The 193,432-nt window shown below is 72.2% G+C and carries 174 protein-coding genes, 4 tRNA genes, 6 pseudogenes and 1 riboswitch; of the genes and pseudogenes, 101 read left to right on the top strand and 83 right to left on the bottom strand.

Annotated elements, in window-relative coordinates; translation table 11 throughout:
• Window positions 1–323: 323 nt before the first annotated feature.
• The 6 genes and pseudogenes from leuS (at window position 324) to ACFCZ1_RS12840 (ending at window position 9,704) form a co-directional block, all read left to right on the top strand.
• Window positions 324–3,194, top strand: coding sequence for a leucine--tRNA ligase (leuS, locus tag ACFCZ1_RS12865; protein ID WP_376678422.1), 2,871 nt, complete (start codon window positions 324–326; stop codon window positions 3,192–3,194).
• 145 nt (window positions 3,195–3,339) lie between these two features.
• Window positions 3,340–4,113, top strand: a complete 774-nt coding sequence (locus ACFCZ1_RS12860; protein ID WP_376678421.1) for a hypothetical protein — start codon at window positions 3,340–3,342, stop codon at window positions 4,111–4,113.
• 97 nt (window positions 4,114–4,210) lie between these two features.
• A complete protein-coding gene (locus tag ACFCZ1_RS12855) occupies window positions 4,211–5,056 on the top strand; it encodes a DegV family protein (protein WP_376678420.1) in 846 nt (281 codons plus the stop codon).
• Window positions 5,057–5,570: 514 nt separating this feature from the next.
• Window positions 5,571–6,323 carry a helix-hairpin-helix domain-containing protein gene (locus ACFCZ1_RS12850; RefSeq protein ID WP_376678419.1) on the top strand — a complete coding sequence of 251 codons (753 nt, stop codon included), beginning with the start codon at window positions 5,571–5,573 and terminating at the stop codon, window positions 6,321–6,323.
• Window positions 6,320–8,671, top strand: a pseudogene (locus ACFCZ1_RS12845) (ComEC/Rec2 family competence protein); the annotation flags it as partial. The gene ACFCZ1_RS12850 and the pseudogene ACFCZ1_RS12845, both read left to right, overlap by 4 nt.
• A 151-nt stretch (window positions 8,672–8,822) precedes the next feature.
• Entirely contained in the window at window positions 8,823–9,704 is an 882-nt protein-coding gene (locus ACFCZ1_RS12840; protein ID WP_376678418.1) for a YceI family protein, read from the top strand.
• Between the two features lie 20 nt (window positions 9,705–9,724).
• Here ACFCZ1_RS12840 and ACFCZ1_RS12835 read toward each other — a convergent pair whose 3' ends face one another.
• On the bottom strand, window positions 9,725–9,967 hold the full coding sequence (locus ACFCZ1_RS12835; protein WP_376678417.1) for a hypothetical protein: 243 nt from the start codon (window positions 9,965–9,967) through the stop codon (window positions 9,725–9,727).
• Between the two features lie 61 nt (window positions 9,968–10,028).
• On the opposite strand from ACFCZ1_RS12835, the gene holA reads away from it, so the two are divergent.
• Window positions 10,029–11,021 (top strand): DNA polymerase III subunit delta, encoded by a 993-nt coding sequence (gene holA / locus ACFCZ1_RS12830; protein WP_376678416.1) that lies wholly within the window; start codon window positions 10,029–10,031, stop codon window positions 11,019–11,021.
• 325 nt (window positions 11,022–11,346) lie between these two features.
• Here holA and rpsT read toward each other — a convergent pair whose 3' ends face one another.
• Complete coding sequence (gene rpsT / locus ACFCZ1_RS12825) at window positions 11,347–11,613, bottom strand: 30S ribosomal protein S20 (protein WP_356868905.1); 267 nt, start codon at window positions 11,611–11,613, stop codon at window positions 11,347–11,349.
• A gap of 256 nt (window positions 11,614–11,869) precedes the next feature.
• On the opposite strand from rpsT, the gene lepA reads away from it, so the two are divergent.
• The 3 genes from lepA to hemW all read left to right on the top strand — a co-directional run bounded on the left by lepA (window position 11,870) and on the right by hemW (window position 17,107).
• Window positions 11,870–13,735: a translation elongation factor 4 gene (gene lepA / locus ACFCZ1_RS12820; RefSeq protein ID WP_376678415.1), complete on the top strand. Its 1,866-nt coding sequence runs from the start codon at window positions 11,870–11,872 to the stop codon at window positions 13,733–13,735.
• A 201-nt stretch (window positions 13,736–13,936) separates the two neighbouring features.
• Entirely contained in the window at window positions 13,937–15,829 is a 1,893-nt protein-coding gene (locus ACFCZ1_RS12815) for an AMP-dependent synthetase/ligase (RefSeq protein WP_376678414.1), read from the top strand.
• 45 nt (window positions 15,830–15,874) lie between these two features.
• Window positions 15,875–17,107, top strand: a complete 1,233-nt coding sequence (hemW, locus tag ACFCZ1_RS12810) for a radical SAM family heme chaperone HemW (protein WP_376678413.1) — start codon at window positions 15,875–15,877, stop codon at window positions 17,105–17,107.
• A gap of 30 nt (window positions 17,108–17,137) precedes the next feature.
• Here the strand turns inward: hemW and ACFCZ1_RS12805 are convergent, their stop codons facing one another.
• The 3 genes from ACFCZ1_RS12805 to ACFCZ1_RS12795 form a co-directional block, all read right to left on the bottom strand.
• Window positions 17,138–17,779 carry an ADP-ribosyltransferase gene (locus ACFCZ1_RS12805; protein ID WP_376678412.1) on the bottom strand — a complete coding sequence of 214 codons (642 nt, stop codon included), beginning with the start codon at window positions 17,777–17,779 and terminating at the stop codon, window positions 17,138–17,140.
• Between the two features lie 82 nt (window positions 17,780–17,861).
• Window positions 17,862–18,662: a DUF3097 domain-containing protein gene (locus ACFCZ1_RS12800; RefSeq protein WP_376678411.1), complete on the bottom strand. Its 801-nt coding sequence runs from the start codon at window positions 18,660–18,662 to the stop codon at window positions 17,862–17,864.
• A gap of 28 nt (window positions 18,663–18,690) precedes the next feature.
• A complete protein-coding gene (locus ACFCZ1_RS12795; protein ID WP_376678410.1) occupies window positions 18,691–19,416 on the bottom strand; it encodes an MBL fold metallo-hydrolase in 726 nt (241 codons plus the stop codon).
• Between the two features lie 146 nt (window positions 19,417–19,562).
• Between ACFCZ1_RS12795 and hrcA the strand changes: the two genes are divergently transcribed.
• From hrcA to ACFCZ1_RS12735, 12 genes are all read left to right on the top strand, one after another.
• Window positions 19,563–20,579: a heat-inducible transcriptional repressor HrcA gene (hrcA, locus tag ACFCZ1_RS12790; RefSeq protein ID WP_376678409.1), complete on the top strand. Its 1,017-nt coding sequence runs from the start codon at window positions 19,563–19,565 to the stop codon at window positions 20,577–20,579.
• On the top strand, window positions 20,580–21,719 hold the full coding sequence (dnaJ, locus tag ACFCZ1_RS12785) for a molecular chaperone DnaJ (protein WP_376678408.1): 1,140 nt from the start codon (window positions 20,580–20,582) through the stop codon (window positions 21,717–21,719).
• 156 nt (window positions 21,720–21,875) lie between these two features.
• Window positions 21,876–22,967 carry a nitronate monooxygenase gene (locus tag ACFCZ1_RS12780; RefSeq protein ID WP_376678407.1) on the top strand — a complete coding sequence of 364 codons (1,092 nt, stop codon included), beginning with the start codon at window positions 21,876–21,878 and terminating at the stop codon, window positions 22,965–22,967.
• Entirely contained in the window at window positions 22,964–23,707 is a 744-nt protein-coding gene (locus ACFCZ1_RS12775) for a 16S rRNA (uracil(1498)-N(3))-methyltransferase (protein ID WP_376678406.1), read from the top strand. Before ACFCZ1_RS12780 ends, ACFCZ1_RS12775 begins: the two co-directional genes overlap by 4 nt.
• Before the next feature lie 132 nt (window positions 23,708–23,839).
• Window positions 23,840–24,199 (top strand): histidine triad nucleotide-binding protein, encoded by a 360-nt coding sequence (locus tag ACFCZ1_RS12770; protein ID WP_376678405.1) that lies wholly within the window; start codon window positions 23,840–23,842, stop codon window positions 24,197–24,199.
• Window positions 24,200–24,202: 3 nt separating this feature from the next.
• On the top strand, window positions 24,203–25,114 hold the full coding sequence (locus ACFCZ1_RS12765) for a ribonuclease Z (protein ID WP_376678404.1): 912 nt from the start codon (window positions 24,203–24,205) through the stop codon (window positions 25,112–25,114).
• A 1,168-nt stretch (window positions 25,115–26,282) separates the two neighbouring features.
• Window positions 26,283–27,380, top strand: a complete 1,098-nt coding sequence (locus ACFCZ1_RS12760; protein ID WP_376678403.1) for a carbohydrate kinase family protein — start codon at window positions 26,283–26,285, stop codon at window positions 27,378–27,380.
• A gap of 125 nt (window positions 27,381–27,505) precedes the next feature.
• A complete protein-coding gene (locus ACFCZ1_RS12755) occupies window positions 27,506–28,549 on the top strand; it encodes a PhoH family protein (protein WP_376678402.1) in 1,044 nt (347 codons plus the stop codon).
• A 13-nt stretch (window positions 28,550–28,562) separates the two neighbouring features.
• The gene (gene ybeY / locus ACFCZ1_RS12750; protein WP_376678401.1) at window positions 28,563–29,060 is read left to right on the top strand and encodes an rRNA maturation RNase YbeY; all 498 of its coding nucleotides are present in this window, start codon (window positions 28,563–28,565) and stop codon (window positions 29,058–29,060) included.
• The gene (locus tag ACFCZ1_RS12745) at window positions 29,057–30,361 is read left to right on the top strand and encodes a hemolysin family protein (protein WP_376678400.1); all 1,305 of its coding nucleotides are present in this window, start codon (window positions 29,057–29,059) and stop codon (window positions 30,359–30,361) included. The genes ybeY and ACFCZ1_RS12745 overlap by 4 nt, the downstream gene beginning before the upstream one ends.
• On the top strand, window positions 30,358–30,720 hold the full coding sequence (locus ACFCZ1_RS12740; RefSeq protein WP_376678399.1) for an MmcQ/YjbR family DNA-binding protein: 363 nt from the start codon (window positions 30,358–30,360) through the stop codon (window positions 30,718–30,720). Before ACFCZ1_RS12745 ends, ACFCZ1_RS12740 begins: the two co-directional genes overlap by 4 nt.
• A 61-nt stretch (window positions 30,721–30,781) precedes the next feature.
• The gene (locus ACFCZ1_RS12735) at window positions 30,782–31,135 is read left to right on the top strand and encodes a cytidine deaminase (protein ID WP_376678398.1); all 354 of its coding nucleotides are present in this window, start codon (window positions 30,782–30,784) and stop codon (window positions 31,133–31,135) included.
• Window positions 31,136–31,145: 10 nt separating this feature from the next.
• Here ACFCZ1_RS12735 and ACFCZ1_RS12730 read toward each other — a convergent pair whose 3' ends face one another.
• Window positions 31,146–32,510, bottom strand: a complete 1,365-nt coding sequence (locus ACFCZ1_RS12730) for an MFS transporter (protein WP_376678397.1) — start codon at window positions 32,508–32,510, stop codon at window positions 31,146–31,148.
• Window positions 32,511–32,581: 71 nt separating this feature from the next.
• Between ACFCZ1_RS12730 and ACFCZ1_RS12725 the strand changes: the two genes are divergently transcribed.
• From ACFCZ1_RS12725 to era, 4 genes and pseudogenes are all read left to right on the top strand, one after another.
• On the top strand, window positions 32,582–33,628 hold the full coding sequence (locus tag ACFCZ1_RS12725; protein WP_376678396.1) for a GlxA family transcriptional regulator: 1,047 nt from the start codon (window positions 32,582–32,584) through the stop codon (window positions 33,626–33,628).
• A 120-nt stretch (window positions 33,629–33,748) separates the two neighbouring features.
• The gene (locus ACFCZ1_RS12720; RefSeq protein ID WP_376678395.1) at window positions 33,749–35,077 is read left to right on the top strand and encodes a beta-xylosidase; all 1,329 of its coding nucleotides are present in this window, start codon (window positions 33,749–33,751) and stop codon (window positions 35,075–35,077) included.
• Window positions 35,074–35,511, top strand: a pseudogene (locus ACFCZ1_RS12715) (WxL protein peptidoglycan domain-containing protein); the annotation flags it as partial. The gene ACFCZ1_RS12720 and the pseudogene ACFCZ1_RS12715, both read left to right, overlap by 4 nt.
• A 501-nt stretch (window positions 35,512–36,012) precedes the next feature.
• Window positions 36,013–36,963, top strand: coding sequence for a GTPase Era (gene era, locus ACFCZ1_RS12710; RefSeq protein ID WP_376678468.1), 951 nt, complete (start codon window positions 36,013–36,015; stop codon window positions 36,961–36,963).
• A 115-nt stretch (window positions 36,964–37,078) separates the two neighbouring features.
• Here the strand turns inward: era and ACFCZ1_RS12705 are convergent, their stop codons facing one another.
• The 4 genes from ACFCZ1_RS12705 to ACFCZ1_RS12690 all read right to left on the bottom strand — a co-directional run bounded on the left by ACFCZ1_RS12705 (window position 37,079) and on the right by ACFCZ1_RS12690 (window position 40,029).
• Window positions 37,079–37,723, bottom strand: a complete 645-nt coding sequence (locus tag ACFCZ1_RS12705; protein ID WP_376678394.1) for a class I SAM-dependent methyltransferase — start codon at window positions 37,721–37,723, stop codon at window positions 37,079–37,081.
• Between the two features lie 103 nt (window positions 37,724–37,826).
• Window positions 37,827–38,645: a GNAT family N-acetyltransferase gene (locus tag ACFCZ1_RS12700; protein ID WP_376678393.1), complete on the bottom strand. Its 819-nt coding sequence runs from the start codon at window positions 38,643–38,645 to the stop codon at window positions 37,827–37,829.
• A 27-nt stretch (window positions 38,646–38,672) separates the two neighbouring features.
• Complete coding sequence (locus ACFCZ1_RS12695) at window positions 38,673–38,942, bottom strand: protealysin inhibitor emfourin (protein ID WP_376678392.1); 270 nt, start codon at window positions 38,940–38,942, stop codon at window positions 38,673–38,675.
• A 10-nt stretch (window positions 38,943–38,952) separates the two neighbouring features.
• A complete protein-coding gene (locus ACFCZ1_RS12690) occupies window positions 38,953–40,029 on the bottom strand; it encodes a M4 family metallopeptidase (protein ID WP_376678391.1) in 1,077 nt (358 codons plus the stop codon).
• A 365-nt stretch (window positions 40,030–40,394) separates the two neighbouring features.
• Here ACFCZ1_RS12690 and leuA point away from each other — a divergent pair, with 365 nt between their 5' ends.
• Window positions 40,395–42,167, top strand: a complete 1,773-nt coding sequence (gene leuA, locus ACFCZ1_RS12685) for a 2-isopropylmalate synthase (protein ID WP_376678390.1) — start codon at window positions 40,395–40,397, stop codon at window positions 42,165–42,167.
• Window positions 42,168–42,231: 64 nt separating this feature from the next.
• On the opposite strand, the gene ACFCZ1_RS12680 is transcribed toward leuA, so the two are convergent.
• Window positions 42,232–42,990 carry an SDR family NAD(P)-dependent oxidoreductase gene (locus ACFCZ1_RS12680; RefSeq protein ID WP_376678389.1) on the bottom strand — a complete coding sequence of 253 codons (759 nt, stop codon included), beginning with the start codon at window positions 42,988–42,990 and terminating at the stop codon, window positions 42,232–42,234.
• A 186-nt stretch (window positions 42,991–43,176) separates the two neighbouring features.
• Here ACFCZ1_RS12680 and ACFCZ1_RS12675 point away from each other — a divergent pair, with 186 nt between their 5' ends.
• The 5 genes from ACFCZ1_RS12675 to ACFCZ1_RS12655 all read left to right on the top strand — a co-directional run bounded on the left by ACFCZ1_RS12675 (window position 43,177) and on the right by ACFCZ1_RS12655 (window position 48,346).
• The gene (locus ACFCZ1_RS12675) at window positions 43,177–43,872 is read left to right on the top strand and encodes a TerB family tellurite resistance protein (protein WP_376678388.1); all 696 of its coding nucleotides are present in this window, start codon (window positions 43,177–43,179) and stop codon (window positions 43,870–43,872) included.
• Window positions 43,873–44,493: 621 nt separating this feature from the next.
• Complete coding sequence (locus tag ACFCZ1_RS12670) at window positions 44,494–46,047, top strand: nucleobase:cation symporter-2 family protein (protein WP_376678387.1); 1,554 nt, start codon at window positions 44,494–44,496, stop codon at window positions 46,045–46,047.
• Window positions 46,048–46,201: 154 nt separating this feature from the next.
• A complete protein-coding gene (gene recO, locus ACFCZ1_RS12665; RefSeq protein ID WP_030757462.1) occupies window positions 46,202–46,948 on the top strand; it encodes a DNA repair protein RecO in 747 nt (248 codons plus the stop codon).
• Between the two features lie 11 nt (window positions 46,949–46,959).
• A complete protein-coding gene (locus ACFCZ1_RS12660; protein WP_376678386.1) occupies window positions 46,960–47,781 on the top strand; it encodes an isoprenyl transferase in 822 nt (273 codons plus the stop codon).
• A 34-nt stretch (window positions 47,782–47,815) separates the two neighbouring features.
• A complete protein-coding gene (locus tag ACFCZ1_RS12655) occupies window positions 47,816–48,346 on the top strand; it encodes a hypothetical protein (RefSeq protein WP_376678385.1) in 531 nt (176 codons plus the stop codon).
• Window positions 48,347–48,409: 63 nt separating this feature from the next.
• Here the strand turns inward: ACFCZ1_RS12655 and ACFCZ1_RS12650 are convergent, their stop codons facing one another.
• The 4 genes from ACFCZ1_RS12650 to ACFCZ1_RS12635 are packed head-to-tail and all read right to left on the bottom strand — an operon-like array spanning window position 48,410 to window position 51,534.
• Window positions 48,410–48,838, bottom strand: a complete 429-nt coding sequence (locus ACFCZ1_RS12650; protein WP_376678384.1) for a Fur family transcriptional regulator — start codon at window positions 48,836–48,838, stop codon at window positions 48,410–48,412.
• A gap of 51 nt (window positions 48,839–48,889) precedes the next feature.
• Window positions 48,890–49,753, bottom strand: a complete 864-nt coding sequence (locus ACFCZ1_RS12645; protein ID WP_376678383.1) for a metal ABC transporter permease — start codon at window positions 49,751–49,753, stop codon at window positions 48,890–48,892.
• A complete protein-coding gene (locus tag ACFCZ1_RS12640; protein WP_376678382.1) occupies window positions 49,753–50,574 on the bottom strand; it encodes a metal ABC transporter ATP-binding protein in 822 nt (273 codons plus the stop codon). The genes ACFCZ1_RS12645 and ACFCZ1_RS12640 overlap by 1 nt, the downstream gene beginning before the upstream one ends.
• Window positions 50,575–51,534 (bottom strand): metal ABC transporter substrate-binding protein, encoded by a 960-nt coding sequence (locus ACFCZ1_RS12635; RefSeq protein ID WP_376678381.1) that lies wholly within the window; start codon window positions 51,532–51,534, stop codon window positions 50,575–50,577.
• Window positions 51,535–51,689: 155 nt separating this feature from the next.
• Between ACFCZ1_RS12635 and ACFCZ1_RS12630 the strand changes: the two genes are divergently transcribed.
• A complete protein-coding gene (locus ACFCZ1_RS12630; RefSeq protein WP_328925644.1) occupies window positions 51,690–53,072 on the top strand; it encodes a glycine--tRNA ligase in 1,383 nt (460 codons plus the stop codon).
• 76 nt (window positions 53,073–53,148) lie between these two features.
• On the opposite strand, the gene ACFCZ1_RS12625 is transcribed toward ACFCZ1_RS12630, so the two are convergent.
• The 4 genes from ACFCZ1_RS12625 to ACFCZ1_RS12610 all read right to left on the bottom strand — a co-directional run bounded on the left by ACFCZ1_RS12625 (window position 53,149) and on the right by ACFCZ1_RS12610 (window position 56,080).
• Window positions 53,149–53,850, bottom strand: a complete 702-nt coding sequence (locus ACFCZ1_RS12625; protein WP_376678380.1) for a VC0807 family protein — start codon at window positions 53,848–53,850, stop codon at window positions 53,149–53,151.
• Window positions 53,851–53,994: 144 nt separating this feature from the next.
• Window positions 53,995–54,588, bottom strand: coding sequence for a TetR family transcriptional regulator (locus tag ACFCZ1_RS12620; RefSeq protein WP_376678379.1), 594 nt, complete (start codon window positions 54,586–54,588; stop codon window positions 53,995–53,997).
• Window positions 54,589–54,608: 20 nt separating this feature from the next.
• The gene (locus ACFCZ1_RS12615; RefSeq protein WP_376678378.1) at window positions 54,609–55,661 is read right to left on the bottom strand and encodes an aldo/keto reductase; all 1,053 of its coding nucleotides are present in this window, start codon (window positions 55,659–55,661) and stop codon (window positions 54,609–54,611) included.
• 62 nt (window positions 55,662–55,723) lie between these two features.
• Entirely contained in the window at window positions 55,724–56,080 is a 357-nt protein-coding gene (locus ACFCZ1_RS12610; RefSeq protein WP_376678377.1) for a DoxX family protein, read from the bottom strand.
• Window positions 56,081–56,159: 79 nt separating this feature from the next.
• Here ACFCZ1_RS12610 and ACFCZ1_RS12605 point away from each other — a divergent pair, with 79 nt between their 5' ends.
• The gene (locus tag ACFCZ1_RS12605; RefSeq protein ID WP_376678376.1) at window positions 56,160–56,615 is read left to right on the top strand and encodes a MarR family winged helix-turn-helix transcriptional regulator; all 456 of its coding nucleotides are present in this window, start codon (window positions 56,160–56,162) and stop codon (window positions 56,613–56,615) included.
• A 743-nt stretch (window positions 56,616–57,358) separates the two neighbouring features.
• On the opposite strand, the gene ACFCZ1_RS12600 is transcribed toward ACFCZ1_RS12605, so the two are convergent.
• The gene (locus ACFCZ1_RS12600) at window positions 57,359–58,813 is read right to left on the bottom strand and encodes an MFS transporter (protein WP_376678375.1); all 1,455 of its coding nucleotides are present in this window, start codon (window positions 58,811–58,813) and stop codon (window positions 57,359–57,361) included.
• Window positions 58,814–58,865: 52 nt separating this feature from the next.
• Here ACFCZ1_RS12600 and dusB point away from each other — a divergent pair, with 52 nt between their 5' ends.
• From dusB to ACFCZ1_RS12585, 3 genes are all read left to right on the top strand, one after another.
• Window positions 58,866–60,008, top strand: a complete 1,143-nt coding sequence (gene dusB / locus ACFCZ1_RS12595; protein WP_376678374.1) for a tRNA dihydrouridine synthase DusB — start codon at window positions 58,866–58,868, stop codon at window positions 60,006–60,008.
• A gap of 364 nt (window positions 60,009–60,372) precedes the next feature.
• Window positions 60,373–63,081, top strand: a complete 2,709-nt coding sequence (ppdK, locus tag ACFCZ1_RS12590) for a pyruvate, phosphate dikinase (protein ID WP_376678373.1) — start codon at window positions 60,373–60,375, stop codon at window positions 63,079–63,081.
• Between the two features lie 385 nt (window positions 63,082–63,466).
• A complete protein-coding gene (locus ACFCZ1_RS12585; RefSeq protein ID WP_376678372.1) occupies window positions 63,467–64,519 on the top strand; it encodes a helix-turn-helix domain-containing protein in 1,053 nt (350 codons plus the stop codon).
• A gap of 60 nt (window positions 64,520–64,579) precedes the next feature.
• On the opposite strand, the gene ACFCZ1_RS12580 is transcribed toward ACFCZ1_RS12585, so the two are convergent.
• Window positions 64,580–65,740 carry an alkaline phosphatase PhoX gene (locus ACFCZ1_RS12580; RefSeq protein ID WP_376678371.1) on the bottom strand — a complete coding sequence of 387 codons (1,161 nt, stop codon included), beginning with the start codon at window positions 65,738–65,740 and terminating at the stop codon, window positions 64,580–64,582.
• Window positions 65,741–65,901: 161 nt separating this feature from the next.
• Here ACFCZ1_RS12580 and ACFCZ1_RS12575 point away from each other — a divergent pair, with 161 nt between their 5' ends.
• Together ACFCZ1_RS12575 and ACFCZ1_RS12570 are read left to right on the top strand one after the other, a co-directional pair.
• Window positions 65,902–66,369 carry a group III truncated hemoglobin gene (locus ACFCZ1_RS12575; protein ID WP_376678370.1) on the top strand — a complete coding sequence of 156 codons (468 nt, stop codon included), beginning with the start codon at window positions 65,902–65,904 and terminating at the stop codon, window positions 66,367–66,369.
• A gap of 125 nt (window positions 66,370–66,494) precedes the next feature.
• Window positions 66,495–66,902, top strand: coding sequence for a VOC family protein (locus tag ACFCZ1_RS12570; RefSeq protein ID WP_376678369.1), 408 nt, complete (start codon window positions 66,495–66,497; stop codon window positions 66,900–66,902).
• Between the two features lie 16 nt (window positions 66,903–66,918).
• Here the strand turns inward: ACFCZ1_RS12570 and nirD are convergent, their stop codons facing one another.
• From nirD to ACFCZ1_RS12555, 3 genes are read right to left on the bottom strand one after another with little or no spacing between them, the layout of a single operon-like run.
• Complete coding sequence (nirD, locus tag ACFCZ1_RS12565; RefSeq protein WP_376678368.1) at window positions 66,919–67,251, bottom strand: nitrite reductase small subunit NirD; 333 nt, start codon at window positions 67,249–67,251, stop codon at window positions 66,919–66,921.
• A complete protein-coding gene (gene nirB / locus ACFCZ1_RS12560; protein ID WP_376678367.1) occupies window positions 67,248–69,770 on the bottom strand; it encodes a nitrite reductase large subunit NirB in 2,523 nt (840 codons plus the stop codon). The genes nirD and nirB overlap by 4 nt, the downstream gene beginning before the upstream one ends.
• Window position 69,771: 1 nt before the next feature.
• Complete coding sequence (locus tag ACFCZ1_RS12555; protein ID WP_376678366.1) at window positions 69,772–70,989, bottom strand: NAD(P)/FAD-dependent oxidoreductase; 1,218 nt, start codon at window positions 70,987–70,989, stop codon at window positions 69,772–69,774.
• 157 nt (window positions 70,990–71,146) lie between these two features.
• Here ACFCZ1_RS12555 and ACFCZ1_RS12550 point away from each other — a divergent pair, with 157 nt between their 5' ends.
• From ACFCZ1_RS12550 to ACFCZ1_RS12540, 3 genes are read left to right on the top strand one after another with little or no spacing between them, the layout of a single operon-like run.
• Complete coding sequence (locus ACFCZ1_RS12550; protein ID WP_376678365.1) at window positions 71,147–72,442, top strand: ferric reductase-like transmembrane domain-containing protein; 1,296 nt, start codon at window positions 71,147–71,149, stop codon at window positions 72,440–72,442.
• Window positions 72,443–72,466: 24 nt separating this feature from the next.
• A complete protein-coding gene (locus tag ACFCZ1_RS12545; protein WP_376678364.1) occupies window positions 72,467–72,709 on the top strand; it encodes a hypothetical protein in 243 nt (80 codons plus the stop codon).
• A gap of 36 nt (window positions 72,710–72,745) precedes the next feature.
• A complete protein-coding gene (locus tag ACFCZ1_RS12540; RefSeq protein ID WP_376678363.1) occupies window positions 72,746–73,522 on the top strand; it encodes a sulfite exporter TauE/SafE family protein in 777 nt (258 codons plus the stop codon).
• Here ACFCZ1_RS12540 and ACFCZ1_RS12535 read toward each other — a convergent pair.
• Together ACFCZ1_RS12535 and ACFCZ1_RS12530 are read right to left on the bottom strand one after the other, a co-directional pair.
• A complete protein-coding gene (locus tag ACFCZ1_RS12535) occupies window positions 73,519–74,154 on the bottom strand; it encodes a class F sortase (protein WP_376678362.1) in 636 nt (211 codons plus the stop codon). The genes ACFCZ1_RS12540 and ACFCZ1_RS12535 overlap by 4 nt on opposite strands.
• Window positions 74,155–74,285: 131 nt before the next feature.
• Entirely contained in the window at window positions 74,286–74,828 is a 543-nt protein-coding gene (locus ACFCZ1_RS12530; RefSeq protein WP_376678361.1) for a hypothetical protein, read from the bottom strand.
• Window positions 74,829–75,605: 777 nt separating this feature from the next.
• Here ACFCZ1_RS12530 and ACFCZ1_RS12525 point away from each other — a divergent pair.
• Window positions 75,606–76,067 carry a gamma-glutamylcyclotransferase family protein gene (locus ACFCZ1_RS12525; protein WP_376678360.1) on the top strand — a complete coding sequence of 154 codons (462 nt, stop codon included), beginning with the start codon at window positions 75,606–75,608 and terminating at the stop codon, window positions 76,065–76,067.
• Window positions 76,068–76,130: 63 nt separating this feature from the next.
• Here the strand turns inward: ACFCZ1_RS12525 and dnaG are convergent, their stop codons facing one another.
• The 4 genes from dnaG to ACFCZ1_RS12505 all read right to left on the bottom strand — a co-directional run bounded on the left by dnaG (window position 76,131) and on the right by ACFCZ1_RS12505 (window position 81,528).
• On the bottom strand, window positions 76,131–78,044 hold the full coding sequence (dnaG, locus tag ACFCZ1_RS12520; RefSeq protein ID WP_376678359.1) for a DNA primase: 1,914 nt from the start codon (window positions 78,042–78,044) through the stop codon (window positions 76,131–76,133).
• Between the two features lie 34 nt (window positions 78,045–78,078).
• Complete coding sequence (locus ACFCZ1_RS12515; protein WP_376678358.1) at window positions 78,079–79,353, bottom strand: NAD(P)/FAD-dependent oxidoreductase; 1,275 nt, start codon at window positions 79,351–79,353, stop codon at window positions 78,079–78,081.
• 93 nt (window positions 79,354–79,446) lie between these two features.
• Complete coding sequence (locus ACFCZ1_RS12510; protein WP_376678357.1) at window positions 79,447–80,772, bottom strand: deoxyguanosinetriphosphate triphosphohydrolase; 1,326 nt, start codon at window positions 80,770–80,772, stop codon at window positions 79,447–79,449.
• Window positions 80,773–80,808: 36 nt separating this feature from the next.
• Window positions 80,809–81,528 carry a sirohydrochlorin chelatase gene (locus tag ACFCZ1_RS12505; RefSeq protein ID WP_376678356.1) on the bottom strand — a complete coding sequence of 240 codons (720 nt, stop codon included), beginning with the start codon at window positions 81,526–81,528 and terminating at the stop codon, window positions 80,809–80,811.
• A 314-nt stretch (window positions 81,529–81,842) separates the two neighbouring features.
• On the opposite strand from ACFCZ1_RS12505, the gene ACFCZ1_RS12500 reads away from it, so the two are divergent.
• The 4 genes from ACFCZ1_RS12500 (at window position 81,843) to ACFCZ1_RS12485 (ending at window position 87,415) form a co-directional block, all read left to right on the top strand.
• The gene (locus ACFCZ1_RS12500; RefSeq protein ID WP_376678355.1) at window positions 81,843–82,583 is read left to right on the top strand and encodes a vancomycin high temperature exclusion protein; all 741 of its coding nucleotides are present in this window, start codon (window positions 81,843–81,845) and stop codon (window positions 82,581–82,583) included.
• A 68-nt stretch (window positions 82,584–82,651) separates the two neighbouring features.
• Window positions 82,652–83,422, top strand: coding sequence for a glucose 1-dehydrogenase (locus ACFCZ1_RS12495; RefSeq protein WP_376678354.1), 771 nt, complete (start codon window positions 82,652–82,654; stop codon window positions 83,420–83,422).
• A 256-nt stretch (window positions 83,423–83,678) separates the two neighbouring features.
• Complete coding sequence (locus ACFCZ1_RS12490) at window positions 83,679–85,766, top strand: molybdopterin oxidoreductase family protein (RefSeq protein ID WP_376678353.1); 2,088 nt, start codon at window positions 83,679–83,681, stop codon at window positions 85,764–85,766.
• 620 nt (window positions 85,767–86,386) lie between these two features.
• On the top strand, window positions 86,387–87,415 hold the full coding sequence (locus ACFCZ1_RS12485) for an RNA polymerase sigma factor (RefSeq protein ID WP_376678467.1): 1,029 nt from the start codon (window positions 86,387–86,389) through the stop codon (window positions 87,413–87,415).
• A 119-nt stretch (window positions 87,416–87,534) separates the two neighbouring features.
• Here ACFCZ1_RS12485 and ACFCZ1_RS12480 read toward each other — a convergent pair whose 3' ends face one another.
• The 4 genes from ACFCZ1_RS12480 to ACFCZ1_RS12465 all read right to left on the bottom strand — a co-directional run bounded on the left by ACFCZ1_RS12480 (window position 87,535) and on the right by ACFCZ1_RS12465 (window position 93,324).
• Complete coding sequence (locus ACFCZ1_RS12480) at window positions 87,535–89,457, bottom strand: ABC transporter ATP-binding protein (protein WP_376678352.1); 1,923 nt, start codon at window positions 89,455–89,457, stop codon at window positions 87,535–87,537.
• Window positions 89,454–91,187 (bottom strand): ABC transporter ATP-binding protein, encoded by a 1,734-nt coding sequence (locus tag ACFCZ1_RS12475; protein WP_376678351.1) that lies wholly within the window; start codon window positions 91,185–91,187, stop codon window positions 89,454–89,456. Before ACFCZ1_RS12475 ends, ACFCZ1_RS12480 begins: the two co-directional genes overlap by 4 nt.
• A gap of 339 nt (window positions 91,188–91,526) precedes the next feature.
• Complete coding sequence (locus ACFCZ1_RS12470) at window positions 91,527–92,975, bottom strand: FGGY family carbohydrate kinase (protein WP_376678350.1); 1,449 nt, start codon at window positions 92,973–92,975, stop codon at window positions 91,527–91,529.
• Window positions 92,976–93,024: 49 nt separating this feature from the next.
• Window positions 93,025–93,324 carry a YtxH domain-containing protein gene (locus tag ACFCZ1_RS12465; protein ID WP_376678349.1) on the bottom strand — a complete coding sequence of 100 codons (300 nt, stop codon included), beginning with the start codon at window positions 93,322–93,324 and terminating at the stop codon, window positions 93,025–93,027.
• 145 nt (window positions 93,325–93,469) lie between these two features.
• Here ACFCZ1_RS12465 and ACFCZ1_RS12460 point away from each other — a divergent pair.
• The 3 genes from ACFCZ1_RS12460 to ACFCZ1_RS12450 all read left to right on the top strand — a co-directional run bounded on the left by ACFCZ1_RS12460 (window position 93,470) and on the right by ACFCZ1_RS12450 (window position 93,884).
• Window positions 93,470–93,542 (top strand) — tRNA-Asn (locus ACFCZ1_RS12460).
• A 5-nt stretch (window positions 93,543–93,547) separates the two neighbouring features.
• Window positions 93,548–93,620 (top strand) — tRNA-Asn (locus tag ACFCZ1_RS12455).
• 190 nt (window positions 93,621–93,810) lie between these two features.
• Window positions 93,811–93,884 (top strand) — tRNA-Ile (locus tag ACFCZ1_RS12450).
• 490 nt (window positions 93,885–94,374) lie between these two features.
• On the opposite strand, the pseudogene ACFCZ1_RS12445 reads toward ACFCZ1_RS12450, so the two are convergent.
• The 4 genes and pseudogenes from ACFCZ1_RS12445 to ACFCZ1_RS12430 form a co-directional block, all read right to left on the bottom strand.
• A pseudogene (locus ACFCZ1_RS12445) lies at window positions 94,375–95,193 on the bottom strand (IS481 family transposase); the annotation flags it as partial.
• Entirely contained in the window at window positions 95,193–95,483 is a 291-nt protein-coding gene (locus ACFCZ1_RS12440) for a hypothetical protein (RefSeq protein WP_376678348.1), read from the bottom strand. The gene ACFCZ1_RS12440 and the pseudogene ACFCZ1_RS12445, both read right to left, overlap by 1 nt.
• A 54-nt stretch (window positions 95,484–95,537) precedes the next feature.
• A complete protein-coding gene (locus ACFCZ1_RS12435; RefSeq protein WP_376678347.1) occupies window positions 95,538–95,684 on the bottom strand; it encodes a hypothetical protein in 147 nt (48 codons plus the stop codon).
• Between the two features lie 44 nt (window positions 95,685–95,728).
• Window positions 95,729–96,685, bottom strand: a complete 957-nt coding sequence (locus ACFCZ1_RS12430) for a hypothetical protein (RefSeq protein ID WP_376678346.1) — start codon at window positions 96,683–96,685, stop codon at window positions 95,729–95,731.
• A gap of 120 nt (window positions 96,686–96,805) precedes the next feature.
• Here ACFCZ1_RS12430 and ACFCZ1_RS12425 point away from each other — a divergent pair.
• From ACFCZ1_RS12425 to ACFCZ1_RS12405, 5 genes and pseudogenes are all read left to right on the top strand, one after another.
• Window positions 96,806–97,002: pseudogene (locus ACFCZ1_RS12425) on the top strand (IS5/IS1182 family transposase); the annotation flags it as partial.
• A 355-nt stretch (window positions 97,003–97,357) separates the two neighbouring features.
• Window positions 97,358–97,567: a hypothetical protein gene (locus ACFCZ1_RS12420; protein ID WP_376678345.1), complete on the top strand. Its 210-nt coding sequence runs from the start codon at window positions 97,358–97,360 to the stop codon at window positions 97,565–97,567.
• A complete protein-coding gene (locus tag ACFCZ1_RS12415; RefSeq protein ID WP_376678344.1) occupies window positions 97,564–98,610 on the top strand; it encodes a radical SAM protein in 1,047 nt (348 codons plus the stop codon). Before ACFCZ1_RS12420 ends, ACFCZ1_RS12415 begins: the two co-directional genes overlap by 4 nt.
• A 267-nt stretch (window positions 98,611–98,877) precedes the next feature.
• Entirely contained in the window at window positions 98,878–99,024 is a 147-nt protein-coding gene (locus tag ACFCZ1_RS12410; protein WP_376678343.1) for a hypothetical protein, read from the top strand.
• A 287-nt stretch (window positions 99,025–99,311) separates the two neighbouring features.
• Window positions 99,312–99,557, top strand: coding sequence for a hypothetical protein (locus ACFCZ1_RS12405; RefSeq protein ID WP_376678342.1), 246 nt, complete (start codon window positions 99,312–99,314; stop codon window positions 99,555–99,557).
• A 697-nt stretch (window positions 99,558–100,254) separates the two neighbouring features.
• Here the strand turns inward: ACFCZ1_RS12405 and ACFCZ1_RS12400 are convergent.
• On the bottom strand, window positions 100,255–100,752 hold the full coding sequence (locus ACFCZ1_RS12400) for a GNAT family N-acetyltransferase (protein WP_376678341.1): 498 nt from the start codon (window positions 100,750–100,752) through the stop codon (window positions 100,255–100,257).
• Window positions 100,749–101,117 (bottom strand): ArsR/SmtB family transcription factor, encoded by a 369-nt coding sequence (locus ACFCZ1_RS12395; protein WP_376678340.1) that lies wholly within the window; start codon window positions 101,115–101,117, stop codon window positions 100,749–100,751. Before ACFCZ1_RS12395 ends, ACFCZ1_RS12400 begins: the two co-directional genes overlap by 4 nt.
• 326 nt (window positions 101,118–101,443) lie before the next feature.
• Between ACFCZ1_RS12395 and ACFCZ1_RS12390 the strand changes: the two genes are divergently transcribed.
• Together ACFCZ1_RS12390 and ACFCZ1_RS12385 are read left to right on the top strand one after the other, a co-directional pair.
• On the top strand, window positions 101,444–102,799 hold the full coding sequence (locus tag ACFCZ1_RS12390; protein WP_376678339.1) for an NAD(P)-binding domain-containing protein: 1,356 nt from the start codon (window positions 101,444–101,446) through the stop codon (window positions 102,797–102,799).
• A 5-nt stretch (window positions 102,800–102,804) separates the two neighbouring features.
• Window positions 102,805–104,013 carry an MFS transporter gene (locus ACFCZ1_RS12385; protein ID WP_376678338.1) on the top strand — a complete coding sequence of 403 codons (1,209 nt, stop codon included), beginning with the start codon at window positions 102,805–102,807 and terminating at the stop codon, window positions 104,011–104,013.
• 57 nt (window positions 104,014–104,070) lie between these two features.
• Here ACFCZ1_RS12385 and ACFCZ1_RS12380 read toward each other — a convergent pair whose 3' ends face one another.
• Window positions 104,071–105,075: a hypothetical protein gene (locus ACFCZ1_RS12380; protein WP_376678337.1), complete on the bottom strand. Its 1,005-nt coding sequence runs from the start codon at window positions 105,073–105,075 to the stop codon at window positions 104,071–104,073.
• Between the two features lie 280 nt (window positions 105,076–105,355).
• On the opposite strand from ACFCZ1_RS12380, the gene ACFCZ1_RS12375 reads away from it, so the two are divergent.
• From ACFCZ1_RS12375 to ACFCZ1_RS12365, 3 genes and pseudogenes are all read left to right on the top strand, one after another.
• Window positions 105,356–107,431 (top strand): M4 family metallopeptidase, encoded by a 2,076-nt coding sequence (locus ACFCZ1_RS12375; protein WP_376678336.1) that lies wholly within the window; start codon window positions 105,356–105,358, stop codon window positions 107,429–107,431.
• Window positions 107,432–107,678: 247 nt separating this feature from the next.
• Window positions 107,679–107,819: pseudogene (locus tag ACFCZ1_RS12370) on the top strand (hypothetical protein); the annotation flags it as partial.
• Between the two features lie 59 nt (window positions 107,820–107,878).
• Window positions 107,879–108,313: pseudogene (locus ACFCZ1_RS12365) on the top strand (peptidase M28); the annotation flags it as partial.
• Between the two features lie 122 nt (window positions 108,314–108,435).
• On the opposite strand, the gene ACFCZ1_RS12360 reads toward ACFCZ1_RS12365, so the two are convergent.
• A complete protein-coding gene (locus ACFCZ1_RS12360) occupies window positions 108,436–109,593 on the bottom strand; it encodes a glutamate--cysteine ligase (RefSeq protein WP_376678335.1) in 1,158 nt (385 codons plus the stop codon).
• A gap of 215 nt (window positions 109,594–109,808) precedes the next feature.
• Here ACFCZ1_RS12360 and ACFCZ1_RS12355 point away from each other — a divergent pair, with 215 nt between their 5' ends.
• Window positions 109,809–111,071, top strand: coding sequence for an MFS transporter (locus tag ACFCZ1_RS12355; protein ID WP_376678334.1), 1,263 nt, complete (start codon window positions 109,809–109,811; stop codon window positions 111,069–111,071).
• 232 nt (window positions 111,072–111,303) lie between these two features.
• Window positions 111,304–111,558: a helix-turn-helix domain-containing protein gene (locus ACFCZ1_RS12350; protein ID WP_376678333.1), complete on the top strand. Its 255-nt coding sequence runs from the start codon at window positions 111,304–111,306 to the stop codon at window positions 111,556–111,558.
• 188 nt (window positions 111,559–111,746) lie between these two features.
• On the opposite strand, the gene ACFCZ1_RS12345 is transcribed toward ACFCZ1_RS12350, so the two are convergent.
• The gene (locus ACFCZ1_RS12345) at window positions 111,747–113,102 is read right to left on the bottom strand and encodes a carboxyl transferase domain-containing protein (RefSeq protein ID WP_376678332.1); all 1,356 of its coding nucleotides are present in this window, start codon (window positions 113,100–113,102) and stop codon (window positions 111,747–111,749) included.
• A gap of 20 nt (window positions 113,103–113,122) precedes the next feature.
• The gene (locus ACFCZ1_RS12340; protein ID WP_376678331.1) at window positions 113,123–113,752 is read right to left on the bottom strand and encodes a LysE family transporter; all 630 of its coding nucleotides are present in this window, start codon (window positions 113,750–113,752) and stop codon (window positions 113,123–113,125) included.
• Window positions 113,753–113,821: 69 nt separating this feature from the next.
• Between ACFCZ1_RS12340 and ACFCZ1_RS12335 the strand changes: the two genes are divergently transcribed.
• Window positions 113,822–114,262: an Lrp/AsnC family transcriptional regulator gene (locus ACFCZ1_RS12335; RefSeq protein ID WP_376678330.1), complete on the top strand. Its 441-nt coding sequence runs from the start codon at window positions 113,822–113,824 to the stop codon at window positions 114,260–114,262.
• Between the two features lie 54 nt (window positions 114,263–114,316).
• Here the strand turns inward: ACFCZ1_RS12335 and ACFCZ1_RS12330 are convergent, their stop codons facing one another.
• The gene (locus ACFCZ1_RS12330) at window positions 114,317–115,906 is read right to left on the bottom strand and encodes a GAF domain-containing sensor histidine kinase (protein ID WP_376678329.1); all 1,590 of its coding nucleotides are present in this window, start codon (window positions 115,904–115,906) and stop codon (window positions 114,317–114,319) included.
• Window positions 115,903–116,940, bottom strand: a complete 1,038-nt coding sequence (locus ACFCZ1_RS12325) for a rod shape-determining protein (RefSeq protein WP_328925530.1) — start codon at window positions 116,938–116,940, stop codon at window positions 115,903–115,905. The genes ACFCZ1_RS12330 and ACFCZ1_RS12325 overlap by 4 nt, the downstream gene beginning before the upstream one ends.
• A 210-nt stretch (window positions 116,941–117,150) precedes the next feature.
• Between ACFCZ1_RS12325 and ACFCZ1_RS12320 the strand changes: the two genes are divergently transcribed.
• On the top strand, window positions 117,151–117,879 hold the full coding sequence (locus ACFCZ1_RS12320; protein WP_376678328.1) for an esterase/lipase family protein: 729 nt from the start codon (window positions 117,151–117,153) through the stop codon (window positions 117,877–117,879).
• A 25-nt stretch (window positions 117,880–117,904) separates the two neighbouring features.
• Here ACFCZ1_RS12320 and ACFCZ1_RS12315 read toward each other — a convergent pair whose 3' ends face one another.
• Window positions 117,905–118,501, bottom strand: coding sequence for a hypothetical protein (locus ACFCZ1_RS12315; RefSeq protein WP_376678327.1), 597 nt, complete (start codon window positions 118,499–118,501; stop codon window positions 117,905–117,907).
• Window positions 118,502–118,660: 159 nt separating this feature from the next.
• Here ACFCZ1_RS12315 and ACFCZ1_RS12310 point away from each other — a divergent pair, with 159 nt between their 5' ends.
• Window positions 118,661–119,308 carry a hypothetical protein gene (locus ACFCZ1_RS12310; protein WP_376678326.1) on the top strand — a complete coding sequence of 216 codons (648 nt, stop codon included), beginning with the start codon at window positions 118,661–118,663 and terminating at the stop codon, window positions 119,306–119,308.
• 3 nt (window positions 119,309–119,311) lie between these two features.
• On the opposite strand, the gene ACFCZ1_RS12305 is transcribed toward ACFCZ1_RS12310, so the two are convergent.
• A complete protein-coding gene (locus ACFCZ1_RS12305; RefSeq protein WP_376678325.1) occupies window positions 119,312–119,737 on the bottom strand; it encodes a MarR family winged helix-turn-helix transcriptional regulator in 426 nt (141 codons plus the stop codon).
• 95 nt (window positions 119,738–119,832) lie between these two features.
• Here ACFCZ1_RS12305 and ACFCZ1_RS12300 point away from each other — a divergent pair, with 95 nt between their 5' ends.
• The 3 genes from ACFCZ1_RS12300 to ACFCZ1_RS12290 all read left to right on the top strand — a co-directional run bounded on the left by ACFCZ1_RS12300 (window position 119,833) and on the right by ACFCZ1_RS12290 (window position 122,253).
• On the top strand, window positions 119,833–120,855 hold the full coding sequence (locus ACFCZ1_RS12300; protein WP_376678324.1) for an NADP-dependent oxidoreductase: 1,023 nt from the start codon (window positions 119,833–119,835) through the stop codon (window positions 120,853–120,855).
• Window positions 120,856–120,919: 64 nt separating this feature from the next.
• Window positions 120,920–121,342, top strand: coding sequence for an organic hydroperoxide resistance protein (locus ACFCZ1_RS12295; RefSeq protein ID WP_376678323.1), 423 nt, complete (start codon window positions 120,920–120,922; stop codon window positions 121,340–121,342).
• 65 nt (window positions 121,343–121,407) lie between these two features.
• Window positions 121,408–122,253, top strand: coding sequence for an EI24 domain-containing protein (locus ACFCZ1_RS12290; protein WP_376678322.1), 846 nt, complete (start codon window positions 121,408–121,410; stop codon window positions 122,251–122,253).
• 40 nt (window positions 122,254–122,293) lie between these two features.
• Here the strand turns inward: ACFCZ1_RS12290 and ACFCZ1_RS12285 are convergent, their stop codons facing one another.
• On the bottom strand, window positions 122,294–123,190 hold the full coding sequence (locus ACFCZ1_RS12285; RefSeq protein WP_376678321.1) for an NAD(P)-dependent oxidoreductase: 897 nt from the start codon (window positions 123,188–123,190) through the stop codon (window positions 122,294–122,296).
• Between the two features lie 96 nt (window positions 123,191–123,286).
• Here ACFCZ1_RS12285 and ACFCZ1_RS12280 point away from each other — a divergent pair, with 96 nt between their 5' ends.
• The 3 genes from ACFCZ1_RS12280 (at window position 123,287) to ACFCZ1_RS12270 (ending at window position 127,097) form a co-directional block, all read left to right on the top strand.
• On the top strand, window positions 123,287–123,622 hold the full coding sequence (locus ACFCZ1_RS12280) for a winged helix-turn-helix transcriptional regulator (protein ID WP_376678320.1): 336 nt from the start codon (window positions 123,287–123,289) through the stop codon (window positions 123,620–123,622).
• A gap of 213 nt (window positions 123,623–123,835) precedes the next feature.
• Entirely contained in the window at window positions 123,836–125,494 is a 1,659-nt protein-coding gene (locus tag ACFCZ1_RS12275; RefSeq protein WP_376678319.1) for a hypothetical protein, read from the top strand.
• Window positions 125,495–125,507: 13 nt separating this feature from the next.
• Window positions 125,508–127,097 carry a DUF2142 domain-containing protein gene (locus ACFCZ1_RS12270; protein WP_376678318.1) on the top strand — a complete coding sequence of 530 codons (1,590 nt, stop codon included), beginning with the start codon at window positions 125,508–125,510 and terminating at the stop codon, window positions 127,095–127,097.
• 12 nt (window positions 127,098–127,109) lie between these two features.
• On the opposite strand, the gene ACFCZ1_RS12265 is transcribed toward ACFCZ1_RS12270, so the two are convergent.
• Window positions 127,110–127,838, bottom strand: coding sequence for a carbon-nitrogen hydrolase family protein (locus ACFCZ1_RS12265; protein WP_376678317.1), 729 nt, complete (start codon window positions 127,836–127,838; stop codon window positions 127,110–127,112).
• Window positions 127,839–127,848: 10 nt separating this feature from the next.
• On the bottom strand, window positions 127,849–128,427 hold the full coding sequence (locus ACFCZ1_RS12260) for a TetR/AcrR family transcriptional regulator (RefSeq protein ID WP_376678316.1): 579 nt from the start codon (window positions 128,425–128,427) through the stop codon (window positions 127,849–127,851).
• Between the two features lie 150 nt (window positions 128,428–128,577).
• On the opposite strand from ACFCZ1_RS12260, the gene ACFCZ1_RS12255 reads away from it, so the two are divergent.
• On the top strand, window positions 128,578–131,067 hold the full coding sequence (locus tag ACFCZ1_RS12255; RefSeq protein WP_376678315.1) for a beta-glucosidase: 2,490 nt from the start codon (window positions 128,578–128,580) through the stop codon (window positions 131,065–131,067).
• Between the two features lie 94 nt (window positions 131,068–131,161).
• Here ACFCZ1_RS12255 and ACFCZ1_RS12250 read toward each other — a convergent pair whose 3' ends face one another.
• Window positions 131,162–132,058 carry an SGNH/GDSL hydrolase family protein gene (locus ACFCZ1_RS12250; protein WP_376678314.1) on the bottom strand — a complete coding sequence of 299 codons (897 nt, stop codon included), beginning with the start codon at window positions 132,056–132,058 and terminating at the stop codon, window positions 131,162–131,164.
• Window positions 132,059–132,307: 249 nt separating this feature from the next.
• Between ACFCZ1_RS12250 and ACFCZ1_RS12245 the strand changes: the two genes are divergently transcribed.
• A complete protein-coding gene (locus ACFCZ1_RS12245; protein ID WP_328925513.1) occupies window positions 132,308–132,802 on the top strand; it encodes a DUF3145 domain-containing protein in 495 nt (164 codons plus the stop codon).
• Between the two features lie 65 nt (window positions 132,803–132,867).
• On the opposite strand, the gene ACFCZ1_RS12240 is transcribed toward ACFCZ1_RS12245, so the two are convergent.
• The 5 genes from ACFCZ1_RS12240 to ACFCZ1_RS12220 form a co-directional block, all read right to left on the bottom strand.
• Window positions 132,868–134,133, bottom strand: a complete 1,266-nt coding sequence (locus ACFCZ1_RS12240; protein WP_376678313.1) for a beta-ketoacyl-[acyl-carrier-protein] synthase family protein — start codon at window positions 134,131–134,133, stop codon at window positions 132,868–132,870.
• A 79-nt stretch (window positions 134,134–134,212) separates the two neighbouring features.
• On the bottom strand, window positions 134,213–134,461 hold the full coding sequence (locus ACFCZ1_RS12235) for an acyl carrier protein (protein ID WP_360899160.1): 249 nt from the start codon (window positions 134,459–134,461) through the stop codon (window positions 134,213–134,215).
• A gap of 57 nt (window positions 134,462–134,518) precedes the next feature.
• Entirely contained in the window at window positions 134,519–135,523 is a 1,005-nt protein-coding gene (locus ACFCZ1_RS12230) for a ketoacyl-ACP synthase III (protein WP_376678312.1), read from the bottom strand.
• A 19-nt stretch (window positions 135,524–135,542) separates the two neighbouring features.
• Window positions 135,543–136,475: an ACP S-malonyltransferase gene (locus ACFCZ1_RS12225; RefSeq protein WP_376678311.1), complete on the bottom strand. Its 933-nt coding sequence runs from the start codon at window positions 136,473–136,475 to the stop codon at window positions 135,543–135,545.
• Between the two features lie 89 nt (window positions 136,476–136,564).
• A complete protein-coding gene (locus ACFCZ1_RS12220; RefSeq protein ID WP_376678310.1) occupies window positions 136,565–137,782 on the bottom strand; it encodes a PucR family transcriptional regulator in 1,218 nt (405 codons plus the stop codon).
• 92 nt (window positions 137,783–137,874) lie between these two features.
• On the opposite strand from ACFCZ1_RS12220, the gene ACFCZ1_RS12215 reads away from it, so the two are divergent.
• The gene (locus ACFCZ1_RS12215; protein WP_376678309.1) at window positions 137,875–138,531 is read left to right on the top strand and encodes a pirin family protein; all 657 of its coding nucleotides are present in this window, start codon (window positions 137,875–137,877) and stop codon (window positions 138,529–138,531) included.
• Between the two features lie 89 nt (window positions 138,532–138,620).
• On the opposite strand, the gene ACFCZ1_RS12210 is transcribed toward ACFCZ1_RS12215, so the two are convergent.
• A complete protein-coding gene (locus ACFCZ1_RS12210; protein ID WP_376678466.1) occupies window positions 138,621–139,439 on the bottom strand; it encodes a serine hydrolase domain-containing protein in 819 nt (272 codons plus the stop codon).
• A gap of 79 nt (window positions 139,440–139,518) precedes the next feature.
• Between ACFCZ1_RS12210 and ACFCZ1_RS12205 the strand changes: the two genes are divergently transcribed.
• Entirely contained in the window at window positions 139,519–139,917 is a 399-nt protein-coding gene (locus ACFCZ1_RS12205) for a MerR family transcriptional regulator (protein WP_376678308.1), read from the top strand.
• A complete protein-coding gene (locus ACFCZ1_RS12200; RefSeq protein ID WP_376678307.1) occupies window positions 139,914–140,939 on the top strand; it encodes an aldo/keto reductase in 1,026 nt (341 codons plus the stop codon). Before ACFCZ1_RS12205 ends, ACFCZ1_RS12200 begins: the two co-directional genes overlap by 4 nt.
• 14 nt (window positions 140,940–140,953) lie before the next feature.
• Here ACFCZ1_RS12200 and ACFCZ1_RS12195 read toward each other — a convergent pair whose 3' ends face one another.
• The 3 genes from ACFCZ1_RS12195 to ACFCZ1_RS12185 all read right to left on the bottom strand — a co-directional run bounded on the left by ACFCZ1_RS12195 (window position 140,954) and on the right by ACFCZ1_RS12185 (window position 143,910).
• Window positions 140,954–141,799 carry a DUF4429 domain-containing protein gene (locus ACFCZ1_RS12195; protein ID WP_376678306.1) on the bottom strand — a complete coding sequence of 282 codons (846 nt, stop codon included), beginning with the start codon at window positions 141,797–141,799 and terminating at the stop codon, window positions 140,954–140,956.
• A gap of 75 nt (window positions 141,800–141,874) precedes the next feature.
• Entirely contained in the window at window positions 141,875–143,104 is a 1,230-nt protein-coding gene (locus ACFCZ1_RS12190; protein WP_376678465.1) for an alpha/beta hydrolase, read from the bottom strand.
• 125 nt (window positions 143,105–143,229) lie between these two features.
• Window positions 143,230–143,910: a TetR/AcrR family transcriptional regulator gene (locus ACFCZ1_RS12185; protein ID WP_376678305.1), complete on the bottom strand. Its 681-nt coding sequence runs from the start codon at window positions 143,908–143,910 to the stop codon at window positions 143,230–143,232.
• Window positions 143,911–144,046: 136 nt separating this feature from the next.
• On the opposite strand from ACFCZ1_RS12185, the gene ACFCZ1_RS12180 reads away from it, so the two are divergent.
• The gene (locus ACFCZ1_RS12180; protein ID WP_376678304.1) at window positions 144,047–145,654 is read left to right on the top strand and encodes an MFS transporter; all 1,608 of its coding nucleotides are present in this window, start codon (window positions 144,047–144,049) and stop codon (window positions 145,652–145,654) included.
• Between the two features lie 198 nt (window positions 145,655–145,852).
• On the top strand, window positions 145,853–146,233 hold the full coding sequence (locus ACFCZ1_RS12175; RefSeq protein ID WP_376678303.1) for a peptidase inhibitor family I36 protein: 381 nt from the start codon (window positions 145,853–145,855) through the stop codon (window positions 146,231–146,233).
• Here the strand turns inward: ACFCZ1_RS12175 and ACFCZ1_RS12170 are convergent.
• Together ACFCZ1_RS12170 and aceE are read right to left on the bottom strand one after the other, a co-directional pair.
• Window positions 146,214–147,011 (bottom strand): potassium channel family protein, encoded by a 798-nt coding sequence (locus ACFCZ1_RS12170; RefSeq protein WP_376678302.1) that lies wholly within the window; start codon window positions 147,009–147,011, stop codon window positions 146,214–146,216. The genes ACFCZ1_RS12175 and ACFCZ1_RS12170 overlap by 20 nt on opposite strands.
• Window positions 147,012–147,081: 70 nt before the next feature.
• Window positions 147,082–149,814, bottom strand: a complete 2,733-nt coding sequence (aceE, locus tag ACFCZ1_RS12165; protein ID WP_376678301.1) for a pyruvate dehydrogenase (acetyl-transferring), homodimeric type — start codon at window positions 149,812–149,814, stop codon at window positions 147,082–147,084.
• Window positions 149,815–150,254: 440 nt separating this feature from the next.
• Between aceE and ACFCZ1_RS12160 the strand changes: the two genes are divergently transcribed.
• The 6 genes from ACFCZ1_RS12160 to ACFCZ1_RS12135 all read left to right on the top strand — a co-directional run bounded on the left by ACFCZ1_RS12160 (window position 150,255) and on the right by ACFCZ1_RS12135 (window position 154,814).
• The gene (locus ACFCZ1_RS12160) at window positions 150,255–150,683 is read left to right on the top strand and encodes a DUF3052 domain-containing protein (RefSeq protein ID WP_376678300.1); all 429 of its coding nucleotides are present in this window, start codon (window positions 150,255–150,257) and stop codon (window positions 150,681–150,683) included.
• 144 nt (window positions 150,684–150,827) lie between these two features.
• A complete protein-coding gene (locus ACFCZ1_RS12155) occupies window positions 150,828–151,286 on the top strand; it encodes a peroxiredoxin (RefSeq protein WP_376678299.1) in 459 nt (152 codons plus the stop codon).
• Between the two features lie 192 nt (window positions 151,287–151,478).
• Entirely contained in the window at window positions 151,479–152,054 is a 576-nt protein-coding gene (locus ACFCZ1_RS12150) for a TerD family protein (protein WP_008739115.1), read from the top strand.
• A gap of 180 nt (window positions 152,055–152,234) precedes the next feature.
• Window positions 152,235–152,810, top strand: a complete 576-nt coding sequence (locus tag ACFCZ1_RS12145) for a TerD family protein (RefSeq protein WP_376678298.1) — start codon at window positions 152,235–152,237, stop codon at window positions 152,808–152,810.
• A 25-nt stretch (window positions 152,811–152,835) separates the two neighbouring features.
• Window positions 152,836–153,951 carry a DUF475 domain-containing protein gene (locus ACFCZ1_RS12140; RefSeq protein WP_376678297.1) on the top strand — a complete coding sequence of 372 codons (1,116 nt, stop codon included), beginning with the start codon at window positions 152,836–152,838 and terminating at the stop codon, window positions 153,949–153,951.
• 122 nt (window positions 153,952–154,073) lie between these two features.
• Window positions 154,074–154,814, top strand: a complete 741-nt coding sequence (locus tag ACFCZ1_RS12135) for a Tellurium resistance (protein WP_376678296.1) — start codon at window positions 154,074–154,076, stop codon at window positions 154,812–154,814.
• A 57-nt stretch (window positions 154,815–154,871) separates the two neighbouring features.
• On the opposite strand, the gene ACFCZ1_RS12130 is transcribed toward ACFCZ1_RS12135, so the two are convergent.
• A complete protein-coding gene (locus ACFCZ1_RS12130) occupies window positions 154,872–155,654 on the bottom strand; it encodes a TerD family protein (protein WP_376678295.1) in 783 nt (260 codons plus the stop codon).
• Between the two features lie 194 nt (window positions 155,655–155,848).
• Here ACFCZ1_RS12130 and ACFCZ1_RS12125 point away from each other — a divergent pair, with 194 nt between their 5' ends.
• From ACFCZ1_RS12125 to ACFCZ1_RS12110, 4 genes are read left to right on the top strand one after another with little or no spacing between them, the layout of a single operon-like run.
• Window positions 155,849–157,015: an HpcH/HpaI aldolase/citrate lyase family protein gene (locus ACFCZ1_RS12125; RefSeq protein WP_376678294.1), complete on the top strand. Its 1,167-nt coding sequence runs from the start codon at window positions 155,849–155,851 to the stop codon at window positions 157,013–157,015.
• A gap of 8 nt (window positions 157,016–157,023) precedes the next feature.
• Window positions 157,024–159,663: a phosphoribosyltransferase gene (locus ACFCZ1_RS12120; RefSeq protein ID WP_376678293.1), complete on the top strand. Its 2,640-nt coding sequence runs from the start codon at window positions 157,024–157,026 to the stop codon at window positions 159,661–159,663.
• Entirely contained in the window at window positions 159,660–160,481 is an 822-nt protein-coding gene (locus ACFCZ1_RS12115; RefSeq protein ID WP_376678292.1) for an HAD family hydrolase, read from the top strand. The genes ACFCZ1_RS12120 and ACFCZ1_RS12115 overlap by 4 nt, the downstream gene beginning before the upstream one ends.
• Entirely contained in the window at window positions 160,478–161,146 is a 669-nt protein-coding gene (locus ACFCZ1_RS12110; RefSeq protein ID WP_376678291.1) for an O-methyltransferase, read from the top strand. The genes ACFCZ1_RS12115 and ACFCZ1_RS12110 overlap by 4 nt, the downstream gene beginning before the upstream one ends.
• A 155-nt stretch (window positions 161,147–161,301) precedes the next feature.
• Here ACFCZ1_RS12110 and ACFCZ1_RS12105 read toward each other — a convergent pair whose 3' ends face one another.
• The 3 genes from ACFCZ1_RS12105 to ACFCZ1_RS12095 form a co-directional block, all read right to left on the bottom strand.
• On the bottom strand, window positions 161,302–161,517 hold the full coding sequence (locus tag ACFCZ1_RS12105) for a zinc ribbon domain-containing protein (protein ID WP_376678290.1): 216 nt from the start codon (window positions 161,515–161,517) through the stop codon (window positions 161,302–161,304).
• A gap of 28 nt (window positions 161,518–161,545) precedes the next feature.
• Entirely contained in the window at window positions 161,546–162,274 is a 729-nt protein-coding gene (locus ACFCZ1_RS12100; RefSeq protein ID WP_376678289.1) for a DUF4383 domain-containing protein, read from the bottom strand.
• A 102-nt stretch (window positions 162,275–162,376) separates the two neighbouring features.
• Complete coding sequence (locus ACFCZ1_RS12095; RefSeq protein WP_376678288.1) at window positions 162,377–163,621, bottom strand: hypothetical protein; 1,245 nt, start codon at window positions 163,619–163,621, stop codon at window positions 162,377–162,379.
• Window positions 163,622–163,726: 105 nt separating this feature from the next.
• Between ACFCZ1_RS12095 and ACFCZ1_RS12090 the strand changes: the two genes are divergently transcribed.
• The 6 genes from ACFCZ1_RS12090 (at window position 163,727) to ACFCZ1_RS12065 (ending at window position 166,421) form a co-directional block, all read left to right on the top strand.
• A tRNA-Val gene (locus ACFCZ1_RS12090) sits at window positions 163,727–163,801 on the top strand.
• A gap of 280 nt (window positions 163,802–164,081) precedes the next feature.
• Complete coding sequence (locus ACFCZ1_RS12085) at window positions 164,082–164,555, top strand: hypothetical protein (protein ID WP_376678287.1); 474 nt, start codon at window positions 164,082–164,084, stop codon at window positions 164,553–164,555.
• Between the two features lie 103 nt (window positions 164,556–164,658).
• Complete coding sequence (locus tag ACFCZ1_RS12080; protein WP_376678286.1) at window positions 164,659–164,847, top strand: hypothetical protein; 189 nt, start codon at window positions 164,659–164,661, stop codon at window positions 164,845–164,847.
• A 273-nt stretch (window positions 164,848–165,120) separates the two neighbouring features.
• Entirely contained in the window at window positions 165,121–165,489 is a 369-nt protein-coding gene (locus tag ACFCZ1_RS12075) for a hypothetical protein (RefSeq protein WP_376678285.1), read from the top strand.
• 38 nt (window positions 165,490–165,527) lie between these two features.
• On the top strand, window positions 165,528–166,181 hold the full coding sequence (locus ACFCZ1_RS12070; RefSeq protein WP_376678284.1) for a hypothetical protein: 654 nt from the start codon (window positions 165,528–165,530) through the stop codon (window positions 166,179–166,181).
• A gap of 15 nt (window positions 166,182–166,196) precedes the next feature.
• Window positions 166,197–166,421, top strand: coding sequence for a DUF2277 domain-containing protein (locus tag ACFCZ1_RS12065; RefSeq protein WP_376678283.1), 225 nt, complete (start codon window positions 166,197–166,199; stop codon window positions 166,419–166,421).
• Window positions 166,422–166,455: 34 nt separating this feature from the next.
• Here the strand turns inward: ACFCZ1_RS12065 and ACFCZ1_RS12060 are convergent, their stop codons facing one another.
• The 4 genes from ACFCZ1_RS12060 to ACFCZ1_RS12045 all read right to left on the bottom strand — a co-directional run bounded on the left by ACFCZ1_RS12060 (window position 166,456) and on the right by ACFCZ1_RS12045 (window position 170,374).
• Window positions 166,456–166,986: a hypothetical protein gene (locus ACFCZ1_RS12060; RefSeq protein WP_376678282.1), complete on the bottom strand. Its 531-nt coding sequence runs from the start codon at window positions 166,984–166,986 to the stop codon at window positions 166,456–166,458.
• Between the two features lie 175 nt (window positions 166,987–167,161).
• A complete protein-coding gene (locus tag ACFCZ1_RS12055; RefSeq protein ID WP_376678281.1) occupies window positions 167,162–167,794 on the bottom strand; it encodes a DedA family protein in 633 nt (210 codons plus the stop codon).
• A 131-nt stretch (window positions 167,795–167,925) separates the two neighbouring features.
• Window positions 167,926–169,587: an alkaline phosphatase D family protein gene (locus ACFCZ1_RS12050; RefSeq protein ID WP_376678280.1), complete on the bottom strand. Its 1,662-nt coding sequence runs from the start codon at window positions 169,585–169,587 to the stop codon at window positions 167,926–167,928.
• A 142-nt stretch (window positions 169,588–169,729) separates the two neighbouring features.
• Window positions 169,730–170,374 (bottom strand): HNH endonuclease family protein, encoded by a 645-nt coding sequence (locus ACFCZ1_RS12045; protein WP_376678464.1) that lies wholly within the window; start codon window positions 170,372–170,374, stop codon window positions 169,730–169,732.
• Window positions 170,375–171,011: 637 nt separating this feature from the next.
• Between ACFCZ1_RS12045 and ACFCZ1_RS12040 the strand changes: the two genes are divergently transcribed.
• The gene (locus ACFCZ1_RS12040; protein WP_376678279.1) at window positions 171,012–171,593 is read left to right on the top strand and encodes a TMEM165/GDT1 family protein; all 582 of its coding nucleotides are present in this window, start codon (window positions 171,012–171,014) and stop codon (window positions 171,591–171,593) included.
• A gap of 459 nt (window positions 171,594–172,052) precedes the next feature.
• On the opposite strand, the gene ACFCZ1_RS12035 is transcribed toward ACFCZ1_RS12040, so the two are convergent.
• Both ACFCZ1_RS12035 and ACFCZ1_RS12030 read right to left on the bottom strand, forming a co-directional pair.
• Window positions 172,053–172,736 carry an HAD-IA family hydrolase gene (locus ACFCZ1_RS12035; RefSeq protein ID WP_376678278.1) on the bottom strand — a complete coding sequence of 228 codons (684 nt, stop codon included), beginning with the start codon at window positions 172,734–172,736 and terminating at the stop codon, window positions 172,053–172,055.
• A 140-nt stretch (window positions 172,737–172,876) separates the two neighbouring features.
• Window positions 172,877–173,644 carry a peptidoglycan-binding protein gene (locus ACFCZ1_RS12030; protein ID WP_376678277.1) on the bottom strand — a complete coding sequence of 256 codons (768 nt, stop codon included), beginning with the start codon at window positions 173,642–173,644 and terminating at the stop codon, window positions 172,877–172,879.
• 275 nt (window positions 173,645–173,919) lie between these two features.
• Here ACFCZ1_RS12030 and ACFCZ1_RS12025 point away from each other — a divergent pair, with 275 nt between their 5' ends.
• Window positions 173,920–175,992, top strand: coding sequence for an MDR family MFS transporter (locus ACFCZ1_RS12025; protein ID WP_376678276.1), 2,073 nt, complete (start codon window positions 173,920–173,922; stop codon window positions 175,990–175,992).
• A gap of 62 nt (window positions 175,993–176,054) precedes the next feature.
• On the opposite strand, the gene ACFCZ1_RS12020 is transcribed toward ACFCZ1_RS12025, so the two are convergent.
• Window positions 176,055–176,597 (bottom strand): GNAT family N-acetyltransferase, encoded by a 543-nt coding sequence (locus tag ACFCZ1_RS12020; protein WP_376678275.1) that lies wholly within the window; start codon window positions 176,595–176,597, stop codon window positions 176,055–176,057.
• Window positions 176,598–176,706: 109 nt separating this feature from the next.
• On the opposite strand from ACFCZ1_RS12020, the gene ACFCZ1_RS12015 reads away from it, so the two are divergent.
• Complete coding sequence (locus ACFCZ1_RS12015; RefSeq protein ID WP_376678274.1) at window positions 176,707–177,102, top strand: nuclear transport factor 2 family protein; 396 nt, start codon at window positions 176,707–176,709, stop codon at window positions 177,100–177,102.
• 153 nt (window positions 177,103–177,255) lie between these two features.
• Here the strand turns inward: ACFCZ1_RS12015 and ACFCZ1_RS12010 are convergent, their stop codons facing one another.
• Window positions 177,256–177,591: an antibiotic biosynthesis monooxygenase family protein gene (locus ACFCZ1_RS12010; protein ID WP_376678273.1), complete on the bottom strand. Its 336-nt coding sequence runs from the start codon at window positions 177,589–177,591 to the stop codon at window positions 177,256–177,258.
• Window positions 177,592–177,710: 119 nt separating this feature from the next.
• On the opposite strand from ACFCZ1_RS12010, the gene ACFCZ1_RS12005 reads away from it, so the two are divergent.
• Window positions 177,711–179,774 (top strand): bifunctional glycosyltransferase 87/phosphatase PAP2 family protein, encoded by a 2,064-nt coding sequence (locus ACFCZ1_RS12005; protein ID WP_376678272.1) that lies wholly within the window; start codon window positions 177,711–177,713, stop codon window positions 179,772–179,774.
• A 447-nt stretch (window positions 179,775–180,221) separates the two neighbouring features.
• On the opposite strand, the gene ACFCZ1_RS12000 is transcribed toward ACFCZ1_RS12005, so the two are convergent.
• Window positions 180,222–181,463, bottom strand: coding sequence for a cytochrome P450 (locus tag ACFCZ1_RS12000; RefSeq protein ID WP_376678271.1), 1,242 nt, complete (start codon window positions 181,461–181,463; stop codon window positions 180,222–180,224).
• Between the two features lie 241 nt (window positions 181,464–181,704).
• Here ACFCZ1_RS12000 and ACFCZ1_RS11995 point away from each other — a divergent pair, with 241 nt between their 5' ends.
• Window positions 181,705–182,874, top strand: coding sequence for a steroid 3-ketoacyl-CoA thiolase (locus ACFCZ1_RS11995; RefSeq protein ID WP_376678270.1), 1,170 nt, complete (start codon window positions 181,705–181,707; stop codon window positions 182,872–182,874).
• A gap of 177 nt (window positions 182,875–183,051) precedes the next feature.
• On the opposite strand, the gene ACFCZ1_RS11990 is transcribed toward ACFCZ1_RS11995, so the two are convergent.
• From ACFCZ1_RS11990 to ACFCZ1_RS11960, 7 genes are all read right to left on the bottom strand, one after another.
• Window positions 183,052–183,507, bottom strand: a complete 456-nt coding sequence (locus ACFCZ1_RS11990) for a transglycosylase SLT domain-containing protein (RefSeq protein WP_376678269.1) — start codon at window positions 183,505–183,507, stop codon at window positions 183,052–183,054.
• Between the two features lie 320 nt (window positions 183,508–183,827).
• Window positions 183,828–184,703, bottom strand: a complete 876-nt coding sequence (locus tag ACFCZ1_RS11985; RefSeq protein WP_376678268.1) for an ECF transporter S component — start codon at window positions 184,701–184,703, stop codon at window positions 183,828–183,830.
• Complete coding sequence (locus tag ACFCZ1_RS11980) at window positions 184,700–186,475, bottom strand: ABC transporter ATP-binding protein (protein WP_376678267.1); 1,776 nt, start codon at window positions 186,473–186,475, stop codon at window positions 184,700–184,702. The genes ACFCZ1_RS11985 and ACFCZ1_RS11980 overlap by 4 nt, the downstream gene beginning before the upstream one ends.
• The gene (locus ACFCZ1_RS11975; protein WP_376678463.1) at window positions 186,472–187,782 is read right to left on the bottom strand and encodes an energy-coupling factor transporter transmembrane component T; all 1,311 of its coding nucleotides are present in this window, start codon (window positions 187,780–187,782) and stop codon (window positions 186,472–186,474) included. Before ACFCZ1_RS11975 ends, ACFCZ1_RS11980 begins: the two co-directional genes overlap by 4 nt.
• 293 nt (window positions 187,783–188,075) lie before the next feature.
• Window positions 188,076–188,753: an SCO2322 family protein gene (locus ACFCZ1_RS11970; RefSeq protein ID WP_376678266.1), complete on the bottom strand. Its 678-nt coding sequence runs from the start codon at window positions 188,751–188,753 to the stop codon at window positions 188,076–188,078.
• Window positions 188,753–190,018: a prenyltransferase/squalene oxidase repeat-containing protein gene (locus ACFCZ1_RS11965; RefSeq protein WP_376678265.1), complete on the bottom strand. Its 1,266-nt coding sequence runs from the start codon at window positions 190,016–190,018 to the stop codon at window positions 188,753–188,755. The genes ACFCZ1_RS11970 and ACFCZ1_RS11965 overlap by 1 nt, the downstream gene beginning before the upstream one ends.
• A 128-nt stretch (window positions 190,019–190,146) precedes the next feature.
• A riboswitch (cobalamin riboswitch) is annotated at window positions 190,147–190,227 on the bottom strand.
• Window positions 190,228–190,307: 80 nt separating this feature from the next.
• The gene (locus tag ACFCZ1_RS11960) at window positions 190,308–191,369 is read right to left on the bottom strand and encodes an MBL fold metallo-hydrolase (protein ID WP_376678264.1); all 1,062 of its coding nucleotides are present in this window, start codon (window positions 191,367–191,369) and stop codon (window positions 190,308–190,310) included.
• 221 nt (window positions 191,370–191,590) lie between these two features.
• On the opposite strand from ACFCZ1_RS11960, the gene ACFCZ1_RS11955 reads away from it, so the two are divergent.
• The gene (locus ACFCZ1_RS11955; protein WP_376678263.1) at window positions 191,591–193,069 is read left to right on the top strand and encodes an aldehyde dehydrogenase; all 1,479 of its coding nucleotides are present in this window, start codon (window positions 191,591–191,593) and stop codon (window positions 193,067–193,069) included.
• Window positions 193,069–193,302 carry a ferredoxin gene (locus tag ACFCZ1_RS11950; RefSeq protein ID WP_376678262.1) on the top strand — a complete coding sequence of 78 codons (234 nt, stop codon included), beginning with the start codon at window positions 193,069–193,071 and terminating at the stop codon, window positions 193,300–193,302. The genes ACFCZ1_RS11955 and ACFCZ1_RS11950 overlap by 1 nt, the downstream gene beginning before the upstream one ends.
• The last annotated feature ends 130 nt before the right edge of the window (window positions 193,303–193,432 follow it).

Here is a 193,432-nt window from a genome sequence, read left to right as displayed (position 1 = left end):
TTTTTTTTTGTGCCGGCCCGTTTGTTGTTTGTTGTTTTTTTTTTCTCATCTACTCTTTCCATCCCCCCCCCGCGCGGGCCCCCGGGGCGGGGGGCCCCCCGCTTCTCGTTGTGCTCACCGTTCGGAACGGGCCGAGCGTCGGCCGCGGCCCCTGCGGTACCCTGACGCCATGCGTGCCGTACGCCTTCTGCTTACCGAGCCGCGCTGATCAGTGCCGACCCTTCGAGACGGTCGGCATCGGCGCGGCGTCCCCTCCTGTGCGAGGGGTTTTTTCGTTTGGGCAGGCAGAGACGGCAGAGACGATCGATGGAGCTTCAGAAATCATGAGCGAGACGAACACCCCGGCCCCCGAGGCGGCCGAGGGGCACCGTTACACGGCTGCCATGGCCGCCGACATCGAGGCACGCTGGCAGGACGTATGGGACGCGCAGGGCACGTACGAGGCCCCGAACCCGACCGGTGACCTGGCCGGGGACACCGCGGTGGTCGCGCGCCCCAAGAAGTTCATCATGGACATGTTCCCGTACCCGTCCGGCGCGGGCCTGCACGTCGGCCACCCGCTCGGGTACATCGCCACCGACGTATACGCCCGCCACCAGCGGATGACCGGGCACAACGTCCTGCACACCCTGGGCTTCGACGCCTTCGGCCTGCCGGCCGAGCAGTACGCCGTGCAGACCGGCACGCACCCGCGCGTGTCGACCGAGGCGAACATCGAGAACATGAAGCTCCAGCTGCGCCGGCTGGGCCTGGGCCACGACAAGCGCCGATCCTTCGCGACGATCGACCCGGACTACTACAAGTGGACCCAGTGGATCTTCCTGCAGATCTACAACTCCTGGTACGACGCGGACGCGAAGAAGGCCCGGCCGATCGCCGAGCTGGTCGCCGGGTTCGAGGACGGCACCCGTGAGGTCCCCGGAGGCCGCGCGTGGGCGCAGCTGACCGCGGGCGAGCGGGCCGACGTGCTGAACGAGTACCGGCTGGCGTACTCCTCGGACGCCCCCGTGAACTGGTGCCCCGGGCTGGGCACCGTGCTGGCCAACGAGGAGGTCACCGCGGACGGCCGCTCCGAGCGCGGCAACTTCCCGGTCTTCAAGGCCAAGCTGAGCCAGTGGAACATGCGCATCACCGCGTACGCAGACCGGCTGCTGGACGACCTGGACGCGCTGGACTGGCCCGAGGCCATCAAGCTGCAGCAGCGGAACTGGATCGGCCGCAGCGAGGGCGCGCGCGTCGACTTCCCGCTGGGCGACCAGGCGGTCACCGTCTTCACCACCCGCCCGGACACCCTGTTCGGCGCCACCTACATGGTGCTGGCGCCCGAGCACCCGCTGGTGGACGAGTTCATCCCGGCCGCCTGGCCCGAGGGCACGCACGACGTGTGGACCGGCGGACACGCCACGCCGGCCGAAGCCGTCACCGCGTACCGCAAGCAGGCCGCCTCGAAGTCGGACGTCGAACGCCAGGCCGAGGCCAAGGACAAGACCGGCGTCTTCACCGGTGAGTACGCGATCAACCCGGTCAGCGGCGCGAAGGTCCCGGTCTTCATCGCCGACTACGTCCTGATGGGCTACGGCACCGGCGCGATCATGGCCGTTCCGGCGCACGACAGCCGCGACTTCGAGTTCGCGCGCGCCTTCGAGCTGCCGATGCGCTGCGTCGTGCAGCCGGGCGACGGGCGGGGCACCGACCCGGCGGAGTGGGACGACGCGTTCGTCTCGTACGACGCCGCGCTGGTCAACTCCACGGGCGAGGGCATCGCGCTGGACGGCCTGGGCGTCGTCGAGGCCAAGGCCGCGATCACCGACTGGCTGGCCGAGCGCGGCATCGGTGAGGGTACGGTCAACTTCCGGCTGCGCGACTGGCTGTTCAGCCGTCAGCGCTACTGGGGCGAGCCCTTCCCGATCGTCTACGACGAGGACGGCGTCGCGCACCCGCTGCCCGAGTCGATGCTGCCGCTGGAGCTGCCGGAGGTCGAGGACTACTCGCCGCGCACCTTCGAGCCCGACGACGCCACCTCGAAGCCGGAGACCCCGCTGTCCCGCAAGGCGGACTGGGTCGAGGTCGAACTGGACCTGGGCCGTGGCGAGGGCGTCAAGCGCTACCGGCGCGAGACCAACACCATGCCGAACTGGGCCGGTTCCTGCTGGTACGAGCTGCGCTACCTGGACCCGAACAACTCCGAGGCGCTGGTCGACCCGGCGATCGAGCAGTACTGGATGGGCCCGCGCGAGGGTCAGCCGCACGGCGGCGTCGACCTGTACGTGGGCGGCGCCGAGCACGCGGTGCTGCACCTGCTGTACGCCCGCTTCTGGTCGAAGGTGCTGTTCGACCTGGGGCACGTCTCCTCGGTCGAGCCGTTCCACAAGCTGTTCAACCAGGGCATGATCCAGGCGTACGTCTACCGCGACGAGCGCGGCTTTCCGGTCTCCGCGACGGAGGTCGAGGAGCGGGACGGCAAGTTCTTCTACGAGGGCGAGCCGGTCAAGCGCGAGCTGGGCAAGATGGGCAAGTCCCTGAAGAACGCGGTCACGCCCGACGAGATCTGCGAGGAGTACGGCGCGGACACCCTGCGCCTGTACGAGATGGCGATGGGTCCGCTGGACGTCTCGCGCCCGTGGGACACCCGGGCCGTGGTGGGCCAGTACCGGCTGCTGCAGCGCCTGTGGCGCAACGTCGTGGACGAGGAGACCGGCCGGGTCACCGTCGTGGAGGGGGAGCCGGGCGAGGACACGCTGCGCGCGCTGCACAAGGCCATCGACGGGGCCGGCTCGGACATGGCGGGGCTGCGGTTCAACACGGCCATCGCGAAGATCACCGAGCTGAACAACGCCCTGACGAAGGCCGGCAAGCCGCTGGAGCGCCCGGTCGCCGAGGCGCTGGTGCGCCTGGTCGCCCCGCTGGCGCCGCACATCGCGGAGGAGCTGTGGCACCGCCTGGGCCACAGTGACTCGGTGGTCCACCAGGACTTCCCGGTCGCGGACCCGGCGTACGTGGTGGACGAGAGCGTGACGTGCGTGGTGCAGGTCAAGGGCAAGGTCAAGGCGCGCCTGGAGGTTCCGCCGACGATCTCCGACGCGGAGCTGGAGCAGCTGGCCGTCACCGATGAGGGTGTGGTCGCGGCGCTGGGCGGTGCGGAGATCCGCAAGGTGATCGTGCGCGCCCCGAAGCTGGTGAACATCGTCATCTGACGTGGCCCGTCCCCGGTGGGCGAGCGCCATGGGGGACATCCCGTACGGGCAGGTTGGGGGTTCGATTGGAACCCCTGACCTGCCCGTGGCGTTTACCTTGGAGGGGACGGACAAAGAGCTGCGGGGACTGGGGAAAGGACCACTCATGGAGGCCGCGTTGCTGATCTTCGCGCTGATGGTGCTTTTCGCCTTCCTTGGCCTGGGTGTGTATGTCACCACCAAGGTGGTGAAGGCGGCCAAGCGCGGCGTCGACCGTACGATCACACAGGCCCGCCGGACGGTGGAGGACACCACCCTGAGGGCGAAGAGCTTCGGCCAGGTCGGCGTCACGGGGGCGCTGGCGCAGCTGCGGCTCGATCTGCGGACGTCGATGCGGGCCACGCAGGAGGCGCTGTACGCCGGGGTCCGGACGGATGCCTCGCTGAAGGAGTCCATCGGGCTGTTCGAGCGGCTGAGCGAGCACGGGCACGAGCTGGACGCCGAGCTGAAGCGGCTGGAGCAGGAGCCGGACCGGCATCGGATCGCCGAGGGCCTGCCCGGCCTGCGCGAGCGCACGGCCAAGATCACGCAGGCGGCGGAATCGCTGCGGTGGGCCGCGCGCGACCGTGCCCGTCGGTTCGCCGCCGACGACCTGTCCGTCCTGTCGGAGCAGATCGAGGTCGAGTCCGGGGCGCTGCGGGACTGGTCCCGCGAGTCGGTGGACGATCTGACGGCGGCGGCCGCGGAGTGGGACGCGGCGCAGACGGCAGGGCCCGCGGCGGGCCCGGCGGCCGGTCCCGCGGCGGGCCCGGCGGCCGGTGGGGAAGAGGCTCGGGATGCGGGCCGGTGGGGCGCGGAGCCGCAGCCGGCGCTGAACCGGGCCGCGCCGGCGGCCCCTTACCCCTGGCAGAAGACGCGACGCCCGGAGAGCACCACCTGACTCGCGGCGGGCCCGGCCCGCCGCCGGGAGGGCGGCGGCGGCCCCGGTGAAGGGCCCAAGCTGCCGTCCCACCCCGACTGGCGGTAATCTCCGGCCCATGTCCCGCCATGTCGCCATCGTCACCGATTCCACGGCCTACCTGCCCCAACCGGCCATGGCGCAGCACGGAATCACCTCCGTACCGCTCACCGTGGTGCTCGGCGGTGAAGCGCTGGAGGAGGGCACCGAGATCTCGGCGCGCAGCCTCGCGCTGGCCCTGCAGAAGCGCCGCTCGGTCACCACGTCGCGCCCCAGCCCGGAGGAGTTCGTCCGGGCCTACCGGGCGGCAGCGGACGCCGGGGCGACCGGCATCGTCAGCCTGCACCTGTCCGCCGAGTTCTCCGGCACCTACGACGCCGCCGTGGTGGCCGCGAGGACCGCGCCCGTGCCCGTGCGGGTCGTGGACACCGGCATGGTCGCGATGGCCCTCGGTTTCTGCGCGCTGGCCGCCGCCGAGGTGGCGGATGCGGGCGGGTCCGTCGACGATGCGGTGGCCGCTGCCGAGAAGCGCGCGGCCGACATGTCCGCCTACTTCTACGTCGACACCCTCGACTACCTTCGCCGCGGCGGCCGGATCGGGGCCGCCCAGGCACTGCTCGGCTCCGCCTTGGCGGTGAAGCCGCTGCTGACCCTGGAAGGCGGGCGGATCGAGATGCTGGAGAAGGTGCGTACGGCCTCCAAGGCCATCGCCCGGCTGGAGGAGCTGGCCGTCGAGCGCGCCGGGTCGGGCAGCGTCGACGTCGCGGTGCACCACCTGGCGGCCCCCGAGCGGGCCGAGAAGCTCGCCCAGCGGCTGCGGGAGCGCATCCCGGGCCTGGTCGAACTGCACGTCAGCGAGGTGGGCGCGGTGATCGGCGCGCACACCGGGCCGGGGCTGCTGGCCGCGGTAGTGTCGCCGCGCTGATCATTCGGCACGCTGAACCCCTGCCGTGCCGATCACCGGAACGAGTGGCCCGGATATCCACAACGGGGGCGTTGTCCACCGGAATTGAGCCCTCCGAACGGGCATCGGGATGCGCGCCTACGGTCGTGGCATGACTCTTCGAGCGCGTTCCTCGCATCCGTCCTTCCGTCGCTCGGGCGCCACCGGCGGCCCGGGCCGGCCCCGATTCTCAGACGGCCGTCTGCGTCGCCGCGGTGGCCGTGGTGCCGGCCGCGGCCACCGGGATCCGCACGTGGATCCCGAGGCGGTACGGCGGCGCGCCGAAGCCCTGCTGGGTGGCAGCGGTCCGCCGTCGGACCCGCTGCCACCGGGCTTGTCACATCAGCCGCCGGTGACGGCTTCGCGACCGTCACCGCGGTCACCGGCCTCGTCCTCGTTACCGTCTGCGCCGACGGTCTCGTCGCCGTCGCCGTCGCCGCGGTCACCGGCCTCGTCACCGCCGCCGCCGGTGACGGCCTCACTGCCACCGTCGGCGATGGGGGCGGAGCCCGGGGCGCAGGCCGGGGCCGGGGCCGGGCCCCTGGCCGGGGCGCCGCCTGAGGCGGCTGCCGGTCTGGCGCCCGGTCTGGCGCGGAACCTGGCCCTGCGGGAGCGGCTGCCGGTGTGGTTCCAGGTCCGCTGCGGGGTGGAGCCGCGCACGGTGGCCGCCGTCGGGGTGGTGCTGGTCCTCGCGGTCGGCTTCGCGGGGCAGCACTACTGGTCGGCCCGGCCGCGGGCGGTGACCGCGCCCGCCGTGGTCGCCCAGGAGGCGGTACCGGCCGCGGCACCGGCCCCGGCAGGGGGCCCCGGTGGTGGCGCGGCGCGGATCGTCGTCGACGTCAGCGGCAAGGTCCGTGACCCGGGCGTGCGGCGGCTGCCGGCCGGGTCGCGGGTCGAGGACGCGCTGTCCGCCGCCGGGGGAGTGCGGCCCGGTACGGACACCTCGGGGCTGAACCGGGCCCGGGTGCTGGTGGACGGGGAGCAGGTGCTGGTGGGCATCCCGGTGCAGCCTCCAGCGGCTGGAGGAGGGGGCGCGGGCGGAGGCGGCCCGGGCCAGGTCCCGCTCAGCCTCGGCGCGGCGACCGTCGAGCAGTTGGACGGTCTGCCGGGGGTCGGGCCGGTGCTGGCCCGGCACATCGTGGACTTCCGCACCGCCCGTGGGGGTTTCCGTTCCGTGGAGGAGCTCCGGCAGGTCAACGGCATCGGGGAACGGCGCTTCGCCGACCTGCGCACCCTGGTGCGACCGTGAACCGCCCCGAGGCCCCGGGAGCAGCGGACCTGCGGCTGGTGGCGCCGGCCCTGGCCGCCTGGGCGGCGGCCGCCCTCGCGCTGGACGCGCCCGCCGGCCGGACCGCCACCGGGGTCGCCGTGGGACTGGCCGCGGCGGGGCTGCTGATACTGGCCGGCTGCCGGCGTTCCGGGCGGCTGTGGAGGGCTGCTCCGGCGCTGGCAGCGGCCCTGCTGTGCGCCTGCGCCGGAGCCGGGGTGGCGGGGCTCCAGCGGGCCGAGGCGCGGGCCGGGCCGGTGGCGGATCTGGCCCGGGACCACGCCCGCGTCCTCGCGGAACTCACCGTCGGCTCCGATCCACGGGTCGCCGGGAGCGGGAGCGGGCCGCCGGTGGTGGTGCTGGACGCGCTGGTGACCGGGGTGAGCGGGCCGGACGGGGCGCGCACCCGGGTCGAGACGCCGGTACGGGTGCTGGCCGGGCATCCGGGCTGGGCCCGGCTGCAGCCCTCCACCCGGGTGTCGGTGGTCGCCCGGCTGGCCCCGGCGCGCGGCGGGGAGCGGGCCGTGGCGCTGCTGCGGCCGGCCGCCGACACCCCGCCCGGGGTGACCGGCGGCCCGGACACCGCACAGCGGATCGCCGGGCGGCTGCGGGCCGGGCTGCGCGAGGCCACCGAGGGGCTCGCGCCGGATGCCCGGGCCCTGCTGCCGGGCCTGGTCGTCGGAGACACGTCCCGGGTGGCCACCGATCTTCAGGAGGCGTTCCGGGCCACCGACCTGCTGCACCTGCTGGCCGTGTCCGGGTCCAACCTCACCGTGGTGCTGTTCCTGCTCATCGGGCCCCCGGCCCGCGCACAGCAGGCCGAGCGGCGCGGGCTGGCGCCTCGGCTCGGGCTCTCGCTGCGGGCGACCGCCCTGTGCGGGGCCGGCCTGACGCTGGCCTTCGTGGTGGTGTGCCGGCCCGAGCCGAGCGTGCTGCGGGCCGCCGCCTGCGGGGCGGTGACGCTGCTGGCCATCGCCACCGGACGGCGCAGATCCCTGATTCCGGCCCTGGGCGCCGCCGTACTGCTGCTGGTCCTCTACGACCCGTGGCTGGCCCAGAGCTACGGCTTCCTGCTCTCCGTGCTGGCCACGGGCGCCCTGCTCACCCTCGCGCCCCGGTGGAGCGATGCCTTGACCCGGCGCGGGATGCGGCCCCGGTTCGCCGAGGCGCTGGGGGCCGCCGCGGCCGCGCAGGCGGTGTGCGCGCCCGTGGTCGCCGTGCTCGCCGCCCGCGTCAGCCTGGTGGCGGTGCCCTGCAACCTGCTGGCCGGGCTGGCGGCCGGTCCGGCGACGGTGCTCGGCTTCGCGGCGCTCGCGGTGGCCCCGCTGTGGATGCCCGCCGCGAAGGTGCTCGCCTGGTGCGCGGGGGTGCCCGCCGGGTGGATCGCCTCGGTGGCCCGGGCCGGGGCGGGGCTGCCGGGAGCCGAGCTGGACTGGCCGGGCGGGCTCACCGGAGGGCTGCTGCTGGCCGCCGCCACCCTGGCCGCCATCGCGCTCGGCGCCCGGTTCGGCCGGCGGCGTCTGGTCTGCTCGGCCCTGGCGGTGCTGCTGCTCGTGGCCGTACTGCGGCCCCCGCAGCTCACCCGCACCCTCTCCGGCTGGCCTCCGCCCGACTGGAGCTACGTGCAGTGCGCCGTCGGCCAGGGGGACGCCGCGGTGCTCGCCGTCGGACCGGGCGAGGCCGTGGTCGTCGACGCCGGACCGGATCCCGGGCCGGTGGACGCCTGCCTGCGTTCCCTGGGTGTGGTCCGGGTGCCCATGCTCCTGCTGACGCACTTTCACTCCGACCACGTGGCGGGCCTGTCCGGGGTGCTGCGGGGACGGTCGGTGGGTGTGATTCAGACCACCGCGCTGGAAGAGCCGGCCGGGCAGGCGCAGTTCGTCCACCGGACCGCGGCGGGCGCCGGCGTACCCGTCGTGCGGGCGGTGGCGGGGGAGCGGCGGCGGGCCGGACCGCTGGAGTGGCAGGTGCTCTGGCCGCCGGCCGCAGGGGCGCCGCCGGAGGGGCCCAACGACGCGAGCGTCGCCCTGCTGGTGCGCGGCGCGGGGCTGACCCTGCTGCTGCTCGGTGATCTCGAACCGGCCGCGCAGCAGGGCCTCTTGAGGGACCATCCGGAATTGGGTCCGGTGGATGTCCTCAAGGTCGCGCACCACGGCTCCGCGCACCAGGATCCCGTGCTGTACGCCCGGGTGCGGCCCCGCCTCGCCCTCGTTCCGGTCGGTGCGGGCAACCGCTACGGGCATCCCGCACCCGGTACCCTCGCCCGGCTGCGGGCGATGGGGGCGACCGTGCTGCGCACCGACACCGACGGCTCGATCGCGGTCACCGGCCCGCGGATGCGTGCGTTTCCGGCCGGTCGGCGGCGGGGGCGACACGCCCATACCGGGCACGGCCGTTCTGTTTGCCCACAACCCGACAGCATGATCGAATGCGTTTTCGCCAGAACGGTCCAAGTCCACACAGCACGGGGGTGCATCAGCCATGTTCGGTCGCCGACGGGGGATGGAGACGGCCGGAAGTTCCAGCCCGCACACATCCGCGACACTGACACTGCCGCCCACGGCGCGTCTGCTCAGCTGCCGCGTTCTCGACACGGTCCACCAGCCGATCCGGCAGGCCGCGTTCGAGGTGACCGACCCGATCGGCCGACGGATCGTCAGCGGCGAGACCGACCCGTACGGCGGGTTCACGGCGGCCGTACCGGAGGGCGAGTACCGGCTCTCCGTCACCGCCGAGGGGTACGCGCCGTTCCACGGGGCGACGCTCGTGGGGGACCCGGCGCAACCCGGTACCGGGGAGATCATCCTCGACGCGGTGGAGCCGCCGCTGCTGCCGCAGCCCGGCCACTGGGAGCTCGACCCGACGCACTCGTCCATCGCCTTCACGGCCCGCCACATCGGCTTCGCCCGGATCGGCGGACGGTTCAACACGTTCGCCGGAGCGGTACGGATAGCCGAGCGCATGGAGGACTCGTCCATGCACGTGATCATCGACGCGGCGAGCATCGACACCGGGGTGCGGATGCGCGACGACCACCTGAGGTCCGGCGACTTCCTGGACGCGGCCCGGCACCCGACCGTGGAGTTCTACAGCGAACGGTTCATCCACCGCAGCGGCAGCCGCTGGACCGTCGCGGGCGCCCTCACCCTCCACGGGGTGAGCCGCTCGGTCACCCTGGACACCCAGTACCTGGGCCTGGGCACGGGACTGGAGGGCGAGCCGCGGGCCGCCTGCCGGGCCTCGGCGGAACTGCACCGAGAGGACTTCACCTTGAACTGGCAGTCGGTGCTGGCGCACGGGATCGCGGCGATCGGTTCGAGCGTGGAAGTGACCCTGGACGTGCAGATCGTCCACAAGGCCTGAGCCCTCGGGTACCGCACGTACTAGGGGGCTTCCAGCCAGCCCTCGTACTCGGCGGCGAGGGCGTCCAGCGTGGTGGTGTCGAGCCGTTCCCGCGGGTCCTCGACGACCACCAGCCATTGGGCGTCCTCGGCGTCGTCCTCGCCGGCCAGCGCGTCGCGGACCAACTGCGGCTCCTCGGGGAGGCCGAAGCGGTCGACGGCCTCCTGCGCCACCTCCTCGGCGGCGTCGCGGTCGGGCAGGACGAGTACATGTCGCACGTTCACGCGACCATTCTCGGGCACGCGGCGAAGTGGACTGTCAGTGCGGCGTGGGATGCTGGAGCCGATGGCCACCAGGAAGAACTCCACCGACGATCCGCTTGCCCCGCTCACCCTCGCGGTGGGGCAGGAGGACCTGCTGCTCGACCGTGCCGTACGCGAGGTGGTGGCGGCCGCCCGCGCAGCCGACGCCGACACCGACGTCCGCGACCTCGCCTCCGAGCAGCTCCAGCCCGGCACGCTGGCCGAGCTGACGAGCCCCTCGCTCTTCTCCGAGCGCAAGGTGCTCGTCGTGCGGGGCGCCCAGGACCTGTCCGCGGACTCGGTCAAGGAAGTGAAGGCGTACCTCGACGCACCCTACGAGGAGATCATCCTCGTGCTGCTCCACGCGGGCGGGGTCAAGGGCAAGGGCCTGCTGGACGCGGCCCGCAAGGCGGGCGCGCGGGAGATCGCCTGTCCGAAGATGACGAAGCCGGCGGACCGGCTTTCGTTCGTCCGCGGAGAGTTCCGCACACTGGGCCGCTCCGCGACGCCGGAGGCGTGCCAGACCCTGGTCGACGCGATCGGCAGCGACCTGCGGGAGCTGGCGAGCGCGGCGGCGCAGCTGTGCGCCGACGTCGAGGGGACCATCGACGAGGCCGTGGTCGGCCGCTACTACACGGGCCGGGCCGAGGCATCCAGCTTCACGGTCGCCGACCGGGCGGTCGAGGGGCGCGCGGCGGAGGCTCTCGAGGCCCTGCGGTGGTCGCTGTCCACGGGCGTGGCACCGGTCCTGATCACCAGCGCCCTTGCCCAGGCCGTGCGCGCGATCGGCAAGCTGGCCTCCGCCCCGCGCGGAGCCCGCCCGGGCGACCTCGCCCGGGACCTGGGGATGCCGCCCTGGAAGATCGACCGGGTCCGCCAGCAGATGCGCGGCTGGTCGGCGGACGGCGTCGCGGACGCCCTGCGCGCCGTGGCCGCCGCCGACGCGGGCGTCAAGGGCGGCGGCGACGATCCCGAGTACGCCCTGGAGAAGGCGGTCGTCGCGGTGGCCCGCGCGGCCCGCCCCCAGCGCCGCTGAGGACCGTCCCGCGATCCCCCGTGGATCAGCGGACGGCCGTCGGATGCCGTGCGACGCGCCCCTCCGCCGTGCACCCCACCGCACGGCACCCCACCGCACCCCGCCCCACCGCAGCGGTCGCCGCGCAGCTCCAGACGGCCTCGGCCTTGTCCGGGTAGCGCGAAGGCCCCGGCCGTCACCCTGGGGAAGGGTGGCGGCCGGGGCCTCCGGTCACTGCTTTGGTTGCGCCGCACCCGCGTGGCGAACGCTTCGTGTGCGGCGCGGGGTGCCGGTCAGGAGCGGGAGAGAGGGCCCGCTGGGTCCGTTCCGGCGATCACATCAGAGCTCAGCCCTGCAGGGAGGCAACCTTGGAGGCCAGCGCCGACTTCTTGTTGGCGGCGGCGTTCTTGTGGATGACACCCTTCGAGACAGCCTTGTCGAGCGCACGCGCGGCGGCGCGGGAAGCCACGGTGGCCTTCTCGACGTCACCGGCGAGGACGGCCTCGCGGGCCTTGCGGATCGCGGTCTTGAGCGAAGACTTGACGGCCTTGTTGCGCAGGCGCGCCTTCTCGTTCGTCTTGTTCCGCTTGATCTGGGACTTGATGTTCGCCACGAAAGAGCCTTTTCAGGTTCAGAGATTTGATCTTCGGATTGTGCCTCGACAGCTGAGAGGGCATACGAGACACAGCTGCCCAGGCTACCAGGCACGCTCCGGGCGGCCCAAACCGAGCGCACTGCCCCGTCCATGGGACCATGGGAGTCTGCGTATAGATCCGACATCGCGCCGCCGAAGCGACGGGAGCCGGACTTTCGCTCCGACCGACGCTCCGCAAACGCTTCCGACTGCGACCCGAGAATCAGGACACTGCGTGCCCGCGATCCCCAGCCACGTGCCCGAGCCGAGCCGTACCGACCCGGCGCTGATCCGCAACTTCTGCATCATCGCGCACATCGACCACGGCAAGTCGACCCTTGCCGACCGGATGCTCCAGCTCACCGGTGTGGTCGACCAGCGGCAGATGCGCGCCCAGTACCTCGACCGCATGGACATCGAGCGTGAGCGCGGCATCACGATCAAGTCCCAGGCGGTCCGGCTGCCCTGGGCGCCCACCACGGGCGAGGGCCAGGGCAGCACCCATATCCTCAACATGATCGACACCCCCGGGCACGTCGACTTCACCTACGAGGTCTCGCGCTCCCTCGCCGCCTGCGAGGGCACGATCCTCCTGGTGGACGCCGCCCAGGGCATCGAGGCCCAGACCCTCGCCAACCTGTACCTGGCGATGGAGAACGACCTCGCGATCGTCCCCGTACTGAACAAGATCGACCTGCCGGCCGCCCAGCCGGAGAAGTTCGCCGAGGAGCTCGCGAACCTGGTCGGCTGCCAGCCCGAGGACGTCCTGCGCGTCTCGGCGAAGACCGGCGTCGGCGTCGACGCGCTGCTCGACAAGGTCGTCGCCACCGTCCCGGCCCCGGTCGGGGTCAAGGACGCGCCCGCCCGCGCGATGATCTTCGACTCGGTCTACGACTCGTACCGCGGCGTCGTGACCTACGTCCGTGTGGTCGACGGCCAGCTCAACAAGCGCGAGCGCATCCGGATGATGTCGACCGGCGCCACGCACGAGCTGCTGGAGATCGGCGTCTCCTCCCCGGAGATGACCCCGGCCGACGGCATCGGCGTCGGCGAGGTGGGCTACATCATCACCGGCGTGAAGGACGTCCGTCAGTCCAAGGTCGGTGACACCATCACCAGCCTGCACAACGGCGCGACCGAAGCCCTCGGCGGCTACAAGGACCCGAAGCCGATGGTCTTCTCGGGCCTGTACCCGCTCGACGGCTCGGACTACCCCGACCTGCGCGAGGCCCTCGACAAGCTCCAGCTCAACGACGCCGCGCTCGTCTACGAGCCGGAGACCTCGGCGGCGCTCGGCTTCGGCTTCCGCGTCGGCTTCCTCGGCCTGCTCCACCTGGACGTGGTCCGCGAGCGCCTGGAGCGCGAGTTCGGCCTCGACCTGATCGCCACCGCGCCCAACGTGGTCTACCGGGTGGTCATGGAGGACGGCAAGGAAGTCACCGTCACCAACCCGAGCGAGTTCCCCGAGGGCAAGATCTCGGACGTGTTCGAGCCGGTCGTCCGGGCCACCGTGCTCGCGCCCACCGAGTTCATCGGCGCGATCATGGAGCTCTGCCAGCAGCGCCGCGGCACCCTGCTCGGCATGGACTACCTCTCCGAGGACCGGGTCGAGATCCGCTACACCCTCCCGCTCGCGGAGATCGTCTTCGACTTCTTCGACCAGCTGAAGTCCAAGACGCGCGGTTACGCCTCCCTCGACTACGAGCCCACCGGCGAGCAGTCCTCCAGCCTGGTCAAGGTCGACATCCTGCTGCACGGCGACAAGGTCGACGCCTTCTCCGCCGTCACGCACAAGGACGCCGCCTACGCCTACGGTGTGCGCCTCGTCGCCAAGCTGCGCGAGCTCATCCCGCGGCAGGCCTTCGAGGTGCCGATCCAGGCCGCGATCGGCTCCCGGGTCATCGCCCGCGAGACCATCCGCGCCATCCGCAAGGACGTCCTCGCCAAGTGCTACGGCGGTGACATCTCCCGTAAGCGGAAGCTGCTGGAGAAGCAGAAGGAAGGCAAGAAGCGGATGAAGATGGTCGGCTCCGTGGAGGTCCCGCAGGAGGCCTTCATCGCGGTGCTGTCCAGCGACGAGTCCGGTGCCAAGAAGAAGTAGTCCCGCAGCACGTCGTGTACGAAACAGGCCCCCGCGCGGATGTGCGGGGGCCTGTTTCGTTATGAATCGGCCGCTCGGAGGCTCTTACGCACCAGGCGGAGGGCCCCTAGTCTGATCACTGCTCGATGGTTACTCGCCAGTTACAAGCCCTGAGTCACCGCCCTGAATGACAGGCCCTGCCGCGTGGTCCGGAGGACGTCCGTGAGCGACACACAGACCTTGATCGAGAACCGCCCGCCCACCGTGGCGGCCCTCTTCCTTGAGCGTGTCTCGGCCACGCCGGACGGAGAGGCCTATCGGTACCCGGTACCGGCGGCCGACGGAACCGGCGGCCCCGACGAATGGAAGTCGCTCAGCTGGGGCCAGGCGGCCGAGCGGGTCTTCGCCATCGCCGCCGGGCTGATCGACCTGGGCCTGGGCTCGGAGGAGCGCGTCGCGCTCGCCTCCAACACCCGGGTCGAGTGGATCCTCGCCGACCTCGGCGTGATGTGCGCCGGTGGCGCGGTCACCACGATCTACCCCAGCACCAACGCGGAGGAGTCGGCGTTCATCCTCTCGGACTCCGAGAGCCGGGTGCTCATCGCCGAGGACGCGAAGCAGCTGGCGAAGGCGCGCGAGCGCCGCGCCGACCTGCCGAAACTCGCCCACGTGGTCGTCGTGGAGGCCGCCGACGCGGTCGCCGCCGACGGGGACCCCGAGGGCTGGGTGCTCTCGCTCGCCGATCTGGAGGCGCGTGGCAAGGAGTACCTCGCCAAGCACCCCGAGGCGGTCAAGGAGCGGATCTCGGCCATCACCGCCGACCAGCTCGCCACCCTCATCTACACCTCCGGCACCACCGGCCGCCCCAAGGGCGTCCGGCTGCCGCACGACAACTGGTCGTACATGGCCAAGGCCACCGTCGCCACCGGCATGATCAACTCGGACGACGTCCAGTACCTGTGGCTGCCGCTGGCCCACGTCTTCGGCAAGGTGCTGACCTCCGGCCAGATCGAGGTCGGGCACGTGACCGCCGTCGACGGCCGGATCGACAAGATCATCGAAAACCTGCCGATCGTGCAGCCGACGTACATGGCGGCCGTCCCGCGCATCTTCGAGAAGGTCTACAACGGCGTGGCCGCCAAGGCGCGGGCCGGCGGCGGAGCCAAGTACAAGATCTTCAAGTGGTCGGTCGGCGTCGCCCGGGAGTACGCCAAGGTCACCCAGGACAACTTCCGGCGCACCGGCCGGGCGACCGCCCCCTTCGGCCTCACCACCAAGCACAAGATCGCCGACGCGCTCGTCTACTCCAAGCTCCGCGACGCCTTCGGCGGCAAGCTGCGCGCCGCCATCTCCGGCGCCTCCGCCCTGGCGCCCGACATCGGCTACTTCTTCTCCGGCGCCGGCATCCACATCCTGGAGGGCTACGGCCTCACCGAGTCGAGCGCGGCCTCCTTCGTCAACCCGGGCGAGGCCTACCGCACCGGCACCGTCGGCAAGCCGCTCCCCGGCACCGAGGTCCGCATCGCCGACGACGGCGAGGTGCTGCTGCGCGGTCCCGGCATCATGCAGGGCTACCACCAGCAGCCGGAGAAGACCGACGAGGTCCTGGAGTCCGACGGCTGGCTGCACACGGGAGACATCGGCGAGCTCTCGCCCGACGGCTACCTGCGCATCACGGACCGCAAGAAGGACCTGATCAAGACCTCGAACGGCAAGTACGTCGCCCCCGCGGAGGTCGAGGGCCAGTTCAAGGCGATCTGCCCGTACGTGTCGACCATCGTCGTGCACGGCGCCGACCGGAACTTCTGCACCGCTCTGATCGCGCTCGACGAGCCGTCCATCCTCACGTGGGCGGCCGAGAACGGGCTGGAGGGCAAGACGTACTCCCAGGTGCTGGCCGCGCCGGAGACGACCCGGCTGATCGAGACGTACGTCCAGACCCTGAACGAGGGCCTGCAGAAGTGGCAGACGGTCAAGAAGTTCCGGCTGCTGCCGCGCGACCTCGACGTCGAGCACGGTGACCTGACGCCCAGCCTCAAGCTGAAGCGCCCGGTCGTCGAGCGCGAGTTCAAGCACCTGATCGACGAGATGTACGAGGGCGCGCGCGAGGCGTAGCCCGAGGCGTGAAACGACCTTGGGGCAGTGCGGGACAATGGGCGCATGCCTTCCGCACTGCCCGACGGTGAACCCATGCCCGAAGACGGCTCGCTGCCGTCGCACGCCCTGGCGGGCGCCGGCGAGCGGCCGCTCGGCTTCTACCTGCACGTTCCGTACTGCGCCACGCGCTGCGGGTACTGCGACTTCAACACCTACACGGCCACCGAGCTGCGGGGTACCGGCGGCGTGCTCGCCTCCCGGGAGAACTACGCCGACACCCTGATCGACGAGGTCCGCCTCGCCCGCAAGGTGCTGGGCGACGACCCCCGGGCCGTGCGCACCGTCTTCGTGGGCGGCGGCACCCCGACGCTGCTGCCCGCGGGGGACCTCGTACGGATGCTCGCGGCGATCCGGGACGAGTTCGGTCTGGCCGAGGACGCGGAGATCACCACCGAGGCCAATCCGGAATCGGTGAACCCGCAGTACCTGGCCGAGCTGCGGGCCGGCGGCTTCAACCGGATCTCCTTCGGCATGCAGAGCGCCAGGCAGCACGTCCTGAAGGTCCTGGACCGCACGCACACCCCTGGCCGTCCCGAGGCCTGCGTCGCCGAGGCGCGGGCGGCGGGCTTCGAGCACGTCAACCTCGACCTGATCTACGGCACCCCCGGGGAGTCCGACGAGGACTGGCGGGCGTCGCTCTCCGCCGCGCTGGGGGCCGGGCCGGACCACATCTCGGCGTACGCGCTGATCGTCGAGGAAGGCACCCAGCTGGCGCGGCGGATCCGTCGTGGCGAGGTCCCGATGACGGACGACGACGTCCACGCGGACCGGTACCTGATCGCGGACGCGGTGATGGCCGAGGCGGGGTACTCCTGGTACGAGGTCTCGAACTGGGCCACGACCGAGGCCGGCCGGTGCCTGCACAACGAGCTGTACTGGCGCGGCGCCGACTGGTGGGGTGCGGGACCCGGCGCCCACTCGCACGTCGGCGGGGTCCGGTGGTGGAACGTCAAGCACCCCGGCGCCTACGCGGCGGCGCTGGCCGGGGGCCGCTCCCCGGGCGCGGGCCGCGAGCTGCTGTCCGAGGAGGACCGGCGGGTGGAGCGGATCCTGCTGGAGCTGCGCCTGGTCGAGGGCGTGCCGCTCTCGCTGCTCGCGCCGGCCGGGCTGGCGGCGTCCCGCCGCGCCCTGGCGGACGGCCTGCTGGACCCGGGTCCGTACGAGGCCGGCCGGGCCGTGCTGACCCTGCGCGGGCGGCTGCTGGCCGACGCGGTGGTCCGGGACCTGGTGGACTGACGGAACCACCGCGCGAGCCGGGGCGGCTTGTCAGCCCGGGTGGTTCTCCCGCCAGGGCCGGTAGTACGGGTTGTCACGGCACTCGTTCATGATCTCGGTCTTGGCCGCCTTGTCGACCGGGCAGACCCCGACGATGAACGAGCGCTCGATGCCGCCGGGGAAGGCGACCTCGGCCTGGGAGGCCCACTTGTGGGTATCGCCGATGGTCTGGTTCACGTCCACCCCGCCGGGGGCGTCGATGTAGTAGTTCCAGCCGCTCTTCCACCACGTCTTGTACAGGTCGTGGTCGTAGGTCGTCGACACGTACGGGGACGGCTGGTTGACCAGGACGTACTGCTCGATGTCGTACTGGCCGTCCACCGTGGCCCTGGGGTGGAAGCCCTCCGCGAACACGATCGACGGCGGGCGGCCGTCCGCGCGGTAGAGCTGCTTGCAGTCGGTGCGCCAGGACGGGGCCGGGGTGATGCGGGACAGGTCGGCCCGCTGGTCCGCGGCGGCGAAGAGGTGGTCGTCCACCCGCGGGCACGAGTTCGCCGGAGCGGCGTGCGCGGCGCGCGTGGTGCGCGTGGTGGCCGAGGCGGCCGAGGCTGAGACGGAAGCGGCCGGCAGGAGGGCGGCGGCGAGCACGGTCGCGATGAGCACGACGCGCTGCCGCAGAGCAGAGGTGATCACGAACGGCACCCTCGCGTGCCCGCCGCGGCCGGCTACGCACCGTCACCCGAAGGTGAGCGTGTCCGCCGCACGGGTGACGGGGCTACGGGGCCGTCACGAAGTCGATCAGTTCCTCCACGCGGCCCAGGAGAGCCGGCTCCAGGTCGCGGTACGAGGTCACCTTGGACAGGATGTGCTGCCAGGCGGCCCCGGTGTTCTCCGGCCAGCCCAGTGACCGGCAGATGCCCGTCTTCCAGTCCTGGCCCCGGGGAACGACCGGCCACGCGGCGATGCCCAGCGCGGACGGCTTCACCGCCTGCCACACGTCCACGTACGGGTGGCCCACGACCAGCACGTCCGGCGAGGTCACCGACGCCGCGATACGGGACTCCTTCGACCCCGGCACCAGGTGGTCCACCAGGACCCCCAGCCGGGCGTCCGGGGCCGGGCCGAACTCCGCCACGACGGCCGGGAGGTCGTCCACGCCCTCCAGGTACTCCACGACCACGCCCTCGATCCGCAGGTCGTCACCCCAGACCCGCTCCACCAGCTCCGCGTCGTGCCGGCCCTCGACGTAGATCCGGCCCGCCCGCGCCACCCGTGCCCGGGCACCGGGGACGGCGATCGACCCGGACGCGGTGCGGGCCGGGGCGGCCGGGGCGCGGGACGGGCGGACCAGGGTGACGACCGCCCCGTCCAGCAGGAACCCGCCCGGCTCCATCGGGAACACCCGCCGCTTGCCGAACCGGTCCTCCAGGGTCACCGTGCCCGCCTCGCAGGACACCACGGCGCCGCAGAAATCCGTACCGGCCACCTCGACCACCAGATCGGGTTCCGCCGCCACCTCCGGCACGGTCCTGGGGCGCTTCCACTGCGGGGTCAGGTCGGGGGAGTACTCGCGCATCCGGCCGACAGTAGGAGAGCCGCGGCCGTCATGCCTCCGACACGCCGAAACGGGCGGCCAGTGTGGCGCGTTGCGCACGGACGAAGTCCGCGGAGACCACCGCTCCGTGACCGGGCACGTACAGCGCGTCGTCCCCGCCCAGCGACAGCAGCCGGTCCATGGCCGCCGGCCACTGCGCCGGCACCGCGTCATGGCCGGCCTGCGGTTCGCCCGACTCCTCGACCAGGTCCCCGCAGAAGACCGTCTCGCGTTCGCCGGGGACGAAGACGGCCAGGTCGTGGCGGCTGTGCCCGGGCCCCACGTTCGCCAGCAGCACCTGCACCCCGCCCAGCTCCAGCGTCCACTCGCCCGACACCGGGTGCCGCGGCAGCACCAGCTGCTCCACGGCCTCCGCCGCCTCCGCCCGCGCCAGTCCGTGCCGTACGGCGGACTCGCGCAGCTCCTCGCGGCCCGTGGCGAGCAGCGCGTCCAGCCCGACCGCCCCGAACGCCTCGGCCCCGGCGAAGGCCGCCCCGCCCAGCACGTGATCGAAATGACCGTGCGTGAATGCGAGATGAGTCACGTGCCGGCCGGTCAGCCGCTCCGCCTCGGCCCGCAGCAGGGTGCCCTCCCGCAGACACGAACCCGGGTCGACGAGGAGGACGGAATCGTCCCCCACCACCAGTCCCACCGTGCAGTCCCACACCGGAAGCCGGCGCCGGCCGGTCCGCCCGGTCAGCCGCTCCCAGCCCGCCTCTTCCCATTGCACGTCCATGCCGCGACGCTACCCTGGCGGGCCTCCCTTGCCAGGGTCTTACTACCCGGCCGTACACTGAGCGGGGGATCTCTGGCACTCGAACGATCAGAGTGCCAGTCAACAGGCAGCGAACAAGGCAACGGACACAGCTGGAGGTGTGCGCGATGCTCAGCGAACGCAGACTCGAAGTGCTGCGCGCCATCGTCCAGGACTACGTCGGGACGGAGGAGCCGGTCGGCTCCAAGGCGCTCACCGAGCGGCACCGGCTCGGCGTCTCGCCCGCCACCGTGCGCAACGACATGGCCGTGCTGGAGGACGAGGGCTACATCGCCCAGCCCCACACCAGCGCGGGCCGGATCCCCACCGACAAGGGGTACCGGCTCTTCGTCGACAAGCTGGCGGGCGTCAAGCCGCTGTCGTCGCCCGAGCGCCGGGCCATCCAGAACTTCCTCGACGGCGCCGTCGACCTCGACGACGTGGTCGGCCGGACGGTGCGGCTGCTCGCGCAGCTCACCCGCCAGGTCGCGGTCGTCCAGTACCCCTCGCTGACGCGCTCCACCGTGCGCCACGTCGAGCTGCTGTCGCTGGCCCCGGCCCGGCTGATGCTCGTGCTGATCACCGACACGGGCCGCGTCGAGCAGCGGCTCATCGACTGCGCGGCCCCCTTCGGCGAGACCTCGCTCGCCGATCTGCGGGCCCGCCTCAACAGCAGGGTCGTCGGCCGCCGGTTCACCGACGTACCCCCGCTCGTCCAGGACCTCCCCGAATCCTTCGAGGCCGAGGACCGCGGCACGGTCTCCACCGTGCTCGCGACGCTCCTCGAAACCCTGGTCGAGGAAGCCGAGGAGCGGCTGATGATCGGCGGTACCGCCAATCTCACCCGCTTCGGACACGATTTTCCCCTGACGATCAGGCCGGTGCTCGAAGCGCTGGAGGAGCAGGTCGTGCTCCTCAAGCTGCTGGGCGAGGCCAATGAGTCGGGAATGGCCGTACGGATCGGGCATGAGAATGCCTACGAGGGACTGAACTCCACGTCCGTCGTCTCGGTCGGTTACGGTTCGGGCGGCGAAACAGTCGCCAAACTCGGCGTGGTCGGACCGACCCGCATGGACTACCCCGGAACGATGGGAGCGGTACGCGCAGTGGCACGTTACGTCGGACAGATCCTGGCGGAGTCGTAAGTGGCCACGGACTACTACGCCGTTCTCGGCGTGCGCCGCGACGCATCGCAGGACGAGATCAAGAAGGCCTTCCGGCGCCTCGCGCGTGAACTCCACCCGGATGTGAATCCGGACCCGAAGACGCAGGAGCGCTTCAAGGAGATCAACGCGGCGTACGAGGTGCTCTCGGACCCGCAGAAGAAGCAGACCTACGACCTCGGCGGCGACCCGCTGTCCTCCTCGGGCGGCGGCGGTGGCGCGGGCGGATTCGGGGCGGGCGGCTTCGGCAACTTCTCCGACATCATGGACGCCTTCTTCGGCCAGGCCTCGCAGCGCGGCCCGCGCTCGCGGACCCGTCGCGGCCAGGACGCCATGATCCGCCTGGACCTGGAGCTGGACGAGGCGGCCTTCGGGACCACCAAGGACATCCAGGTCGACACGGCCGTCGTCTGCACCACCTGCTCCGGCGAGGGCGCCGCTCCCGGCACCTCCGCGCAGACGTGTGACATGTGCCGCGGCCGCGGCGAGGTCTCGCAGGTCACCCGGTCCTTCCTGGGCCAGGTCATGACCTCGCGCCCCTGCCCGCAGTGCCAGGGCTTCGGCACCGTGGTCCCGACCCCGTGTCCCGAGTGCGCGGGCGACGGCCGGGTCCGCTCCCGCCGCAGCCTCACGGTCAAGATCCCGGCGGGCGTCGAGAACGGCACCCGCATCCAGCTCGCGGGCGAGGGCGAGGTCGGCCCCGGCGGCGGCCCCGCCGGCGACCTGTACGTGGAGATCCACGAGCTGCCGCACCCGACCTTCCAGCGGCGCGGGGACGACCTGCACTGCACGGTCACCATCCCGATGACGGCGGCCGCGCTGGGCACCAAGTGCCCGCTGGAGACGCTGGACGGCCTGGAGGAGATCGACATCCGGCCCGGCACCCAGTCCGGCCAGGCGATCCCGCTGCACGGGCGTGGTGTCACCCACCTGCGCGGTGGCGGGCGCGGCGACCTGATCGTGCACGTCGAGGTCACCACCCCGAGCAAGCTGGACCCGCAGCAGGAGGACCTGCTGCGTCAGCTGGCGAAGCTGCGCGGCGAGGAGCGGCCGACCGGTCAGTTCGCGCCGGGGCAGCAGGGTCTGTTCAGCCGGCTGAAGGACGCCTTCAACGGCCGCTGACCGTCATGACCTCGTCGACGAGCCCGGCCCGGGGACGCCCCCGGCCGGGCTCGCCGCATTCCCGCGAGTCCGCTTCCCGGCCACGCCGGGAAGCGGACTATGCCAGCCGAATGCGGTGATTCGGCCCCCTGAGCGGGACGTGGCACGATGCAGTCCATGTCCACCGCACCGAACGGTCTCTCCCCGTACCCGATCGTGCAGGCACCCATGGCGGGCGGCGCCTCCTGTCCGCCGCTCGTCGCAGCCGTGTGCGAGGCGGGCGGGCTGGGCTTCCTGGCCGGTGGGTACAAGACCGCCGACGGCATGTACCAGGAGATCAAGCAGGTACGCGCGCTCACCCGGCGCCCGTTCGGAGTGAACCTCTTCATGCCGCAGACCGGTTACGTGGATCCGGCCGCCGTCGAGACGTACCGCGGGCAGCTGGCCGGTGAGGCGAGCTGGTACGAGATCTCGCTCGCCGACGAGGACATCATCGGCACCTGCGACGACGGCTACGAGGCGAAGCTCGCCATTCTGCGCGAGGACCCCGTTCCGGTCGTCTCCTTCACCTTCGGCTGCCCCGCCCCGGAGGTCCTCGCCTCCCTGCGCAAGGCCCGTACGTACACCGTCGTCACCGCGACCTCGGTCGAGGAGGCCCGCGCCGCGCAGGAGGCCGGAGCCGACGCCGTCTGCGTGCAGGGGGTGGAGGCCGGCGGCCACCAGGGAACCCACTGGGACGACCCGGAGGCCGACGGCACGGCGGCGGTGGGCCTGCTCGCCCTGGTGGCGCAGGTGCGGGAGGCCGTGGCCCTCCCGATCATCGCGGCGGGTGGCCTGATGCGGGGCTCGCAGATCGCCGCGCTGCTGGCGGCGGGCGCGGAGGCGGCCCAGCTCGGGACGGCCTTCCTGGCCTGTCCGGAGTCGGGGGCGGACCCGTTGCACAAGAAGGCGCTGACCGACCCGCTGTTCGTCAGGACCGAGCTGACCCGGGCCTTCTCGGGGCGGCCGGCCAGAGGGCTCGTGAACCGGTTCATGCGCGAACACGGACCGTACGCCCCCGCCGCCTATCCGCAGGTCCACCAGCTGACCTCGGGGCTGCGCAAGGCGGCCGCCGCGGCCGGGGACCCGCAGGGCATGGCCCTGTGGGCGGGCCAGGGGCACCGGCTGGCGCGGACGCTGCCGGCCGGCGAGCTGGTGGAGGTGCTGGCGGCCGAACTGGCCGAGGCGCAGAGCACGTTGAAGGCAAGACAGAAGAGGAGTGCGTCATGACCGCCCCGGTGTTCGTGGTCGAAGAGGTCCCGTCGGGAACGGAGTTCGTCCTGGACGGCCCCGAAGGCCGGCACGCGGTGTCCGTGAAGCGGCTGAACCCGGGCGAGGCGGTGGTCCTCACGGACGGCCGGGGCGGCTGGGCGGAGACGGTCGTGAAGGCCGCGGAGGGCAAGGACCGCCTGGTCCTCGCGGTGTCCTCGGCCGGGCTGGAAGCCGAGCCGGCGGTCCGCATCACGGTGGTCCAGGCCCTGCCCAAGGGGGACCGCGGCGAGCTGGCCGTGGAGACCATGACCGAGACGGGCGTGGACGCGATCGTGCCGTGGCAGGCCTCGCGCTGCATCACGCAGTGGCGCGGCGACCGCGGGGCCAAATCCCTGGCGAAGTGGCGGGCCACGGCCCGGGAGGCGGGCAAGCAGTCCCGCCGGGTCCGCTTCCCGGAGGTGTCCGAGGCCATGTCCACCAAGCAGGTGGCGGCGCTGCTGGCCGGAGCCGATCTGGCGATGGTCCTCCACGAGGACCGCGACACCCCTTCCGAGGCGCTGGCCGCGGCCGAGCTCCCCGTGGCCGGGTCGATCGTGCTGGTCGTCGGCCCCGAGGGCGGGGTCTCCCCGGAGGAGCTGGCCGTCTTCGCCGAGGCGGGAGCCCGTCCCCACCGGCTGGGCCGCTCCGTCCTGCGGACCTCCACGGCCGGAACGGCCGCGACGGCGGTCCTGTTGGCCCGCACGGGACGCTGGGGCTAGGGGGCGTCCGGGCGTCGAAGTGGCGCCGGCCGCCGCGGTCCGGGCGCCACTTTGACGACCGGACCTAACGGTTCGCCCCGATCGCTCCGGGGATACGATGCCCGGAGCGATCAACGACACGGAGGCGAAGCGATGGCCGGGGAACCGCAGGCCGACTGCCTGTTCTGCAAGATCGTCGCGGGGACCATCCCGGCGACCGTGGTCCGGGAGACCGAGACGACCGTCGCCTTCCGGGACATAAACCCGCAGGCGCCCACGCACGTGCTCGTCATCCCGCGTGTCCACTACCCCGACGCCGCCGCCCTGGCCGCGGCCGAGCCGGGCATCGCCGCCGACGTGCTGAGCGAGGCCGGGCGGATCGCCGCCGAGGAGAAGGTCGACGACCACGGCTACCGGGTCGTGTTCAACACCGGCGCCGGCGCCGGTCAGACCGTCTTCCACGCGCACGCGCACGTGCTCGGGGGCCGCGGCCTCCAGTGGCCTCCCGGATAGAGCGTGTCCGTACGCGAGTTCGTGGTGCTGGGCACCGCCAGCCAGGTGCCCACGCGCCACCGCAACCACAACGGCTACCTGCTGCGCTGGGACGGCGAGGGCTTTCTCTTCGACCCGGGCGAGGGCACCCAGCGCCAGATGCTGCGCGCCGGGGTCGCCGCACACGACATCAACCGGATCTGCGTCACCCACTTCCACGGTGACCACAGCCTCGGCCTCGCCGGGGTGATCCAGCGGATCAACCTCGACCGGGTCCCGCACGCCGTCACCGCGCACTATCCGGCCTCGGGCCAGAAGTTCTTCGACCGGCTGCGGTACGCCACGGCCTACCGGGAGACCGTCCTGATCGACGAGGAGCCGGTGGCCGGGGAAGGGGCGCTGACGCTGGCGCGCGGGGCCTCGTACGTCCTGGAGGCGCGGCGGCTCTCGCACCCCGTGGAGTCCTTCGGCTACCGGATCATCGAACCCGACGGGCGCCGCATGGTCCCGGAGCTGCTCGCGCGGCACGGGATCAAGGGGCCCGACGTGGGCCGGATCCAGCGCGAGGGGCGGCTGGACGGGGTCACGCTGGAGGAGGTCAGCGAGCCGAAGCCGGGGCAGCGGTTCGCGTTCGTCATGGACACCCGGCTGTGTGAGGGCGTGGAGGCGCTCGCCGAGGGCTGCGACATGCTGGTCATCGAGTCGACCTTCCTCGACGAGGACGCGCAGCTGGCCGCCGACCACGGGCACCTCACGGCCGGGCAGGCGGCGCGGGCGGCGCGGGACGGGGGCGTGCGCCATCTCGTGCTGACGCACTTCTCGCAGCGGTACACCGATCCTTCCGCCTTCGAACGCCAGGCCCGCGAGGCGGGGTTCGAGGGCGACCTGACGGTGGCGGCGGACCTGGTACGCGTGCCGCTGCCCAAGCGGGGCTGAGCCGGTTCCCTACCGGGACCCGGCGGTTCGGGCGGTTCGGCCGCCCCGGTCCGGTGCGGTGCGGTCCGGTCCGGTCCGGTGTGGCGCCGCCGTCGTGGACCCCGTGGATCCCGTGGATCCCGCGCCGACGGGGCCGGACTCGCCCTGCGGGCAACCAGCCGTGCCGAACGGACGGCATCGACCGGAATCTCGGCCGCCGGTCACAGGGCTGGATGCGGTCGCGGGAGCGGTGGGCAGGACCGGGCGGGGCGGGCGGCGGACGGAGACCTCCGCGCCCTCCGACTCCGCCGCCCCGACCCACGTCCCCCGCGCGGGCCTGCGGCACCGTCCCGGCCTGCGTTCCCCGTGCTGGTCTGCGCCCCGTGCTGGTCTTGGCGCCGCGCCGGTCTGCGCCCCGGGCTGGCTCGCGGCTGTCCCGGCCCGCGCTCCCGCGCTGGCACATGGCACCACCCGGTCTGCGTCCCCTGGGCTCGTCTCGGCGCTGTGCCGGTCTGCGTCCCCGGCTGGCTCGCGGCTGTCCCGGCCCGCGCTCCCGCGCTGGCACATGGCACTATCCCGTCTGCGTCCCTCGGCTGGTCTTGGCACCGCGCCGGTTTGCGTCCCCGGCTGGACGGCGGCACCCCGCCGTCCCGCGTTCCCGGTCCGCCCCGCAGCACCGGTCTGCCCCGCAGCCCCGCGGCCCCGCGGCCCCGCTTCGGCCCGTGCCCTCGGGCCGGCCCCCGGTACCGCGCCGTTGTGCGGGCCCCGCCCCGATCCGCGGCACCGCCGGCGGGCGGCCGTGCGCGTGCGGTGCGTCGGCGGCCATCGGACCCGCGCCGCGGCCGGTACCCGGCCCATGCCGGGGGAGCCCGCGCGCTCGGCGAGCAGGGTTCCGGTCACCGGCCCGCAGGCCACGTACGGGGAGGCCGCAGGGCCGGCCGGCACCGCCCGGTCGCCCCGCGACCCCGCGCCGGCCCGCGCCCTCGGGCTGGCCCGCGTCCCTGCGCGGGCCGCCCCGGCCGCCCCGGCCGCGGGGACACCGAGCATGCCCGGCGGGGGGATGAGGCCACACGGGTAGTGATCTGGGCCACACTTGGTTTCGGGGCCGCCCGGGACGGGCAGGGCTGGCAGCTTTCCACCCCAAACCCGCGTGCAGAAACGACCCTTCGAGAACAACGGGGAGTACACCGTGACCAGTCGGGACAGCGACGACATCCGCGCAGCAGCAGTGGACCCGCTCGGTCCGCTGCGTGACCCGCAGGAGCCGGGCTGCGACGTCTTCCTGACCGGAACGGTCTTCCTCGACATCATCTTCACGGGCCTCGACTCGGCCCCGGTGCGCGGTACGGAGTCCTGGGCGCGCGGCATGGGCTCCAGCCCCGGCGGCGTGGCCAACATGGCCACCGCCCTCGCCCGCCTCGGTCTGCGCACCTCGCTCGCCGCGGCCTTCGGCGACGACCACTACGGGGAGTACTGCTGGGACGCCCTCGAACAGGGAGAGGGGATCGACCTCTCCATGTCGCGGACCATCCCCGGCTGGCACAGCCCGGTCACCGTCTCCATGGCGTACGAGGGCGAGCGCACGATGGTCTCGCACGGCCACGAGGCACCTCCCCCGGCGGGCCCGGCCCCCTTCCCGCAGTGCCCGCCGCGGGCCCGCGCGGCCGTGGCCTCGCTGGGGCCCGGCCGGGGCGAGGCGTGGATCGGCGAGGCGGCGCGGCGCGGCGCGCGGGTCTTCGCGGACGTGGGCTGGGACGAGAGCGGCCGCTGGGAGCTGGGGGCCCTGGCCGACCTGCAGCACTGCGAGGCCTTCCTGCCGAACGCGGGCGAGGCCATGCGGTACACACGGACCGACTGCCCGCGCGCGGCGGCCCGGGCGCTGGCGGAGAAGGTGCCGATCGCCGTGGTGACGATGGGCGCGGAGGGCTCGTACGCGGTGGACGGACGCTCGGGCGAGACGGCGGCGGTCCCGGGGATCGCGGTGGACGCGCTGGACCCGACCGGGGCAGGGGACGTGTACGTGGCGGGCTTCGTCACCGGCACGCTCGCGGGCTGGCCGCTGGCGGACCGGCTGGCCTTCGCCGGGCTGACGGCGGCGCTGTCGGTCCAGGAGTTCGGCGGCTCCCTGTCGGCCCCCGGCTGGCCGGAGGTCGCCCACTGGTGGCGGGCCGCCCCGGACGGGCTGCGCGGCCGGTACGGCTTCCTGGACGACCTGGTCCCGCCCGGCTCGTCCCCGGCGGCGCGGCGCAGGGCGGTGCCGACCATCGGCTTCCGGCACTCCGCGTAGCCGGCCGTACCGGCGGGGAAAACCCCTCGGTGAAGGCCGGGCGGCGACGTAGGCTTGGTAGTCCGGAGGTCGTCGATCGGCGCGGCCCCTCAGCGGGAGGTATGCGCAGGCCACAGTGCCGGCCCATGACTCAGACACCCACAGCCCAGATCCCAGCGCCGGGCCAGGCGCGAGCCCACTTCACCGTTCCGGCCACGCACCCGATGGTGACGGTGCTCGGCTCGGGTGACGCCCTGTTGCGCGTGATCGAGAGGGCCTTCCCGGAGGCCGACATCCACGTGCGGGGCAATCAGGTCAGCGCTGTCGGGAAGGCGGCGGAAGTCGCTCTGATCCAGCGCCTGTTCGACGAGATGATGCTGGTGCTCCGCACCGGGCAGCCGATGACGGAGGACGCAGTGGAACGCTCGATCGCCATGCTCCGGGCCAATGGCAGCGGCGTGGAGGGAGGGGAGGAGACGCCCGCCGAGGTGCTCACCCAGAACATCCTCTCCAACCGCGGCCGCACCATCCGGCCCAAGACCCTCAACCAGAAGCGGTACGTCGACGCGATCGACAAGAACACGATCGTTTTCGGCATCGGCCCCGCCGGTACCGGCAAAACCTACCTCGCCATGGCCAAGGCGGTGCAGGCGCTGCAGTCCAAGCAGGTCAGCCGGATCATCCTGACCCGGCCGGCCGTCGAGGCGGGGGAGCGGCTCGGCTTCCTCCCGGGCACGCTCTTCGACAAGATCGATCCGTACCTGCGTCCGCTCTACGACGCCCTGCACGACATGCTCGACCCGGACTCGATCCCCCGGCTGATGGCCGCCGGGACCATCGAGGTGGCCCCCCTGGCGTACATGCGCGGCCGCACCCTGAACGACGCGTTCGTCGTCCTCGACGAGGCGCAGAACACGACTCCGGAACAGATGAAGATGTTCCTGACCCGCCTCGGCTTCGACTCGAAGATCGTCATCACCGGTGACGTCACCCAGGTCGACCTGCTGCCGGGCGGCACCAGGAGCGGTCTGCGCCAGGTGCAGTCGATCCTCGAAGGGGTTCCGGACATCCACTTCTCGCGGCTCACGTCCGAGGATGTCGTCCGGCACAAGCTGGTCGGCCGTATCGTCGACGCGTACGAGAAGTACGAGGACGGCCAGGACGGCCGGAACGGCCAACACGGGAAGTAGAACTCAGCGCACCATGTCGATCGACGTCAACAACGAGTCCGGAACCGAGGTCGACGAGCGGGCGATCCTCGACATCGCCCGCTACGCGCTCACCCGGATGCGGATCCACCCGCTGTCCGAGCTCTCCGTCATCGTCATCGACGAGGACGCGATGGAGCAGCTCCACATCCAGTGGATGGACCTGCCCGGACCCACCGACGTCATGTCCTTCCCGATGGACGAGCTCCGTCCGCCGGCGAAGGACGACGAGGAGCCCCCGCAGGGACTCCTCGGTGACATCGTGCTCTGCCCCGAGGTCGCCAAGAGGCAGGGCGAGGAAGCCCCGACGCAGCACTCCATGGACGAGGAGCTCCAGCTCCTGACCGTCCACGGGGTGCTGCACCTGCTCGGTTACGACCACGAGGAGCCGGACGAGAAGGCGGAGATGTTCGGCCTCCAGGCGGCCATCGTCGACGGCTGGCGCACCGAATGCGGTATGACCGGCCCGTCCCCGGCGCCGACCGTCTCGTGACCGCCCCCCAACTGATCACCGGCGCCGTCCTGCTGGTGGTGGTGGCCTGGTTCGCTGCGTGCGCCGAGTCCGGGATCGCCCGCATCTCCAGCTTCCGCGCCGAGCAGGCCGTGAGGGAGGGCCGGCGCGGCAGCGCGAAGCTCGCCCAGGTGGCCGGCGACCCCACCCGCTACCTCAATGTGGCGCTGCTGGTCCGTGTCACCTGCGAGATGGCGGCGGGGGTCCTCGTGACCTACGTCTGCCTCGACGAATTCGGTGAGAACTGGACCGCGCTGCTCGTGGCCATCGCCGTGATGGTGCTGGTCTCCTTCGTCGCCGTTGGGGTGTCCCCGCGTACGATCGGCCGCCAGCACCCGCTGAACACCGCGACGGCTGCCGCGTACGTCCTCGTGCCGCTCGCCCGGGTGATGGGACCGATCCCGCAGCTGCTGATCCTCATCGGCAACGCGCTCACACCCGGCAAGGGCTTCCGCAAGGGGCCGTTCGCCTCCGAGGCCGAACTGCGCGCGATGGTCGACCTCGCGGAGAAGGAGTCGCTGATCGAGGACGACGAGCGCCGGATGGTGCACCAGGTCTTCGAGCTCGGCGACACCCTGGTGCGCGAGGTGATGGTGCCGCGCACCGACCTGATCTGCATCGAGCGGTACAAGACGATCCGTCAGGCGACCACCCTCGCGCTGCGGTCGGGCTTCTCGCGCATCCCGGTGACCGGGGAGAACGAGGACGACATAGTCGGGATCGTCTACCTGAAGGACCTCGTCCGCAAGACCCACATCAGCCGGGAGGCGGAGTCCGACCTGGTCTCCACGGTCATGCGGTCGGCGGTCTTCGTGCCGGACACCAAGAACGCGGGCGACCTGCTGCGCGAGATGCAGCAGGTGCGCAACCACGTGGCCGTGGTCATCGACGAGTACGGCGGCACCGCCGGCATCGTCACGATCGAGGACATCCTGGAGGAGATCGTCGGCGAGATCACCGACGAGTACGACCGGGAGCTCCCGCCGGTCGAGGACCTCGGCGAGGACCGATACCGGGTCACGGCCCGCCTGGACATCACCGACCTCGGTGAGCTGTTCAAGGTCGAGGCGTTCGACGACGAGGACGTGGAGACGGTCGGCGGACTGCTGGCGAAGGCGCTGGGCCGGGTGCCGATCGCGGGCGCCTCGGCCCTGGTCGAGCTGCCGGACGGGCGGCCACTGCGGCTGACGGCCGAGTCCCCGGCCGGGCGGCGGAACAAGATCGTGACGGTGCTGGTGGAACCGGTGGCCGCGGCCGACGCCGCGGGGGAGGAGGGGGAATGACCCCGGCGCAGCTGCGGGAGTTCTGCCTGAGCTTCAACGCGGCGGTGGAGGAGTTCCCCTTCACCCCGGAGACCTCCGTGTTCAAGGTGCTGGGCAAGGTGTTCGCGCTCACGGCGCTGGACGCCGAGCCGCTGAAGGTCAACCTCAAGTGCGAGCCGGAGCTGGCGGTGCGCCTGCGCGAGGAGCACGCGGCGGTCGTGCCGGGCTATCACATGAACAAGCGGCACTGGAACACGGTGACCGCGGGCGGGCCCGACGCGCTGGCGGACGAGATGGTCCGGGAGCTGGTGGAGGACTCGTACGACCTGGTGGTCGCGGGTCTGCCGAAGGCGGAACGGCTGCGGCTCGACCGGCCGTGACCGCTCGGTCGCGGCGGGGTCGTTGCACGGCCCCGCCCCGGCGCTCCCTATGCTTTCGACCATGACCGACAGCACCGGGATCGACCCCGAGGACAGCAAGATCATCACGCTGGCGCGCAGCGCCCGGGCCCGCAACGGCGTGGCCGAGGGGGCGGCGGTGCGGGACGAGACGGGCCGCACCTACGTCGCCGGGACGGTGGAGCTCGACTCCCTGAAGCTGAGCGCGCTGCAGACCGCGGTCGCGATGGCGGTGGCGAGCGGGGCCCGGTCCCTGGAGGCCGCCGCCGTGGTCAGCGACTCCGACACCCCCGCCGAGGCCGACCGCGCCGCCGTACGGGACCTGGGCGGCCCGGCCACCCCGGTGCTGCTGGCGGCCCCGGACGGCACCCTGAAGTCGGCGACCCCGGCGGGCTGACCGGGCGGCCCTACGCTCCGGCCGGGGCGGCCGGGGCGGCCGGGGCGGCTGGGGCGGCTGGGGCGGCCGGAGCGGGGCGGCGCCGGATCACCATCGACATCAGCGCGGCCATCGCGCACAGCGCGCCCGAGGCGTACCAGACGACGTCGTACGAGCCGAAGACGTCCCGCGCCATGCCGCCCAGGAAGGCGACCACCGCCGCCCCCACCTGGTGCGAGGCCAGCACCCAGCCGAAGACGATGGCGCTGTCGTCCCCGTACTGCTCGCGGCACAGGGCGATGGTCGGCGGGACGGTCGCCACCCAGTCCAGGCCGTAGAAGACGATGAAGAAGACCATCGGCGGGTGGACCGACGGGGCCAGCAGCATCGGCAGGAAGAGCAGCGAGACCCCGCGCAGGGCGTAGTAGACCGCCAGGAGCCGGCGCGCCTCGAAGCGGTCCGTGAACCAGCCGGACGCCACCGTGCCGACCACGTCGAACACACCGATCACCGCCAGCAGACCGGCCGCCGCCGTCACCGGCATGCCGTGGTCGTGCGCCGCCGGTACGAAGTGGGTCCTGACCAGGCCGTTCGTGGAGGCGCCGCAGATCGCGAAGGTCCCCGCGAGCAGCCAGAAGGGGCCGGTCCGGGCCGCCTTGAACAGGACGGTGACCGCCCGGCGCGCGGCACCCGGCACCGGGGCGGGCTTCTGCGCGTACGTGCCGCCGTACGGGGCCAGGTCCACGTCCGCCGGGTGGTCGCGCAGCAGCAGCCACACGAACGGGACCACGCACAGGGCGGTGAGGGAGACGGTCACCGTCGCCGGGCGCCAGCCGTGGTGCTCCACCAGCCAGGACAGCAGCGGCAGGAAGACCAGCTGACCGGAGGCGCCGGCCGCCGTCAGGATCCCGGTGACCAGGCCGCGCCGCGCCGTGAACCACCGGTTGGTCACCGTCGCCGCGAAGGCCAGGGCCATCGAGCCGCTGCCCAGGCCCACCAGCACGCCCCAGAACAGCACCAGCTGCCAGGGGGCGGTCATCCACACGGTGGCGACCGAGCCGCCCGCGATGACCGTCAGCGCGCAGGCGACGACCCTGCGGATGCCGAAGCGGTCCATCAGGGCGGCCGCGAACGGCGCGGTGAGCCCGTACAGCGCGAGGTTCACGGAGACGGCGAGTCCGATCGTGCCGCGCGACCAGTCGAACTCCTCGTGCAGCGGCTCGATGAGCAGTCCGGGCAGGGAGGCGAAGCCGGCGGCGCCGATGATCGTCACGAAGGCGACGGCGGCGACGGACCAGGCGCGGTGGATGCGTCCGGGCCGCCGCGGGCCCTGCCGGGGGGCCTGCCGGGGGGCCGTCGAGGCGGAGGCCGTGGAGGTGGGGACTGTCTGCGTCACGCCGACAGCTTCCGGCCTGCCGCGCCCCCGACGACAGTGGCCTGACTGTCATGCTTCGATACGATCGGGCCATGGAGCCACGAGCCCAAACCCACCGCGTCGTCGTCCTCGCCCTCGCCGGGCTGCTGCCCTTCGAGCTCGGCATCCCGCACCGGCTCTTCGGGCGCGCCGAGGATCCGGCCGGGCGGCCGCTCTACGAGATCCTGACCTGCGCTCTCGCCCCCGGGCCGGTGCGCACGGACGCCGACTTCGCGATCCAGGTCGAGCACGGCCCGGAGCTGCTGGCCACCGCCGACACCGTGGTGGTGCCGGCCTCCTACGCGCTGGGTCCGGTGTACGAGCAAGGCCGGCTGACCGGGGAACTCGCCTCGGCCCTCGGGCACATCCGGCCCGGCACACGGCTCGTCTCCATCTGCACCGGGGGCTACGTCCTGGCCGCCGCGGGCTACCTCGACGGCCGCCGGGCCACCACTCACTGGGCCTCCGCCGACCACTTCCAGCGGCTGTTCCCGGCCGTCCGGGTCGACCCGGACGTGCTCTACACCGACGACGGGGACGTGCTGACCTCCGCAGGCGTCGCCGCCGGGATCGACCTGTGCCTGTACATCGTGCGCCGCGACCACGGCGCGGCCGTCGCGAACGACGTGGCCCGGCGCACCGTCGTACCGCCCCACCGGGACGGCGGGCAGGCGCAGTTCATCGAGCGTCCGGTGCCGCAGCCGCAGCTGGCCAGCACCACGGCGGCCCGCGCGTGGGTGATGGACCGGCTGCACGAACCGCTGCGCCTCACCGACCTGGCCCGGAAGGAGGCCATGTCGGTGCGCACCTTCACGCGCCGCTTCCGGGAGGAGTCGGGCCTCAGCCCGGGCCAGTGGATCGTGGGGCAGCGGGTGGAGCGGGCCCGGCGGCTGCTGGAGGAGACGGAGCTGCCGGTGGAGCGGGTGGCGCGGGAGGCGGGCTTCGGAACGGCGCAGTCGCTGCGCAAGCACGTGCAGGCAGCGCTGGGGGTGAGCCCGACGGCCTACCGGCGCACCTTCCGCGCCGCCGCCGACACCGCCGGCCCCGGCACGCCGCCAGCTTCTGATGGGCCATCAGTTGGTGACCCGTCCGTGCATTGACTTCTCCTGCCGCCCGCTCGTGAATGGCCCCCTGTCGGGGTGACGGAACCCAGGGGGCGGGCAGTGCGAACAGGCGCGCGCAGCAGGAGCAGGAGATGGTCGGCAGCCTTCGGCACGGCCGTGCTCGCGGCAGCGGCCGGGGGAGCGCTGAGCGCACCCGCCGCCGCCGTCGACGAAACGCCCCCGCGCGGGGTCCCGGGCCTCGTGGACTTCCCGACCCACTGCCTGCCGCCCCAGGAGGCCGGACTCCCGCCCGCCGACGGGCCGACCACCGCCCGGATCACCGTCGACGACCCGGCTCCACAGGTCGGCGACACCGTCACCGTGACCTACCAGGTGATCAGCACCCCCGCCGTGGCGGCCCCGGACCCGGACCGGGGACCGGAGGGCGCCGGACTCCCCGCCGACGCGCCGGCCCCGACCGGCCGGATCCTGCTGGCGGGCGCCCAGAGCGGCGAGGTCACCGTGGTCGGCGACCGGCGGGGCCTGCGCGAGGGGCCCGACGGCCCCTCCGGGCCCGGCGCCGCCCCGCCCGCCCTCACCATGACCGGCACCTTCACCGTCACCGCGCCCGGCGAGATCACCCTGGCCCCCGGGAGCTACACCCTGCACACCAGCAGCCCGGTGGCCCTCGACACCGTGTGCACGGCCGCCGCGGCCCCCGTCTCCGTACGCCTCACCGCGACCCCGCTGCCCACGGCGAACCTGCGCAGCGTCTTCCCGGCGTCGCCCGCAGGCGCTCCGGGAACCAGGCTCAAGGTCACCGCGGCCGGCTTCACCCCGGGCGCCACCGTGACGGTGGCCGGGCGGGCGGGCGCCGCCGAGACCGCCGACCGGGCCGCCGCCACCGCCGACGGGCTCGGGGTGGCCCTGGCCGAGCTGCCGCTCACCGACGAGGCCACCACCGCGGTCGTCGCCTACGAGGGCGCGGCCTGGTCCGCGGGCCTGGGTTCGGGACCGGCCGCGTTCACCGTCATCGGGGTCGCCCCGCCGCCGTCCGGCACCCAGAAGATCACCGCCACCGTCGAGCCCGGCGCCCTCGGCATGACCCAGGCGGGCGAGGCCATCACCCTGGGCGCGGTGCCCTACGGCGACGGCGGCGGCGCCCCCGGCCGGATCGGCACCGTCACGGTCAAGGACGCCCGCGGCGGTCCGGCCGGCTGGTCCCTGATCGGCAAGGTCACCGACTTCACCGGACCGGGCGGTCTGCGCATCCCGGGCGGCTCCCTCTCCTGGACCCCGACGTGCGCCGCCGCGGAGGGCAGCCCCAGCCGATGCAGGGCGGGCAGCGCGGGCACGGTCGGGCCGGACGGCGCGGTCCTGGCCTCCACCCCCGACGGCCCCCTGGCCGGCGGCACCTTCACCGTCGACGCCGCGGTCACCCTCCAGGTGCCCCCGTACACCCCGCCGGGCGCGTACACGGCGGTCCTGACGCTGACCCTGTCATGACGCCGGGCGTGCCGCCGCGCGGGGCCGTGCCCCTCGCCGCCGTGCTCACCGCACTGCTCGCCGCCGTACTGCTCCTCGGGCCCGCCGGGGCGGCAGCGGGCGCCGACAACGGCCAGTGGTCCGTGCTGCCCGCCGCCAACGCCCTCGGCCAGCGGCCCTACTTCTACCTCGCCGCCGCGCCCGGCCGGTCCGCCGCCGACACCGTGACCGTCACCAACCGCACCGACCGGCCCCGCACCTTCCGGCTCTATGCCGCCGACGCCTACAACACCGCCCGGGACGGCGGCTTCGCCATCCGCGGCCCCGACGAGCCGCGCCTGGCCACGGCCGCCTGGGTCAGGCTCGACCGGGAGCGGGTCACCGTACCGGCCGGGGCGTCCGTCAGCGTCGCCTTCACCCTCACCGTCCCCGACCGGGCCGAACCGGGCGACCACCCCGGGGCCCTCGTGGCCCTGGAGGACCGGCCCGCCGGCACCACGGCCCGGGGGATCGGTGTGCAGCAGGCCGTCGCCGCCCGTCTGTACCTGCGGGTGACCGGCCCCACCGCCCCGGCCCTCGCCGTCCGGGACGTCTCCGTCCGGCGCCGCGGCGACGGCGCGGAGGTCTCGTACACGCTCCACAACCTCGGCAACGTCACACTGCGCCCCCGGGCGGTCCTGACCGTCTCCGGGGCCCTCGGCCGGCCCCTGCTCGACCGCGGCCTCAGCGGACTGCCCGCCGAGCTGCTGCCCGGTCAGGACGTGCGGCTCAGCGTCCCCTGGGACGGTCCGCCCGCCACCGAATGGGCCGACGTGACGGTACGGGCCACGGCCGACGGAACCGCAGCTCAGGGCCGTGCCGCCTACGCCGCCCACCCCGCCCTCGGCACCTTCCTCGCGGCCGTCGGCGTCCTCGCGGCGGCGGGCTGGTCGGCGCTGGGAGCGGCATCGGGGAGAATGGCCCGTATGAGCGATCGTTCCCCCGAGTCCACCGCCCCGCACCGTGCGGGCTTCGCCTGTTTCGTCGGCCGCCCCAACGCGGGGAAGTCGACCCTCACCAACGCACTCGTGGGCACCAAGGTCGCGATCACCTCCAACCGGCCGCAGACCACCCGCCACACCGTCCGCGGCATCGTGCACCGCCCCGACGCCCAGCTCGTCCTGGTCGACACGCCCGGCCTGCACAAGCCGCGCACCCTGCTCGGCGAGCGCCTCAACGACGTCGTACGGTCCACGTGGGCCGAGGTCGACGTCATCGGCTTCTGCCTGCCGGCCGACCAGAAGCTCGGCCCCGGCGACAAGTTCATCGCGAAGGAACTCGCGGGGATCAAGAAGACCCCCAAGATCGCCATCGTGACCAAGACCGACCTGGTCGAGTCCAAGCAGCTGGCCGAGCAGCTCCTCGCCATCAACCAGCTCGCCGAGGAGCTCGGCTTCGAGTGGGCCGAGATCGTCCCCGTCTCGGCCGTCGGCGACAGCCAGGTCCAGCTGCTGGCCGACCTGATCGCGCCGCTGCTGCCCGAGAGCCCGCCGCTGTACCCGGAGGGCGACCTCACCGACGAGCCCGAGATGGTCATGGTCGCGGAGCTGATCCGCGAGGCCGCGCTGGAAGGCGTACGGGACGAGCTGCCGCACTCCATCGCCGTGGTCGTCGAGGAGATGATCCCGCGCGAGAACCGCCCGGCCGACCGGCCGCTGCTCGACATCCACGCCAACGTGTACATCGAGCGGCCCAGCCAGAAGGGCATCATCATCGGCCCGAAGGGCGCCCGCCTGAAGGAGGTCGGGATGAAGTCGCGCAAGCACATCGAGGCGCTGCTCGGGACCCCGGTCTTCCTCGACCTCCACGTGAAGGTCGCCAAGGACTGGCAGCGGGACCCCAAGCAGCTGCGCAAGCTCGGGTTCTGATCCGCAGGGCGGGGCCCGCGGCGTTCCCCCGGCACCCGGGGGCCGAGCGGGACTGTCGAAACGCGTCCCGGTGCTGTGACCGGCAAGGTCCCCCGGGTCACAGCACCGGCGAGCACTAGCGCAGCCGCCGCACCTTCAGCGCGTTGTCCGGGCGGGTTCCGGGGCGGCCGTCGGGTGCGGTCATGGCCTGCTCGTGTTCCGCCGCGAGCAGGACCTCCCAGTCGCCGTCGGGAAGTTCCAGCTGTGCCAGGACCTCGTCCGGGGTCGGGAAGTGGATCTCCGCGAGCTTGTCCGGGTCCCACGAGGGCCCGCCCGCGTGGCCGGCGATCAGCAGGACCCCGCCGGGGGCCACGGCCGCGGCGGCCCTCCGCAGGATCCGCTCACGGGGGAAGTCCCCGTACGAGTGCAGGAAACACGCGGAGACCAGGTCGAACTCCCCGGCGGGGAAGGACTCGGCGAGGTCGTGCCGCTGCCACTCGACGCGGCCGGTGAGCTCCGCCTCGCCGGCGTGCCGGGCCGCCCGCTCCAGGGCAACCCCGGAGATGTCGGTCCCGGTGACGTGCCAGCCCTGCCGGGCCAGCCACACCGCGTCGGCACCCTCCCCGCAGCCGAGGTCCAGAGCGCGGCCGGGGGTGAGGTCCGCGACCTCGCGGACCAGGACGGCATTGGGCCGGCCGCTCCAGATGCGGTCGCTCTCGCTGTAACGGGCGTCCCAGAACTCCGCGCCCGCGGCGTGATCCTGGTGCTGGTGGTGGGACATGGGGGCCTCTTCCTGTACGGGTCTGCCGGTACGGCCGATGCTGCGCCGGTACCGCCCGCGCGGGCAAATACCGTTGCCGTTCCGGCAAAACCCGCCAGGTCGCCTATGCCGGGGGCTCCGCGATCAGGGCCGTCGCCACGCGGCGGAACCCGATGCGGCCGTAGACCCGGGCCACGTCCTCGTCGCCGGCGGAGAGGAAGACCGTACGGGCGCCCCGCTCCCGTGCCTGAGCGACCAGGGCCGCCGTGACGCCGAGGGCCAGGCCCTGCCGCCGGGCCGACGGGAGGGTGCCGACGCCCACCACCTCGGCGACGTCCCCGACCGGGTTGTACTGGCCGGAGCACAGGGTCACGCCGTCCCGCACGGCCGCCGCCATGCCGGTACGGCCCGACGCGAGCATCCCCGACACCCGCGCCCGGCGCGCTTCCGCGTCGGGAACGGCCATCGCCTCCGCCAGCTCCGCGGGGCCCGCCTCGCCTATCGCCGTGCCCGGGGCGGCGAAGGCCAGGGCCGGGACCGTCACCGCCGCCGTCAGCAGCGGGTCGTCGGCCCCGAGGAGACGGACCTCCGGATGCGCGGGGACCGGTACGGCGGAGGGGTCGAGCACCATGAGCGGATGCGCATGGACGTGCAGCCCGGCCGCCTCCACCGCGGCCCGGAGGGAGGGGCTGGTTTCAGCCACCCACTCGAAGGCCTCGGGCACCTTCAGCTCCCGTTGCCGGGCCAGTACCCGCTCCACGTCCGCGGTGGTCGCGCCGGGGCCGCCGAGCGCGGGCCGGGCGTAGTACTGCCAGCCGTCGCCTTCCTGTACGAACAGGGTCAGCGGTCCGAAGTCCTCGGCCCGCGCCCCGCCCACCCGGGGCACCGTGTCGTAGTACTGCTCGAGCTCGGACAGCAATGAATCGATCATGTGGTCGGTCATCCGGCCATCCAAGCAAAGCGGCAGGTCTCAGGCACCTTCTTTCAGGACGCGCGTGATCAGGGCCCGTTGCGCGTCCGACAGGTTCGGCTCCTGGCAGGACACCGTCCGCCCGTCCACCGTGATCCGGTACGAGAACCCGTCCCGGATCCGGTCCGCCGGACGCCCGGGCGGTCCCGGCCGCAGCGCGAGCTGGGCCAGCGCCCGCCACTCGGCCTCGTCCTCCAGGCCCGAGGTGTCCACCTCGACCCGGCGCTCGATGCCCGCGAAACCGCCCGTCCGTACCACCTGAATCCGCATGCGTGTCCTTCTACCCCGCCAGTGGGACGCCCACGACCGACCACGCCTTCTGGAGCGCCTGGTGCTCCGCGCCCCCGTCCCCGTACCGGGCGACGGCCGCGGCGGTCGACAGCCGGGCGAAGTCCGCGAAGTCCGCGTCCGAGGCCAGCTGCCCGCCCGTGAGGGTGTCGTACCAGATCTGGCCGGCCCGCTCCCAGGCCTTGCCGCCCAGCTCGGTCGCCACGATGTAGAAGGCGTGGTTGGGGATGCCGGAGTTGATGTGCACACCGCCGTTGTCCCGCGAGGTGGTCACGTAGCCGTCCATGGTCGCCGGCTGCGGGTCCTTGCCGAGCTCGTCGTCGTCGTACGCCGTGCCCGGTGCCTTCATCGACCGCAGCGCGACCCCGGTGACGTTCGGTCCCAGCAGACCGGCCCCGATCAGCCAGTCGGCCTGGTCGGCCGTCTGCTCCAGCGAGTGCTGCTTGATCAGTGAGCCGAAGACGTCCGACATCGACTCGTTCAGGGCGCCCGACTGCTGGTGGTAGTCCAGATTCGCCGAGTACTGCGTGACCCCGTGGGTCAGCTCGTGCCCGATCACGTCCACCGACACCGTGAAGTCGAGGAAGAGGTCCCCGTCCCCGTCGCCGAAGACCATCTGCTGCCCGTCCCAGAAGGCGTTGTTGTAGTCCTCGTCGTAGTGGACGGTCGCGTCCAGCGGCAGCCCGGCGTCGTCGATCGAATGCCGCCCGAAGCCCTGCAGGAACAGTTCGAAGGTGGCCCCGAGCCCCGCGTACGCGCGGTTGACGGAGGCGTCCGTGCCCGCCGGGCCGCCCTCCGCGCGCACCTTCTTCCCGGGCAGCCGGGTGCGGTGCTGGGCGTCGTAAACGGTCCGGTCCGGTTCGTCGGAGGCGGGCGCCCCGAGCGCGGGCACGATGCCCCGGACGGAGGTGACCCGGCGCCGGGTGCGCAGCATGGAGTCGCGTTCCAGCGTGCGCTGCGCGAGGTCGGCGCGCCGCGCGTCGGCGGAGCGGGCGGCCTTGTCGAGCAGGTGGGGCGGCACGACGGTGCAGAAGACGGGGTGGCGGTGGTGAGTGTGGGAGGCATCCATGCCCGGCAATGTGGCAGTGGGTCATCGTCGTGTCACTACCTGCGACCATGATTCATTCACTTGTCTGAATGTCGTGGCGCGCGGTTGACGGATCGGCCCGGCTGGAGGGGATTGAAAGAGGCTTAGCTCACATTTGGTATAAATCGGGCACGCGGGTCTTGCATACTGAAACAGGTCCTCGCGTTACGGCGCGGCTCGGCTAGGCTCGGCCCATCATGCGTTTCGGGCTGCTTCTCCTTAGCTGCCGCGGCGAGGGTCTGTAGTCGTAGGCCGACCCCCTCCCCGCGGAGTCCGGTGTTGCGGTTTTGCGACCGTTGTCGGCCGTCCCAGCGAACTACACGCGGACACGCGAGGAGCCCAGCGCCATGAGTCAGCACACTTTTGTCGGTCGCCCCACGCCCATCACCAACGCGACCCACGCCCAGAAGCCCTCCGGGATGCCCATCCACAAGTACGGCCGGTACGAGCAGGTGGACATCCCCGACCGCACCTGGCCGGACGCCCGCGTCACCAAGGCTCCCCGCTGGCTGTCCACCGACCTGCGTGACGGCAACCAGTCGCTGATCGACCCGATGACCCCCGCCCGCAAGCGCGAGATGTTCGACCTGCTGGTGCGCATGGGCTACAAGGAGATCGAGGTCGGCTTCCCGTCCTCCGGCGAGACCGACTTCGCCTTCGTCCGCTCCATCATCGAAGAGGGCGCGATCCCGGACGACGTCACCATCTCCGTACTGACCCAGGCCCGCGAGGACCTGATCGAGCGGACCGTGGAGTCCCTGGTCGGCGCCAAGCGCGCCACCGTGCACCTGTACAACGCGACCGCCCCGACCTTCCGCCGGGTCGTCTTCCGCGGCTCCAAGGAGCAGATCAAGCAGATCGCCGTCGACGGCACCCGCCTGGTCATGGAGTACGCCGAGAAGCTGCTGGGCCCCGAGACCGTCTTCGGCTACCAGTACAGCCCGGAGATCTTCACCGACACCGAGCTGGACTTCGCCCTGGAGGTCTGCGAGGCCGTCTGTGACGTCTGGCAGCCGGCCGAGGGCCGCGAGATCATCCTGAACCTGCCCGCCACCGTGGAGCGCTCGACGCCCTCCACCCACGCGGACCGCTTCGAGTGGATGGCCCGCAACCTGACCCGCCGCGAGCACATCTGCATCTCCGTGCACCCGCACAACGACCGCGGCACCGCCGTCGCCGCCGCCGAGCTGGCCCTGATGGCCGGCGCCGACCGCGTCGAGGGCTGCCTGTTCGGCCAGGGCGAGCGCACCGGCAACGTCGACCTGATCACCCTGGGCATGAACCTGTTCTCCCAGGGCATCGACCCGCAGATCGACTTCTCGCAGATCGACGAGATCCGCCGCACCAGCGAGTACTGCAACCAGATGGAGGTCCACCCGCGCCACCCCTACGCGGGCGACCTGGTCTACACCGCCTTCTCCGGCTCCCACCAGGACGCCATCAAGAAGGGCTTCGACGCCATGGAGGCCGACGCGGCCGCCCGGGGCAAGACGGTCGACGACATCGAGTGGGCGGTCCCGTACCTGCCCATCGACCCGAAGGACGTCGGCCGCTCCTACGAGGCCGTCATCCGGGTCAACTCGCAGTCCGGCAAGGGCGGCATCGCGTACGTCCTGAAGAACGACCACAAGCTGGACCTGCCGCGCCGCATGCAGATCGAGTTCTCCCGGATCATCCAGGCCAAGACCGACGCCGAGGGCGGCGAGGTCACGCCCAAGGCGATCTGGGACGCCTTCTCCGACGAGTACCTGCCCAACCCCGGGAACGCCGCGGCCCAGTGGGGCCGCATCCAGCTGCGCTCCGGCTCGACCGCCACCGACAAGGACGGCACGGACACGCTGACCGTCGAGGCGGTCGTGGACGGCGTCGAGACGGTCCTGAAGGGCACCGGCAACGGCCCGATCTCGGCGTTCTTCGACGCGCTGGCCGGCATCGGCGTCGACGCCCGCCTGCTGGACTACACCGAGCACACCATGAGCGAGGGCGCCTCCGCCGTGGCCGCCTCGTACATCGAGTGCGCGATCGACGGCCGCGTCCTGTGGGGCATCGGCATCGACGCCAACACCACCCGCGCCTCGCTGAAGGCCGTCATCTCCGCCGTCAACCGCGCGGGCCGCTGACCCGCCCGTACGTGAACCCCGTCCCTCCGTCCGGAGGGGCGGGGTTCCGCCGTGTCCCGGGGTGTCACCTGGCCAGGTAGCCGCCGTCCACCGGCAGGACCACGCCCGTCACGAACGAGGCCGCGTCGGAGGCCAGGAAGGCGATCACCCGGGCCACCTCCTCCGGCTCGCCGAGCCGGCCCATCGGGTGGGCCCCGGTCATCTCCTCCAGGTACTCCGGCCCGCCCGGCTCGTCCCGCAGCGACAGCACCCGCTCCGTACGGATGGTCCCCGGTGCCACCGCGTTGACCCGGATCCCGTGCGCCGCCCACTCCACCGCGAGGTGCTTGGTCAGCCCCGACGCCACGAACTTCGCCGGCCCGTACGCCGCCTGCCGCGCCTGCCCGGCGACCCCCGAGATCGAGGACACGCAGACCAGCGCCCCGCCGGGCCGCGGCTGCGCGATCATCGCCTCGATGGCGTACTTGCAGGTCAGGAACATCCCCCGGCCGTCGACGGCCATGACGTGGTCCCAGTCGTCAGGGCTGGTCTCCCGTACATCCGAAAGGGGGAGCACCCCGGCGTTCGCCACGGCGACGTCGAGGCGCCCGTAGGCCCCGACCGCGGCGGCGACCATCGCGCGGTTGGCCTCCGGATCCGCGACGTCACCGGCGACCGCGGTGACGGCGCGCCCCTCGTCGGCCAATTCGGCACACAGGGCCTCGACACCGGGGCCGTTGACGTCGGCCGCGGTCACCAGGGCACCCGAGCGGGCCAGCAGCAGGGCGGTGGCCCGGCCGATCCCGCTCGCGGCACCCGTCACCAGGCAGGACTTCTCGTTCATGCCGCAGACCCTAGGGGGCGCTCGCGGGGGCGCAGATCGGCCAAAGCCGTGTCCGGCGACATGTTGTCTCGTCACACGACTGACGCATCCTCACCGATGTGGCTAACATCACGCCAACCCGGCGACGCTGCCGGTGGGGGCCCCGCCCGTGTCCGAGGGACCACGGGGGAGTTACGGAGGTGCGACGTGCTGCCAGTTCGGGGTGGGTACGGCCGGAAGCTTACGGTCTGGGGCATCCGTACCACCTGGAGCACCGTGGGCGACGGGGATTTCTTCTGCCCCGCCTGTGGTGGAGACCGCAACTACCGCAGGCGTACCGGGCGCCGCCGGTTCACCGTCGTCGGGGTGCCGCTGCTGCCGCGCGGCAGCGCCGGCCCCGTCGTCGAGTGCCAGGGCTGCCGCGAGCGCTTCGACACCGACGTCCTGGACCACCTGACCACCACCCGCTTCACCGCGATGCTGCGCGACGCGGTGCACACCGTGGCGCTGGCCGTGCTCGCCGCGGGCGGGACGGCCTCGCGCAGCGCGCTGGAGACGGCGGTGAGCGCCGTACGGGCCGCGGGCTTCCAGGAATGCGCGGAGGAGCAGCTGGAGTCCCTCGTGGAGGCGCTGTCCACCGACGAGGGGCGGCTCGGGCTGTACGACGTCCCGGAATGCTGCGGGGCCGCGCTGTCGATAGAGCTCCACGAGGCCCTGGAGCCGCTGGCCCCGCACCTGGCGGGCCCGGGCCGCGAGTCGATCCTGCTGCAGGGTGCCCGCATCGCGCTGGCGGACGGCCCGTACACCCCGGCGGAGCGCGAGGTGCTCTCCACCGTCGGCGCGGCGCTGCGCATCGACACGGACGAGGTGGTCCGGCTGCTGTCGGCGGTACGGGCGCCCTGAGCGCGTGCGCACGACCGGGGAGCCGCTCCCCAGGGCCCGGCGGGCTTCCGCCGGGCCCTGTTGTGTACGGGAGGGCTCGACGGAAGCGTCCGAAGCGGCCCCGGCGGACGTAACGATCCGGCCTCGCGCGACCGGATCCGCACCCTGCGGGCCGCGGGCGAGCCGCGTGCGGGCCGGATGACGCTCGCCGGGGACCCGGCGCGTCCCACCCCTCGGACGGCCGGAGCGGAGGCCGCGAGTTTGCGGGCCCGAAGCGCACGACGGGCCGTGTCGTGGGGAGTTGGCGCGGCGCTTCGCACATGCGCGGGGGTCGGGCGGGGTCGGGCGGGCTCTCGGGCGCCGTCCCGCATACTCCAGCGCCGGGGTCTCCACCACTGGAGAAACCGACAGATCGAAGATCGCTGAGCGTCAACAATTTGTAGACGTCGACGATATCTGTGAGGCCTCCCACAGGCGTTCAATTCCGGTCACACGACGAGGCGACGCCTGTAACACAGCGGGGCTTCGATTCACGTGAACGTACTGACAACCCTGGCGGACCAACGGGTTAGCGACCCACTCCGGTCAGGGACAACCAGATCTCCTCTCACTTACCTCACCTCTTTGAAGGGCAAGGCAGAGATGGCACGTGTCGCCGCCCGGCTTTCCGTCGACGGAGAGCAGAGCACGCACCCGGTCGACGAGGTGCTCCCCCTCCCCAAGCTCGCGCTGTACGGCTTCCAGCACGTACTCGCCTTCTACGCCGGTGCGGTGATCGTTCCGATCATCGTGGGCAACGCGCTGAAGCTGAGCCCTGAGCAGCTGGTCTACCTGATCAATGCGGACCTGTTCACCTGCGGCATCGCCTCCATCATCCAGGCCTGGGGCATCGGCCGGATCGGCGCGCGGCTGCCGCTCATCCAGGGCGTGACCTTCACGGCCGTCTCCCCGATGATCGCCATCGGCCTCGGCGCGGGTGGCGGGACCGCCGCGCTGCTGGTCATCTACGGCGCGGTCATCACCGCCGGCCTCGCGACCTTCGCCTTCGCCTGGCTGCCCGCCAAGGCGTTCCGGACGGTCATGCGGCTCTTCCCGCCGGTCGTCACGGGCACCGTGATCACCGTGCTGGGCATCGTCCTGATCCCCGTCGGCCTCAACGACGCGGCCGGCGGCCTCGGCAGCCCGGACTTCGGCGACCCGAAGAACTTCGCGTACGCCGGCGGCACGATGCTCTTCATCCTCGTCCTGATGAAGATCGGCAAGCCGTTCCTCTCCAGCATCTCCATCCTGCTCGGACTGGTCGGCGGCACCGCGGTGGCGTACCTCCTCGGCGACGCGAAGTTCGGCGACGTCGGCAACTCGGCCTGGATGGGGGTCACCACCCCCTTCCACTTCGGTCTCCCGAAGTTCGAGTGGTTCCCGATCGTCCTCATGCTGATCGTCATGCTGATCACGATGGTCGAGACGACGGGTGACACGTACGCGGTCGGCGACATCGTCGGCAAGGAGGTCGACAGCGAGACCGTGGCCCGCGCCCTGCGTGCCGACGGCGCGGCGACCGCCCTCGGCGGTGTCCTGAACTCCTTCCCGTACGTGGCCTTCGCCGAGAACGTCGGCCTGGTGCGGATGACGAAGGTCAAGAGCCGGTTCGTGGTCGTCGCCGCCGGCCTCTTCATGATCATCCTGGGTCTGCTGCCCAAGGCCGCGGCGATCGTCGCCGCCGTCCCGCACGGGGTCCTCGGCGGCGCCGCGACCGTCATGTTCGGCATGGTCGCCCTGGCCGGTATCCAGACCCTGGGCACGGTGGAGCTCAAGGAGGAGAAGAACGCGCTGATCGTGGGCGTCTCCCTCGCCTTCGCCCTGCTCCCCGCGACCGTGCCGGTCTTCTTCACCAAGCACATGGACGCGGACCTGTCCTCGCTGCTCAACAGCGGTGTCACCCTCGGTGCCACGGCCGCCATCGTCCTCAACCTGATCTTCAACGGGCTGGCGAAGGCCGAGACCGTGGCAGTCCCGGCTGTCCCGGTCGTCCCGGCTGCCCCTGAGGTCGCCGATGCCGCCGGGGCTCCGGCCGAGCCGGAGGAGTCGTCGGCCGGGGCCGAGCCCGTCTCCGCTGCGGTGCCCGCCCAGGCCTCCGCCGCCCCGGCCGGGGCCGAGAAGGCCGACGACGCGGGAACGGGAACGGCGGCCCCCTGACCCGCACCCCCTGACCCTCCCGGGAAGCGATGGTCCCCCGTCCGGACTCCCCCCGTCCGGACTCCCCCCGTCCGGACTCCCCCCGTCCGGACGGGGGGCCGTCGCCGTCCGGAGGTGTCCCCGTACGGTCCCCCGCACAGGCGACAATGGGCGCATGAGTCTGTTCCGCGACGACGGCATCGTGCTGCGCACCCAGAAGCTGGGTGAGGCGGACCGCATCATCACGCTGCTGACCCGGGGCCACGGCCGGGTGCGGGCCGTCGCCCGCGGAGTGCGGCGTACGAAGTCCAAGTTCGGCGCCCGGCTGGAACCTTTCTCCCACGCCGACGTGCAGTTCTTCGCCCGCGGCAGCGAGCTGATCGGCCGCAGCCTGCCGCTCTGCACCCAGACCGAGATCATCGCCCCCTACGGCAACGGCATCGTCACCGACTACGCCCGCTACACCGCCGGCACCGCGATGCTGGAGACCGCCGAGCGCTTCACCGAGAACGAGGGCGAGCCCGCCGTACAGCAGTACCTGCTGCTCGTCGGCGCCCTGCGCACGCTCTCGCGCGGCGAACACGAACCGCACCTCATCCTCGACGCCTTCCTGCTGCGCTCCCTCGCCGTCAACGGCTACGCGCCCAGCTTCGAGGACTGCGCGAAGTGCGGGATCCACGGTCCCAACCGGCATTTCTCCGTGGCCGCGGGCGGGGTGATATGCGGGGACTGCCGCGTCCCCGGCAGCGTCGTACCCTCGTCGGAGGCCATCGCCCTCCTCAGCGCGCTGCTGACGGGCGACTGGGGGCATGCCGACGCCTGCGAGGCGCGTCACGTGCGGGAGGGCAGCGGGCTGGTCTCGGCCTATTTGCACTGGCATCTGGAGCGCGGGCTACGCTCCCTGCGATACGTCGAGAAATAGGAGCTGGGCACATGGCACGACGCGGGATTCTGGGACGCTCTCGCCGCGAGTACAAGGTTCCCGAGCCGCACCCGTCCGGTGAGCGCCCGCCGAAGATCCCCGGTGAGCTGGTCCCGAACCACGTCGCGGTCGTCATGGACGGCAACGGCCGCTGGGCGAAGGAGCGCGGCCTGCCGCGGACCGAGGGCCACAAGGTCGGCGAAGGCGTCGTGCTCGACGTGCTCAAGGGCTGCATTGAGATGGGCGTCAAGAACCTCTCGCTGTACGCCTTCTCGACGGAGAACTGGAAGCGCTCGCCCGACGAGGTCCGCTTCCTGATGAACTTCAACCGTGATGTCATCCGGCGCCGCCGCGACGAGATGAACGAGCTGGGCATCCGCATCCGCTGGGTCGGCCGCATGCCGAAGATGTGGAAGTCGGTCGTCCAGGAGCTCCAGGTCGCGCAGGAGCAGACCGTCGACAACGACGCGATGACGCTGTATTTCTGCGTGAACTACGGCGGCCGCGCGGAGATCGCGGACGCGGCGCAGGCCATCGCCCGCGACGTGGCGGCCGGCAGGCTGGACCCGTCGAAGGTCAACGAGAAGACCTTCGCGAAGTACATGTACTACCCGGACATGCCGGACGTGGACCTGTTCCTGCGCCCGAGCGGCGAACAGCGCACCTCCAACTACCTGCTCTGGCAGAGCGCGTACGCCGAGATGGTCTTCCAGGACGTGCTGTGGCCGGACTTCGACCGGCGCAACCTCTGGGCGGCCTGCCTGGAGTACGCCCAGCGTGACCGCCGCTTCGGCGGGGCCGTCCCGAACCAGCCGGAACCTCCCACCGGCTGAGTCCGTCCGGCCGCGGTCACTAGGCTCCGCTGTCATGGACATGAACGAGATGCGGGCCGTCGAGCTCGTCTACCGGCTGACGAAGGCGGATCTGGCGGAGGCGCTGCGGGCGCGTGACCGGCTCACCGCCTCGGGGCGCCGTCGGCTGTGGGTGCTGCGCGGCCTCGGATCGCTGATGCTGGTCCTCGGCGTGTCCGCGACGGCGGGCAGGGCGTCCTTCATCGGCGAGCCGTTCGCCCTGGTGGCCTTCGGAGTGCTGCTGTGGGCGGTCTCCCTGTTCGGCCACCACCTCAGGGCGCGCGCTTTCGCGGGGCTCCTGCAGAGGGCGGGGGAGACCCGGACCGTCATCGACGGTTCCGGGCTCCAGGTGACCACTCGGGCGTCCTCGACGCGCATGGGCTGGACGGCGCAGCCGGCGTACACGGAGACGACCGGCTCGTTCGTCACCCTCGGGGAAGCCCGGGGGGCGGTGTCCCTCACGGTCCTGCCCAAGCGCGGCGCCCAGGACCCGGCCGACATCGACCGGGTGCGGGCGATGCTGGACCGGAACCTGAAGCGGCTCTAGGCGGAAGGGTGCGGGCCCGCATCCGACGCCGTGCGCTGATCCACGGGGATCACGGGACAGGCTTCAGGCGGCGGCCGCGCACTCCGCGCAGGTGCCGAAGATCTCCACGGTGTGGGCCACGTTCACGTAGCCGTGCTCGGCCGCGATGGACTCCGCCCACTTCTCCACCGCCGGGCCCTCCACCTCCACCGCCTTGCCGCACTTGCGGCAGACCAGGTGGTGATGGTGATCGCCGGTGGAACAGCGCCGGTAGACGGACTCGCCGTCGCTGGTGCGCAGCACGTCGACCTCGCCGGCGTCCGCGAGCGACTGGAGGGTGCGGTAGACGGTGGTCAGGCCCACGGAATCGCCACGGTGCTTGAGCATGTCGTGGAGCTCCTGGGCGCTGCGGAACTCGTCCACCTCGTCCAGCGCCGCCGCCACGGCGGCCCGCTGCCGGGTGGATCGTCCTCGTACTGGCGCGGTATTCGTCTCGCCAGGCGCAGTCGGCACCGGTTCCTCCTCGTATCGGCCTGCCGCCATTGTGCCAGGCGGCCGGGGCCCCTAGACCTTCACGTCGTCCCGCGTGCACACCTCTTCGGCGGCGCGGGCGGCCTTCGCCCGGCGCCTGGCCAGGGGGGCGGACAGGGCCGTCAGCACCATGAAGACGCCGATCGCGAGCAGCACGATCGTGGCGCCCGACGGCACGTTGATGTAGTACGTGGCCGCCGTGCCGGTCACGGAGACGGTCAGGCTGATGGCGATGGCCAGGCTCAGCGTGGCGGCGAAACTGCGGGTGAGCCGCTGGGCGGCCGCGACCGGGATCACCAGCATGGCGCTGACCAGCAGCAGGCCCACGATGCGCATGGCGACGGTGACGGTGACCGCGGCGGTGACCGCGATCAGGAGGTTCAGGGCGCGTACGGGCAGGCCGGTGACCCGGGCGAACTCCTCGTCCTGGCAGACGGCGAAGAGCTGCCTGCGCAGGCCGATGGTGACGGCGAGGACGAAGGCGGCGAGGAGCGCCATCGCGGTGACGTCCTCGGCGGCGACCGTGGTGATCGAGCCGAACATGGAGCCGAGGAGGCTGGCGGTGGAGCCGCCCCCGATGTTGATGATCATGACGCCGCCGGCGAGGCCGCCGTAGAAGAGCATGGCGAGGGCGACGTCCCCGCTGGTTCTGCCGCGGGAGCGGATCAGCTCCATGCCGACGGCGCCGACGACGGCCACGAGCGTGGCCATCCACACCGGGCTGGTGTGGAGCACGAAGCCGAGGGCGACGCCGGTCATGGCGACGTGGCCGAGTCCGTCACCCATGAGCGCCTGGCGCCGCTGGACGAGGTACGTGCCGATGGCGGGCGCCGTGATGCCGACCAGCGCGGCGGCGATCAGGGCCCGCTGCATGAAGGCGTAGTCGAGGAGGTCCATCAGCTCAGCAGTCCAGTCCGCAGGGGCTCGGCGCCGTGCGCCGCGTGGGGGTGTACGTGGTCGTGGCCGGGCAGGGCGTGCTGGCCGACGGCCTCCGGGGGCGGGCCGTCGTGGACCACGCAGCCGTCGCGCAGGACGACGGCGCGGTCGATCAGCGGCTCCAGCGGGCCCAGCTCGTGCAGGACGAGGAGGACGGTGGCGCCGGCGGCGACCTGCTCGCGCAGCGCGTTCGCGAGGACCTCCTGGTTGGCGAGGTCCACGCCGGCCATCGGCTCGTCCATGATCAGGAGCTCCGGCTCGACGGCGAGCGCCCGGGCGATCAGGACGCGCTGGTGCTGGCCGCCGGAGAGGGCGTCGACCGAGACCTCGCCGTGCCCGTCCATGTCCACGAGGGCCAGGGCGCGCTCCACGGCGGCCTTGTCGGCCTTGCGCAGGACGCCGAAGCGGGAACGGGCCAGCCGGCCGGAGGAGACGACCTCGCGGACGGTGGCGGGGACACCGCCGGCGGCGGTGGTGCGCTGCGGGACGTACCCGATGCGCGACCAGTCCTTGAAGCGCCTGAAGTCCGTCCCGAAGAGGGACAGGGCGCCGTCGGTGAGCGGGACCTGGCCGACGACCGCGCGGACGGCCGTGGACTTGCCGGAGCCGTTGGCGCCGAGCAGTGCGACGACCTCGCCGCGGTGGACGGTGAGGTCGATCCCGCGCAGCACGGGGCGCGAGCCGAGCGAGGCCGTGGCCCCGCGCAGGGATATCACGGGCTGGTCATCTGCCTGTCGGGGCGTTGACTGCATGGCTCGCGCCTCCGTTGCTGCTGCTGTCATCTACTTGGCTCCGAGCGCCTTCTGGAGGTTCTTCAGGTTGGACCGCATGACCTCGAAGTAGTCAGCGCCCTGGGACTTGCCGGTGATTCCCTCGAGCGGGTCGAGGACGTCGGTCGTCAGGCCGGTGTCCGTCGCGAGGGTCTTGGCCGTCTTGTCGCTGGCCAGGGTCTCGAAGAACACCGTGCTGACATTCTCCTTCTTCGCGATCTCCTGGATCTCCTTGACCCGGGCCGGGCTCGGCTCGGCCTCGGGGTCGACGCCGGCGATGCCCTCCTGGTCCAGGCCGTAGCGCTCGGCGAGGTAGCCGAAGGCGGAGTGGGTGGTGATGAAGGTCCTGGTGGACGTGTTCTTCAGGCCGTCCTTGAACTCGGTGTCGAGCCCGGTCAGCTTGCCGACCAGCTCGTCGGTGTTCTTCTTGTAGTCGGCGGCGTGGTCGGGGTCGGCCTTCTCCAGGGCCGCGCCGACGCCCTTGGCGACCTCCGCGTACTTGGCGGGGTCGAGCCAGATGTGCGGGTCCGCGCCGACGTCGCCCTCGTGGCCGTGGTCGTGGCCCGCCTCGCCCTCGCCCTCGTGGCCTGCGGCGGCGTGGGCTTCGAGCTTGGTGAGGGCCGCGGCGTCGACGACGTTCTTCCCGCCGGACTGGGCGACGGCCTTGTCGACGGCGGGCTGCAGGGACTTGAGGTAGAGGATCACGTCGGCCTCGCCCAGCTGGGCGGTCTGCTTCGGGGTGATCTCCAGGTCGTGCGGTTCGACACCCGGCTTGGTCAGGGTGTCGACCTTCACGTGGTCCTTGCCGATCTGCTCGGCGAGGAACTGCATCGGGTAGAACGACGCCGTCACGTCGAGCTTGCCGTCCGTGCTGCCGCTCGCGGAGGCTCCGGAGCAGGCGGTGAGGGCCGTGGCGCCGAGGGCGACGGCTCCGGCGAGGGCGGCGGTGGGTATGAGGCGTCGTGCGTTCATGACATCCATTTTCATCAAAAATGGAAACGATTGTCAAAAACCCAGGTGAGGGGCCCCTGGTCGGTGCCGTGGGAGGGGAACCGACTTGAAAGCGGGGGTGCGGGCGCCGGTAACCTAAAGACTTCGCCGTTCGTCCTCGTAATGAAGAGAGCACCGTGGCCGCCGACAAGATCGACACCATCGTCAGCCTGAGCAAGCGCCGTGGCTTCGTTTTCCCGTGCAGTGACATCTACGGCGGCTCCAGGGCTGCCTGGGACTACGGTCCGCTGGGTGTCGAGCTCAAGGAGAACATCAAGCGCCAGTGGTGGAAGGCGATGGTCACCGGGCGTGAGGACATCGTCGGTCTCGACTCGTCCGTGATCCTGGCCCCCGAGGTCTGGGTGGCCTCCGGTCACGTCGCCACCTTCTCGGACCCGCTGACCGAGTGCACCGCCTGCCACAAGCGTCACCGCGCGGACCACCTTGAAGAGGCGTACGAGGCCAAGCACGGCCGTCTGCCCGAGAACGGCCTCGCCGACATCAACTGCCCCCACTGCGGCGTGAAGGGCCAGTTCACCGAGCCCAAGCAGTTCTCCGGCATGCTGGAGACGCACCTCGGCCCGAGCCAGGACACCGCCTCCAAGGCGTACCTGCGCCCCGAGACCGCCCAGGGCATCTTCACCAACTTCGCCATGGTGCAGACCACCTCGCGCAAGAAGCCCCCCTTCGGCATCGCGCAGATGGGCAAGTCCTTCCGCAACGAGATCACTCCGGGCAACTTCATCTTCCGCACGCGCGAGTTCGAGCAGATGGAGATGGAGTTCTTCGTCAAGCCGGGCGAGGATGAGCAGTGGCAGGAGTACTGGATGGCGGAGCGGTGGAACTGGTACCGCGACCTCGGCATCCGCGAGGAGAACATCCGCTGGTACGAGCACCCGAAGGAGAAGCTGTCCCACTACTCGAAGCGCACCGCCGACATCGAGTACCGCTTCAACTTCGGTGGCAACGAGTTCTCCGAGCTCGAAGGCGTGGCCAACCGCACCGACTTCGACCTCAAGGCCCACTCCGCCGCCTCCGGCCAGGACCTCACCTACTTCGACCAGGAGGCCGGTGAGCGCTACACCCCGTACGTCATCGAGCCGGCGGCCGGTGTCAACCGCGCCATGCTCGCCTTCATGCTCGACGCGTACATCGAGGACGAGGCCCCGAACGCCAAGGGCGTCATGGAGAAGCGCACCGTGATGCGCCTCGACCCGCGCCTGGCCCCGATCAAGGTCGCCGTCCTGCCGCTGTCCCGCAATCCGCAGCTGTCGCCGAAGGCCAAGGGCCTCGCCGCCGACCTGCGCAAGAACTGGAACATCGAGTTCGACGACGCGGGCGCCATCGGCCGCCGCTACCGTCGCCAGGACGAGATCGGTACGCCGTTCTGCGTCACCGTCGACTTCGACACCCTGGACGACAACGCGGTGACCGTGCGCGAGCGCGACACCATGAAGCAGGAGCGCGTCTCCCTGGACCAGATCCAGAGCTACCTCGGCAGCCGCCTGCTCGGCTGCTAGGTTCCGCCGTTCGAAAGGCCTGTGGCCCGGCGCGCTCGCAGCGCACCGGGCCACAGGCCTTTCACGCGTGCCCGTCTCAGGTGGCCGGAGCCTCGGCTGCCGCGGCGGCGGCGCGGCGCTCGCCCTCCGCCTGGGACCGCTTGCCGTACAGGGCGGTCCACACACCCAGCGCGCCGAGCACCCCATAGATCATGATCGGGCTGAGGGTCACCATGGTCTTGGTGCTCAGGGCGTACGCCAGGGCGATGCGGACGATGGCCTCGATGACGTAGACGACGCCCCAGACCAGGGTCATCCGGGTCATGGTGGTCCGGAAACCCTCGTACTGCCACAGGCCGTTCCACCAGGCCGTGCTCTCCGGGGTGCCGTCGGTGGCGAACTTGCGGCCGAAGTAGAACATCAACGGGCGCGGTGCGAGCAGCGTGGCCAGGCACAGGAGCCCGAACAGCCCGGTCACGCCCGAGTCCTTGACGAGCAGGGCGCGGGCGGAGTGCGCGCCGATGAGCGAGACGACGGCCGTGATCACGATGAACACCAGGGTGACGATGGCGAACTCGTCGAGCTTGCGCCGCCAGGCCACGCTGATGGCGCTGTCGAGCACCGGCCAGACGCTGCTGAGGAGCAGCGCCGAGAACTCGCTCCAGCCATGGTCGTCGACGAGCGTGTTGTACGTGATGATCGGCGCCACGACATTGAGGCCGATGGTCAGGATCCAGCCGAGGGCGGTTGCGGCTCCCGAGCGGGCGGGAGGTGTGGGCCGTGCTTCTTGGGCGGACAAGGTTCCCCCTGGAACGTGCCTGATGAGTGCGGTAGGGGGACCGTAAGGACATCGAGATGGCATGTACAAGACGAACGCGTCCAAAATGATCATCAAGCTGTCCGGACCGAAAGACTCCGGGCGGTCCGGCCGGGCCGGGCCGCGTCAGGCGCGCAGACCCCGGATGACCAGAGCGGTGACCGCCTCGAACTCCGTAAAGATCGTGGGTGAGAGCCAGTCGGCCGCGTACTGCGGGTCGTGGAAGCGGCCGGTGGCGTCGAAGACCGCACGGGCGGCGGCCGGTACGTCGTCGGCGGCGAGTGTGCCCGCCGCGACACCCTCGGCGATGATCCGGGCCAGCTGGCCGATCAGCTCGGTCAGGTGCGTTTCCACGATCCCGCTGTTCTCGGCGAGCAGCACGGTGTACGTGGCGAACAGCTCCGGGTCGTCACCCGCCTTGTGACGCTTGGCCTCGAACAATGCCTCCAGCCACGCCTCCAGCTTGGAGGGGGCGCTCTCGGAGGGCGCCGAGGTGATCCCCTCCAGCATGACGACGCTCTTGGCGAGCCAGCGGTCCGTGACGGCCTCGCGCAACGCCGCCTTCGACGGGAAGTGCCGGTACACGCTGCCGTGGCTGACGCCCAGCGCGCGGGCCACGTCCACCACCGTCGCCTTGGTCGGGCCGAAGCGGCGCAGCACCTCCTCGGTGGTTTCGAGGATGCGCTCGGGTGTCAGGGGCTCGGCAGCAGCGGGGGGCATGGGACGACCGTACCGCCCGCTCAGTGCTCGCTGTCGAGGTGGGCCATCTGCGCCGCCGGGTAACGGTCCCCGGCCGCGGCGCCCGCGGGCACGGCCTCCTCGATCGCGGCCAGGTCGGCAGCGCTGAGCGATATCTCCATGGCACCCAGTGCCTCGGCCAGCCGGTCCCGGCGCCGGGCACCCACCAGCGGCACGATGTCCTCGCCGCGGGAGAGCACCCACGCGATGGCGGTCTGGGCAACGCTGACCCCCCTGGCCTCGGCGACCTTGCGCAGGGCGTCGACCAGATCGAGGTTCCGGCCGAGGTTGTCGCCCTGGAAGCGGGGGCTCATGCCGCGGAAGTCGCGCGGGCTCAGCCTGCGGTCCCGGGTGAAGTGGCCGCTGATCAGGCCGCGCGACAGCACTCCGTACGCCGTGATGCCTATGCCCAGCTCGCGGGCGGTCGGCAGGATCTCCTCCTCGATGCCGCGGGAGATGAGCGAGTACTCGATCTGGAGGTCGGCGATGGGGGCCACGGTGGCGGCCCGGCGCAGGGTGTCCGCGCCGACCTCGGAGAGGCCGATGTGGCGCACGTGCCCTGCCTCGACCGCCTCGGCGATGGCCCCGATGGTCTCCTCGATCGGGACGTCCGGGTCCACCCGGGCGATCCGGTAGATGTCGATGTGATCCCGGCCGAGGCGCTGGAGCGAGTAGGCCAGGAAGTTCTTGACGGCCTCGGGCCGGCCGTCGTAGCCGGTGAAGCCGCCCTCGACCGTGCGCAAGGCGCCGAACTTGACGCTGGTCAGCGCCTGCTCGCGGGCCGCGGCGGGCGCGGTGCGCAGGGCTTCGTTGATCAGCAGTTCGTTATGGCCCATGCCGTAGAAGTCGCCGGTGTCGAGCAGCGTGACGCCGGCGTCCAGGGCGGCGTGAAGGGTGGCGATGGACTCCGCGCGGTCGGCCTCCCCGTACAGGGCGGACATCCCCATGCAGCCGAGGCCGAGGGGGAAGACGGACGGTCCCGTGGCGCCGAGGGTGCGAGTGGGGGTGCGGGGGGTGGCAGTGGCGGTGGCTGTGGCGTTCTCGTTCGTGGTCATGGAACGAGAATGGCATGACGAGTGACAGATTTCAATATCTGTCACCCGTCAGTGTGGAGGGGCTACGACAGGACCCGCAGGGCCAGGGCGGCTGCCGCGATCGCGGTCAGGACGGCGGCCGGGGCGAGCTCGAAATCCCCGGCGCGGAGGTGGGCGATGACCGCGCCGACGAAGTAGAGGGTCACGCCTATGGCGGCGGCGATGCCGAGGGGGGTGATCCACAGGCCCGCGACCAGGCCGATCGCGCCGGCGGCCTTGAGGGTGGCCAGGCGTGGCAGCCAGGAATCCGGGACCTGGACCTTGCGCATGCTGGCGACGATCTGGTCGTTGCGATGGAGCGTGAGGGTGGCGGAGGCGGTGAGGACGAGGGCGAGGAGGCCGCCGACGACGGCGTAGGCGATGAACATGGAGATCTCCAACAGTCGGTTATCTGGAATCATTGAATAGCATCAACGATATAGAGAGTGCAATCATTTCTCGATTGCTACGATGTGGACCATGACGGCAGATCAGGACGGATCGCACCCTCCGCAGCGGCTGGGCCTGCTGCTGGCCTGGCACGGATCGGTCACCCAGGCGCGGATGAAGAAGGCGCTCAGCGCGGCGGGGCTCACCCCACGGCACGCGATGACGCTGATGCATCTGGAGGACGGCCCCATCAGCCAGCGGGCGCTCGCCGAGCGGCTGGAGGTGGACCCGAGCGTGCTCGTCGGGATCCTGAACGACCTGGAAGGCGACGGCCTGGCCGAACGCCGGCGGGACCCGGCCGACCGCCGTCGCCACAACGTGGCCATCACCGTCGCCGGATCGACCGCACTGGGCAAGACGAACGCGGCGCTCGACGAGGTCGAGCAGGGCCTGTTCGCGGGCCTGTCGGCCGGTGACCAGGACGTCCTGCGCGCCCTCCTGGCGCGGATCGACACCCGCGCGGACGAGTTCGACTGCCAGGAGTAGGCCCGCCGGCCCCTGCCGGGGGTGGGCCGGGCGTGGACATCCCGTGCCGGGGCCCCGTCTCCGGAAGCCGGACCGCTCTCACCGGGAGCATCGGTCGGCCGCACGGCCGTGCAGGGCTCTCGGGAGCGCGTCGCCACGGCCCGTGCCGGAGGGCCCTCGGCTCCAGCGCCCCGGCCCGGTGCCCCCGTGCCCGGGTCCGGGGCGACCTTGCCCCGGCCCGCACGTTTCGTGGCCTCGCTCCGGGCGCGTTCCCCGGGGCCTTCCCCGGCCTTGCGCCCCGGTGGCCGGGTGGTCGTGGGCCGCGCCCTGCTCCGCGCTCGGCCCCTGCGCTGCTGCACCACATCGCGCGCCGGGCCGTGGCCCCGGCGTTGTGCCCCGGGGCGGGGGCGGTGGGCTGCGCCCTGCTGGGTGACCGTGCCGCGCGCTGGGCCCTGCGCGCCATCCGCCCGTGTTGCATCGTGCTCCGTGCCGGGCCATGCCCGTGCCCGGCCGGCCTGTGCCTCGGGGGGCCGGGTGGTCGTGGGCTGCGCCCTGCTGGGTGCGGTGCCGTGCGCCGGGCCCTGCGCGCCGTCCGTCCGCGTTGCATCGTGCTCCGCGCCGGGCTGTGCCCGTGCCCGCGCGTGGCCCCGGCCTTGCGCCCGGGGGGTCGGAGGTGGGCTGCGGTCCTGCTCGGCTCCGCGTCCCCGCGTCCCGCGCGCTTCGCCCCCGCCCCGCCCCCGCCCGCCGCGCCCGCCCCCGGCGGGTCAGGCGTCCGCTCGGGTGCGGGGGGTCGTCGGGTCCAGGGTGCGGGCCGTGCGGGCCGCCGTCGCGCGGGCCCAGGGGCCGCTCGTTGCTGCGCCCACCACCAGGACCAGCACGCCGCAGCCCGTGATGATCCACCACGCCGGGCCGGTCGCCCCGGCGAAGTCCGAGCCGTTCGCCAGCCCGGCCGCCAGGACCGCGCCGACGATCGCGACGCCCAGCGTGCTGCCCGTCTGCCGGCTGGTGGAGGCGATGGCTGCCGCGACACCCGCCTGGGACCGCGGCATCCCGGACACCGCCGTATTGGTGACCGGCGCGTTCACCATGCCGAAGCCGAGTCCGAACAGCACGTACCCGGTGAACATGAGCGCAGTGGAGGTCTCGGCCCGGAAGGCGGCGAAGAGCAGCCCGCTCGCGGCCATCGCCACGCCCGCGATGAGCAGCGGCAGCCGCGGTCCCCGGCTGCCCACCAGCCGGCCCGACAGCGGTGCGAACAGCATGGTCAGCGCGGCCATCGGCAGCATGTAGAGCCCGGCGTGCAGCGCGTCCAGCCCGCGTACGTCCTGCAGGTACAGGGTGTTCAGGAAGAGGAACCCGGCCATTCCGGAGAAGGCGCTCACGGCGATCACCGTGGCCCCGCTGAAGGGCGCGCTCCGGAAGAACCGGAAATCGATCAGCGGCTCCTCGCGCCGGGGCTCGTAGATCAGCAGCCCCACCAGCGAGGCGAAGGCCACCACGGCGCAGCCCATGATCACCGGCGAGTGCCAGCCCGCGGCCGGCGCCTCGATGATCCCGTACGTCAGAGTGCCCAGCAGCGCCATGATCAGCAGCTGTCCCACCGGATCGGGGCGCCGCGCCCGAGCCGCCCGGGACTCGGGGACGTGGCGCACGGTCAGCACGAGGGCCGCCAGACCGATCGGCAGGTTCACCCAGAAAATGGAGCGCCAGCCCACGGAGTCCACCAGCACACCGCCGACCAGCGGTCCCGCCGCCATGGAGACGCCCGCGACCGCTCCCCAGATACCGATCGCCCGCGCCCGCTCGGCCGGCTCCGTGAAGGTGTTGGTGATGATCGACATCGCCACCGGGTTGAGCATCGCGCCGCCGACCGCCTGGACCATCCGGTAGACGATGAGCCATTCGAGGCTGGGCGCGAGCGAGCAGAGCAGGGATCCGGCCGTGAAGAGCACCAGGCCGGCGACGAACACCCTGCGGCGGCCGATCCGGTCGGCGGTGGAGCCCGCGAGCATGAGCAGCGAGGCGAGGACGAGGGTGTAGGCGTCGATCGTCCACTGCATCCCCGCGACCGAGGCGTTCAGGTCTTCGCGCATCGAGGGCAGCGCGACGTTCAGGACGGTGTTGTCGAGGCTGACGATCAGCAGGCTCATGCAGCAGACGGCCAGGACGATCATGCGCTGCCGGCGACTCGGCTGACTCGGCTGACTCGGCTCGATCATGCCGCCGATCGTACGTCTGCCCCACCGCCCCGGCATGCGGGACAATGGGCGGATGACCACGCTCCCCCCGCCTCTCGCGATCGGCCCGCACACCGTGCAGCCCCCGGTGGTGCTCGCGCCCATGGCCGGCATCACCAATGCCCCGTTCCGTACCCTCTGCCGGGAGTTCTCGGGCGGCAAGGGGCTGTTCGTGAGCGAGATGATCACGACCCGCGCGCTGGTCGAGCGCAACGAGAAGACCATGCAGCTGATCCACTTCGACGAGACCGAGAAGCCGCGCTCGATCCAGCTGTACGGAGTCGACCCGGCGACGGTCGGCAAGGCGGTCCGCATGATCGTCGAAGAGGACCGCGCCGACCACATCGACCTCAACTTCGGCTGCCCCGTCCCCAAGGTCACCCGCAAGGGCGGCGGCTCGGCCCTGCCCTACAAGCGGAACCTGCTGCGCGCGATCCTCCGCGAGGCCGTCGCCGGAGCGGGCGACCTGCCGGTGACCATGAAGATGCGCAAGGGCATCAACGACGACCACCTCACCTACCTCGACGCCGGCCGGATCGCCGTCGAGGAGGGCGTCACCGCGATCGCCCTGCACGGACGCACCACCGCCCAGCACTACGGCGGCACCGCCGACTGGGACGCCATCGCGCGGCTCAAGGAGCACGTGCCGGAGATCCCGGTGCTCGGCAACGGCGACATCTGGTGCGCGGAGGACGCGCTGCGCATGGTCCGCGAGACCGGCTGCGACGGCGTGGTCGTGGGGCGCGGCTGCCTGGGGCGGCCGTGGCTGTTCAACGACCTGGTGGCGGCCTTCGAGGGCCGCCCCGAGGACTTCCACAAGCCCACTCTGCGCGAGGTCGCGGGCACCATGCACCGCCATGCACAGCTGCTGGGGGAGTGGATCGGCGACGAGGCGCGCGGGGTGATCGACTTCCGTAAGCACGTGGCCTGGTACCTCAAGGGGTTCTCCGTCGGCTCGGAGATGCGCAAGAAGCTGGCGGTCACCTCCTCCCTGGCCGAACTGGACGCTCATCTGAGCGAGCTTGATCTGGATCAAGCCTGGCCCGAGAGCGCGGACGGCCCGCGGGGTCGGACGTCCGGAAACAACCGAGTTGTCCTGCCGGACGGCTGGTTGAAGGACCCGTACGACTGCGCGGGCATCAGTGAGGACGCCGAACTGGACACCTCCGGAGGCTGACAAATCGCCCTCAGTGTCGCGTGATATACGCCACGCATGGGAGAGGTTTCGCTCAGATGAGCGCGAAGATCACGGGTAAGACTTTCAAAGGGTGGCACTGGGTGCCACCCTTTGTGCGTTCAATACTTGAAGGCAAATGTATCGATGATCGCTCATCCGAGCGTGATCAAGCCTCAGGAGACCCATCGGGCTTCGGGATGTGAACGCTCAGGGGCCCTTCTGATTACCCATGAGTTACTTTCGATCTGCTGGCGCACGGGTGGTTACATCCGCATGACGACCAAGTGGACGTACCCAGAAGCCTTCGATCTGGGTATGTTCCTGGCCGTCAGGGCAGCCACCGAGCCTCGAGGAGTCGAGACCCGTGTCGGAAAACAAAGATCAGAAGTTCGTCTACGACTTCACCGAGGGCAACCGGGACCTCAAGGACCTTCTCGGCGGCAAGGGAGCCAACCTCGCCGAGATGACCAACCTCGGTCTCCCCGTCCCTCCCGGCTTCACCATCACCACCGAGGCCTGCAAGGTCTACCTCGAAAGCGGCACGGCCCCGGCCGAGCTCCGCGACGAGGTCAGCGCCCACCTCGTGGCCCTCGAGGCGAAGATGGGCAAGAAGCTCGGCCAGTCGGACGACCCGCTGCTGGTCTCCGTGCGCTCCGGCGCCAAGTTCTCGATGCCCGGCATGATGGACACCGTCCTCAACATCGGCCTCTCCGACGAGTCCGTCGCCGGCCTCTCCTCTCAGTCCGGTGACGAGCGCTTCGCGTGGGACTCGTACCGCCGCCTCATCCAGATGTTCGGCAAGACCGTCCTCGGCGTCGAGGGCGAGCTCTTCGAGGACGCCCTCGACGAGGCCAAGGCCGCCAAGAAGGTCAGCGTCGACACCGACCTCGACGCCGCGGACCTGAAGAAGCTGGTCAAGGTCTTCAAGAAGATCGTGGCCAAGGAAGCCGGCCGCGACTTCCCGCAGGACGCCCGCGAGCAGATGGACCTCGCCGTCGAGGCGGTCTTCAACTCGTGGAACACCGACCGCGCCAAGCTCTACCGCCGCCAGGAGCGCATTCCCAGCGACCTGGGCACCGCGGTCAACATCTGCTCCATGGTCTTCGGCAACCTCGGCCCCGACTCCGGCACCGGCGTCGCCTTCACCCGCGACCCCGCCAGCGGCCACCAGGGCGTCTACGGCGACTACCTCCAGAACGCCCAGGGCGAGGACGTGGTCGCGGGCATCCGCAACACCGTTCCGCTCGCGGACCTGGAGGCCATCGACAAGGCCTCGTACGACCAGCTCATGACGATCATGGAGACGCTGGAGACCCACTACAAGGATCTCTGCGACATCGAGTTCACCATCGAGCGCGGCCAGCTGTGGATGCTCCAGACCCGCGTCGGCAAGCGCACCGCCGGTGCCGCCTTCCGCATCGCCACCCAGCTCGTGGACCAGGGCCTGATCGACGAGGCCGAGGCCCTGCAGCGCGTCACCGGTCACCAGCTCGCGCAGCTGATGTTCCCGCGCTTCGACGAGGACGCGAAGACCACGCTGCTCGGCCGTGGTATCGCCGCCTCCCCGGGCGCGGCCGTCGGCAAGGCCGTCTTCGACTCGTACACGGCCGTCAAGTGGTCCCGCTCCGGCGAGAAGGTCATCCTGATCCGCCGCGAGACCAACCCGGACGACCTGGACGGCATGATCGCCTCCGAGGGCATCCTGACCTCGCGCGGCGGCAAGACCTCGCACGCGGCCGTCGTCGCCCGCGGCATGGGCAAGACCTGTGTCTGCGGCGCCGAGGAGCTCGACGTCGACACCAAGCGCCGCCGCATGACGGTCGGCGAGACGGTCATCGAAGAGGGCGACGTCGTCTCCATCGACGGCTCCACCGGCAAGGTGTACCTCGGTGAGGTACCGGTCGTACCGTCCCCGGTCGTCGAGTACTTCGAGGGCCGCATGCACGCCGGCGCCGACGACGCCGACGAGCTGGTCGCCGCCGTGCACCGGATCATGGCGTACGCGGACCGCGTCCGCCGCCTGCGGGTGCGCGCCAACGCCGACAACGCCGAGGACGCCTCGCGCGCCCGCCGCTTCGGCGCCCAGGGCATCGGCCTGTGCCGCACCGAGCACATGTTCCTCGGTGAGCGCCGCGAGATGGTCGAGCGCCTGATCCTCGCGGACACCGACGGCGAGCGCGAGGGGGCACTCAGTGCCCTCCTGCCGCTGCAGAAGAAGGACTTCGTCGAGCTGTTCGAGGCGATGGACGGCCTGCCCGTCACCGTCCGCCTGCTGGACCCGCCGCTGCACGAGTTCCTGCCCGACATCACCGAGCTGTCGGTGCGCGTCGCCCTCGCCGAGTCCCGCAAGGACGCCAACGAGAACGACCTGCGCCTGCTCCAGGCCGTGCACAAGCTGCACGAGCAGAACCCGATGCTGGGTCTGCGCGGCGTCCGCCTCGGCCTGGTCATCCCCGGCCTGTTCGCCATGCAGGTACGGGCGATCGCCGAGGCCGCGGCCGAGCGCAAGAACGCCAAGGGCGACCCGCGCGCCGAGATCATGGTCCCCCTCGTGGGCACCGTGCAGGAGCTGGAGATCGTCCGCGAGGAGGCCGACCGGGTCATCGCCGAGGTCGAGGCCGCCACGGGCACCAGCCTCAAGCTGAGCATCGGCACGATGATCGAGCTGCCGCGCGCCGCCCTGACGGCCGGGCAGATCGCCGAGGCCGCGCAGTTCTTCTCCTTCGGAACGAACGACCTGACCCAGACGGTGTGGGGCTTCTCCCGCGACGACGTCGAGGCCAGCTTCTTCACCGCGTACCTGGAGAAGGGCATCTTCGGGGTCTCGCCCTTCGAGACCATCGACAGGGACGGCGTCGGCTCGCTGGTCCGCAGCGCCGTCCAGGCCGGCCGGGCCACCCGCCCCGAGCTCAAGCTCGGCGTCTGCGGTGAGCACGGCGGCGACCCCGAGTCCGTCCACTTCTTCCACGAGGTCGGCCTCGACTACGTCTCCTGCTCGCCCTTCCGGATCCCGGTGGCGCGCCTGGAGGCCGGCCGCGCGGCCGCCGAGGCGAAGGGCAGCGACAGCCGCTGATCCCCGGCCCTGAGAAGGGCCTCACAGACCGCGCCTGCCCCCGGGTTCCCTGACGCCCCGGGGGCGGGCGCGCCTATTTTTTCTGTTCAACAAACCTTTACGCCAGCAGGCGGTGGACGGATCCCCACCCGTCCACCGCCGCTGTCATTCTGCCGGGCACGTCGGCGCTTCCCGGTGCGACCGACCGCCAGGCCCCGCAAAGCCCCCCACGGCCTTCGCGGAGCGTTTCGGTCGCATCGGAGTGTGCCCGGCGGAGTACAGGATTTCGGTTGTCACGCCCCCGCCGAAAGGGGTTTCAACTGTGGCCGAAAGGGCGTGGTGACCACGTGTGACGGCATGCATACTCATGGGGCGGGGGGATTGCGATTGCACAGGTGGGGGTTCGGTGCTGCGTATCCATTTCACTGGAGTGGACCTGGCACGCGTACGGATGGCAGGGCGTCCCGATGCGTTGTGGGAGACGATTCTCAGCTTCCATCGCTTAAGAGACCGGCGTGATGCCCGGCTGTTCGGTGAATGGCGTACGGAAACCCGGAGCAGGTTGAACAGTGAAACACGCTTGCTCGGTGCGCTCATACCGAGCCGAGGCTATTTCCCCGATTTCCTCACCCCTGTGGAGGGGCAGTACGGGTGGGACCTGGGGCTCGACGCGCTGCGGGCCATCCGCCCCGAGCGGATGCGCCACGAGCTGGCCCTGCTGGGCGCGGGAGCGGGCCTCGGGGCGGCCTTCGGGATGCCCTCCGCCGTGAGCGGGTGCCCGGACACCACGGTCCCGCGGCGGCTGCGGGAGTTCATGGACGGCGGCACCGGGCAGCTGCCGAGGCTGCTCGGCGAGCTGCGCGGGTACCACCGGGCGGCCGTGGAGCCGTACTGGACCCACATCCAGGCCCAGATCGAGGCCGAGCGGGCCGCGCGCGGCCGGGCCCTGCTGGACGGGGGCGCGGACGAGCTGCTGGCCTCGCTGCCGCCGATGCTGCGCTGGCGGGCCCCGGTGCTGGAGTGCGACTACCCCGTGGACCGGGACGTACGGCTGCGGGGGCGCGGGCTGCTGCTCCAGCCGTCCTTCTTCTGCCGGCGCACCGCGGTGACCCTGCACGACCCGGAGCTGCCGCCGGTGCTGGTCTATCCGGCCGCCGCCCACCTGGCCTCGGCGCCCGCGGGGGGCGAGGCCGCCCGGCCCGTGGAGGAGCACCGCCAGCGCACCCTGGGCAAGCTCGTGGGGCACACCCGCTCGGTGGTGCTGCGGGCCATCGGGGACGGCGCCACCACCAGCGAACTGGCCCGCCGGGCCGGTGTCTCGCTGGCCTCCGCCAGCCAGCACGCCTGCGTGATGCGCGAGGCGGGGCTGGTCACCACGCTCCGCCACGGGAACGCGGTACTGCACACGGTCACCCCGCTGGGCGCCGCGCTGCTCAGGGGCGGGGCCGTGGCCTCATGAGGCGCGTGCGGCCCCCGCCCCGGCGACGGGCCGGGACCGGGGCCGCACGGAACGGGCCCGTCAGGTACGGAACGGGCCCGTCACCTCGTAGGTGATGCCGCCGGTCGAGCTGCCGCTCGTACCGCGCTGGCTGCTGAAGTAGAGCCGGCTGCCGTCGGGGGAGAAGGCCGGGCCGGTGATCTCCGAGGAGGACTGGCCGGTGACCCGCAGGAAGGGGGCGACGACGTCGTCCGGGGTGATCAGGCAGATCTCCATGTCGCCGCCGTCCTCGGCGACGTACAGGTCGCCGTACGAGGAACCGGTGACGTTGTCCACGCCCGTCAGCGGGGCCGCGCCGCCGGGCACGAGCGAGTCGTCGTAGGCCAGCTCGTACGTGCTGTTCGCCAGGTTGAGCTGCCAGACCCGGTTGTCGCCCTTCGTGGTGAACCAGACCGTGTCGCCGGCGTAGTGGCAGCCCTCGCCGCCGTTGAACTTCTTGGAGCCGGAGACCTGGGTGCGGGTGGTGGTCGGGGAACCGTCCGGATCCGGGACGTTCTGCCAGGTGAAGGACCCGGAGGTGGCGGTCCCGGCGACGAGTACCTGGAGGGTGCCGGAGGAGAGGTTGCCCCAGGTGGCGGGGATGAAGCGGTAGAAGCAGCCGCTGGTCTCGTCCTCGGTCAGGTAGATCACCTGACGCACCGGGTCGGCGGCCGCCGCCTCGTGCTTGAAGCGGCCCATCGCCGGGCGCTGGACGGCCGCGTTCACGCCGTACGGATCGGTCTCGTAGACGTAGCCGAGGCTGACCTCCTCGCACGACAGCCAGGTGTTCCAGGGGGTCTTGCCGCCCGCGCAGTTCTGCCGGGTGCCGGAGAGGATCCGGTAGGAGCCGGTGATCGTGCCCGAGGAATCGAACTTCACGGCGCTCGCGCCGCCCGAGGGGTTGATCTCCGAGTTCGACACGTAGATCCAGCCCGTGCCGTCCGCGAAGCACGCCCCGCCGTCCGGGGCGCTGTGCCACTTGTAGGTGGTGGACCCGACGTTCTGGCCGGAGCGGGCGATCACCCGGCTGCTGAAGCCGGTCGGCAGCTGGATGCCGTTGGCGTCCGCCGCGCCGAGGGCGCCGTAGGGACCGGCACCGGGCTGGGCGGGGGCGGCGTGGGCGGCCCCGTGCATCAAGGTGCCGCCGAAGGCGGCGGCCGACGAACCGATCACCGCGCCGCGCAGGAAGGTACGACGTTCCACGGTCACTCCTGGGGGGAGGAAGGCCCCGCGGCCGGTCGGGCGCGGGGTCGCACGCACCGGGGAACCTAGGGGCGCCGCATTGACGCGACATCAATTCCGCATGACGTACAGCGGGACTTTCGGCCCTGGAAAAGCCGGCCGCGGGGAAGGATGGTGGAGCCATGAGCCACTTCGCCGCCGACGGGGACATCGCGGGCCGCGCCGACCTCGACGTCGTGCTGCGCCGCTTCTACACGGCCGCCTTCGCGGATCCGCAGATCGGGCCCTTCTTCACGGAGATCGCGGGCACGGACCTGGAGGCCCACCTGCCCCGGATCGGCGACTTCTGGGAGCGGGCCCTCTTCCGCACCGCCGACTACCAGGGCGATCCCGTCGCCCCGCACCGCGCCCTGCACTCCGCCCGGGCGATGACCGCGGCGGACTTCGGCCGCTGGGTGCAGCTGTGGCGCGCGGCGATCGACGGCCGGCACCGCGGGCCGAACGCCGAGCGCGCCAAGGCGATGGGCGAGCGGATCGCGCTGGCCTTCCACGAGCGGCTGGCCGGCGCGGACGCGGAGCCGCTCCGCGGCGGGGTAGCGGCGGGCTTCGTACCGCTGGCGGCCCTGAAGCTCCGATCGACAGCGGCCTGACCTGCGGTTTCAAGAAATCTCAAAAAAACTCTCGCGGGAGCGATGAGTTTCCCGGGCCGCCCCGGTCTGACTCTCGAAAGCACCGAGCACCTAGCACCGAAGTGCACACGAGAGAAGAGACCGAGATGTCCGCGACCATGATCTTCGTCAACCTGCCCGTCAAGGACCTGGACGCCAGCAAGGCCTTCTGGGGCAAGCTCGGCTACTCCTTCAACGCCCAGTTCACCGACGAGAACTGCGCCTCCATGGTCATCAGCGACACCATCGTTGCCATGCTCCTCACCGAGGCCCGCTACAAGGACTTCACCCACAAGGCGATCGCGGACGCCACCACGACCTCCGAGGTCCTCATCTGCCTGAGCGCCGAAAGCCGCACCGCGGTCGACGAGCTGGTCGACGGCGCCCTGGCGGCCGGGGCCACCGAGCCCCGCCCGGCCCAGGACCACGGCGTCATGTATGGCCGGGCCTTCGACGACCTCGACGGTCACACCTGGGAGATCATGTGGATGGACCCGGCCATGGTCCAGGGCTGAGCGTCCGGCTCGCCGGTCAGGAGGTCTCGGCGGTCCGCACCGGGTAGGTCCGGACCACGACCTCCTCGTCGTCCAGGCAGCGCCCCGACTCCAGGTCGAAGCGCTGCTTCAGCAGCGGCGAGGCCACGAAGGGCCGGCCCGCCGCGGCGCCCAGCAGCCCCCGCGACAGGACGTGCGCCCCGGTGAAGGGGTCCTGGTTGCCGATGGCGTACGTACGCCCCGCGCGGTCGACGAACACGGCGGCCTGGCTCCCGTCCGGCAGCAGGGCCGCGACCCCGCGCCCGGGGATGAGCGCGGACAGCTCGCACACCGTCAGCCAGCCCTCCGCCACCTGCAGTTCCACGGTCATCGGACTCCTCCGATCGTCAGGACGGCCAGGTCGGGCTTGACCTGGTCGCGTTCGGGGACGAACTTCACGGTCGGGTCGGGGGCGCCGGGCGCGTTGACGAAGGACACGAACCGGCGCAGCCTCTCCGGGTCCTGGAGCGTCTGGGCCCACTCGTCCCGGTAGTGCGCCACGTGGTCGGCCATCAGGGACTCCAGCTCCGCGCACAGCCCGAGCGAGTCGTGCACGATCACGTCCCGAAGGTGGGCCAGGCCCCCCTCCAGCCGCTCCAGCCAGGTGGAGGTCCGCTCCAGCCGGTCGGCGGTGCGGATGTAGAACATCAGGAACCGGTCGATCAGCCGGATCAGTTCCGCGTCCGACAGGTCCTGGGCGAGCAGGTCGGCGTGGCGCGGGGTGGCCCCGCCGTTGCCGCCCACGTAGAGGTTCCAGCCGCTCGCCGTCGCGATGACCCCGAAGTCCTTGCTCTGCGCCTCCGCGCACTCGCGGGCGCAGCCGGAGACGGCCGACTTGAGCTTGTGCGGGGCGCGCAGCCCCCGGTAGCGCAGCTCCAGGTCGATGGCCATCCGTACGCTGTCCTGCACCCCGTACCGGCACCAGGTCTGCCCGACGCAGGACTTCACCGTCCGCAGGGCCTTCCCGTACGCGTGCCCGGACTCGAATCCGGCGTCGACGAGCCGGGCCCAGATCCGGGGGAGCTGGTCGACGCTCGCGCCGAACAGGTCGATCCGCTGACCGCCGGTGATCTTCGTGTAGAGGCCGAAGTCGCGGGCCACCTCGCCGATCACGATCAGCTTGTCGGGGGTGATCTCGCCGCCGGGGATGCGGGGGACGACCGAGTACGAGCCGTTGCGCTGCATGTTCGCGAGGAAGTGGTCGTTGGTGTCCTGGAGCGCGGCCTGTTCCCCGTCCAGGACGTACCCGCTGGCGCCGAGGGTCGGGGCGAGCGAGGCGATGACCGAGCCGACGGCGGGCTTGCACACCTCGCAGCCGTCAGCGCCGCGGGCCTCGGGGCGGCCGTGGCCGTCGAGGAGCTCCTGGTACGAGGTCAGGCGGCGGGTGCGGACGATCTCGTAGAGCTCGGCACGCGTGTAGGGGAAGCAGCCGCACAGGCCTTTGTCGGCGGCGGCGGGCAGCAGCTGCCCGATCACCTTGACGCAACTGCCGCAGCCGGTGCCCGCCTTGGTGCACTTCTTGACTTCGGGGAGGGTGGTGAAGGCGGTGATGGCCTTCTTGGTGACGTTGTGGCAGGAGCAGATCACCGCGTGGTCGGGGAGCGAGGACGGGCCGAGCGCGACGGGCGCGCCGACACCGGCGGGCAGGACCAGCTGCTCGGGGGCGACGGGCGGGACGCTGCCGGTGAGCGGGCGCAGCAGGCCGTAGGAGTCCGCGTCGCCGACCAGGACCCCGCCGAGGAGGATGCCGTCGGGGGAGACGACCAGCTTCTTGTAGACGCCGGAGCGGGAGTCGGACCAGACGACGTCCAGGCTGCCCTCGGCGGTCCCGTGGGCGTCGCCGAACGAGGCGACGTCCACGCCGAGCAGCTTGAGCTTGGTGGAGAGGTCGGCTCCGGTGAACTCCTTCTCGCGGCCCAGCAGGTCCTCGGCGGCGGTCTCGGCCATCTCGTAGCCGGGAGCGACCAGTCCGTAGACGCGGCCGTCGCAGGCGAGGGCGCACTCGCCGATGGCGTAGACGTGCGGGTCGGAGGTACGGCAGCGGGAGTCCACCGCGATGCCGCCGCGCTCGCCGACGTCCAGCCCGGCGTCGCGGGCCAGCTGGTCGCGGGGGCGGACACCCGCGGAGAAGACGACGAGGCCGGTGTCGACGGTGGAGCCGTCGGAGAGCCTCATCCCAATGACCCGGCCGTCCTCGCCCGTGAGCACCTCTTGGGTGCCGACCCCGGTGTGGACGGTGATGCCCATGGATTCGATGGTGCGCAGCAGGGCGGCGCCGCCGCCCTCGTCGACCTGTACGGGCATCAGGCGCGGGGCGAACTCGACGACGCGGGTGGCGAGGCCGAGCCCCTGGAGGGCGCCCGCGGCTTCCAGGCCGAGGAGCCCGCCGCCGACGACCGCGCCGCTGGTGAGGTCCTTCGCGTACTCCTCGATGGCGAGGAGGTCCTCGATGGTGCGGTAGACGAAGCAGCCCGGGGCGTCCTTGCCGGGGACGGGCGGCACGAAGGGGTAGCTGCCGGTGGCCAGGACCAGGACGTCGTACGGGTACACCTGTCCGGAGCGGGAGGTGACGGTGCGGGCGTCCCGGTCGATGTGCTCGGCGGGGTCGTCGAGGTGGAGGGCGATGCCGTGCTCGGCCATGAAGCCGGGGGGCGTCATGGACAGGTCCTCGGCGCTGCTTCCGGAGAAGTACGAGGTCAGGTGCACGCGGTCGTAGGCGGGCCGGGGCTCCTCGCAGAGCACGGTGATCCGGTGGGTCCGGGTCGCGCCGCGTTCGGCCAGGGCCTCGAGGTAGCGCTGGCCGACCATGCCGTGCCCGATGAGCACGATCGCGGGCAGGGGCTCGGTCATGTCAGTGGCCTCCGTCGTCGGTGAGCAGGTGGAACAGGTCGTGCGGTGGTTCGTCGCCCTCCCAGGTGCGGGCGAGGGCGCCCACGGTGGAGAGCTCGCCGAGCAGCACCCCGCCGACGAGGCGGTCGCCGCGGACGACGACCGTCCGGTAGGTCCGGCGGGTGGCGTCGGCGAGGCGGACCACGTCGTCGCCGGGGCGGGGGTTCGGTTCACCGAAGGCGGCGAGGTCGAAGTGCGCGTCGGCGCCGCCGAGCGTGAGGCGGGTCAGGGCGCGGGTGCCGGTGTACTCCGTGGGGGAGCCGGTCAGGGTCGCGGCGAGGGCGTCGGCCTGCTCCAGCGCCGGTCCGGCCAGGCCGTACACCTGGCCGGCGTGCTCGGCACAGTCGCCGATGGCGTGGATGCGGGGGTCGCTGGTGCGGAGCCGTCCGTCGACCACGACGCCGGTGCGGACGTCGAGGCCGGCGGCCTGGGCGAGGCCGGTGCGCGGCCGTACGCCGCAGGCGAGCACGACGAGGTCGGCGTCGAGCCGGTAGCCGTCGGCGAGCTCGACCCCGGTGACCTTTCGGGAACCCGCCGCGGACGTGATCAGGCCTCGGGCCCGGCACTCCGTGTGGATCTCGACGCCGAGATCGGCCATGTGGGCGTGCAACAGAGCCGAGGCGCCCGCGTCCAGCTGGCGTTCCATCAGGCGCTCGCCCTGCTGGGCGAGCACGACCGAGGCGCCCCGTGCGGCGAGTGCGCGCGCAGCCGAGACGCCCAGCAGGCCGCCGCCGATCACCACCGCCCGCACCCCGGGGCGTACGGCCGCCGACAGGGCGAGGCAGTCGTCCATCGTGCGGAACGCGTGGACCCCTTCGGGCAGTTCCCCGCCCCCGGGAACGAACAGGCCGCGCAGTGCGGGGAGTACCGGGTTGGACCCGGTCGCCAGTACCAGGGTGTCGTACGCCAGTGCCGCGCCGTCGTCGCAGTGCACCAGCCGGTCGGCCCGGTCGATGCGGACCGCCCGGACGCCCCGCCGCAGTGCCGGGCCGGGCGCCGGGAGGGCGGCCACCTCCGGCGCGTACCGGCCCGCCAGCACCTCGGCGAGCAGCACCCGGTTGTACGGGAGGTGCGTCTCCTCGCCGAGTACGGTCACCTCCGCGGCCCCGCCCAGCCGCGCAGCGAGCCGCAGGCCCGCGAGGCCGCCGCCGATCACCACCACACGCTGCTCCGATGTCATGCCCCGAGCGTGCGCGACCGCTGTTTCCCCGCCGGATCGCCGTTGTTACCCGGGGGGAACACCCACCTCAGCAGCCGGGTTAAGCGCCCGTGAGGCTTTCCTCAAGGCCGGCTTAAGGATCATCACCGGCGCCCTGCGGGCCCCTAGCGTGGCCCGCATGCGAGATGCGGCGGTGCGGGTCAGGGGCGGGATGCTGGGCGGGGCGGGGGTGGTGGTCCTGCTCTGGGCGGCGCAGGTGCGGCCCTCGGCACGGCCCGACGCCCTGTTCGCCACCGCCGCCCACCTGACCGGCCTGCTCGCCGGGTACGGCGTGCTCGTGCTGCTGTTCCTGATGGCCCGGGTGCCCGCCGTCGAGCACGGGGTCGGCGCCGACCGGCTCGCCCGATGGCACGCGTTCGGCGGCCGTCACGTGCTGCTCCTCTGCTTCGGGCACGGGCTCTTCGCCCTGCTCGGCTACGCCGTGCACGAGGGCGTCGACGTCGTCTCCGCCGTCCGGGAGCTGCTCGGCTACCCCGGGCTCGCCGCCGCCGCCGGCGGGGCCGCCCTCCTGGCCGCGGTCGGCGCGACCTCCGCCCGCGCGGTGCGCCGCCGCCTGCCGCACGAAACCTGGCGCGGGGTGCACCTGCTCGTCTACCCGGCCGTCGCCCTCGCCTTCGTCCACCAGCTCGCCGGGCCCGACCTCGCCCTCCTCGGCTGGTTCTGGGCGCTGGCCCACACCGTGGTCGCCTCCCTGCTCCTCTGGTACCGGGCCGTGGTCCCCGTACGGCAGGCCCTGCGGCACGCGCTGCGGGTCGCGGAGGTCAGGGCCGAGGGGCCCGGGGTGGTCTCCGTGGTCGTGTACGGGGAGCACCTCGCGGAACTGCGTGCGGAGCCGGGCCAGTTCCTGCGCTGGCGGTTCCTGCAGCGGCGTCTGTGGCACACCGCACTGCCGTTCTCGCTGTCCGCGCCGGTCCGCGGGAACACCCTGCGCATCACCGTCAAGGGGCTCGGCGGCCACTCCCGCCGGATCCGCCGGCTGCGCCCCGGCACGCGGGTCCTGGCCACCGGTCCGTTCGGGGCGCTCACCGCCGCCCGCCGGACGCGTCCCAAGGTGCTGCTGATCGCGGGCGGGGTCGGGATCACTCCGATGCGGGCCCTGTTCGAGACGCTGCCCGGCGGCCCCGGGGACATCACCCTGCTCTACCGGGCCGGGGCCGAGGAGCACCTCGTACTGCGCTCCGAGCTGGAGGCGATCGCCGCCGAGCGGCAGGCCGCACTGCACTACCTGCTCGGGCCCTCCGGCGCCGCCCACGATCCGCTCGCCCCGCAGGCGCTGGCCGCACTGGTGCCGGAGCTGGCCGAGCACGACGTGTACCTGTGCGGGCCGCCGGGCATGTCCGAGGCGGCCCGCGCCGGGCTGCTGAGGGCCGGGGTGCCGGCCGGCCGCATCCATTCCGAGTGCTTCGGTTCCTGACCTTCCGAGAGGACCCACCCCGCCGTGCGCCACCCGCTCCACATCACCCTGTCCGTGCCCGTACCGGCACCCGATCCCGCTGTGACCGGACGCGCCGCGGCCCGCCACCGCAAGCCGTCCCCCGTGCGGCTGGCGGCCGGGCTGGGCCTCGCCAGCGTGCTGGCCGCGAGCGTGCTGACCGCGGCCGTGGACCCGCGGGCTCCGGAGGCCCCGGACCGGGTGCCCGCCGGGCGAAGCTCAACCTTTGCGCAACTTTCCGGGGATTGATGGCACGTGCAGCCAACCGCTCCATAGGGTCTGACCGTGCCTGACATATCGACAACCATGATCATCGTGCTGTGCGTGGCCGCAGCCGCCGCCGGCTGGATCGACGCGGTCGTGGGCGGCGGCGGCCTGCTGCTCCTGCCTGCCCTGCTCCTCGGCCTGCCCAGCGCCCACCCGGCCACCGTCCTCGGGACCAACAAGGCCGTCGCCATCGTCGGTACCACGGGCGCGGCCGTGACGTACCTCCGCAAGGCCCCGGTCGACGTGAAGCTGGCCGTCCGCATCGGCGTCGCGGCGCTCGCCGGTTCGATGGGCGGCGCCGCGCTCGCCGGAGGCATCAGCAAGGACGCGCTGCGCCCGCTGATCATGGCGGTGCTCGTGGTCGTCGCGGGCTTCGTGCTCTTCCGGCCCGCCTTCGGCACCGCCCCGAGCGCCTCGCCCGTCAGCAGGCAGCGGGTGCTGCTCGCCATCGGCCTCGCCGGGCTCGGCATCGGCTTCTACGACGGCCTCATCGGGCCGGGTACGGGTACCTTCCTGGTGCTCGCGCTCACCGCGCTGCTCCATCTCGACCTGGTCACCGCCTCGGCGACCGCCAAGATCGTCAACGTGTGCACGAACGCCGGGGCGCTCGCGATGTTCGCGTACCAGGGCATGGTGCTGTGGCAGCTGGCCGCGTTGATGGCGGTGTTCAACCTGGCCGGCGCCATGATCGGCGCGGGCATGGCCCTGAAGAAGGGCAGCGGCTTCGTCCGCGGCGTGCTGCTGACGGTGGTGGGCGCGCTGGTGATCAAGCTCGGCATCGAGCAGTGGGGCTAGTACGTCCCGGTGAGGTGGGCGAAGACGACCACGTTGCCGCGGTAGCCGGTGCGCGGTGAGAAGCCGCCGCCGCAGGTGATCACCCGCAGCTCGGCGCGCGCCGACGGTCCGTACACGCGGGTGTCGGGGAACGCCTTGGCGTCGTACACCTCGACCGCGTGGACCGTGAACACGGCGGTACGGCCGTCCGCGCGCGGGACCTCGACCGCGGCCCCGCGGCGCAGCGCCCCCAGCTGGTAGAAGACGCCCGGCCCGGCTGCGTCGTCCACGTGCCCGGCGATGACGGCGGTACCGACGGCGCCCGGTGTGGTGCCGTCGCGGTACCAGCCGGCCAGGTCGCGGCGGTCGGGAGGGGGTACTTCGAGGCTGCCGCCCGACTGCAGGCCGAGGCCGGTCAACGGGGCGTCGACCCGGATGGAGGGGATCCGGATCCGGGTGGGCGGGGATCCGGTCAACGGCGCGATTCCGGGGCCGCCGGCACTGGAGGCGGTCAGGGCCTCCGCGGGGGAGGGCAGCGGCGGGCCTACGGGCTCGCGGGAGCCGCTGGTCACGAGCCAGATGCCGACACAGGCGGCGATGGCCACGACGCCCCCGTGGCGGGCGGTCCGGATCCCTCCGAAATCGCCACCCATGCGTATCCCCTCGGCTTCCGTTTCGGGGTGACTGGCCGTCGCCCGGCCCCGCGAACGGGGGGGACCTCGCGGGGGCGGGCGACGGGGGACGGTACCGGTCGGACCGCGGCCGGAGCCGCGGTGGGCGTCCGTCAGCTCCGCGTGCCGCTCGCCCGGCGACGCAGGAGCCAGGTACCGCCGACGGCGGTCGCGGCCAGTACTGCCGCTCCCGCCGCGATCTTGGCGGGGTCGTTGGCGGTGGTCGTGCCACCGCCCACCCCGGTCTGGACGTGGCCCTGCGGGCCGCGTTCGGTGACGACCAGGTCGCCGGTGGCGAACTTGCCGTTCGCGCAGGTCACCCCGATGCCGAAGGTGCCCGGGCGGGTGCCGTGGGCGACGTGGAACTGCCCCACGACCACCTCCTTGTGGGTGCCCGGGGCCAGCCTGAACCGGCCGCCGCCCACCGTGGTGGCGTCACCCTCCGCATGGCTGCCGGGCCCGCAGGCGGTGGTGTTCACGGTGACCGTGGTGCCGGGCGCGGTGGACTTGGGCCACACCTCCAGTGCGGCGAAGTCGCCGGGCGCGAAGCTCACCATGCCGAGTTCCGCAGCGGCGACCGCACCGGCGACCGGGCCGGTGAAAGCGGCGCAGGTCAGCGCGGCGGCGGTCAGCGCGTGGGCGGTACGTCGGCGCATGGGGACACTCTCCCTGAAGACACGGGGTCGTGATTCCGAGGTAACCGGGCCCGCCCGCAGCGCGCCTGCTGATGTCCCGTCAGGTCTGTTCGGAGGCGCCCCACCATGACCTCGTTTTCGCAGGTCAGTGCTGCTGTCGATGCCATCCGGGTTGCCCGCGCCGTCCGGGTGACACGCGCCGCGCGCGGGTCCGGCCGGCGCAAGCACCACCGCGGCAGCACCGCGGGCGGCGGGCTTCGCCGGGGAGGCCCGCGCAACGGACACCTGCGCCCGGGCGGGGGCGGTGCCCGGGCCGAGCCCTGTGCCCCGTGTCCGGGCCGCGTGCCCCGTGTCCGGGCCGCGCCCGGCCGCCCGGCGAGGGACCGCCGGGCCCCGCGCAACAGCCCCTCCGGGAGCCCGGCCCGGTCCCGACCGTCACGGTCGTCCCCGGCACGGGCGCCGGCGCGGCGACGGGCCCCCGCCGTGCCGCCGGGCGTCGGCCGACAGGTCCGCCCGTTCTCGAACGGCATCGGCGCGGGCTCCCGTCGGCCCACCGCAGCGCCAGGGGTGTGGGCCCGGTCGGGTCGCAGCGGTCCGCCGCGCGGCTGGGCCGGCACGAGGGCGGCGGGCGGTTGCCGTACCGACGCCGCCGGTCGCGGGTGGCCCGCGCCGGACGGCGGGGGGGCACGGGCGCCGGGAGGCCGCGCAACGGCGGTGCGTACGGTGGGGGTACGCAGCCGGGCCGGGGCTTTCGTCCCGCCTGCGGAGTGTGTTCCGCCGTACCTCAGGGAGGGCCCCGTGACATCGGTCGTTCGGCCGCAAGACCCGACCGCTCCGCTCCCGTTCTTCGTCTACGGAACCCTGCGTCCGGGCGAGGTCAACCACGAGCTGTTCCTGCGCGGCCGCACCGTCTCGGAGGAGCCCGCGACCCTTCCGGACGTCGCTCTCTACGACGGTCCCGGCTATCCCTTCGCGGTCGAGGGTCCGGGTGCGGCCGTCGTCGGCGAGCTGGTCACCGCGGCGCCGGGCGCGTACGGGGTACTGCTGGCCGCGCTGGACCGGCTGGAGGAGTACGGGGGCCCGGGCCGCCCGGGGAACGTCTACGACCGGATCGCCCGCGAGGCGCTGCGCCCCGACGGCGCCCGGGTGCTGGCCTGGGTCTACCTCGCGTCGCCGCTGCTCGCCCGCGACCTGCGGGAGTCCGGCACCGAGATACCGGGTGGCGACTGGCTGAAGCGGGTCCAGGACCTGCCGTCCTAGCGGCCCGCAGCCGTCCGGCGGGCCCGCGACCGCGCGACCGTCCGGCAGGCCCGCCCGGCCTGCCTACAGGCCCTCGGCGCCCCGGTTGCGCAGCCGCTGACCGTACTGCTGGAGCACCCACAGCTCCTCCTGGACCGCGGCCAGTTGCTCCGGCGGGGCCTGCGGGCCCAGCCGGGACAGCGTGCCCTGGATCTCGTGGATCCGGCGGTCGACGGCGCGCAGCCGCACCTGGACCAGCTGGACCCCGGCGTAGACCTCGTCCACCGTCTTGGCGTGGATGGCCTCGACCGCCAGCTCCGTCACGAGCGCGCGGACGGTGTCGTTCGGGGCCGCGTCGCGCACGCGGGCGAGGTAGTCCTCGGTGCCGAGCGAGGCGCCGCCCGCGTCCTGGATGGCCTGGCGCACGGCCGCGTAGGGCGGGGCGGTGAACTCGTCCATCCCGTACGCGTCGAAGGCGGGTGAGACCAGGGCCGGGCGCTGGAGCGCCAGCTTCAGCAGCTCGCGCTCGGTGCGGTGGGCGGGGCTGCGCAGGTTCAGGGCGGGGCCGCCGCCGGTCTGCTGGGCGGCGGGCGCGGAGGAGGCCTCGTAGGACGATCGGGCGCCGCCCCGCTGGGGCCGGCCGTCGCCCTGGCCGCCGCGGTCGCGGGCCCAGCGCGCCAGCTGGGCGACGCGCTTGACCACGAACTGCTCGTCGCGGATGCCCAGCATGCCCGCGAGCTGGACCGCGGACTCGTGCTGGATCGCGATGTTCTTGATGTTGGCGACGACCGGCGCGGCCTCGTCCAGCGCGGCCGCCCGGCCCGCCGGGTTCTCCAGGTTGTGCCGGGCGACGATGTGCCTCAGCGCGAATTCGAAGAGCGGCGTGCGGGACTCCACCAGCCCGGACACGGCAGCGTCCCCCTCGGCCAGGCGCAGGTCGCAGGGGTCCATGCCGCCCGGCGTGATCGCGATCGAGGTCTCGGCGGCGAACTTCTGGTCGTCCTCGAAGGCCCGCAGCGCGGCCTTCTGCCCGGCCGCGTCACCGTCGAAGGTGAAGATCACCTCGGCGGTGGCGTTGTCCATCAGCAGCCGGCGCAGGATCTTGATGTGGTCCCCGCCGAAGGCCGTGCCGCAGGTCGCGATCGCGGTGGTGACCCCCGCCAGGTGGCAGGCCATCACGTCGGTGTAGCCCTCGACCACCACGGCGCGCGAGGTCTTCGCGATCTCCTTCTTCGCCAGGTCGATGCCGTAGAGCACCTGGGACTTCTTGTAGATCGCGGTTTCAGGCGTGTTCAGGTACTTGGGGCCGTTGTCGTCGTCGCGCAGCTTGCGCGCGCCGAAGCCCACCACCTCGCCGCTGATGTCGCGGATGGGCCACATCAGCCGGCCCCGGAAGCGGTCGATGGGCTTGCCGCTGCGGCTGTCCTGGGCGAGCCCGGAGGTGATCAGTTCCTTGTCGCTGAAGCCCTTGCCGCGCAGGAAGCGGGTCAGGTGGTCCCAGCCGGCCGGGCTGTAGCCGACGCTGAAGTGCGCGGCGGCCGCCTGGTCGAAGCCTCGCTCGGCCAGGAACTTGCGGCCGATCTCCGCCTCGGGGCCGTCCAGCTGGTCGGTGTAGAACTGCGCGGCGGCCTTGTGCGCCTCGACCAGGCGGATGCGCTCACCGCGGCCGCTGGTACCGGCGGTGTAGCCGCCCTCCTCGTACCGCAGGGTGATGCCGGCCTGGCCGGCCAGGCGCTCGACCGCCTCCGAGAAGGAGAGGTGGTCGATCTTCATGATGAAGTCGAGGGTGTCCCCGCCCGCCTGGCAGCCGAAGCAGTGGTAGAGACCCTTGCCGGGGCTGACCTGGAAGGACGGGGACTTCTCGTCGTGGAAGGGGCACAGGCCCTTGAGGTTGCCGCCGCCCGCGTTGCGCAGCTGGAGGTAGTCGGAGACCACGGCGTCGATCGGGACCGCGTCCCGTACCGCCTTCACGTCGTCGTCGTTGATCCGTCCTGCCACCCGTGAAGTCTACGGCCGGACGCGGGCAAACCCGTCAGGCCCCCTCCGCCTCGACCAGCGACGCGAGCGGAACCGAAGGGTCCGCCAGCGCCTCGCGGTCCACGGGCGCCTTCGACCTGATCAGGGCCTGGATGTGCTCGGCGACATCCCACACGTTGACGTTCATACCGGCCAGTACCCGGCCGTCGGAGAGCCAGAAGGCGATGAACTCCCGCTTGCCCGCGTCCCCGCGGATCAGCACCTGGTCGTAGCCGCCCGGCGGGGCGTACCCCGAGTACTCCAGGCCCACGTCGTACTGGTCGGAGAAGAAGTACGGCACCCGGTCGTAACTGACCTCCTGCCCCAGCATGGCCCGCGCGGCGGCCGGCCCGCCGTTGAGCGCGTTGGCCCAGTGCTCGACCCGCAGCCGGGTCCCGAGCACCGGATGGTGGGCGGCCGCCACGTCCCCGACCGCGAAGACGTCCGGATCCGACGTGCGCAGCGACGCGTCCACGGCGATCCCGCCGCCGTGCTCCCGGCCCACGAGGGTCAGCCCGGAGGTCTCGGCGAGCGCCGTCCGCGGCGCCGCCCCGATCGCGGCGAGCACCGCGTGCGCCGGGTGTTCCTCCCCGTCGTCGGTGCGGGCGGCCAGCACCATGCCGTCGTGGCCCACGATCTCGGTCAGCCTGGCCCCGAAGTGGAACCGCACCCCGTGCTCGGCGTGCAGGTCCCCGAAGAGCCGGCCGATCTCCGGGCCGAGCACCGCGTGCAGCGGCGTGGCCTCCGGTTCGACCACGGTGACCTCCGCGCCGTACCCGCGAGCCGCGGCGGCGACCTCCAGGCCGATCCACCCGGCGCCCGCGATCAGCAGGTGGCCGTTGTCCCGGCCCAGGGCGGCCAGGACGCCCCGCAGCCGTTCGGCGTGCGCGAGCCGGCGCAGGTGGTGCACTCCGGCCAGGCCCGTGCCCGGGATGTCCAGGCGGCGCGGTTCGGCGCCGGTGGCCAGCAGCAGCTTGTCGTAGTGCAGCGCCGTGCCGTCGACGAGGACCACCTTCTTGGCGCCCCGGTCCAGGTGGACCGCGGGCTGGCCGAGGTGCAGCTCCACGTCGGAGGCCGCGTACCAGGACGGCTCGTGGACGAAGACGCTGTCGCGGTCGTCCTTGCCCATCAGGTACCCCTTCGAAAGCGGGGGCCGTTCGTAGGGATGGTCGCGCTCGTCGCCGATCAGGATCACCCGCCCGGTGAACCCCTCGGAGCGCAGCGTTTCGGCCGCTTTTGCCCCGGCCAGCCCCGCGCCGACGATGACGAATGTCCGGTGTGCGTCGACCACCTGATGCCTCCTCATAACCTCTCCGCCACATGCGACCACATGCGAGCGTCCCTCACCGAGCCTGCCGCGTGAAGGGGGAGTGGCCCGATCAGCTCACCCCTCGGCGCGTCGGGTGCGCCGGGTGAGGCGTGCGTGCAGGGAGCGGGCGGCCGCGTCGGTGAGGCACGCGATCTGGTCGACGACCGCCCGTTTCCTGGCCCTGTCGTCCGGCGCCGCGTCGAAGATGGCCCGGAACTGGGGGTCCAGGCCCTCGGGTGCGCGGGCGCTGAGCGCCTCCGCGAGTTCGGCCAGGACGATGCGCTGATCGGCCCGGATCCGTTCCTGCTCGTCCCGCTGCATGACGTACAGATCGGCGACCGCCTTGAGGACCGCACACTCGTTGCGCGCCTCGCGGGGGACCACCAGTTCGGCGCCGTACCGGGTGAGGCGACCGGAGCCGTACGCCTCGCGGGTGGCGCCCTCGGCGGCCAGGCAGAAGCGGCCGATGAGCTGGCTGGTCGCGTCCTTCAGGCGGGCCTGGGCGACGGCCGAGCCGTCGTAACCGTGCGGCCACCACTCCTGATCCATCAAACGGTCGAGCGCGTCCCTCAGCTCTTCCGGCTCGGTGTCGGCGGGTACGTAGCGGCCGATGGCGACCCTCCAGATCGCCGTGCGCTCGGGCTCGGAGAAGAGCAGGTTGGGGTCGAGGTGGCCCGCGTGCAGCCCGTCCTCGAAGTCGTGGACCGAGTACGCGACGTCGTCCGCCCAGTCCATGACCTGGGCTTCGAAGCACTTGCGGTCGGCGGGCGCGCCGCGGCGCAGCCACTCGAAGACCGGCAGGTCGTCCTCGTACGCGCCGAACTTCACCGAGCCGGGGTCGGTGGGGTGGTCCCCGCGCGCCCACGGATACTTGGTCGCGGCGTCCAGGCAGGCCCGGGTGAGGTTGAGGCCGACGCTGACGAGTTGGCCGCCGGCCGGGTCGGGCACGAAGCGCTTGGGCTCCAGGCGGGTCAGCAGGCGCAGCGACTGGGCGTTGCCCTCGAATCCGCCGCAGTCCTTGGCGAACTCGTTGAGCGCCTCCTCGCCGTTGTGGCCGAAAGGCGGGTGGCCCATGTCGTGCGAGAGGCAGGCCGCCTCGACGAGGTCGGGGTCGCAGCCGAGTGCGGCGCCGAGCTCCCGGCCGACCTGGGCGCACTCCAGGGAGTGCGTCAGGCGCGTACGGGGGCTCGCGTCCCAGTCGTACGAGCGGGTGCCGGGGGTGACCACCTGGGTCTTGCCGGCGAGGCGGCGCAGGGCGGCCGAGTGCAGTACGCGGGCCCGGTCGCGCTGGAAGGCCGTGCGGCCGGGCCGTTTGTCGGGCTCGGCGGCCCAGCGCTCGGTGTCGGCTGCGTCGTAGAGGGCAGAGAGGTCGTCTGCGGGGGCGTGCGTGGTGCCTTCCATGAATCGACGGTAACCGGAACCTCCGACAAACCGGGATCAGGCGGAGACGAGTTCCGGCCGCAGGACGCCGCGGGGCAGCGCCAGGGCCTGGTCGTAGCGGTGCAGCAACAGCCGGGCGAGGGCCGGGTGGTCACCCAGCGGAGCCGCGGCGAGGGCGGGCGCCGCTGCGGCGGTCTGGGTGGCGAAGCGGCCGGGAGCGGCGAAGTACGAGGCCACGGCTGTCCTGCGGTGGCCGCGGGCGGTGAGTGCCCGGACCGCCTCGGCTGCGCTCGGCCCGGCGGCCGAGGCGTAGGCGGGGACCACCGGGACGCCGCCGAGGCGTTCCGCGAGCAGGTCTGCGGTGCGGCGCGTGTCGGCCGCCGAGTCTGGGTCGCGGGATCCGGCCGCGGCGAGCACGACGGCGTCGCCGGGGGTCCAGCCGGCCTCCACGAGCCGTTCGTAGAGGGCCTCGACGAGCAGCGGATGCGGGCCCAGCGGCGGGGCGAAGGCGACCCGCAGGTGCGGGGCGCGGGCGGCGGCCTGCGGAAGGTCGCACTTGACGTGGTACCCGCGGCCCAGGAGCAGCGGGACGAGCACCGCCTCGCCGCTCAGCTCCCGCAGGACGTCGTCGAGGAGCGGATCGCTCAGCTCGATGTGGCCGAGCCGGACGTCGAGGCGGGGCCGGAGTTCGCGGACACGGTCGAGGAGCGCGCGGGCGGTGTGCGCGGCGCGGGGGTCGCGGCTGCCGTGCGCGACGGCGACGAGGGTGGGCTGCATGGGCGGACTCCGGGTCGGCGCAAGGTGCTGAGCTGCGTGCCCAGCTGGATGGTGATGAGGCTGAGCAGCTCGGCCGCGCTGTCGAAGGGGAGGGGCAGGGCTTCGGGAGGGTGCACCGGCTCCGTCATGAACCGATCCTGCGCGTCGGAGGTTGCCGCCGCGTTGCGCGGTGATGACGGGTGTTTTCCGGTTGCTCACCCGCCCGCTCGGTCATTCGTGCGGGTGAATGGCGGGGCGGGCGGAACTGGCGGGCGGGGCTCGCTCGTCAATCCGTGCGAACGACGTGTGGAGCGTGTGGTGCGAGGGGGACGGTCATGAAGGTCACGGAGCGGGTGCGGTCGGCGGCGGGGGCGGCGGCGGCAGGGGCGGCGGCAGGGGCGGGATGGCGGCCGTGGCTCCGGCTCGGGGTGCGGGGCCGGCGGCGGGCCGTGCGGGTGGCCATGGCGGGCTGCGTGCTGGCGCTGCTGCCCTCGGCGTGGACGCACGCGGCGGCCGCGGACCGGCTGCGGACCACGGCCGACGCGCCGGCCGCCGAGGTGGCCGTGGTGTTCGGGGCGGGCTTGTGGAACGGGCGGCCCACGCCCTATCTGGCCAGACGGCTCGATGCGGCTGCCGAGCTGTACCGCGCGAGCAAGGTCAAGGTCGTGCTGGTCACCGGGGACAACAGCCGCCGGGAGTACGACGAGCCCGACGCGATGCGCACGTATCTGGCCGAGCACGGGGTTCCGGACGGGCAGATCGTCAGCGACTTCGCCGGCTTCGACACGTGGGACTCGTGCGTGAGGGCCAAGGAGATATTCGGGGTCAAGCGTGCCGTGTTGATCAGCCAGGGCTTCCACATACGCAGGGCCGTCGCACTGTGCCAAGCGGCGGGCCTGGAGTCGTACGGGGTCGGCGTGGACGACGAGCACGACTCCACTTGGTACTACGGCGGGACCCGCGAGGTGTTCGCGGCGGGCAAGGCGGCGCTGGACGCGGCCTTCAAGCCCGCCCCGCACTTCATGGGGCCGAAGGAACAGGGGGTGTCGCGGGCCTTGGGCGCTCTGGCAGACTGACGCGGCGTCGGCTCATGCCGATCGGCCATATACCGGCCCGTCGGTTCCGAGCGTCAGAGGTGTGGCACGTGGCTGTTGTGGATCTGGGCGGCAAGGTCGTCGTCATCACCGGCGGGGCCCGCGGCCTGGGCGCGGCTGCGGCACAGGCCGTCGTGGACGGCGGCGGCAAGGTCCTGATCACCGACGTGCTGGAGGCGGAGGGCGCGCGGACGGCCGCGAAGGTCGGCGGCTCGGCGCGCTTCCTCAGGCACGACGTGACGAGCGAGGCCGACTGGCAGGCGGCCCTGGATTACGCGGTGGCCGAGTTCGGCCGGATCGACGGCCTCGTGAACAATGCCGGCATAGCCACCGGCCAGTTCCTGGAGCACGAGAGCGTCGAGCACTTCCGCCAGGTCGTGGAGATCAACCTGGTCGGTGTGTTCATCGGCATCAAGACCGCGATCCCCCTGCTGCGGGCGAACGGCGGCGGCTCCATCGTCAACATCTCCTCCGCCGCCGGTCTGACGGGGCTCGCACTCACCGCCGGTTACGGAGCCTCCAAGTGGGGCGTGCGCGGTCTGTCGAAGATCGGCGCGGTCGAGCTCGCCGAGGCGAAGATCCGTGTCAACTCCGTACACCCCGGCATGACGCTGACGCCGATGACCGCCCCCGTCGGCATCCGGGCGGGCGAGGGCAACTTCCCCGGTACCCCGATGGGCCGCGTCGGGGTACCCGAGGAGATCGCCGCCGCCGTCGCGTTCCTGCTCTCGGACGCCGCCGGGTACATGACGGGCGCGGAGCTCGCGGTCGACGGCGGCTGGACCGCGGGCCTCACGGTGAAGTACCTGACCGGCCAGTGACCCCCGGCCGGCCGTGGAACGCCGCGCACGCACGGGACGGCGCACGCCTCGTGCGTGACGTCTTCCGGGTGTGACGGCCGAGCTCGCACGCCTGCCTCGGCACGGGTCCACGGCCGGACCGAGTCGGGCGGGATCCTCGACCGCCCTCCCCCGCGCCGGGCCTCACCGCGGGCACCGGGCGGCGCTGAGGCAGAGCACCCCGGCCCGTAACGCGGGGCGGCTGCCGGTGTAACACCGACGACGCACGCTGGCGTCCATGCACACCTCGGATTCCGTCACCGCCACGCACTGCCCGTACTGCGCGCTGCAGTGCGGCATGAACCTCCGTGCCGCACCGGGCGTCGCGGACGGCAGCGGCGTGACGGTGGAGGAGCGGGCGGACTTCCCCGTCAACCGGGGCGCGCTGTGCGGCAAGGGCCGTACCGCCCCCGCCGTGCTCTCCTCCCGGGTGCGCCTGACCGGGCCGCTCATCCGCACCCACGCCGGGCGGCTCGAACCGGCCACCTGGGAGGAGGCTCTCGACGCCGTCGCCGAGGGCCTCACCCGCACGAGCCGCGCACACGGCCCGGACGCGGTCGGTGTATTCGGCGGCGGCGGGCTCACCAACGAGAAGGCGTACGCGCTCGGCAAGTTCGCCCGCGTGGCCCTGCGCACCTCGCAGATCGACTACAACGGCCGGTTCTGCATGTCCTCGGCCGCCGCCGCGCACCAGCGGGCCTTCGGTCTCGACCGGGGCCTGCCCTTCCCGCTGGAGGACATCCCCCGCACCGGCTGCGTGATCCTCGTCGGCTCCAACCTGGCCGAAACCATGCCGCCCGCCCTGCGCTACCTCACCGAACTCAAGGCCAACGGCGGCACCCTGATCGTCATCGACCCGCGCCGCACGCGCACCGCCGAACAGGCCGACCTGCACCTGGCCCCCCGGCCCGGCACCGACCTCGCGCTCGCCCTCGGCATGCTGCACCTCATGGTGGCGGAAGGGCGCACCGACGAGGAGTTCATCGCGAGCCGCACCACCGGCTGGGAGGAGGCCCGGGCCGCCGCGATGGCCCATTGGCCCGAGCTGGTGGAACGCGTCACCGGCGTCCCCGTGCCCAGGCTGCGCGAGGCGGTCGCCATGTTCTGCGCACCCTCCTCCGCCATGGTCCTCACCGCCCGCGGCCCCGAGCAGCAGTCCAAGGGCACCGACACCGTCGGCGCCTGGATCAACCTGTGCCTCGCTACCGGCCGGGCCGGGCGCCCGCTCTCCGGCTACGGCTGCCTCACCGGCCAGGGCAACGGCCAGGGCGGCCGCGAGCACGGCCAGAAGGCCGACCAGCTTCCCGGCTACCGGAAGCTGACCGACCCGGCGGCCCGGGCACACGTGGCCGGGGTCTGGGGCGTCGACCCCGCCGACCTCCCCGGCCCCGGCCGCAGCGCGTACGAACTGCTCGACGCCCTGGGCACGGACGTCCGGGCCCTGCTCCTGATGGGCTCCAACCCGGTGGTCTCGGCCCCGCACGCCTCCCACATCGAGGACCGCATCCGCTCCCTCGACTTCCTGGCCGTGGCCGACGTGGTCCTCTCCGAGACCGCCGCCCTCGCGGACGTGGTCCTCCCGGTCACCCAGTGGGCGGAGGAGACCGGCACCACCACCAACCTGGAGGGCAGGGTCCTGCTCCGCCGCCGGGCCCTGACCCCGCCGCCCGGAGTCCGCAGCGACCTGGAGGTACTGCACGGCCTCGCCGGCCGCCTCGGCGTCGAGAAGGGCTTCCCCACCGCCCCCGAGGAGGTCTTCGACGAACTGCGCCGCGCCTCGGCCGGCGGCCCGGCCGACTACTCGGGCATCACCTATGCCCGCATCGAAGCCGAACAGGGCGTCTTCTGGCCCTGCCCGGAGGAGAGCCCGGGCACGCCCCGCCTCTTCCTCGACCGCTTCGCCACCGAGGACGGGCGGGCCCGCTTCGTCCCCGTCGTCCACCGGGCCGCCGCCGAGGTCCCCGACGCCGAATACCCGCTCCTGCTCACCACCGGGCGCGTGGTCGCCCAGTACCAGTCCGGCGCCCAGACCCGCCGCGTCGCGGAGCTCAACGAGGCCGCCCCCGGCCCCTTCGTGGAACTCCACCCCCGCCTCGCCGCCCGCATCGGCGCCGTCGACGGCAGCCCCCTGGCGGTGATCTCCCGACGGGGCCGCGCCGTGGCCCCGGCCCGCATCACCGACGCCATCCGCGCGGACACCGTCTTCATGCCGTTCCACTGGCCGGGCGAGGGCCGCGCCAACACCCTGACCAATCCGGCGCTCGACCCGGTCTCCCGGATGCCGGAGTTCAAGGTCTGCGCGGTCCGCGTCGAACCGGTCACCTAGTACGGTGGCCGGCCCGCGGACCGGGTCTTGCCGGACTCTCGGCCACCGCTGTGACGAGTCCCCGGAGGCGCCGAACTGCCGTTCCCGCCATGCCTCTTCGAACCTGCCGTAACGCAAGCCGACCCGGGGCGTGACCACCGGGTCCCGGGCTCCCCGCACAAGCCGCACCCCGGCCGCGCCCGCGCGTCGTGCACGGCCCGGAGCCGGCCGGACCCGCCCGCGCACAACGGCTCGTGCGGCAGACGACCGGTGCGCCCGGATCCGGCCGCCCGGGAAGCCCGCGGGCGGCGTACCTCACCCTGGAGGACCAGCGCATGACGGCCGCCTGCTTCTGGGCGGCCTGAGGCCCGGCCGACCGGAAGGACGGGCGGCGACCGGCCCGGGAGCGGATCGGACATGAGTCCGATCCGCTTCGGGAATCCCGCCGGGGGGTAACCATCCGCTCACGCACCGGACGCAGAAAGTGTTCGCACGCCCCTCGTGGCAGCGCTGTGTCGTACCCCACACTGAAGTGCGGTGCCCCCGTCGTCGGAGCCCTGGAGGTCGCCCCCGTGCAGACCCGGATCCTGACCGTGACCGTGAACGTGAGCGAGTCCTCGGAACCCGCAGAGGCCGAAGCCGTGGACGAAGTGCCCGAAGAGCCCGAAGTACCCGAAGAGCCCGAAGAGCCCGAGGTACTTGAGCTGATCGAGCCGGTGCCCCCGCAGCGCAAACGGGCCGCGGCGGACGGCGGGGCGGGTCCGTCCGCCGATCTGTTCCGGCAGTACCTGCGCGAGATCGGCAGGATCCCGCTGCTCACCGCCGCCGAAGAGGTGGATCTCGCGCGGCGCGTCGAAGCCGGACTGTTCGCCGAGGAGAAACTGGGCAGCACCCCCGACCTCGACTCCCAGCTCGCCCTGGACCTCGACAAACTCGTCGTCATGGGGCGCATGGCCAAACGCCGGCTGATCGAGTCCAACCTGCGGCTCGTCGTCTCCGTCGCGAAGCGGTACGTGGGCCGCGGGCTCACCATGCTCGACCTCGTGCAGGAGGGGAACCTCGGGCTCATCCGGGCCGTTGAGAAGTTCGACTACGCCCGCGGGTACAAGTTCTCCACCTACGCCACCTGGTGGATCCGACAGGCGATGTCCCGGGCCCTCGCCGACCAGGCCCGCACCATCCGTGTGCCGGTCCACGTCGTGGAGCTGATCAACCGCGTCGTGCGCGTGCAGCGCCGCATGCTCCAGGAACGCGGGTACGAGCCCACCGCCGAGGAGGTCGCCGCCCACCTGGAGCTGACCCCTGAGCGGGTACTGGAGGTGCTCCGCCTCGCCCAGGAACCGGTCTCCCTGCACGCTCCGGTCGGCGAGGAGGACGACGTCGCGCTCGGCGACCTCATCGAGGACGGCGACGCCGCCTCGCCCGTGGAGTCGGCCGCGTTCTTCCTGCTGCGCGAGCACCTGGAAGCCGTGCTGTCGACCCTCGGCGAGCGCGAGCGGAAGGTCGTCCAGCTGCGGTACGGGCTCGCCGACGGGCGGCCGCGCACCCTGGAGGAGATCGGCCGGATCTTCGGCGTGACGCGCGAGCGGATCCGCCAGATCGAGTCCAAGACCCTCAACAAACTGCGCGACCACGCCTTCGCCGACCAGCTCCGCGGCTACCTGGACTGAGGCGGAAGGACCGGGGCGGAAGGACCGGGGCGGAACGCGAAAGGGGCGCCCCGAAGGGCGCCCCCGCATCACCGCACCGCACCGACCCGCCGACCGACGGGTCAGCCGACCGACCGGCGCTAGTCGACCTCGGCGACCGCCTGCGCGAACTGCGCCGCGTACAGCCGCGCGTAGGCGCCGCCCGACTCCAGCAGCTCCTCGTGCGTGCCCTGTTCCACGATCGAGCCGCTCTCCATCACCAGGATCACGTCAGCGTCGCGGATCGTGGACAGCCGGTGCGCGATCACGAAGGACGTACGGCCGTGCGCCAGGCGCGCCATCGCCTTCTGGATCAGTACCTCGGTACGCGTGTCGACCGAGCTCGTCGCCTCGTCGAGCACCAGGATCACCGGGTCCGACAGGAACGCCCGGGCGATGGTGATCAGCTGCTTCTCGCCGGCGCTGACGCCCGCGCCCTCGTCGTCCAGCACGGTGTCGTAACCGTCCGGCAGGGTGCGGATGAAGCGGTCCGCGTGGGCCGCCCGCGCCGCCTCCTCGATCTCGGCGCGCGTGACCGCGCGCGAGGCGCCGTAGGCGATGTTGTCCGCGATGGTGCCGCCGAAGAGCCAGGTGTCCTGCAGCACCATGCCGATGCCGCCGCGCAGCTCCTCGCGCGTCATCTTCGCGATGTCCACGCCGTCCAGGGCGATTTCGCCACCCGTGACCTCGTAGAAGCGCATCAGCAGGTTGACGAGCGTCGTCTTGCCGGCGCCGGTCGGACCGACGATGGCGACCGTCTGGCCCGGCTCGACCGACAGCGAGAGGTTCTCGATCAGCGGCTTGTCCGGCTCGTAGCGGAAGGCCACCTTGTCGAGCGTGACCTGGCCGCGCAGCTCCTGCGGGCGCTCCGGAACCTCTGCGTCCGGCTCCTGCTCCTCGGCGTCGAGCAGCTCGTAGACCCGTTCCGCCGAGGCGACGCCCGACTGCACGAGGTTCGCCATCGAGGCGACCTGCGTCAGCGGCATCGAGAACTGCCGCGAGTACTGGATGAAGGCCTGCACATCACCGATCGACAGGGTGCCCGAGGCGACCCGGAGCCCGCCGACGACGGCTATCAGCACGTAGTTGATGTTCGAGACGAACAGCATCACCGGCTGCATGATGCCGCTGACCAGCTGCGCCTTGAACGAAGCCCGGTACAGCGCCTCGTTCTGCTCGGCGAAGACGGCCGCGGACTCCTCCTGCCGACCGAAGACCTTGACCAGCGTGTGCCCCGAGTACATCTCCTCGATGTGGGCGTTCAGCGCGCCGGTCGACTTCCACTGCGCCACGAACTGCGGCTGCGACTTCTTGCCGATCTTCGCCGCGACGAAGACCGAGAGCGGTACGGTCGCCAGCGCGACCAGCGCCAGCAGCGGCGAGATCCAGAACATCATCGTGAGCACGCCGACGATGGTCAGCAGCGAGTTCAGCAGCTGGCCCATCGTCTGCTGCAGCGTCTGGCCGATGTTGTCGATGTCGTTGGTGGCCCGGCTGAGCACCTCGCCGCGCTTCTGCTGGTCGAAGTACGACAGCGGCAGCCGTGACAGCTTCGCCTGGAGTTCCTCGCGCATCCGGTAGACGGTGCCGTTCATCACGTGGTTCGACAGCCTCGTGGCGACCAGCATCAGCAGGCCGGCGAGGACGAAGACCACCAGCGCCCAGACGGCCACGACCCCGACGGCACCGAAGTCGATGCCCTCGCCGGGCGTGAAGTCGGTGCCGGACAGCATGTCCGCCGTACCGCCCTCGCCCCGCGCCCGCAGCCCGTCCAGCGCCTGCTGCTTGGTGAGCCCGGCCGGCATCTGGCGGCCGACGATCCCCGCGAAGACCAGGTCGGTGGCCTGGCCGAGGATCTTCGGGCCGACGACCGCGCAGCCGACGCTGCCGACGACGGCCGCGACCATGCCCCACAGCTTGGCCCGGTCCTGCGCGAGCTGGCGCAGCAGCCGCTTCCCCGAACCCTTGAAATCCATGGACCGCTGGGCCGGCCCCGCCATCATCCGTCCTCCGGGCCCGCTCATGCGGCCTCCGCCTCCGTCAGCTGGGAGAGCACGATCTCCCGGTAGGTCTCGTTGCCGGCCATCAGCTCGTGGTGGCGCCCCTCGCCCACCACCTGGCCCTCGTCCAGGACGATGATCCGGTCGGCGTCGCGGATCGTGGAGACCCGCTGGGCGACGATCACCACGGTCGCGTCCTCGGTCTCGCGGGCGAGAGCCGCGCGCAGCGCAGCGTCCGTCGCGTAGTCCAGGGCCGAGAAGGAGTCGTCGAAGAGATAGATCTCCGGGCGCTGCACCAGGGTGCGGGCGATGGCCAGGCGCTGGCGCTGGCCGCCGGAGACATTGGTTCCGCCCTGGGCGATGGGGGCCTCAAGGCCGCCCTCCAGCTCGGACACGAAGTCCTTGGCCTGGGCCACTTCCAGGGCCCGCCACAGCTCTTCGTCGCTCGCGTCCGGACGCCCGTAGCGCAGGTTGGAGGCGACGGTTCCGGAGAAGAGGTACGGCTTCTGCGGGACCATGCCGACCGTCCTGGCGAGCAGTCCCGGTTCGAGCCGGCGCACGTCCTCGCCGTCGACCAGCACATCGCCACCGGTCGCGTCGAACAGCCGCGGGACCAGGCCGAGCAGGGTGGACTTGCCGCTTCCGGTGGAGCCGATCACCGCGGTGGTCTCGCCGGGGCGGGCCACCAGGTCCACTCCGCGCAGCACCGGGGCCTCGGCGCCCGGGTAACGGAAGTCGGCGCCGCGCAGTTCGAGGAGCCCGCGCCGGGCGAGCTCGCGGATCGGCTCGGCCGGCGGGACCACGCTGGAGTCGGTGTCCAGGACCTCCTGGACGCGCTCGGCGCAGACCTCGGCGCGCGGCACCATCATGAACATGAACGTGGCCATCATCACGGCCATGACGATCTGCATCAGGTAGGCCAGGAAGGCCGTCAGCTGGCCGATCTCCATGCCGCCGCTGTCGACGCGCATCGCGCCGAACCAGATGACGGCGACGCTGGAGATGTTCACGACCACGATCACCGTCGGGAACATCAGGGCAAGGAGCTTTCCGGCGGCGAGCGAGACCCCGGTGAGGTCTTCGTTGGCCTCCCGGAAACGATCCTTCTCGTACGTGTCGCGGACGAAGGCGCGGATCACCCGGTTGCCGGTGATCTGCTCGCGCAACACCCGGTTCACGGTGTCCAGTCGGGCCTGCATCAGGCGGAACAGCGGCCGCGTCTTGAGGACGATGGCGCCGACCGACAGGCCGAGCACGGGGACGACGGCGAGCAGGACGCCCGACAGCTTCACGTCGAGCGACAGCGCCATGGCGATCCCGCCGACGCACATGATCGGAGCCGACACCATCAGGGTGAAGGTCATCAGGACCAGCATCTGGATCTGCTGGACGTCGTTCGTCGAACGGGTGATCAGGGACGGGGCACCGAACTGGCCGAGCTCCCGCGCGGAGAAGCTCTGCACACGGTCGAAGACAGCGGCGCGCACGTCCCGCCCGAAGGCCGCCGCCGTGCGGGCGCCGTAGTACACGGCGCCGGCGTTGCACACGAGCTGGATGAGGGAGACGCCGAGCATCAGCGCGCCGAAGCGCAGGATGTAGCCGGTGTCGCCGTTGATGACACCGTTGTCGATGATGTCCGCGTTGAGGGTGGGCAGATAGAGGCTCGCGCTCGTCTGCAGCAGTTGCAGCAGGACCAGCAGGCCGATGGGTTTCCGGTACGGACCCAGATGGGTCCGCAGAAGTCGTATGAGCACGCGCAGGCTCCGGTCGGCAAGATCGAGGGGGGTTCACCCCATCTTCTGCCAACGGGTGGCCCGATCCCCACTGCTTTTCGCAAAGGCCGGTCAAAAGGAGTAGGCCGCCCTACGACCCGGGCCCCCGGCCGTCGTCCGGCGGAACGGCGCGCCCTAGGGGGTGTCCGGCAAGGTCCACCGGGTCGCGGCCCCCGGCACGGCACCTCGCCGCGTTGTCGGACCACGCCGGTACGTCCCGTACGGGCCGCGGCCCTCCGCCATGCGATGCACCGCACCTGGGGGCCCCTCCCAGCGGTAGCCGGGGGAGCCGCGACCCGGCAAACCCTTCCGGCCACAGCACTAGAACGCTCCGGGGTGGATCTGCTCCCGCGTCGCGATGTACTGCTGGCGCACCGCCTGCCACGCCGGGAACTCCTCGCCCGGCTCGAACACCTGCGCCGCGGGGGCGGGCCACACCGGCGGGGTGTGCGGGGCCAGCGTGCCCTGCGCCACTCCGAGCGCCCACGCCGCCTGGCGCGCCGCGCCCAGCGCCGCGTAGTCGGCGGGCGCCGGTACGACGATCTGCGTCCCGAAGAGCCCGGGGGCCGCGGCCTGTACGGCGGGCAGCTCGGCTGCCGCGCCCAGCAGGAACACCCGGCGGATCTCGACCCCTCGCGAGCGCAGCACGTCGAGGGCGTCCACCAGCCCGCAGAGCATGCCCTCGAAAGCGGCCCTGGCCAGGTGCTCCGGCTTCATCGAGTCCCGGCGCAGCCCGGACAGGGTCCCGGCGGAGTGCGGCAGGTTCGGCGTCCGCTCGCCCTCCAGGTACGGCAGGAGTACGAGGCCGTGCGCGCCCGGCGTCGACTTCAGTGCGAGCTCGGACAGCCCCTCCAGGTCGGTGCCCAGCAGCCCGGCGGTGCCGCGCAGCGCCCGTACGGCGTTGGAGGTGTTGACCACCGGCAGGTGCATGCCACTGGCGTCGGCCAGCGAAGTGATCAGACCGCCCGGCTCCGAGAGCGCCTCGTGGTGCACCGCCATCACCGAACCGGAGGCACCGAGCGAGACCACCGCGTCGCCGGGGCCGAGTCCCAGCCCGAGGGCGGCGGCCATCGTCTCGCCGGTGCCGGCCGAAATCAACAGCCCCTCGGGCGTGGTCCCGGCGGCGTCCGCCGGGCCGAGCACCTCGGGCAGCAGCGCCTGGTGCCCGAGCGCCAGCTCGACCAGGTCGGGACGCCAGGAGCCGGAGGCGGCCGACCAGTACCCGGTGCCGGAGGCGCCGCCCCGGTCGGTGGTCCGCCGGACCGGCCGGCCCAGCAGCTGCCAGACGAGCCAGTCGTGCGGGGACATCACGCAGGCCACCCGGCGGGCGGCCTCGGGTTCGGTGCGGGCCAGCCAGGCCAGCTTCGCCAGGGGCTGCGCGGCGTGCGGGACCGAGCCCACCGCCTCGGCCCAGGCGTGCCGGCCGCCGAGGGCGTCGATGAGGTCGGCGGCGGCGACCTGCCCGCGCTTGTCGTTGCCGACCAGGGCCGGGCGCACCAGCCCGCCCTGCGTGTCCAGGGGCAGCAGCCCGTGCTGCTGGGCGGAGACCCCTATGGCCTGGACCCCTTCGAGGAGCCCGCCGCCGGCGGCCTCGCCGAGCGAGAGCAGCCAGGCCTGGGGATCGGTCTCGTGGGGATTCGCGCCGTCGGGTTCCCCGGCGGGCTGTGGATGGGGTGCGTACCCCTGGCGCAGCACGGCACCCGTTTCGGTGTCGCAGACGACTATGCGAGTGAAGGCGGAAGAGCTGTCCAGCCCGGCGACTATCCCCATGCGGAGAATTCTGCCGCACGCCGGGCCGGACTCCTCCGCCCCGGACGGCTCAGGTGTTGCTGGTGCCCCAGTCGTCCTCGGCGCCGCCGACCCGGTCGCGCCGCCCCCGTACCCGCCCGGCCAGGGAGGCGGGTACGGCGTCACCGACCTTCTCGCTCACCACCGTGAAGGCCTTGCCCGCGTACTCGCGGCCGGTGTGTCCGGCGGTCTCGGCGGCGTTGCGCACCGCGGGGTTCTGCGCGAACGCCCGCACCGACTTCTTCATGGACTCGTAGCGCTCGCGCCCGGCCCGGCTTCCGAGCACGTACCCGAGGGTCAGTCCGACCACGAACGTGACCTTGTACCGCATGCCTGCCACCCTTCGTCGTGTGGTGCCCGGCCTGCTGCCGATACCGATTGGCGGAGCACCCCCCTGCTTGCGCTAATCTATGACTCGCAACGGGCGCTCGCCCCCCGGCAAGGCCGGAGGTGGGCTGTTCGATGCACCGCAGCAATCCCCTGTAGCTCAATTGGCAGAGCAGCCGGCTGTTAACCGGCAGGTTACTGGTTCGAGTCCAGTCGGGGGAGCGCGGTCCCCTGTAGCTCAATTGGCAGAGCATTCGGCTGTTAACCGGAGGGTTGCTGGTTCGAGTCCAGCCGGGGGAGCAAGCAGAAGAAGAGGGCCCCCTTGGGTCCTCTTCTTCTTTTTTGCCGCCCCCGAACGGAACCGGGCAGCCCTCGGCGCGGTCTCTCTGAACAGGCGAAGCCGATCATGCGAGGCATCCGAGGCAGGAGATCGTATGAGCGGCTATGCTGCGGCAGACGGCGCGCACACGTGTACGCGCCACGCCGTGAAGGGGCGGTAGCTCAGCCGGTTAGAGCAGCGGACTCATAATCCGTCGGCCGTGGGTTCGAGTCCCACCCGCCCCACCGCATCGCGAACATGCAGGAACGTTCTGACCTGCATGTTCGCGATCCCGGCCCCTTCTGAACGTGGACTTCACGTCTCACGGGGACCACTCTTGGCACTTCAGGGGACGAGTCAGGGGACGAACTTGTGTCCGCTCTGAACAGTTTCGCCCGAATTTAAAGCTCGGGCCCGGTGCGTCTGCCGAGGCGATACGGCCCGAACAGGAAACGGCCCTTAACTGCTGGCTGGGGATACCCCGAACGGGGCTGCGCAACGATGACGGCCAGGCGCTCCGGTGCCTCGCGAAGCTGCTCCAGCAGGACCGTGTAGGAGATGCGGACGCTTCCTCCCCCTGGTGGTGACGCGACCCTTCAGAACCCCGTTTTCATGAGCAGCCCGCAAAAGTCACCTCAGGCCGGCGTTGCCCAAGCGGCTGCGTGGCACAGGAGCCGACCACGGCCATCGGCTGCCTGAAGGCCAGCTGGAGCGTGGCTGCTGCGGCCAGTAGGTGTATTGACCCGCAGGGTTGTTGACACGGGTGATTGGCGGGTGTCCGCCGAGTGCGGTGTGGCAGCGGTGGTGGTTGTAGCTGTGGAGGAAGTCTGTCAGGGCCTGGGTGCGTTCGGTGTTGCTGGTGTAGGGCCGCAGGTAGGCCCATTCGTCCAGCAGGGTGCGGTTGAAGCGTTCGACTTTGCCGTTGGTCTGGGGCCGGTAGGCGCTGGTGAGCTTGCCGTCCGCGCCAAGGTCCCTGAGGACGTTCTTCCCGGCCAGACCCTTGCGGTAGGACCACGCGTTGTCCGTGAGGACCCTCTCGATCCGTTCGATGCCGTGGCTCTGGAAGAACGCGGCCGCGCGGGTGAGGAAGCCGGCGCGGGTCGCGACCTTCTCGTCGGGGTGGATCTCGCTGTAGGCGAGGCGGGAGTGGTCGTCGACCGCAGAGTGGACGTAGTCGAAGCCCATGCCGCGGATCGGTCGGCCGGCCTCGCGGCCAAGGACCTTGTGGCCGCCGCCGTCGGGGATCCGGCCGAGTTTCTTCACATCGACGTGGATGAGTTCGCCGGGCCGTTCGCGTTCGTAGCGGCGGATCACGGTGCCGGGCGGGCGGTCGAGCCGGGCCAGGCGATGCAGGCCGTGGCGGGTCAGGATCCGGTGGACGGTCGAGGCGGGCAGGCCCACGATCGGGCCGATCCGGGCGGGACCCAGCTTGCGGGCCTGTCGCAGTTCGCACACCTTGGACTCGACCGCGGCCGGAATGCGGTGAGCAGTCCTGCGGGGACGGCTGGGGCGATCGTGCAGGCCCGCGTCGCCCTCGGTTCGCCACCGACGCATCAAACAAAGGTCAGCGGCCGCTGTCCCTGCTGGTCACCGCCGGACAGCGCGGCGACAGTCCGCAGCTCACAGCGGTCTTGGACGGCCGGGTCTGGATCCTCCGGGGGCGGTCCGCTGGCGCCGCGCGGCGCGGCCAGGAACGGGAAGAGGCCAGGCGAGACGGGTGTCTCGTCGGGCTCCGGGCGTCGGGCGGGATAGTAGAGCTGGATGCGGGTGAGGACGATGTGCGGCGGGTCGGCGACGATGACGTACTCGGCGTTGCCAAGCGAGCCGTCAGCGCCGAGCGGCATCCCGCTGCCGGGACCATTTCGCCGACGCGGTGCTGCCGGCACTTCGCCATGGGGCTAGTTGATCACGGCGGCGGCGGCCACGGTCGCGCCGAAACCGGGGAGGACCTTGACTGTGAGGAGTTCGGTGACCTCCTCCGGCCTCACCGCTATGGGTCTTGAGACAAGCTGGTCGGCTATTTGAGTGGCAGTGAGCGCCGTCATGGAGGATCCACGGCGTGCTGCGTACAGGCTTGCCCGGCAGGCCGTCAGAAGTGTGGGATCGGGATGACGACGATCGTGCGCGAATGACCGTCGACCACATAGGCGCGTGTTCCATTTGGGGCGATGGCTATCGCGTTGGCCAGGCCGTTCCAGGTGACAGGGGGGCCGGTGACCTTGTTGGTCTCGGTGTTGATCACGATGACGTTATGCGTGGTGTGCCGCTGGGTCACATAGACGTGGCGTCCGTCCTGCATGATTGCCACATCAGTGGTAAGACCCTGTGTCAGGATGGTGTGGGTGAGCTGTTCGGTGGCGAGGTCGAATACGCTGACGTCCTGGTTTGCAAAGCGGATGGCGTAAGCTCGGCGCCCGTCCGGAGTGATCGCCATCCTGAACGCTTCGACCGTGAGACCGACGGATTTCGCGGCCAGGTCGACCACCACATCCACCCCCTCGGACTCGCTGTTCACGTACGCGCGCTGCCCGTCCGGGGTGACCACAATCGTCCGGGGATCCTGGACCAGGATGTTGATCTTGTCGATGACCGTTTGGGAGGCGGTGTCGATCACGTTCAGCCGACCCGAGGCGTCGACCTGCTCCTGGTTGGTCAGCACATAGGCGTGGCTTCCGTCAGGGGAGATCGCCACGTCGGTGGCAATACCGTGAGGGCCGGACAAGGTGATCTCGGCCACGACTGCTCGGCGGGCGGTGTCGATCACACTCGCCAGACCCGTCGCCTGCGCTCCCCAACAAGCCACGTACACATGGCGACCGTCGGGGGTGACCGCCACACCTCCGGGATTGCGACCCACGGCTATCTCGGCGGTGACTGTGTGGCTGGCCGTGTCGATTACACAGACCGCTCCTGGATCCGGGCCATCCGGGTTGTTTTCCCTCACGGTCACGTAAACCTGACGCCCATCCGGAGCGACGGCAATCCGTGACTGCGCAAGTTCCTTGTCCAGCGGTATCGTGACCAGCTCAGTGGTGGACGGAGGCATTTGCGATCACCCAGCCCTTCAGGGGGTTGTGCCGCGCTCCGGAAGGCGGTTGCGGCGGCGAACGTCTTTCTGGCCAGGATGACCCGCAAGAGCGCCGGCGGCACCTTCGCCTCCGTCCATACAAGGGGGCTCGCCGTCCTGCCCCGCCGCTGGACCGTCGAGCGGACCCTGGGCTGGCTGATGAATCACCACCGCCTGGCCCGCGACTGCGAAGCGAAACCCCACAGCTCCGAAGCCATGAAATTTACGTCGCGATGATCAATCTCATGACCCGTCGCCTCACCAGCGAGTCGACCCCCACATGGCGTGACACCTAAAACCTCCCGAACCGAGACGTAACAGGATTAAACAAGGCGCCGCGGACGTGCGCCTTTGACGACGGCTGCGGCCTCGCTGGGCCTGCCGTCCCAGCCGTCGCCCCACCACAGGTGTTCGGTTGGGGGTAGGGGGCGGCGTCGTGTCCGTTGATGGCGGTGATCCAGGTCGTGTCCCGTTCGGTGGTCACCTGCACGGACCAGCATCCCGCGCGGCTCGCACGCGCGGCCCGGAGGATGTAGGCGACCGCTCCTCTGAGACGTAGCCCTCCCGAGGACCGTCGCCCGGCCGCCGCTCGGACCTTTGCTCCGCGACCGGTGGCGTCCAAGCCTCCGAACTTCCGAAAGAGAGCAGACAATGGCCACGCAGGGACCTATTTTCGGCTTCCGCACGGAGGACCTCACCCTGGACAGTGACGGGCAGGTCAGAATCCTGGATCCGCAGCTCGCCCGGGCGGTGGCGGCCGCCTTGGCGGCGCAGCCGGACGCGGAGATCCGAGACGCCGCCAACAACTGCCACGGCGGCAACTGTGCCAAAGGATGCGGCAGCAAGCTGGAGGAGCAGTGACCGACGCCTCCGGCGGAGTATCCGCATTCGACAGGGAGTTCACCAACTCCTTCCGTAACGATCGTCTCCACCTGATCCTGCTGCCGACCGAGCAGTGCAACTTCCGCTGCACGTACTGCTACGAGGACTTCGCCATCGGACGCATGGCGCCCAAGGTTGTCAGCGGCATCAAGAACCTCATCGATCGGCGTGCCCCTGGACTGCGGCACCTCCAGCTGTCGTGGTTCGGCGGGGAGCCGATGCTAGGTCGCCGGATCATCGAGGACGTGGCCGCCCACGCGCGTCGAGTGCAGGAGCGGCACGACGGTCTCTACTACGAGAGCGACATGACGACCAACGGCTACATGCTGGACGGCAGGACTGCCGAGCACCTGGCCGGTCTCGGCGTCCGGGCCTACCAGATCTCCCTGGACGGGCCTGACGAGTACCACGACCGGACCCGCGTGCGCGCCGACGGCAAGGGGACGTTCCAGCAGATCTGGCACAACCTGCTGTCGGTCCGCGAGAGCTCCGCCCAGGTGCGGATGCTGCTACGGGTCCATCTGACGCCGGAGAACCTGCCGGTGATGCCGGAGTTCCTCACCCGGATCCGGGACACATTTCTCGACGACTCGCGGTTCTCGGTGTTCCTGAAGCGCGTGGTGCGCCTCGGCGGACCCAACGACGCAACCATGGACGTGCTCGACTCCGACGACCAGAAGATCAACGATCTGAAGAAGCTGCTGGTCCGGGGCGGCGCCTCCGAGCGGCTGTTCGCTCCGGAGGAGGTCTGCTACGCAGCCCGGGCCAACTCGCTGCTGGTACGCGCGGACGGCCGGCTGGGCAAATGCACGGTGGCCCTGTCGGACCCCGCCAACACCATCGGACAGCTCCTCCCCGACGGCTCACTCGAGGTTGACAACCCGCGGCTCCGCCCATGGCTGCAGGGCTGGGAGTCCCGCGACCCGGAGCTCAACGCATGCCCTTATTCAGCCTTCACCCGTGAGCCGCAGCCGCTGCTCCAAATTGCGAGGCGACCGCTCGCGGCGGCGGTGTCCGACTGACCGGCGGCCGGGACAACGCTACAGCTCGATCACCGTCACCGAGGCGCCCCGGACCAGCTGATCGCGGGTGTCGGCGGCGATCGAACGCCTTGCGCGCGGCCGTCCTCATCACCTCGGCCAGCGTCGGTGCGAGAGGCTGATGGCGCTCCTTGAACTTCCCCAGGTGTCGCTCCTGAGGTGGCCAAACCTGCTCAGGTGATCTCCCCACCCTTTGCGTGATCCTTCTCGGCGTGTCGAACTGGTGTGGGCGTGTCGTGGAGAGCCTGCGTGAGTACGGAGTTCGGCGTGTTTGAAGGGCCTTGGATGCTCACCTGGGAGGAAGACGTGGATGCTCACGCGCTGCGTCGTCAGGGCTGGTCGATCTCGGCGATCGCCCGGCACCTGGGGCACGATCGCAAGACGATCCGCGCGTAGAGGCCAGCGGGAAGACGTGGGCGATCGGGCGCGACCATGCGTTGCCCGCCCCGGCGGCGCCGCCGCAACCGACGTAGTGGTGGAACGCCACCATCAGCGCGGCCAGGATCCGCAGTCCGTCCAGCACCACGAGGCGCCCACCGGCCCGCGCGTTCCGCCTGCGACCGCCACGGGCGGCCGCGGCGGGTATGCCCCGGGCAGGCTGATTCGTTGGCTCCACGTGACTTTCCCCCTGGGGTTCCGATCTGCCCCGAACTTCATGGCGGCGGACTGGTTTGGTCTACGCGGTGACCGGGGGTGCTCGGGCAGTACGCCCTGCGCGCGGGGGCGTTGAGGGCACCATCAACCAGGCTCCCGGCTTCACCGGCATGCGCCGGGCCCGCTACCGCGGGCTGCCGAAAGTGCGCCCCCAGCACGCCTTCCCCGCCACCGGCCTGAACATGCTCAGATTCGACGCCTACTGGACCGGACACAACCAGCACCACACCCGCAGCGGCCGCCTCGAACACCTCGCCTACCGACTCACAGCCTGACCCGCGAATTGCGCAGCAGAGTCGGAATCCGCTGCGAAAGTATGGATTCGTCCTCTGCTCGCGCCAGACCCGCCTGTGGGCGTTCAGGAGTAGCCCCGCGGGGACCGCCAGGGGACGCCCAGGGGACGCAAGGACAGGTAAGGACGCGCACAGGCGGACAAGTCTCGACCCAACGAGTGCGCTCTGACCTGGGAGAACGGCACGGATGGGCGTCAGAACGCAAAGGCCGCCAAGATCGCTGGAGGACTCATAATCCGTCGGCCGTGGGTTCGAGTCCCACCCGCCCCACCGCATCGCGAACATGCAGGAACGTTCTGACCTGCATGTTCGCGATCCCGGCCGCTTCTGAACGTGGACCTCGCGTCCCACGTGGACGTCTTTCGGCGCTCAGGGGACGAGCCAGGGGCCGACGTCGTGGTGACCCCGGGTGTCTGGGGCGGGCGCCGAAACGGCCGAATCACAGGGTGTCTTCGGCCGGTCGTCGCCAGTTCGGAATCTGCCGCCACGCCGGCGCACCCAGAGCCGCAAGGTACCGCTCGGCGTCCGAGGCGCCGCGCAGCCGGCGCCGGCCGCGGTGAGGTCCGGCCCGAGCCGGCGGCGAGGATCGAGCCGCCGAACAGCAGCGGCTTCAACTGCGCGCGGGCGGGGCGGCGGTGTACGAGCTCGCCCGTCACGACTGGGTTCCGCCGGCGCGCGGTCAGTCGACCAGGGGACTCCGGCGTTCCAGCAGGACCACGTCCCGCCAGGCGCCGCGGTGACGGCCGATCCGTTCGCGGGTGCCGATGACGCGGAACCCGGCCCGTGCGTGGACGGCGAGACTGGCGGCGTTCTCGGGGAAGATCCCGGACTGGATCGTCCAGACCCCGGCCGCCTCCGTCGAAGCGATCAGCGCGTCCAGCAAGGCCCGGGCGACACCACGACCGCGCGCGTCGGGGTGGACGTAGACGGAGTGTTCGACCACGCCCGCGTACGCGCACCGGTCCGAGACCGCGCTCGCTGCGACCCAGCCCAGCACCCGGCCGTCGTCGTCGACGGCGACGAAGCGGTGGCCGGGCAGCTTGGCCTTGTCGAACGCGGCCCACTCGGGGGCTTGCGTCTCGAAGGTGGCGTTGCCCTCGTCGATCCCCGCCTGGTAGATGCCCAGGACCTGCCCGGCGTGCTCCGCAAGGAGTGCCTCGATCCGCACGCCGGTCATGCCGTCTTCGTGGGGCCGGCCAGCAGGGCGCCCATGGCGGCGAGCACGGACGGCTCGACCCGGTAGTACACCCACGTGCCGCGGCGCTCGGAGGACAGCAGCCCGGCCTCCTTCAGCTTCTTGAGGTGGTGGGAGACGGTGGGCTGGGAAACGCCGACGTCGGAGATGTCGCACACGCACGCCTCTCCGCCCTCGTGGGAGGCGACGGCGGAGAACAGCCGCAGGCGCACGGGGTCGCCGAGGGCCTTGAACATCTTCGCCGCGGCCTCGGCCTCCTCGGCCGACATGGGGCGCTCGTTCAGCGGCGGGCAGCAGGGCACGACGGCGTCGGGCTCCAGGAGCGGCAGAACCTTCGCATTCGACATACGTCTATGTTGACACACGTCGAACTAAGACGGCAGGGGTCCGGTGCGGGCCGGCCGGGCGGCCCGGGCGCGGGCGACCCGGGCGGAGCCTTCGGCGGGCGGGCGGGCGGGCGGGCGGGCGGTCGGGCGAGGCGGTCGGGCGAGGCGGTCGAGTGGGGCGGTCGAGTGGGGCGGCGTCGAGGTCGGTTCGGGTGGGCGGGTCCGGCGTCCGCGCGCCCCCCGAGAAGCCTCTAATTTGATGAGCATCTATGTTGACGCTCGTCGAAGCAGCTGCCATGCTTGAAACGTAAGCATCGACGGATATCGAAACAAAAGAGGAGCCTGTCGTGAACGCGCCTGCCACCACCGACCTGCCCGTCGTCGTCATCGGGGCCGGACCCGCCGGACTCGCCGCCGCCGCCCACCTCGTCGACCGCGGCATCGAACCCCTCGTCCTGGAAGCCGGCCCCGCAGCCGGCGCCGCCGTACGCGAGTGGGCACACGTGCGGCTGTTCTCCACCTGGGGCGAAGTCGTCGACCCGGCCGCCGAGAAGCTCCTCGCCCCCACCGGCTGGGTCAAGCCCGACCCGGCCAGGTACCCCTCCGGCGGAGACTGGGCCGAGCTCTACCTCCAGCCCCTCGCCGACGTCCTCGGCGAGCAGGTCCGCTACGGCGCGCGGGTCACCGGCGTCTCCCGTACCGGACGGGACCGCATCGTCGACGCCGACCGCGAGGCGCAGCCCTTCGTCATCAACTACGAGACCGCCGACGGAGACGAGCAGCGCGTGTGGGCGCGAGCCGTCATCGACGCCTCCGGTACCTGGACCACCCCGGGCCCGGCCGGCGGCAGCGGACTCGCCGCCCTCGGCGAGAAGGCGGCTGCAGACCGCATCACCTACCGCGTCCCGGATCTGAAGGACCCGGCCGTCCGCGCCCGGTACGCAGGCAAGCGCACCGCGGTCATCGGCTCCGGCGCCTCCGCCTTCACCGCGCTGGCCTACCTCGCCGAACTCGCCCGGGACGAGCCCGGCACCCACTCCGTCTGGATCCTGCGGCGCGGCATCAGCGGCTCGACCTTCGGTGGCGGAGCCGCCGACCAGCTCCCCGCCCGCGGCGCGCTCGGCCTCGCCGCCAAGGCCGCCGTCGACAACGGCTACGCCGACGCCGTCACCGGGTTCCGCACCGGCGCCATCGAGCGCGACGGGGACCGGGTGGTCCTGATCGCGGAGGACGGCCACCGCCTGGAGCCGGTCGACGAGGTCATCGTCCTCACCGGCCTGCGCCCCGACCTCTCCTTCGTCTCCGAACTGCGCCTGGGCCTCGACGAGCGCCTCCAGGCGCCCGTGGAGCTGGCCCCGCTGATCGACCCCAACCAGCACTCCTGCGGCACCGTCTACCCGCACGGCGTGAAGGAGCTCTCCCACCCGGAGAAGGACGTCTACCTCGTCGGCATGAAGAGCTACGGCCGCTCCACGGCCTTCCTCGCCATGACCGGCTACGAGCAGGTCCGCTCCATCGCCGCTTCCCTCGCCGGAGACCAGGAAGCCGCCGAGCGCGTCGAGCTCACCCTGCCCGAGACCGGGGTGTGCGGCGGCGCCGGCCTCTTCGACCAGCCCGAGCCCGCCGAGGCGACCGGTGGCGGCTGCTGCGCAGCCCCCGCCACGCTCACGATCGGCGCCCCGGCCCCTTCCGGCGGCTGCTGACCACCGTGCAACACATCCAGGCCGACACGGCCGCGACCGGGACGGGGGTCCGGGCGCGGCCGCGCGCCGTACTGCCCGCACTCTGCGCCACGCAGATCACCAGCTGGGGCATCGTCTACTACGCCTTCCCCGTCCTCCTCCCACGGCTGACCGCCGACACCGGCTGGTCCACCAACGCGGTGACGGCCGCGTTCTCCGTCGCGCTCCTGGTCTCGGCCGTGGCCGGGATCCCGATCGGCCGGATCCTCGACCGGCGTGGTCCGCGCGCCGTGATGACCGCCGGCTCCGCACTCGGCACGCTCGCCCTGCTGCTCGTCGCAGCCGCGCCCAACCTGATCGTGTTCACGCTCGGCTGGCTGCTCGCGGGCGTCGCCATGGCCGCCACCTTCTACCCGCCCGCCTTCGCCGCCCTGACCCGCTGGTGGGGCCCCGACCGCGTCCGCGCCCTGACCGTCGTCACCCTCGCCGGCGGACTGGCCTCCACCGTCTTCGCGCCCCTCACCGCCCTCTTCGCCGAACATCTGAGCTGGCGAGCCACCTATGCGGTCCTCGCGGTGGTCCTTGCCGTCATCACCATCCCCGCGCACGCTCTGGCCCTGCGCGCCCCGTGGCCGGCCGCCCCACCGCCGCCACCCGCCGTCGCCCGCACGCCCGTTCCCCGCAGCCGCCCCTTCCTGTTCCTGGCCGCGGCGTTCACGCTCTCCAGCTTCGCCATGTACGCCGTGGTCATGGGCCTCATCCCGCTCCTCACCGAACGCGGCGCCACGCCCACCCAGGCGGCCTGGGCACTCGGACTGGGCGGGGCGGGCCAGACGCTGGGGCGCACCCTCTACGCGAGCCTGGCCACCCGCACCTCGGTGACGACGCGCACCGTCACCCTCATCGCCCTCGGCGGCGCGACCACCGCCGCACTCGCCCTCGCACCGGGCCCCCTACCCCTCCTGGTCCTGCTCTCGGTCCTGGCCGGCGTCGTCCGCGGAAACCTCACCCTCCTCCAGGCCACGGCCGTCACCGACCGCTGGGGCACCACCCACTACGGCCACCTCTCGGCCCTCCTCGGAGCCCCGGCCCACATCGCGGCCGCCCTCGCCCCCTGGGCCGGTGCGGCGCTCGCCGGACCCCTCGGGGGATACCCGCACCTCTTCCTCCTCCTCGCGGCCCTGTCCGTCGCAGCCGCGGTCCTCTCCCTCGTTCGCGTCCGGACGAGCACATGAACCCGTCGGCTTGGGCCGGCGGGTGAACTCAGTCGACGGGCGCCCGGTTTCCGCCGTTCAGTGCCACTCCCAGCGCAGCGCCCGGAAACCGGACCCGGGGTTCTCGAAGACCGCGTGCGCCCGGCCGGCGGCGCTGATCCACACCGGCTCCGTGGACACCGGCTCCCAGGTGGCCGCGGCGCTGAACCAGCGTCGGCAGCGCACCGGCACGGCGTCCGGGTGGAAGGTGACCTCCAGGGTGTAGAGGAGGGCGGCGGCGTGGAACCCCCGCCCGCACTCCTGGGCGCGGCGTCCGCCCTCGGGGAACCGCACGGTGTATTCGACCAGCGTGGTCTCACCCTCGGACAGCGTGCGGTCCAGGAACAGTTCGGCGACCATCAGCGGCACGCTGCGATCCGAACGCAGCCGCCCGAGGCGGGCGTTGTGTACGTCGACGAACTCCGGCAGCGCCCTGTCCGGGTCCTCGCCGCGGAGGACCACCACACAACGGTCCACCCGCTCCCGGGTGGCCTTCAGCGTCAGGCGGGTGGTCAGCCGTGCCCCGGCACCCCGCGCGTCGAGCTCGTAACCGTCGTGGGCGGCGACCCGGAGCAGGCCGTCGTCCGTGCTGTCCAGCTCGGCCAGCAGCTCGGGAAGGCTCACGAACTCCCGCCACAGGCGCTCGGTTTCCAACACCTCGGCCCCCCGGTTGACCCAGCGGCCCCGGGGGCGGCGCGGCCCGAGCAGCGAGACCAGGCCGTCGCTGGGGACGCCCAGCAGCTCCTCCAGCAGTCGGACCGCCTGCCGGGACTGCGGCCGCTCGGGGCGGCTGCGGCCGCGCCGCCAGTAGCTGAGCGTGGTGACGCTGATCTCCACGCCGCGCTCGGCCAGTCGGTGCTGGACGCGCTCCAGGCTGAGCCCGCTGGCCCGCAGGGCGGCGTCCAGGGCAGCCTCGAAGGGGCCGTTGCGGAGCGCGTCGAGGAGATCCGGGGGCAGTTCCCGCAGCGGTTGCGCGGCCTTCGGCTCCAGCGGCCGCCGGACCTGGCCCGTCTGCCTGAACCGTGTGCTGCCACTGGAGTCCACCAGTCTCTCGCCTTCTGCACCTGCGTTGCGCGCCTCGGGATGGGGGCGCTTCCCGTGACAGCGTTCCGGGGGGATGGAACGGGGTCACATGCTAGCCACGGCCTGGCCGGATAGCGGCGAGTTGTTAGACATTCTGTGAACAGTTTTGACCAAAGGTCGGGGCGTGGCAGAGCCGTGGCCGGGGGCGAGGCCGGGCACCGGCCTTTTCACAGCGCCCGCAAATAAACAGACTTGGCGTTCCATTGCCCCGGCCCGCCGGCGGCGGCCACGATCCCGGCCCATGAAGAGAACCGTGCTCGCCGCATCACTCTCACTGGCCGTCAGCGGCCTGCTGATAGCCGGTGCGGGATCCCCCGCCTCCGCTGCCGACCCCGCTCGGCCCCACCCGCCCAAGGCCGACAAGGGCCAGGCCGTCCAGGACGCCCGCGACTCGATCGCCGCCCATCCCCAGGCGGTCCGGGCGAGTTCGTACGACACGTTCAAGTCCGCCTCGGTGCAGGTCGACAAGGACGGCACCCGGCATGTGCACATGACGCGTGAGTACCGCGCCCTGCCCGTGCTGGGCGGCGACGTCGTCGTGCACTCCGCGCCCAGCGGGGCGTTCCGCGAGAGCACGCTGACCCTCAAGGAGAGCCTCTCCCTGGAGGTGACCCCCCAGGTCAGCGCCCAGCGCGCGGAGACCCTGGCGCAGGAGAGGTTCCAGGGCAAGCGCGCCTCGACGGCCAGCAAGCTGGTCGTCGACGCACTCTCCGGCACCCCGCGGCTGGCCTGGCAGGTGACCGTCGACGGCATCGCCCCCGACCAGTCGCCGAGCCACTTCAACGTGCTGGTGGACGCCCTGACCGGCGAGGTCGGGCAGACCTGGAACGACTTCCACACCGCCAACGGCACCGGCCACGGCTACCAGGTGGGCGACGTCCCGCTGACCACCACCGCGATCTCGGGCGGCTACCAGCTCAAGGACTCCACCCGCGGTAACGGGGAGACCCGGGACGCCCAGAACCTGACCGCCACCAACGACAGCCCGCCGGCCGGCTGGGGCAAGGCGTTCACCGACACCGACAACGTGTGGGGCAACGGCAGCCTCAGCGACCGTGCCACCGTCGCCGCCGACGCCCACTTCGGCATCCAGGCGACCTGGGACTACTACAAGAACGTGCACGGCCGCAGCGGCATCAAGAACGACGGCGTCGGCGCCCGCTCGTTCGTGCACTACGGCAACAACTACGCCAACGCCGGCTGGGACGACACCAGCTTCAGCATGATCTACGGCGACGGCGCCCCCGGCGACAAGCCCTTCACCGAACTCGACGTCGCGGGCCACGAGATGAGCCACGGTGTCACCTCGGCCACCGCCGGCCTGAACTACTTCGGTGACGCGGGCGGCCTGAACGAGGCGACCAGCGACATCTTCGGCACCCTGGTGGAGTTCAACGCCAACAGCCCGGCGGACAGCCCCGATTACCTCATCGGCGAGAAGATCAGCTCCACGCCGCTGCGGTTCATGGACGACCCGAAGAAGGACGGCGTCTCGCAGAGCTGCTGGACCACCGGCACCAAGAACCTCGACCCGCACTACTCCTCCGGAGTGGGCAACCACTTCTTCTACCTGCTGGCGGTCGGCTCCGGCTCCTCCCAGTGGGGCAACAGCCCGACCTGTGACGGCGGCACGGTCACCGGCGTCGGCAACGACGCCGCGGGCAAGATCTGGTACCGGGCGCTCACCACGTACATGACCGCGGGCACCACCTACCCGGATGCCCGTACCGCGAGCATCAAGGCCGCGATCGACCTGTACGGTGCGAGCAGCGGCCAGTGCGCCGCGGTGGAGAAGGCGTGGAGCGGCGTCGCCGTCGTCCCCACCGCCACCACGTGCGGTGGCGGCACCACGCCGCCGGGCGGTTCCAACCTGTTCTCCAACCCGGGCTTCGAGTCCGGCGCGGTCAACTGGACCGCCAGCACCGGTGTGATCACCAACGACACCGGCCGCACCCCGCACTCCGGCTCGTACTACGCCTGGCTGGACGGGTACGGCAGCGCGCACACCGACACCCTGTCCCAGTCGGTGACCGTCCCGGCCACCGCCGCGGCGCCCAAGCTCAGCTTCTTCCTGGCGATCGACACCAAGGAGACGGGCACCACGCCGTACGACACGCTGAAGGCACAGGTCGTCTACGGCACGACCACCACCACCCTGGCGACGTACTCCAACGCCACGCCGGGCGGCTACACCCAGCGGACCCTCGACCTGTCGGCGTTCAAGGGCAAGACGGTCACGATCAAGTTCACCGGTACCGAGGACTCGTCCGCGGCCACCAGCTTCCTGATCGACGACACCGCGGTCACCACCGGCTGAGCCTCCTCCCCACAGGCTCCGCGGGTGCGTCCGGCGGGGCCGGCCGGTGCGAACCGGCCGGACCCGCCGGGACACGGCTGCCGGCGGCAGTGCACACCGGTGTACCGCGCCGCACCGATCACGGTGCGGCGCGCGAATGTCTCTGATGGGACCTGGCTCGTAGGACGGCTTTCCCCCGTCGCGCTCCTGGCACCTGTCATCGCGGCGCAGTCCCCCCGGTGACACGCCGACCCCGATAGGAGCGGCCATGCCCGTCGACGAAACGAGCCCCGGGAAACCCCGTGGCGAGGGCGGTGCCACGGCAGCGCCGTGGGCGGAGTTCGGTCAGCGGTTGAAGCACCTCCGCCGGCGGGCGGGGCTGACTCAGCTGCAGCTCGGTCAGCGAGTCGGCTACCACCACAGTCTGATCAGCAGGTGGGAGAGCGGCACGCGTGAGCCGGCCAGAAGATCGTCAACGGCGGATTCGAGAACGGCACGTCGCCGTGGACGGGCGACACCGGCTCCATCGGCGCCCACAGTGGCCAGTCGCCGCGCACCGGCACCCGGTTCGTGTGGCTCGCCGGCTACGGCAGCACCCACACCGAGACGATCAACCAGTCGGTCACCGTCCCGGCGGGCTGCACCAAGGCCACGCTCACGTACTACCTGCACATCGACACCGCGGAGTCCGGATCCACGGCCTACGACGTCTTCCGCGTGCAGGTGAACGGCACCACGCTCGCCACCAAGTCCAACGCGGACGCCGCGAGCGGCTACGTCCAGCAGTCCGTCGACCTGAGCTCCTACGCCGGACAGCAGGTCACGGTGACCTTCACGGCCTCCGAGGACTCGTCCCTGCAGACCAGCTTCGTCATCGACGACGTGACGCTTCAGGGAAGCTGACGGCCCGGGCCGGACGCTGACGCTGTCGGGTTCGGGTCCCACCCGCCCCACCGGGCGAGCCGCAGGTGCGGAAACGACTGCACCTGCGGCTCTGGCGTGTCCGGAGGGACCGTGGTGCCCGGCTAGAAGTTCTCCGTTTCGTCCGCGAGGTAACGCAGCACGTCCGTCAGGTCCTGGCGGCGTGCGAAGGCCGCGCGCTGGCGGTGGGCACCCGAGCCGTCCCGGAGCAGGGCGCCCAGGGTCTTGGCCGCGTGGTCGAGGTCGCCGGCGGCGACCAGGGCCGGGGCGACCAGGTCCAGCAGGGCCTCCGCGAGATCGGCCGCCGGGAGCTCCGTGCCCGTGTACGGGTCGAGACCGAAGCCCTCCAGGCCGTCATGGGCCGCCCGCCAGCGCGCGAGGCGCAGTACGTCGTCCCGCAGGGCCGGTTCAGGCCGCCGCTCCGCGATCTCCCGCAGGGCCGTGGCCACCAGGGCGCGGACCAGTTCGCCCTGGAGCACGGCCGTGTCGATGTCCGGGGACATGTCCGGGGCCCTGACTTCGAGCGTGGGCCAGTGCCCCGACGGGCGGACGTCCCAATAGACCATCTTGGTGTCCAGGGCCGCACCGGAGCCGAGCAGGGTCTGCACCGAGAGCCGGAAGTGGGCCGTGGACGTAAAGTGCGGGGGCAGCCCCGCCGAGGGCCAGCCCGACCAGGCCATCGCCCGCCAGCTGGCGTGACCGGTGTCACGGCCGCCCCAGAACGGCGAGTTGGCGGCCAGCGCGATCAGCGTCGGCAGCCACGGTCTGACCCGGTTGGACACCGCCACCGCCGTATCCACGTCGAGCGTGCCGACATGGATGTGGCGGCCGCAGCTCACGAGGGTTTCGGTGAGCGAGCCGAAGCGGCGGTGCTGCTCGCGCTGGCGCGGCTCGTCGTCGGTGAGGTGCAGCGGCCCCTCCACGGCCACGACCGGTGAGGGTGCGGCCAGCAGGCGGCAGCCGTGGGCACGGGCCGCCCGCCCGAGGGTGCGCCGCAGGGTGGCGAGCTCCTCGCGCAGCGAGGCCGCCGAGTGGGCGATCGGGGTGGCGATCTCCACCTGGTAGCGCGTTCCCTCGGGGTGTATCTCGCCCGGCAGTCCGCCGGCCGTGGCGAGGACGAGCGGGGCGGCGGGGACCACCCGGAAGGTGCGGGCGTCGACGAGGAGGAACTCCTCCTCGATACCGACGGTGAGGGGAACGGTGGGGCGCACCGAGTTGTGCGCGGTGCCGGTGCTCGTGGTGCTGTTGCCAGGTTCGATCACTGCGCCTCCCTGGACATACGAGTCTTTTCATCATGAGCCGAACACGAGGCGGGGAGCGTACGCCGATTCGGTCAAAAGTCCGGTGACAGTGGCGAGTTAGCGGCAAGGGGCGCCCCGCCGTGGGGCCCGGGATCCGGGTGGGGTGGCTGTTGCCGGTGTGCGGACGCCGGAAAAAAACACCCGGGGGCGGAACCGGCCCCTGGTTATCATCCGCTGTGACCCCTGCCGCCGCGCCCGACCGCACCCAGCGGCGAATATTCGCCGACCTCACCCCCCTCCGCACGTCGCTCGACTACCGGCGGCTGTGGATCGGCAGCACCGTCTCCTGGCTCGGCCAGGCGATGACCGCCCTCGCGATCTCGCTCCAGGTCTACGACATCACCGGGTCCAGCTTCTCCGTCGGCCTCGTCGGACTCTTCTCGCTCGTCCCGCTCGTCACGTTCGGGCTCTACGGCGGAGCCATCGCCGACACCGTGGACCGGCGCATGCTCGGCCTCTACAGCTCCCTCGGCGCCGCCGGGCTGTCGTCCGCGCTCGCCGCGGCCGCGCTGCTCGGCTACCACCGGGTCTGGTTCCTGTACGCGGTCGTCGCGCTCCAGGCGGTCTGCGGGGCGCTCTCCGGACCGGCCCGGTCCGCCATGATCCCGCGGCTGCTGCCGCCCGGGCAGCTGCCCGCCGCCAACGCGCTGAACTCCGTGACGATGACGTCCGGGATGATGGCCGGCCCGATGCTGGGCGGGCTGATCGTCGGCTGGTGGGGGTACCAGGCGGCGTACCTGATCGATGTCGTGACCTTCAGCGCCGCCCTCTACGCGATGTGGCGGCTGCCGTCGATGAGGCCCGACCGCGCCGACGGGACGCGCGGGAGGGCTTCGGTCGTCGACGGTCTGCGCTTCCTCGGGACCCGGCCCAACATCCGGATGACCTTCTTCTCCGACATGGCCGCCATGGTGCTGGCGCAGCCGAAGGCGCTGTTCCCGGCCATCGCCGTGCTCTGGTACGGCGGTGACGCGAAGACGGTCGGCCTGCTGGTGGCCGCGCCCGCCGTCGGAGCGCTGCTGGGCGGGCTGTTCTCCGGCTGGCAGGGCCGCGTCCGCCGGCACGGGCTGGCCATCTTGGTGGCCGTCGCCGCGTGGGGCCTGGCCATCGCCGTCTTCGGGCTCACCCGGAACCTGTGGCTCGGTCTGTTCTTCCTGGCCCTGGCCGGGTGCGCGGACACCATCTCCATGGTGTTCCGCACCACCATGCTCCAGGCCGCCACCCCGGACGACATGCGCGGCCGCCTCCAGGGCGTCTTCATCGTGGTCGTGGCGGGCGGACCCCGGCTCGGGGACTTCCTCGCCGGGACCGCCGCGGACCTGACCTCCCCGGCCGTGGCGATCACGGGCGGGGGTCTCGCCTGCGTGGCCGTGCTGGCGCTGCTCGCGCTCCGCTGGCGGGCGTTCGCGCGCTACGACGCCCGGTCGCCGCAGGCGTAGGAGCAGGAGCAGGCGCAGGCGCAGGCGTCTTCAGCCCCGGGCCTCACCCGTCCACCGGCTGCCGGGTGCGGTCGCCGCCCGCACTAACGGAGTTGGCGGCTGAGCCGGTTGCTGACCGGACGCGGGTCGCGGGCGGGCGGGGCGCCGGGCGCGGGGGTCGCCGTACGCCTGCGCGAGCTGCTCGACGCGCGGGTGGCCGAGGGGATCACGCTGGAGGAGGTCCTCGGCGGAGTTGGCGCGCGCTTCCGGGAACCGCTGCCATCCCACGCACCTGATCCGCAGTTTCACGGCGGCGTACGGACTGCCGCCGCACGCCTACCTCACGGGGCGGCGGGTGGCGCTGGCGCGGCGGCTGCTGCTGGCGGGGGCGCCGCCCGCGGCGGCGGCCACGGCGGCGGGCTTCTACGACCAGGCGCACCTGACCCGGCACTTCGGGCGCCACGTCGGGACCAGCCCGGCGCGCTACGCCCGATCGGGCCGGGCGTGAGGCGCGCGGGCGCTCGACTCCGAGGGGGCGCCGCCGACCGGGACGGGTCGTGCCCGGTCACGGACGAGTTCACGCCCGCCGTCCGGCGCTGCGGCCGGAGCGGCGAGGCGCCGGGCACGCCGCCCGTCGCGGACGTCTTCCGCTCGCCCCACTCGGGCGGGCCACCGCGAACCGGACCTGCGCCGGGGCTACGGGGCCTGGCCCTCCGGGGCGACGATGCCGCGGGCGACGCCCAGGGCCACCAGGTCCTGGGGGCGGATGCGGAGTTGGTCCGCCGTGGCGGGGGCGGCGGCCGGGGGGCGCTTGAGGATGGCCGCCGCCAGTTCCGGGGCGATCACCGAGAAGTAGCTGTCCGGGGTGACCCAGGTGTTCCCCGGCGCGGCCAGCGCGAGGGCGCCGCCCGAGCCGCCCTCGCCGATCAGCAGGGTCGTCACGGGGACGGTGGCCTCGGCCAGGGCCGCGAAGGCGTCCGCGATGGCCGCGCCCGCGCCCTCATGCTCGGCGGCGGCGTCGTTGGCCGCGCCCGGGGTGTCCACCAGGGTGAGCACGGGGATGCCGAGCCGGTCCGCGAGGCGGACGACGCGGGCGGCCGTACGGTATCCCGCCGGGCGGGTGGCGGTGCCGCACTGGGCGGCGTACGCTACCGCCCGGCCCTCCCGCAGTCCGAATCCGCACAGCATCCCGGGGTCGGTGCCGCCCGCCCGGTCCCCGGAGACGGGGAGGCGGAGACCGAAGTACGCGTCCAAGTACGCGCCGGCGCGCGGGCGGTCCGGATGACGGGCCTGGCGGACCGCGTCCCACCCGGTCGCGGGCGGGATCTCGTCGGCCAGCGCGGCCGGGGGCTCCACGGGACCTTCGGCGCGGGGCGCGGTCAGGACGCGGATCCAGTCGGACAGCACCCCGCGGAGCTCGGCCGGGGGAACGACGGCGTCCACGTGACCGGCGGCGTACTGCCCCTCGGCGCAGTAGGCCGCCGGGTCCGCGTCCGCGGGCCGCACCCGGGATCCGGCGAAGCCGACCTGGGCTCCGGGCAGCGCGAGGACGACGTCGGCCCCGGCGCCGAGGGTGGCCCAGCCGCCGCCGGTGGTCGGATCGCGCAGGACGGCGATCTGGGAGAGCCCGGCGGCCCGGGTCAGGACGCACTGGCGGGCCACGCGCTGGAGTTGGGTCAGCGCGAGCATCCCCTCCTGCATGCGGGAGCCGCCGGTGGCGATGAGGGAGACGAGGGGGAGGCGCTGTTCGCGGGCGTGGCCGTACGCGGCTTCGAGCAGGTCTCCGGTGCGCTCGCCCAGTGAACCGCCGAGGAAGCCGAACTCGAAGGAGATCACGGTGGCTTCGCGGCCGCCGATCAGGGCGGTCCCGATGACGACGGACTCCTGCTCGCCGGTGTGCGCGTGGGCGCGGGCGCGGGAGTCGTCGTAGCCGGTCCAGGCGAGGGGGCCGTCGGCCGGTGACTCCCGTACGGGGGCGGGGAGTTCGGTGAAGCTGCCGGGGTCCGTCACGGAGGCGATGGCCGCGCGGGCCGAGAGGCGGGTCGTCGTCACGGGCTCACCCTAGGGGTTGTTCACGGCAGGGGAAGGGCGATCTTGATCGCATAGGCGGCGACGAGGCCGTAGCCGAGGCGGAAGGTCCAGGCGCGGGCGCCGTCGGAGATCCTGCTCCCGGCGAGTGCGCCGAGCGTGACGAGCGTCTGCTGCCACAGGAGCGAGGCGGCGCCGACGCCCAGGAGGAAGGCGGCCCCGGCCGGGCCGGTGCGCAGGGTGGCGCCCTGCGCGGTGGTGAGGGCGGCGAAGTACAGGGCGGTGGTGGGGTTGAGGGCGGTGAGGCCGACATACCGCGCGAACGCCTTGGCCGGCGGGGCCGGCGGGGCCGGAGGATGCGGCGGCGGCGCGTGCTCGGGGCGGCGGCGGGACGTGGCGAGGCCGCGGGCGGCGATGGTCAGGAGGATCGCCGCCGAGACCAGCCGGACCCAGGCCTCGACCGGGTGGACGTGGGAGGCCACCCACGGGCCCAGGGCGGTGGCCAGCGCGGCGTACCCGAGGTCGACCGCCGCGATGCCCGCGGCCGCCGCCACCGCCGCCCGGCGGTGGCGCATCGCCTCCTGGAGCAGCAGCACGCTCATCGCGCCCATCGGCATCGCCACGCCCAGGCCCGCTGCCGCGCCCGCCAGGGCCGGAGTCGTCAGTTCGCTCATGGGGGGAGGGTCCGGCCCACGGACCGCCGGACGGGCACCGATATCGGCGCCGGCTGCGAGAATCGTGGTATGGACCGCCTCGACAGGGAAATCCTCGGCATCCTGCAGCAGGATGCGCGGATCTCGTACCGCGACCTCGGCGTCCGGGTCGGCCTCAGCGCCAACGCGGCGGCCGACCGGGTGCGCCGGATGCGCCGGGACGGCGTGATCCGCGGGTTCACCATCCTGATCGACCCGGCCGCCGACACCCGTGGCGGGCTCGTCGTCTTCATCGACGTCACGTTGCGCCAGGACACGACGAACGAGCAGTTCGAGCGGCAGGTGGCCAGGCTCCCGGGAATCACCGAGGTCGTGCACGTGACGGGCGAGCACGACTACCTCGTACGGGCCCGGGCCGCCGACCCCGCGGCGCTCGACGACCTGCTCCGCCGGCTCAAGCGGGAGGCCGGGGTGGCGCAGTCCAGCACCCGCATCGCGCTGCGGGCCGCCACCCGGCCGGGCCGGCCGTAGGAGTCGGCCGGGGCGGGCCGCGGCCGCAGCCCCGGCCCGGCGGCCCCGCCCGGGCTACAGCACCGATTCCCAGGTGAGCGTCGTCCCCTGCGTCCCCGACTCCGTGCGGCCGTCGTCCGTCACCGTCAGACGGACCCGGTACGGCCTCGCGTCCACCTCCACCCCGACGGAGGTGACCCCGCCGCGCCGGTGCGCCGCGGCCAGCGCGCCGCGCAGGGCGGCCAGGAGTTCGCCCGCCGCCGGCTCCGGCAGCAGCGCGTCCACCGCTCCCGCGAAGTGCACCGACGGCTGGAAGCCGAGCAGCACCGCCGCACCGCCCGTCTCGCGCAGGACCCGCCCCCGAAAGCTCGTCGGGGCATCGGCCGGCGGCTGCTGGAGGGCGAAGATCGCGGTGCGCACCTCCTGGATGGTGGAGTCCAGCTCGTCGACGGCGCGGCGCAGTTCGTCGCCCACCGTGTCCCCCGACGGTGCGGCCGAGGAGCGCCGCCGGGTGCTCTCCAGCATCATCTCCGTGGCGAACAGCCGCTGGACCACCAGGTCGTGCAGGTCCCGGGCGATGCGGTCGCGGTCCTCGTACACCGCGAGCTGCTCCCGGTCGTGCTGCGCGTCGGCGAGGACGAGGGCCAGCGCCGCCTGCGAGGCGAACTGCGACGCCAGCAGCCGGTCCACGGCGTCGTACGGGGGGCCGCCCCGGGCGCGCGGCAGGGCCAGGGTGCCGATCAGCCGGCCGCCGCTCTGCAGCGGGAGCATCATGCTGGGCCCGAACCGCTTCCGGACGTGCGTGGTCATGCGGGGATCGGTGGCCGAGTCGTCCAGGAAGACGGGTTCGCCGCCGAGCAGTTGTTCCAGTACCGGCGAACCGGGGGCGATCGCGGTCCCCACCAGGTCGCCGGGGTCCCCGTGGGTGGAGGCGGCGACGATCTCCATGCCGCCCTCGCGGGTCGGCTGGAGCACGACCCCGGCCGCCGCGTCCGCCAGCAGCCGGGCCCGTTCGGCCACGCACATCAGCGCGTCCGCCGCCGGGCGCCCGGCCAGCAGGGCGGTGGTCACGGCGGCGGCGCCCTCGATCCAGCGCTCCCGGCGGCGCGCGGTCTCGAAGAGCCGGGAGTTGCCGATCGCCATCCCCGCCTGAGAGGCGAGGACGCGCAGCAGGGCGAGGTCCTCTTCGGTGAAGGGGCCGCCGCCCCGCTTCTCGGTGAGGCAGAGGTTGCCGAAGACCTCGGTGTGCACCCGGATCGGCACGCCGAGGACGCTGCGCATCGGAGGGTGGCCCGGCGGGAGTCCCGCCGCGCGCGGGTCCGCCGTCAGATCGTCCGGCATCAGGGGCCGGGGGGCGCCGACGAGTGCGCCGAACACGCCGGAGCGCACGTCGGGCAGCCGGGGGATCGCCGCCCGCTCGGCCTCGGTCATCCCGGCGGTGAAGAGGGCGGTCAGCCGGACGCGCTCGGGGTCGATGACCCCGAGCGCTCCGTACCGCGCCGAGCAGAGCCCGGTCGCCGAGTCCACGACCTGCTGGAGGGTGGTGTTCAGTTCCAGCTCGGAGCCGACTCCGAGCACCGCCTCCAGCGGCACCGGGAGGCTCGCCGGCGCCGCGTCGGGCTCCTCTTCGGATGTCGCGTCGGGCCCCTCCCCGGCGTTCGTCATTCGGCCAGTGGGTTGAGGACCATGGGGGCGATCTTCCCTTCCAGCATCGCGCCGAGACCCAGTACGGCGCACACGTCCGGCCGTTCCGCGATGGCGACGGGCATCCCGGTGGAGTCGCGGAGCATCTGGTCGAGGCCGGGCAGCAGGGCACTGCCGCCCACCATCATGATCCCCCGGTCCGTCAGGTCCGCGACCAGATCCGGCGGGCAGTCGCGCAGCACCTTGCCGATGCCGTCGAGGACGGCGGTGAGCGGGGTGTGGATGGCGTCGCGTACCGCCGCCGTGTCCACGTGGACGGAACGGGCAAGTCCGGTGGCCACGTCGCGGCCGTGGATGAGGGTGGAGGCCGGCCCTTCGGCGGTGATGCCGTTGCCGTGCAGGGCCAGCTGGAGCGGCCGGACCGCCTGGCTCGGCAGCATCAGCTCGTGCGCGTGGCGCAGGTGCTGGACGACGGCGTGGTCGATGGCCTCGCCGCCGACCGGGATCCGCTGGGCTGTGACGATCGAGCCGAGGGAGAGGACGGCCACCTGGGTGGCCGCCGCCCCGCAGACCATGATCATCGTCGCGGTCGGCTGCTCCACGGGCAGGCCGCAGCCGACGGCCGCCGCGATCAGGGTGTCGACGAGTTCGACGCGGCGGGCGCCGAGCCCGACGAGGGTCTCCACGGTCGCCCGCTGGGCGAGCGGGTCCGCGTCGTGCGGGGTGCAGGCGGCGGCCCGCAGCCGGGGCTTGCGGCGCAGGGCGCGCCGCAGCTTCTCGCCGAGCAGGTGGCGCAGCATCCGCTGGGCCATCTCGATGTCGACGACGGTGCCGCCGGAGACGGGGCGTACGACCCGGATGTAGTCGGGCGTGCGGCCGGTCATCCGCTCGGCGAAGGTCCCGACGGCGATGAGCGCGCCGGTCCGTGTGTTCACCGCGGCGACGCTGGGCTCGTCGACGACGAGGCCGGCGCCCTTGACGTACACGCGGGTCCTGGCGGCCCCCAGGTCGACGGCGACGTGGCAGCGGCGCAACTGCTCAAGACTGACGGTCACGGCAGATCCTCCCGAGAGCGCTGACGCAAGAGGACCGGCGGAATGCCGGTCACTTTTCATATCATCTCGGACATTTCACTCGGACCGCCCGTTGGGATGCTCCGGCCGGGGGTGCCTCGCGCGTGCATGGGGGTGGATTTCTGTACCGACAGGCAGCACCATGCGCGCACCGCACGCGCTACCCACGCGTAACAAGGTAAAGGGGACCAGGTGCTGACGGCCCGCCAGGGAACGACGGTGCTCCTGGCGCTCCCCGCGCTCCTCGCGCTCTGCCTGGCGCTGCTGACGCCCTTCCCCTCCCATGCCGCCGACCGGAGCCGGGGCCATGTCTCCGACCAGGCGTCATCGCGCAATCCGGTGGTCCTGGTGCACGGCTACAACGCCGATCCGGGTGTGTGGGGAGGCCTGCGCGAGGACCTGCGCGCCGCCGGGTACACCGACTCGGAACTCTTCTCCTGGGGTTACGACACCCACCAGTCGGTCAACGAGGTCCTCGCCGGGCGGCTCGGCGCGTACGTAGAAGAGGTCCGCCGGCAGACCGGCGCCGCCAGGGTCGACGTCGTCGCGCACTCCTTCGGCTCGCTGGTGAGCCGCTGGTACGTGAAGTTCGGCGGCGGTGCGGCCACCGTGGGCCACTGGGTCTCGCTGGCCGGCCCCAACCGGGGCACCTCCACCGCGTGGGCCTGCGCGCTGTGGGACCAGGCGTGCCGGGACATGACCCCCGGTTCGTACGTGGTGAAGAACCTGAACGGCGGGGACGAGACCCCGGGCGCGGTGAAGTACGCGACCTTCTGGTCGAACTGCGACGAGGTCGTCAACCCGGACGACAGCGTCCCGCTGACCGGGGCCGCCAACACGCCGGTCGGCTGCCTGCGGCACAACGATCTGCTCGGCGACGACGCCACCTCGGCGGGCGTCCGGTCCTTCCTCGCCTCCTAGTGCCGCGACCGGCCAGGTCCCGTCGTCAGTGCTGGATCCCGGGCTCCCCGACGGAGACCCGCTGGAGCAGGCCGTACGTGAACTCGGCCACGCACGGCTGCGCCCCCGCGGTGAACGCCAGGCGCCAGCGGGTCGGCGCGGTGCCCTCCAGCGGCCGCGCCGGGGCGAAGGCGCGCGCCACCTCGTCCACCGTCGCCGACCAGGGGCGCAGGTCGTCCGCCGACTCCAGTACCGGTCCCCGCGCGCCCGGGGCCCGTACCAGCCACTCGTTCCACACCGCCCCGTCCGGGGCGGCCAGCACCTCGAAGCGCAGGTCCGGCCAGAGCGGCACCGGCCACAGCAGCGCCTCGCACTCCAGGTCCCCGATCCTGCGCGGCTCCGCGGCCTGCGGCGGGCCGAGCACCGAGCGGTAGCGGGCGAGGGCCCCGCGGGCGCGGGGCGAGCGGACCATCGCCTGCCAGCGCTTGTTCGCCTCCCGCTGCTCCGCGAGCGAGGCGCCGAGCCGCCTGCGCGCCTCGTCGGCGAGGTCCGGCTGGAAGTCCGCCATCCTGCGCAGCAGCACCAGCTGGAAGGCGGCCGGCCCGAAGGGTCCCCGGGCGCCCGGAGTCGGATTCGCTGTCATGGAGGCCACGATTCCACACAGGATCCTTACGTTCCCGGGATCCGTATGTTGCCGGGGACCACGTAGCCTGCGGGCGCTATGAACTACTGCCCCGCCTGTCGGAGGCACCTCAACGGCGCGCTGGCATGCGCCGGGTGCGGAACCCCGGCCGAGTACCTCATGCCCGCCGCGCCTGCCGCCGCGCCCGCGCCGGACGAGTCCGCGTACACGGCGGACGCGCCCGCGCCGGACGAGCCCGCGCCGTCCGGCGTGTACGCGGACTCGCTCGTCGTGCTGTCCGCGCCGAACGAGCGCAGGGCCGGTGCCCGCCGCCGCACCACGCGGCGCAAGCGCCGCCGGACCGTCCTGACGGTCGGGCTCGGACTGCTGCTGGCGACCGCCGGCTCGCTGGGAGTGGCCAAGATGGCCACCGACGGGCAGCGCAGCGACCGGGCCGCCACGGTGGTGCTGACGGACGACGCCGGTCCGCAGCAGCCCGCGCCGCTCCCGGACCTGCCGACGTCCGGCGCGCCCGCGGGGCCGTCGGGGAAGGCCACCGCGAAGGCCGCCGCCGGGCCCGTGAAGAAGAGCGGGACCGGCGCGCCCTCCACGGGCGCCGCGCACCCCGCGCCGGTGTCGTCCGCCCCCGCGCCGTCGGCGTCGGGTTCGGCGTCCGTCACTCCCGGCCCGGGGGGCAACGTGAGGCCGACCGCGTCGGGGAAGCCGTCGCAGGGCGCCACCGGCAGCCCGCAGCCGCCGACCCCGACCCCGACGCCCACGCCGAAGCCGACCGAGGACTGCGGTTTCCTGGGCTGGTTGTGCTGGTAGGTCCTAGCCGCCCAGCATCCGCCTGAGCAGGTCCCGCAGCGCCGTCCGCTCCTGTGCGGACAGGCCGGCCAGCGGCTCGCGCGCGAAGTCCAGCGACTCGCGCAGCCGGTCCGCCGTCTGCAGGCCCTCCTCCGTGGGGGCGGCCAGCTTCACCCGGCGGTCGGCGGGGTCCGGGCGGCGCTCGACCAGGCCGCGCGTCTCCAGCCGGTCGACGATGCCGGTCACGTTCGAGGGCTCGCACCTCAGCTTCTGCGCGATGCGGCGCATCGGCATCGGCTCCAGGGAGAGCAGGTTCAGCACTTTGGCCTGCGCGCCGGTCAGCTGGTGGCTGGCGGCCGCGTGCTCGTACTCCATGTGGTACCTGGCCACGACATCGCCGATGAGTTCGACGACCTCGACGGTCACTGGGTCTACGCGACGACTGGGCATGGATCCAGAGTACCCATTTACTTGACAACGTGAAATATCCAGGCGCATGGTTGTTTCACCTAGTGAAGCAATTTCGTTCTTACCAGGAGCGCCGCATGTCTCAGATCCCCGCCGTCAGCCGCGAGTGGCACCTCGTCCGTCGCCCGCAGGGCTGGCCCGTCGCCGAGGACTTCGCCCTGCGCGAGGTGCCCGTGTCCGCCGAGCCCGCCCCCGGCCGGATCCTCGTGCGCAACCTCCACATGTCCGTGGACCCGTACATGCGCGGCCGGATGAACGACGTGAAGTCCTACATCCCGCCCTTCCAGCTCGACGAGCCGATGCAGGGCGGCGCGGTCGGCGAGGTCGTCGCCTCCGCCGCCGAGGGCTTCGCCGTGGGCGACCACGTCCTGCACCACCTGGGCTGGCGCGAGTACGCGGACCTCGACGCGAAGTTCGCCACCAAGGTGGACGCCTCGCTCGCCCCGCTCTCCGCCTACCTCGGCGTGCTCGGCATGCCGGGCCTGACCGCCTACGCGGGCCTCTTCGAGGTGGCCTCCTTCAAGGAGGGCGACTCCGTCTTCGTCTCCGGCGCGGCCGGTGCGGTCGGCAGCCTCGTCGGCCAGTTCGCCAAGATAAAGGGCGCCTCCCGGGTGGTCGGCTCCGCCGGCTCGGAGGAGAAGGTGACGGTCCTCACGGAGAAGTACGGCTTCGACGCCGCCTTCAACTACAAGAACGGCCCCGTCGCCGAGCAGCTCCCCGCGTCCGCCCCCGAGGGCATCGACGTCTACTTCGACAACGTCGGCGGCGACCACCTGGAGGCCGCGATCTCCTCGATGAAGGTGGGCGGCCGGGCCACCCTGTGCGGCGCGATCGCCGGCTACAACGACACCGAGGCCGCCCCCGGTCCGCGCAACCTGATGCAGGTCATCGGCAAGCGGCTGCGCCTGCAGGGCATCCTCGTCAACGACCACGCCGGCCTCCAGCAGCAGTTCGTGCAGGACGTCGCCGGATGGCTGCGTTCCGGGGAGCTCCGGTACGACGAGACGGTCGTCGAGGGTGTGGAGAACGCGACGTCCGCCTTCCTCGGCATGCTGCGCGGCGAGAACACCGGAAAGATGATCGTTTCTTTCACCGGCTAGGCTCACCCCACACCGTCGTGACCGTGGGCGCGAGTCGCGGCGATTACCAGGAGGATCCCCTTACATGTCCATCCAGTACTCCGACGTCGCGTACACCGCTGTCGCCACCGCCGAGAACGGCCGTGACGGCCGCGTCGCCACCGACGACGGCCGGCTCGACGTCGTCGTGAACCCGCCGAAGGAGCTCGGCGGCAGCGGCGCCGGCACCAACCCGGAGCAGCTGTTCGCCGCCGGCTACAGCGCCTGCTTCCAGGGCGCCCTGGGTGTCGTCGCCAAGAACGTGAACGCCGACATCTCCGGCTCCACCGTCACGGCCGAGGTCGGCATAGGCAAGAACGACGAGGGCTTCGGCCTGATCGTCAAGATCTCCGCCGTGATCCCGAACGTGGACGCCGCCACCGCCAAGGACCTCATCGAGAAGGCCCACGAGGTCTGCCCGTACTCCAAGGCGACCCGCGGCAACATCACGGTCGAGCTCGCCGTCTGATCCGCCGCCGCTCCACGAAGGCCGCACCCCGGTCCGGGGTGCGGCCTTCGCCGTAGACTGACGCCATGCGTGATCTTGCGGGGGGTTTCCGGTATCTGCTGGCCGGACAGCGATGGGTGCTGCGGCACGGACGGTGGCTGGGCTTCGGGCTGCTGCCCGGGCTGGTCTCCCTGGTCCTGTACGCCGGAGCGCTGATCGGGCTCGGCTACGGCGCCGACGACCTCACCGCCTGGGCCACTCCGTTCGCCGACGGCTGGGGGTCCCCGTGGCTCGCGCTCTTCCGCGGCTTCCTGACCGCACTGGTCTTCGGCCTCGGGCTCTTCCTCGCCGTCATCACCTTCACCGCCGTGACCCTGCTGATCGGCCAGCCCTTCTACGAGTCCCTCTCGGAGCAGGTCGACCGGAGCGAGGGCGGCGAGGTTCCCGAGTCCGGGCTCCCGCTCTGGCAGGAGCTGTGGATCTCGGCCCGGGACAGCGTGAAGGTGCTCGGCCGGGTGGTGCTGTACGGCATCCTGCTCTTCGGCCTCGGTTTCATCCCGGTGATCGGGCAGACCGTGGTCCCGGCGCTCGGCTTCTGCGTCTCCGGGTACTTCCTGACCCAGGAGCTCACCGCCGTCGCCCTGCAGCGGCGCAAGGTGGACCTGGCCGAGCGGCTGGTGCTGCTGCGGTCGCGGCGGATGCTGGTGCTCGGCTTCGGCGTGCCGCTGGTGCTGGCCTTCCTGGTACCGCTGGTCGCCGTGTTCCTGATGCCGGGCGCCGTGGCGGGGGCCACGCTGATGGTGCGGGACCTGACCGGGGCCGACGAGGTTCCCGATGCCGGGGCCGGGGCCGGGGCCGGGGCCGACGGGACCGGGACCGGGGTCGCGGGGGGCGCCACCACCACGGCCGGTGGGGGTACCTCCCAGCGGTAGCCGGGGGAGTTCCGGACCGCCGCCGCCCGCCTACTCGTGACTACCGCTTGAGCAGGGTGATCGCCCCCACCGTGTCCTCACCGCCATGGGCGTCCGGGTCGGAGGTCAGCCGGCGCCGCATCAGGTCCAGGTACGGGGAGATCAGCTCGGTGCTGACCCCCTGGTCCTCGGCGGTGCGCAGCAGGGTGCCGCTCGCGGCGACCTGCATGGCCAGGTTGGAGACCACCCCGGTGGTGAAATCGCGCGAGGTCAGCCGCTCGGCGGCGTTGCCGACGAAGAAGCCCATCGCGCCGAGCCACTCGGACAGCAGCGGGGACAGGTCCTTCGGGGCGATGTCCTCTCCCTCGATCAATGCGTAGGCGTGCGAGATCCCGGCGAACAGCCCCGTCATCGCGCTGAGCAGTGCCACGTCGTGCAGGGCGGCGTGCCCGGGGTCCTCGCCGACGTAGCGCGCCCCGGCCGCGGCCTCCAGTACCGCCCGGTGCGCATCGAAGAGGGCCCGCGAGCCGCTGTAGAAGACGTAGCCCCCGCTCTCCGGGGCGCCGATCATCGTTGGGGTGGCCATGATCCCGCCGTCCACGAACCGGGCCCCCCGCGCCTCGGCCCAGGCGGCCCGCGCGCGGCCCTCGGCCGGGGTGCCGGTGGTGAGGTTGACCAGGTCCTTGCCGGTCAGGTCGAGGCCGTCCAGGGCCGAGCCGACGGAGGCGTCGTCCAGCAGGCAGACCACGACGAGCCGGTTCGCGGCCACCGCCTCGGCGGGGCTCGCGGCGACGGCGGCCCCCTCGGCGGCCAGGGCCCCGGCCTTGGCCGCGGTGCGGTTCCAGACGGTGAGGGGATACCCGGCGGCGAGCCAGGTGCGGGCCAGGGCGGTGCCCATGTCGCCGAGGCCGAGCAGGGTGAGGGGGGTGGGCGAATTCAGCGGTGTGTTGTCGGTCATGGCGTTTAGCCTGCTGGCAGGCCATGAGGCGCTCAAGTACGCACTTTGGAGTGGGTGGTTACCCCAAGGTGAGCGAGCAGGTGGGAGGGATGCGCGGTGGCGGTGGCACGGAGGCCCGGTGCGGAACACTGCGGGATCGCCGCGGCGATGTCCGTGATCGACGGAAAGTGGAAGGTCTCGCTCCTGTGGGAGCTGGAGCAGCGCCCCCGGCGCTTCGGTGAACTGCGCCGGCTCGTTCCGGGCGTCTCGCAGAAGGTGCTCGCCGCCCAGCTGCGCGAGCTGGAGGCCGACGGCATCGTGCACCGCGAGGTCTACGACGAGGTCCCGCCGCGGGTCGAGTACTCCCTGACCCCGCTGGGCGAGGAGCTGAACGCGGCCCTGGAAGCCCTGGGGACATGGGGCGCCAAGCACCTGCTCGCGGATTCGGCGTAGGCCCGGGTCCGGCCGCCGACGGTCCCTTCCCGGGCCCCCGGCTTCCCGGACAGGGCCCGTAGTATGCATGGCGGCAAGCGCCAGGGCCGTCTCTCACTGCCCTTGAGTCCGCCCCGGCCCGGAGCCTCGGCACGGGGGTCCGGGCCGGGCAGTGGCTTGCCCGGCAACGACCGGCCGTCGGGCCGAGGACCGACCAGCAGTAGGGACACAGCAGTGACAGTCAGTACCGCGGGCCCGGGGACCGCGCTGCCCACGGGCAGACCGGCCGTGCCCGCCCGCCCGATACCGGCGGCCCCGGGCACGCTGCGCTCCCGGGGCACGCTCCTGGTCCTCGAAGCCGTCGTCGCCTTCGCCGCGGCGCTGGTCCTCCCGGTGCTGGCCCGAGGGTTCAAACTCAACCCGCTGGACAGGATCGCGCAGGTCAGCGGGCTCGCCGCGATCCAGCTGCGGTTCGCGCTGGTCGGTCTGCTGTTCATCGCCGCGGTGGCGCTCGCGATGCGGCTGCGCCGGGGCCGCCACTTCGACCTGGCCGCACGGATCGCCGCCGCCGCCCTCGCGGGCCTGGCCAGCGGCTTCGTGGCGGCCGGCGCCGTCGTCGCACTCCACGGCACGCCGTGGCCGATGTTCGGCCTCAACGGCGACAGCGGCCGTATCGTCGAGTGGGCCCACGCGGTGGCCAACGGCCGGCCCTCGGGCTCGCCGGTCTACCCGCCGGCCCCCCTCCACACCCTCGGCTACTACGCCGAGTGGTTCCGCGGCGGCAACACCGCGTACGCCTTCAAGGACCTCCAGATCCTCGGCGCCGCCGCCTTCGGTCCGCTGGTCTACCTCTGCTGGCGCATGCTGCTCAGCCCGGTCCGCGCTCTCGCCTTCGGTGTGGCGCCGGCCTTCGCGCTGATCGACGCGTACAAGCCGTACAGCCAGACGGTCCTCGTCGTGCTGGTGCCCGTGCTCGTGGCCATGGTCGTGTCGCTGCGCCGCAGCGGGACCGACGGCTGGCGGCCGCTCCTGCTCAAGGGCGCCGGCTTCGGCGTACTGCTCGGCCTGCTGTTCCTCACGTACTCGGGCTGGTTCCTGTGGAGCGCGGCGGGTGTGCTGTTCGCCGCGCTGCTGTACTTCCCGTGGCGGACCGGCCGCCTCAAGGGCGCGGCCTTCCTCGGTGCCGCTCTGGCGGCCTTCCTCGTGGTCGCCGGGCGCTACCTGGCGGTCATGCTGACCGAGGGGCAGACCACCAAGGACTACAACTTCCGCTTCGACAACTTCACCGACCCGGCCTACTACCTCATGTGGCGCACCGACATGCCCGGCAAGGTGGGCGACTGGCCGCCGCCCGGCGAGTACGGCGGGGTCGGGCTCTTCGCCCTGGTCACCTTCCTCTGCCTCGGTGCCGCGATCTGGCTGGGCATCCGCAGGCCGATGGTGGTCACCGTCGCGGCCATGTTCATCAGCGCGTGGGTGATGCGGATGTACATCGCCTCGCACATGTACGAGACGCAGACCGTCCAGCTGTACACCCGGACCAACAACCAGCTGCTCTACTGCGGGCTGCTGCTGTGCGCGCTGGTCGCCCATCTGGTCTCGCTGCGGATGGCCGCCGCGCGCCGCACGGCAGAGGGCGACGGCACGTCCCGTACCGGCTTCCCGGGACGCGAAGGGGCGGTGATCGGGGCCCTGTGCGCCCTGCTGCTGCTCCTCGGTACGGTCTCCTCCTCGATGGCCGACCGGTACATGCCGGCCAAGGACGGCACCTACCGGATCCTGCCGTGGGTGTCGCACACGATCACGGAGCAGGACGGGAGCTGCCCGGAGTTCGCCCCGGGCGGTACCTGTTCCAAGGACGGCGACCAGAGCTGGCTGAGCTCCATCCGATGACGCGAGGAAACCGATGATCTCCGCACTGACGCGGCTGGCCGACTGGTCGGCCAGGAGCCCCAAGCGGTTGTGGCTGGTCGCCTTCGCGCTGTTCTTCGCGCTCACGGGCTCCTGGTCCGCCGCCAGCCCGCTCGCGAGTTCCCCCGACGAGCACGCGCACTTCATCCGTGCGGCGGCCGTCGCCAGGGGCCAGATCGGCGGACCCCAGGTGATGGTCCCGCACGTCGTGGCGGGCATCGAGGGACAGTTCGCCGAGACCGGCGTGCAGCTCCCGGAGTGGTACGGGAGCCTCCCCACGCTCCACGAGTGCTACGCGTGGAAGCAGCGGACGCCCGCGTCCTGCGCGCCGCCGCTCGGGAACTCCGACAAGACCGTGCAGGTCGCCACGGCGGCCGGCCGCTACCACCCGGCCTACTACCTGGCGACCGGCTGGCCGAGCCTGCTGGTCGACGGCCCCAAGGGGCTGTACCTCATGCGCTTCGTGTCGGCGCTGCTCTGCTCGGCCATGCTGGCCAGCGCGCTGGTCACGGCCGCCGAGTGGCGGCGGCGCTCGCTGGCGGTGCTGGGCGTACTGGCCGCGGCCACGCCGATGACGCTGTACATGGGCGGCATGGTCAACCCCAGCGGCGGCGAGATCGCCGCGGGGATCCTGGTGTGGACGGCGATGCTGTCGATCGTGCTCTCCCCGGACCCGCGGCTGCTGAACCGCAGGCTGGCCAGGCTTGGCATCGCCGGCCTGGTGCTGATAAACATCCGGCCGCTCGGGCTGATCTGGTTCGCGGGGGCCGTTGTCTTCTGCCTGCTGCTCGCGGGCCGCGGCCTGATCGGTTCGGTACTGCGCCGCAAGGCCCTGTGGCTGTGGACGGCCTTGCTGGGGCTGGCTGCGGCCGGTGCGCTGCTCTGGGCGTCGAAGCACCCGGACAACTCGGCGATAGACATCCCGAAGGACCTCACCACGGGCGTGGCCGCGAAGCGCACGCTCGGCTTCACCAACGACTACATCCACCAGATGATCGGATACTTCGGCTGGCTGGACACGCCCGCGCCCGCCCTCACCTGGCTGTTCTGGTTCGGTGTGCTCGCGACGTTCGCCGCGCTGGCGCTGGCGTACGGCCGTAGGCGCGACATGGTCGCGGTGCTCGGCATGACGGTGGCCGTCGTGATGGTGCCGGTGATCGGCCAGGCCTCGCAGGCGGAGCGGATCGGCATGGTGTGGCAGGGCCGCTACCTCCTGCCCTTCGCGGTCGGACTGCCGCTGATGACCGTGCTGATCTGCGCCACGCGCTCCCCGGACCGGGGGTTCCCCTGGCGCAGGCTGGCCGGGTTCTCCGTCATCGCCCTCACGGTCGCCGACGTGGCGGCGTTCTACTGGACGCTGCGCCGCTTCGCGGTCGGGACCAGCGGCTCGTGGGTGGCGACCCACGCCCACTGGGCCCCGCCGGGCGGCTGGGCCGTGTGGGTCGGTGTGTACGCGGTCGCGGCCGCGGCGCTCGTGGTGCCGGCCCTGCTGTCGGACCGGCGGCCCGTCGCGCCCGCGCCGCGGCCCCCGGACCGGGACACCCCGCGCCCCTTGCCCCACTCGCGGGTGCCCGAGCCCGCCTGACGGCCGGGGTCTTCAGACCCCGGCCGACCCGGCCACGCCGACCTCGACGGTCACCACCGACGGCGTACGGTCGTCCGCCTCGGCCAGCAGCGCGCCGCCCGGGCCCCATACGGCCGCGCCGCCGCAGCCGGTCCACGGGCCCGCCGGGCCGACGTGGTTGGCGAGGACGACGTACAGGCCGTGCTCCTTCGCGATCCCCGGGTGGACGGTGGCGCGCTCGCGGATCCCGTCGCCCGTCCCGTAGAGGGAGCTCGCGAGGTGGACGCGGCAGCCGTCCGCCGCGGCGCGGCCGGTGAGCCCGGGGAAGTGGTTGTCGTAGCAGACACCCAACGAGAAGCGGATCCCGCCGAGTTCGAAGCGCCCGTCGCGCTCGCCGGGCCGGAAGACGCCCTGTTCGTGCCGGTAGAGGTGCTGCTTGGCGTACGTCGTCACGTGCGCGCCGTCCGCGTCGTACACCAGTGTCGCGATGGCGGGCCGTGCGCCGCCGGCCGGCAGGGCGACGGTGACCGCGGTGGCGATGCCGGCGGAACGCAGCGGGTCCAGCCGGGGATCGTCGGCACCCGTCCACAGGCCGGGGTCGGCCGCCAGCGCGTCCAGCTCGTAGCCGGTGAGGGTGAACTCGGGGAACACCACGAGCCCGGCGCCCTGTTCACGCGCCCGTCCGGCGAGGTCGGCCGCCCGTGCGGCATTGGCGCGGACATCGGCGGGTACGCAGGTCAACTGCGCTGCGGCGATCTTCACCCGGCTGAGCCTAAGTGGTTTCCGGGCCCCGCAGCAGGGTGAGGAAGGCGCGGAACGCGGCCGGCATGTCCACCGATTCGGGGGCGAGCAGCCACTGGTACTGGAGGCCGTCGCTGACGGCCGCCAGGAGCGGGGCCGCCTGTTCCGGGGTGAGGCCCGAGGGGAGGCGCTCGCCGAACTCGGCGCGCAGCATCGCCGCCATGTCGCCGCGGACCTGGGCGTAGCGCTCGGTGAAGAACTCCCGCGCAGGGTGGCCTTCGGTGACGCTCTCGCCCAGCAGCGCCGAGAACGTCTGCACGATGCCCGGGCGCATGGCGTTGTACTCCACCAGCGACGCCAGCAGGTCCAGGCGCCAGCTGCCGGCCGAGGCGCGCGAGCCGCCGCCCGTGTCCCAGCGGTCGCGTTCCTCCAGCACCGCGACCAGCAGGGCCTCCTTGGTCGGGAAGTAGTGCAGCAGTCCCTGTTGGGTCAGGCCCACGCGCTCGGCGACCGCGCCCAGGGCGGCGCCCCGGTAGCCGCGCTCCGCGATCACTTCGAGGGCCGCGCGGACGATCTCCCCGCGGCGCTCCTCACTCCTCGCCCTGACCATCGCCCGGCGCCCCTTCCGTTCACAGCTGCCAGCAGGACCGTACGCCATTCGGATATTACGAAGAGATGACGAACCCTACCGCTCGCCAGGTAGCCGGTCCACGATGGGGCATCGCACCCGCACCCCCGCACTCAACGAGGAGACACGGCCGTGACCGATGCCGATCAGGCCCGCGAGAACGCCGTCGAGGCGGCGCTCGGCAAGCTGGATCTCGACACCAAGGCCCGCCTCCTGGCCGGCCAGGACATGTGGTCCCTGCCCGCCCTCCCCGAGATCGGACTCCGGTCCCTGGTCATGTCCGACGGCCCCGTCGGGGTGCGCGGCGTGCGCTGGACCGCCGACGACCCCTCCGTCGCGCTGCCCTCCCCGACCGCGCTCGCCGCGGCCTGGGACCCCGCGCTCGCCCGCCGCGCCGGCCGGCTCCTCGCCCAGGAGGCCCGCCGCAAGGGCGTCCACGTCCTCCTCGCGCCCACCGTCAACCTGCACCGCTCCCCGCTCGGCGGCCGTCACTTCGAGTGCTACTCCGAGGACCCGTACCTCACCGGCGCCGTCGGCGCCGGCTACGTGAACGGCGTCCAGGACGGCGGGGTCGGCACCACCGTCAAGCACTTCGTCGGCAACGACGCCGAGACCGAGCGGTTCACCGTCGACAGCGTCATCGCCCCGCGCCCGCTGCGCGAGCTGTACCTGGCGCCCTTCGAGGCCGTCGTCGCCCAGGCCCACCCCTGGGGCATCATGACCGCCTACAACCAGGTCAACGGCACGACGATGACCGAGCACCGGTACCTGGTGAACGAGGTCCTGCGCGGCGAATGGGGCTTCGACGGATGCAACGTCTCCGACTGGATGGCCGCCCGCTCCACCACCGGCGGCATCGAGGGCGGCCTCGACGTGGCCATGCCCGGCCCGCAGACCGTCTACGGACCCGCCCTCGCCGAGGCCGTCCGGGCCGGCGAGGTCCCCGGGTCCGCCGTCGACGCGGCCGTGCGCAACGTGCTGCGCCTCGCCGCCCGCGTCGGCGTCCTGGAGGGCGCCCCCGCCGTCGTCGCCGAGGCCCCGGAGCCCATCGACGGCCAGGCGCTGGCCCGTGAGCTCGCCGCCCGCGGCTTCGTCCTCGTCCGCAACGAGGCCGTGCTCGGGGAAACCCCGGCCCTGCCGCTCGACGCGGCCGCCGGCCGCACCGTCGCCCTGATCGGAGCCGCCGCCCGCGATGCCCGCGTCCTCGGCGGCGGCTCCGCCACCGTCTTCCCCGAACGGATCGTCTCCCCGCTCGACGGCCTCACCGCCGCCCTCCGCGAGCGGTCGGGGGTACCGCCCACCTACGCGGTCGGCGCCGACCCCTCCGACGAACTGACCCCCGCCGACCAGGGCTTCGAGCTCCGCGTCGTCTGCCGCGACGCCTCCGGCGCCGTCCTCGGCGAAGGCGCCCTGCCGTCCGGCCAGGTCCAGTGGATCGGTGAGGAGCTGCCCGGGGGTGCCACGTACGAGACGACGGCGACCATCGAGGTCACCGGGACGTTCCTGCCGCGGGAGAGCGGGGAGCACGCCTTCGGCACCCGGGGGCTGGGCGCCTTCACCCTCACGGTCGGCGGCGGGACCCGGTGGGACGGCGTCCAGGAGATGGGCGACGAGACCGACCCCTTCGAGGCCTTCCTCGGCGCCCCCAGCGAGCGCGCCCGGGCCGTCCTCACCGAGGGGGAGCGGGTGGAGGTGTCGCTGATCCACCAGGTCCCCGACATGACCGCGCTGCCACTCAAGGCGATCATGTTCTCGCTGCTCCACCTCGGCCCCCGGCGCGACCCGGAGGAGCTGATCGCCGAGGCCGTGGCAGCCGCCCGCGCCGCCGACACCGCCGTCGTGGTCGTCGCCACCACCGAGCGCGTGGAGTCCGAGGGCTTCGACCGCCGTGACCTCACCCTGCCGGGCCGTCAGGACGACCTGGTCCGCGCCGTCGCCGCCGCCAATCCGAACACCGTGGTCGTCGTCAACGCCGGCTCGCCCGTCGAGCTCCCGTGGCGCGAGGAGGTGGCCGCCGTGCTGCTGACCTGGTTTCCCGGGCAGGAGGGCGGGGCCGCGCTGGCCGACGTACTCCTCGGGGACGCGGAACCCGGCGGGCGACTGCCCACGACCTGGCCGGCCCGGTTCGCCGACGCGCCCGTCACCGAGGTCGTGCCCGCCGGGGGACGCCTGGAGTACCGCGAGGGGCTCCTCATCGGCTACCGGGCGTACGAGGCCGGGTCCATCGCCCCCGCCTTCCCCTTCGGGCACGGCCTCGGCTACACCGACTGGGCGTACGAGTCCCTGGAGGTCACCGGCACCACGGCCCGGGTCCGCGTCACCAACACGGGCACCCGGCCCGGCCGTGAGGTCGTCCAGATCTACCTGGCGCCCGCGGCGACGGCGTCCGACGGCGCGCAGAGCGCGGCGGTGGAGCGCCCGGCGAGCTGGCTGGCAGCCTTCGCGGGCGTCGAGGCCGGCCCCGGCGAGAGCGTCGAGACCGAGATCGCCCTGCCCGCCCGGGCCTTCGAGATCTGGGACGAGGAGACCCGCGGCTGGCAGCGGATCGGCGGCACCTACGAGGTCCGCGCGAGCCACTCCCACGGCGATACGCGACTGTCAGCCACGCTCGACATCCCGTAATGCGCCGTAACACGCCGTAACCACATGAATGGCCGGAAAACACCCCCGAAAACCGGGCGGGGGCGGGTCCTGACAACCGCCCCCGCCACCGGCGTCAACGCGGCGGCTCGGCGGCCGTCACCTGACGGTGGGCCAGTTCCGCCAGCCTCGCCTGCCCGTCCTTGCCCGGATGGAACCAGTCCCAGCGGCTCAACTGTTCCGCCGCGAAGGGGTACTGGAAGACGGCGCCGCCGTCGTAGCGGCACAGCGCGTCCTTCGCGCACACCTCGCGGAGCACCTCGTTGTACTCCACCACCCGCGCCCGCACCCGCTCGCGCCGGGCCGTCGCACCCGTGGCCGCCGACAGCGGATCGGCGAGCATCGACTGGCAGATTCCCAGGCTCCAGATCTTGCGCACCATCGGGTCGTCCTTGCCCTGTTCCCACAGCCGCTGGAGGTCCGGCACGCTGGAGACGTACACCTGGGTTGCGGGGGACGCGGCCCGCAGCGCCGCGAGGGCCTGCTCGAAACCGGCCCGGAACTCCGCCACCGGGGTCATCGACGAAGCCGTGGGCCGGCAGGCGTCGTTCGAGCCCACCATCACCGTGACCAGGTCGGGCTTGTGTCCGGCCGCCTCCGCAAGCTGCCCCGGCAGGTCAGCCATGCGCGATCCCGTCACCGCGTGGTTCCAGCTGCGGACGGGTGCCCGGGCCTCCCCGAGCAGCCGCTCGGCCAGGGAGCGGACCGCGGGGTCGTTGCCCGTGACCCAGGAGACCTCCGGGCAGTCGGCGAGCACCGAACAGGCGTCGAAGCCGCGGGTGATGGAGTCGCCCACCGCCGCGATCGAGGTGGGCGCCGTGTTCCAGCGCGGCGCGGCCTGCGCCCCGCGCTCGCCCTCGTCGCCCGAGCCGTCCGGCCCGCAGCCCGACACCGCTCCGGCCAGCAGGACGGCCGCCGCTCCCGCGCCCGCGAGGGTCCGGCGCGCGCGGCGGCGCGGAGCGGTGGTGCGCATCGGATGGTCTCCCCTTCGGCGCCCCCGCATCGTTCGGGGGGTCCTGCTGAGTGAAAGCTCTGCGTTTACGGGCCTCGGAGCGACCGTACGTCACACCATGACCTCTGACGCACGGTAGCTTTTTCCCGTGGCGTTTCGGCCGCAGGTCCCGTAGCGCAATGTCAAATAATTTCCGTTACATTACATCACGTCACATACTGTCCGTTTTCTGGAGTTTATTCCCGACCTCGTCCCACACTGGAGGTCCCGGTGACGACACGTGGAGTTCTGTACGTGCATTCCGCACCGCGCGCGCTCTGCCCGCACGTGGAATGGGCTGTTGCGGGCGTGCTCGGGGTGCGGGTGAACCTCGACTGGATCAGGCAGCCCGCCTCCCCGGGCACCTGGAGAGCCGAGTTCTCCTGGCAGGCCGAAGCGGGCACCGCCTCGAAACTCGCCTCCGCACTGCGCGGCTGGCACCTGCTGCGCTTCGAGGTGACAGCGGAACCCTGCCCGACCGCCGAGGGGGAGCGCTACAGCTCCACCCCGGAGCTCGGCATCTTCCACGCCGTCACCGGCATGCACGGCGACATCCTCATCCCGGAGGACCGGCTGCGCGCCGCCCTCGCCCGGTCCGCGCAGGGCGAGACCGACCTGGAGGCGGAGATCGCCAAACTGCTCGGCAAGCCCTGGGACGACGAACTGGAGCCCTTCCGCTACGCGGGCGAGGGCGCCCCGGTGCGCTGGCTCCACCAGGTCGTCTGAGCGGCCCGTACACGCGAAAGGCCCCACCCGGCGGATGCCGGGCGGGGCCCTTCGTGCGTAAGGGGTCAGACGGTGCGGAACGCGAGGGTCACGTTGTGCCCGCCGAACCCGAAGGAGTTGTTGATCGCGGAGATCGGGCCGTCCGTCGGCAGCTTGCGCGGCTCGCCGCGCACGATGTCCGCGTCGATGTCGTCGTCGATGTCGTCGAGGTTGATCGTCGGCGGGGCCAGCCGGTTGTACAGCGCCAGCACGGTCGCGACGGTCTCGATACCGCCCGCGCCGCCCAGCAGGTGACCGGTCATCGACTTGGTCGCGGAGATCGCGATGTGGTCGAGGTCGTCGCCCAGCACCTTGCGCAGGGCCTTCAGCTCGGCCGTGTCACCCTGCGGGGTGGACGTGGCGTGCGCGTTCAGGTGGACCAGCTCGGCCGGGTCGAGCCCCGTGTTGTCGAGCAGGTTCTGCACCGCAGCCGCGACACCGCGGCCGGTCGGCTCGGGCTGCGCGATGTGGTGGCTGTCCGCGGACAGGCCCTGGCCCAGCACCTCGCAGTAGACCCGGGCACCGCGCGCGGCGGCGTGCTCGGCGGACTCCAGGACGACGACGCCCGCGCCCTCGCCCAGGACGAAGCCGTCACGGCCCTTGTCGTACGGGCGGGAAGCCAGCTCGGGGTGCTCGTTGTTCTTGGACATCGCCATCATGTTGGCGAACGCGGCGATCGGCAGCGGGTGGATCGCCGCCTCGGTGCCGCCCGCGACGACCACGTCGGCACGGCCGCTGCGGATCATCTCGACGGCGTAGCCGATGGCCTCGGCGCCGGAGGCGCAGGCGCTGACCGGGGTGTGCACGCCCGCCTGGGCGTTGACCTCCAGGCCCACGTTGGCCGACGGGCCGTTCGGCATGAGCATCGGGACGGTGTGCGGGGAGACCCGGCGCACACCCTTCTCCTTCAGCACGTCGTACTGGTCGAGCAGGGTCGTCACGCCGCCGATGCCGGAGGCGATGACGGTGCCGAGGCGCTCGGGCGCGACACCCGCGTCCTCGCCCGCGGGAGCGGTGTAGCCGGCGTCGGCCCACGCCTCGCGGGCCGCGATCAGGGCGAACTGCGCCGAGCGGTCGAGCTTGCGGGCCAGCGGCCGGGGCAGGACCTCGCTCGGGTCCACGGCGGCCGGTGCGGCGATACGGACCGGGAGTTCGGCGAACCGCTCGCCCTCGAGGGGCTTTACGCCGGAACGGCCGGCGAGCAGACCTTCCCAGGTCGAAGCGCTGTCGCCACCCAGCGGAGTGGTTGCGCCGATACCGGTGACGACCACGGTGCGATTGGTCGGGCTCACAGGAATTCTTTCTCCACGTCTCAGGGGGTGCTGAATTGTCACGGCGCCACCGCCAGGTGGCGACAAACGCTCGTCAGGCTCAGGCCTGGTGCTTCAGGATGTAGCTCGCGGCGTCGCCGACCGTCTTGAGGTTCTTGACGTCCTCGTCCGGGATCTTGACGTCGAAGCGCTCTTCGGCGGCGACGACGACCTCGACCATGGACAGGGAGTCGACGTCCAGGTCGTCCGTGAAGGACTTGTCGATCTCGACGTCCTCGACGGGGATGCCGGCGATCTCGTTGACGATCTCCGCGAGACCGGCGACGATCTCTTCCTGCGTGGCGGCCATGTGGCGCTCCTTCTCTGGGTAACTGGGTAAAGCAGGACCGGGACGTGGTTCCCGGTCCTAGGGGAGGGTAACGACCGTCGCGGCGTAGACGAGTCCCGCCCCGAAGCCGATGACGAGCGCGGTGTCGCCGCTCTTCGCCGCTCCGGTCGCCAGGAGCCGCTCCATAGCGAGCGGGATCGAGGCGGCCGAGGTGTTGCCGGTCGTCTCCACGTCACGGGCGACCGTGACGTGCTCCGGCAGCTTCAGAGTCTTCACCATCGAGTCGATGATCCGCATGTTTGCCTGGTGCGGAATGAAGACGTCCAGGTCGTCGGCGGTGATCCCGGCGGCGTCGAGCGCCTGCTGGGCCACCTTGGCCATCTCGAAGACGGCCCAGCGGAAGACCGCCTGACCCTCCTGCGTGATGGCCGGGAACTTCTCGGCGCTGTCCTTGCTGCGGTACTCGTCCCACGGCACGGTCTGCTTGATGGTCTCGGACTTGTCGCCCTCCGAACCCCACACCGTGGGGCCGATGGCCGGCTCGTCCGAGGGGCCCACGACCACGGCGCCGGCGCCGTCACCGAACAGGAAGGCCGTCGCGCGGTCCTCCAGGTCGGTCAGGTCCGAGAGCCGCTCCACGCCGATGACGAGCACGTACTCCGCCGACCCCTCCACCACCATGCCCTTGGCCAGGGTCAGGCCGTAGCCGAAACCGGCACAGCCCGCGGAGATGTCGAAGGCGGCGGGCTTGACCGCGCCGATCCGGTGCGCGATCTCGGTCGCGACGGCCGGGGTCTGCTTGAAGTGCGAGACCGTCGAGACGATCACGGCACCGATCTGCTCGGGGGAGACACCGGCGTCGGCCAGCGCCTTCCCCGAGGCCTCCACCGACATCGCGGCGACGGTCTCCTGGGGCGAGGCCCAGTGCCGGGTCGCGATGCCCGAACGGGAGCGGATCCACTCGTCGGACGAGTCGATCGTCTCGAGGATGACCTCGTTGGGCACCACACGGGTCGGACGGTAGCCGCCGACCCCGAGGATGCGGGCGTACGGGGAGCCCTTGGCCGGCTTGATCTTGGACATGCTGTGTGGGCTCCTTCTCTCAGGCCGGCTGCTCGGCGACGAGCGCCGCGGCCTTGTCGAGATCGTCCGGGGTCTTCAGGGCCACGCTCGGTACGCCCTTCAGCGCGCGCTTGGCCAGACCCGTCAGGGTGCCGCCGGGGCACAGCTCGATGATCCCCGTGACGCCCAGCTCCGCGAACGTCTCCATGCACAGGTCCCAGCGGACGGGGTTCGCGACCTGGCCGACCAGGCGGGCGACGACGTCGGCGCCCGTGGTGACGACGAGGCCGTCCTTGTTCGAGACGTACTTCAGCGCCGGGTCCGCCGGGGTCAGGGCCTCGGCGGCCTTCTCCAGCGTGGCGACCGCGGGGGCCATGTGGTGCGTGTGGAAGGCGCCCGCGACCTTGAGGGCGACGACCTTCATGGAGCCTTCGGGCTTGTCGGCCTCCAGGGCAGCGATCTGCTCCATGGTGCCGGCGGCCACGATCTGGCCCGCGCCGTTGATGTTGGCGGGGGTCAGACCCAGCTTCTCCAGGTGTGCGACGACCACGTCACGGTCGCCGCCGAGGACCGCGGCCATGCTGGTCTCGGTGACGGCGGCGGCCTCGGCCATGCCCAGACCGCGGGTACGGACGAACGACAGCGCGTCGGCGTCGGTCAGTACACCGGCGTACGCGGCGGCGGTGATCTCACCGACGCTGTGGCCCGCGACGGCACCGAACGCCGAACGGCCGTGCCCATGGGACGTGGCCAGTGCGTCGGCGGACAGCAGACCCGCGGCGACCAGCAGCGGCTGGGCCACGGCCGTGTCGCGGATCTCGTCCGCGTCGGCCTTCGTGCCGTAGTGGGCAAGGTCGAGCCCGATGGCGTCCGACCAGGCGGCGACGCGGTCGGCGGCACCGGGAAGGTCGAGCCAGGGAGTCAGGAAGCCGGGCGTCTGAGCGCCTTGGCCGGGAGCGACGAGTACGAGCACCCTCACACTCTCTCTTGTGGATGGTCCCTGCCGCCCGTGGGGACAGGGACCAAGAACCGTCGGGGTAATTGTTGATGTCCGACAAAAGTCTAGGACTGGGGATCGCCGTCGGCCAGACGCCCGAGGATCAGGGCGATCCGCAGCGTGAACGCCGAACGGACATCGGAGGGTGACCAGCCGGTGACGTCGGTCACACGTCGCAGCCGGTAGCGCACCGTGTTGGGGTGCACGAACAGCATCCGAGCAGCCCCTTCGAGGCTGCTCGCCTGCTCCAGGTACACGCTCAGCGTCTCGAGCAGAGCCGAGCCCGCTTCCTCAAGCGGTCTGTAGATCTCCTCCACCAGCTGCTCCCGGGCGGAGGGATCCGAGGCGATCGCGCGCTCCGGCAGGAGATCATCCGCCAGGACCGGGCGCGGAGCATCCTGCCACGCCGTACACGCCTTCAGCCCGGCCGCCGCGGCCTGCGCCGACTTCGTCGCGTTCAGCAGGTCGGGCACCACCGGTCCGGCCACCACCGGTCCGGCCGCGAACGGCCCGATCAGCGACTTCGCGACCTGCATCGGGTTGTCGCTGCCGCCCGCGATGACCACCAGGCGGTCCCCGAGCACGCCGGTGAGGACCTGCAGCTTGTGGTGGCGGGCCGCGCGCCGGATCGCCTCGACCGTCAGTTCGCTGTCGCCCTCCGGCGCGGTGCCCAGCACCACGCACACGTGCTCCGGGGAATTCCAGCCCAGTGCCGCGGCCCGCGACAGCGCGCCCTCGTCGGCCTCGCCGGACAGCACCGCGTTGACGACCAGCGACTCCAGCCGCGCGTCCCACGCCCCGCGCGCCTCGGCGGCCTGCGCGTACACCTGGGCCGTCGCGAAGGCGATCTCCCGGGCGTACACCAGCAGCGCCTCGCGCAGGATCTGCTCGTCGCCCGGGGCCGCCACCTCGTCGATCGCGGCCTCCATGACCTCGATCGTGGTGCGGACCATCTCGACGGTCTGGCGCAGGGTGATCGCCCGGGTCAGCTCGCGCGGAGCCGTCCCGAACACGTCGGTGGAGATCGCCTGTGGGGTTTCCGGGTGCCGGAACCACTCGGTGAACGCGGCGATACCGGCCTGTGCGACCAGGCCGATCCAGGACCGGTTCTCCGGGGGCATCGCCCGGTACCACGGCAGGGTCTCGTCCATCCGCGCGATCGCGTTGGCGGCGAGCCGGCCGGAGGACTTCTCCAGTCGGCGCAACGTCGCGGTGTGCGGATGGACGGGCGCGGGATGCGCGGCGTGTGTTGCGGGGGAATGCTCACGTTCGGGTTGGGGCACGGGACAAGACTGCCTTATCGGGAAGGCTGTGCGGAGTCCGGTCCCGTGTCCGGGCCGGGCCCCGTCCCGCGGCTGGGGCTACCGTGGCCCTCATGATTGATGTGCGCCGCGGCGCCGACCGGTACGAGGGCGGGGACCCGGCCGCCGGGATCACGACCCGGCACGCTTTCTCCTTCGGGTCCTTCTACGACCCGGACAACCTGCGCTTCGGCCCCGTCCTGGCCTGCAACGAGGAGACCCTCGCCCCGGGCGCCGGCTTCGACGAGCACCCTCACAGCCACACCGAGATCGTCACCTGGGTGGTCGAGGGCGAGCTCACCCACCAGGACAGCACCGGCGAGAAGGGCCTGGTCCGGCCCGGGGACGTACAGCGGCTCAGCGCCGGATCCGGGGCGCGGCACGTGGAGCGCAACGACGGCACCGGGCGGCTGCGCTTCGTGCAGATGTGGCTCGCGCCGCTCGCCGCCGGCGGCGAGCCCTCGTACGAGGTGACCCGGGGCGTCGGGGACGGCACGCCCTGCGAGGTCCCCGCGGCCGGCGCCGTGCTGCACGTGCGGCGGCCGGGCGCGGGCGAGCGGGTTCCCGTACCGGCGGCGGAGCGGGTGTACCTGCACGTGGTGCGCGGGGACCTGCGTCTGGACGGCGAGGAGCTCGGCCCCGGGGACTCGGTCCGGGTCACCGGCGAGCGGGACCTGGAGATCGTCGCAGGGTCCCCGGGCGAGCTGCTGATCTGGGAGCTTCCCGCCTAGTGCTGTGACCGGCGAGGTCCACCGGGCAAACCCTTCCGGCCACAGCACCGGCTCATGCCCATCAGCGGTCAGCGGTCAGCGGCCGGCAGTCAGCGGCCGGCGAGCTCGGCCAGCACCGCGTCGGTGAACGGGGGCCAGGCCTCCACGGCCCACGGGCCGAAGGCGCGGTCCGTCAGGGCCACGCACGCCGCGCGCGCGTCCGGGTCCACCCACAGGAACGTGCCGGCCTGGCCGAAGTGGCCGAAGGTGCGCGGCGAGGAGGTGCCGCCCGTCCAGTGCGGGGACTTGCCGTCGCGGATCTCCAGGCCGAGCCCCCAGTCGTTGGGCGACTGGTGCCCGTAACCCGGCAGGACGCCCTTGAGGCCGGGGTGGACCACGGAGGTGGCCGCGGCGACCGTGCGGACGTCGAGCAGCCGCGGCGCCTGCAGTTCGGCGGCGAACCGCACGAGGTCGGAGACGGTGGAGACGCCGTCCTTGGCGGGCGAGCCCTCCAGGGTGGTCGCCGTCATGCCCAGCGGCTCGCACACCGCCTGGTGCAGGTACTCGGCGAAGGGGATGCCGGTGGCCTTGGTGATGTGATCGCCGAGCACCTCGAAACCGGCGTTCGAGTACAGCCGGCGCTGCCCGGGCGGCGCGGTCACCCGGTGTTCGTCGAAGGCCAGCCCGCTGGTGTGCGCGAGGAGGTGACGGACCGTCGAACCCTCGGGTCCGGCGGGCTCGTCCAGCTCGATCGCCCCCTCCTCGTACGCGACGAGGGCCGCGTACGCGGCGAGCGGCTTGGTGACCGAGGCCAGGGCGAAGCGGTGGTCGACGGGCCCGTGGGAGCCGGCCAGGCTCCCGTCGGCGCGTACGACGGCCGCCGCGGCGGTCGGCACCGGCCAGTTCTCGATGATCCGCAGGCTTTCCATGCCGTTGACGGCCTCCATGCTGTGCATGCCGCCGAGCCTACTTGCTTGGAGTGCACTCCAAGGTTTTAGCGTGGAGGCCATGAGTCGGAGCCTGACGCAGACGCGGTACACGATCAGCGAGGTCGAGGCCCGGACCGGTCTGACCCAGCACACGCTGCGCTGGTACGAGCGGATCGGTCTGATGCCGCACGTGGACCGCTCCCACTCGGGGCAGCGGCGCTTCAGCGACGGGGACCTGAACTGGCTGGCCTTCGTGGGCAAGCTCCGCGCCACCGGGATGTCGGTGGCGGACATGGTCCGGTACGCCGAACTGGTGCGCGAGGGCGAGCACACGGTCGACGAGCGCCGTGAGCTGCTGGAGCGGACGCGGCGCGACGTGCGGGCGCGGCTGTCGGAGCTGACGGACGCGCTCGCCGTACTGGACTACAAGATCGATCTTTATGCGATGAAAGAGATCGCGGGGAAGGCACAGTCATGACGGAGCACGACGGCACCACCCTCGCGCGGGCCGAACTCGGCAAGGGCGGCCCGCTGGTCGGCGTCCAGGGCCTCGGCTGCATGGGCATGAGCGAGTTCTACGGGGACACCGACGAGGCGGCGGCCCGCGAGACCCTCAACGCGGCGCTGGCCGCCGGGGTCACCCTCTTCGACACCGCGGATGTCTACGGGCGGGGCCGGAACGAGGAGTTCCTCGCCCCGTTCGTGGCCGCGCACCGGGACGAGATCACCCTGGCGACGAAGTTCGCCATAGAGCGCAGCGACGACCCGCGCCACCGGGGCGTGCGCAACGACCGCCCCTACGTCCGCAGGGCGGTGGAGGACAGCCTGCGCCGGCTCGGCGTGGACGTCATCGACCTCTACTACATGCACCGGCGCGACCCGGCCGTGCCGCTCGCCGAGTCGGTGGGCGCCATGGCCGAGCTGGTGCGGGAGGGGAAGGTGCGCCACCTCGGGCTCAGCGAGGTCACCGGCGCGGAGCTGCGCGAGGCGCACGCCGTGCACCCGATCGCGGCGCTGCAGTCGGAGTGGTCGCTGTTCAGCCGGGACGTGGAGCGCAGCGCGGTGGGCGCGGCGGCGGAGCTGGGCGTGGCCTTCGTGCCGTACTCACCGCTGGGCCGGGGCTTCCTGACCGGCTCCTTCGCGGACGCGTCCGAGGAGCTGTCGCAGGACGACTTCCGCCGCAGCCAGCCGCGGTTCATCGGTGACAACGCCAAGGCCAACGCGGCCCTGCTGGCCCCGGTCCGGCAGATCGCCGGGGCACACGGGGCGAGCCCGGCGCAGATCGCCCTGGCCTGGGTGCAGCAGCGGGCCCTGGTGCACGGCCTGACCGTCGTCCCGATCCCGGGCACCCGCAAGGCGGTCCGCGTCCGCGAGAACGTCGCGGCCGCCGGGATCACCCTGTCGGAGGCGGAACTGGCCCTGCTGGAGCCGATCGCCGCGCAGGTGGCGGGCGACCGCTACCCCGACATGACCTTCACCTCCGCGGCCCGCGAGGCCTGACCCCGCGGTCCGGCCTACCGGGAATCCGCGGTGAAACGGTCCCGCAGCGCCGTGTACTCGGCGTCCGTGAGCAGCCCCGCCGTGTGCAGCTCGCTCAGGTGCCGCAGGCGGTCGTCGCCCGGGCGGGCGCCGGGGACCGCGGACACCGCGGCACGGCCGCGCACCGCGGCGAGGACCGCCGCGGCGAACGGCAGTGACTCGTGCGCCGCTCCGTACCCCATGCCGAAGACGGCGGCCGCGAGGTCGTGGTCCGGCCGGGGGTCGGCGGCGGCGTCCCGCAGGAGCAGCCGGAGGTGCCCGCCGGGGCCGTCGGGGGACCTCCACTCCACGCCGGTGAGGGCCGAGAGGGGGTAACGCTGGTCGCCCGCCTTCCACTTGGTGGAGGTGGCACCCGTACGGGACCAGCGGAAGGCGACCGCCGAACCGTCGAAGCCCACCCGCGCGTCGTAGGCCTTCAGGTGCCGTGGCGGCCCCGGTACGTCGACCAGGAAGCGGTCGGCCGGCTCGGCGGCGTCGGGCCCGAGCCGCAGGCGCAGTGCTTCGGCGAAGGCGGCGGCGCACGGGGCCCGTTCGCCCGGCAGCACCAGCCGGTACGGGTCGCAGGACTCCTTCAACTGCCCGGCCGCGGCTTCCATCAGCGGATCGGCGCCCGGCCGGGGGTGGGCGCGCAGCACCACCGTGTCCCGCTTCCCGGCGGTCACGGTCACCCCGGACACCGCTTCCACGGGGATCCGGCGTGAGCCGAGGGCGTGAAAGAGTCTCGGCGTCCTCGGCGTTCTCATCCCCCGTGCGAAGCGGATGAGCACCGAGTCCGAGTCGAACTCCCAGACGGCATGGTTTCCGGCCAGTACGTCACCCATGCGGCACATGGTAAAGGGAGGGGCCCCTGCGCGTCCCCCTCGGTGCGGGGCCCGATTTCCGCGCCTCTACGCGCGTCAGTCCTGCTCTGCCCCGGAAGATCCACGGCGGCAGGCGTCGCCGCTGGTCGCGCAGACCACGGAACCGAATGCGCCGGTTCCGATTTTGGCGAAGTTGTCCACCGAGTCGGTCCCTGGCGCGAAATAGCCGGTGTGACTCTTGGCCGTCGCCGCGGACAGCAGCCGCGCGCCGAACTCCGGGGACACCGGGTCGGCTCCGTGGCCCAGCCCGCCGACCTCCAGGTGCGGCACGTCCGCGATCCAGTCGCCCTCGTCCCGCGTGGCCCAGACCCGGGCCGAGGTGTGCAGTCCGGCGACGTTCTCCGCGCGCATTCCGGGGCTGCCCGCCACCACGATGTCCGTCACCCGTGCCGGCAGCTCGTGCGCGGCCACGCCGCACACCACCGATCCGTAGCTGTGGCAGAACAGTGCCACGCCGGAGTCCCCGGGCAGGGCCATGGTCAGTGCCCTGAGCCTGACGGCGCCGTCGACGGCCATCCGGCCCGTGGCGGCGTCCATGCCGACCCCGGTGGGCGCGGTGTAGCCGGCCCAGGCGATGACCGCGGTCCGGCTGTCCGGGGCGGCCGCGCGCTGCGCCTCGTACAGGGACTCGGCCATGCCGACCGGGGCGGTGAAGCGGCGCTGGGTGCGTTCGAAGGTGAGCACGTCGGTGTCGACGCCGGGGACGATCACCGAGACGCGGCGGGCCTCGTCGAGGTCGCCGAAGACCTCTGCCACGAGGCCGTCGCCGGTGGGATCGAAGGTGAGGATCTGCCGGCCCGGCTCGGCGAGCGAGGCGAAGCGGTGGGAGCGCCGGACGGCCGTCGCGCGGTCGGCCGGGGTCAGGGCGACATCGCGGCCGCGCGCCTCCTCGACCTGGCCGGCCCGCTCCAGGCCGATGCGGTTGGCCCGGTAGCGGGTGGCGGCGGGGGCCCCGCCGAGGTTGCCCACGACGAAGGGGTAGCCGTCGGCGAGCCGGGCCCGCTGGGCGTCGTCGAGCCCGGCGAAGAAGCGGGCCACCGTCCGTACGGGGGCGTCCGCGGGCGGTACCGGACGGCCCTCGACCCGGGCCGATGCCCAGGCGGCGAGGGCCGCGGCCCGCAGCGGGGTGCCGCCCTCGGGCCGGTGCACCGCCGTCCAGCCGGTGGTCGCCAGCATGACGAAGACCACCGCGAGCGCGAGCAGGGTGCGCAGGGCGGCGGGGCGCGGGTCGGCGCCGGGGGCGGTGGGGTGGGCAAGGCCGGGCAGTTTCACTGCGACCAGCGTAGGAGACGCCTTCCGGCCACGGCGCGCCGGGTGACGGGACTCACGGCCGACCGGGTCGCCGGGCAACTCCGGTCACCCTGCTGCCCGCCGGGTCCCGCTGCCGCCGGTCAGTCCCGGCCCGCGGCGGGCGGGCGGCGCCAATCCGCCGCCAGCGCAGGGCCGATCCGGTCCAGGTACGTTTCGGTCATCCGCCGGATCGCGGCCACGCTGGTGTCCTCGCCCTGTCCCCACAGCCGCCCGGTGACTCGCATCACACCCGAGAACGCGGCGACGGCCACCCGCGGCCGGGGGTCGGCGTCCACGTCCAGGCCCTCACGGTCGGCGATCAGCCGGGCGATCCGCTCCTCCAACTCGGTGGAGCGGCGCAGATGTACGGCGAGGAGGGCCGGGGTGGACTCGATCAGCTGGTAGCTGCGCATGTAGAGGTCGACGGGAACCACCTCGGAGATGGCCTCCTCGACGGTGTCCCAGGCGGCGAGCACCGCGCCCCGCATCGCCGCGAACGGGCCCTCCGAGGGCGGCCTGGCCTGCAGTTCGGCGAAGAAGTGCGACTCGACCAGGTCCTGGACGGCGAAGGCGACCTCCTCCTTGTTCGCGAAGTAGCGGAAGAAGGTCCGCTGCGACACGTCCACGGCGTCGGTGATCTCGTCGACGGTGGTCCGCTCGTACCCCTGGGAGATGAAGAGCAGCAGGGCGGCGCGCAGCAGCGCGTCCCGGGTGCGCCGCTTCTTGCGCTCACGCAGTCCCGCCACCACCGGGGCGGCCGGCGCAGGCCGCTCGTCGGTCATCACCGTGGGGCTCCTTTCCTAGCTCTTGCGCTCTTCTGACGCCGAGTGAGCGGTCAGGTTACCTGTGACCTACGCGACAGAAGCCGTCCCGCTAAGCCGTTTGTGAAGTGTCAGCCGCTGTCACTAGCCTGTTCGCATGACTAGTCAGATCACCGTCGACGAGCAGGTGCCCGCCAAGGAACCAGGATCGGCACCGGCCCCCACGGGCCTGCGCGGCCATCCCTGGCTGACCCTCTTCGCCGTCGCGATCGGCGTCATGATGGTCGCCCTCGACGGCACGATCGTCGCCGTCGCCAACCCCGCGATCGCGGCGGACCTCAACGCCTCGCTCGCCGACATCCAGTGGATCACCAACGGCTACATGCTGGCCCTCGCGGTCTCCCTGATCACCGCGGGCAAGCTCGGTGACCGCTTCGGCCACCGCCAGACCTTCCTCGTGGGCATCGCCGGCTTCGGGCTCTCCTCCGCCGTGATCGGCCTGTCCGACGGCGTCGAGCTCGTCATCGCCGCCCGCGTCGCGCAGGGCCTCTTCGGCGCGCTGCTGATGCCCGCCGCGCTCGGCCTGCTGCGCGCCACCTTCCCCGCCGAGAAGCTCAACATGGCCATCGGCATCTGGGGCATGGTCATCGGGGCCTCGACGGCCGCGGGACCCATCATCGGCGGCCTCCTCGTCGAGCACCGCAGCTGGCAGTCCGTCTTCTTCATCAACGTCCCCGTCGGGGTCGTCGCGCTCCTCCTCGGCCTGGTCATCCTGGTCGACCACCGCGCCCCGAACGCCCCGCGCTCCTTCGACCTCCTGGGCATCCTGCTGCTGTCGGGCGCGATGTTCTCCCTGATCTGGGCCCTGATCAAGGCCGGGGAGTGGGGCTGGGGCGACTGGAAGACCCTGTTCTTCCTCGCCGCCTCCGTGCTCTGCTTCGTGTTGTTCGCCGTCTGGGAGACGAAGGTCGCGGAACCGCTGATCCCGCTGGACATGTTCCGCTCGCTGCCGCTGTCCGCGGGCACCGTGCTGATGGTGCTGATGGCCTTCGCCTTCATGGGCGGCCTCTTCTTCGTCACCTTCTACCTGCAGAACGTGCACGGCATGAGCCCGGTCGACAGCGGCCTGCACCTGCTTCCGCTGACCGGCATGATGATCGTCGGCTCGCCGCTGGCCGGCGCCCTCATCACCTGGGTCGGCCCACGGATCCCGCTCGTCGGGGGCATGGTCGCCACCGCCGCCGCCTGCTTCGGGATGGCCCGGCTGACCCCCGGGACCGGCACGCTCACCATGTCGCTCTGGTTCGCCCTGCTCGGCCTCGGGCTCGCGCCCGTCATGGTCGGCGCCACCGAGGTCATCGTCGGCAACGCCCCGCTGGAGCTGTCCGGCGTGGCCGGCGGGCTCCAGCAGGCCGCCATGCAGGTCGGCGGCAGCCTGGGCACCGCCGTCCTGGGCGCGGTCATGGCCAGCGCCGTCGGCAACTCGTTCGGGGACAACTGGAGCGCGGCGGGACTGCCTCCGCTGGCCCCGCAGGAGCAGGCACTGGTGGAGAAGGGGGTCCAGGTCGGCATGGCCCCCGTCCCGCCGGGCACCCCGGAGCCCGTCGCGCAGGCGATCGCCGGGGTCGCGCACGACACCTTCGTGTCCGGCATGAGCACCGCCTTCACCGTCGCCGGCGCGGTCGCGGTCCTCGCCGCCGTCGTCGCCTGCTTCACCAAGCGCGGAGAGAACGCCGCCGCGGGGGCGGGCGCCGCGCACGTCTGAGGTCCGCCCCCAGCGCCGGCGGAGGCGTCAACTCCGCACGTACGACAGCCCCGCCGGACGGTTCCGGCGGGGCTGTCGCCTATCAGGGTGGACCTGGCCGAGGCCCCTTCCGCTCGGCCATCGGCGCAGGTCAGCGTGGTGTCGGCGGAGCTCCGGCAGCGGTCCGGGGCACGTTCGTCCACAAGGAGTTGACCCGTCATGCGTACGTGGAGCACCACTCTCGCCGTCGTCGGCCTGGCCCTCACCGCCCTCATCCCGAGCACGTCCGGCGCGGCGCACGCCGCCGGCCCGGCCACGCTCGGGGCCTGTGCGACCGGGCAGCTGTGCCTGTGGGCGAAGCCCGACTTCAAGGGCACCAGGCACACCCACGAGCTGAGCACCCTGGACATCAACAGCTGCACCGCCCTGCCCGCGGGGACCAGCGCCCAGTCCCTCACCAACCGGCTCGGCCGCCCGGTGACCACCTACCAGTCGGCGCAGTGCGCGGAGACCGGCGAGTTCCAGACCTACCCGGGCGACGGGGTCTGGCTGCCGCAGTCGCCCTACCAGGTCAGGGCGTTCAAGGTGTGGGAGACGTAGCCTCGCGCGGCGCCGGGGCGCCGGCCGGGTCGACCGGACCGACCGGACCGGCCGCCCCGCCGCCCAGCGCCGCGACCTCCGCGCGCAGCTCCCGCACCTCCGCGTGGAGTTCCCGCAGGGCCGCCAGATGCAGCCGCTCCACCTGGTCGTCCCGTTCGAAGCGGGCGATGAACCAGGCGGCGATGTTGGCGGTCACCACACCGAGCAGGGCGATCCCGGACAGCATCAGCCCCACGGCGAGCACCCGGCCGAGACCGGTCGTGGGGGAGTGGTCGCCGTACCCGACCGTCGTCATGGTGGTGAAGGACCACCACACCGCGTCGCCCAGGTTCTTGATGTTCCCGTCGGGGGCGTCCCGTTCCACGCTCAGCACCGCGAGGGAGCCGAACATCAGCAGCCCCACCACGGCCCCGGCCACATAGGTCGTCAGCCGGATCTGCGGGGCCATCCGGGCCCGGCGCCCCACCAGCATCAAGGTGGCGACCAGCCGCAGCAGCCGCAACGGCTGGACCAGCGGCAGCACCACCGCGGCCAGGTCCAGCCAGTGCGTCCGTACGAAGACCTTGCGGTCCGCGGCGAGCACCAGCCGCACCAGGTAGTCGACCGCGAAGGCCGCCCACACCGCCCACTCCGCGTGCGTGCACGCCCGGTGGACCGCGGGATCCGCGTCGGGCGCGACGATGGGCACGGCGTAGGCGACGGCGAAGGCCGCGGCGAGCACCAGCAGGGGAGCCTGCGTACGGCGCTCCCAGCGCGCCTGGCGGGAGGGTTCCTTCATGCCAGCATCGTAAAGAACGCGTAAGGGGCGCCGGGACAGGTGTCCCAACGCCCCCACGGAAGGGTGACGGCTACGCGTCCCCGCCCGCCGCGCCCGGTTCGGCCGCCGCCACGTCCAGCAGCTGGTAGCGGTCGACGGCCTGCTTCAGCACCGAACGGTCGATCCGGCCCGCCTTGGCGAGCTCGGTCAGCGTGGCCAGGACCACCGACTGGGCGTCGATGTGGAAGAAGCGCCGGGCCGCGCCGCGCGTGTCCGCGAAGCCGAAGCCGTCCGCGCCCAGCGAGGTGTACGGGCCGGGCACCCACCGCGAGATCTGGTCCGGCACCGACCGCATCCAGTCGGAGACCGCCACGAAGGGCCCCTCCGCGCCGGCCAGCTTGCGCGTCACGTACGGAACGCGCTGCTCCTCCTCCGGGTGGAGCAGGTTGTGCTCCTCCACCTCGACGGCCTCACGGCGCAGCTCGTTCCACGACGTCGCCGACCAGACGTCCGCCCGCACGTTCCAGTCGGCGGCCAGGATCCGCTGCGCCTCCAGCGCCCACGGCACCGCCACGCCCGAGGCCATGAGCTGCGCCCCGATGGTGCCCTCCGTGCCCCGCGACACCCGGTGGATGCCCTTGAGGATCCCGTCCACGTCCACGTCCGCCGGCTCGGCCGGGTGCTGGATCGGCTCGTTGTAGACGGTCAGGTAGTAGAAGACGTCCTCCGACTCGGGCCCGTACATCCGCCGCAGACCGTCCTCGACGATGTGCGCGATCTCGTAGCCGTAGGCCGGGTCGTACGCGACGCAGCCCGGGTTCGTCGAGGCCAGCAGCTGGGAGTGGCCGTCGGCGTGCTGGAGGCCCTCACCCGTCAGGGTGGTCCGGCCCGCGGTCGCGCCGAGGACGAAACCGCGCGCCAGCTGGTCGGCCATCTGCCAGAACTGGTCACCCGTGCGCTGGAATCCGAACATCGAGTAGAAGACGTAGACCGGGATCAGCGGCTCGCCGTGCGTCGCGTACGCCGAACCCGCGGCGATCAGCGAGGCGGTGCAGCCCGCCTCCGAGATGCCGTCGTGCAGCATCTGGCCGGTCGGGGACTCCTTGTACGCGAGGAGCAGGTCGCGGTCGACCGCCTCGTACTGCTGGCCCAGCGGGTTGTAGATCTTGGCGCTCGGGAAGAAGGCGTCCATACCGAAGGTGCGGTACTCGTCGGGCGCGATCAGCACGAAGCGCTTGCCGATCTCCTTGTCCCGCATCAGGTCCTTCAGGATGCGGACGAAGGCCATCGTGGTGGCGATCGACTGCTGGCCCGAGCCCTTCTTGGCCGCCGCGTAGGCCGCATCGCCCGGCAGCTCCAGCGGCTTCGCGCGCACCACACGGGTCGGCACGTAGCCACCCAGCGCCCTGCGCTGGTCGTGCATGTACTGGATCTCGGGCGACTTCGGGCCCGGGTGGTAGTACGGCGGGGCGCCGCTCTCCAGCTGCGCGTCCGTGATCGGGATGTGCAGGCGGTCGCGGAAGCGCTTGAGGTCGTCGACCGTCAGCTTCTTCATCTGGTGCGTCGCGTTGCGGCCCTCGAAGTTCGGGCCGAGCGTCCAGCCCTTGACCGTCTGCGCCAGGATGACCGTCGGCTGGCCCTTGTGGGCCTTGGCCGCCGCGTACGCCGCGTAGACCTTCTTGTGGTCGTGCCCGCCGCGGCCCAGGTGCTGGATCTGGTAGTCGGTCATGTTCTCGACCATCGCGCGCAGCCGCTGGTCCCCGCCGAAGAAGTGCTCACGGATGTACGCGCCCGACTCGGTGGCGTACGTCTGGAACTGCCCGTCAGGGGTGGAGTTCATCTTGTTGACCAGGATGCCGTCGCGGTCCTGGGCCAGCAGCGGGTCCCAGGAGCGGTCCCAGATCAGCTTGATGACGTTCCAGCCGGCGCCGCGGAACTGCGACTCCAGCTCCTGGATGATCTTGCCGTTGCCGCGTACCGGGCCGTCGAGGCGCTGGAGGTTGCAGTTCACGACGAACGTCAGGTTGTCCAGACCCTCGCGCGCGGCGATGGACAGCTGGCCGAGCGACTCCGGCTCGTCCATCTCGCCGTCACCGAGGTACGCCCATACGTGGGACTTGGAGGTGTCCGCGATCCCGCGCGCCTCCATGTACCGGTTCATCCGGGCCTGGTAGATCGCACCGAGCGGGCCGAGGCCCATCGACACGGTCGGGAACTCCCAGAAGTCCGGCATCAGCCGCGGGTGCGGGTAGCTGGAGAGGCCGTACGGGGCCTTCGACTTCTCCTGCCGGAACGCGTCGAGCTGCTGCTCGCTGAGCCGGTCCAGGAGGTAGGCGCGGGCGTAGATGCCGGGGGAGGCGTGGCCCTGGAAGAAGATCTGGTCGCCGCCGTCGCCCTCGTCCTTGCCCCGGAAGAAGTGGTTGAAGCCCACGTCGTAGAGGGAGGCGGAGGAGGCGAAGGTCGCGATGTGGCCGCCGACCCCGATGCCCGGGCGCTGGGCGCGCGAGACCATCACCGCCGCGTTCCAGCGGGTGGCGTTGAGGACCTTGCGCTCGATCTCCTCGTTGCCGGGGAAGAACGGCTCGTCCTTGGTGGCGATCGTGTTGACGTAGTCCGAGCTGCGCATCTCGGGCACGGCCACGCGCTTCTCACGGGCACGCTCGATCAGCCGCAGCATCAGGTAGCGGGCGCGCTCACGGCCCCGCTCGTCGACTGCGGCGTCCAGGGAGTCGAGCCACTCCTGCGTCTCCTCCGGATCGAAGTCCGGGACCTGACTCGGCAGGCCGCCAATGATGATCGGATTGCGATCGGATGCGGAAGCCACGCTGTTCCTTCGCTGTCGGGGGAGTCGTGCCTTGGGTTCGCCGCCTCCCATGGTCTTACGCTCGACCTCAATCGTCATCTCTACCACCGGGTAATCCCTGGAGACGGCAGGGAGCCCCGGGGAGGGGATCGATGGCAGGTGCGGCCAAATCGCAACCTTACGCCCGAGCCGGGCGCCTCCTTCGAGAGGCCGTCGGTCCCTCGAACAGGTAGGAAAGTCCTGAAGCGATGACGAATGAACCGGAATGGTGTGGGATGAATCACCCGAGGTGTATACGCAGGGGCTGAAAGTTGCGGCGAGACGGCCGCAATCGTCACCGTTTCGACGGTCTCGGCGGCCGGGTACTTGCGCGATCCGCCGCGCCCGTGTGGACTACGTCCAATGCTGCGCGTACGCGCGCCGCCGAAGAACATTCACCGAACATGAGCAGGAGGCACCCCGTGAGCGCGACCGCGGACCACGCGGAGAACCTGGCCGCCCGGCTGGGTTTCCAGTCCGAACAGGTGGTCCAGGAGATCGGCTACGACGACGACGTCGATCAGGAATTCCGGGACGTCGTTGACGGCCTCGTCGGCGAACTCGTCGACGAGGACTACGACGACGTCGCCGACGCCGTGCTGCTGTGGTTCCGGGAGGACGACGGCGATCTGGCGGACGTACTGGTCGATGCCACCGAGCTGATCGAGGACGGCGCACTGATCCTGCTGCTGACTCCCAAGACGGGCCGTCCCGGCTACGTCGAGGCCAGCGACATCAAGGAAGCCGCGGAGACGGCCGGCCTCTCGCTGGCCAAGGGTCTCCCGGTCGGCAAGGAGTGGGGCGCCACCAAGCTGGCGACGCCCAAGACCGCCGTCAAGTCCAAGCGCTGAGCCGCGCCCCGCAGCCGAGCGGACACTTTGTCACCCCGTCGACCCCGGTCGGCGGGGTGCGTGCGTTCGCGGCCGGGGCGTGCATAGGCTTTGCCTCACCCGAACAGCCCAACGCAGGTATGCAGGAACGAAGGGACGCGAGAGATGGCGATCCAGGTCGGCGACAAGGCCCCCGACTTCGAGCTCAAGGACAACCACGGCGCCACCGTGCGGCTCTCCGACTTCCGGGGGGAGAAGGCCGTGGTGCTGCTCTTCTACCCGTTCGCCTTCACGGGCGTCTGCACCGGCGAGCTGTGCGAGCTGCGCGACCAGCTGCCGCGCTTCCAGAACGACGACGTCCAGCTCCTCGCGGTCTCCAACGACTCCGTGCCGACCCTCCGGGTCTTCGGCGAGCAGGAGGGCCTGGACTACCCGCTGCTGTCGGACTTCTGGCCCCACGGGGAGACCTCCCGCGCGTACGGGGTCCTCGACGAGGAGAAGGGGTGCGCGGTCCGCGGCACCTTCATCATCGACAAGGACGGCGTCGTGCGCTGGACCGTCGTCAACGGACTGCCCGACGCGCGTGACCTGAACGAGTACATCAAGGCCCTCGACAGCCTCTGAGGCCCGCCGCCGGCGCCGGTCGGCCCACGGCCCGCCCGTGGTCGGCCCGGCCGCAGTTCGCTTCGAAAACCGCGTATACGCGGGAACCCGTCACTAGGATCGAAACGTTGATCCGGTAGCTCCCCCAGCTACCGCTGGGGGCCCCAGCACGACGGGGCACCGCCCCACACACATGAACCCAATGGAGGACCCGTGGGAGTCAGCCTCAGCAAGGGCGGCAACGTCTCGCTGACCAAGGCCGCGCCTAACCTGACGGCGGTCATCGTAGGTCTGGGCTGGGATGCTCGCACCACCACCGGTGTCGACTTCGACCTCGATGCCAGCGCGATCCTGACCAACGACCAGGGCAAGGTCGCCAGCGACGCGAACTTCGTCTTCTTCAACAACCTCAAGAGCCCCGACGGCTCGGTCGAGCACACCGGTGACAACACCACCGGTGAGGGCGAGGGCGACGACGAGGCGATCAAGGTCAACCTCGCCGGGGTCCCGGCCGATGTCGCCAAGATCGTCTTCCCTGTCTCGATCTACGAGGCCGAGAGCCGTCAGCAGAGCTTCGGCCAGGTCCGCAACGCGTACATCCGCGTCGTGAACCAGGCCGACAACACCGAGCTCGCCCGCTACGACCTCTCGGAGGACGCCTCGACCGAGACCGCCATGGTCTTCGGCGAGCTGTACCGCAACGGCGCGGAGTGGAAGTTCCGCGCCATCGGCCAGGGGTACGCCTCGGGCCTGCGCGGCATCGCGCAGGACTTCGGCGTCAACGTCTGACCCTGAGAGCCACCACCCGTCCGGCGCCGTGCACTGTGTGTACGGCGCCGGACCGGCTTTACGGCCCGCACGGCCCGCACCGCCCGCTCACGGCAGGACCCGCCAGACCGCCAGACGGCAGGACCCGCCAGACCGTCAGACAGCCAGACCGCCACACCGTCGTCCGGGGAGGACCACAACATGGGCGTCACACTCGCCAAGGGGGGCAATGTCTCCCTCTCCAAGGCCGCACCGAACCTCACCCGGGTTCTGATCGGCCTCGGATGGGACGCGCGCTCGACCACGGGCGCGGACTTCGACCTCGACGCCAGCGCGCTGCTGTGCAGCAGCGGCCGGGTGCTGGGGGACGAGTACTTCGTCTTCTACAACAACCTGAAGAGCCCCGAGGGCTCCGTCGAACACACGGGGGACAATCTCACCGGCGAGGGTGAGGGCGACGACGAGTCGATCATCATCGACCTCACCAAGGTGCCGGACCGCGTGGACAAGATCGTCTTCCCGGTCTCGATCCACGAGGCGGACTCCCGCCGACAGAGCTTCGGCCAGGTCAGCAATGCTTTCATCCGCGTGGTGAGCCAGGCGGACGGCCAGGAGCTGGCCCGCTACGACCTCTCCGAGGACGCCTCCAGCGAGACCGCGATGATCTTCGGCGAGGTCTACCGGTACGGGGGTGAGTGGAAGTTCCGTGCGGTGGGGCAGGGGTACGCGTCGGGCCTGAGGGGCATCGCTCTAGACTTCGGGGTCAACGTTTCGTAAAGCCGTACAACACGATGGGGTGCCAGTGGTTCTCAAAACCTTCGGCTGGTCGTTCGCAGTCACTGCGCTCGGTCTGGTCGCAGCGGTGTTCTATGGGGGGTGGCCAGGCTTCGGGATCGTCGCGATCCTGTCGATCCTCGAGATCTCGCTGTCCTTCGACAACGCGGTGGTCAACGCCGGAATCCTGAAGAAGATGAATGCCTTCTGGCAGAAGATCTTCCTCACCGTCGGTGTCCTCATCGCCGTGTTCGGCATGCGACTGGTCTTCCCGATCGTGATCGTGGCGATCAGCGCCAAGATCGGGCCCATTGAGGCCGTGGACCTCGCGCTGACCGACGAGGACCTGTACAAGCAGCTGGTCACGGACGCTCACCCGTCCATTGCCGCCTTCGGTGGCATGTTCCTGCTGATGATCTTCCTCGACTTCATCTTCGAGGACCGCGACATCAAGTGGCTCGCCTGGCTGGAGCGTCCGCTCGCGAAGCTCGGCAAGATCGACATGCTGTCCGCGTGCACCGCGCTCATCGTCCTGGTCATCACCTCCGTGACCTTCGCGACGCAGGCCCACCAGCACGGCGGCGTCCACGTGGACAAGGCGCAGACCGTCCTGGTCTCCGGCGCCCTCGGCCTGATCACTTACATGATCGTCGGCGGTCTCTCCGGCTTCTTTGAGAACAAGCTCGAAGAAGAGGAGGAAGCCGAGCACGAGGCGGAGGAAGCGGCCAAGAAGACCGGCAAGCCCGTCTCGGCCGTCGCGATGGCCGGCAAGGCCGCGTTCTTCATGTTCCTCTACCTCGAAGTCCTCGACGCCTCCTTCTCCTTCGACGGGGTCATCGGCGCCTTCGCCATCACCAGCGACATCGTGCTCATGGCCCTCGGCCTCGGCATCGGTGCCATGTACGTCCGCTCGCTGACGGTCTACCTGGTCCGCCAGGGCACCCTCGACGACTACGTCTACCTGGAGCACGGCGCGCACTACGCCATCGGCGCCCTCGCCGTGATCCTGCTCGTCACCATCCAGTACGAGATCAACGAGGTCATCACCGGCCTCGTCGGTGTCCTGCTGATCGGCTGGTCCTTCTGGTCCTCGGTGCGCCGGAACAAGCGCCTGGAACTGGAGGGTGCCCCCGTCGAGGCATGACCGCGGCGGTAATGCGGAACGCTCCATCTGCGGGGCGGCCCAAGGGGTCCACGGACCCGGGGGCCGCCCCGCTTCCGTACGTATCAGGGGACCAGGGGACCAAGGGATCAAGGGGGGTAGGTATGGGCTTCTTCGACGGCATCATGGGCAGCCGCGCCGTGCAGTTCCAGTCGGGCAGCGCCTCGTCGAACGGGATCGAGCTGACCAAGCGACATCCGACGGTGTCGCTCACCAAACAGGGGGCGGTCCACGGCAATCTGCGCGTCAACCTGTCCTGGCGCATGCGCACCTCGGACATCGGCGGCAGCTCCGGGCAGAGCGGCCAGCTCTTCCGGCACCCGTTCAAGCTGTTCAAGCCCGACATGGTGCAGGCGCACACCCAGGGCATGGTCAATGTCGACCTCGACATGGGCTGCCTCTACGAGCTGACCGACGGCACCCGAGGAGTCGTCCAGCCGCTGGGCAACCTGCTCGGCGACATCAACGACCCGCCGTACGTCAAGCTCAGCGGGGACGACCGGTTCGGCTCGGCGTCCGGCGAGACGCTCTACGTCAACCTCGACCACGCCGACGAGATCAAGCGGCTGCTGGTCTTCGTCTACATCTACGACCAGACCCCGGCCTTCGACCGGACCCACGCCCTGGTCACCCTGTTCCCGGTCACCGGGCCGCGGATCGAGATCCCGCTGGAGGAGCGGCACCCGCAGGCCCGCTCATGCGCGGTGGTCTCCCTGGAGCGCGTCAAGGGCGAGCTGGTCGTGCGGCGCGAGGTGAAGTTCGTGTACGGGTTCCAGGCCGAGCTGGACCGGCTGTACGGCTGGGGGCTCCAGTGGGGGCGGGGCTACAAGAGCAGCAAGGCCTGACCGGCGCCCCGGGCCGCGGCCGGGGCCCGGCTCCGGCCGGGGCCCCGGGCGTCGGCGTCAGCGACGGATGAACTGCGGACCCTGCACCGGCAGCCGGAACGACGGGTCTGCGGCGGGACCCGGCACCGGGGCCGGGGACACCGGCTGCGGGTACCCGTAGGCGGGCTGGACCGGCGGCGGGGCCTGCGTGGGCGGCGCCATCGCCGCCGTCTGCTCGGAGGTGGGCCCCGCGCCGGATCCGGCGGCGGGACCGGCCTGCGGGGTCGCGGCGGGATCGGCGGCGGGATCGGCGGCGTTCTCGTCGACCGAGATCCCGTGGTCGGTCGCCAGCCCCACCAGGCCGTCGGAGTAGCCCTCGCCCAGGGCGCGGAACTTCCACCCCTCGCCGCGGCGGTACAGCTCGCCGCAGATCAGCGCCGTCTCGGCACCGGTCTCGGGGCGCACGTCGAAGTAGGCCAGGGGTTCGGAGCCGCCGGCCGCCGTGGCGTCGTAGAGGAGGATCCGCAGGTCGTGGACCCGCTGGAAGGGGACGTCCTCGGCGGAGGCGACCACCAGGATCCGGTCCACCGCGGGGGTCACCGTCCGCAGGTCCGCCTGGACGGCGTCGGTGACCGCGTCGCCGAGCTGCTTCTTGCCGAGTCGCCACACGGCCCCCGAGGGGTGCCGCGGCTGGTTGTAGAAGACGAAGTCCTCGTCCGAACGCACCCGGCCGTCAGCGCCCACGAGCAGGGCGGAGGCATCCACGTCCGGCACCTCGGGACCGGCCGTCCAGCGGAGCACCGCCCGGACCGCCACGGGGGCCACCGGGATGTTCGAGCCCTTCTGCATCGCGTGCGTCATGCACGTCATCCTGCCCTCCCGGGGTCGACCGGGACAATGCGGCCCCCCGTAGGGCCTTGTCCCGAACGCCAGAGCTGGGCATGGTGCAAGAGGGTTACCTGAACTTCATGTGCTTGAGGAACTCTTGACTCGCGTTCGTACGTACTATTACCGGCCACGCCAGTTGGGCCGCCGAGGCAGTACGGGGGAAGCACATGCGTCACTTCGGGCACATATCGCCCACTGTCCGTAAGGACCTCTTCCACCAGGAACCGGCGGAATTCACCGGAGCCTCGCCCGCCCGCGTCCTCGCCGCGGCCCTGGGGGCCACGCTCTACAGCCCCGCCACGCGCCCCCAGCTCGCCCGGGACATCCGTAAGCAGGCCGGCCGCGGCGTCGTCTCCATGGTCCTGTGCCTGGAGGATTCCATCAGCGACGGCGATGTCGCCGACGCCGAGGAGAACCTCGTCCGGCAGTTCGCCGAGCTCGACGGGGACACCGCCGAGCTCCCGCTGCTGTTCATTCGCGTCCGCAGCCCCGAGCAGATACCCGACCTGGTGCGCCGCCTGGGAGGCTCCGCCCGGCGACTGGCCGGATTCGTACTTCCGAAGTTCAACGAGAGCAGTGGCACCCCCTTCCTCGACGCCGTCGCCCAGGCCGAGGCCGTCGGCGGCTGCGGCCGCCTGTACGCGATGCCCGTCCTGGAGACCCCCGACCTCCTCCACCTCGAAACGCGCGTCGAGACCCTCGCCGGCATCTCCCGCACGGTCAACGACCACCGCGAGCGGGTCCTGGCCCTGCGCCTCGGCGTCACCGACTTCTGCTCCGCCTACGGTCTGCGCCGCACCCCCGACATGACCGCCTACGACGTCCAGATCGTGGCCGGTGTGATCGCGGACGTCGTCAACGTCCTCAGCCGCGCCGACGGCACCGGCTTCACCGTCACCGGACCGGTGTGGGAGTACTTCCGCAGCCAGCAGCGCCTCTTCAAGCCACAGCTGCGCCGCAGCCCCTTCCTGGAGGAAGGCGTGGAGGAACTGCGCACCGCCCTGATCGAACACGACCTGGACGGGCTGCTGCGCGAGATCGAGCTCGACCGGGCCAACGGACTGCTCGGCAAGACCTGCATCCACCCCGCCCACGTCACGCCCGTCCACGCGCTGTCGGTGGTCTCCCACGAGGAGTTCAGCGACGCCCAGGACATCCTGCGCCCCGAGCGCGGCGGCGGCGGAGTAATGCGTTCCGTCTACACGAACAAGATGAACGAGGTGAAGCCCCACCGGGCCTGGGCCGAGCGCACCATGCAGCGCGCGGAGGTCTTCGGTGTGGCGAAGGAGGAGGTCGGCTTCGTCGACCTGCTCACGGCCGGGCTCCAGGTGTGAGCGGGCCGGTGACGACGAGGGAAGGCAAGACGATCGACACGGTGTGGTCGGGAACATGGGTCGCGGACCGGCTCGGAGTACGGCTGGAGGACTCCCACGGGGGGCCGCGGCTGACGGAGCTCCTCGGGCTGGCGCTGCGGCGCAACCCCAAGCGGGCACACCTGCTGGTCTCGCAGGTGCTCGGCAAGCACGTCCCGCAGTCCCCGGCGGCCGTCTACGCCGCCGGATACGGCCTCGGCGAACGGGTCCGCGCCCTGCTCGGCGCGGACGGGGCCGCCTCGGCGGTGGTCCTCGGCTACGCCGAGACCGCCACCGGCCTCGGCCACTGCGTGGCGGACGGCCTGGGTCCGGCCCCCTACCTGCACTCCACCCGCCGGCCCGTGCCGGGACTGGAGCCCGCGGGAGGCTTCGAGGAAGCCCACTCGCACGCCACCTCGCACCTGCTGCTGCCCGAGGACCCCGCGCTGCTGGCCGGCAGCGGGCCGCTGGTCCTCGTCGACGACGAGTTCTCCACCGGCAACACCGTCCTGAACACCATCCGCGACCTCCACGCCCGCCACCCGCGCTCGCACTACGTGGTCGTCGCCCTCGTCGACATGCGTTCCGCGGCCGACCGCGACCGGCTCACCGCCTTCGCGGCCGAGCTGGGCGCCCGAGTGGACCTCGTCGCCCTGGCCTCGGGCACGGTGTCACTCCCGCCGGGCGTCCTGGCCGCGGGCCAGGCCCTGGTCGAGGAGCACGAGGCAGCCGCCGACGCCCTCCGGCTCCGCCCGGGGACACCCGCTCCGGCAGACGCCCCCCGGCCCGACCCCGAGCGCCCCGACCCCGAGCGCCCCGACCCCGAGCGCCCCGGCCCCGAGCGCGTCGACCTCGGCTGGCCCGCCGGGGTCCCGGACGGCGGCCGCCACGGCTTCACGGACGCGCACCGCCGAGCGCTGGACGCGGCCCTGCCCACCCTGACCGAGCGGCTCAAGGCCGCGCTCGGCGAGCGGCCCGGCCGTGTCCTCGTACTCGGCAACGAGGAGCTGATGTACGCGCCGCTGCGCCTCGCCAAGGCCCTGGAAGAGGCGGGCGCGGCCCACGAGGTCCGCTTCTCCACCACCACCCGTTCGCCCGTCCTCGCCGTGGACGACCCCGGCTACGCCATTCGCACCCGGCTGGTCTTCCCCGCCCACGACGCCCCGGCCGACGGCCCCGGAGACCGGTACGCGTACAACGTCGCGGGTGCCGGCTTCGACGCCGTCGTCGCCGTCGTCGACTCGGCCGGGGACACCCCCGAGCTGCGTTCGGGACTGCTCGCGAGCCTGGCTCCGCACACCGGCCGCGTCCTGCTGGCCGCCGTACCTTCCTACGTACCCGACCGGCAGGAGCAAAAGCCGATCATGACCGAGCCGACGACGTACGAGCCGACCGCGTACGGGCCGAGCACGCACGGACCGAGCACGCACGGACCGACCGCGTACGAGCCGTTGCGCGGGCCCGCCTTCTCCTCCTACGCCGCCGAGGACGTCGGCTGGCTGCTCCAGGACTTCTCCGACGTCGAACTGGAGGCTGCGACCGAGGAGCGCGAGGAGGCGATACAGGCGGGCGGCGCCCACTACGCGGAGTCGCTGCCCGTCGAGTACCAGCCCTCCCCGCAATACCAGGACCTCTACCAGAGCGCCCTGACCGCCTCGGCGGCCCGCATCGCCCGCGCGGTCGGCACCGTCACCGAGACCGTCCTCGCCGAAGTCCCCCTGCGCCGCGGCCGGCGCGGGAGGTACCCCCACCCGACCCCGGTGCTGGTCTCCCTGGCCCGCGCCGGCACCCCCGTCGGCGTCCTGATGCGCCGCTGGGCGCAGGTCCGGCACGGCCTGGACCTCCCGCACTACGCCGTGTCCATCGTGCGCGGCCGCGGCATCGACGCCAACGCCCTGCGCTGGCTGGCCGCCCACCACGACCCGGCCGACGTCGTCTTCGTCGACGGCTGGACGGGCAAGGGCGCCATCACGCGCGAACTGGCCGCCGCCCTCGCGGCCCATCAGGAGGAAGAGGGGGGCCCCGGCTTCGACCCGGAGGTCGTGGTCCTCGCGGACCCCGGTTCGTGCGTGCGGACGTACGGCACCCGCGAGGACTTCCTGATCCCGTCCGCCTGCCTCAACTCCACCGTCTCCGGCCTCGTCTCGCGTACGGTACTGAGGTCCGACCTGGTCGGGCCCGCCGACTTCCACGGCGCGAAGTTCTACCGCGAGCTCGCCGGGGCCGACGTCTCCGTCGACTTTGTCGACACGGTCGCCGCCCGCTTCGACGAGGTGGCGGAAGCGGTGGACGCCGAGGTCAAGGAACTGCTCGCGGCCGACCGCACCCCCACCTGGGAGGGCTGGACGGCGGTCGAGCGGATCAGCGAGGAGTACGGCATCCACGACGTGAACCTGGTCAAGCCGGGGGTCGGCGAGACCACCCGGGTGCTGTTGCGCCGGGTCCCGTGGAAGATCCTCGCGCAGCGCGGCGCGGGCGCCGACCTGGACCACGTACGGCTGCTCGCCGAGCAGCGCGGTGTTCCCGTGGAGGAGGTCGACGGGCTTCCCTACACGTGCGTCGGACTCATCCACCCCCGATTCACGCGCGGCGCCACCGGCGCCGACGGAAAGGCTGTGGCCTCGAAGTGACTGTCCTGGTAGCCAGTGATCTCGACCGTACGCTCATCTACTCGACGGCGGCCCTCGGCCTGACCATGCCCGACCCGGAGGCCCCGCGGCTGCTGTGCGTCGAGGTCCACGAGAGCAAGCCGCTGTCCTACATGACGGAGACGGCGGCGGGACTGCTGGCGGAGCTGACGGCCGACCCGTCGGTCGTGTTCGTCCCGACGACGACGCGGACCCGCAAGCAGTACCAGCGGATCCGCTTCCCCGGCCGCCCGGCCCCCTACGCGATCTGCGCGAACGGCGGGCAGCTGCTGGTGGACGGGGCTCCGGACCGGGACTGGCGGCGGCAGGTCGCGGCGCGCCTGGCGCAGGAGTGCGCCCCGCTGGAGGAGGTGCACGCCCACCTGCTGGCCACGGCGGACCCGGCGTGGCTGCGCAAGGCACGGGTGGCGGAGGACCTGTTCGCGTACCTGGTCGTCGAGCGCGCCCTGGTGCCCGACGAGTGGCTCAAGTCGCTGGCCGAGTGGTCGGAGGCGCGCGGATGGACGGTCTCCCTGCAGGGCCGCAAGATCTACGCCGTGCCGCGTCCGCTGACCAAGAGCGCGGCGATGCGCGAAGTGGCCCGCCGGACCGGCGCCACGGCCACCCTCGCCGCCGGCGACTCGCTCCTGGACGCCGACCTGCTGCTGGCGGCGGACTCGGCCTGGCGCCCGGGCCACGGCGAGCTGGCGGACGCGGCCTGGACGGCGCCGACGGTGACGGCCCTGTCCACGGCGGGTGTCCTGGCAGGTGAGGAAATCGTCCGCGCCTTCGGCCGGGCGGTTGCGACACTGGCCGTATGACCAAGGGCAACAGCACCAAGATCACTGACGAGCTCTACCGGTACATGCTCGACCACAACCCCCCGCTGGACGCGGTCCAGCAGGGGCTGGTGGAGACGACGTACGCCAAGTTCCCGGACGTCGCCGGAATGCAGTCGGCGCAGGAGCAGGGGCCGCTGCTGGCCTTCCTGGTCCGGCTGACGGGCGCCCGCCACATCGTGGAGGTGGGCACCTTCACCGGCTTCTCGGCCCTGTCGATGGCCCAGGCGCTGCCCGCGGACGGCCGGCTCATCGCCTGCGACGTCTCCGAGGAGTGGACGGCGTACGGCAGGGAGGCCTGGGCGGCGGCGGGCGTCGCGGACCGCATCGAGCTGCGCATCGCCCCGGCGCTGGACACGCTCCGTGCGATGCCCGCCGAGCCGCACATCGACATGGCCTACGTGGACGCGGACAAGGAGAGCCAGATCGCCTACTGGGAGGAGCTCGTGCCGCGGCTGCGCCCGGGCGGCCTGATCGTCACGGACAACACCCTGTTCCACGGCACGGTCCTCGACGAGTCGGCCACCGGCTCGGCGGCCGGTGTCCGCGCCTTCAACGAGCACGTCGCGGCGGACCCCCGCATGGAGTCCGTCATGCTGGCGATCTCGGACGGCCTGACGCTCTCGCGCAAGCGCGAGAGCGTTTAACCCGCGAGAGCGTCTACCGCGGGCGCGGGCGCGGGCGGCGGTGCGGGCTGGGCACGGGTGCGGGCCGGGTTCGGCCGCGTCCCGCGTCCCGCGTCCCGCATGCCGCATGCCGCATGCCGCCGTTCGCGGCCCCGCCGATCGGCCGCTGCGGCCGTTCAGCCGCAGCCGCCCCCGCCGCAGCAGCCCCCGCCGCCTGCCGCCCGGGCGGGCGCCGGGGCACTGCTGGTACCGCCCACAGCCACGGCGGAGAGCAGCTTGACGGTGTCGGCATGCCCCGCGGGGCAGTCGGCGGGCGCGGAGGACTCGGACATCGGCCGGCTCACCTCAAAGGTGTCGTCGCAGGTCCGGCAGCGGAATTCGTATCGAGGCATGCGGCCAGGTTAGCGGCGGCGGGAGGAATTACGGCAGGGTCTGGATCCGCCTCCCGGCCTGTGCCGCCGCCCGCTGCTCCCGGGCCGCCTCCTCGGGGTGGCGGGCCCGCCAGTACGGATTGTCGTGCGGCAGCGCGCTGCCCACCCGCCCGTACATTCCGAACCACATCAGCATCACGCCGACGACGAAGCTGAACAGCACGTTCTGGATCTCGAAGGCCAGGAAGTTGAAGTCGGTGTCCAGGAGGGCGAGATTGACGAATCCGCTCAGGATGAACAGCACCCCGAGCACGATGTTCAGGGTGGAGGCGAAGGTCCCGCCGATCACCATGCCGACGAACAGCAGCCCCCCGATGCAGATCGACAGGACACTGAGCGCGCCGTTGGTGTTCAGGGCGAGCACGGTGTCGCCACCGGTGTCGAAGAACCCGACCTGGTCGATGAGCCCCAGGATGCCGAAGGCGACCAGCAGCAACCCGGTCAGACCGGCGCCGACGCGGTAGACCTTGGCGAGCTTGTGGTCGGCGGGCAGGTGCTCGTCGAGCTGGGCATTGACGGGATGCAGAAGCCGTTGCAGCCGGCCCTGGGAAGCCTGTGGCGCGTGGGTTTCGTACGGCTCATGGGGCACGTACGGTGCGTAATGCTCGTGGGGCTCGGTGCACCCGTAGAGCGCGTGAGGCGAGTAGGACTCATGCGGTGCGGGAGGTGCCTGCGGTGCTCGGGATGCACGAGGCCTGTGGGACGTGTGGGCAGCCATACCGCCCTCCTCTGCTCGGTTTCCGGCCCCTCCAGCATCCGCCGATGCCCGCCTCCGGACAACTCCAGTCTCACCCGGTCTCCGGCCGCCCAGACTCCGGTCTCACCCGACGGCGCGCCCGGCCCGCATGTCCGCCACCACCCGGCCCACCGCCACCCGGACCTCCTCCATCTCCTGCAGGAAATGCCAGTAATCCGGGTGCCGCCCCTCCAGCCCCGCCCGCGCCCGGTCCATCCGGGCCACCGCCTCGTCCAGCGGCCGGGCGTGCCGCGGATCGGGCACGCTGCGGCCCGCCATCGCCAGCCGCTGCGCGTCCCGGATCGCGAAGCGGGTCCGGTCGACCTCGGCCTGCGGATCGCGCGCCACATCCTCCAGCCGCGTCAGCCGGTCCTGTGCCGCGGACACCGCCTCGTCTGTGGCGTCCAGCGAAGCCCGTACCCCGTCGATCAGCACCCCTACGTCGGCCCAGCGCTGCTCGTCCCGCGCCCGGGAAGCCTCCTTGAGGCGGTCCTCCGCCAACGCGACATCCCGTATCGCCTGGTCAGGGACGGGCTGCAGGTCCTGCCAGCACGCCGCGCTGAACCGACGGCGCAGCTCGCTCAGGACCGGATCCACCCGGTCCGCCCGGTTGCGCAGCGCCTGGGCCCGCGTCCGCAGACTCACCAGCCGCCGGTCGATCTCCGCGGCCCGCTCCGGCAGCCGCGCCGCCTCCGCCCGCACGGCCTCGGCGTCCCGCAGGATCCGGTCGGCGCGCTGCACGGTCTCCTGCACCCCGTGCCGGGCCGCGCCCTGGTTCAGCTTGGTCAGCTCCGGGCCCAGCGCGGCCAGCCGCGCCGCCAGGTCATCGGCCCGCATCCCCTTGGCCCGTACGGCGTCCAGCGCGTCGCTCGCCGCCAGCAGCGCGGCCTTCGCCCGCTCCCGGGCCGGCGCGACCCGGGCCAACTGCGTCTCGGCCTTGTCCAGCAGCGGCTGCAGCCCCTGAGCGAAGCGGTCCAGCTCCCCCTTGGCCCGCACCAGCTCCTCGCGCGCCCGGGTCAACTGCTCCCGGGCCTGCGTGGCGACGGAGGCCTCCAGATCCACCCGGTCCAGGTCGTGCGCGTCGACGGCCTCGATGTAGACATGGCTGACCTGGTCGATCCGCTGCCCCAGTGCGACGAACCCCTCGCTCGCCTGCCGCGCGGCGGGCGAACCGTCCGCCGCGGCGATGGTCTCGATCGAGATCCGCAGGTCCCGCTGCGCGGTGTCCAGCTCGTAGAACGCCGCGGCGGCGGCATCCTTCGCCGCCTGAGCATCCGCCCGCCGACTCTCGTCCCGCCCACCGAACCAACGCCGGGATGCCGTTGTCACAATCCCACTCCCGTACCGCGTCCGCCATGCCCCGGTCCATTCTCCCCCACGGGAACGGGTTTGCGTGGGGGGTGCGCCCGCCATGTAGGCTGTCCACTTATCCACGGGTGCGTAGCTCAGGGGTAGAGCGCTGCTCTTACAAAGCAGATGTCGGCGGTTCGAAACCGTCCGCGCCCACCAGCACGAAGGCCCCCAACCGATCTTGGTTGGGGGCCTTTGACGGCTTCAGGTGACATCAACGGGGACGGTCAGGAACGGTCGCACCGGGGCCTGAGCAGCCGGTCCGTGTGACCGACCGCGTCGCTCCGGGCGTCCTGGACGACATGGGCGTACGTCCATGGTGACGGCGATCTGCGAGTGTCCGAGGATCTCCATCACGACCCGGGGCCCGGCGTCCTTGGCCATCCGGGTGAAGGACTGGTTGGTTACACACCGACTACCCGAGAGGACCCAACACCTGATGTCCATATGGCCTTCGATCGTTGCCGTACTCGGCACCCTCGCCGGTGCCCTGACCGCCGGACTCCTCCAGCACCGCTCGGCACGCACCGCACGCGCCGAGGAGCGCTCCGACAGCCACCGCCAGGACCAGCTCGGCGCCGTCACCGACTTCGCGGCCGCCCTGGACGCGCACCGCTCGGCGATGTTCCATCGGGAGCGTCTGGCCCTGACCGAGGCAGGCACCGAGCACCAGTTGGAGGCCCAGACGAGGTCCCACGACACCCGGGCGGCAATCACCGCGCCCCACATCCGCCTTCAGGTCCTGGTCCCCGAGTTGGCCGGCCCCGCCCAGCAGGCCGCAGATGCCACGTACGCGCTGCGCAAGGCCACCGACCGGACCGAGCTGGACGCCCGGCGGCATGCGGCCAAGGAAGCATCCGTCGCCTTCATCTCCGCGGCCGCTACGCTGCTGAGCCCCGCAACCGCCGGCTGAGGACGACCACCGCCGGCGGCCTGGCCGTCCGGCTTCCTCACCAGGGCTCCCAAAGCTGGGGTGAGCGCTACCGTGTGAGCTCCGACAGAGGTGGGGGGTTCACATGGCTGACTACGCCGCTCATGCGCACAGGGCTCAGGAGTTGCTGGACGCGAGCGAGAAGTGGGCGAAGGGCCGGCTCAGTGCCGACCAGCTCATAGCGAGCGCTCAGGTGGAAGCCCTGCTGGCCCTTGCAGCAGCTGTCTCGGGTCGGGACGACAGCCCGGAGCGCGCCGTCGATCACATGAAGTAGCCGCCGCTTCCAGCGGCGCGGCCGCGCCTGCGGCGGGGTTCTGCGGGGCGGGTTTTCGTGGATCTGCTGAAACGCCGCGCAGGCGGACGGTTGTTCATATGATGTGCCTCCTTTGAGTGGTTTCGGGTGGGGGTAGCGATGCGCGGCAGTGACACGGGTGAGGGCGGCAGAGGGCGTAGTCGGGCCGGGGGTGCCGTGCGGCGGGCCGTGGTCGCGCTGTTGGTGGCCGGTGTGGCCGTCGCCTGCGGGCCGGCCGGGGGTGGGGGCCCGGCGGTGTCCGCGCCTCCGCCCCTCCCCTCGGTCTCGGCGGTACCGACCACGGCCTCCCCGACCCCGACCCCGACCCCGCCTGCGTCTCCGTCCCCGGCTCCGCCGCCTTCCCCGACCGCGGCCCCCAGCCCGTCGGGCGTCCCCGACCAGAAGGCACCCAGCACCGTCCCGGCGCCCCAGCGCACGACCAAGGCTCCGACGAAGCCGGCCGAACCCGCGGACACCGCCTGCGAGATCGTCTCCAACGCGGGGAACTGCTACAACGCCGGCCAGTACTGCCGCAAGGCCGACCTCGGCCGGTCCACGCACGCGGGCAACGGCCGTCTCATCTACTGCCGCCAGGACGGCAGCCAACCTCGCTGGGGTTACTAGGTCTTGGCCGGACGATCGGGCCATGGGATCGTCGGGGGATGGGCGAGTGGCTCGCGTGGGGTGGGGTGGTCGCGGCGGTGGCCGCGGTCTTCGTGGTGCTGGAGCGGGCGGTCGGCGCCGGCTTCGAGCGCAAGCGGGACGAGGAGCGGACCCGGCTGCTCGCGCACGTCGCCGAACCGGTGGCCGAGCCCGACGCCGAACCCGTCGGCGGACCGCGGCACCCGAAGTTCGACGACGTCGGCGGCATCCGGCCCCACGCGCCGGCACAAATCGGCGACCGCCGCGACGACTTCACACCGATCCTCGTCGAGTACTACGCCTACGGGCTGACCCAGGCGCGGAGCAGCTTCGCGACCAGCCAGCGGTTCGCCGGGGTCGGAGCGGCGATCCTCCTCTGCGGGGTGGCGCTGGCCGTCTGGAAGGCCGAAGGCGGCGGAGAGCTGTACCTCGGCGTCGTGACGAGTTCGGTCGGCCTGGTCACCACCCTGGTAGGGCAGCTCTTCCACCGGCGGGCCGACATCGCGCTCAAGCACATGGCCGACCAGACCGCCTCGCTGCGCGACGACCGGCGGGCCGCCGAGACGACCCAGCAGGCCATAGGGCTGCTGGACGAGGTCACGGACCCGGAACTGAGGGGCCGGCTCCAAGCCGGATTGATTATGAAATTGTCCGGGGCAGAGCTGCCTCGTTAGCGGGATAGTAGGAGTATGTGCCGTTCCATTAAGACCCTGCGCCCGCCCGTGATCCCCGAGAAGGCCACTGAGGAGGAGATCCGCGCCGCCGCGCTGCAGTACGTACGCAAGGTGTCCGGGTTCCGGGTGCCCGCCGCACACAACCGCGAGGTGTTCGAGGCGTCCGTGGACGCCGTCGCCGAGGCCACCCGGCTGCTCCTCGACGGTCTGCAGGTACGGGGCCAGGCCGCCACCGTCTGACCCGGGGACCTACCGCCTCCCGCGATGCGGTAGGTCAGGCGGCCGAACGACGCCGCAGCACCCACACCCCGGCGCCGAGTGCGCCCACGACGAGGGCGCCGCCCATCGCGATCTGACCGGCGCTCACCGAGCCGATGCTGCCGCCCGTCCCGCCGCGCGCGCCCGCCGGGGCGACATTCAGCGCGACGGTGACGCGCTCACCGCCCGGGCCGCCGCACTCGAAGGTGACGCGGTGGGTGCCCTGCCCGGCGTTGCGGTAGACGGTGGCGTTGCCGAAGAGGTTGGTCGCCTCCAGGTTGCCGGGGGCCAGGCGCACCTCGCCGAAGGCGCTGGAGGAGGCCCGGCCGGTCTTGGTGCCGCAGCCCGCGATGTTGAGGGCGACCTGGCCACCCGGCGCCACCGTGCTGGGGGAGACGGTCGCGGTGGGGGCGGCGTAGGCGAGCGCGGCAGGAGTGGCGGCGGCGATGGCCAGCGACGCGGCCGCGGCGGCCAGCAGTCGGCGCGGCGCGGCGGACCGCCGGGCGGGAGGGGAGACGAGCGGCGTGACGAGCGGCTTGGCGGGCATGGAGAGAACTCCTCGGGCTCCTCGAAACGGCGCGGCCCGGGCACGGATGTGACGCGGATTCGGTTGCGCACCGTGTTGTGGACGCTAGGAGCCCCGCCCGGACGCGGCGATCGGGGCCGGGTGAACGGGTGAGCCGTTACTCCATCAGAGGGGGTACGCCACCACCGGGGCGGGATTACGCGGCCGGCGCCGCCGTGGGCGAGCCGGGGCGGCGGACGAGGAACGCCGCCAGCGCCCCCGCGGCGAACAGGGCGACGACGGAGACGGCCGTCCCCAGCCACTGGGTGCCGAGCCACTGGGTACCGAAATAGCCCAGCGACACGCTGTAGCCCGCCCAGGCCATGCCCGCCAGGACCGACCAGGGCAGGAACTCCGCCACCTCGCGCTGCGTCTTGCCCGCCCCCAGGGACACCACCGAGCGCCCGGCCGGGGCGAAGCGGGCGATCACCACCAGGGCGCCGCCGCCGCGGGCCAGAGCAGCACCGAGCCGCTCATGGGCCCGCGTCAGCCTGCGGGAGCGGGCGATGGCCCGGTCCAGCCGGGCGCCCCCGCGCCGGGCCAGCCGGTACGCGGCCATGTCCCCCAGCACCGAGGCGGTCGTGGCGATCACGAGCAGGGCCAGGATGTCCGGCACCTGCGTGGGCACGGCCACCGGCCCCGCCGCTCCGGCGGCCGCCGCGGCCGCCGCGGCGGTGATCACGAGAACCCCGCTCGGCAGCACCGGAAGGAACACGTCGAGCACGACGGACACCGCCACCACGGCGTAGATCCATGGGCTCGCGGTCAGCGACCCCAGAGTCTCAAACAAGGCGGGACTCCCCAGTCCGGTTGACGTGCAGCGGCATGAAGCGCCGCGACGTCGCGGGGGAGCGGCAGGAGCGGCTTGACAGCCATACAGCGTACGCCCGCGGTTCGCCCTCCGGATGCCCGGGGCAGCCCCTACTCCGCCGCGGTGAGCTCACGGTCGAGCACCTGCACCAGTCGGGCACCCGTACGGTTCTTGCGCGTCTGATCCAGCCGCAGCCGGGCCGTCCGCCCTGCCAGCGCCAGCGTCATCAGCTGGTTCCCGAACCACGGCCCGCCCGTACGCCGCCAACTGAGCGGCGGCCGCCCCGTTCGCCCGTGCCGGGAGAAGCCCCGCCCCAGCCAACGCCCCATACGCGACCAGCCCAGTCGGAAGCCCAGCTTCACCGCCGTGGGGATGGAGTTGTGCACCGGCGAGCACGTCAGCTGGAACACCCGCGCCGTGCTGGGTATGAGCGGCTCGGCCACATACGCGTGGTGCACGTCCCCCGACAGCACGCACACCGTCGCAGGCGCCCGCGGCCCCGTCCCGACCTCCTCGAGCAGATCGGTCAGCGCCGCGAACGAGGCCGGGAACGCCGCCCAGTGCTCCAGATCGCTGCGCCGGCGCAGATTCTCGCCCACGCGCGCCCACCTCGGCCCCCGCTCCCCTCTGCACATCGCGGCGTTCCACGTCTCCGCGTCGTGGATCAGATGCGGCATCAGCCACGGCAGGGAGGACCCGATCAGCAGATGGTCGTAACCCCCGTGACCCGCGAGGGCGTTCTCCCGCAGCCAGCCCTGCTCCGCCGGGTCGAGCATCGCCCGCCCGTCCTCGGCCAGCACGCGCGCGCCCCGGGTGTCCACCATCAGCAGCCTGGTCCGGCCGAAGTCGCGCCGGTAACTCCAGCGCACCGAGGCCGGGTCGGCGTCCGCCGCGGACGCGAAGGTGCGCAGCAGATCCGTGCCGTCAGGGGCCTGCCGTATCGCCTCGTAGAGCCCGTCGGCCGCCAGCTCGGCGGGCGAGAGATTGCCCAGGTGCTGGTACACCCAGTACGACATCAGCCCGCTGAGCACCCGCTCCTGCCACCACGGCGTCGCCCGCATCTCCGCCAGCCAGGCCGCGCTCGTGTTCCAGTCGTCGATGACGTCGTGGTCGTCGAATATGTGCAGGCTCGGCACGGTCGACAGCAGCCAGCGGATCTCCGGATCGCGCCAGGATTCGTCATAGAGCCGGGTGTACTCCTCGTAGTCCGCGACCTGGGCGCCGGGCGCCTCCCGCAGGTCCCGCCGGGCCGCGATCCACTGGCGGGTCTCCTGGGACAGCGCGTCGGCGTACACCTGGTCGCCGAGCAGCAGCAGGACGTCCGGCCGCACCGCCTCCGGGTCGGCGGCCAGCCGCGCGGCGAGGGTGTCGAGCGCGTCCGGGCCGTGGGGGCCGTGCCGACCGGCGGGCGGCACGGCCTGCCGGCAGGAACCGAAGGTGATGCGCAGCCCGTCGGCCGCCGGACGGCCGGAGCCCGCGACGGCCGGGGCGGTGATCGTGCTCGGCGGGAAGCCGCCGTCGGGCAGCGGCCACACGCGCACGCCGTCCAACAGCACCTCGTACGCCGTCGCCGTCCCCGGAGTCAGGCCGGTCACCGGCACCAACGCGTAATGGTGCCCGGCGATCTGGAAGGTGCGCACGCTGCCTCCCGCCCCGTCGGCACACCGCACCTCGGCTGTGCACGGGCGGTCCGCCTCGACCCATATCGTGGCGGACCCGCCCGTGTCCCAGTCGACGTAGCGCAGCAGCGGCCCCAGACGCAGTCCGGCCATGGAACTCCCCCTCCTCCGTAGCGCCTGTGATCACGGTACGACGGTGAGGGGGCGCCCCGCCTCCCCCTGGCGGGGGAGATGATCGGCCGACTTCGTCAACGGCGCGCCGACGCCGGCCCAAGCGGTGCCTCCGGCGCAGGCCTCAGCAGCCGTTGAGGAGGTTGACCAGGGCCGTCTTCTCGCCGGAATCCATGCTCAGACCCCAGTACTGCTTCACGTGGACCCACATGCGCGCGTACGTGCAGCGGTAGGCGGTCCGCGGCGGCAGCCACTTGCCGGGGTCGAGGTCGCCCTTGGCCTGGTTGACGTTGTCCGTGACCGCGATGAGCTGCGGGCGGGTGAGGTCGTTGGCGAACTGCTGGCGCTTGGACGTGGTCCAGGAGCTGGCGCCGGAACGCCAGGCCTCGGCGAGCGGGACCATGTGGTCGATGTCGAGGTCGGAGGCGGCGGTCCAGGTGGCGCCGTCGTACTCGGAATACCAGCTTCCGCTCACGGCGGCACAGGCGGAGTCCTGGACGACGTTCACGCCGTCCCGCTTGAGGACGGTCTCGCGGGTGTTGCAGGTGCCGGAGACGGTGCTCCAGTGCGGGAAGAGGTCACGGCTGTAGCCGGAGGTCGACCCCTCGGCGCGCGGCGTCACGGTCGCCAGGTACGAGCGGGCGGCGGCGGCGCTGATGGGGCTTGGCGGGGCGGCCTGGGCGCTCGGGGCGTTGACGAGGGAGGTGAGGGAAGCGAGGGCAACCGCTGACGCGAACACGCCGATTCGACGCGCGTAGATGGCGGGTATGAGTGCCATGGAGGGCTCCCTGGATGCGGGGGGATGTGGGCCGTGCGGCCCCGGAGGGGCGCGGCCATGGTTGCGGCGCCAGGTTTCGCGGGGGTGGGCGCCAGGTGACAGCCTGGCGACATGGGCACGTCACATCAAGTGCCGCAACAGGGCCCACCCAAATGGAAGTTGAGGTTCCGGGGATGGGGCGGGTCGGGGTGGGACGGGGTGTGGCGGGGCGGGGTGTGCCGGGGCGAGTGGGGTGGGTGAGGTGAGTGAGGCGGGTGAGGTGTTGGGGAGGTCCGGCAGGGCGGGATCGGGGGCGGTGGCGGGAGCTGGGGCGGTGAGGGGGGCGTGACCAAGGCCCCATTTCGGGCGCCCGGGAGCGTCGCGTACCCTGATGGAGCAGAAGGGGAGTAGCTCTTCGCCGGACCGTCGACATACTGCTGGGTCACCCCAGCCGGCGCCCGGAGGCAGGCCGCGGACAGCGGTCGGCCAGCGAGACCTTCGGCCGCAGTGTCCTGTTCATGTGCAGGCGCGTTCGTTTTTTCGTACGCGTACATGCAAGCCAGGGCGCCGCCGAGCCGAAGCGACCCCTGAAACACCCCAGGTCTCTCGGTCCCGATGGCGTCCTGCCCGACCGATTGAGGTTTCACCCTTGTTCAGCTTCACCGTCGCGGCGATCGCCTTCGGCGTCGTCTTCCTCGCCGAGCTCCCCGACAAGACGGCCCTCGCCGGCCTGATGCTCGGCACCCGCTACCGCGCCTCGTACGTCTTCGCCGGCGTCGCCGCCGCCTTCGCCGTGCACGTGGCCCTGGCCATCGCGGCGGGAAGCGTCCTCACCCTGCTCCCGCACCGGCTCGTCCAGGCCGTCGTCGGAGCCCTCTTCCTCGCGGGCGCGGCCATGCTGCTCCTGAAGAAGGACGACGGCGAGGAGCAGGTCAAGCCGCCCGCCGACCAGTCCTTCTGGAAGGTCTCCGGCGCCGGATTCATGCTGATCCTGGTCGCGGAGTTCGGTGACCTGACCCAGATCATGACGGCCAACCTGGCCGCGCGGTACGACAACCCGGTGTCCGTCGGCCTCGGCGCAGTGCTCGCCCTGTGGGCGGTCGCGGGCATCGGCATCCTGGGCGGTCGCACCCTGATGAAGTACGTGCCGCTGCGGCTGATCACCAAGATCGCGGCGGCGGTGATGGGGGCCCTGGCCGTGTTCTCGCTGTACGAGGCGATCGCGGGATGAGCGGGGCGCGCGTGTTGGTACGGGGGTGACGCGAGGGGAGGCTGCGCGGACGTGGGTCGGTGGCTTCGGTGGGCTGCCGTTGCTGCTCTTGGGCGGGACCAGGGAGGGGTCCTCAGCCGCGTAGCGATCCACGGCGGCCCGATCTCAGCCCGGGTCGGCCGTCGGGCGCCGAAATATGAGGAGGGTGTGGCGATCTGGCGCGCCCCCGGGACGCCGATCGGTCTCTGGGCGCTGCCTGGTGTGGGCAGGGGCAGGGGCCGGGACCGTGCCCGCGCCGCTGAACCTGGCCGGGGGCGATGGCGGGGCTTGGCTGACGCCCCAAGGAACTCGGGGAACTCGGGCACCCTCATCGCCGATCTGCCCGCAGGGCCTCTCGGGTGCTGGTGACCGTTCTCCTGGGGGCTTCCCGTCCGCCCTCGAAGCCTCCGGCCGGCGTTCAGTCCCGCCGAGGCCTCGCTCCTATGCCTGCGCTGCGACCCTCAGCTGGATCGAGCCGTCCGGAGCGGTCGTGACGTGGAGCGCAGTGAGGTCCGGGACGTGCGTGGTGGGGGTGTGGGCGGCTGCGCGGGGGCCCACGCCGATCACGCGCATGCCCGCCGCACGGCCCGCGGCTATGCCCGCGGCCGAGTCCTCGAACACGATGCAGTCGGCCGGGTCCACACCCAGCGCGGCGGCGCCCTTGAGGAAGCCCTCGGGGTCGGGCTTGCTCGCCTGGACAGACTCGGCCGTGACGCGTACTGCGGGCATCGGCAGGCCGGCGGCGGTCATCCGGGCCGTGGCCAGGGCTGCGTCGGCGGAGGTGACGAGGGCGTGCGGCAAGCCGTCGAGCGCGGCCATGAACTCCGGGGCGCCCGCGACCGGGACCACGCCGTCGGTGTCGGCGGTCTCGCGGGCCAGCATCACCGCGTTCTCGGCGTGGTTGAGCTCCATCGGGCGGTCCGGCAGCAGGACGGCCATGGTGGCGTAGCCCTGGCGGCCGTGGACCACCTTGAGGGCCTCCTCCGGGTCCAGCCCGTGGGACACCGCCCAGTCCCGCCAGCAGCGCTCGACCACCACGTCGGAGTTGACGATGGTGCCGTCCATGTCCAGGAGCAGGGCCTTGGCGGTGAGGACGACGGGCGCGGTGGTGGTGCTGGCCGGCATCGGCTGGGCTCCAGACGGGGCGGGAAAAGAGAACAAGTGGTTCCGCCCACCGGTCAGGGAGTGAAGGCGGAACCACTTTGTTCCTCCACGATACAAAAGAGGAGCGGTCCGCGCCACCGAGCGTCGTGTGAGCCTCGTCCCTAACCCTCCAGTGCCCTGCGTGTCGCGGGGCCGTAGACGCCCCACTCCTCGTCGATGTCGTTGTTGTACTGGAAGGTCGACACGGCGTTCTCCACCCTCCAGTCGAACTTTCCGTTGAACTTGCCGCTGTACAGGCCACGCGCCGCCAGCAGCCGCTGCAGTCTCTCCACCTCCGCGCCCGAGTCCCCGTACCGCAGGGTCGGCCCCTGTGGGGGCGGCGTGGGGCTGGGGGCGCGGGGCGGGGTCGGTGACGGGGTCGTGGAAGGGGACGCCGACGAGCGGGACGTGCTCGGTGAGGGGGACGGGGACGCCGACTTGGAGGCACTCGGTGACGGTGAGCGTGAGGGCGAGGCCGACCGGGACGGACCGGTCGTCCGGATGGTCGAGCTCGGGGACGGCTCGGCCGGGGCCAGGCTCGTCACGGGCGCCGAGGCCTTCGCGTCCAGCAGGGCCGTGTCGCTCCCGGCGGAGCCCGGCAGCACCAGGAGCGCCACTGCGGTTCCGCCGAGGGCGACCACTGCGCCGGATGCGATGACGAGCGGCAGCAGCCGCCTGAAAGCCGGGCCGGTCCGCTTCTCCGGGCCCCCGCCCCCACCTCCTCCGCCGCCGGGTCTGGGACCGGGGTACGGGACCGCCCGGAGCCGTGCCGTCTCGGCCGGGTCCGGCGCGAGGGCCGGGTCGTCCGGCCACGGCTGGTGCGCCGGTGCCGCGGGTATCCCGTACGCCGGGGTGTCGTCCTGCGGCGGCTGGACGACCGCCCGCGCCACCGGCGGCGGGGGCGCCTCGTCGTCGGGCTCGCGGGGGTCGGGCAGCGTTACGTACGGACGGATGCGCAGGGGGTCGAAACCCGCACCCGGTGCACACCGGCAGGCGGCACCGCGGGCACCGCAATCTGGACAGTGTTTACCGTTCACTGGAATCCCTCCCTGGACACTGCCAGCGATTATGCAGACCCGCCGGGCGCCTCCCAACCCCTGCCGAGAGGCCATAACCGGACACACCACGCAGGATGGAGATGTTGATCTGGCCAGAGGAGGCATCGATGGCTCAGGACGTGACCACGGAACCCGGGGGACCCGGTCCGGGTCCGAAACGCTCCGGACCCGCCGCCGAACACTCCTCTCGCGAGGTCCTCGTCTCCATCAGCGCCCTCCTCCTGGGCCTGCTGATCGCCGCACTCGACCAGACCATCGTGTCCACCGCCCTGCCGACCATCGTGAGCGAGCTCGGCGGCATGGCCCACCTGTCCTGGGTGGTCACCGCCTACATGCTCGCCTCCACCGCCGCCACACCCCTGTGGGGCAAACTCGGCGACCAGTACGGGCGCAAGAAGCTGTACCAGTACGCCATCGTCCTCTTCCTCATCGGCTCCGCCCTCTGCGGCCTCGCCCAGAACATGCCCCAGCTGATCGGTTTCCGCGCCATGCAGGGCCTCGGCGGCGGCGGACTCATCGTGCTGTCGATGGCGATCGTCGGCGACATCGTCCCGCCCCGCGAACGCGGCAAGTACCAGGGCCTCTTCGGCGGCGTCTTCGGCGCGACCAGCGTGCTCGGCCCACTGCTGGGCGGGCTGTTCGTCGACCAGTTGTCCTGGCGCTGGGTCTTCTACATCAACCTCCCCATCGGTCTCGTCGCACTCGCCGTCATCGCCGCCGCGCTGCACATCCCGGCGCGCCCTTCGAAGCACACGATCGACTACCTCGGCACCTTCCTCATCGCCTCGGTCGCCACCTGCCTCGTGCTGGTCGCCTCCCTCGGCGGCACCACCTGGGCGTGGGGCTCGGCCCAGATCATCGGCCTCGCGGTGCTCGGCCCGGTGCTGCTCGTCGCCTTCGTCCTCGTGGAGCGCAAGGCCGCCGAACCCGTCCTTCCGCTGAAACTGTTCCGCATCCGCACCTTCACCCTCTGCTCGGTGATCAGCTTCATCGTCGGCTTCGCCATGTTCGGAGCGATGGTCTACCTGCCGACCTTCCTCCAGATCGTCCAGGGCGTCTCGCCGACCATGTCCGGCGTCCACATGCTGCCGATGGTCGTCGGCATGCTGATCTCCTCCACGGCCTCCGGCCAGATCGTCAGCCGCACCGGCCGGTGGAAGGTCTTCCCCATCGCCGGCACCGCCGTCACCGCCGTCGGCCTGCTCCTGCTGCACCAGCTGCACCGCACCAGCTCCACCTGGGAGATGAGCGCCTACTTCTTCGTCTTCGGCGCGGGACTCGGCCTGGTCATGCAGGTACTCGTACTCGTGGTGCAGAACGCCGTCACCTACGCCGACCTCGGCGTCGCCACCTCCGGTGCCACCTTCTTCCGCTCCATCGGCGCCTCCTTCGGCGTCGCCATCTTCGGCACGATCTTCACCAACCGGCTCGACGACACACTGGCCGCCTCACTCGCGGGCGTCACGCTGCCGCCCGGAGCCGGCGTCGGCGATCTGGAGGCCGACCCGCGGGCCATCGGCGCGCTCCCCCCGGAGTTGCAGCCCCGCGTGCTCGACGCCTACGCCACCGCCATCACGGACGTCTTCCTCTACGCCGTGCCGATCGTCCTCATCGCCTTCGTGGTCGCCTGGTTCCTCAAGGAGGACAAGCTCCGCGCCTCGGTCACCGCGCCCGATGTGACCGAGACCCTCGCCTCCAACCCCGTGGAGCGTTCCTCCCGCGACGAGGTCGCCCGCGCGCTGTCCGTCCTCGGCACCAAGGAGGGCCGCCGGCACGTCTACGAAAAGATCACCGAGAAGGCCGGCTACGACCTGCTTCCCGCCACCAGCTGGCTGCTGCTGCGCATCAACAAGTACGGCTCCGCCGAGCCCGCGATGCTCGCCGACCGCACCATCGTGCCGCTGAAGGTCATCACGGACGCCGGCCGCCAGGCCGAGGAGCGCGGGCTCGCCGTACGGGACGGGCTGGCGCTCGTCCTGACCGGCAAGGGGCGCGAGGCTGCGGCCGAACTCGCCGCCGCCCGAGAGGAGTCCCTCGCCGAACTGCTCGGCGACTGGTGGGGCCCGGACCGCCCGACCGACCTGGTCAAGCTGGTCCGCGAGATCAACACCGAGCTCTGCGGATCCGACAGCGAGGAGCCCTATGACGCCCTTTCGCGCCGGGACCACGCCGCGCACTAGCGCCCCCTGAGCGCCATCCGCCCGACGGCGCCGAAGGGCCGGGGCGCGAGAGCCGGAGCGGGTCAGACCAGGCGCTTCTCGAACCAGTGCTCCGCATACGGGCCCGAGTTGTAGGCGGGTATCTCCGCATACCCGTGCCGCGCGTACAACGCCCGGGCCTCCACCAGGTCCGAGCGGGTGTCCAGCCGGACCCGCCCGGCACCCAGCGCACGGGCCTGCGCCTCCAGGACTTCGAGCAGGGCCGCCCCGCCGCCGGTACCACGGGCGCGCCGGTCGACGTACACCCGGGTGAGCTCGGCGGTGACGGGGTCGAGCAGGCGTATCCCGCCGCACGCCAGGGGCTCGCCACCCAGCCGGCCGACCACGAACTGGCCCGTCGGCGGGACCAGGCCGCCATCCGGGAAGTCCAGGAGGCACTGATCGATCTCGGCTTCCGTGACGGTCCGTTTCCAGTACCGGCCGGCGATCTCCGCGTAGTACGCGCGCCGCAGGAGGGTGGCGTCGGGGGTGGTGTACGGCTCGGGGGCCACGGTCCATGCGGGGGCCGGGGCGGGGACGGAGGCGGGGGCCGGGGTGTGGGTGGCGTGTTCGCTGTGAGTGGTCATGGCGTCATTGTGGAGTTCGCCGCGGATCTCCCGCGTGGAATATCCACAGCGCCGGGCCGATGATAGGAAAAAGGGGCGAACCGTGCATACCTGGAGGGTGTGAGTCACCATGTCCGAGCATCCCGACTGTGCCCTGATCCGCCGCGGCTACGAGGCCTTCGCCAAGGGCGACATGGAGACATTGAGCTCGCTGTTCACGGCCGATGTGATCCACCACGTGCCCGGAAACAACCCGCTCTCCGGGCACCACAAGGGGCGGGAGAACGTCATCGACCTCTACCGCCGGCTCGGATCGGAGACGAACGGCACCTTCCAGGTGCACCTGGAATCGGTGCTCGCGGACGGGCGGGGCCACGTGATGAGTTTCCACACGGCGCGCGGCGACCGCGGCGACCGTGGGATCGAGATCCACGAGGGCCTCTTCTTCACCATCATCGGCAACAAGATCACCGACATCGACCAGTGCACCGCGGACATCGACGAGGCAGACGCCTTCTGGAGCTGAGCCCGGACAGAGCCGCAGAAAGAGCCGCAGACCGAGCTGGAGACCGAGTCCGGACGGAGCGCGGACGGAGCGCGGACGGAGCCCGGGCCGCGGACGGAGCCCGGGCGGAGACGGGAAAGGCCCGGGGCGCGTGCCCCGGGCCTCCCGACCGCGTCAGGCCTTCTTCGGCGCCGCCTGCTGTACGACCTCGAACGACCACACCGAAGACCCGGAAGCCGCCGGCTTCGGCCGCTCGCCGCCGCCCGCACCGCCCGCACCACCCTGGTGAGCGGCCTTCATCGGCCCCTCCATCCACGCCTGGAAGTCCTCCTCGGACCGCCACCGCGTGTAGACCAGGTACTGGTCGGTGCCCTCCACGGGGCGCAGCAGCTCGAACCACTCGAACCCGTCGGAACCCTCCACGGCGCCCGCCCGCGAGGCGAAGCGCTGCTCCAGCACCTCCCGCTGCTCGGCGGGGACGGTCAGCGCGTTGATCTTCACGATGCTCATGCGGGCCATCCTAGGTATCCCGCGCGGGATATCGTCGTCCAGGTAATGGAACGGGGCACTAAACGCGGCAGCCGGGCGAAGTCGGGGTTGCGGTCAACAGGGCGGGAGGCCGGCGAGGCGTGGCTAACGCGGCAGAGCACAGCGGTGCGAACGGACATGCCGGGGTCATAGGCGGTAGCGGCAGGCTCGGGGCGGCGCGCCTCCTCCTGTGGGCGCTGGCGGGCGCCCTCGCCGTCAGACAGGCCGCCGCCGTGCTGCGCGTCCCACCGGGCGAGTGGCTGAGCGGCTTCCACCTCCCAGGCGGCCTGCCCGGCTCGCTCTACGACGCGGGCCAGTTCACGGGCACGCCGTTCGCCGGGCTGGTCCTCAAGCCGCTCCTCGGCCTCGCCGCGCCGTCGCTGGAGGCCGCCTGGATCGCCGTGACGCTGCTGTTCGTCGCCGCCATCGGCCTGGTCGCCGCGCGCGGCCTGCCCGACCCCGTCCCGCGCCGCACCGCCCTGCTCGCCGCGCCCGTGCTGACCGCCCTGATGATGGTCTCGCTGCCCGTCCGCGAGGCCGCCTCACCCGGCCGGACCGCCATCCTGCCCGTGCTGTTGGTGCTGCTGGCGGTCTTCCGCGTGCCCGGCGAACGCCCGGCCGGCTTCCTCGTCGGCCTCGCCGCCGCCCTCCAGCCCGCCCTGCTGCTCTTCGCCCCGCTGCTGTGGCTCACCGGCCGCCGGGCCACGGCCAGGTCCGCCGCCGTGACCTTCGCCGGGGCAACTGCCCTGACCTGGGCGGCGATGCCCCGCGACTCCTGGACGTACTGGGTCGAGCGCCTGGCCGGCACCGGCCTCGGCGTGGCCCCCGACCACCTCGCCAACCAGTCCGTGCACGGGGCGCTGCTGCGCCTCGGCCTGACCGGACCCGCCGAGATCCTGCTGTACGCGGCCCTCGCGGCCGCGGTCGTCTGGATCGGCCTGCGCCGCGCGGCCCGCTACGCCGCCGACGGGCAGCTGCTGCTCGCCGTCGCCGTCACCGGCTGCGTGGCCGTCGCGGTGTCCCCGACGGGCTGGCGCCACCAGCTGCTGTGGGTGCTGCTCGCCGTCGCGGGCAAGGTCGGCCGGCGCGCCGCCGACCGGCCCGTATGGCCGGTGGCCGTGGTCCTCGCCATGACCCTGCCGAGCGACGTGCTGCTGCCGAACCTGGCCGCGCTGGCCCCCGTACGCGACAACGTGCTGCTCCTCGCCGCGCTGGCCGCGGCCTGCGCGGTGCCGTTCCTGCCGCGCTCGTCGTCGTACTGGCGCGAACCCGTCCCGACGGACTACGGGCGTCCCGCTGCCGCCAGGTGGTCGCGGGTGCCGCTGCTGCCGTTCTGGCGGCGCGTGCTCTCCCGCCCCAACCTGCTGCTGGAACTCCTGCTGATACGGGTCGGCTACTCGATCTACTCGCACATCAGGGCCGCGGCGCCCACCAGCCGCTCGCTCGCCGAGGGCAACGGCAGCCAGATCCACGGCATCGAGCGGGCGCTGGGCATCGACATCGAGCACGCCGTGAACCACGCCGTCGTGAACACGCCCTGGCTGGAGGCGTTCTTCAACTTCTACTACACCTCCTTCCACTTCGTGGTCCCGCTGACGATCCTGGCGGTCCTGTACTGGCGCCGGCCGGGCGACTACCGCTGGGCGCGGGCCTCGCTGGGGCTGGCCACCGTGCTGGCGCTCATAGGGTTCTGGCTCTACCCGCTCGCGCCGCCGCGGCTGATGCCCGGCCTCGGCTTCATCGACACCGTCCACGGGCCGCAGGACCTCGCCAATCCGTCGTACGGGGCCATGACCGCGATCTCCAACCAGTACGCGGCGATGCCCTCGCTGCACTTCGGCTGGTCGCTGTGGTGCGGGATCGTGATCGTGGTGCTCGCGCCGAAGGGCTGGCAGAAGCTGCTGGGGGCGCTGCATCCGCTGATCACGGTGTGCGCGATCGTCGCGACCGCCAACCACTGGGTGCTCGACGCGGTGGGCGGCGCCGTCGTGGTGGCCGCCGGATTCGGGCTCGTGTACGCGCTGTCCGGGCCGCGTCGGCTGAGTACGGGACTTCCCGTGCAGCGCACGGCCGGGCAGGACGCCGAGGCCGGCGAGGGCGGCGAGGGCGGCGAGGACGGCGGGGACCGGGAGCGGCGGATCCACGTTCCGGCCCGGGCGAGGTAGGCACAGCGGGCCGACGGCGGGTAGGCGGCGAGTCGGCGGACGTCGTCCCCGCCCGCCGTCGCTGAGCGCGCGGACGCGGAGTACGGGCTGAGCGGGCCGAAGGGGCGCCGGGGCACAGCTGCCCCGGCGTCCCTTCGGCTGGATCGCCGCTGTCAGTCAGGATCGCCCCGCTCGGGCCGGGCCGCCACCCGAGGGGGTGCGGGTCCGCTGCCGGGGTTCCGCCCCGGACCGCGCGCCTCAAGCGCCGGCGGGCTGGGGAGCGGGCCCCGCGCCGCATGGGTCGGCTCGGCTGGGGGCCGCTGCGAAGGCCGGCGGAGCCGGATGTGGCCGGGACGGGCTGGGCCGGAGGTGCCGGTGGGGGCCTGGAGAGTGGGGACCAGCGGACGGCAGGGGCCGGGGCGTGGGGGGAGTGGCCCCTGCCGTCCTGGGTCACGGGTCAGCCGTGGATCAGCCGTGGCTGACCCGGAGTTCCTTGATGCCGTTGAGCCAGGCCGCGCGCAGGCGGCGCGGGTCGCCGGTCAGGCGGAGGTCGGGCAGGGCGTCGGCCAGGGCGTTGAAGATCAGGTCGATCTCCATGATGGCCAGGGACTTGCCGAGGCAGAAGTGGGGACCGCCGCCGCCGAAACCGAGGTGGGGGTTGGGGTCGCGGGTGATGTCGAAGGCGTCGGGGTTCTCGAAGACCTCGGGGTCGTGGTTGGCGGAGGAGTAGAACAGCCCCACCCGGTCGCCCGCCTTGATCTTCTGGCCGCCCAGCTCCGTGTCCTGGGTGGCGGTGCGCTGGAACGACACCACCGGCGTGGCCCAGCGCACGATCTCCTCCGCCGCCGTCGCCGGACGGGTCGCCTTGTACAGCTCCCACTGGTCGGGATGGGTCAGGAAGGCGTGCATGCCGTGGCTGATGGCGTTGCGGGTGGTCTCGTTGCCCGCGACCGCCAGCAGCAGTACGAAGAAGCCGAACTCGTCGGAGCCCAGGTTGCCCTGGCCCTCGGCGGCCACCAGCTGCGTGACGATGTCGTTGGCCGGGCACTCCTTGCGCGCGGCGGAGAGGTTCATGGCGTAGCCGATGAGCTCCATCGCCGCGTTGGAGCCGACCTCCTCGGTGATCGCGTACTCCGGGTCGTCGTAGGCGATCATCTTGTTGGACCAGTCGAAGATCTTGGAGCGGTCCTTCTGCGGTACGCCGATCAGCTCCGCGATCGCCTGCAGCGGGAGCTCGCACGCCACCTGCGTGACGAAGTCGAAGCTGCCGTCGCCCGCGACGCCCGTCGCCTCCGTGACGATCCTGCGCGCCCGGTCGCGCAGCGCCTCCTCCAGACCGCGGATGGCCCGCGGGGTGAAACCGCGCTGCACGATCTGGCGTACGCGCGTGTGTTCCGGCGGGTCCATGTTCAGCATGATCAGCCGCTGGGCATCGATCTGCTCACGCTGGATGTGCTCGTTGAATCGGATGATCGCCGTGTTCGTGGTGGAGGAGAAGAGCTCCGGGTGCGTGGAGACGTACTTGACGTCCGCGTGCCGGGTCACGGCCCAGTAGCCCTCGTCGTCGAAACCGGTGATGCCCCGCCGCTGCGGACACCACCACACGGGTGCGGTCTGCCGCAGCCGTGCGAACTCCGGAAGCGGGACCCGGCTCTGGAGCAGGTCGGGGTCGGTGGCGTCGAAGCCTTCGGGCAGCGCGGGGCATGACATCGGGCGACTCCAAAGTCTGACGGCCCATCAGAAGTTGGCTCGAAGGTAGTAACGAGTTCTAGAAGTGACAAGGGCCGCAGCGCCAACTGTTGCGTGTGGAATCCGTGCAGGGCGCGTGCAAGACCCTTGCGTGGCGGGGCATGAGGTCATAAGACTGCGGGGAGAAGTAGAACGCGTACTAGTTCGGGCGGGGCGCCGGGACGGCCCGCCGCGTCGGCACAGTGCAGGAGAGGACGAGCTCATGGCCGCGGAACCCGTCATCGTCGAAGCCGTACGCACCCCCATCGGCAAGCGCGGGGGCGCGCTCGCCAACCTCCATCCCGCTTACCTGCTCGGCGAGACCTACCGCGAACTGCTCGCCCGTACCGGAATCCAGCCCGACTGCGTCGAGCAGATCGTCGGCGGAACCGTCACGCACGCAGGCGAGCAGTCGATGAACCCCGCCCGCAACGCCTGGCTCGCCATGGGGCTCCCGTACGAGACGGCCGCGACGACCGTGGACTGTCAGTGCGGCAGCTCCCAGCAGGCCAACCACATGGTCGCCAACATGATCTCCGGCGGGGTCATGGACATCGGTATCGCCTGCGGGGTCGAGGCCATGAGCCGCGTACCGCTCGGCTCCGGATCCAAGCACGGCCCGGGCAAGCCCTTCCCGGACGAGTGGAACGTCGACCTCCCGAACCAGTTCGAGGCCGCCGAACGCATCGCCCGCAACCGGGGCCTGACCCGCGAGGACGTCGACCGGCTCGGGGTGCGCTCCCAGGAGCGGGCCGCCGCCGCCTGGGCCGAGGAGCGGTTCAAGCGCGAGACCTTCGCCGTGCAGGTGCCGACGACGGAGGAGGAGCAGGCCGCCGGACAGGGCATGTGGCGGCTCGTCGACCGCGACGAGGGCCTGCGCGACACCAGCATGGAGGCCCTGTCCCGGCTCAAGCCGGTCATGCCGACCGCCGTGCACACCGCCGGGAACTCCTCGCAGATATCCGACGGTGCCGCCGCCGTGATGTGGGCCTCGCGCAAGATGGCCCGCGCGCTCAAGCTCAGGCCGCGCGCCCGGATCGTCGCCCAGACGCTGGTCGGCGCCAACCCGCACTACCACCTGGACGGGCCGATCGACGCGACACGGGCCGTGCTCGGCAAGGCGGGGATGTCCCTGAAGGACATCGACCTGGTCGAGATCAACGAGGCCTTCGCCTCCGTCGTCCTCAGCTGGGCCCAGGTCTTCGACCAGGACCTGGAGAAGGTCAACGTCAACGGGGGCGGCATCGCGCTCGGCCACCCCGTCGGCGCCACCGGCGCCCGGCTGATCACCACCGCGCTGCACGAGCTGGAGCGCCGGGACAAGGAATTCGCGCTGATCACCATGTGCGCCGGCGGCGCGCTGGCGACCGGAACGATCATCCAGCGCCTGTGACGCGCCGCCGGTGCCCGTGGTGCCGCCCGTGCCACCGCCCGTGACACCGCCCGTGACTCCGCCTGTGAGGCGCCTCTGAACCCCGTGGGATGGGATGCAGAAGGCCCCGGCGGCCGGACCTGGGGAGGCCGGCCACCGGGGCCTTCGTATGTCTGCTGTCTGCTGTCCGCTGGTGGCTTAGTACCAGTGGTTGGCCTGCCAGAAGTTCCAGGCACCGACCGGGCTGCCGTAGCGCTCGTTCATGTAGTCCAGGCCCCACTTGATCTGGGTGGCCGGGTTGGTCTTCCAGTCCGAGCCCGCGGAGGCCATCTTCGACGCCGGCAGGGCCTGGACCAGGCCGTACGCGCCGGAGGAGGCGTTGGTGGCGGTGGGGTTCCAGCCGCTCTCGTGCGAGACGATCTTGTCGAAGGCGGCGAACTGGGCCGGGTCCTTGATCATCTGCTGGGCGATCGCCTTGGCGCTCGTCGGGGCGGCCTGCGCGGGAACCGCGGCCAGCATGGAACCGGCGACACCCAGGGCGACGACGGTACCCGCGAGGGTCTTCTTGGAGGCGGCGATGCGGCGGATGACGGCGTTGGACACGGATTGACCTTCCGAAGGGGACAAGGGCGGTCGCAGGCATGCCGAAGACATGCGTGAGCCACTCACGCGAAGGAGAGGGGTTCGACGGCGGGAGGGTGAAGTACCGAAGTACCCCTGCCGCCCTGCGACTCATCCAGTTCTACAGAGCCCCCGGGGACCTGGCAACGAGCCCGCCTACTAGCGGACCTCGCAGCGGGGGCGCTGCGGACTCCCTCCTCGCTCACCGGTATCGGTGCAGGTGGAGGGGCTGCGGAGGGGGTGATATGTTCCCGAAAAGGGCTACTACCCCTTTTCGTATGTGACGTGGGTCCTATGGGGCGGCTCACCGTCGAGGGGCCCGGATCTCACCCTTTGTGGTCGTTCGTGCCCCTTCAAGGGTTGTGGTCGGGGCTGCTCCCGGCCCCCGATTCGAAGGTGACGGGCGCGTCGAAGGCCGCCTTGCGAGTCGCCCGCCGCAGGGCCTTCAGCAGTGCGGCGCCGAGCGTGAGCGTCAGTACGACGGTCAGCGCGGCCCGGCCCAGGTCCCAGCCCACCGACGTCGCCAGGCAGTACGCGGCGAAGCGCGCCAGGTTCGCCGCCACCGGCTCACCGGGGTGGAAGGAGATGCCCTGCCCCATGCCCTGAAGGATCACCCAGCCCTGCAGGTTCATGATCGTGCCGTACGCGAACGAACCCGCGAAGCCGTACGCCGCCAGCATCCCGAGCTCCGCCCGGCCGCGGATCCGGTCCGAGCCCGGCAACAGCCCGGCGCCCAGCGAGAACCAGCCCATGGCCAGCATCTGGAACGGCATCCACGGACCGACCCCGCCCGTCAGCAGGGCGGACGCGAACATGGTCACCGAGCCGAGCACGAAGCCGAAGCCGGGACCGAGGACACGCCCGCTGAGCGCCATCAGGAAGAACATGGGCTCCAGGCCGGCCGTGCCCGCGCCCAGCGGCCGCAGCGCCGCCCCGACGGCGGCGAGCACCCCGAGCATCGCCACCGCCTTGGCGTCCATGCCGTCGTCGGCGACGGTCGCGACGACGACGGCGACGAGGAGGGGCAGGAGCGCGGCGAAGAGCCAGGGGGCGTCCTGGGAGTGCGCGAGGCCGGACTGGCGGTCGGCGAGGAGCGGCCAGCCGAAGGCCGCGATGCCGATGAGGGTGACGAGGACCAGGGCGGCGGCGGCCCGCGGCCCGATCCGGACGGGGCGGGGCGCCCGGCGGGGCGCGCGGCGGGGTGTGGAGCGGGCGACGGGGCGGTTCACGGGGTGTCCGCCAGGGCCAGGGCTTCGGCGACCTGGCCCACCGTGAGCCAGTGGCCGGGCGCCAGGACCTTCGCCACTTGCGGCGCGAACGCGGGGGAGGAGACGACGACCTCCGCGGTCGGGCCGTCTGCGACGATCTCCCCGCCGGCCAGCACGACCACGCGGTGGGCCAGCTCGGCGGCGAGTTCCACGTCGTGCGTGGCCAGGACGATGGCGTGGCCCTGCGCGGCGAGCGAGCGGAGGATCTCGATCAGGCGGGCCTTGGCGGCGTAGTCCAGGCCGCGGGTGGGCTCGTCGAGGAGCAGCAGGGCGGGCCGGCCGGTGAGGACCAGCGCCAGGGCGAGGGCCAGGCGCTGGCCCTCGGACAGATCGCGGGGATGGGTGTCGTCGGGGACGTCCGGGAGCAGGTCGGACACCAGGTCCCGGCAGGTACCGGGGGCCGCGCCCGCGTCGGAGTCGGCGGCGGCGCACTCGGCGGCCACCGTGTCGGCGTAGAGGAGGTCGCGGGGTTCCTGCGGGACGAGGCCGACGCGGCGGACCATCTCGGCCGGGGCCGTGCGGTGGGGGGTGCGGCCGCCGACGGTCACCTGGCCGGTGGTGGGGGCGAGGGTGCCGACGAGGGTCGAGAGCAGGGTGGACTTGCCGGCGCCGTTGCGGCCCATGAGGGCCACGGTCTCGCCGGCCGCCACCGTGAGGTCGATACCGCGCAGGACTTCGGCGCGGCCGCGGCGCACACCGAGGTGGCGGGCCTCGGCGGCCTTGCCGTCCGTCGCCGGGGCGGGCCCGGCGGGGGTCGGCCGGCCCCGGCGGAGCAGGCGCGAAAGCAGCCCGGGGGCTGCGCTGCCAGCGACTCCGCCCCCGGACCCCGGCGCCTCGAACGCCGGCGGGGCCGGATGCCGCTGATGCGGTGCGCCTGGCGCGGGGTTCCCCCGGGCCGGGCCCGTCGAACCGGCGGCAGCAGACAGGCGGTCCCGGAGCGGCGCGGCCCGGCGGCGGGCGTCGCGGATCGAGAGGGGGAGCGGGGACCAGCCCGCGAGGCGGCCCAGCGAGACCACCGGAGGATGGACCGGGGAGACGGCCATGATCTCGGCCGGGGTGCCGAGGACCGGGGCCGCGCCCGGGGCGGGCAGGAGCAGCACCCGGTCGGCGTACTGGACCACCCGCTCCAGCCGGTGCTCCGCCATCAGGACGGTGGTGCCGAGGTCGTGGACCAGGCGCTGGAGGACCGCCAGGACCTCCTCCGCCGCCGCCGGGTCGAGGGCCGAGGTGGGTTCGTCCAGGACCAGGACCTTCGGGTGCGGGGTCAGGACCGAGCCGATCGCGACCCGCTGCTGCTGCCCGCCGGACAATGTCGCGATCGGGCGGTCGCGCAGCTCGTTCAGACCCAGGAGGTCGAGGGTTTCCTCGACCCGGCGGCGCATCACCGCAGGTGGCAGGCCCAGGGACTCCATCCCGTAGGCCAGCTCGTCCTCGACGACGTCCGTCACGAAGTGCGCCAGGGGGTCCTGGCCGACCGTGCCCACCACGTCGGCGAGTTCCCGCGGCTTGTGGGTACGGGTGTCGCGGCCCGCGACCGTCACCCGGCCGCGGAGCGTGCCCCCGGTGAAGTGCGGGACCAGCCCGGAGACCGCCCCCAGCAGGGTGGACTTGCCGACCCCCGACGGGCCGACGAGCAGCGTCAGCTCCCCCTCGGGGACCACCAGGTCGACGTTCCGGAGGGACGGGCCGGCCGCGCCCTCGTACGTGACGGAGACCTGCTCGAAGCGGATCACAACGACGCCTCCTTGGGCGGTACGGGGGCCACGAGCGCGGGCAGCAGGCCGATCAGGATCGCGGCCGCCGGCCAGAGCGGCAGCGAGGGCGCGACCAGCGGGACCACACCCGGGCTCAGGGCCCCGGGGTCGCGGGTGCCCGCGTGGACGAGGAGGGCGGCGACGGCCGCGCCCGACCCGGCGACCAGCCAGGCGCGCGCACCCCAGCGGTCGGGCCGGTAGCGGGTCCGCACCGACCGGCGCCCGCCGAGGCGCAGGCCGGCGAGGGCCAGCGCCAGGCCGATGCCGAGCACCGGGAGCCCGTACGCGGCCCCCTGCGCGGCGAGCAGCCCGTACGTGCCGGCGCACATGCCGAGCAGGCCGCCGAGGGTGAGGACGTTGGTGGTGTGCCGGACGGCGGGCGGCACGTGCGCGGTGCGCCCGTACCCGCGCGCGTCCATCGACGCGGCCGTGGCGACGGAACGTTCGAGGGCGCCTTCGAGGACCGGGAGACCGATCTGGAGGATGGCCCGCACCCCGCCGGTGGGGCGGCCGCGCAGCCGGCGGGCCGTCCGTAGGCGGACGACGTCGGCGACCAGGTTCGGCGCGAAGGTCATCGCGACGACGACGGCGACCCCCGCCTCGTAGAGGGCGGCCGGGAGGGACTTCAGGAGCCGGGCCGGGTTGGCGAGGGCGTTCGCGGCGCCCAGGCAGACGAGCAGGGCGGCCAGCTTGGCGCCGTCGTAGAAGGCGAAGACCAGCTGCTCGGCGGTGACCTTGCCGCCGAAGCGGATGCCCTGGGCCCAGGCCGGGAGGGGGAACTCCGGGAGGACGAACAGGACGTGCGAGCCGGGTATGGGGGAGCCGAGGAGCATGGAGAACAGCAGGCGCAGGCCGATGACGACGAGGCCGAGCTTGAGGAAGGCCCCGTAGGAACGGGCCCAGGGGGCGGAGGTCCGGCGGGCCGCGACCACGTAGCCGGCGACGCCGACGATCAGGCCGAGGAGGAGGGGGTTCGTGGTGCGGGAGGCCGCGGTGGCGAGGCCGAGGGCCCAGAGCCACCACGCTCCCGCGTGCAGGGCCGTGGCCCGGTCGGCCCGGGGTGCCTCCCAGCGCCTGCGGCGGTCGTACGAGGGCCCGCGCGCGGGATCCGGCGCCCCGGGCGGGTTCCGCCGGGTCGGGGTCGCGCCGCCGGCCACGGCTCCGGCGGAGGCGCCCCCGCCCCCGGGCCGCGCCGGTCCGGTTCCGGTGGCCGGTCCGGTTGCGGCGCCCGGTCCGGGAGTGGTGCCCGGGTCGGGAACGGTGCCCGGGTCGGGAACGGTGGCCAGGTCGGGAACCGAGTCAGGTCCGGGATCGGTTGTGGTGCCCGGTCCGGTTGCGGAGCCGAGGTCGGGAAGAGCGGCCGGGTCGGGAACGGCGGCAGCCCCGGTTGCGGTGGCCGGTCCGGGAGTGGTGCCCGGGTCGGCACCGGTGCCCTGTCCGGGAACGGTGCCGGGCCCGGTTGCGGTGGACGGTCCGGGAGTCGGGGCCGGGGTCGGGGCGGGGCCGGGGGTGTCGGACGGGCCGACCCCGACCGGGCCGGCGGGAGCGGGCGGGGTCGGGTCGGCGGCGTCGGGGGACGTCATCGGGTGCGGCGGCGGGACTGCCAGACGGCGGCCGCGGCCAGGGCGGCCACCGCCGCGATGCCCGCCAGGAGGCCCGCCGACGGGCCGCCGTCCTCCTTCTCCCCGGTGGCCACGGGCTCGGCCCCCGGGGCATCGGGCATCGGCTCGCCACACCCCTGCTTCGGGTAGCCCGACACCGCGCACAGCAGCGCCGCGCTGTTGTAGCGCAGCGGTTTGGCGACCGCCGCCAGCGCCTCGGCCGCCGTGGCCTCCGGGGCCACCTGCGCGCAGGCCGTGCGCGGCTCCGGCCCCGGCGGGGCTTCGCCCGCCGGGGCGTCCGCCGGGACGCCGAAGTCGATGACCAGCGCCACCCGCTTCGTCCCCTCGGCCGCAGGGGTCGCCGCGCAGATCGCCGTGAAGTCCGCCGCCGCCCGCGGCTGCGCCGCCTCGGCCGACGCGTCCTTGCTCACCGCGAAGCGGAAGCCCTGCACCGAGCCGTCCGCCGGACGGGCCGTCGAGGGGCCCATGGAGGCGTACGCCCACCGGCCGCCCGCGCCGTCCCAGAACGACCAGTAGCGGTAGCTCGAAGCCAGGGCCGGGGCGGAGGCCAGTACGGTCAGCACGGCCCCGAGGGCGAGGGCGAGGGCGAGGGCGAGGGCGAGCGCCGGGGCGAGAGGAGGGCGGCGGCCGGACATCAGAGCTGGTTCTTCTTCTTGCGGCGGCCGCTCAGCAGGATGCCGATGCCCGCGCCGGCCGCGGCGCCCGCGCCGATGATCCACCAGATGTTGTGGCCGCCGGAGGGCTTGTCCTCGTCACCGTCCACCGCGGTCGCGGAGGTGTCCGCGCCCTGCGGGGCCGGGCCCGTCGCGTTCAGTGCCGCCACCAGGTCGGTGCCGCCGAAGGACTTCGGGTCGGTGCCCGTCGCGTGCGCGGCCAGGATCAGCGTGCCGAGGCCCGCCGGGCTGCCCTTCGACCACTGCGCCGAGTTGGCCTTGAGCCATTCCAGGGCGCCCGCCGCCGACTGCTTGTGCCCGGCCGCGGCCAGGGCGATCACCGCGTCGGCGGTGTTGCCGGTGTCCGGGGTCGGCTGGTCCGCGCCCGGGGTCACGGCCGTGAGGTGGCCGTCCTTCTTGAGGGCCTCGGCCAGGTAGCCGGCCGCGCCCTGGGCGGCGGCCACCGGGTCGGCGGCGTCCGCCGGGCAGGCCAGTGCCGCAGCGGGGGTGTCCGTGGTGGCGGGCGCGACGGCCGCGCCCTTGCCGAGGCCGGCCAGCGCGGCGGCGGCCGTGGCGTCGGCGTTGGCGAGCAGCTTGCCCTCGAGCGGCTGGAAGGCGAAGGCGCCCCGGTCGGCGGCGGGCTCGGCGGAGCAGCCCAGCTGGAAGGTGAGCAGCGCCTCGTACGCCGACTTGCCCGCCTTGGACTTGACCTCGGCCGGCTTCTCGCCGGCCGCCACCAGGGCGCTGATCACGATGCCGGTCGAGTTGGCGTCCGTACCGGTGTCCATGGCGCCGCCGGGGTTGTTGCTCCAGCCGCCGTCCTCGCGCTGTACGGACTTCAGCCAGCCGACGGCCTTCTTCACCGTCTCGTCGTGACCGCCGAGCGCGGCCAGCGCCTGCACGGCGGCCGCGGTGGCGTTGGAGTCGATGTACGTCGACGCGTCGCAGGCCTTGGCGGTGTCCGCGCGGAAGGAGGGGAAGGAGCCGTTCGCGCACTGCTGGCCGGTCAGCCAGTCCACGGCCTGCGCGGCGGGCTTGACGCCGACGGTGTGCTGGGCGAGCAGCGCGAAGGACTGCCGCCACACGCCGTCGTACTTCGGGTCGTTCTTGCCGTAGAGCCCGGAGGGGATGACCGGCGGCGCGGAGGGGGAAGCGGGCGGCGCGGTGTCGGCGAGGGCTGCGGGGGCGGCGCCCACGCAGAGCACGGCGGAGGCGGCGAGCGCGGCGGCGCTGCGACGGACGATCATGGGGCGGGTGCCTCTCCTGCTGGGGGGCTGGAGGCAGGCACGCTCAGGCACCGGGCTCCGGCTCCGTTTACCTCGACGGTGCCGGCCGCCGGAGGGCCCGGCGGCACGAGCCGCGCACTTCCGGTACGGGGCATTCCGGCTCCCCGCCGCGGCGGTGCCGAGGGCGGGTCACGGTTGCGGGTCAGCGCCGGAATCTCACCGGCTTCCCCCCGTACAGAGGTGTGGACGACGGGTTCACTCTACCGGCCCGTAACCCGCCCGCCCCGGGGGCGGTGTCCGCCCCGGCCCCTTACAGGGCCCGGTACGTCACGGGGTCGGTGCCCGGGACCGCCTCCGCGCGGCCCTGCTTCACCAGTCGCCGCAGGTGGGCCTCCGCCTCCGAGACCGCGATGTTGCGGGAGCCGTACGGGATCCGGTCCCAGGGCCGGTTCCACTCCATCCGCTCCGCCAGCGCCCAGGGGGTCAGCGGTTCGGCGAGCAGCGCCCACAGTCCGGTGAGCCGCTCCTCGTGGTGGTCGAGGAGTTCCCGTACGCGGGCGGGGGCGTCGGTGAAGGCGTGCTGGTGGGCCGGGAGCACCTCGGCCGGGCCCAGGCGCCCGATGCGTTCGAGGGAGTCGAGGTAGTCCCCGAGGGGGTCGGTGGTACGGATGTCCTCGGGGGCCTCGTACAGGCCGATGTGGGGGGAGATCCCGGGCAGCAGGTGGTCGCCGGAGAAGAGGCGGCCGTTGCCGGGGAGGCCGGCCGGGTGCTGTTCCTCCAGGTGCAGGCAGACGTGGCCGGGGGTGTGGCCGGGGGTCCAGATCGCGCGCAGCCGGCGGCCGGCGAGGGGGAGCAGCTCGGCGGGGACGATCTCCCGGTCGGGGACGGCCGCGCGAAGACCGGGCAGGGTCGGCACGCGGCCGCTCGCGCGGGCGGCGCGCAGCGGGCCGATGTGCTCCTCGGGGGCTCCGGCGGCCGCGAGCTTCTCGCTCATGTAGTCGAACCAGACGCCCGGTTCGGCGGAGCGGGTCCGTACGACGACCTCGGTGTCGGCGGCGTGCATGGCGATCCAGGCTCCGGACGCGGCGCGGACCCGGCCGGACAGGCCGTGGTGGTCGGGGTGGTGGTGGGTGATGACGACGCCGTGGACGTCGGTGACGGTGGTGCCGAGGGCGGCCAGGCCGGCGACGAGGGCGTCCCAGGACGCGGGGTCGTCCCAGCCGGTGTCGACGAGGACCGGGCCGCGGTCGGTGTCGAGGACGTGGACGAGGGTGTGTCCGAGGGGGTTGTCGGGGATGGGGACCTTGATCGCCCACACTCCTCCGCCGTGGTCGGTCACCTGTGGCGTGTCCTGTGACGTGTCCTCTGACATGAGACCCCCTGCTTCCGAGCCGAGCCGAGCCGGACGCTTCCGAGCCGGACGCTTCCGAGCCGAGCCGAACGAGAACTTGTTTCAGTAGTAGCCCAAGTCGACCACCTCCAGGCCTTTCTGACTAGTCGTTGGATCTTCCGGGCTGTTCCGTCCCGGCCGTGGACTCCTCTAACTAGAACTGGTATCAGTTCTGGAACGCCAAGCCGCAGGAGGCATCAGCCATGACCGAGCTCGTGGAACACGGACAACTGTTCATCGGCGGGGAGTGGACGGATCCGCTGGGCACCGACACGATCCGGGTCGTCTCCCCCCACACCGAGCAGGTCATCGGCTCCGTCCCGCACGCCTCGAAGGCCGACGTCGACCGGGCGGTCGCAGCCGCGCGCACAGCGTTCGACGAGGGGCCCTGGCCGCGGATGTCGCTCGACGAACGCGTCGCCGTCGTCTCCCGGATCAAGGACGCCATAGCCGTCCGCCACGAGGAGATCGCCCGTTCCATCAGCTCCCAGAACGGATCCCCGTACTCCTGGAGCGTGCTCGCCCAGGCGCTCGGCCCGATGATGGTCTACGACGCCGCGATCACGGTCGCACGCGCCTATCCGTACGAGGAGCGCCGCCAGGGCGCCCTCGGCCCGATCCTGGTGCGCCGCGAGCCGGTCGGGGTCGTCGCGGCCGTCATCCCGTGGAACGTGCCGCAGTTCGTGGCCGCCGCCAAGCTCGCGCCCGCGCTGCTCTCCGGCTCGACGGTGATCCTCAAGCCCTCCCCGGAGTCCCCGCTCGACTCGTACATCCTCGCCGACATCGCGCGCGAGGCCGGGGTCCCGGAGGGCGTGCTCTCGATCCTGCCCGCCGACCGCGAGGTCAGCGAGTACCTGGTCGGCCACCCCGGAATCGACAAGGTCGCCTTCACCGGCTCGGTCGCCGCAGGCAAGCGCGTGATGGAGGTCGCCGCGCGCAACCTCACCCGGGTCACCCTCGAACTCGGCGGCAAGTCGGCCGCCGTGATCCTGCCCGACGCCGATCTGGACACCGCCATCGCCGGGATCGTGCCCGCGGCCTGGATGAACAACGGCCAGGCGTGCGTGGCCCAGACCCGCGTGCTCGCGCCGCGCAGCCGGTACGGGGAGGTGGCCGAAGCACTAGCGGCGGCGGCCGGGGCCCTGGTGGTCGGCGATCCGCTCGACCCGGCGACCCAGCTCGGCCCGCTCGTGGCCCGGCGCCAGCAGCAGCGCTCCCTGGACTACATCCGCATCGGCCAGGAGGAGGGTGCCAAGGTCCTGGCCGGCGGCGGCCGCCCGGCGGGCCTGGAGCGGGGCTGGTACGTGGAGCCCACCCTCTTCGGCGACGTGGACAACTCCATGCGGATCGCGCGCGAGGAGATCTTCGGTCCGGTCGTCTGCCTGATCCCGTACGGGGACGAGGCGGAGGCGCTGCGGGTGGCCAACGACTCGGAGTTCGGCCTGAGCGGCAGCGTGTGGACGGCCGATGTCGAGCACGGCCTGGACTTCGGCCGTCAGGTCCGGACCGGCACCTTCAACGTGAACACCTTCAGCCTGGACATGCTCGGCCCGTTCGGCGGCTACAAGAACAGCGGCGTGGGCCGGGAGTTCGGCCCGGAGGGACTGAGCGAGTACCTGGAACACAAGATGATCCACCTGCCGGCGACGTACTCACCGGGCGCCGGCGAGGCGGGTGCCTGATGGGTGACCGCTGGCACGTCGAGGTGGACCGGGGGGTCTGCATCGGCTCGGGCATGTGCGTGAACCACGCCCCGGAGGGCTTCGCCCTCGACTCCGCCCGGCAGTCGCACCCGCGCATGCCCGAAACGGACGCGAACGAACCGGTCCTGACGGCGGCGGAGGGCTGCCCGGTGGAGGCCATCATGATCACCCTGGCCGCGACCGGCGAGCCGGTCTTCCCGCCGGAGGAGTAGCCCCCACCCTGTGGAACACGGCCGCGCCGCCGCCAAGGCTTTCCAGGCTGGGAGACGAACCTCCGCCCGCCGGGCCGCGCCGCGCCGCGCCGCGCCGCGCCGCGCCGCGCCGCGCCGCGCCGCGCCGGGC

The organism is Streptomyces sp. NPDC056224 (genome assembly GCF_042267665.1).
Taxonomy (GTDB): Bacteria; Actinomycetota; Actinomycetes; order Streptomycetales; family Streptomycetaceae; genus Streptomyces.
Note: the sequence above shows the minus strand (reverse complement) of the source record. Positions and strands in the feature narration are given on the sequence as shown.

Coding starts and splice junctions, on each gene's coding strand:
- leuS (WP_376678422.1), top strand. CDS start 324: ATGAGCGAGACGAACACCCCGGCCCCCGAGGCGGCCGAGGGGCACCGT.
- ACFCZ1_RS12860 (WP_376678421.1), top strand. CDS start 3,340: ATGGAGGCCGCGTTGCTGATCTTCGCGCTGATGGTGCTTTTCGCCTTC.
- ACFCZ1_RS12855 (WP_376678420.1), top strand. CDS start 4,211: ATGTCCCGCCATGTCGCCATCGTCACCGATTCCACGGCCTACCTGCCC.
- ACFCZ1_RS12850 (WP_376678419.1), top strand. CDS start 5,571: ATGGGGGCGGAGCCCGGGGCGCAGGCCGGGGCCGGGGCCGGGCCCCTG.
- ACFCZ1_RS12840 (WP_376678418.1), top strand. CDS start 8,823: ATGTTCGGTCGCCGACGGGGGATGGAGACGGCCGGAAGTTCCAGCCCG.
- holA (WP_376678416.1), top strand. CDS start 10,029: ATGGCCACCAGGAAGAACTCCACCGACGATCCGCTTGCCCCGCTCACC.
- hemW (WP_376678413.1), top strand. CDS start 15,875: ATGCCTTCCGCACTGCCCGACGGTGAACCCATGCCCGAAGACGGCTCG.
- ACFCZ1_RS12800 (WP_376678411.1), bottom strand. CDS start 18,662: ATGCGCGAGTACTCCCCCGACCTGACCCCGCAGTGGAAGCGCCCCAGG.
- ACFCZ1_RS12795 (WP_376678410.1), bottom strand. CDS start 19,416: ATGGACGTGCAATGGGAAGAGGCGGGCTGGGAGCGGCTGACCGGGCGG.
- hrcA (WP_376678409.1), top strand. CDS start 19,563: ATGCTCAGCGAACGCAGACTCGAAGTGCTGCGCGCCATCGTCCAGGAC.
- ACFCZ1_RS12780 (WP_376678407.1), top strand. CDS start 21,876: ATGTCCACCGCACCGAACGGTCTCTCCCCGTACCCGATCGTGCAGGCA.
- ACFCZ1_RS12775 (WP_376678406.1), top strand. CDS start 22,964: ATGACCGCCCCGGTGTTCGTGGTCGAAGAGGTCCCGTCGGGAACGGAG.
- ACFCZ1_RS12770 (WP_376678405.1), top strand. CDS start 23,840: ATGGCCGGGGAACCGCAGGCCGACTGCCTGTTCTGCAAGATCGTCGCG.
- ACFCZ1_RS12755 (WP_376678402.1), top strand. CDS start 27,506: ATGACTCAGACACCCACAGCCCAGATCCCAGCGCCGGGCCAGGCGCGA.
- ybeY (WP_376678401.1), top strand. CDS start 28,563: ATGTCGATCGACGTCAACAACGAGTCCGGAACCGAGGTCGACGAGCGG.
- ACFCZ1_RS12740 (WP_376678399.1), top strand. CDS start 30,358: ATGACCCCGGCGCAGCTGCGGGAGTTCTGCCTGAGCTTCAACGCGGCG.
- ACFCZ1_RS12735 (WP_376678398.1), top strand. CDS start 30,782: ATGACCGACAGCACCGGGATCGACCCCGAGGACAGCAAGATCATCACG.
- ACFCZ1_RS12725 (WP_376678396.1), top strand. CDS start 32,582: ATGGAGCCACGAGCCCAAACCCACCGCGTCGTCGTCCTCGCCCTCGCC.
- era (WP_376678468.1), top strand. CDS start 36,013: ATGGCCCGTATGAGCGATCGTTCCCCCGAGTCCACCGCCCCGCACCGT.
- ACFCZ1_RS12705 (WP_376678394.1), bottom strand. CDS start 37,723: ATGTCCCACCACCAGCACCAGGATCACGCCGCGGGCGCGGAGTTCTGG.
- ACFCZ1_RS12700 (WP_376678393.1), bottom strand. CDS start 38,645: ATGACCGACCACATGATCGATTCATTGCTGTCCGAGCTCGAGCAGTAC.
- ACFCZ1_RS12695 (WP_376678392.1), bottom strand. CDS start 38,942: ATGCGGATTCAGGTGGTACGGACGGGCGGTTTCGCGGGCATCGAGCGC.
- ACFCZ1_RS12690 (WP_376678391.1), bottom strand. CDS start 40,029: ATGGATGCCTCCCACACTCACCACCGCCACCCCGTCTTCTGCACCGTC.
- leuA (WP_376678390.1), top strand. CDS start 40,395: ATGAGTCAGCACACTTTTGTCGGTCGCCCCACGCCCATCACCAACGCG.
- ACFCZ1_RS12680 (WP_376678389.1), bottom strand. CDS start 42,990: ATGAACGAGAAGTCCTGCCTGGTGACGGGTGCCGCGAGCGGGATCGGC.
- ACFCZ1_RS12670 (WP_376678387.1), top strand. CDS start 44,494: ATGGCACGTGTCGCCGCCCGGCTTTCCGTCGACGGAGAGCAGAGCACG.
- recO (WP_030757462.1), top strand. CDS start 46,202: ATGAGTCTGTTCCGCGACGACGGCATCGTGCTGCGCACCCAGAAGCTG.
- ACFCZ1_RS12660 (WP_376678386.1), top strand. CDS start 46,960: ATGGCACGACGCGGGATTCTGGGACGCTCTCGCCGCGAGTACAAGGTT.
- ACFCZ1_RS12655 (WP_376678385.1), top strand. CDS start 47,816: ATGGACATGAACGAGATGCGGGCCGTCGAGCTCGTCTACCGGCTGACG.
- ACFCZ1_RS12645 (WP_376678383.1), bottom strand. CDS start 49,753: ATGGACCTCCTCGACTACGCCTTCATGCAGCGGGCCCTGATCGCCGCC.
- ACFCZ1_RS12640 (WP_376678382.1), bottom strand. CDS start 50,574: ATGACAGCAGCAGCAACGGAGGCGCGAGCCATGCAGTCAACGCCCCGA.
- ACFCZ1_RS12635 (WP_376678381.1), bottom strand. CDS start 51,534: ATGAACGCACGACGCCTCATACCCACCGCCGCCCTCGCCGGAGCCGTC.
- ACFCZ1_RS12620 (WP_376678379.1), bottom strand. CDS start 54,588: ATGCCCCCCGCTGCTGCCGAGCCCCTGACACCCGAGCGCATCCTCGAA.
- ACFCZ1_RS12615 (WP_376678378.1), bottom strand. CDS start 55,661: ATGACCACGAACGAGAACGCCACAGCCACCGCCACTGCCACCCCCCGC.
- ACFCZ1_RS12605 (WP_376678376.1), top strand. CDS start 56,160: ATGACGGCAGATCAGGACGGATCGCACCCTCCGCAGCGGCTGGGCCTG.
- ACFCZ1_RS12600 (WP_376678375.1), bottom strand. CDS start 58,813: ATGATCGAGCCGAGTCAGCCGAGTCAGCCGAGTCGCCGGCAGCGCATG.
- dusB (WP_376678374.1), top strand. CDS start 58,866: ATGACCACGCTCCCCCCGCCTCTCGCGATCGGCCCGCACACCGTGCAG.
- ACFCZ1_RS12575 (WP_376678370.1), top strand. CDS start 65,902: ATGAGCCACTTCGCCGCCGACGGGGACATCGCGGGCCGCGCCGACCTC.
- ACFCZ1_RS12570 (WP_376678369.1), top strand. CDS start 66,495: ATGTCCGCGACCATGATCTTCGTCAACCTGCCCGTCAAGGACCTGGAC.
- nirD (WP_376678368.1), bottom strand. CDS start 67,251: ATGACCGTGGAACTGCAGGTGGCGGAGGGCTGGCTGACGGTGTGCGAG.
- nirB (WP_376678367.1), bottom strand. CDS start 69,770: ATGACCGAGCCCCTGCCCGCGATCGTGCTCATCGGGCACGGCATGGTC.
- ACFCZ1_RS12555 (WP_376678366.1), bottom strand. CDS start 70,989: ATGACATCGGAGCAGCGTGTGGTGGTGATCGGCGGCGGCCTCGCGGGC.
- ACFCZ1_RS12550 (WP_376678365.1), top strand. CDS start 71,147: ATGCGAGATGCGGCGGTGCGGGTCAGGGGCGGGATGCTGGGCGGGGCG.
- ACFCZ1_RS12535 (WP_376678362.1), bottom strand. CDS start 74,154: ATGGGTGGCGATTTCGGAGGGATCCGGACCGCCCGCCACGGGGGCGTC.
- ACFCZ1_RS12530 (WP_376678361.1), bottom strand. CDS start 74,828: ATGCGCCGACGTACCGCCCACGCGCTGACCGCCGCCGCGCTGACCTGC.
- ACFCZ1_RS12510 (WP_376678357.1), bottom strand. CDS start 80,772: ATGGAAGGCACCACGCACGCCCCCGCAGACGACCTCTCTGCCCTCTAC.
- ACFCZ1_RS12505 (WP_376678356.1), bottom strand. CDS start 81,528: ATGCAGCCCACCCTCGTCGCCGTCGCGCACGGCAGCCGCGACCCCCGC.
- ACFCZ1_RS12500 (WP_376678355.1), top strand. CDS start 81,843: ATGAAGGTCACGGAGCGGGTGCGGTCGGCGGCGGGGGCGGCGGCGGCA.
- ACFCZ1_RS12490 (WP_376678353.1), top strand. CDS start 83,679: ATGCACACCTCGGATTCCGTCACCGCCACGCACTGCCCGTACTGCGCG.
- ACFCZ1_RS12480 (WP_376678352.1), bottom strand. CDS start 89,457: ATGAGCGGGCCCGGAGGACGGATGATGGCGGGGCCGGCCCAGCGGTCC.
- ACFCZ1_RS12470 (WP_376678350.1), bottom strand. CDS start 92,975: ATGGGGATAGTCGCCGGGCTGGACAGCTCTTCCGCCTTCACTCGCATA.
- ACFCZ1_RS12465 (WP_376678349.1), bottom strand. CDS start 93,324: ATGCGGTACAAGGTCACGTTCGTGGTCGGACTGACCCTCGGGTACGTG.
- ACFCZ1_RS12440 (WP_376678348.1), bottom strand. CDS start 95,483: ATGCCGCTCGGCGCTGACGGCTCGCTTGGCAACGCCGAGTACGTCATC.
- ACFCZ1_RS12435 (WP_376678347.1), bottom strand. CDS start 95,684: ATGACGGCGCTCACTGCCACTCAAATAGCCGACCAGCTTGTCTCAAGA.
- ACFCZ1_RS12430 (WP_376678346.1), bottom strand. CDS start 96,685: ATGCCTCCGTCCACCACTGAGCTGGTCACGATACCGCTGGACAAGGAA.
- ACFCZ1_RS12420 (WP_376678345.1), top strand. CDS start 97,358: ATGGCCACGCAGGGACCTATTTTCGGCTTCCGCACGGAGGACCTCACC.
- ACFCZ1_RS12400 (WP_376678341.1), bottom strand. CDS start 100,752: ATGACCGGCGTGCGGATCGAGGCACTCCTTGCGGAGCACGCCGGGCAG.
- ACFCZ1_RS12395 (WP_376678340.1), bottom strand. CDS start 101,117: ATGTCGAATGCGAAGGTTCTGCCGCTCCTGGAGCCCGACGCCGTCGTG.
- ACFCZ1_RS12375 (WP_376678336.1), top strand. CDS start 105,356: ATGAAGAGAACCGTGCTCGCCGCATCACTCTCACTGGCCGTCAGCGGC.
- ACFCZ1_RS12340 (WP_376678331.1), bottom strand. CDS start 113,752: ATGAGCGAACTGACGACTCCGGCCCTGGCGGGCGCGGCAGCGGGCCTG.
- ACFCZ1_RS12335 (WP_376678330.1), top strand. CDS start 113,822: ATGGACCGCCTCGACAGGGAAATCCTCGGCATCCTGCAGCAGGATGCG.
- ACFCZ1_RS12330 (WP_376678329.1), bottom strand. CDS start 115,906: ATGACGAACGCCGGGGAGGGGCCCGACGCGACATCCGAAGAGGAGCCC.
- ACFCZ1_RS12315 (WP_376678327.1), bottom strand. CDS start 118,501: ATGACAGCGAATCCGACTCCGGGCGCCCGGGGACCCTTCGGGCCGGCC.
- ACFCZ1_RS12310 (WP_376678326.1), top strand. CDS start 118,661: ATGCCCGCCGCGCCTGCCGCCGCGCCCGCGCCGGACGAGTCCGCGTAC.
- ACFCZ1_RS12305 (WP_376678325.1), bottom strand. CDS start 119,737: ATGCCCAGTCGTCGCGTAGACCCAGTGACCGTCGAGGTCGTCGAACTC.
- ACFCZ1_RS12300 (WP_376678324.1), top strand. CDS start 119,833: ATGTCTCAGATCCCCGCCGTCAGCCGCGAGTGGCACCTCGTCCGTCGC.
- ACFCZ1_RS12295 (WP_376678323.1), top strand. CDS start 120,920: ATGTCCATCCAGTACTCCGACGTCGCGTACACCGCTGTCGCCACCGCC.
- ACFCZ1_RS12290 (WP_376678322.1), top strand. CDS start 121,408: ATGCGTGATCTTGCGGGGGGTTTCCGGTATCTGCTGGCCGGACAGCGA.
- ACFCZ1_RS12285 (WP_376678321.1), bottom strand. CDS start 123,190: ATGACCGACAACACACCGCTGAATTCGCCCACCCCCCTCACCCTGCTC.
- ACFCZ1_RS12270 (WP_376678318.1), top strand. CDS start 125,508: ATGATCTCCGCACTGACGCGGCTGGCCGACTGGTCGGCCAGGAGCCCC.
- ACFCZ1_RS12260 (WP_376678316.1), bottom strand. CDS start 128,427: ATGGTCAGGGCGAGGAGTGAGGAGCGCCGCGGGGAGATCGTCCGCGCG.
- ACFCZ1_RS12250 (WP_376678314.1), bottom strand. CDS start 132,058: ATGCGCACCACCGCTCCGCGCCGCCGCGCGCGCCGGACCCTCGCGGGC.
- ACFCZ1_RS12235 (WP_360899160.1), bottom strand. CDS start 134,461: ATGGCCGCCACGCAGGAAGAGATCGTCGCCGGTCTCGCGGAGATCGTC.
- ACFCZ1_RS12230 (WP_376678312.1), bottom strand. CDS start 135,523: ATGTCCAAGATCAAGCCGGCCAAGGGCTCCCCGTACGCCCGCATCCTC.
- ACFCZ1_RS12215 (WP_376678309.1), top strand. CDS start 137,875: ATGATTGATGTGCGCCGCGGCGCCGACCGGTACGAGGGCGGGGACCCG.
- ACFCZ1_RS12210 (WP_376678466.1), bottom strand. CDS start 139,439: ATGGAAAGCCTGCGGATCATCGAGAACTGGCCGGTGCCGACCGCCGCG.
- ACFCZ1_RS12205 (WP_376678308.1), top strand. CDS start 139,519: ATGAGTCGGAGCCTGACGCAGACGCGGTACACGATCAGCGAGGTCGAG.
- ACFCZ1_RS12200 (WP_376678307.1), top strand. CDS start 139,914: ATGACGGAGCACGACGGCACCACCCTCGCGCGGGCCGAACTCGGCAAG.
- ACFCZ1_RS12195 (WP_376678306.1), bottom strand. CDS start 141,799: ATGGGTGACGTACTGGCCGGAAACCATGCCGTCTGGGAGTTCGACTCG.
- ACFCZ1_RS12185 (WP_376678305.1), bottom strand. CDS start 143,910: ATGACCGACGAGCGGCCTGCGCCGGCCGCCCCGGTGGTGGCGGGACTG.
- ACFCZ1_RS12180 (WP_376678304.1), top strand. CDS start 144,047: ATGACTAGTCAGATCACCGTCGACGAGCAGGTGCCCGCCAAGGAACCA.
- ACFCZ1_RS12175 (WP_376678303.1), top strand. CDS start 145,853: ATGCGTACGTGGAGCACCACTCTCGCCGTCGTCGGCCTGGCCCTCACC.
- ACFCZ1_RS12170 (WP_376678302.1), bottom strand. CDS start 147,011: ATGAAGGAACCCTCCCGCCAGGCGCGCTGGGAGCGCCGTACGCAGGCT.
- ACFCZ1_RS12155 (WP_376678299.1), top strand. CDS start 150,828: ATGGCGATCCAGGTCGGCGACAAGGCCCCCGACTTCGAGCTCAAGGAC.
- ACFCZ1_RS12145 (WP_376678298.1), top strand. CDS start 152,235: ATGGGCGTCACACTCGCCAAGGGGGGCAATGTCTCCCTCTCCAAGGCC.
- ACFCZ1_RS12135 (WP_376678296.1), top strand. CDS start 154,074: ATGGGCTTCTTCGACGGCATCATGGGCAGCCGCGCCGTGCAGTTCCAG.
- ACFCZ1_RS12130 (WP_376678295.1), bottom strand. CDS start 155,654: ATGACGCACGCGATGCAGAAGGGCTCGAACATCCCGGTGGCCCCCGTG.
- ACFCZ1_RS12125 (WP_376678294.1), top strand. CDS start 155,849: ATGCGTCACTTCGGGCACATATCGCCCACTGTCCGTAAGGACCTCTTC.
- ACFCZ1_RS12110 (WP_376678291.1), top strand. CDS start 160,478: ATGACCAAGGGCAACAGCACCAAGATCACTGACGAGCTCTACCGGTAC.
- ACFCZ1_RS12105 (WP_376678290.1), bottom strand. CDS start 161,517: ATGCCTCGATACGAATTCCGCTGCCGGACCTGCGACGACACCTTTGAG.
- ACFCZ1_RS12100 (WP_376678289.1), bottom strand. CDS start 162,274: ATGGCTGCCCACACGTCCCACAGGCCTCGTGCATCCCGAGCACCGCAG.
- ACFCZ1_RS12085 (WP_376678287.1), top strand. CDS start 164,082: ATGTCCATATGGCCTTCGATCGTTGCCGTACTCGGCACCCTCGCCGGT.
- ACFCZ1_RS12080 (WP_376678286.1), top strand. CDS start 164,659: ATGGCTGACTACGCCGCTCATGCGCACAGGGCTCAGGAGTTGCTGGAC.
- ACFCZ1_RS12070 (WP_376678284.1), top strand. CDS start 165,528: ATGGGCGAGTGGCTCGCGTGGGGTGGGGTGGTCGCGGCGGTGGCCGCG.
- ACFCZ1_RS12065 (WP_376678283.1), top strand. CDS start 166,197: ATGTGCCGTTCCATTAAGACCCTGCGCCCGCCCGTGATCCCCGAGAAG.
- ACFCZ1_RS12060 (WP_376678282.1), bottom strand. CDS start 166,986: ATGCCCGCCAAGCCGCTCGTCACGCCGCTCGTCTCCCCTCCCGCCCGG.
- ACFCZ1_RS12050 (WP_376678280.1), bottom strand. CDS start 169,587: ATGGCCGGACTGCGTCTGGGGCCGCTGCTGCGCTACGTCGACTGGGAC.
- ACFCZ1_RS12035 (WP_376678278.1), bottom strand. CDS start 172,736: ATGCCGGCCAGCACCACCACCGCGCCCGTCGTCCTCACCGCCAAGGCC.
- ACFCZ1_RS12025 (WP_376678276.1), top strand. CDS start 173,920: ATGGCTCAGGACGTGACCACGGAACCCGGGGGACCCGGTCCGGGTCCG.
- ACFCZ1_RS12020 (WP_376678275.1), bottom strand. CDS start 176,597: ATGACCACTCACAGCGAACACGCCACCCACACCCCGGCCCCCGCCTCC.
- ACFCZ1_RS12015 (WP_376678274.1), top strand. CDS start 176,707: ATGTCCGAGCATCCCGACTGTGCCCTGATCCGCCGCGGCTACGAGGCC.
- ACFCZ1_RS12010 (WP_376678273.1), bottom strand. CDS start 177,591: ATGAGCATCGTGAAGATCAACGCGCTGACCGTCCCCGCCGAGCAGCGG.
- ACFCZ1_RS12000 (WP_376678271.1), bottom strand. CDS start 181,463: ATGTCATGCCCCGCGCTGCCCGAAGGCTTCGACGCCACCGACCCCGAC.
- ACFCZ1_RS11995 (WP_376678270.1), top strand. CDS start 181,705: ATGGCCGCGGAACCCGTCATCGTCGAAGCCGTACGCACCCCCATCGGC.
- ACFCZ1_RS11990 (WP_376678269.1), bottom strand. CDS start 183,507: ATGTCTTCGGCATGCCTGCGACCGCCCTTGTCCCCTTCGGAAGGTCAA.
- ACFCZ1_RS11970 (WP_376678266.1), bottom strand. CDS start 188,753: ATGTCCGGCCGCCGCCCTCCTCTCGCCCCGGCGCTCGCCCTCGCCCTC.
- ACFCZ1_RS11965 (WP_376678265.1), bottom strand. CDS start 190,018: ATGATCGTCCGTCGCAGCGCCGCCGCGCTCGCCGCCTCCGCCGTGCTC.
- ACFCZ1_RS11960 (WP_376678264.1), bottom strand. CDS start 191,369: ATGTCAGAGGACACGTCACAGGACACGCCACAGGTGACCGACCACGGC.
- ACFCZ1_RS11955 (WP_376678263.1), top strand. CDS start 191,591: ATGACCGAGCTCGTGGAACACGGACAACTGTTCATCGGCGGGGAGTGG.
- ACFCZ1_RS11950 (WP_376678262.1), top strand. CDS start 193,069: ATGGGTGACCGCTGGCACGTCGAGGTGGACCGGGGGGTCTGCATCGGC.